Annotated in this window: 204 protein-coding genes, 2 tRNA genes, 3 rRNA genes and 2 pseudogenes (2 of these 211 only partly in view); 140 read left to right on the top strand and 71 right to left on the bottom strand. The window is 69.2% G+C overall.

Going from position 1 to position 224425, the window contains the following annotated elements; genetic code table 11:
- Positions 1 to 28, bottom strand: the 5' end (the start) of a protein-coding gene (locus ASC76_RS12380) for a saccharopine dehydrogenase family protein (RefSeq protein ID WP_056465932.1). 1091 nt of this gene lie to the left of the window's left edge; only the first 28 of its 1119 coding nucleotides appear in the window; its start codon is at positions 26 to 28; the stop codon falls past the left edge of the window.
- Between the two features lie 119 nt (positions 29 to 147).
- Here ASC76_RS12380 and ASC76_RS12375 point away from each other — a divergent pair, with 119 nt between their 5' ends.
- The 18 genes from ASC76_RS12375 to ASC76_RS12290 all read left to right on the top strand — a co-directional run bounded on the left by ASC76_RS12375 (position 148) and on the right by ASC76_RS12290 (position 16645).
- Positions 148 to 588, top strand: a complete 441-nt coding sequence (locus ASC76_RS12375; protein WP_056465929.1) for an Lrp/AsnC family transcriptional regulator — start codon at positions 148 to 150, stop codon at positions 586 to 588.
- 32 nt (positions 589 to 620) lie between these two features.
- Positions 621 to 1256, top strand: a complete 636-nt coding sequence (locus ASC76_RS12370; RefSeq protein WP_157615595.1) for a protocatechuate 3,4-dioxygenase — start codon at positions 621 to 623, stop codon at positions 1254 to 1256.
- Positions 1257 to 1308: 52 nt separating this feature from the next.
- A complete protein-coding gene (locus ASC76_RS12365; RefSeq protein WP_056465926.1) occupies positions 1309 to 1728 on the top strand; it encodes a DsrE family protein in 420 nt (139 codons plus the stop codon).
- 117 nt (positions 1729 to 1845) lie between these two features.
- On the top strand, positions 1846 to 3312 hold the full coding sequence (locus ASC76_RS12360; protein WP_056467366.1) for an HD-GYP domain-containing protein: 1467 nt from the start codon (positions 1846 to 1848) through the stop codon (positions 3310 to 3312).
- Between the two features lie 13 nt (positions 3313 to 3325).
- Positions 3326 to 5419 carry a bifunctional diguanylate cyclase/phosphodiesterase gene (locus ASC76_RS12355; protein ID WP_305815855.1) on the top strand — a complete coding sequence of 698 codons (2094 nt, stop codon included), beginning with the start codon at positions 3326 to 3328 and terminating at the stop codon, positions 5417 to 5419.
- Positions 5420 to 5475: 56 nt separating this feature from the next.
- Complete coding sequence (locus ASC76_RS12350) at positions 5476 to 6732, top strand: class I SAM-dependent methyltransferase (protein ID WP_056465920.1); 1257 nt, start codon at positions 5476 to 5478, stop codon at positions 6730 to 6732.
- Positions 6729 to 7052: a DUF1840 domain-containing protein gene (locus ASC76_RS12345; RefSeq protein ID WP_056465917.1), complete on the top strand. Its 324-nt coding sequence runs from the start codon at positions 6729 to 6731 to the stop codon at positions 7050 to 7052. Before ASC76_RS12350 ends, ASC76_RS12345 begins: the two co-directional genes overlap by 4 nt.
- Position 7053: 1 nt before the next feature.
- Entirely contained in the window at positions 7054 to 7686 is a 633-nt protein-coding gene (locus ASC76_RS12340; protein WP_056465914.1) for a YbhB/YbcL family Raf kinase inhibitor-like protein, read from the top strand.
- A 5-nt stretch (positions 7687 to 7691) separates the two neighbouring features.
- Complete coding sequence (locus tag ASC76_RS12335) at positions 7692 to 8342, top strand: histidine phosphatase family protein (protein ID WP_056465911.1); 651 nt, start codon at positions 7692 to 7694, stop codon at positions 8340 to 8342.
- On the top strand, positions 8339 to 9460 hold the full coding sequence (locus ASC76_RS12330) for a DSD1 family PLP-dependent enzyme (protein WP_056465908.1): 1122 nt from the start codon (positions 8339 to 8341) through the stop codon (positions 9458 to 9460). The genes ASC76_RS12335 and ASC76_RS12330 overlap by 4 nt, the downstream gene beginning before the upstream one ends.
- A gap of 11 nt (positions 9461 to 9471) precedes the next feature.
- Complete coding sequence (locus tag ASC76_RS12325; RefSeq protein ID WP_056465905.1) at positions 9472 to 10566, top strand: sterol desaturase family protein; 1095 nt, start codon at positions 9472 to 9474, stop codon at positions 10564 to 10566.
- Positions 10567 to 10780: 214 nt separating this feature from the next.
- On the top strand, positions 10781 to 11560 hold the full coding sequence (locus tag ASC76_RS12320; RefSeq protein ID WP_056467363.1) for an IclR family transcriptional regulator: 780 nt from the start codon (positions 10781 to 10783) through the stop codon (positions 11558 to 11560).
- A complete protein-coding gene (locus ASC76_RS12315) occupies positions 11557 to 12330 on the top strand; it encodes an ABC transporter ATP-binding protein (protein WP_056465902.1) in 774 nt (257 codons plus the stop codon). Before ASC76_RS12320 ends, ASC76_RS12315 begins: the two co-directional genes overlap by 4 nt.
- 1 nt (position 12331) lies before the next feature.
- On the top strand, positions 12332 to 13036 hold the full coding sequence (locus ASC76_RS12310; RefSeq protein ID WP_056465899.1) for an ABC transporter ATP-binding protein: 705 nt from the start codon (positions 12332 to 12334) through the stop codon (positions 13034 to 13036).
- 52 nt (positions 13037 to 13088) lie between these two features.
- Entirely contained in the window at positions 13089 to 14297 is a 1209-nt protein-coding gene (locus tag ASC76_RS12305; RefSeq protein ID WP_056465895.1) for an ABC transporter substrate-binding protein, read from the top strand.
- A gap of 21 nt (positions 14298 to 14318) precedes the next feature.
- Positions 14319 to 15203: a branched-chain amino acid ABC transporter permease gene (locus ASC76_RS12300; protein ID WP_056465892.1), complete on the top strand. Its 885-nt coding sequence runs from the start codon at positions 14319 to 14321 to the stop codon at positions 15201 to 15203.
- Positions 15203 to 16171, top strand: a complete 969-nt coding sequence (locus ASC76_RS12295; protein ID WP_056465889.1) for a branched-chain amino acid ABC transporter permease — start codon at positions 15203 to 15205, stop codon at positions 16169 to 16171. The genes ASC76_RS12300 and ASC76_RS12295 overlap by 1 nt, the downstream gene beginning before the upstream one ends.
- 69 nt (positions 16172 to 16240) lie before the next feature.
- Positions 16241 to 16645 (top strand): hypothetical protein, encoded by a 405-nt coding sequence (locus ASC76_RS12290; RefSeq protein WP_056465885.1) that lies wholly within the window; start codon positions 16241 to 16243, stop codon positions 16643 to 16645.
- Positions 16646 to 16654: 9 nt separating this feature from the next.
- Here ASC76_RS12290 and ruvB read toward each other — a convergent pair whose 3' ends face one another.
- On the bottom strand, positions 16655 to 17728 hold the full coding sequence (gene ruvB, locus ASC76_RS12285; RefSeq protein WP_056465882.1) for a Holliday junction branch migration DNA helicase RuvB: 1074 nt from the start codon (positions 17726 to 17728) through the stop codon (positions 16655 to 16657).
- A 54-nt stretch (positions 17729 to 17782) separates the two neighbouring features.
- Here ruvB and ASC76_RS12280 point away from each other — a divergent pair, with 54 nt between their 5' ends.
- From ASC76_RS12280 to ASC76_RS12270, 3 genes are all read left to right on the top strand, one after another.
- Entirely contained in the window at positions 17783 to 18172 is a 390-nt protein-coding gene (locus tag ASC76_RS12280) for a hypothetical protein (RefSeq protein ID WP_056465879.1), read from the top strand.
- Between the two features lie 100 nt (positions 18173 to 18272).
- Complete coding sequence (locus ASC76_RS12275) at positions 18273 to 20615, top strand: TonB-dependent receptor (RefSeq protein ID WP_082549065.1); 2343 nt, start codon at positions 18273 to 18275, stop codon at positions 20613 to 20615.
- A gap of 14 nt (positions 20616 to 20629) precedes the next feature.
- Positions 20630 to 21097, top strand: a complete 468-nt coding sequence (locus tag ASC76_RS12270) for a copper chaperone PCu(A)C (protein ID WP_056465876.1) — start codon at positions 20630 to 20632, stop codon at positions 21095 to 21097.
- Between the two features lies 1 nt (position 21098).
- On the opposite strand, the gene ruvA is transcribed toward ASC76_RS12270, so the two are convergent.
- From ruvA to ASC76_RS12255, 3 genes are all read right to left on the bottom strand, one after another.
- Positions 21099 to 21671 carry a Holliday junction branch migration protein RuvA gene (gene ruvA, locus ASC76_RS12265; protein ID WP_056465873.1) on the bottom strand — a complete coding sequence of 191 codons (573 nt, stop codon included), beginning with the start codon at positions 21669 to 21671 and terminating at the stop codon, positions 21099 to 21101.
- Positions 21672 to 21710: 39 nt separating this feature from the next.
- Entirely contained in the window at positions 21711 to 22367 is a 657-nt protein-coding gene (locus tag ASC76_RS12260; protein ID WP_056465870.1) for a response regulator transcription factor, read from the bottom strand.
- A gap of 107 nt (positions 22368 to 22474) precedes the next feature.
- Positions 22475 to 24346, bottom strand: a complete 1872-nt coding sequence (locus ASC76_RS12255) for an ATP-binding protein (RefSeq protein WP_056467357.1) — start codon at positions 24344 to 24346, stop codon at positions 22475 to 22477.
- Positions 24347 to 24474: 128 nt separating this feature from the next.
- On the opposite strand from ASC76_RS12255, the gene ASC76_RS12250 reads away from it, so the two are divergent.
- From ASC76_RS12250 to ASC76_RS12235, 4 genes are read left to right on the top strand one after another with little or no spacing between them, the layout of a single operon-like run.
- On the top strand, positions 24475 to 25443 hold the full coding sequence (locus ASC76_RS12250; RefSeq protein WP_056465867.1) for a PhoH family protein: 969 nt from the start codon (positions 24475 to 24477) through the stop codon (positions 25441 to 25443).
- A gap of 1 nt (position 25444) precedes the next feature.
- A complete protein-coding gene (gene ybeY / locus ASC76_RS12245) occupies positions 25445 to 25897 on the top strand; it encodes an rRNA maturation RNase YbeY (protein WP_056465864.1) in 453 nt (150 codons plus the stop codon).
- Positions 25894 to 28122 carry a patatin-like phospholipase family protein gene (locus tag ASC76_RS12240; protein ID WP_056465861.1) on the top strand — a complete coding sequence of 743 codons (2229 nt, stop codon included), beginning with the start codon at positions 25894 to 25896 and terminating at the stop codon, positions 28120 to 28122. Before ybeY ends, ASC76_RS12240 begins: the two co-directional genes overlap by 4 nt.
- Complete coding sequence (locus tag ASC76_RS12235) at positions 28122 to 28754, top strand: trimeric intracellular cation channel family protein (RefSeq protein WP_056465858.1); 633 nt, start codon at positions 28122 to 28124, stop codon at positions 28752 to 28754. The genes ASC76_RS12240 and ASC76_RS12235 overlap by 1 nt, the downstream gene beginning before the upstream one ends.
- Here the strand turns inward: ASC76_RS12235 and ASC76_RS12230 are convergent.
- From ASC76_RS12230 to hemB, 3 genes are read right to left on the bottom strand one after another with little or no spacing between them, the layout of a single operon-like run.
- Positions 28744 to 29631 (bottom strand): DMT family transporter, encoded by an 888-nt coding sequence (locus ASC76_RS12230; protein WP_056465855.1) that lies wholly within the window; start codon positions 29629 to 29631, stop codon positions 28744 to 28746. The genes ASC76_RS12235 and ASC76_RS12230 overlap by 11 nt on opposite strands.
- Positions 29628 to 30719 carry a magnesium transporter CorA family protein gene (locus ASC76_RS12225; protein WP_056465852.1) on the bottom strand — a complete coding sequence of 364 codons (1092 nt, stop codon included), beginning with the start codon at positions 30717 to 30719 and terminating at the stop codon, positions 29628 to 29630. The genes ASC76_RS12230 and ASC76_RS12225 overlap by 4 nt, the downstream gene beginning before the upstream one ends.
- Positions 30720 to 30732: 13 nt before the next feature.
- Positions 30733 to 31740 (bottom strand): porphobilinogen synthase, encoded by a 1008-nt coding sequence (hemB, locus tag ASC76_RS12220; RefSeq protein ID WP_056467354.1) that lies wholly within the window; start codon positions 31738 to 31740, stop codon positions 30733 to 30735.
- A gap of 280 nt (positions 31741 to 32020) precedes the next feature.
- Here hemB and ASC76_RS12215 point away from each other — a divergent pair, with 280 nt between their 5' ends.
- The 10 genes from ASC76_RS12215 to ASC76_RS12170 all read left to right on the top strand — a co-directional run bounded on the left by ASC76_RS12215 (position 32021) and on the right by ASC76_RS12170 (position 39715).
- Positions 32021 to 32437 carry a CopD family protein gene (locus ASC76_RS12215; RefSeq protein WP_056465848.1) on the top strand — a complete coding sequence of 139 codons (417 nt, stop codon included), beginning with the start codon at positions 32021 to 32023 and terminating at the stop codon, positions 32435 to 32437.
- Positions 32438 to 32449: 12 nt separating this feature from the next.
- On the top strand, positions 32450 to 33598 hold the full coding sequence (locus ASC76_RS12210) for a VanZ family protein (RefSeq protein WP_056465844.1): 1149 nt from the start codon (positions 32450 to 32452) through the stop codon (positions 33596 to 33598).
- Positions 33595 to 33921 (top strand): ferredoxin, encoded by a 327-nt coding sequence (locus ASC76_RS12205; RefSeq protein WP_056465840.1) that lies wholly within the window; start codon positions 33595 to 33597, stop codon positions 33919 to 33921. Before ASC76_RS12210 ends, ASC76_RS12205 begins: the two co-directional genes overlap by 4 nt.
- Before the next feature lie 2 nt (positions 33922 to 33923).
- Entirely contained in the window at positions 33924 to 34550 is a 627-nt protein-coding gene (locus ASC76_RS12200) for an alpha/beta hydrolase (protein WP_056465837.1), read from the top strand.
- A gap of 64 nt (positions 34551 to 34614) precedes the next feature.
- A complete protein-coding gene (locus tag ASC76_RS12195; RefSeq protein WP_056465835.1) occupies positions 34615 to 35787 on the top strand; it encodes a D-alanyl-D-alanine carboxypeptidase family protein in 1173 nt (390 codons plus the stop codon).
- A 30-nt stretch (positions 35788 to 35817) separates the two neighbouring features.
- The gene (locus ASC76_RS12190; protein WP_056465832.1) at positions 35818 to 36705 is read left to right on the top strand and encodes a D-amino acid aminotransferase; all 888 of its coding nucleotides are present in this window, start codon (positions 35818 to 35820) and stop codon (positions 36703 to 36705) included.
- A gap of 55 nt (positions 36706 to 36760) precedes the next feature.
- Positions 36761 to 37036, top strand: a complete 276-nt coding sequence (locus ASC76_RS12185; protein ID WP_056467351.1) for a YbeD family protein — start codon at positions 36761 to 36763, stop codon at positions 37034 to 37036.
- 53 nt (positions 37037 to 37089) lie between these two features.
- Positions 37090 to 37701, top strand: coding sequence for a lipoyl(octanoyl) transferase LipB (gene lipB, locus ASC76_RS12180; RefSeq protein WP_371262127.1), 612 nt, complete (start codon positions 37090 to 37092; stop codon positions 37699 to 37701).
- Positions 37702 to 37714: 13 nt separating this feature from the next.
- The gene (gene lipA / locus ASC76_RS12175) at positions 37715 to 38710 is read left to right on the top strand and encodes a lipoyl synthase (protein ID WP_056465828.1); all 996 of its coding nucleotides are present in this window, start codon (positions 37715 to 37717) and stop codon (positions 38708 to 38710) included.
- Positions 38711 to 38734: 24 nt separating this feature from the next.
- Positions 38735 to 39715 (top strand): hypothetical protein, encoded by a 981-nt coding sequence (locus ASC76_RS12170; RefSeq protein WP_056465827.1) that lies wholly within the window; start codon positions 38735 to 38737, stop codon positions 39713 to 39715.
- Between the two features lie 18 nt (positions 39716 to 39733).
- Here ASC76_RS12170 and ASC76_RS12165 read toward each other — a convergent pair whose 3' ends face one another.
- Positions 39734 to 40243 carry a TlpA disulfide reductase family protein gene (locus ASC76_RS12165; RefSeq protein ID WP_056465824.1) on the bottom strand — a complete coding sequence of 170 codons (510 nt, stop codon included), beginning with the start codon at positions 40241 to 40243 and terminating at the stop codon, positions 39734 to 39736.
- 12 nt (positions 40244 to 40255) lie between these two features.
- On the opposite strand from ASC76_RS12165, the gene ASC76_RS12160 reads away from it, so the two are divergent.
- The gene (locus ASC76_RS12160; RefSeq protein WP_056465823.1) at positions 40256 to 40951 is read left to right on the top strand and encodes a DUF4197 domain-containing protein; all 696 of its coding nucleotides are present in this window, start codon (positions 40256 to 40258) and stop codon (positions 40949 to 40951) included.
- A 3-nt stretch (positions 40952 to 40954) separates the two neighbouring features.
- Here the strand turns inward: ASC76_RS12160 and ASC76_RS12155 are convergent, their stop codons facing one another.
- From ASC76_RS12155 to ASC76_RS12145, 3 genes are all read right to left on the bottom strand, one after another.
- A complete protein-coding gene (locus ASC76_RS12155; protein WP_056465821.1) occupies positions 40955 to 42109 on the bottom strand; it encodes a hypothetical protein in 1155 nt (384 codons plus the stop codon).
- A gap of 156 nt (positions 42110 to 42265) precedes the next feature.
- Positions 42266 to 42730: a thioredoxin family protein gene (locus tag ASC76_RS12150; RefSeq protein ID WP_056465820.1), complete on the bottom strand. Its 465-nt coding sequence runs from the start codon at positions 42728 to 42730 to the stop codon at positions 42266 to 42268.
- 1 nt (position 42731) lies between these two features.
- Complete coding sequence (locus ASC76_RS12145) at positions 42732 to 44021, bottom strand: CaiB/BaiF CoA-transferase family protein (RefSeq protein ID WP_056465818.1); 1290 nt, start codon at positions 44019 to 44021, stop codon at positions 42732 to 42734.
- A gap of 37 nt (positions 44022 to 44058) precedes the next feature.
- Between ASC76_RS12145 and ASC76_RS12140 the strand changes: the two genes are divergently transcribed.
- From ASC76_RS12140 to rrf, 10 genes are all read left to right on the top strand, one after another.
- Positions 44059 to 44589 carry a hypothetical protein gene (locus ASC76_RS12140; RefSeq protein WP_157615590.1) on the top strand — a complete coding sequence of 177 codons (531 nt, stop codon included), beginning with the start codon at positions 44059 to 44061 and terminating at the stop codon, positions 44587 to 44589.
- Positions 44586 to 45863, top strand: a complete 1278-nt coding sequence (locus tag ASC76_RS12135) for an MFS transporter (RefSeq protein WP_056465811.1) — start codon at positions 44586 to 44588, stop codon at positions 45861 to 45863. The genes ASC76_RS12140 and ASC76_RS12135 overlap by 4 nt, the downstream gene beginning before the upstream one ends.
- Positions 45864 to 45892: 29 nt before the next feature.
- Positions 45893 to 46342 carry a PTS sugar transporter subunit IIA gene (locus tag ASC76_RS12130; RefSeq protein WP_056465808.1) on the top strand — a complete coding sequence of 150 codons (450 nt, stop codon included), beginning with the start codon at positions 45893 to 45895 and terminating at the stop codon, positions 46340 to 46342.
- Entirely contained in the window at positions 46311 to 46580 is a 270-nt protein-coding gene (locus ASC76_RS12125) for an HPr family phosphocarrier protein (protein ID WP_056465806.1), read from the top strand. Before ASC76_RS12130 ends, ASC76_RS12125 begins: the two co-directional genes overlap by 32 nt.
- A gap of 84 nt (positions 46581 to 46664) precedes the next feature.
- On the top strand, positions 46665 to 48464 hold the full coding sequence (gene ptsP, locus ASC76_RS12120; protein WP_056465805.1) for a phosphoenolpyruvate--protein phosphotransferase: 1800 nt from the start codon (positions 46665 to 46667) through the stop codon (positions 48462 to 48464).
- A 515-nt stretch (positions 48465 to 48979) separates the two neighbouring features.
- Positions 48980 to 50510, top strand: a 16S ribosomal RNA gene (locus ASC76_RS12115).
- A 123-nt stretch (positions 50511 to 50633) separates the two neighbouring features.
- Positions 50634 to 50710 (top strand) — tRNA-Ile (locus ASC76_RS12110).
- Between the two features lie 20 nt (positions 50711 to 50730).
- Positions 50731 to 50806, top strand: a tRNA-Ala gene (locus tag ASC76_RS12105).
- A gap of 319 nt (positions 50807 to 51125) precedes the next feature.
- Positions 51126 to 54006, top strand: a 23S ribosomal RNA gene (locus tag ASC76_RS12100).
- A 169-nt stretch (positions 54007 to 54175) separates the two neighbouring features.
- A 5S ribosomal RNA gene (gene rrf / locus ASC76_RS12095) occupies positions 54176 to 54288 on the top strand.
- Together the 16S, 23S and 5S rRNA genes with 2 tRNA genes alongside form the textbook arrangement of a ribosomal RNA operon.
- A 70-nt stretch (positions 54289 to 54358) precedes the next feature.
- Here rrf and ASC76_RS12090 read toward each other — a convergent pair.
- Both ASC76_RS12090 and ASC76_RS12085 read right to left on the bottom strand, forming a co-directional pair.
- Complete coding sequence (locus ASC76_RS12090; RefSeq protein ID WP_056465802.1) at positions 54359 to 55282, bottom strand: MBL fold metallo-hydrolase; 924 nt, start codon at positions 55280 to 55282, stop codon at positions 54359 to 54361.
- Between the two features lie 64 nt (positions 55283 to 55346).
- Complete coding sequence (locus tag ASC76_RS12085) at positions 55347 to 56075, bottom strand: hypothetical protein (protein WP_056465800.1); 729 nt, start codon at positions 56073 to 56075, stop codon at positions 55347 to 55349.
- Positions 56076 to 56152: 77 nt separating this feature from the next.
- Between ASC76_RS12085 and ASC76_RS12080 the strand changes: the two genes are divergently transcribed.
- Positions 56153 to 57043 carry an alpha/beta fold hydrolase gene (locus ASC76_RS12080; RefSeq protein ID WP_056465798.1) on the top strand — a complete coding sequence of 297 codons (891 nt, stop codon included), beginning with the start codon at positions 56153 to 56155 and terminating at the stop codon, positions 57041 to 57043.
- Between the two features lie 24 nt (positions 57044 to 57067).
- Here the strand turns inward: ASC76_RS12080 and ASC76_RS12075 are convergent, their stop codons facing one another.
- Complete coding sequence (locus ASC76_RS12075; protein WP_056465797.1) at positions 57068 to 57856, bottom strand: transporter substrate-binding domain-containing protein; 789 nt, start codon at positions 57854 to 57856, stop codon at positions 57068 to 57070.
- A 22-nt stretch (positions 57857 to 57878) separates the two neighbouring features.
- Positions 57879 to 59000, bottom strand: coding sequence for a 4-hydroxyphenylpyruvate dioxygenase (hppD, locus tag ASC76_RS12070; RefSeq protein WP_056465794.1), 1122 nt, complete (start codon positions 58998 to 59000; stop codon positions 57879 to 57881).
- A 114-nt stretch (positions 59001 to 59114) separates the two neighbouring features.
- Here hppD and ASC76_RS12065 point away from each other — a divergent pair, with 114 nt between their 5' ends.
- On the top strand, positions 59115 to 59597 hold the full coding sequence (locus tag ASC76_RS12065) for an Lrp/AsnC family transcriptional regulator (protein WP_056465792.1): 483 nt from the start codon (positions 59115 to 59117) through the stop codon (positions 59595 to 59597).
- 29 nt (positions 59598 to 59626) lie between these two features.
- Here the strand turns inward: ASC76_RS12065 and aqpZ are convergent, their stop codons facing one another.
- The 3 genes from aqpZ to ASC76_RS12050 form a co-directional block, all read right to left on the bottom strand.
- On the bottom strand, positions 59627 to 60316 hold the full coding sequence (gene aqpZ, locus ASC76_RS12060) for an aquaporin Z (protein ID WP_056465790.1): 690 nt from the start codon (positions 60314 to 60316) through the stop codon (positions 59627 to 59629).
- A gap of 157 nt (positions 60317 to 60473) precedes the next feature.
- Positions 60474 to 61316 carry an HDOD domain-containing protein gene (locus ASC76_RS12055; RefSeq protein ID WP_056465788.1) on the bottom strand — a complete coding sequence of 281 codons (843 nt, stop codon included), beginning with the start codon at positions 61314 to 61316 and terminating at the stop codon, positions 60474 to 60476.
- A 63-nt stretch (positions 61317 to 61379) separates the two neighbouring features.
- Complete coding sequence (locus tag ASC76_RS12050) at positions 61380 to 62468, bottom strand: DUF2855 family protein (protein ID WP_056465786.1); 1089 nt, start codon at positions 62466 to 62468, stop codon at positions 61380 to 61382.
- 84 nt (positions 62469 to 62552) lie between these two features.
- On the opposite strand from ASC76_RS12050, the gene ASC76_RS12045 reads away from it, so the two are divergent.
- Positions 62553 to 63407, top strand: coding sequence for an aldo/keto reductase (locus ASC76_RS12045; RefSeq protein WP_056465785.1), 855 nt, complete (start codon positions 62553 to 62555; stop codon positions 63405 to 63407).
- Positions 63408 to 63460: 53 nt separating this feature from the next.
- On the opposite strand, the gene ASC76_RS12040 is transcribed toward ASC76_RS12045, so the two are convergent.
- Both ASC76_RS12040 and ASC76_RS25350 read right to left on the bottom strand, forming a co-directional pair.
- Complete coding sequence (locus tag ASC76_RS12040; protein WP_157615588.1) at positions 63461 to 63724, bottom strand: hypothetical protein; 264 nt, start codon at positions 63722 to 63724, stop codon at positions 63461 to 63463.
- 42 nt (positions 63725 to 63766) lie between these two features.
- The gene (locus ASC76_RS25350) at positions 63767 to 63928 is read right to left on the bottom strand and encodes a hypothetical protein (protein WP_157615585.1); all 162 of its coding nucleotides are present in this window, start codon (positions 63926 to 63928) and stop codon (positions 63767 to 63769) included.
- A gap of 143 nt (positions 63929 to 64071) precedes the next feature.
- Here ASC76_RS25350 and ASC76_RS25345 point away from each other — a divergent pair, with 143 nt between their 5' ends.
- Positions 64072 to 64236 carry a hypothetical protein gene (locus ASC76_RS25345; protein WP_157615583.1) on the top strand — a complete coding sequence of 55 codons (165 nt, stop codon included), beginning with the start codon at positions 64072 to 64074 and terminating at the stop codon, positions 64234 to 64236.
- Between the two features lie 68 nt (positions 64237 to 64304).
- On the opposite strand, the gene ASC76_RS12035 is transcribed toward ASC76_RS25345, so the two are convergent.
- Positions 64305 to 64892, bottom strand: coding sequence for a hypothetical protein (locus ASC76_RS12035; protein ID WP_157615582.1), 588 nt, complete (start codon positions 64890 to 64892; stop codon positions 64305 to 64307).
- A gap of 99 nt (positions 64893 to 64991) precedes the next feature.
- On the opposite strand from ASC76_RS12035, the gene purT reads away from it, so the two are divergent.
- Together purT and ASC76_RS12025 are read left to right on the top strand one after the other, a co-directional pair.
- A complete protein-coding gene (gene purT, locus ASC76_RS12030; RefSeq protein ID WP_056465783.1) occupies positions 64992 to 66194 on the top strand; it encodes a formate-dependent phosphoribosylglycinamide formyltransferase in 1203 nt (400 codons plus the stop codon).
- A gap of 177 nt (positions 66195 to 66371) precedes the next feature.
- Complete coding sequence (locus ASC76_RS12025; RefSeq protein ID WP_157615580.1) at positions 66372 to 66773, top strand: hypothetical protein; 402 nt, start codon at positions 66372 to 66374, stop codon at positions 66771 to 66773.
- Between the two features lie 16 nt (positions 66774 to 66789).
- Here ASC76_RS12025 and fusA read toward each other — a convergent pair whose 3' ends face one another.
- On the bottom strand, positions 66790 to 68844 hold the full coding sequence (fusA, locus tag ASC76_RS12020; RefSeq protein ID WP_056465778.1) for an elongation factor G: 2055 nt from the start codon (positions 68842 to 68844) through the stop codon (positions 66790 to 66792).
- Between the two features lie 183 nt (positions 68845 to 69027).
- On the opposite strand from fusA, the gene ASC76_RS12015 reads away from it, so the two are divergent.
- Positions 69028 to 70542: a glycosyltransferase family 39 protein gene (locus ASC76_RS12015; RefSeq protein ID WP_157615578.1), complete on the top strand. Its 1515-nt coding sequence runs from the start codon at positions 69028 to 69030 to the stop codon at positions 70540 to 70542.
- Between the two features lie 3 nt (positions 70543 to 70545).
- Here ASC76_RS12015 and ASC76_RS12010 read toward each other — a convergent pair whose 3' ends face one another.
- The gene (locus ASC76_RS12010) at positions 70546 to 72045 is read right to left on the bottom strand and encodes an AMP nucleosidase (RefSeq protein ID WP_056465773.1); all 1500 of its coding nucleotides are present in this window, start codon (positions 72043 to 72045) and stop codon (positions 70546 to 70548) included.
- 281 nt (positions 72046 to 72326) lie between these two features.
- Positions 72327 to 72632, bottom strand: a complete 306-nt coding sequence (locus ASC76_RS12005) for a hypothetical protein (protein WP_056465771.1) — start codon at positions 72630 to 72632, stop codon at positions 72327 to 72329.
- Here ASC76_RS12005 and ASC76_RS12000 point away from each other — a divergent pair.
- The 4 genes and pseudogenes from ASC76_RS12000 to ASC76_RS11985 form a co-directional block, all read left to right on the top strand.
- Complete coding sequence (locus tag ASC76_RS12000) at positions 72625 to 73374, top strand: hypothetical protein (protein WP_056465769.1); 750 nt, start codon at positions 72625 to 72627, stop codon at positions 73372 to 73374. The two genes, ASC76_RS12005 and ASC76_RS12000, sit on opposite strands and share 8 nt — an antisense overlap.
- Positions 73375 to 73538: 164 nt before the next feature.
- Complete coding sequence (locus tag ASC76_RS11995; RefSeq protein WP_056465767.1) at positions 73539 to 74189, top strand: hypothetical protein; 651 nt, start codon at positions 73539 to 73541, stop codon at positions 74187 to 74189.
- A gap of 58 nt (positions 74190 to 74247) precedes the next feature.
- The gene (locus tag ASC76_RS11990) at positions 74248 to 75513 is read left to right on the top strand and encodes a D-amino acid dehydrogenase (protein ID WP_056467342.1); all 1266 of its coding nucleotides are present in this window, start codon (positions 74248 to 74250) and stop codon (positions 75511 to 75513) included.
- A gap of 21 nt (positions 75514 to 75534) precedes the next feature.
- Positions 75535 to 77355: pseudogene (locus tag ASC76_RS11985) on the top strand (carboxyl transferase domain-containing protein); the annotation flags it as partial.
- Between the two features lie 6 nt (positions 77356 to 77361).
- Here ASC76_RS11985 and ASC76_RS11980 read toward each other — a convergent pair.
- Positions 77362 to 77562: a hypothetical protein gene (locus tag ASC76_RS11980; protein ID WP_157615576.1), complete on the bottom strand. Its 201-nt coding sequence runs from the start codon at positions 77560 to 77562 to the stop codon at positions 77362 to 77364.
- Between the two features lie 171 nt (positions 77563 to 77733).
- On the opposite strand from ASC76_RS11980, the gene ASC76_RS11975 reads away from it, so the two are divergent.
- Positions 77734 to 79509, top strand: coding sequence for a hypothetical protein (locus tag ASC76_RS11975; RefSeq protein ID WP_371262113.1), 1776 nt, complete (start codon positions 77734 to 77736; stop codon positions 79507 to 79509).
- Positions 79510 to 79513: 4 nt separating this feature from the next.
- Positions 79514 to 80941 (top strand): amidase, encoded by a 1428-nt coding sequence (locus ASC76_RS11970; RefSeq protein ID WP_056465763.1) that lies wholly within the window; start codon positions 79514 to 79516, stop codon positions 80939 to 80941.
- Here ASC76_RS11970 and sugE read toward each other — a convergent pair.
- Entirely contained in the window at positions 80925 to 81239 is a 315-nt protein-coding gene (sugE, locus tag ASC76_RS11965) for a quaternary ammonium compound efflux SMR transporter SugE (protein WP_056465761.1), read from the bottom strand. The two genes, ASC76_RS11970 and sugE, sit on opposite strands and share 17 nt — an antisense overlap.
- 88 nt (positions 81240 to 81327) lie before the next feature.
- Between sugE and ASC76_RS11960 the strand changes: the two genes are divergently transcribed.
- From ASC76_RS11960 to ASC76_RS11950, 3 genes are read left to right on the top strand one after another with little or no spacing between them, the layout of a single operon-like run.
- Positions 81328 to 82134 (top strand): DUF72 domain-containing protein, encoded by an 807-nt coding sequence (locus ASC76_RS11960; RefSeq protein ID WP_056465759.1) that lies wholly within the window; start codon positions 81328 to 81330, stop codon positions 82132 to 82134.
- 21 nt (positions 82135 to 82155) lie between these two features.
- Positions 82156 to 83250, top strand: coding sequence for a 5-methyltetrahydropteroyltriglutamate--homocysteine S-methyltransferase (locus ASC76_RS11955; protein WP_056465757.1), 1095 nt, complete (start codon positions 82156 to 82158; stop codon positions 83248 to 83250).
- Positions 83251 to 83274: 24 nt separating this feature from the next.
- Positions 83275 to 84990 carry an MBL fold metallo-hydrolase gene (locus ASC76_RS11950; protein ID WP_056467338.1) on the top strand — a complete coding sequence of 572 codons (1716 nt, stop codon included), beginning with the start codon at positions 83275 to 83277 and terminating at the stop codon, positions 84988 to 84990.
- 21 nt (positions 84991 to 85011) lie between these two features.
- On the opposite strand, the gene ASC76_RS11945 is transcribed toward ASC76_RS11950, so the two are convergent.
- Complete coding sequence (locus ASC76_RS11945) at positions 85012 to 85626, bottom strand: histidine phosphatase family protein (RefSeq protein WP_056465756.1); 615 nt, start codon at positions 85624 to 85626, stop codon at positions 85012 to 85014.
- A gap of 28 nt (positions 85627 to 85654) precedes the next feature.
- On the opposite strand from ASC76_RS11945, the gene ASC76_RS11940 reads away from it, so the two are divergent.
- Complete coding sequence (locus ASC76_RS11940; protein WP_056465753.1) at positions 85655 to 85972, top strand: 2Fe-2S iron-sulfur cluster-binding protein; 318 nt, start codon at positions 85655 to 85657, stop codon at positions 85970 to 85972.
- Positions 85973 to 85981: 9 nt separating this feature from the next.
- Here ASC76_RS11940 and icmF read toward each other — a convergent pair whose 3' ends face one another.
- Both icmF and ASC76_RS11930 read right to left on the bottom strand, forming a co-directional pair.
- On the bottom strand, positions 85982 to 89278 hold the full coding sequence (gene icmF / locus ASC76_RS11935; RefSeq protein WP_056465750.1) for a fused isobutyryl-CoA mutase/GTPase IcmF: 3297 nt from the start codon (positions 89276 to 89278) through the stop codon (positions 85982 to 85984).
- 22 nt (positions 89279 to 89300) lie between these two features.
- Complete coding sequence (locus ASC76_RS11930; RefSeq protein ID WP_056465748.1) at positions 89301 to 90143, bottom strand: PPK2 family polyphosphate kinase; 843 nt, start codon at positions 90141 to 90143, stop codon at positions 89301 to 89303.
- Positions 90144 to 90238: 95 nt separating this feature from the next.
- Here ASC76_RS11930 and ASC76_RS11925 point away from each other — a divergent pair, with 95 nt between their 5' ends.
- The 5 genes from ASC76_RS11925 to ASC76_RS11905 are packed head-to-tail and all read left to right on the top strand — an operon-like array spanning position 90239 to position 95383.
- Positions 90239 to 91429: a beta-ketoacyl-[acyl-carrier-protein] synthase family protein gene (locus tag ASC76_RS11925; RefSeq protein WP_200947132.1), complete on the top strand. Its 1191-nt coding sequence runs from the start codon at positions 90239 to 90241 to the stop codon at positions 91427 to 91429.
- Positions 91426 to 92238 carry a beta-ketoacyl synthase chain length factor gene (locus tag ASC76_RS11920; RefSeq protein ID WP_056465746.1) on the top strand — a complete coding sequence of 271 codons (813 nt, stop codon included), beginning with the start codon at positions 91426 to 91428 and terminating at the stop codon, positions 92236 to 92238. Before ASC76_RS11925 ends, ASC76_RS11920 begins: the two co-directional genes overlap by 4 nt.
- A gap of 42 nt (positions 92239 to 92280) precedes the next feature.
- The gene (locus ASC76_RS11915; RefSeq protein ID WP_056465744.1) at positions 92281 to 93897 is read left to right on the top strand and encodes an NAD(P)/FAD-dependent oxidoreductase; all 1617 of its coding nucleotides are present in this window, start codon (positions 92281 to 92283) and stop codon (positions 93895 to 93897) included.
- Between the two features lie 42 nt (positions 93898 to 93939).
- Positions 93940 to 94602, top strand: coding sequence for a hypothetical protein (locus ASC76_RS11910; protein WP_157615574.1), 663 nt, complete (start codon positions 93940 to 93942; stop codon positions 94600 to 94602).
- A 13-nt stretch (positions 94603 to 94615) separates the two neighbouring features.
- Positions 94616 to 95383 carry a type III pantothenate kinase gene (locus ASC76_RS11905; protein ID WP_056465739.1) on the top strand — a complete coding sequence of 256 codons (768 nt, stop codon included), beginning with the start codon at positions 94616 to 94618 and terminating at the stop codon, positions 95381 to 95383.
- Between the two features lie 12 nt (positions 95384 to 95395).
- On the opposite strand, the gene hslU is transcribed toward ASC76_RS11905, so the two are convergent.
- The 5 genes from hslU to ASC76_RS11880 all read right to left on the bottom strand — a co-directional run bounded on the left by hslU (position 95396) and on the right by ASC76_RS11880 (position 101222).
- Entirely contained in the window at positions 95396 to 96748 is a 1353-nt protein-coding gene (gene hslU, locus ASC76_RS11900) for an ATP-dependent protease ATPase subunit HslU (protein ID WP_056465737.1), read from the bottom strand.
- Complete coding sequence (gene hslV / locus ASC76_RS11895; protein WP_056465734.1) at positions 96745 to 97281, bottom strand: ATP-dependent protease subunit HslV; 537 nt, start codon at positions 97279 to 97281, stop codon at positions 96745 to 96747. Before hslV ends, hslU begins: the two co-directional genes overlap by 4 nt.
- A gap of 102 nt (positions 97282 to 97383) precedes the next feature.
- On the bottom strand, positions 97384 to 99093 hold the full coding sequence (locus tag ASC76_RS11890) for a hypothetical protein (protein WP_056465733.1): 1710 nt from the start codon (positions 99091 to 99093) through the stop codon (positions 97384 to 97386).
- Positions 99094 to 99163: 70 nt separating this feature from the next.
- On the bottom strand, positions 99164 to 100006 hold the full coding sequence (gene dksA / locus ASC76_RS11885) for an RNA polymerase-binding protein DksA (RefSeq protein ID WP_235580420.1): 843 nt from the start codon (positions 100004 to 100006) through the stop codon (positions 99164 to 99166).
- 172 nt (positions 100007 to 100178) lie between these two features.
- Positions 100179 to 101222, bottom strand: coding sequence for a GTP-binding protein (locus ASC76_RS11880; RefSeq protein ID WP_056465730.1), 1044 nt, complete (start codon positions 101220 to 101222; stop codon positions 100179 to 100181).
- A 179-nt stretch (positions 101223 to 101401) separates the two neighbouring features.
- On the opposite strand from ASC76_RS11880, the gene ASC76_RS11875 reads away from it, so the two are divergent.
- Both ASC76_RS11875 and lnt read left to right on the top strand, forming a co-directional pair.
- On the top strand, positions 101402 to 102298 hold the full coding sequence (locus ASC76_RS11875) for an HlyC/CorC family transporter (RefSeq protein ID WP_056465729.1): 897 nt from the start codon (positions 101402 to 101404) through the stop codon (positions 102296 to 102298).
- Complete coding sequence (lnt, locus tag ASC76_RS11870; protein WP_056465727.1) at positions 102295 to 103854, top strand: apolipoprotein N-acyltransferase; 1560 nt, start codon at positions 102295 to 102297, stop codon at positions 103852 to 103854. Before ASC76_RS11875 ends, lnt begins: the two co-directional genes overlap by 4 nt.
- On the opposite strand, the gene ASC76_RS11865 is transcribed toward lnt, so the two are convergent.
- Both ASC76_RS11865 and ASC76_RS11860 read right to left on the bottom strand, forming a co-directional pair.
- Positions 103811 to 105562: an amidohydrolase family protein gene (locus ASC76_RS11865; protein WP_056465725.1), complete on the bottom strand. Its 1752-nt coding sequence runs from the start codon at positions 105560 to 105562 to the stop codon at positions 103811 to 103813. The genes lnt and ASC76_RS11865 overlap by 44 nt on opposite strands.
- Positions 105543 to 106418 (bottom strand): bile acid:sodium symporter family protein, encoded by an 876-nt coding sequence (locus ASC76_RS11860; protein ID WP_056465723.1) that lies wholly within the window; start codon positions 106416 to 106418, stop codon positions 105543 to 105545. The genes ASC76_RS11865 and ASC76_RS11860 overlap by 20 nt, the downstream gene beginning before the upstream one ends.
- A 95-nt stretch (positions 106419 to 106513) precedes the next feature.
- Here ASC76_RS11860 and glyQ point away from each other — a divergent pair, with 95 nt between their 5' ends.
- The 9 genes from glyQ (at position 106514) to ASC76_RS11815 (ending at position 114413) form a co-directional block, all read left to right on the top strand.
- On the top strand, positions 106514 to 107431 hold the full coding sequence (gene glyQ / locus ASC76_RS11855) for a glycine--tRNA ligase subunit alpha (RefSeq protein WP_056465721.1): 918 nt from the start codon (positions 106514 to 106516) through the stop codon (positions 107429 to 107431).
- A 2-nt stretch (positions 107432 to 107433) separates the two neighbouring features.
- Positions 107434 to 109542: a glycine--tRNA ligase subunit beta gene (gene glyS / locus ASC76_RS11850; RefSeq protein ID WP_056467328.1), complete on the top strand. Its 2109-nt coding sequence runs from the start codon at positions 107434 to 107436 to the stop codon at positions 109540 to 109542.
- A gap of 19 nt (positions 109543 to 109561) precedes the next feature.
- Positions 109562 to 110170 carry a D-glycero-beta-D-manno-heptose 1,7-bisphosphate 7-phosphatase gene (gmhB, locus tag ASC76_RS11845; RefSeq protein WP_056467325.1) on the top strand — a complete coding sequence of 203 codons (609 nt, stop codon included), beginning with the start codon at positions 109562 to 109564 and terminating at the stop codon, positions 110168 to 110170.
- Positions 110170 to 110943: a 1-acyl-sn-glycerol-3-phosphate acyltransferase gene (locus ASC76_RS11840; RefSeq protein ID WP_056465719.1), complete on the top strand. Its 774-nt coding sequence runs from the start codon at positions 110170 to 110172 to the stop codon at positions 110941 to 110943. Before gmhB ends, ASC76_RS11840 begins: the two co-directional genes overlap by 1 nt.
- Before the next feature lie 5 nt (positions 110944 to 110948).
- On the top strand, positions 110949 to 111893 hold the full coding sequence (locus ASC76_RS11835) for a M48 family metallopeptidase (protein WP_056465718.1): 945 nt from the start codon (positions 110949 to 110951) through the stop codon (positions 111891 to 111893).
- Positions 111894 to 111899: 6 nt separating this feature from the next.
- Positions 111900 to 112208: a hypothetical protein gene (locus ASC76_RS11830; protein ID WP_056465715.1), complete on the top strand. Its 309-nt coding sequence runs from the start codon at positions 111900 to 111902 to the stop codon at positions 112206 to 112208.
- A 66-nt stretch (positions 112209 to 112274) separates the two neighbouring features.
- Complete coding sequence (locus ASC76_RS11825) at positions 112275 to 113201, top strand: sugar kinase (protein WP_056465713.1); 927 nt, start codon at positions 112275 to 112277, stop codon at positions 113199 to 113201.
- Positions 113198 to 113920 (top strand): SDR family NAD(P)-dependent oxidoreductase, encoded by a 723-nt coding sequence (locus ASC76_RS11820; protein WP_056465711.1) that lies wholly within the window; start codon positions 113198 to 113200, stop codon positions 113918 to 113920. Before ASC76_RS11825 ends, ASC76_RS11820 begins: the two co-directional genes overlap by 4 nt.
- 10 nt (positions 113921 to 113930) lie before the next feature.
- On the top strand, positions 113931 to 114413 hold the full coding sequence (locus tag ASC76_RS11815; protein WP_056465709.1) for a 2,4'-dihydroxyacetophenone dioxygenase family protein: 483 nt from the start codon (positions 113931 to 113933) through the stop codon (positions 114411 to 114413).
- 3 nt (positions 114414 to 114416) lie between these two features.
- Here the strand turns inward: ASC76_RS11815 and ASC76_RS11810 are convergent, their stop codons facing one another.
- On the bottom strand, positions 114417 to 115475 hold the full coding sequence (locus ASC76_RS11810; protein WP_056467322.1) for an MBL fold metallo-hydrolase: 1059 nt from the start codon (positions 115473 to 115475) through the stop codon (positions 114417 to 114419).
- Positions 115476 to 115573: 98 nt separating this feature from the next.
- Here ASC76_RS11810 and ASC76_RS11805 point away from each other — a divergent pair, with 98 nt between their 5' ends.
- Genes ASC76_RS11805 through ASC76_RS11790 form a run of 4 tightly spaced genes read left to right on the top strand, consistent with a single transcriptional unit; the run spans position 115574 to position 118228 of the window.
- Positions 115574 to 115987, top strand: coding sequence for a MerR family DNA-binding transcriptional regulator (locus ASC76_RS11805; RefSeq protein WP_056465707.1), 414 nt, complete (start codon positions 115574 to 115576; stop codon positions 115985 to 115987).
- 32 nt (positions 115988 to 116019) lie between these two features.
- The gene (locus ASC76_RS11800; RefSeq protein WP_056465705.1) at positions 116020 to 116565 is read left to right on the top strand and encodes a Dps family protein; all 546 of its coding nucleotides are present in this window, start codon (positions 116020 to 116022) and stop codon (positions 116563 to 116565) included.
- A gap of 3 nt (positions 116566 to 116568) precedes the next feature.
- Positions 116569 to 117021 carry a PaaI family thioesterase gene (locus ASC76_RS11795; protein ID WP_056465703.1) on the top strand — a complete coding sequence of 151 codons (453 nt, stop codon included), beginning with the start codon at positions 116569 to 116571 and terminating at the stop codon, positions 117019 to 117021.
- 25 nt (positions 117022 to 117046) lie between these two features.
- Complete coding sequence (locus ASC76_RS11790; protein ID WP_056465701.1) at positions 117047 to 118228, top strand: isovaleryl-CoA dehydrogenase; 1182 nt, start codon at positions 117047 to 117049, stop codon at positions 118226 to 118228.
- A gap of 22 nt (positions 118229 to 118250) precedes the next feature.
- On the opposite strand, the gene ASC76_RS11785 is transcribed toward ASC76_RS11790, so the two are convergent.
- The gene (locus tag ASC76_RS11785) at positions 118251 to 119171 is read right to left on the bottom strand and encodes a DMT family transporter (RefSeq protein ID WP_056465699.1); all 921 of its coding nucleotides are present in this window, start codon (positions 119169 to 119171) and stop codon (positions 118251 to 118253) included.
- A gap of 102 nt (positions 119172 to 119273) precedes the next feature.
- On the opposite strand from ASC76_RS11785, the gene ASC76_RS11780 reads away from it, so the two are divergent.
- The 8 genes from ASC76_RS11780 (at position 119274) to ASC76_RS11745 (ending at position 128623) form a co-directional block, all read left to right on the top strand.
- Positions 119274 to 120083, top strand: a complete 810-nt coding sequence (locus ASC76_RS11780; RefSeq protein ID WP_056465698.1) for a hypothetical protein — start codon at positions 119274 to 119276, stop codon at positions 120081 to 120083.
- 177 nt (positions 120084 to 120260) lie between these two features.
- Complete coding sequence (locus ASC76_RS11775) at positions 120261 to 122423, top strand: M36 family metallopeptidase (RefSeq protein ID WP_056465697.1); 2163 nt, start codon at positions 120261 to 120263, stop codon at positions 122421 to 122423.
- Positions 122424 to 122556: 133 nt separating this feature from the next.
- Entirely contained in the window at positions 122557 to 123297 is a 741-nt protein-coding gene (gene can, locus ASC76_RS11770) for a carbonate dehydratase (protein WP_082549061.1), read from the top strand.
- Positions 123294 to 125081: a bifunctional isocitrate dehydrogenase kinase/phosphatase gene (gene aceK / locus ASC76_RS11765; RefSeq protein WP_056465695.1), complete on the top strand. Its 1788-nt coding sequence runs from the start codon at positions 123294 to 123296 to the stop codon at positions 125079 to 125081. The genes can and aceK overlap by 4 nt, the downstream gene beginning before the upstream one ends.
- A 33-nt stretch (positions 125082 to 125114) precedes the next feature.
- The gene (locus tag ASC76_RS11760) at positions 125115 to 126308 is read left to right on the top strand and encodes an acetyl-CoA C-acyltransferase (protein WP_056465693.1); all 1194 of its coding nucleotides are present in this window, start codon (positions 125115 to 125117) and stop codon (positions 126306 to 126308) included.
- A gap of 13 nt (positions 126309 to 126321) precedes the next feature.
- Positions 126322 to 126987, top strand: a complete 666-nt coding sequence (locus ASC76_RS11755; RefSeq protein WP_056465690.1) for an SDR family oxidoreductase — start codon at positions 126322 to 126324, stop codon at positions 126985 to 126987.
- A complete protein-coding gene (locus ASC76_RS11750) occupies positions 126962 to 127426 on the top strand; it encodes a MaoC family dehydratase (RefSeq protein WP_082549059.1) in 465 nt (154 codons plus the stop codon). Before ASC76_RS11755 ends, ASC76_RS11750 begins: the two co-directional genes overlap by 26 nt.
- Positions 127427 to 127492: 66 nt before the next feature.
- Entirely contained in the window at positions 127493 to 128623 is a 1131-nt protein-coding gene (locus ASC76_RS11745; RefSeq protein WP_056465686.1) for an acyl-CoA dehydrogenase family protein, read from the top strand.
- A 40-nt stretch (positions 128624 to 128663) separates the two neighbouring features.
- Here ASC76_RS11745 and ASC76_RS11740 read toward each other — a convergent pair whose 3' ends face one another.
- A complete protein-coding gene (locus ASC76_RS11740; RefSeq protein ID WP_056465685.1) occupies positions 128664 to 129380 on the bottom strand; it encodes a hypothetical protein in 717 nt (238 codons plus the stop codon).
- A 158-nt stretch (positions 129381 to 129538) separates the two neighbouring features.
- On the opposite strand from ASC76_RS11740, the gene ASC76_RS11735 reads away from it, so the two are divergent.
- From ASC76_RS11735 to ASC76_RS11685, 11 genes are all read left to right on the top strand, one after another.
- A complete protein-coding gene (locus ASC76_RS11735) occupies positions 129539 to 130276 on the top strand; it encodes a haloacid dehalogenase type II (RefSeq protein ID WP_056465682.1) in 738 nt (245 codons plus the stop codon).
- A gap of 13 nt (positions 130277 to 130289) precedes the next feature.
- Positions 130290 to 131765: a DUF2868 domain-containing protein gene (locus ASC76_RS11730; protein ID WP_056465680.1), complete on the top strand. Its 1476-nt coding sequence runs from the start codon at positions 130290 to 130292 to the stop codon at positions 131763 to 131765.
- The gene (locus tag ASC76_RS11725) at positions 131762 to 133297 is read left to right on the top strand and encodes a GTPase domain-containing protein (RefSeq protein WP_056465678.1); all 1536 of its coding nucleotides are present in this window, start codon (positions 131762 to 131764) and stop codon (positions 133295 to 133297) included. Before ASC76_RS11730 ends, ASC76_RS11725 begins: the two co-directional genes overlap by 4 nt.
- 10 nt (positions 133298 to 133307) lie before the next feature.
- The gene (locus ASC76_RS11720) at positions 133308 to 133919 is read left to right on the top strand and encodes a 2-hydroxychromene-2-carboxylate isomerase (RefSeq protein ID WP_056465676.1); all 612 of its coding nucleotides are present in this window, start codon (positions 133308 to 133310) and stop codon (positions 133917 to 133919) included.
- Positions 133920 to 134011: 92 nt separating this feature from the next.
- Entirely contained in the window at positions 134012 to 135619 is a 1608-nt protein-coding gene (locus tag ASC76_RS11715) for a carboxyl transferase domain-containing protein (protein ID WP_056465674.1), read from the top strand.
- A 23-nt stretch (positions 135620 to 135642) separates the two neighbouring features.
- On the top strand, positions 135643 to 136140 hold the full coding sequence (locus ASC76_RS11710; RefSeq protein WP_157615695.1) for a GNAT family N-acetyltransferase: 498 nt from the start codon (positions 135643 to 135645) through the stop codon (positions 136138 to 136140).
- A gap of 1 nt (position 136141) precedes the next feature.
- Positions 136142 to 137275, top strand: coding sequence for an acyl-CoA dehydrogenase family protein (locus ASC76_RS11705; RefSeq protein WP_200947131.1), 1134 nt, complete (start codon positions 136142 to 136144; stop codon positions 137273 to 137275).
- Positions 137276 to 137278: 3 nt separating this feature from the next.
- Positions 137279 to 137812: a DinB family protein gene (locus tag ASC76_RS11700; protein WP_056465669.1), complete on the top strand. Its 534-nt coding sequence runs from the start codon at positions 137279 to 137281 to the stop codon at positions 137810 to 137812.
- Positions 137809 to 138600, top strand: coding sequence for an enoyl-CoA hydratase/isomerase family protein (locus ASC76_RS11695; RefSeq protein ID WP_056465666.1), 792 nt, complete (start codon positions 137809 to 137811; stop codon positions 138598 to 138600). Before ASC76_RS11700 ends, ASC76_RS11695 begins: the two co-directional genes overlap by 4 nt.
- A gap of 3 nt (positions 138601 to 138603) precedes the next feature.
- Positions 138604 to 139227, top strand: a complete 624-nt coding sequence (locus ASC76_RS11690) for a DUF4126 domain-containing protein (protein ID WP_056465664.1) — start codon at positions 138604 to 138606, stop codon at positions 139225 to 139227.
- 10 nt (positions 139228 to 139237) lie between these two features.
- The gene (locus ASC76_RS11685) at positions 139238 to 141238 is read left to right on the top strand and encodes an acetyl/propionyl/methylcrotonyl-CoA carboxylase subunit alpha (RefSeq protein ID WP_056465662.1); all 2001 of its coding nucleotides are present in this window, start codon (positions 139238 to 139240) and stop codon (positions 141236 to 141238) included.
- Here ASC76_RS11685 and ASC76_RS11680 read toward each other — a convergent pair.
- A complete protein-coding gene (locus ASC76_RS11680; protein WP_056465660.1) occupies positions 141195 to 141440 on the bottom strand; it encodes a hypothetical protein in 246 nt (81 codons plus the stop codon). The two genes, ASC76_RS11685 and ASC76_RS11680, sit on opposite strands and share 44 nt — an antisense overlap.
- Positions 141441 to 141553: 113 nt before the next feature.
- Here ASC76_RS11680 and ASC76_RS11675 point away from each other — a divergent pair, with 113 nt between their 5' ends.
- The 7 genes from ASC76_RS11675 to ASC76_RS11645 all read left to right on the top strand — a co-directional run bounded on the left by ASC76_RS11675 (position 141554) and on the right by ASC76_RS11645 (position 147806).
- The gene (locus tag ASC76_RS11675) at positions 141554 to 142489 is read left to right on the top strand and encodes a hydroxymethylglutaryl-CoA lyase (RefSeq protein WP_056465658.1); all 936 of its coding nucleotides are present in this window, start codon (positions 141554 to 141556) and stop codon (positions 142487 to 142489) included.
- On the top strand, positions 142486 to 142983 hold the full coding sequence (locus tag ASC76_RS11670; protein WP_056465657.1) for a YbaK/EbsC family protein: 498 nt from the start codon (positions 142486 to 142488) through the stop codon (positions 142981 to 142983). Before ASC76_RS11675 ends, ASC76_RS11670 begins: the two co-directional genes overlap by 4 nt.
- Positions 142980 to 143186: a DUF1289 domain-containing protein gene (locus ASC76_RS11665; protein WP_056465655.1), complete on the top strand. Its 207-nt coding sequence runs from the start codon at positions 142980 to 142982 to the stop codon at positions 143184 to 143186. Before ASC76_RS11670 ends, ASC76_RS11665 begins: the two co-directional genes overlap by 4 nt.
- Positions 143183 to 143824 carry a 2-hydroxychromene-2-carboxylate isomerase gene (locus ASC76_RS11660; RefSeq protein ID WP_056465653.1) on the top strand — a complete coding sequence of 214 codons (642 nt, stop codon included), beginning with the start codon at positions 143183 to 143185 and terminating at the stop codon, positions 143822 to 143824. The genes ASC76_RS11665 and ASC76_RS11660 overlap by 4 nt, the downstream gene beginning before the upstream one ends.
- Before the next feature lie 96 nt (positions 143825 to 143920).
- Positions 143921 to 144229 carry a DUF485 domain-containing protein gene (locus ASC76_RS11655; protein ID WP_056465651.1) on the top strand — a complete coding sequence of 103 codons (309 nt, stop codon included), beginning with the start codon at positions 143921 to 143923 and terminating at the stop codon, positions 144227 to 144229.
- Complete coding sequence (locus tag ASC76_RS11650; RefSeq protein ID WP_056465649.1) at positions 144226 to 145947, top strand: cation acetate symporter; 1722 nt, start codon at positions 144226 to 144228, stop codon at positions 145945 to 145947. The genes ASC76_RS11655 and ASC76_RS11650 overlap by 4 nt, the downstream gene beginning before the upstream one ends.
- A 200-nt stretch (positions 145948 to 146147) precedes the next feature.
- Positions 146148 to 147806, top strand: a complete 1659-nt coding sequence (locus ASC76_RS11645) for an MFS transporter (protein ID WP_056465647.1) — start codon at positions 146148 to 146150, stop codon at positions 147804 to 147806.
- A gap of 112 nt (positions 147807 to 147918) precedes the next feature.
- Here ASC76_RS11645 and ASC76_RS11640 read toward each other — a convergent pair whose 3' ends face one another.
- The 5 genes from ASC76_RS11640 to ASC76_RS11620 all read right to left on the bottom strand — a co-directional run bounded on the left by ASC76_RS11640 (position 147919) and on the right by ASC76_RS11620 (position 153297).
- The gene (locus tag ASC76_RS11640) at positions 147919 to 149451 is read right to left on the bottom strand and encodes a malonyl-CoA synthase (RefSeq protein WP_056465645.1); all 1533 of its coding nucleotides are present in this window, start codon (positions 149449 to 149451) and stop codon (positions 147919 to 147921) included.
- The gene (locus tag ASC76_RS11635; RefSeq protein WP_056465644.1) at positions 149448 to 150236 is read right to left on the bottom strand and encodes an enoyl-CoA hydratase/isomerase family protein; all 789 of its coding nucleotides are present in this window, start codon (positions 150234 to 150236) and stop codon (positions 149448 to 149450) included. The genes ASC76_RS11640 and ASC76_RS11635 overlap by 4 nt, the downstream gene beginning before the upstream one ends.
- Complete coding sequence (locus tag ASC76_RS11630; protein ID WP_056465642.1) at positions 150233 to 151237, bottom strand: tripartite tricarboxylate transporter substrate binding protein; 1005 nt, start codon at positions 151235 to 151237, stop codon at positions 150233 to 150235. Before ASC76_RS11630 ends, ASC76_RS11635 begins: the two co-directional genes overlap by 4 nt.
- A gap of 67 nt (positions 151238 to 151304) precedes the next feature.
- Complete coding sequence (locus ASC76_RS11625) at positions 151305 to 152603, bottom strand: malonyl-CoA decarboxylase (protein WP_082549058.1); 1299 nt, start codon at positions 152601 to 152603, stop codon at positions 151305 to 151307.
- On the bottom strand, positions 152596 to 153297 hold the full coding sequence (locus tag ASC76_RS11620; protein ID WP_056465639.1) for a GntR family transcriptional regulator: 702 nt from the start codon (positions 153295 to 153297) through the stop codon (positions 152596 to 152598). Before ASC76_RS11620 ends, ASC76_RS11625 begins: the two co-directional genes overlap by 8 nt.
- Positions 153298 to 153389: 92 nt before the next feature.
- Between ASC76_RS11620 and ASC76_RS11615 the strand changes: the two genes are divergently transcribed.
- From ASC76_RS11615 to ASC76_RS11580, 8 genes are all read left to right on the top strand, one after another.
- Positions 153390 to 154892 (top strand): sigma-54-dependent Fis family transcriptional regulator, encoded by a 1503-nt coding sequence (locus ASC76_RS11615; RefSeq protein WP_056465637.1) that lies wholly within the window; start codon positions 153390 to 153392, stop codon positions 154890 to 154892.
- Positions 154893 to 154936: 44 nt separating this feature from the next.
- A complete protein-coding gene (locus ASC76_RS11610) occupies positions 154937 to 157153 on the top strand; it encodes a TonB-dependent siderophore receptor (RefSeq protein WP_162247116.1) in 2217 nt (738 codons plus the stop codon).
- A 198-nt stretch (positions 157154 to 157351) separates the two neighbouring features.
- Positions 157352 to 158560 (top strand): substrate-binding domain-containing protein, encoded by a 1209-nt coding sequence (locus ASC76_RS11605; protein WP_056465632.1) that lies wholly within the window; start codon positions 157352 to 157354, stop codon positions 158558 to 158560.
- A complete protein-coding gene (locus ASC76_RS11600; protein WP_056465630.1) occupies positions 158560 to 159318 on the top strand; it encodes an ABC transporter ATP-binding protein in 759 nt (252 codons plus the stop codon). Before ASC76_RS11605 ends, ASC76_RS11600 begins: the two co-directional genes overlap by 1 nt.
- A complete protein-coding gene (locus ASC76_RS11595) occupies positions 159315 to 160058 on the top strand; it encodes an ABC transporter ATP-binding protein (RefSeq protein WP_056465628.1) in 744 nt (247 codons plus the stop codon). The genes ASC76_RS11600 and ASC76_RS11595 overlap by 4 nt, the downstream gene beginning before the upstream one ends.
- A complete protein-coding gene (locus ASC76_RS11590; RefSeq protein WP_056465626.1) occupies positions 160055 to 161086 on the top strand; it encodes a branched-chain amino acid ABC transporter permease in 1032 nt (343 codons plus the stop codon). Before ASC76_RS11595 ends, ASC76_RS11590 begins: the two co-directional genes overlap by 4 nt.
- Before the next feature lie 8 nt (positions 161087 to 161094).
- Positions 161095 to 162165: a branched-chain amino acid ABC transporter permease gene (locus ASC76_RS11585; protein ID WP_056465624.1), complete on the top strand. Its 1071-nt coding sequence runs from the start codon at positions 161095 to 161097 to the stop codon at positions 162163 to 162165.
- Positions 162162 to 163001 carry an alpha/beta fold hydrolase gene (locus ASC76_RS11580; protein WP_056465622.1) on the top strand — a complete coding sequence of 280 codons (840 nt, stop codon included), beginning with the start codon at positions 162162 to 162164 and terminating at the stop codon, positions 162999 to 163001. Before ASC76_RS11585 ends, ASC76_RS11580 begins: the two co-directional genes overlap by 4 nt.
- A 40-nt stretch (positions 163002 to 163041) precedes the next feature.
- Here ASC76_RS11580 and ASC76_RS11575 read toward each other — a convergent pair whose 3' ends face one another.
- Positions 163042 to 167922: a PA14 domain-containing protein gene (locus ASC76_RS11575; protein WP_056465620.1), complete on the bottom strand. Its 4881-nt coding sequence runs from the start codon at positions 167920 to 167922 to the stop codon at positions 163042 to 163044.
- 184 nt (positions 167923 to 168106) lie between these two features.
- Positions 168107 to 170167 carry a PAS domain-containing hybrid sensor histidine kinase/response regulator gene (locus ASC76_RS11570; protein ID WP_162247115.1) on the bottom strand — a complete coding sequence of 687 codons (2061 nt, stop codon included), beginning with the start codon at positions 170165 to 170167 and terminating at the stop codon, positions 168107 to 168109.
- A gap of 153 nt (positions 170168 to 170320) precedes the next feature.
- Here ASC76_RS11570 and uvrA point away from each other — a divergent pair, with 153 nt between their 5' ends.
- On the top strand, positions 170321 to 176032 hold the full coding sequence (gene uvrA / locus ASC76_RS11565) for an excinuclease ABC subunit UvrA (RefSeq protein ID WP_056465616.1): 5712 nt from the start codon (positions 170321 to 170323) through the stop codon (positions 176030 to 176032).
- A gap of 139 nt (positions 176033 to 176171) precedes the next feature.
- On the opposite strand, the pseudogene ASC76_RS24705 reads toward uvrA, so the two are convergent.
- Positions 176172 to 177050, bottom strand: a pseudogene (locus tag ASC76_RS24705) (universal stress protein); the annotation flags it as partial.
- Positions 177051 to 177226: 176 nt separating this feature from the next.
- Here ASC76_RS24705 and ASC76_RS11560 point away from each other — a divergent pair.
- The 8 genes from ASC76_RS11560 to ASC76_RS11525 all read left to right on the top strand — a co-directional run bounded on the left by ASC76_RS11560 (position 177227) and on the right by ASC76_RS11525 (position 187761).
- A complete protein-coding gene (locus ASC76_RS11560; protein WP_235580419.1) occupies positions 177227 to 179944 on the top strand; it encodes a LuxR C-terminal-related transcriptional regulator in 2718 nt (905 codons plus the stop codon).
- Positions 179945 to 180142: 198 nt separating this feature from the next.
- Positions 180143 to 180991: a TauD/TfdA family dioxygenase gene (locus tag ASC76_RS11555; RefSeq protein ID WP_056467316.1), complete on the top strand. Its 849-nt coding sequence runs from the start codon at positions 180143 to 180145 to the stop codon at positions 180989 to 180991.
- Between the two features lie 34 nt (positions 180992 to 181025).
- Positions 181026 to 182084 (top strand): 3-keto-5-aminohexanoate cleavage protein, encoded by a 1059-nt coding sequence (locus tag ASC76_RS11550; RefSeq protein WP_056465614.1) that lies wholly within the window; start codon positions 181026 to 181028, stop codon positions 182082 to 182084.
- Positions 182085 to 182092: 8 nt separating this feature from the next.
- Complete coding sequence (locus tag ASC76_RS11545) at positions 182093 to 182686, top strand: alpha/beta hydrolase (protein WP_056465612.1); 594 nt, start codon at positions 182093 to 182095, stop codon at positions 182684 to 182686.
- A gap of 14 nt (positions 182687 to 182700) precedes the next feature.
- Positions 182701 to 183693 (top strand): quinone oxidoreductase, encoded by a 993-nt coding sequence (locus ASC76_RS11540; RefSeq protein WP_056465611.1) that lies wholly within the window; start codon positions 182701 to 182703, stop codon positions 183691 to 183693.
- A gap of 12 nt (positions 183694 to 183705) precedes the next feature.
- Complete coding sequence (locus ASC76_RS11535; protein ID WP_056465608.1) at positions 183706 to 185034, top strand: MFS transporter; 1329 nt, start codon at positions 183706 to 183708, stop codon at positions 185032 to 185034.
- A 24-nt stretch (positions 185035 to 185058) separates the two neighbouring features.
- On the top strand, positions 185059 to 186702 hold the full coding sequence (locus tag ASC76_RS11530) for a 3-(methylthio)propionyl-CoA ligase (protein ID WP_056465606.1): 1644 nt from the start codon (positions 185059 to 185061) through the stop codon (positions 186700 to 186702).
- Positions 186703 to 186777: 75 nt separating this feature from the next.
- A complete protein-coding gene (locus ASC76_RS11525) occupies positions 186778 to 187761 on the top strand; it encodes a tripartite tricarboxylate transporter substrate binding protein (protein WP_056465604.1) in 984 nt (327 codons plus the stop codon).
- Positions 187762 to 187806: 45 nt separating this feature from the next.
- Here ASC76_RS11525 and ASC76_RS11520 read toward each other — a convergent pair whose 3' ends face one another.
- Genes ASC76_RS11520 through ASC76_RS11505 form a run of 4 tightly spaced genes read right to left on the bottom strand, consistent with a single transcriptional unit; the run spans position 187807 to position 194401 of the window.
- Entirely contained in the window at positions 187807 to 190233 is a 2427-nt protein-coding gene (locus tag ASC76_RS11520) for an RND family transporter (protein ID WP_056465602.1), read from the bottom strand.
- Positions 190234 to 190251: 18 nt separating this feature from the next.
- Entirely contained in the window at positions 190252 to 191310 is a 1059-nt protein-coding gene (locus ASC76_RS11515; RefSeq protein WP_056465600.1) for a YCF48-related protein, read from the bottom strand.
- Between the two features lie 24 nt (positions 191311 to 191334).
- Positions 191335 to 192678: a DUF1329 domain-containing protein gene (locus tag ASC76_RS11510; protein ID WP_056465598.1), complete on the bottom strand. Its 1344-nt coding sequence runs from the start codon at positions 192676 to 192678 to the stop codon at positions 191335 to 191337.
- A gap of 13 nt (positions 192679 to 192691) precedes the next feature.
- Entirely contained in the window at positions 192692 to 194401 is a 1710-nt protein-coding gene (locus tag ASC76_RS11505) for a DUF1302 domain-containing protein (RefSeq protein ID WP_056465595.1), read from the bottom strand.
- Between the two features lie 298 nt (positions 194402 to 194699).
- Here ASC76_RS11505 and ASC76_RS11500 point away from each other — a divergent pair, with 298 nt between their 5' ends.
- Entirely contained in the window at positions 194700 to 195182 is a 483-nt protein-coding gene (locus ASC76_RS11500; protein ID WP_056467313.1) for a GreA/GreB family elongation factor, read from the top strand.
- A gap of 152 nt (positions 195183 to 195334) precedes the next feature.
- On the opposite strand, the gene ASC76_RS11495 is transcribed toward ASC76_RS11500, so the two are convergent.
- The 6 genes from ASC76_RS11495 to ASC76_RS11470 form a co-directional block, all read right to left on the bottom strand.
- Positions 195335 to 196312: a tripartite tricarboxylate transporter substrate binding protein gene (locus ASC76_RS11495; RefSeq protein ID WP_056465593.1), complete on the bottom strand. Its 978-nt coding sequence runs from the start codon at positions 196310 to 196312 to the stop codon at positions 195335 to 195337.
- Positions 196313 to 196349: 37 nt separating this feature from the next.
- Positions 196350 to 197534, bottom strand: a complete 1185-nt coding sequence (gene tcuB / locus ASC76_RS11490) for a tricarballylate utilization 4Fe-4S protein TcuB (RefSeq protein WP_056465591.1) — start codon at positions 197532 to 197534, stop codon at positions 196350 to 196352.
- Positions 197521 to 198957, bottom strand: a complete 1437-nt coding sequence (tcuA, locus tag ASC76_RS11485) for an FAD-dependent tricarballylate dehydrogenase TcuA (protein ID WP_056465589.1) — start codon at positions 198955 to 198957, stop codon at positions 197521 to 197523. Before tcuA ends, tcuB begins: the two co-directional genes overlap by 14 nt.
- Before the next feature lie 76 nt (positions 198958 to 199033).
- Positions 199034 to 199960 (bottom strand): LysR substrate-binding domain-containing protein, encoded by a 927-nt coding sequence (locus ASC76_RS11480; protein ID WP_056465586.1) that lies wholly within the window; start codon positions 199958 to 199960, stop codon positions 199034 to 199036.
- Positions 199961 to 200074: 114 nt separating this feature from the next.
- The gene (locus ASC76_RS11475) at positions 200075 to 200461 is read right to left on the bottom strand and encodes a VOC family protein (protein ID WP_056465584.1); all 387 of its coding nucleotides are present in this window, start codon (positions 200459 to 200461) and stop codon (positions 200075 to 200077) included.
- A gap of 153 nt (positions 200462 to 200614) precedes the next feature.
- Complete coding sequence (locus ASC76_RS11470; protein ID WP_056465582.1) at positions 200615 to 201094, bottom strand: SRPBCC family protein; 480 nt, start codon at positions 201092 to 201094, stop codon at positions 200615 to 200617.
- 100 nt (positions 201095 to 201194) lie between these two features.
- On the opposite strand from ASC76_RS11470, the gene ASC76_RS11465 reads away from it, so the two are divergent.
- A complete protein-coding gene (locus ASC76_RS11465) occupies positions 201195 to 201791 on the top strand; it encodes a thymidine kinase (protein WP_056465580.1) in 597 nt (198 codons plus the stop codon).
- Between the two features lie 12 nt (positions 201792 to 201803).
- Here ASC76_RS11465 and ASC76_RS11460 read toward each other — a convergent pair whose 3' ends face one another.
- The 4 genes from ASC76_RS11460 to ASC76_RS11445 all read right to left on the bottom strand — a co-directional run bounded on the left by ASC76_RS11460 (position 201804) and on the right by ASC76_RS11445 (position 206402).
- Positions 201804 to 202193 carry a response regulator gene (locus ASC76_RS11460; protein WP_056465578.1) on the bottom strand — a complete coding sequence of 130 codons (390 nt, stop codon included), beginning with the start codon at positions 202191 to 202193 and terminating at the stop codon, positions 201804 to 201806.
- Between the two features lie 125 nt (positions 202194 to 202318).
- A complete protein-coding gene (locus ASC76_RS11455) occupies positions 202319 to 203407 on the bottom strand; it encodes a malate/lactate/ureidoglycolate dehydrogenase (protein ID WP_256364451.1) in 1089 nt (362 codons plus the stop codon).
- Positions 203404 to 204129 (bottom strand): ribonuclease activity regulator RraA, encoded by a 726-nt coding sequence (locus tag ASC76_RS11450; RefSeq protein ID WP_056465576.1) that lies wholly within the window; start codon positions 204127 to 204129, stop codon positions 203404 to 203406. The genes ASC76_RS11455 and ASC76_RS11450 overlap by 4 nt, the downstream gene beginning before the upstream one ends.
- Positions 204130 to 204170: 41 nt before the next feature.
- Positions 204171 to 206402, bottom strand: coding sequence for a helicase-related protein (locus tag ASC76_RS11445; RefSeq protein WP_056465574.1), 2232 nt, complete (start codon positions 206400 to 206402; stop codon positions 204171 to 204173).
- A 105-nt stretch (positions 206403 to 206507) separates the two neighbouring features.
- Here ASC76_RS11445 and ASC76_RS25730 point away from each other — a divergent pair, with 105 nt between their 5' ends.
- The 4 genes from ASC76_RS25730 (at position 206508) to ASC76_RS11425 (ending at position 208213) form a co-directional block, all read left to right on the top strand.
- A complete protein-coding gene (locus ASC76_RS25730; RefSeq protein ID WP_056465571.1) occupies positions 206508 to 206834 on the top strand; it encodes a hypothetical protein in 327 nt (108 codons plus the stop codon).
- Between the two features lie 158 nt (positions 206835 to 206992).
- Entirely contained in the window at positions 206993 to 207322 is a 330-nt protein-coding gene (locus ASC76_RS25725; RefSeq protein ID WP_056465569.1) for a DUF2442 domain-containing protein, read from the top strand.
- Between the two features lie 135 nt (positions 207323 to 207457).
- On the top strand, positions 207458 to 207655 hold the full coding sequence (locus ASC76_RS11430) for a hypothetical protein (RefSeq protein ID WP_056465565.1): 198 nt from the start codon (positions 207458 to 207460) through the stop codon (positions 207653 to 207655).
- A 51-nt stretch (positions 207656 to 207706) separates the two neighbouring features.
- The gene (locus ASC76_RS11425; protein ID WP_056465563.1) at positions 207707 to 208213 is read left to right on the top strand and encodes a hypothetical protein; all 507 of its coding nucleotides are present in this window, start codon (positions 207707 to 207709) and stop codon (positions 208211 to 208213) included.
- Positions 208214 to 208228: 15 nt separating this feature from the next.
- On the opposite strand, the gene ASC76_RS11420 is transcribed toward ASC76_RS11425, so the two are convergent.
- Both ASC76_RS11420 and zwf read right to left on the bottom strand, forming a co-directional pair.
- Positions 208229 to 209101, bottom strand: a complete 873-nt coding sequence (locus ASC76_RS11420; RefSeq protein WP_082549053.1) for a MurR/RpiR family transcriptional regulator — start codon at positions 209099 to 209101, stop codon at positions 208229 to 208231.
- An 8-nt stretch (positions 209102 to 209109) separates the two neighbouring features.
- Entirely contained in the window at positions 209110 to 210555 is a 1446-nt protein-coding gene (gene zwf, locus ASC76_RS11415; RefSeq protein ID WP_056465559.1) for a glucose-6-phosphate dehydrogenase, read from the bottom strand.
- An 89-nt stretch (positions 210556 to 210644) separates the two neighbouring features.
- Between zwf and ASC76_RS11410 the strand changes: the two genes are divergently transcribed.
- The 4 genes from ASC76_RS11410 to ASC76_RS11395 all read left to right on the top strand — a co-directional run bounded on the left by ASC76_RS11410 (position 210645) and on the right by ASC76_RS11395 (position 214902).
- Positions 210645 to 211517, top strand: coding sequence for a hypothetical protein (locus tag ASC76_RS11410; protein WP_056465556.1), 873 nt, complete (start codon positions 210645 to 210647; stop codon positions 211515 to 211517).
- Between the two features lie 142 nt (positions 211518 to 211659).
- Entirely contained in the window at positions 211660 to 212619 is a 960-nt protein-coding gene (tal, locus tag ASC76_RS11405; protein ID WP_056465554.1) for a transaldolase, read from the top strand.
- The gene (gene pgi, locus ASC76_RS11400) at positions 212616 to 214247 is read left to right on the top strand and encodes a glucose-6-phosphate isomerase (RefSeq protein WP_056465552.1); all 1632 of its coding nucleotides are present in this window, start codon (positions 212616 to 212618) and stop codon (positions 214245 to 214247) included. Before tal ends, pgi begins: the two co-directional genes overlap by 4 nt.
- Positions 214248 to 214299: 52 nt before the next feature.
- Positions 214300 to 214902 (top strand): glutathione S-transferase family protein, encoded by a 603-nt coding sequence (locus ASC76_RS11395; RefSeq protein WP_056465550.1) that lies wholly within the window; start codon positions 214300 to 214302, stop codon positions 214900 to 214902.
- A gap of 6 nt (positions 214903 to 214908) precedes the next feature.
- On the opposite strand, the gene ASC76_RS11390 is transcribed toward ASC76_RS11395, so the two are convergent.
- The 4 genes from ASC76_RS11390 to ASC76_RS11375 all read right to left on the bottom strand — a co-directional run bounded on the left by ASC76_RS11390 (position 214909) and on the right by ASC76_RS11375 (position 218679).
- Positions 214909 to 215154: a DUF1272 domain-containing protein gene (locus tag ASC76_RS11390; protein WP_056465548.1), complete on the bottom strand. Its 246-nt coding sequence runs from the start codon at positions 215152 to 215154 to the stop codon at positions 214909 to 214911.
- Between the two features lie 10 nt (positions 215155 to 215164).
- On the bottom strand, positions 215165 to 216256 hold the full coding sequence (locus ASC76_RS11385) for a M14 family metallopeptidase (RefSeq protein ID WP_056465546.1): 1092 nt from the start codon (positions 216254 to 216256) through the stop codon (positions 215165 to 215167).
- Positions 216256 to 217449: a M20 aminoacylase family protein gene (locus tag ASC76_RS11380; protein ID WP_056465543.1), complete on the bottom strand. Its 1194-nt coding sequence runs from the start codon at positions 217447 to 217449 to the stop codon at positions 216256 to 216258. The genes ASC76_RS11385 and ASC76_RS11380 overlap by 1 nt, the downstream gene beginning before the upstream one ends.
- A gap of 105 nt (positions 217450 to 217554) precedes the next feature.
- Positions 217555 to 218679 (bottom strand): ABC transporter substrate-binding protein, encoded by a 1125-nt coding sequence (locus tag ASC76_RS11375; RefSeq protein ID WP_056465541.1) that lies wholly within the window; start codon positions 218677 to 218679, stop codon positions 217555 to 217557.
- Positions 218680 to 218842: 163 nt separating this feature from the next.
- Here ASC76_RS11375 and ASC76_RS11370 point away from each other — a divergent pair, with 163 nt between their 5' ends.
- Genes ASC76_RS11370 through ASC76_RS11360 form a run of 3 tightly spaced genes read left to right on the top strand, consistent with a single transcriptional unit; the run spans position 218843 to position 222333 of the window.
- On the top strand, positions 218843 to 220894 hold the full coding sequence (locus ASC76_RS11370) for a molybdopterin-dependent oxidoreductase (protein WP_056465539.1): 2052 nt from the start codon (positions 218843 to 218845) through the stop codon (positions 220892 to 220894).
- A gap of 23 nt (positions 220895 to 220917) precedes the next feature.
- On the top strand, positions 220918 to 221985 hold the full coding sequence (locus ASC76_RS11365) for an aminopeptidase (protein WP_056467308.1): 1068 nt from the start codon (positions 220918 to 220920) through the stop codon (positions 221983 to 221985).
- Positions 221986 to 221997: 12 nt separating this feature from the next.
- On the top strand, positions 221998 to 222333 hold the full coding sequence (locus tag ASC76_RS11360) for a polyhydroxyalkanoic acid system family protein (protein ID WP_056465537.1): 336 nt from the start codon (positions 221998 to 222000) through the stop codon (positions 222331 to 222333).
- 6 nt (positions 222334 to 222339) lie between these two features.
- Here the strand turns inward: ASC76_RS11360 and ASC76_RS11355 are convergent, their stop codons facing one another.
- A complete protein-coding gene (locus tag ASC76_RS11355; protein ID WP_056465535.1) occupies positions 222340 to 222594 on the bottom strand; it encodes an acyl-CoA-binding protein in 255 nt (84 codons plus the stop codon).
- Positions 222595 to 222690: 96 nt separating this feature from the next.
- Between ASC76_RS11355 and ASC76_RS11350 the strand changes: the two genes are divergently transcribed.
- Positions 222691 to 224136 (top strand): wax ester/triacylglycerol synthase family O-acyltransferase, encoded by a 1446-nt coding sequence (locus ASC76_RS11350; RefSeq protein ID WP_056465533.1) that lies wholly within the window; start codon positions 222691 to 222693, stop codon positions 224134 to 224136.
- A gap of 3 nt (positions 224137 to 224139) precedes the next feature.
- On the opposite strand, the gene ASC76_RS11345 is transcribed toward ASC76_RS11350, so the two are convergent.
- Positions 224140 to 224425: the 3' portion of a hypothetical protein gene (locus ASC76_RS11345; RefSeq protein WP_056465531.1), read on the bottom strand. 269 nt of this gene lie beyond the right edge of the window; the window shows 286 of its 555 coding nt (coding positions 270–555); its start codon lies off the right edge, out of view — the gene reads right to left on this strand; its stop codon occupies positions 224140 to 224142.

The raw sequence follows: 224425 nt of genomic DNA, 5'->3' as shown, positions 1-224425 counted from the left end.
CGGCGCCGATGACGAGGATGTTGTGCATGGAAGCCTCCGTGGGCGGGGTGATGGCGAGATTTTGCGAGGCGATGCTGCAGAATGCATCTGGCAGCCAGACGATTCGCGGTCCATACTTCGGCAGATCGCAGGCCTTATTAAGACAAAGTGACCAGAACTGCCCTCGACCCGACCGATGTCGCGCTGCTCGCGCTGCTGCGCGACGATGCCCGCGCGCCCACCGTGGAACTGGCGCGCAAGCTGAAGTTGTCGCGCACCACGGTGCAGAGCCGCATGGAGCGGCTGCAGCGCCAGCAGGTCATCGCCGGCTACACCGTCGTCGTGCCCGACGAGCTCGAAGCCGACCTGGTGCGTGCCCACGTGCTGATCACCTTGGCGCCCAAGCGCAGCGGGGCCATCGAGGTGGCGCTGCGGAAGATCCCCGAGGTGCGCGTGCTGCACTCGGTCAGCGGACCGTTCGATCTGATCGCGATCGTCGCCGCCGCGTCGATCGGCGAGCTCGACGCGCTGATCGACCGCATTGGCGGGCTCGACGGCGTCGAGCGCACGACCTCGGCGATCGTGCTGTCGACGCGGATACAGCGCTAGCGTCGGCACGGCCGCCGCACAATGCCGGCACGATGAAGCGCCACCCGCAGCCCACCCGCCGTACCGCCCTCGGCCGGATCGCGGTGCTCGCGATCCCGGCATTGCTGGCCGGCCGAACCGCGCGGTCTGCCGAGCTGCTGCGCCTCACGCCGGCCCAGACCGAAGGCCCGTTCTACCCGGTCGAGTTGCCGGCCGACACCGACTTCGACCTGCTGCGCCAGGGTGACCTGCGCTACCCGCGCGGCCAGCCGAGCTGGCTCGACGGCACGGTGCGCGACCTAGAGGGCCGGCCGGTGCGCGGCGCGAGCGTCGAGATCTGGCAATGCGATGCGGACGGCCACTACAGCCACCCGCGCGATGGCGGCCGCGCCGACCCGGCGTTCCAGTCGTTCGGACGCGTCGCGGTCGATGCGCAGGGGCGCTTTCGCTTCCACACGATCCGGCCGGTCGCGTACAGCGGCCGCACGCCGCACATCCATGTGAAGGTCAGGCTGGCCCAGCGCACGCTGCTGACGACCCAGCTGTATGTCGAAGGCGACCCCGGCAACGACCGCGACCCGCTGTGGCGCAGCCTGCGCGACCCGCTGGACCGCGCCGCGCTGACGGTGCCGTTCACGCCCGCGGCGGACGGCCTGCGCGCGGCCTTTCCGATCGTCGTGGCGGCCTGAACGCCGGCGGCGCGAGAATGGGCGCCCCATCGATCCGCGACCGAGGTCTGCCATGCGCCGTTCGTTCCTTGCCTTCGCTGCGGCGCTTGCCGCCGCGCCGCTGCTCGCCACTGCCCAGACAGCCGCGACGCCGACCCGCGTCGTCGTCCAGGTCAGCGAGGGCGACCCGGCGCGCTGGAACCTGGTGCTGAACAACGTCAAGAACCTGCAGGACGAACTGGGCGCGGACAAGGTCACCGTCGAAATCGTGGCCTACGGCCCCGGCATCGGGATGCTCAAGCTCGACGCACCGACGAACTCGCGCGTGACCGACGCTATCAAGGCCGGCGTCGCGGTGCAGGCCTGCGAAAACACGATGCGAAACCAGAAGATCGCGCGGGCCGACATGCATCCGAACGTAACTTATGTTCCAGCGGGCGTTGTCCAGATCATTCGGCGCCAGCAGGAGGGCTGGTCCTACTTGCGTCCGTAGCGCGTGATTTAAGGCGCCGGCGGGCGGGAGGCCGGTGGGCGGCGATTCAAGTCGGTCAGGGGCTCGCCGATATCCCCGACAAGCCGCGTGAACCCGTTGTTCACGCGCCCCGAACCGATGAAACCTGCCACCGCCAAGGAACTGATCGAGGTCGACGACCTCCGCGTCGGCATGTTCGTGCACCTCGACATGAGCTGGATGTCGCACCCGTTCCCGCTCGGCAGCTTCAAGATTGCCAACGAGGAGCAGGTCGCGACGATCCGCTCGCTGGGCGTGCAACGGGTACGCTGGAGCCCGACCCAGAGCGATGCCTTGCCGCCGGTCGAATCGACCGGCTGGACGCGGCCGGCGCCGCTCGAGGGCGATGCGCCGGTCGACGATCCCGACAGCGCCGCACCGGCCCCCGCAATCGGCGCCGCCGACGCCGTGCCCTTGCAGTCCGGTGTCGACATCACGATCACGCCGTCCGAGAAGTTCGCCGCGGTGGGCACCGTCACCGCTGCCGGCGCGCTGCACGGTCAGGCCCCGGCCGAATCGCCCGAACAGCAGATCCGCAGCGCCCACAGGCGCCGCCTGGCGCGCGAGCGCGCCGCGCTGCAGCACTGCGAGAACCAGTACAGCGAGGCCGCACGCGATTGCCGGCACGTGACCGAGCTGGTCGTCTCGCGCCCGGCCGAGGCGCGTGCGCAGGCCGAGCAGCTGTCGAAGGCGCTGGTCGACAAGATGATCGGGGAGCACGAGCTGTGCATCCGGCTGCTGTCGGATGCCGCGGGCGACAAGGCCTCGATGCATGCGATGAACGTCACGATCATCTCGATGCTGATGGGCCGCACCTTCGGCCTGGGCGAGAGCGACATGCTCGACCTCGGTGTCGGCGCGATGCTGCACGACATCGGCAAGCTCGAACTGCCGGACCGGGTACGCCACCGCGAGGACCACTTCAGCGGCTCCGAGCTGCGCTTCTATGAAGAGCATGTCGCGCACGGCGTGACCCACGCGCGCAAGATGGGGCTGTCGGCCGGCGCGACGCTGGTGATCGCGCAGCACCACGAGCACGCCGACGGCAGCGGCTTCCCGCTGCGCCTGAATACCGACCGCATGACCGCGGCGGCGCGCATCGTCTCGCTGGTCAACCGCTACGACAACCTGTGCAACCCGCATGTCGCCGCCAGGGCCCTGACGCCGCACGAGTCGCTGTCGCTGCTGTTCGCGCAGGGCAAGACCAAGTTCGACACCGCGATCCTCGGCGCCTTCATCCGGATGATGGGCGTGTACCCGGCCGGCTCGACCGTGCAGCTCACCGACGACCGCTACGCGATGGTCGTGGGCGTCAACTCCACCCGCCCGCTGAAGCCGCGGGTGCTGGTGCACGAGCCCAAGGTGCCGCGCGACGAGGCGCTGGTGCTCGACCTCGAGACCGCGCAGGGCCTGGGCATCCGCCGCAGCATCAAGCCGGCGCAGCTGCCGGTGAACTCGCTCGAGTACCTGGCGCCGCGCCCGCGCGTCGCGTACTTCTTCGAGCCGGTGCTGGCCGCCAATGACGGCGTGGACGACGGCGCCGTCGCGCGCCCGCTCGCTGCCTGATAGAAACGTTCCCGTGAACCGCGATCTCGTGGTGTCCCTTCCGCCCACTGCGGCACCCACGGGTTGGGTTCGGCTGATCGAAGCGATGCTCGACGCGGTGTGGCTGGTGAACGCGGAGTCGCTGCACGTCGTCGCGGCCAACCATGCCGCCGGCGAGCTGATGGCGATGGCGCCGTCGCAGCTGGTGGGCAAGGACGTGATCGAGCTGGCGACCACGCCCGAGGACCTGTTCTTCTGGGGCGAGGTGGCGCAGGGCCTGTCCGACTCGATCGAATCCGACACGCTGGTCAACGACACCCACGGCGTGACCCATGCGGTCACGCGCCGGGTCAGCCGCGTGCAGGCGGGCGGCGAGCCACCGTATTTCGTGGTCGTGCTGCACGACCGCAGCGAACAGCAGCGGATCGAGCGCGAGCTCGAGGGCGCCTCGGCGGATCTGCGCGCGACGCTCGAATCGACGCAGGACGGCATCCTGGTCACCGACTTGGTCGGCCGCATCCGCAACTTCAACCAGCGCTTCGCGGCGCTGTGGCAGATCCCGCCGGACATGCTGCTCCAGCGCGACGACGACGCGGTGCTCGAATGGATGCGCCGCAGCGTCGGCGACGCGCCCGGCTACATGCGACGCCTGGCCGCGATCGACGACGCGACGATGCTGCAGGCGACCGACGTGCTGCGCCTGCACAGCGGGCGCGTGCTGGAGCGCGTGACGCGGCCGCAGTGCATGCACGGCCGGCCGATCGGCCGCGTCTACTCGTTCCATGACATCACCGAACGGCTCGAGGCCAACGAGCGGATCGAGACCCTGTCGTACACCGACGCGCTGACCGGCCTGCCGAACCGGCGCCTGCTGGCCGACCGCGCCGAGATCGCGATTGCGCAGGCGCGGCGCGACGGCACGCCGTTCTCGCTGTTGTTCCTGAACCTGGACCGCTTCAACCACATCAACGAGACGCTCGGCCGCGTCTATGGTGACCGCGTGCTGCTCGACGTGGGCGACCGCATTAAGACCTGCGTGCGCCAGGTCGACACCGTCGCCCGGCTGGGGAGCGACGAGTTCGTCGTGCTCGTCAACCAGGCCGACAGCCGCGCCGCCGAGACCACCGCGTGGCGCATGCTCGACGCGCTGAAGCAGCCGTTCTCGCAGGGCGGCATGAGCTTCACGGTGACGGCCAGCATCGGCATCGCGCTGTACCCGACCGACGGCGCGTCGATGGACGAACTGATGCGCCGCGCCGATGCCGCGATGCGCGAGGTCAAGCACGCCGGCCGTGCCGCGTTCCGCTTCCACCGGGACCGGCCCGAGGCCGACCACGGCGTCTCCCGCTCACGCATGCGGCTCGACCACGCGATGCGGCTGGCGCTCGCCAACGAACGCTTTCGCCTGCACTACCAGCCCCAGGTCGACCTGAACACCGGCGCAGTGATCGGCGCCGAGGCACTGATCCGCTGGCGCGATCCGGAGCTGGGCGAGGTCTCGCCGGGCGAGTTCATCCCGGTCGCGGAAGAAAGCGGCTTCATCGTCGCACTCGGCGACTGGGTGCTCAAGCACGCCGTCACCCAGGCAGCGCGCTGGGATGAGGCCGGGCTGGCGATGCCGGTTTCGGTCAACGTCTCGGCGCTGCAGTTCCAGCAGCCGGGCTTCGTCGACGGCGTGGCGCAGGCGCTGCGCGAGGCCGGCCTGCCGCCGCACCTGCTCGAACTCGAACTGACCGAATCGATCCTGGTGCAGGACGCGCAGGACGCGATGCTGCGCCTGCAGGCGCTCGCGCAGCTCGGCGTGAAGCTCGCGATCGACGATTTCGGCACCGGCTACTCGAGCCTGGCCTACCTGAAGCGCTTTCCGATCGGGCGGCTCAAGATCGACCGCAGCTTCGTCAGCGGCCTGCCCGCCGAGGAGAGCGATGTCGCGTTGGTCCACGCCATCATCCACATGGGGCAGGCCCTGCGGCTGCAGGTGATCGCCGAGGGCGTCGAGACCGAGGCCCAGCGCGAGTGCCTGCGCGTCGCGGGCTGCGACCTGTTCCAGGGCTTCCTGTACGCCCCGGCACTCGACGTGCCCGCGTTCGAAGCCCGCATCGGCTTCGTCGGTCCGGCCCGGGACTGAGCCGGCGCAAGCGCCGCAGAGTCAACTTTTGTACAGTCGAACCCGGAGGTTCGACGATGAAAGTCATGGACTCGTTGCTGGAGCACAAGCTCGACCAGCTGACCCTGCCGCTCGCGGTGGTGCTCCCGGACGGGCACCGCATCGGCGCGGCCGACGCCGTGATCACGATCCGCCTGAAGCAGATGTCGTCGCTCGCGCACATCGCCGCCGGCGAGGTCGGCAAGGTCGCGCAGGACTATGTCGAGGACCGGCTCGACTTCGACGGCAGCGTGCGCGACCTGATGGTCATCGCCGCGCAGATGATCGGCAACGACCCGACCCAGGACAGCGGCGGCAGCGCCACGCTGAACTGGTGGCGCGAGATCCGGCTGAACGCGCGCTCGCGGGCGCGCCACCAGGTCCATGCCGATGCGCAGCAGATCCAGTTCCACTACGACGTGTCCGACGCGTTCTACGAACTCTGGCTCGATCCGAAGCGTCTTTACTCCTGCGCCTACTTCGCGGCGCCGGACATGGACCTCGGGCAGGCCCAGCAGGCCAAGCTCGACCACATCTGCCGCAAGCTGCTGCTGCACCCGGGCGAGCGCTTTCTCGACATCGGTGCCGGCTGGGGCGGCCTGCTGCTGTGGGCGGCCGAGCACTACGGCGTGCGCGGCCACGGCATCACGCTCAGCCGCAACCAGCACGCGCACGTGAACCAGCTGATCGAGGAGCGCGGCTTGGGTGGCCGCGTCACGATGGAACTGATGGACTACCGCGAGTTGCCCGAGGACGACCCGTACGACAAGATCGCCTCGGTCGGCATGTTCGAGCATGTCGGGCGGGCGCAGATGCCCGATTACTTCGCAAAGATCCACCGCCTGCTCAAGCCCGGCGGCCTGCTGATGAACCACGGCATCACCGCCGGCGGCACGCGCAACCACCAGCTCGGCGCCGGCATGGGCGAGTTCATCGAGCGCTACATCTTCCCCGGCGGCGAGCTGCTGCACGTGTCGAAGGTGACCGAGACGATGAGCGAGGCGCAGCTCGAGCCGCTCGACCTCGAGAACCTGCGCCCGCACTACGCGCGCACGTTGTGGGCGTGGAGCGATGCGCTGGAGGCCAACCTCGCGAAGGCGCGCGAGCTGACGCGCGAGAGCGTCGTGCGCGCCTACCGCCTGTACCTGGCCGGCAGCGCGATGGGCTTCGAGCAGGGCTGGATGGCGCTGTTCCAGATGCTGGCGGCGAGGCCCAGCGGGCACGTCGACCAGGGCCCGATGCGGGGCGCACAATCGCAATTCCCGTTCAACCGCGCCTACATGTACCGACCATGATCTACAAGTTCAAATCCAAGGCCGCCGGCGACGTCATCATGATGGGCCCGGCCGGCGACGATGTGCTCAAGCTGATCGGCAAGTCGCCGGCGGCGCAGGGCATCATCGAGAGCGGCTCGATGAGCGGCGCGATCGCCGCGATCGAGCAGGCGGTCGCTGCCGACGAGGCTGCGCGCGCGCAGGCCGAGAAGGACGCGGCGGCCGAAGGCGCGAAGCTCGCGCCGCGCGAGGGGGTGACGCTGCGCCAGCGCGCCTGGCCGCTGGTGGAGATGATGAAGCGCTCGATGGGCGAGGGCGCCGACATCGTGTGGGGTGTCTGAGATGAAGCTCTGGAGCGACAGCTTTATCAACGGGGAGCGCATCCCCACCGTCTATGCCGCCGGCCGGCCCGATGTGGCCCAGGGCGTGACCTTCTCCGACAACATCAGCCCGCACCTGGCGTGGAGCGAGGTCCCGACCGGCACGAAGTCGTTCGCGCTGATCTGCCATGACTTCGACGTGCCGAGCCAGGGCGACGATGTCAACAAGCCCGATCGCGAAGTGCCGGCCGACCTGCCGCGCGTCGACTTCTTCCACTGGGTGATGGTCGACATGCCGGCCACGCTGGCCGAGCTCGCCGAGGGTCAGTTCAGCCGCGGGTTCACGCCGCGCGGCAAGCCCGGCCCCGCCGTGGCGGCCCTGCCCGGTGCGCGCCACGGCCTGAACGACTACACCGGCTGGTTCGCCGCCAACGCCGACATGGCCGGCGACTACTTCGGCTATGACGGCCCGTTCCCGCCGTTCAACGACTCGCTGATCCACCACTACGTGTTCACGGTCTACGCGCTGTCGATCGCGCGGGCGCCGGTCGAGGGCCATTTCACCGGCGCGCAGGTGCGCCAGGCGATCTACCCGCACATCCTCGCCGAGGCCACGCACTCGGGCACCTACACGCTGAACAAACGCCTGATCTGATCGCGATGGACGCCGACCAGCAGCCGACGCGGGTCCTCGCGATCCGCCACGGCGAGACCGCGTGGAACGTCGACGGCCGCATCCAGGGGCAGCTCGACGTGCCGCTGAACGAGACCGGCCGCTGGCAGGTTCACCGCCTCGCCCTGGCGATGGCCGAGGAGGACATCGCCGCCGTCTACTCGAGTGACCTGCTGCGCGCGCTCGAGACCGCGCAAGCGGTGGCGCGCGGCAGCGGCGATCCGGTCGTCACGGACACCGGGTTGCGCGAGCGCGGCTTCGGCACGTTCGAGGGCATGAGCTACGCCGAGATCAACGAACGCTGGCCCGACATGGGCGAGCGCTGGCGCCGCCGCGACCCGACCTTCGGCGCGCCCGGCGGCGAGACCCTGAACGAGTTCTATGCCCGCAGCATCGCGACGGCGAGCCGGATCGCGGCGCTGCACCCGGGGCAGACCATCGCGCTCGTCTCGCACGGCGGCGTGATGGACTGCCTGTACCGCGCCGCGACGCGTGTCGCGCTCGACGCGCCGCGCTCGTGGCAGCTCGGCAATGCCGCGATCAACCGGCTGCTGTACACGCCGCAGGGCTTCACGCTGGTCGGCTGGAGCGACACCTACCACCTCGACGACGACAGCCGCGACGAGGCCGCCGCATGACCGCCCATGCCGCCGCGCGCGTCGGCGACGGCGTCGACGCGATCGACACGCCGGCGCTGGTCATCGACCTGGACGCGATGGAGCGCAACCTCGCGACGATGGCCGCGTTCGCGCAGGCCCGCGGCCTGCAGCTGCGCCCGCACGCGAAGATGCACAAGAGCGCCGCGATCGCGCGGCTGCAGATGCGCGCCGGGGCGGTCGGCATGTGCGTGCAGAAGGTCGGCGAGGCCGAGGCGCTGGCCGACGCTGGCGTGACCGACCTCTACATCAGCAACGAGGTGATCGACCCGCGCAAGCTCGCCCGTGTGGCGGCGCTCGCCGGCCGCGTGACACTGGCGATCGCGGTCGATTCCGCGCCCGGCGTCGAGCGGCTCGCGCACGCGCTGAAGGCCGCAGGCACGACGCTCGCGGTGTTCGTCGAAGTCGATGTCGGCCACGGCCGCTGCGGCGTCGCGCCGACCGCGGCCAGTGCGCTGGCGCACCAGGTGGTCGCGCACGGCCTGCGCTTCGCCGGCCTGCAGGCGTACCACGGCCGGGCCCAGCACCTGCGCAGTCCCGCGGAGCGCGCGGCCGCGATCCGCCATGCGGTGACCCAGGTACGCGCGGCGCAGGCCGGCATCACGTCGGCGGGCATCCGCTGCCCGCTGGTGACCGGCGCCGGCAGCGGCAGCTTCGCGCTCGAGGCCGCCAGCGGGGTCTACGGCGAACTGCAATGTGGCAGCTACCTCTTCATGGACCGCGACTATGCGGACAACGAGCCGGCGCCGGACGCGCCGCGCTTCGAGCACGCGCTGTTCGTCAAGTCGCAGGTGATGAGCCGCGGCGCGTCGCACGCCGTCGTCGACGCCGGTCACAAGGCCCACGCGATCGACTCCGGCCTGCCGCGCGTCTGGCAGCGCGATCTCAAGTTCAGCAACGGCGGCGACGAGCACGGCATCCTGATGCCGATGCACGCCGGTGCGCCGCTGCCGGACCTCGGCGAGACCGTCTGGCTCGTCCCTGGCCACTGCGACCCGACGGTGAACCTGCACGATCACTACATCGCCGTGCGTGGCGGCTTGCAGGCCGGCGTCGTCGAAGCCGTCTGGCCGATCGACGCGAGAGGCCGCCTGACCTGAGAATCCGCTCCATGACCGGCCCCCAGATCATCGTCCTCGCGACGCCGCTGTTCTTCCTGCTGATCGGGATCGAATACCTCGTCGGCCGACGCCGCGGGCGCGACACCTACCGGCTCAACGATGCGCTCAACAGCATCGGTCTGGGCGTGATGAGCCAGCTCACCGGCGTGTTCGCGGCGCTGCTGACGCTGGGCGTCTACACCCTGGTCTACGAGCACGCGGCGCCGTGGCGGCTGTCGGCCAGCGCGGCGTGGGTCTGGGTCGTCGGCCTGGTGCTCTACGACTTCTGCTACTACTGGCACCACCGCTTCGGCCACACCGTCGCGCTGTTCTGGGCCGCGCACGCGGTGCACCACCAGAGCGAGGACTACAACCTCTCGACCGCGCTGCGCCAGACCAGCAGCGGCTGGATCGGCGGCTGGCTGTTCTATCTGCCGATGGCGCTGCTGGGCTTTCCGCCCTTGGTGTTCGGTAGCGTCGCGCTGATCGACCTGCTGTACCAGTACTGGGTCCACACGCAGCAGATCGGCAAGCTCGGCTGGTTCGACCGCTGGTTCTGTGCGCCGAGCAACCACCGCGTCCACCACGCCGTCAACGACCAGTACCTCGACAAGAACTACGGCGGCATCCTGATCGTCTGGGATCGCCTGTTCGGCAGCTACGCCGAAGAGGACGACGCCGTCCCCTGCGTGTACGGCACGCGCGGGCCGCTGCGCAGCTGGAACCCGGTGTGGGCCAACCTGCACCTGTATGCCGAGCTGGCGCGGGACACGCGGCGCGCGTCGTCGTGGGGCGACCGGCTGCGTCTGTGGTTCAAGCATCCGGGCTGGCGCCCGGCGGACGTGGCGGCACGCTGGCCCAAGCCGACCTTCGATCTGGCGCACGTCGAGCGCTACGACCCGCCGATGAGCCGCGGTGCACAACTCGCCGCACTGGCGGTGTTCGGCGCGCTGCTCGCGGCGACGACGCTGTTCCTGTGGAACGCGCACCTGCTGAGCTGGCCGCAGCGCGCCGCGGCGGCCGCCGGCGTCGTGGCCCTGCTGTGCGTGGTCGGTTGGCTGAGCGAGCCGCGCCGGACGATGGCTGCGCGCGGCCTGCAGGTGTAAACCACCTCGGTGTTTTCCCGGCAATTGAGGGCGCGGGGCTTGCGGTGGCCGCCGTCCTGAAAGAGACTCCGCGGCTGTTCCACTGAACCGCGTTCAACCTGCTGAACGGTTGACGGTGACCACCCCGGAGACGACCCTGCACGCCACGCCCACCTCATCGCGATCGCCCGCGCGTCGCCCGCCGCATTCGGCGGCGGCGCCGCTCGTTCCCGCGGTGACGCGTGCGCTGACCCTGCTCGACCGGCTCGCCCGGCAGCGCGAGCCGATGAGCCTGGCGCAACTGACCCACGAGCTCGCGCTGCCCAAGAGCAGCGTGCACGGGTTGTGCAACACGCTGATGTCGTTCGGCTACCTGCGCCGCCAACCCGATGGCGCGTTCCTGATCGGCCCGCGCGTGATGAGCCTGGCCGAAGCCTTCGTCTCGGGCACCGACGTGGCGCAGGAGTTCAACGCCCTGTGGGCGGACGCGGGTTTCGCGCCGGAGGAGACGGTGGTGCTGTCGGTCCTCAGCGGCGGCGACGCGCTCTACGTGGCAGTGCGCAACAGCGCGCGGCCGCTCGGGCTCGCGTTCAACGTCGGCATGCGGCTGCCGGCCTACCTGTCCGGCAGCGGACGGGCCACGCTGGCCTACCGCGATCCCGACGAAGTCCGCAGGCTCTATGCCGCGGGGCTGAACACGCACCTCACGCGCAAGGGCCCGCGCGACATCGAGGCGCTGCTGAAGGAACTGGCGCTGAACCGCAAGCGCGGCTACAGCATCGACGACGAAGCGGTGCGCGAGGGCGTCTACTCGTTCGGCGCGCCGGTGTTCGACGCCAGCGGCCAGGCGGTGGCCGGCGTCGCGGTCTGCATCAACAAGGCGCTGCTCGGCGCGGACCGCGGCGAGCGCCATCGCGACGCGGTGCTCGCGGTGGCGCGCACGCTGTCGCAGCGCCTCGGGGGCGACGTGAAGTCGGCCGCGACGCGGCAACGCAAGGCCGGAGGCCATTCATGAGCGGTGATTTCATCCTCGAGACGCGTGAGCTCACCAAGGAGTTCAAGGGTTTCGTGGCCGTCAGCAAGGTCAACCTGAACGTGAAGCGCGGCAGCATCCACGCGCTGATCGGGCCCAACGGCGCCGGCAAGACGACCTGCTTCAACCTGCTGACCAAGTTCCTGATCCCCACCAGCGGGCAGATTCTGTTCGACGGAACCGACATCACGCCCGAGAAGCCGGCCGCGATTGCGCGCCGCGGCGTGATCCGTTCGTTCCAGATCTCGGCGGTGTTCCCGCACCTGAGCGTGCTGGAGAACGTGCGGGTCGCCTTGCAGCGCCAACTCGGCACCTCGTTCCACTTCTGGAAGGCCGAGCGCTCGCTCGAGACGCTGGACGACCAGGCGCTCGCGCTGCTGCGCGAGGTCGATCTGGAGTCGTATGCGCGCATCCCGGCCGTCGAACTCAGCTACGGCCGCAAGCGCGCTCTCGAGATCGCGACCACGCTGGCGATGGACCCGAAGCTGATGCTGCTCGACGAGCCCACGCAGGGCATGGGCCTCGAAGACGTCGACCGCATCCGACAGCTGATCAAGAAGGTCGCCGCCAGCCGCACGGTGCTGATGGTCGAGCACAACATGAGCGTCGTCGCGAGCATCGCCGACACCATCACCGTGCTGCAACGCGGCGCCACGTTGGCCGAAGGCCCCTATGAGGAGGTCTCCAAGAATCCTGCCGTGATCGAGGCCTACATGGGCTCGGCGAACGTCGAGCTGAAGGGAGCCCACTGAGATGGCGACACCGTTCCTGGAGGTCAAGGACCTGCACGGCTGGTACGGCGAATCGCACGTGCTGCACGGCGTGAACTTCCACGTCAACGAAGGCGAGGTCGTCACGCTGCTCGGCCGCAACGGCGCCGGCCGCACGAGCACGATGCGCGCGATCATGGGCCTGATCGGCGCGCGCAAGGGCTCGATCAAGGTGCGGGGCACCGAGACGGTGGACCTGGCCACGCACCGAATCGCGCGGCTCGGCCTGGGTTATTGCCCCGAGGAGCGCGGCATTTTCTCGAGCCTGTCGTGCGAGGAGAACCTGATGTTGCCGCCGACGCTGGCCGAAGGCGGCATGAGCGTCGAGCAGATCTACACGATGTTCCCGAACCTGCGCGAGCGCGCCAACAGCCAGGGCACGCGCCTGTCGGGCGGCGAACAGCAGATGCTGGCGGTCGCACGGATCCTGCGCACCGGCGCCCGGCTGCTGCTGCTGGACGAAATCTCCGAAGGCCTGGCCCCGGTGATCGTGCAGAAGCTGGCCGAGATGGTGATCTCGTTGCGGCAGCAGGGCTACACGGTGCTGATGGTGGAGCAGAACTTCCGCTTCGCCGCGCCGCTGGCCGACCGATTCCTGGTGATGGAGCACGGTCAGGTCATCCAGGAGTTCACCCAGGCCGAACTCCCGTCCCGCCTCGAACGTTTGCATGAATACCTCGGCGTCTGACACGGCCGCCGCCACCCCGTCCCACCCCTCGATTCCCACAAGGAGACTCTCGATGAAACTCAGCAAAATTTCTGCCGCCTGCGCGCTCGCCGCGACCACGCTGTTCGCCGCTTCGGCCCAGGCCCAGATCTCGGGCGACACGATCAAGATCGGCTTCATCACCGACCTGTCCGGCCTGTATGCCGACATCGACGGCCCGGCCGGCGCCGAAGCGATCCGCATGGCGATCGCCGACATGGGCGGCAACATCGGCGGCAAGAAGATCGAGCTGCTCGTCGCCGACCACCAGAACAAGCCCGACGTCGCCGCCTCGAAGGCACGCGAGTGGTTCGACCAGCAAGGCCTGGACGCGCTGATCGGCGGTACCAACTCGGGCACCGCGCTGGCGATGGCCAAGGTCGCGGCCGAGAAGAAGAAGCCGTTCCTGGCCGTTGGCCCCGGCAGCTCGGCGCTCACCAACGACCAGTGCTCGCCGTACACCGTTCACTACGCCTACGACACCACCGCGCTGGCCAAGGGCACGGCTCCGGCCGTCGTCAAGTCCGGCGGCAAGAGCTGGTATTTCCTGACCGCCGACTATGCATTCGGCTCGGCGCTGCAGGCCGACGCGACCAACGCGGTCAAGGCCTCGGGCGGCAGCGTCGTCGGCTCGGTGCGGCACCCGTTGTCGGCCAGCGACTTCTCGTCGTTCCTGCTGCAGGCGCAATCGAGCAAGGCCGAGATCCTGGGCCTGGCCAACGCCGGTGGCGACACGATCAACGCCATCAAGGCGGCGAACGAGTTCGGCATCACCAAGACGATGAAACTGGCCGGCCTGCTGATGTTCATCAACGACGTGCACTCGCTCGGCCTGAAGGCCACGCAGGGCATGTACCTGACCGACAGCTGGTACTGGAACCAAAGCGCCGAATCGCGCGCCTGGTCGAAGCGCTTCTTCGACAAGTTCAAGCGCATGCCGTCGTCGATCCAGGCGGCCGACTACTCGGTGGCGGGCTTCTACCTGAACGCGGTCAAGGCGCTCAACAGCGACGACGGCGACAAGGCGATGGAGCAGATGCGCAAGAGCAAGGTCAACGACATGTACGCCAAGAACGGCTACGTGCGCGCCGACGGCCGCATGGTCCACGACATGTTCCTGATGCAGGTCAAGACGCCGGCCCAGTCGACCACGCCGTGGGACTACTACAACGTGGTCGCGACGACCAAGGGCGAAGAGGCGTTCACGACGAAGGCCGAATCGAAGTGCGCGCTCTGGAAGTGACGACCGACCACCCCTGACGCCATGGACATCTTCGGCATCCCGATTCAGGCCTTCCTGGGCCAGTTGCTGCTCGGCCTCGTCAACGGCTCGTTCTACGCGATGCTGAGCCTGGGCCTCGCGGTGATCTTCGGGTTGCTGGGGATCGTCAACTTCGCGCACGGCGCGCTGTACATGATCGGCGCGTACGTCGCGTACGTCCTGCTCGAGAAGTTCGGCGTCAACTACTGGTTCGCGCTGGTGTTGTCGCCGCTGGTCGTCGGGGCGCTCGGCGTGGTCGTCGAGCGCACGCTGCTCAAGCGCCTGTACAAGATCGACCCGATCTATGGCCTGCTGCTGACCTTCGGCCTGGCGCTGATCGCCGAGGGCGTGTTCCGCTACTGGTTCGACGTGTCGGGTCAGTCCTACCCGGTGCCCGAGTTGCTCGAGGGCGCGACCAACCTCGGCTTCATGGTGCTGCCGAACTACCGCGCGTGGGTCGTCGTCGCGTCGCTCTCGGTGTGCCTGGGCACCTGGTTCCTGATCGAGCGCACGCGGCTGGGCGCCTACCTGCGCGCCGGCACCGAGAACCCGGCGCTGGTGCAGGCCTTCGGCATCAACGTGCCGGTGATGGTGATGCTGACCTACGGCGCCGGCGCGGGCCTGGCGGCGCTGGCCGGCGTGCTCGCGGCGCCGGTGATCCAGGTCACGCCGCTGATGGGCAGCAACCTGATCATCGTGGTGTTCGCGGTCGTCGTGATCGGGGGCATGGGCTCGATCCTCGGCTCCATCATCACCGGCCTCGCGCTCGGGATCATCGAGGGCCTGACCAAGGTGTTCTACCCCGAAGCCTCGAGCATCGTCGTGTTCGTGATCATGGCGATCGTGCTGATGATCCGGCCCGCCGGCCTGTTCGGGAAGGAAAAATGATGAGCGCGGCTGTCGACGACTCCAACAACAAGATCCAGCGCCTCAGCCGCATCGGCCTGTGGGTCGGGCTGGCGCTGCTGCTGGCTGCGCCGTTCATCGGCCTGTACCCGGTCTTCATGATGAAGGCGCTGTGCTACGCGATCTTCGCGTGCGCGTTCAACCTGCTGCTCGGCTACACCGGGCTGCTGTCGTTCGGCCATGCCGCCTACCTCGGCGCGGCGGCGTATGCCACCGGCTGGCTGGTGCGCTCGGCCCACCTGCCGCCCGAGCTCGGCGTGCTCGCCGGCACCGGCATCGCCGCGCTGTGCGGTCTGGTGATCGGCCTGATCGCGATCCGCCGCCAGGGCATCTACTTCGCGATGGTCACGCTGGCGATGGCGCAGATGCTGTATTTCGTGTTCCTGCAGGCGCCGTTCACCGGCGGCGAGGACGGCCTGCAGGGCGTGCCGCGCGGCACGCTCTTCGGGCTGCTCTCGCTGGCCAACGACAAGGTGCTGTACTACGTCGTGCTGGCGGTGTTCGTCGCGGTGTTCCTGTTCATCATCCGGATCGTGCACTCGCCCTACGGCCAGGTGCTGAAGGCGATCCGCGAGAACGAGCCGCGCGCGGTCTCGCTCGGCTACGACGTCGACCGCTACAAGCTGCTGGCCTTCGTGCTGTCGACCGCGATCGCCGGGCTGGCCGGCTCGTTGAAGACGCTGGTGCTCGGCTTCGCGAGCCTGACCGATGCGCACTGGTCGCTGTCCGGCGAGGTCGTGCTGATGACGCTGCTCGGCGGCATGGGCACGTTCGCCGGCCCGGTGATCGGCGCGTTCACGATCATCGGCCTGCAGGACTTCCTGGCCGACCAGGTCGGCTCGTGGATCAACGTGATCATCGGCGTGATCTTCGTCGTCTGCGTCGTGGCGTTCCGCAAGGGCTTCGTCGGCGAGCTGCTCGCCTGGCTGCAGCGCCGCAAGGGGCATTGAGCCGAGGGGCTTGGCAAGGCGGCTCCTCGGTGCCTAGACTGTCTCCCGAGCCACTCGAGGAGACACGAGATGAGCATCAGGCGACTGACCAAGGACGACATCCGCCGGCAGTCCGGCATCTTGAATCCGATCGGGCACGTGGTGCTCGCGTTCAAGGACGAGACGGTCGCTGCGCAGGCCGTGGCGGCGCTGCGCGAGGCCGGCGCGGCGGAGGAAGACATCCTGCTGTACACCGCCGCCGAGGCCACACCGCGCCTCGAGGAGCGGGTGCGCACGTCGAGCGGCGCCGCCGGCTTCGGCTACGAGATCACGCTGATGCGGCGCTACCTCGCGTTTGCGCAGGCCGGGGCCGGCTGGCTGATCGTCTATGCGCCCGACGACGCCGCGGTGCAGCGCATCACCGAAGTCGCGCAGCGCTTCGAGGCGCTCTGCGCGGTCCGCTACCACCGGCTCGCGAACGAAGACCTGGTCTAGGGTGCGCCTTCAGGGCTCGAACAGATCGGCTGCGCCCGACGGCCGCGGCGGCGTGACCCCAAGGTGCCGGTACGCGGCGAGGGTCGCGACCCGCCCGCGCGGCGTGCGCTGCAGATAGCCCTGCTGGATCAGGTAGGGTTCGATCACGTCCTCGATCGTGTCGCGCTCCTCGCCGACCGCGGCGGCCACGTTGTCCAGCCCGACCGGGCCGCCGTCGAAGCGGTGCACGATCGCCTCGAGGATCTTGCGGTCCATCACGTCCAGGCCGTGGGCGTCGACGTCGAGCATCTTCAGCGCCTTGTCGGCCAGCGCCCGGCCGATGCGGCCGTCGGCCTTCACGTCGGCGTAGTCACGCACCCGGCGCAGCAGCCGGTTCGCGATGCGCGGCGTGCCGCGCGAGCGGCGCGCGATCTCGAACGCGCCCTCGTCGTCGGTCGGCACGTTCAGCAGGCCGGCCGAGCGCCGCACGATGCGCGCCAGCTCTTCCGAGGTGTAGAACTCGAGCCGCGCGACGATGCCGAAGCGGTCGCGCAGCGGGTTGGTCAGCATGCCGGCGCGGGTGGTCGCGCCGATCAGCGTGAACGGCTGCAGATCGAGCTTGATCGAGCGCGCGGCCGGGCCCTCGCCGATCATGATGTCGATCTGGTAGTCCTCGAGCGCCGGGTACAGGATTTCCTCGACGACCGGGCTCAGCCGGTGGATCTCGTCGATAAAGAGCACGTCGTTGCGCTCCAGGTTGGTCAGGATCGCGGCCAGGTCCTTCGGCTTCTCGAGCACCGGGCCGGAGGTCTGGCGCAGGTTCACGCCGAGCTCGTTGGCGATGATGTGCGACAGCGTCGTCTTGCCCAGCCCTGGCGGACCGAACAGCAGCACGTGGTCCATCGCCTCGCTGCGCATCTTGGCGGCGCCGATGAAGATCTCGAGCTGCTCGCGGGCTTTCGCCTGGCCCACGTACTCGGCCAGGCCCTTGGGCCGCAGCGCGCGCTCGATCGCCTCCTCGTTGGGGCTCGTGGCCGCGGCGCTGACGACGCGGTGGTCGGCGGGGCGGCGCGCGGGCTCGAAATCGTCGGTCTGGATCGCCATGGTTCATTATCCGGCGGCGCCTGCCGATAATCGTCTGAGACAATCCGCTCCGTCATGAAACTGCGCCATCCGTCGTCGCGCTGGGCCTTGTGGGCCTTCGCCGCCGCATTGCTGCTGAAGTCGGCGATGCCGTGGCTCGCGAACGCCTCGGCACAGATGCAGGGCAAGACGCTGGTCGAGGTCTGCACCCTGTATGGCGTGGCGCTGGTGCCGCAGGGCCAGGGCCAATCGGAGCCGACGGATCACCCGGCCGACCACGCGAGCGCGGAGTGCGCATTGACGGCGCTGACCGTGCTCGCACAGATCGATCCGCCGGCGCGGGTGTCCTTGCCCGCGCAGCAGCGCGACGCAGCCCCGCCGCGCGCGCACCGCTCGTCGCGGGCACCGGACGCCTGCGCGAGCTGGGTCGCACGGCTCCAGCACGGGCCGCCTGCCTTTGCCTGAACCCCACCGTTGTCGGAGTTGACGCGCCCCCGATCGGGCGTACGCTGACCCGGCCTGTGTCATGGCGCGCGACCCGGTCGCCGCCCGTTCAGGATCGACCATGTTCCCGCCCACCGTTCGTGCGCTCGCATGCGCCGCGGCCGCCGCCGTTCCGCTCGCGCCCCTGGCGCAAACCGCCGCAGGCGACAACGGCGGCGTCCCGGTCAAGTCGCTCGGCGTCGTCACCGTCACCGGCAGCCAGCCGACCTCGCTGCCGACCCAGATCCCCGCGACGATGGAGGGCGTCACGCGCGAGCAGATCGCCCGCACCGTCAATGCCAGCGACAGTGAAGACGCGCTGAAGTACCTGCCCAGCCTGCTCGTGCGCAAGCGCTACATCGGCGACTACAACCACGCGATCCTGTCCAGCCGCGCCTCGGGCACCGGCAACAGCGCGCGCTCGGCGGTCTACGCCGACGGCATCCTGCTGTCCAACTACCTCGGCAACGGCGTCGGCGGGCTGAGCTTCCCGCCGCGCTGGGGCATGGTGGCGCCCGAGGAGATCGAGCGAGTCGACGTGATGTACGGCCCGTTTTCGGCCGCGTACCCGGGCAACTCGGTCGGCGCGGTGGTGGCGATCACCACCCGCATGCCGACGGCGTTCGAGGCCCACGCCAAGGTCGGCCTGGGCAGCCAGCCGTTCGCGCTCTACGGCACGCGCGCCACCTACCGGTCGTGGGACGCGAGCGCCTCACTCGGCGACCGGGTCGGTGCGTTCGCGTGGCGGCTCGCGGTCCACCATGCCGACAGCGAGGGCCAGCCGCTGACCTTCGCGACCCGGCGGCAAGGCAGCGGCACGACCGGGGGCGCCGGCACGCCGGTCACCGGCGCCGTGGCGGCGCTCAACAACGCCAACCAGCCGTGGTGGGTGATGGGCAGCGGCACCGAGTACCGGTCGAAGCAGGACCAGTTGAAGGCCCGGCTGGCCTATGACCTCACGCCGACGATCCGAGCGACCTACGTGTTCGGCCTGTGGCAGAACCGCGCGCAGAACACGCCGGCGTCGTACCTGCGCGATGCGGCCGGGCAGGCGGTGTACGGCGGTACCGTCAACATCGGCGGCCAGTCGTTCGCCGCGCTGACCGCTGCCGATTTCGCCGCGACACAGGAGAAGCTCACCCACGTGATGCAGGGCCTCGCCGTCAAGAGCCACACCCGCGGCGCGTGGGACTGGGAGCTGGACGCCAGCCGCTACGACTACCGCCGCGACGACAAGCGTCAGAACGCTGCATCGAACCTGCTGCCGAACGCGCTGAGCGGCGGCGCGGGCACGCTGGCCGATGGCGCCGGCACCGGCTGGAACAACCTCGCGCTGAAGGGCACCTGGCGTCCCGCCGGCCTCGATGGCACGCACATCGTCGATGCCGGCTTGCAGCTGGACAGTTACCGGCTGCGCTACCTCACGTCCGCCATCGCCGGCGACTGGCTCGGCGACGGGGCCGGTGCGCTCGCCAGCAACGTCAGCGGCCAGACGGCCCTGCGCAGCGTCTACGCGCAGGATGCGTGGCGCTTCGCCGAACAGTGGAAGGCGGTACTCGGCCTGCGCGCCGAGGACTGGCGCGCGCAGGACGGCGCGACGGCGTTCTCCGCCGCCAGCGCGTTGACCTACCCATCACGCCGCGCGCGCTTCGTCTCGCCGAAGGCCGCGCTGTCGTTCCAGGCCGCGCCCGACCTGGTGTTCAAGGCCTCGATCGGCCGCGCCGTCCGCATGCCGACCGTCAGTGAGCTGTACGGCGCCACGTCGACGGCCAACGCCCAGTACATCAACGACCCGAACCTGAAGCCGGAGGCCTCGTGGACGACCGAACTGACCGCCGAGAAGGAGGTCGGCCCCATGCAGCTGCGCCTGACCGCCTTCGGCGAAGACACGCGCGACGCGCTGTACTCGCAGACCACGTTCGACGCCGTGGCCAACCGGAACATCAGCCGCGTTCAGAACGTCGCTCGCATTCGCACGAAGGGGCTGGAGCTCGCGTTCAACGGCACCGACGTGCTGCGCAAGGGACTGGACCTGAGCGGAAGCGTGACCTACGCCGATTCGGTCATCCGGGCCAACGACGGTTTCGTCGCGACGCCGGGCGACACGGTCGGCAAGCGCCAGCCCAACGTGCCGGCGTGGCGCGCCACCGTGCTCGCCAGCTACCGGGTCGACGAGCGCTGGTCGGTGGCCTACGGCGCGCGCTACAGCGGCAAGCAGTACCGCACGTTGAACAACGCCGACGTCAACGGCGACACCTACCAGGGTGTCAGCCACTACTTCACCACCGACCTGCGGGTGCGCTGGCAGATCACGCGCCAATGGTCCGCGGCGATGGGTATCGACAATCTCAACAATTGCCGTTACTGGAACTTTCACCCCTACCCCCAGCGGAGCTACAACGCCGAGCTGAAATTCGACCTCTGACGGAGACCCCCACCATGAAGACGAAAACCATCCTGACCGCCGCCGCGCTGGCCCTTGCAAGCGCATTGACCCATGCCCACTCCTTCAAGGTCGGCGACATCGACATCGGCCACCCGTATGCGCGCGCCACCGGCCCCGGCCAGCCGACCGGCGGCGGCTACCTGAAACTCGAGAACAAGGGACGGGACGACCGGCTGGTGTCGGCCCGCGCCGCGGTTTCGGCAAGTGTCGAACTGCATTCGATGACCATGGAGGGCGACGTGATGCGGATGCGCCAGGTCGAAGGCGTCGCGTTGCCCGCGGGCCAGACCGTGGAACTCAAGCCCGGGGGCTACCACATCATGTTCGTCGGTCTGAAGGCGCCGCTGAAGGACGGCGACAAGTTTCCGATGACGCTGAAGTTCGAGAAGGCCGGCGAGGTCGAGGTCACGGTCAATGTCGAGGCGCCGAAGGCCGGTGCCGCCGCCGAGCACAAGCACTGACTCACTTGGCCAGCGCGCGCAGCGCAAGCTTGATGCCGTCGCTGACGCCCACGTCGGCCGGCAAGGCCTTCAAGGCTGCAGTGGCCTCGCGGTCGCTGTAGCCGAGCGCGAGCAGCGCCTGCTGGATGTCGCCCTGCGCGTTGCCGGCGATGCTGGTCGGCGCGGCGATCGCGTCGCCGAGCTTGCCCTTCAGTTCGAGCAGGAGCCGCTCGGCCGTCTTCTTGCCGATGCCCGGCACTTTCACGAGGCGTGCGCTCTCCTGCAGGCTCACCGCCTGAGCCAGGTCGTTGACGCTCAGGCCGGACAGGATCGACAGCGCCGTGCGCGGTCCCACGCCGGAGATCTTCACCAGCAGCCGGAAGGTCGCGCGTTCGTCGTGGGTCAGGAAACCGAACAGCACCTGCGCGTCCTCGCGCACGACGAAATGCGTCAGCAAGGTGACGCGTTCGCCCAGCGCCGGCAGGTTGTAGAAGCTGGACATCGGCACGTCGACCTCGTAGCCGACACCGTTCACGTCGATGAGCAATTGCGGGGGCGATTTTTCCGCGAGCGTGCCGGTGATGCGTCCGATCATCGACCGATTATCACCACCCGGCCCCGACCGGGCGGGCCATCAAGAGCGGCGGAACAGTCCCAGGCGCTGCGCTTCCAGCGCCGCTTCGGCGCGCGAGCTGACGTTGAGCTTGCGGTAGATCTGCTTCACGTAGTCGGCGATCGTGTGGCGCGACAGGTTCAGCTGCACGCCGATCTCGGGCAGCGTGTAGCCCTTGGCGACGCGCAGCAGGACCTCGTTCTCGCGGTCGGTCAGCGCGACGTGCGGCATGTTCTGCGGCCGCTCCTGCGGGCGCGTCTGGGCCGCGAAGTGCGAGATCACGCGGCGCGCGATCGAGGGGCTCAGCGGTGGCTCGCCCTGGCTCATGCGGTTCAGCTGCTCGGCGATCAGTTCGCGCGCCTGCTCCTTCAGCAGGTAGCCGAAGGCGCCGGCCTGCAGCGCGGGAAAGAGGTGGTCGTCGTCGTCGTGGATCGTCACGACGACCGACTGGCATTCGGGTTGCGACTCGCGCAGCGCCGCGACCACGTCGACGCCCGAGCCGTCGGGAAGGCCCAGGTCGCACAGCGCGAGGTTGAACCGGACGGCCGAGACCAGGCCGAGCGCGTCGTGCACCCGCGCGGCCTCGTGGATCTGGGCGTTCGGGAACACCTGTTTGACGAGCGCCTTCATCCACGAGCGGATTTCGGGCAGGTCTTCGAGCAGCAGGATGTTGGTCATGGGCAAACGCCTTGGTTCAATGCGCCGGTACGGCGCTGCGCCGAGGGTGCGCGCTTTTTCATCGTAAACGTGTATCGGCGAATTCCGCGGGCCTTGTAGCCCCGGGCTCACAAGGGGAGCGTGAGCCTTATCACGGTCCCATACCCGGGGCCCGATTCCACCAGGCACTGCCCCTGCATCTGCTTGGCCCGGTGCTTCATGCTGGACATGCCGTGGCCGCGGTCGAGCGTGCCGTCCAGCTCGAGCGGGATGCCCTTGCCGTTGTCCTGCACCGTCAGCCCGAACTGGCGTTCGGTGATCGCGCAGCGCACCTTGCAGTGCGACGCGCCGCTGTGCTTGATGATGTTGCTGACCGCCTCGCGCAGGATGCGGGTCGTCTGGACGAAGTCGCGCGCCGGCAGCAGCTGCTCCACTTCCTCGGACGGGCTGCGCCAGTCGGCCTCGATGTTGGCCTGGCCGAGGCGCGAGACGGTCTCGGCGCGCCAGTCGGCCAGCGCGTCGGCCAGGCGCATCGGCTTGCCGGTCAGCCCGCGCACCGACAGGCGCATCTCCTCGAGCGCTTCGCGCGCCAGCGAGGAGATGCGCTCGGACTCGCTGGTGTGCACGATCGTCAGCAGTTTCGCGCCCAGGTCGTCGTGCAGGTCGGCAGCGATGCGCTTGCGTTCCTTCTCGGTCACCTGCTCGACGCGCAACTCGGCCAGCTGCGCGAAGTTGCGTTCGATCTCGGCCGTGACTTCCTGGACCCGGCTCTCCAGGCTGTCACGGCCGTCCTCGGCCGCGCGCAGCGCCCGCGCGAAGATCTGCAGCAGCCGCACCGCCATGCCGATGAACAGCAGCGGCAGAGCGATCTGCAGCATCGGCAGGCCGGGCGAGGGCAGCAGGCCGTGCTGGAACGCGAACTCGAGCCCGAGCAGGGCCGTCACCACGCCCAGCAACGCGGCCATGGCCCAGAAGTCCTGACGCTTGCGACGCCAGGTCACCGTCAGGTGCAGCCCGATCGCGCCGAGCACCTCGAGCGTCAGCACCGCGTACCAGATGCCGGCCATCAGGAACAGCCGACCCGGACCTGCCAGCAGCAGCGTGGCCGGCAAAAGCACCCACTGGGCCGCCAGCGCGTTCTCGATCCAGCGCGAGCGCAGCCCGACGAAGCTGATCAGGAACTGCACCGCCAGCGCCACCAGCGGCGCGAACCCGGTGCAGAACAGGAACTCCATCACCCCGGTGTCCCACGGCATGTCACGCCACCAGACGCGCGCCGACAGCAGCGCCCACACCAGGCACAGCCAGCCGAAATGACCGAGATAGGCCTCGCGCCGGTTGGTCCAGCCCAACCCGATCATCACCAGGCCGAGCACGCCCAGCGCGAGGTTGACCAGTTGGACCGCGGTGACGCTCCAGAAGCGGCGCTCGGCGTACACGTCGTCCAGCAGCGCGTACGGGCCGATCTGCATGGCCGACATGCCGCCCGCCCGCTGCCGCGAGGCGACGCGTTCGAGCGAATGGCCCTGCAGCTGCACGTCGAGCAGGTTGGCCTTGTCCTGCAGCAGCGCCGCGGGCAGCGTGACCAGCTGCGGGTAGTGGCAGTTGCGCGTGACCGGCTCGCCCATGCTGCCGCCGCTGAAGAGGCGGTTGCCGTTGAGGTAGACCTCGACGTTGCTGCAGACCCGCTCGATGTACAGCGCCATCAGCTCGTGCGGGTCGACCGCGGACGGGCGGTCGAAGCTGGTGCGGTACCAGACGCTGCCCTCGAAACGGGGCCGGCTGACGGCCCAGTCGTCAGGCAGCTTGACGGTCTGCGCCAGCGGCGTGACCGCGCCCGGGGCCCCGGTGCTCTGGACTGACAGCGCCTGGCCGATCACGAGGATGCGGTCGTCGGCCGCGGCCGCCGGCAGGGCGGCGGCGAGCCACAACGCCCATGCGGCCAGCCCGTACCGGGCGAACGACCGGAGCAGGGCGAGGAGGGCGAGCGGTTTCGGCATCGACGCGCATTGTGCCGGCAAGTGTCGCGTCCGCGCGTCGCCGCAGCGGGTCGAAGCGGGCGTCGGTGTCGACAACGGCACGCTCCGGCGGGTGACAATCCGTCCCAGCCCCCCGGAAGCCGCCTGCCTTGATCCTTCGCCATTCCTTCGAACCGCGCGACAACGCCCGCCTCGCACACCTTTGCGGCAGCCTGGACGAGCACCTGCGCACCATCGAGAGTCTGCTCGACGTCAGCGTCTCGCGACGCAACGAGTTCTTCCGGGTCGAGGGCCGCAAGGCGAATGCCGAGCATGCGATGAACCTGCTGCAGGCGTTGTACGAACAGTCCCAGCGGCCGATCGACCCGCAGCAGCTGCAACTGGCGCTGGTGCAGGTCGGCGCAGCCGACGGCACCGCGCCGGCGAGCGCCGCCGGCGCTGCCGGCGACGACGCGGTGACGCTGCGCACCCGCCGGGCCGACCTGACCGGCCGCACCCCGAACCAGGCCACGTACCTGCGCAACATCCTGGCGCACGACATCACCTTCGGCATCGGCCCGGCCGGCACCGGCAAGACCTTCCTCGCCGTCGCGTGTGCGGTCGACGCGCTCGAGCGCAGCGCGGTCCAGCGCATCATCCTGACCCGTCCCGCGGTCGAGGCCGGCGAACGGCTCGGCTTCCTGCCCGGCGATCTGGCGCAGAAGGTCGACCCGTACCTGCGTCCGCTCTACGACGCGCTGTACGACCTGATGGGCGCCGACAAGGTGGCCAAGGCGTTCGAGAAGGGCACGATCGAGATCGCGCCGCTCGCCTTCATGCGCGGGCGTACGCTGAACCACGCGTTCGTGATCCTCGACGAGGCGCAGAACAGCACGGTCGAGCAGATGAAGATGTTCCTGACGCGGACCGGCTTCGGCACCAAGGTCGTGATCAACGGCGACGTGAGCCAGGTCGACCTGCCGCGCGACACGGAGAGCGGGCTGATCCATGCCGAGCGTGTGCTGCGCCGCGTCCGCGGGATCGCGACGACGCGCTTCACCTCGAGCGACGTGGTCCGCCACCCGCTCGTCGCGCGCATCGTCGAGGCCTACGACGCCGCCCGGCTGGACGAGGCCTGACGTGGCCCGACCCGCCCGCCCGCCGCTGACCTTGTCGCTCCAGTTCGCGGATCCCGCCGATCGCGCACTGGTGCCGCGGCACAAGGTCGCGCGCTGGATCCGGGCCGCGCTGGAGGTGCCCGGCGAGATCACGGTACGCGTCGTCGGCGCCGCGGAAGGGCAGGCGCTGAACCGCGACTACCGCGCGAAGGACTACGCGACCAACGTGCTCACCTTCGACTACAGCGCCGAGCCGGTCGTCGTCGCCGACCTGGTGCTGTGTGCACCGGTGCTGCAGCGCGAGGCGCGCGAGTTGAACATCCCGCTCGAGGCCCACTACGCGCACCTGCTGGTCCATGGCACGCTGCATGCTCAGGGCTACGACCACGAAGTGGACGATGAGGCACGCGCGATGGAAGCCCGCGAGACCGACGTGATGCGCTCGCTCGGGTTCGCCGACCCGTACGCGCGATGAGCCTGGGGCGCCTCGTCCTGCTGGCCTGCGCGGCCACTTGGGCGCTCGGCGCGTTCGCACAGGCGCCGGCCGCCGCGCCCGATGCGCCGCCAGCGGCCGACCGCCGACCGCGCATCGGTCTCGTGCTTTCGGGCGGCGGCGCGCGCGGCGGTGCCCACCTGGGCGTCCTGAAGGTGATGGAGGAGCTGCAGGTGCCGGTCGACGCGATCGTCGGCACCAGCGCCGGCGCGATCGTCGCGGCCTCGTACGCCAGCGGCATGCCGCTGGCGCAGATTGAGCGCGAGATGAGCGCGTTGCGCACCGCGATGCTGTTCCGCGACCTCGACCGCGGCGAGACGCCACTGCGCAGCAAGGTCAACGACGCGATCAACTACGTCGGCCCCGAGATCGGGTTGCGCGATGGCGGCATCGCGCTGCCGAAGGGCGTGGTCGCCGGCGTGTCGATCGAGGCGGTGCTGCGCCGGCTGACCGCGCGCCAGCGCGCGGAGAATTTCGACCGCCTGCCGATCCCGTTCCGCGCCGTCGCGACCGACCTGGCCAGTTCGGAGATGGTCGTGATCGACCATGGCAACCTGGCGGTCGCGGTGCGCGCGAGCATGGCGATCCCGGCGGTCGTCGATCCGGTCGAGCTCGAGGGCCGCCTGCTCGTCGACGGGGGCCTGGCGCGCAACCTGCCGGTCGACGTGGCCCGTTCGATGGGCGCCGACGTGATCATCGCGATCAACATCGGCACGCCGCTGCGCCGGCGCGACGAGATCAGCGGCATCTTCACCGTGTCCGACCAGATCTCGCGCATCCTGACCAACACCAACGTCAACAAGTCGCTCACCGAGCTCACTCCGCGCGACGTGCTGATCACGCCCGACCTGTGCGGCGTCGAGACCGGCGATTTCGATCGCCTGGCCGAGGCCGCGGTCGCCGGCGAGAAGGCCGCACGCGCCGCGGCGGCGGAGCTCGCCCGCTACGCGATGCCGCCCGCTGCCTACGCCGACTGGCGGGCCGCCCTGGTGCGCGAGCCGGCCGCGCTGCGCGGCCACCTCGACGCGGTGCGCGTGACCGGCGCGAAGCGCGTCAACCCGGAGGTGATCGCGGCGGCGATCCGCACCCAGGCCGGCGGCGAATTCGATCCGCGCGTCGCCGACGAGGACATGAAGCGCATCTACGCCCGCGGCGACTTCGAGCGCGTCAGCTACACGCTGGCGGGCGACCCCGCGGCGGGCCGGGTGCTGACGGCCGACGTGGTCGAGAAGTCGTGGGGGCCGAACTACCTGCGCTTCGGCCTGGGGCTGTCGTCGGACCTGCGCGGCGACTCGTTCTTCACGCTCGTCGGCACCCACCGCGCGACCTGGCTCAACAGCCTCGGGGGCGAGTGGCGCAACGACGTGCAGATCGGCCATGCCGACCGGCTCGCGACCGAATTCCACCAACCGCTCACGCCGGCGCAGCGGGCGTTCGTCGCGGTGCGGGGCGAGCTCGCGCGTGAGCCGTTCGACCTGTACATCGGCGGCAACCGCCTGGCCCGCTATCGCCGCGGCACCTACGGCGGCGCCATCGACCTGGGCACGCCGTTCGGCAACAGTGGCGAGGCCCGCCTGGGGCTCTACCGCGGCCGGTTGAAGCTCTACAACGACACGAGCCTGTTCAACGGCGCGCTGTTGATCCCGAACACCGAGATGGCCGGCGCCACCGCGCGGGTGCGCGCCGACACGCTCGACAACCTGCGCTTCCCGCGCGCCGGCTACGAGGCGGACGTCCAGGTCTACGCCTCGCGCCGCCAGCTGGGCGCGACCGACGACTACACCAAGCTGTCGGCCAGCGTGGGCGCCGCGTTCGCGACCGGCCCCCACTCGCTCCAGCTGCACGCGCGCGGTGCCAGGAGCCTGGGCGGATCGGCCCTGCCGGACTACGAACTGTTCAGCCTCGGCGGCTTCCTGCAGCTGTCGGGCTACCGGACCGGCGAGCTGCTCGGCCGGCAGATGACCTTCGGCCGGCTGGTCTACAACTACCGCGTCACCCAGCCCGGCCTGCTGGACGGTGCGTACGTCGGCGTCTCGCTCGAGAGCGGGCGCATCGGCGACTCCGTGACCGGCGCCGAGCGCTCGTCGCTGCGCCGCGGTGCGTCGCTGTATTTCGCGTTCGACACCCCGCTCGGGCCGGTCTACCTCGCCTACGGCCGCGGCGACGGCGGCAACCAGGCGGCCTATTTCTTCCTCGGCCAGCCGTGATGGGCGGGCTGTCGTTCCTCGACCTGGCCAACGCGGTGGCGATCGTCGCGCAGGCGATGACCGCGGCGCTGGCGGCCGGCCGGCGACGGCTCGACTGGTTCGGCGTCGCGACGCTGGGCTGCGTGACCGCGCTGGGCGGCGGCTCGATTCGCGACGTGGTGCTGGGCCACTACCCGTTGTCGTGGGTCGCGCAGCCCGCGCTGCTGCTGCTCGCGGCCGGGGCGGCGCTCGCGACCATCCCGCTCGCGCGCGTCGTGCGGCGCATGCCGCGGACCTTCCTGGTGCTGGATGCGCTCGGCCTGGTCGTCTTCACGGTGATCGGCTGCGACGTCGCCGTCGGCTTGGGGGTCGGCACGGTCGTCGCGGTGGTCTGCGGCCTGGCCACCGGCTGCACCGGCGGCGTGATGCGCGACCTGCTGTGCGGCGACGTGCCGCTGATCCTGCGCAGCGAGCTTTACGCCACCGTCGCGCTGCTGACCGCCGGTCTGTACGTGGGCGGCCTGGCGCTCGGCTGGCCGCACGATGCGGTCATGCTCGGCGCGATGTGCAGCGGCTTCGCGGTGCGGATGCTGGCGATCCGCCACGCCTGGCGCCTGCCGACCTTCTCGATCGACGACGAACCTAGGCTCTAGCGCGCGCCGGCCACAGCACCGAGGCGATCGCGGCCAGCATCAGCAGCATCGCCGCGTAGTCCTGCCAGTGCAGCTGTTCGGACAGCCACCACGCGCCGGACGCGACGCCGAGCACCGGGATCAGCATCACCGACAGCGTCGACGCGATCGGCGGCAGGCTGCGCGCCAGCACCAGCCAGATCGGCTGCGCCATGCCGAACACCAGCACCGCGTTGTAGACGATGCCGAACCACGCCGCCGGCGGCGGCGCGACCCAGCGGTCGTGGTCGAACGCGACGGCGAGCACCGTCATCACCAGCGTGGTGGCCAGCGTCATCCAGAACACCATCGCCATCGTCGGCGCGGTGATCCGGGTGCGGCGCATCTGCTGGGTGCCGAGCGCCCAGGTAGCCGCGGCGAGCAGCATGCCGCCCGCCGCCCACGGCTTGCCCGCCATCGTGCCGAGTTCGTGCCACAGCAGCAGGGCCACACCGACGGCCGCGGCGGCCACGCCGGCCCATTGCCGCGCGCTCAGCCGCTGGCCGAACAGCACCATGCCGATCACCGCGGAGAAGATCGGCATGGTGTAGCCGAGGATCGCCGCGCGGCCCGACGACAGGGCCTGCAGCGCGACGATCGCGACCGCGTACCAGATGATCATGTTGGTCAGCGTGAGCCAGCCCAGCTCCCGCCAGTCGTGCCGCTCGATGCGCAGCGGCACTTTCAGCGCGCGCGTCGCGGCGTAGAGGAACGGCAGGCCGAGCCACATCGAGACGGTGCGGAAGCTCAGCGGCGGGAAGCCGCCGATCCCGGCCTTCATCACCGGCCAGTTCAAGCCCCAGACCAGGGTCAGCGCGGCGAGCAGGAAGGCTTGGCGGCGGGTCAGCGCAAAACTCATTTGGGCGGCCGGCTCAGGTAGCGCTTGCGCCAGAAGTACACGCTGAGCCCGACGCCCAGCGCCAGCATCACGCTGAACGTGATCCAGAACGCGCGCGGGCTGTGGATGCCGGGGAGGGTGTCGAAGTTCATCCCGAAGAAGCCGGTGACCAGGTTGAGCGGCAGGAAGATCGCGGTGAGCACGGTCAGCGTGCGCATGATCTCGTTGGTGCGGTTGCTCTGCGCCGAGAAGTGCATCTGCACCGCGTTCTCGGCCGACGACTCGAGCCGGCGCACGTGAACGAGCACGCGCTCGATGTGCTCGAGCACGTCGCGCGAGCGCACCCGCAGCAGCTCGCGCTCGCGCAGCACCGCGGCATTGCCGTCGGGCGGCAGTTCGTCGAGCGCGTCGATCCATTCGGTAATCGCGGCGCGCTGGTCCTCGCAGGTGTCTTCGAGCAAGTGCAGACCGTTGCGCGAATCGAGCAGCAGTTTCCAGCTGCTCTGCTCCGGGCTCGGGCCGAACAGCTCCTGCTGCAGCTGGTCGAGCTGGCGGGTCAGCAGGCGGCGCAGCTCGAGGTAGCTGTCGACCATGTAGTTGACCATGCGCAGCGTCATGTCCGCCGGGCTGGGCGGCATGCGGGCCGCGCCGGTGCGCGTCAGTTCGCGGCTGTCGGTGCTCGGCGTCTGCTGCTGCAGCCGGTTGGCGAAGTACTCGCGCACCATGCAGTCGGCCGGGTGCACGGTCAGCAGCACGCGGTCGAACACCGCGAAGCCGACCGGGCTGGTGTCGATGCGCGTCATGGCGGCCGGCGGCGCATCGGCTGCGTCATCGTCGGCGTTGCTCGCGGCGAGCCGGCGGAACACCAGCAGGTCGTACCACGAGGTGTAGTCGAAGTGCGACGGCAGCTGCGGGTTCAGCAGGTCGGAGACGTGCAGGTCGACCAGCTGGCCGCCGGTCCAGCGCTGCAGCGCGCCCTGCAGCGTGCCGACGTTCCGTTCGAACTCGGCCCGTGCGATGCCGACCCAGAGATAGCCCACCGGTGGCGCGGCATCGGGCAGCGCCTGCAACTCGGTGAACTGGTCACCGTGGATGTGGAAGATCCGCACGCGTGTCGGTCGCTCAGCCGTTCTTCTTCAGCCAGCGCGCGGCCTCGAGCGCGAAATAGGTCAGCACGCCGTCGGCGCCGGCGCGCTTGAACGCGAGCAGGCTCTCCATCATCACCGCGTCGCCGTCGAGCCAGCCGTTCAGCGCCGCGGCCTTCAGCATCGCGTACTCGCCGCTGACCTGATAGGCGAAGGTCGGCACGCGAAACTCATCCTTCACGCGGCGCACGATGTCGAGGTAGGGCATGCCGGGCTTGACCATCACCATGTCGGCGCCTTCGGCCAGGTCGAGCCCGACTTCGCGCAGCGCCTCGTCGCTGTTGCCCGGGTCCATCTGGTAGACCTTCTTGTCGCTCTTGCCGAGGTTGGCGGCCGAGCCGACCGCATCGCGGAACGGGCCGTAGAAGGCGCTGGCGTACTTGGCGCTGTAGGCCATGATGCGGGTGTGGATGCGACCGTTGGCCTCGAGGGCATCGCGGATCGCGCCGATGCGCCCGTCCATCATGTCGCTCGGCGCCACGATGTCGACGCCCGCCTGGGCCTGGGTCAGCGCCTGGTCGGTCAGCACCGCCACGGTCTCGTCGTTCAGGATGTAGCCGCTCGGGTCGAGCAGGCCGTCCTGGCCGTGCGAGGTGAACGGGTCGAGCGCCACGTCGGTCATCACGCCGAGTTCCGGGAAGCGCTTCTTCAGCTCGCGCACGACCGTCGGCACGAGGCCGTCGGGGTTCAGTGCCTCGGCCCCGTCGGGCGTCTTCAGCGCCGGGTCGATGACCGGGAACAGCGCCATCACCGGGATGCCGAGCTGAACGCATTCTTCGGCCAGCGGCAGCAGGCGGTCCAGCGTCAGGCGCTGCACGCCGGGCATCGACGCGATGTCCTGTGTCTGCTGGGCGCCGGCGAGCACGAACACCGGCAAGATCAGGTCCGACGCATGCAGCCGGTGCTCGCGCACGAGGTTGCGCGTGAAGGCATCGCGGCGCAGGCGACGCGGGCGGTTCGACGGGAACGGGGCAGGAGTGTGCATGGGCGCGTGCGGCCGGTTGCGCAACGCCGCGCCGGGGCCGGCCCTTTACAAAACTTTGTTATAGAAACCAAGCGTTTTGGGGGTCTCCCACGACGGTAGCAAAACGCACGGCTTCTGCTAAAGTAGGTTTTGAATGATAGCCGGAAGGTTGTTGTTCCCTGCTTTTCCTCCCTGAGCAGGTGCCCGACCGTGATGACAGCGTGAAGGCATTTCAAGCCCCGGCCCCGTGCCGGGGCTTTTCTTTTCGAGGGCGCAATCGGGGCCCACACATAATCGTCCGATGCTCTGGATCAAAGCCTTTCACATCGTCTTCGTCGCGAGCTGGTTCGCCGGCCTGTTCTATCTGCCGCGCCTGTTCGTGAACCTCGCCGCGGTGCCGGCCGACAGCCATGCCGAGCGCGAACGCCTGTTGCTGATGGCGCGCAAGCTCTACCGCTTCTGCAGCCTGCTGATGATCCCGGCGCTCGGCCTGGGCTTGTGGCTGTGGCTGGGCTACGGCTTCAAGGGCGGCTGGCTACACGCCAAGCTCGTGCTCGTGGTGCTCGCGATCGGCTACCACCACACCTGCCGCGCGCTGCTGCGCAAGTTCGAGATCTTCGACAACCAGCGCAGCGAGCGCTGGTTCCGCGTCTTCAACGAGTCGGCGGTGTTGCTGTTCACCGCGATCGTCGTGCTGGTGGTCGTCAAGCCGTTCTGACCGGTCCCGCGCATGCCACGCCACCGCAGCTCCGCCACGCCGATGGCGTGGGCCTACGCGGTGCTGATCGCGTACGCGAGCCTGTACCCGTTCGTCCCGTGGCGGATCCCCGGAGTGCCGCTCTTCGGGTTCCTCGTGCTGCCCTGGCCGCGCTACTGGACCGCGTTCGATCTTGTGGCCAATCTGCTCGGCTACATCCCGCTCGGCGCGCTGGTGTTCGGCGCGGTGGTGCGCAGCGGCGGGCGGCCGGTCTCGGCACTGTGGGTCGCCTTCTCGGCGGGCACGGCCTGGTCGTTCGCGATGGAACTGCTGCAGAACTTCCTGCCGCACCGGGTGGCGTCGAATGTCGACCTGGGCCTGAATTCTCTCGGCACGCTGATCGGTGCCGCTCTGGGCTGGCGCGTGCAGATGTTCGCGGGTGTCGAGCGCTGGCAGGTCGCGCGCGACCGTTGGTTCATCGCCCGCAGTGCGGGCGGACTCGCGCTGCTGCTCCTGTGGCCGATCGGCATGCTGTTTCCGTTGCCGGTGCCGCTCGCGCAGGGCCAGGTGCTGGCGCAATTGCAGGAGGGCATCGCGGCGGTGTTGAGCGGTACGTCGGTGGCGCCCTGGGTGCAGAGCTGGGCCGATGCGGAGCTGGACCGCACGCCGCTGTCTCCGGCGGGCGAGTTCGCGTTGATCGCGCTCGGGCTGCTCGCGCCGTGCCTGGTCGCGTTCTCGGTCTCGCGCGCCGGGTGGCGGCGGCTGGTGCTGGTGTTGGGCGCGGCCGCGCTCGGTGCGCTGGCCACCACCTTGTCGACGGCACTCAACTTCGGTCCGCAGCACATGTTCGCGTGGAGCACGCCGCAGGCGCTCGCAGCCCTGGTCTTCGCGATTGTGCTGGCATCGGTGCTGGCGATGTTGCCGCGGCGCGCGGCGGCCGGCGTCGGATTGATGGCGTTGACGGCGCTGGTCACCGTGGTCGCGCAAGCGCCCGCCGACCCGTTCTTCGCGCAGAGCCTGCAGGCCTGGGAACAGGGGCGCTTCATCCGCTTCTACGGCGTCGCGCGCTGGGTCGGCTGGCTGTGGCCGTACGTCGCGGTCGTCTACCTGCTGGCGCGCCTGGGCGCGCGCGACGAGCGCGAAACCGCGGCGCCGGCGCCGCCTCCTAAAATGCCCCCATGAGCTATTACAAGCGTCACATCTTCTTTTGCCTCAATGAGCGCGACAAGGGCGAGGACTCGTGCGCCCCGCAAGGCGCTCACGCCGGATTCGACCACTGCAAGAAGCGCATCAAGGGCGAGCAACTGGCCGGACCCGGCGGCGTGCGCGTCAACAAGGCCGGGTGCCTGGACCGCTGTGCCGGTGGCCCGGTCGCGGTGGTCTATCCCGAGGCGGTCTGGTACACCTTCGTCGACAAGTCCGACATCGACGAGATCGTCGACTCGCACCTGAAGAACGGCCAGGTCGTCGAGCGCCTCCTGCTGCCGCCCAACGTGGGCCGCTGAGCTTGAATTCGCAAACGACGCGCACGACCGTCGCCGGCCCCGCCGGGGTCATCGAGTGCGCGATCGATGCGCCGGCCGGCGAGCCGCGCGGCGTGGCCATCGTCTGCCATCCGCACCCGCAGTTCGGCGGCACGATGGACAACAAGGTCGTGCAGACGCTGGCCCGCGCGTTCGTGCACCTGGGATGGCGCTGCGTGCGCTTCAACTTCCGCGGCATCGGCGGCTCGGCCGGGGCGTGGGACGAGGGTGTCGGCGAGATCGACGATGCACTCGCGGTGATCGCCGCGATGCGCGCGCCGGGCGAGTCGTTCATCCTCGGCGGCTTCTCCTTCGGCGCGTTCGTCGCCTCGCACGCGGCGACGCGGCTGGCCGCGGACGCGAAGCCGCAGCGCATGGTGCTGGTCGGCCCGTCGACGCTGAAGCAGCCGATGCCCAGCGTGCCGGCCGACACGATCGTGATCCACGGCGAGAGCGACGATGTCGTGCCGCTCTCGGCGACCTTCGACTGGGCCCGGCCCCAGGCGCTGCCGGTGATCGTGTTCCCCGGTGTCGGTCACTTCTTCCATGGTCAGCTGGGCTTGCTGAAAAACACGGTCGTGCAGGAACTGCAGCCGCGCATGCCCCTCTGATCGTCTGGTTCTCCTCGACGCGCGGGCCTGGCCCCGGGTCGCCATCTCCATCAACGGTATCTCCATGAAACGCCTCATTGCTCTCGCTCTTTCATTCGTCGTGGCGGTCGCCGCGCACGCCCAGGCGCCACAGCCGCCCGAAGTGGCCGCCAAGAGCTTCCTCGTGCTCGACCTGACCAGCAACCAGACGCTCGCCGAGCGCGACGCCGATGCCTCGGCCGATCCGGCCTCGCTGACCAAGCTGATGAGCCTGTACGTCGTCTTCACCGCGATCCACGACAAGAAGCTCACGCTTGACCAGAAGCTGCCGGTCAGCAAGCGCGCCTGGGACGAGCGCAAGGCCGGCGGCTCGCTGATGTTCATCGACACCACGATGACCCCGACCGTCGAGGAACTGCTGAAAGGCGAGATCGTGCAGTCGGGCAACGACGCCGCGGTCGTGCTGGCCGAGGCGGTCGGCGGCACGCTCGACCAGTTCGTCGCGATGATGAACCGCCAGGCGCAGGCGTTCGGCCTGAAGAACACGGTGTTCAAGAACGTCACCGGCCTGACCGAGGCCGGCCACAAGAGCACGGCCCGCGACCTCGCCGTGATCGCCACGCACATCATCCGCGACTACCCGGAGTTCTTCGCGTACTACTCGATCAAGGAATACAAGTACAACAACATCAACCAGCCCAACCGCAACCTGCTGCTGCGTCGCGACCCGAGCGTCGACGGCCTGAAGACCGGCTACACCGACGCCGCCGGCTACTGCCTGATCGCCACCGCGCAGCGCGAATTCCCGAACCTGGCCGCCAACGGCAAGGGCCCGGGCAAGCGCCGCATCCTGACGGTGGTGCTGAACACGACCTCGATGGAAGCCCGCGCCAGCGAAAGCCAGAAGCTGCTGAACTGGGGCTTCGCGGCGTTCGACACGATCCGTCTGTTCGACGAAGCGAAGGCGATCGCGACGGTACCGGTCTGGAAGGGCAAGGCGCCCGAGGCCAAGCTGGGCGCGGCCGGCGGCCTGTTCGTCAGCGTGCCGAAGGGCGAGGGCGGCAAGCTCGCGACCAAGATCGAACGGACCGACCCGCTCGTCGCGCCGCTCGAGAAGGGCCAGCGCGTCGGCACGATCAAGGTCGCCACCGCGTCGGGCACGCCGGTGCTCGACGTGCCGCTGGTCGTGCAGGAGGCCGTCGAGCAGGCCGGCATCCTGGGCCGTGCGTGGGACGCGATGCGGCTCTGGATCAAGTAGTAGTCTTCGCCTTCCTCCAGGAGTTCGACCATGCAGATGCTTCCCGACACGCTGTGCTACCTCAACGGTGAGTACGCCCCGCTGCGCGACGCGAAGGTCTCGGTGCTCGATCGCGGCTTCATCTTCGGCGACGGCATCTACGAGGTGGTGCCGGCCTACGGCGGCAAGCTGTTCCGCTTCGACGAGCACCTGGCGCGGCTCGACCGCAGCCTGTCCAAGCTGCGCATCGCCAACCCGCACGCCCGCGAGGAATGGCTCCAGCGCTGCCGCAAGCTGCTCGCCGCACTGGCCGAGAAGGGTGGCGGGCCGGACCAGCTGGTCTACATCCAGATCACCCGTGGCGTGGCGCTGCGCGACCACGTGTTCCCGGCCGACGTGACGCCCACCGTCTTCATGATGTGCAGCACGATGAAGCCGGCTACGCCCGAGCAGCGCCACGCCGGCGTCGCCTGCATCACGGCGCGCGATTTCCGCTGGGAGCGCGGCGACATCAAGAGCATCTCGCTGCTCGGCAACGTGCTGGCGCGGCAGATGTCCGCCGACAAGGGTGCGACCGAGACCATCATGTTCCGCAACGGTTTCCTGACCGAGGCGGCGGCGAGCAACGTCTGGATCGTCCACGAGGGCGCGGTGCTCGGCTCGCCGAAGAGCGAGCACGTGCTCGAGGGCATCCGCTACGAGCTGATCCGCGAGTTGTGCGAGGACGTCGGCATCGCCTACAACCTGCGCCCGATCCCCGAGGCCGACGTGCTCTCGGCCGACGAGGTGCTGCTGAGCTCGGCGACCAAGGAGATCCTGCCGGTCACCAGCCTCGACGGCGAGCCGGTCGGCCACGGCGCGCTGCGCGGCAAGCCCGGGCCGGTCTACGCGCGGCTGTTCGAGGCCTACCAGCGGGCCAAGGTGCTGCAATCGATCTGATCTGGAAAACCGCGGGCGCGGCCTCATTTGTGCCCGTATGCGAACCGACACCCTGATGCAAGACATCCCGCCCGAGCAGTCGCTGATCGAGTACCCGTCGCAGTTCCCCATCAAGGTGATGGGCCTGAACGTCGATGGCTTCGTGCATGCGATGACGACGATCGCCGAGCAGTTCGACCCGGCGTTCGACGCCGCGACGGTCGAACTGCGCCCGAGCAAGGGCGACAAATACCTGGGCGTGACCCTGCACATCACCGCCACGAGCCGCGACCAGCTCGACGAGCTGTACCGCACGCTGAGCACGCACCCGATGGTCAAGATGGTGCTGTGAGCGCGGTGCTGCGCGCGCTCGGCCGCGTCGACTACGAGCCGACGCTCGCCGCGATGCGGGCGTTCACCGAGGCGCGCACGCCCGACACGCCCGACGAGATCTGGTTGTGCGAGCACCCGCCCGTCTACACCCAGGGCCTGGCCGGCCAACCCGAGCACGTGCTGGCAGCGCACGGCATCCCGGTCGTTCAGACCAACCGCGGCGGGCAGGTCACGTACCACGGGCCGGGGCAGGTGGTCGCGTACCCGTTGATCGACCTGCGGCGGCTCGGCATCTACGTCAAGGAGTACGTCTTCCGCCTCGAACAGGCGGTGCTGAAGACGCTGGCGGATGTCGGCGTCACCGGCCACCGTGTCGCCGGGGCGCCCGGCATCTACGTCAATCTCGCCGACCCGTTCGGCCACGCCGCGCTGACGGGCCCGCGCGCCGACCCGTTCGACGGGCTCGGCAAGATTGCGGCGCTGGGCATCAAGGTCAGTCGCCACCGCACGTACCACGGCGTGGCGCTGAACGTCGCGATGGACCTGCGACCCTTCGAGGGCATCAACCCCTGCGGCTACGCCGGGCTGCGGACCGTGGACCTTTCTACAATCGGCGTTCCGGCCTCGACCGGCGAGGTGGCCGAGGCCTTCGGCCGCCACCTCGCGAACGGCCTGCGCCCCTGACCAGAAAGCGCCCATGAGCACCACGAACGTGACCCGCGACGCCGCCCCGGCGGAAGGCTACGACGCCACGGCCAAGCAGAAGTCGCAGGCCAAGACCGCGCGCATCCCTATCAAGATCGTGCCGGCGGAAACGCTGAAGAAGCCGGACTGGATCCGCGTCAAGGCCGGCTCGCCGTCGACCCGCTTCTACGAGATCAAGTCCATCCTGCGCGAGCACAAGCTGCACACCGTGTGCGAGGAAGCGTCGTGCCCGAACATCGGCGAGTGCTTCGGCAAGGGCACGGCCACCTTCATGATCATGGGCGACAAGTGCACGCGGCGTTGCCCGTTCTGCGATGTCGGCCACGGCCGGCCCGACCCGCTCGATGCCGATGAACCGGCCAACCTGGCGAAGACGATCGCGGCGCTGCGCCTGAAGTACGTGGTGATCACCAGCGTCGACCGCGACGACCTGCGCGACGGCGGCGCGGGTCACTTCGTCGACTGCATCCGCCAGGTTCGCGCGCTGTCGCCGCAGACGCAGATCGAGATCCTGACGCCGGACTTCCGCGGCCGCATGGACCGCGCGCTCGAGATCCTCAAGGCCGCGCCGCCCGACGTGATGAACCACAACCTCGAGACCGCGCCGCGCCTCTACAAGCAAGCGCGCCCCGGCTCCGACTACGCCTATTCGCTGAACCTGCTGAAGCGCTTCAAGGAATTCGCGCCGCACGTGCCGACCAAGAGCGGCCTGATGGTCGGCCTGGGCGAGACCGACGACGAGATCCTGCAGGTCATGCGCGACATGCGCGAACACGGCATCGACATGCTGACGATCGGCCAGTACCTCGCGCCGAGCGGCCACCACCTGCCGGTCAAGCGTTACGTGCACCCGGACACGTTCAGAATGTTCGAGCGCGAGGCCGCGGCGATGGGCTTCACGCACGCGGCCGTGGGCGCGATGGTGCGTTCCAGCTATCACGCCGACAAGCAGGCCGAATCGGCCGGCCTGGCCCCGAGCGCGGCCTGACCACCGCGGCGACGCACCGACGCCGTGTCCGCCTTCACGGCGCCCTTCGTCGAAGCGACGCTGCCGTGCGGCAACTGCCGCGAGCCGATGCGGCGGCTGACGCTGCCGAGCCACTACGGCATGCCGGTCGAGCTCGACGTCTGCGCCGGCTGCCACTTGGTCTGGTTCGACAGCACCGAGACCGCGCGCCTGAACGGCCCGGCGCTGCTCTCTCTGATCGGCGAGATGGCCGGCATGCAGAAGCTCGCGCACGAGGTGCTGCGCCGGGAGGCAGCGTGCCCGCGCTGCAGCGGTGGGCTCAAGACGATCCACAACCAGACCCGCTGGGGGCGTTCGCTGCAGCTCGAGTGCCTGGTGCGGCACGGCGCGTACCAATCGTTCGCGCAGTTCCTCCAGGAGAAGGGGCTGCTGCGGCCGATGTCGGCGCTCGACCGCGCCCGCCTGATCGAGCAGAACGGCCGCATCGACTGCGTGAACTGCGGCGCCGCGGTCGGGGCCAGCGACGAACGCTGCGCTTACTGCCAGTCGGTGGCCAGCCTGCTCGACGTGGCGCGGCTGGCGCGGGCGCTCGACCCCGAAGGCGCGATCGCGCCGCACCCGGTCCACGGAACCCAGGCCGAGCAGGCGGCGCTGCAATGCGTGGCGTGCGGAGCGGCGCTCCCGCCGGGCCAGTCGCTGGCGTGCGGGACCTGCGGCGCCACGCTGGCGATCAACCGGTTGGCGGACGCCCACGCGCAGGTCGATGCGCTCGCACCAGCGCTGCGCGCGCACGCCGCCAAGCCGGCGCCGGCGGTGGTGAAGCGCCGGCTCGACGCGCTCGGCGAGGACATCCCGCGCCGCCGCGCCTGGGCCGCCGAGATGGAAGCGAGCGCGCAGCGGCGCCCGGAGCCGGTCGACGACGAGTTCGACTGGAGTTCGCTGTTCAGCCGCGGCACGAACCCGGTGCGCGCGGTGTTCATCGCGCTGGCGATCTGGTTCGTCTGGTATTTCTGGCCGCGCGGCTGAACGCGCGGCGCGGCGGGATCAGCTCTCGGCGAGGAGCTTCTCGACCAACTGGTGCAGCGCCGCGAAATCGGGCTCGCCGACATAGCGCTTAACGATTTCGCCGCGCTTGTTGATCAGCACGCTCGTGGGCGTGAGCTGCACGGGGCCGAAAGACTTGGCGATCTCGCCGGTGTTGTCGATCGCCACGCCGAACGGCAGCTTGCGCGTCTCGGCGAAGTTGATCACGTAGGCCGGCGGGTTGTAGCTCATCGCCACGGCCAGCGTGTCGTAGCCGCGCGCCTTGTACTTCTCGTGCGTGGCGACGATGTTGGGCATCTCCTTGACGCAGGTGGTGCAGTCGGTCGCCCAGAAGTTCACCAGCATGACCTTGCCGTGCTGCTGGCTCAGCGTCGACTTGCTGCCGTCCAGCAACGTGTACGAGACATTCGGCGCCGGCGTGCCGCCGTTCAGTGCAGCGAACGTCAGGTAACCGCCTACGCCGAGCACGAGGGCCACAATGACGGAGGCAATGGTCTTGGCAGGTTTCACGGGAGTCTTTCAATGCAGCGTCGAAATTTTACGTCAGGCGTGTTCTCCGCGGCTGGGCTGTGGGCACTGGCGGCCTGGCGGCCGGCCGTCGCCGCCGGCATCACCGAAAGCGATGCGGCGCTGGGCGTGCGCGCGGCGCTGGAACGCGGCGCGACCTCGGCGGTGGCGCTGCTGGGTCGCAACGGTGGATTCCTCGACAACCCGAAGGTGCGCATCCCGCTGCCGGGCTTCCTGAACGAGGCGGCCAAGGTCGCGAAGTTCACCGGGCAGCAAAAGCGGGTCGACGAACTGGTGACCGCGATGAACCGGGCCGCCGAGGCGGCGGTGCCGCAGGCGAAGAATCTGCTGATCAACGCGGTCAGGTCCATGAGCGTCGAGGACGGGCGCCAGATCCTGACCGGGGGCGACAACGCCGTCACCCAGTTCTTCGCCGGCAAGACGCGCGCACCGCTGTCGATCACCTTCCTGCCGATCGTGACCCGGGCGACCGAGAAGGTGGCGCTGGCCGAGAAGTACAACGCGCTGGCCGGCAAGGCCTCGGGCCTCGGGCTGGTTCGCAAGGAGGACGCCAACCTCCAGCAGTACGTGACCGGCAAGGCGCTCGACGGCCTCTACCTCATGATCGGCGAGGAGGAGCGCAAGATCCGCCAGGACCCGGTGGGCACCGGCAGCGCCATCCTCAAGAAGGTGTTCGGCTCGCTGAAGTAGCGTTCAGAGGCTTTTCGACAGCTCGAACATCAGCATCGAAGGGAGCGACGCGGCGATCGCGTCGCGCCCGACGCGCGCCATCGACGCGCCGGCGAACCCCGACATTTCCGCGCCCTTGCCCTGTTCGACGAGCTCGATGAACACGAAGTCGGGCACCTCCGCCGCGATCTCGGCGCGGAAGTGCTGAAAGCGCGCGCCCGACTGGATCGACTCGATGATCACCGCGTGCGGCAGGCCCTCGCTGCAGAACGCCGCAGCTTCGTCGACCGAATTGACGAAGTCGATGATCAGGCTCATGTGACGCAGGGACTCGCGGATCTGCGCCCGCACGTCGCGGCGGGCGCTGATCACCAGCACGTGGCTGCCGGCGAGCGGCTGCGAATTGGCCGACGGCGCGAAGCCCTCGTTCAGCTCCATCGTGCTGACGCCGTCAATCACGCTGCTCGCGGTGCGCGGGAATTCCAGCGTCAGCAGGGTCTTGTGCGCCTCGTCGCGGCGCTCGACGATCAGGCCCATCGTCCACGCGGTCTGCTCGAGCAGGCGCCAGGTCAGCGAATCGAGGCTCGCAGGCACCGGCGCCGCGGCGTCGTCCGCCAGCGCGTCCGCCGGGCGGTGCGCGAAGCGGCAGGTCAGCAGTGCGTGGGCCGGCCAGGTCTTGATGTCGATCGCGATGTCGATCTGCGACTGCGCATTGGCCAGCGCCCAGTCCACCGTCGAATTCAGCAGGCTGAACAGCAGCGACGCATCGACGATGACCTCGACCGGCTTGAGCACCGGCCTGACGACAAGACCCCGGGCAGTGGTCTCGCGGGTGCGGTGCGCGATCACCCCGTGCAACACGTCGGCGAGCTGGAGCCGCTCGTGCGACTGGCGCAGGCGACCGGACGCGAAGCGCGTCAGCTGCTGGCCGATCATGCCGGCCTGGCGTGCGGCCTCGACCTCGTCGCGCAGGGCGCGCAGCGCGGCGCGGTCGATGCGGCCGGTGCTGGTCAGTGCATTGATGCGCTCGAGCGCCGCGGTCAACGGCGCGGCCACTTCGGCACCGATCTGCGACACGAGGTCGTGCCAGCGCTCGTGCTCCGCGGGCGAACCGTCGCCCGGAAGCGTGTGCGCGGTGTCGCGAGAGGCCGTGACGCGCGCCGTTTGGGGCATCCCCATGGGTGTTCCTTGTCTTGTTCGCCTGGCGATTCGTCACAGCCCCAGCGGGGGCAGGCGTTACAAGGAGTTTCGGGCGGCTCGCGATCCGGCGCCAGCCCCGAGTTCGCTATTTTTCGGGTCCAGGGGGGTAAAGATGTCACGCTTGGGTGGTCGGATTCAGCGTTGGCGAGACAGGACGCTGCGCGCCGTCACGATTCGTTGATCCAGGTAGGCGCCGTAGAAGTCCGGCACTCCGGCCCCGACGAGACGCTCCGCGAGTTCGTCGCCGCGCGGGCCGAGGAACAGCACGGTGGGCGTGAAACGGGCCTCCCGCGCCCGCGCCCAGGCGTCGTGGGTGCGGGCGGCGCCGTCGAAGTCGACCAGCGGACGGTCGCTGCCCACGTCGATCTGCACCACGCCGCCGCCGGCAGCCAGCGGCGCGAGGTGAGCGCGCCGGATCCGCTCGCAATACGGACAGCCCGGCAGGCTGACAAGCACGATCAGCGCTTCGCCGCGGCCGGCGGCGGCTTGCGCCTCGGCCCGCAGGGAAGCCGGGCGCGGCAGCGCCGTCTCCTGGGCCGACGCGACCAGCGGCAGCGCGGCGGCCAGCGCCAGGCAGCGGCGGCGCGTCCACTGCGCCATGTCAGATCGCCCGGGCCGCGCGCAGGGCCTTGATCGCCGCGTCGTCCAGATCGAACTCGCGCAGCACCTCGATCGTGTGCTCGCCGAGCAGCGGGGGCGGGCGGCGGTACTGCACGGGGGTGGCCGAGAACTTCATCGGGCTGGCGACCAGCCGGACGCGCCCCGCCTGCGGATGGGGCATCTCGACCGTCATGCCGCGCTGTGCGACCTGGGGATCGGCGAACACGTCGTCCAGGTCGTTGATCGGGCCGCACGGCACCTTGGCCGCCTCGAGCGACTCGAGCCAGTCGGCCCGCGTGCGCGCCTTCATCAGCGCCGCCAGCAGCGGCACCAGTTCCGTGCGGTGGCGCACGCGGTCGGCGTTGCGGGCATAGCGCGGGTCGCGCGCGAGCTGCGGCTGTCCGGCGACCTCGCAGAACTTGACGAACTGGCTGTCGTTGCCGACCGCCAGGATCATGTGGCCGTCACGGACCTCGAACACCTGGTACGGCACGATATTCTGGTGCGCGTTGCCGACCCGCTGCGGCGCGACGCCGGTGGTCAGGTAGTTGGCGCCGAGGTTCGCGAGCATCGCGACCTGGGTATCGAGCAGGGCCATGTCGATCGCCTGGCCGACACCGGTGAGATCGCGGTGGCGCAGCGCGGCGAGGATCGCGGTGGTCGCGTACATGCCGGTGAACAGGTCGGCCACCGCCACGCCGACTTTCTGCGGGCCGCCACCGGGGGCATCGTCCGCGATCTCGGCGCGCGACGGGCCGGTCACGCTCATCAGACCGCCCATGCCCTGGATCGCATAGTCGTAGCCGGCGCGCTCGCGGTAAGGACCGGTCTGGCCGAAGCCGGTGACGGAGCAGTAGATCAGCCGCGGGTTGAGGGCGCTGAGGCTGGCGTGATCGAGGCCATAGCGGGCCATGTCGCCGACCTTGTAGTTCTCGACGAAGACGTCGCTGCGCAGGGCCATGCGACGGATCAGTGCCTGGCCCTCGGGCCGCGCGATGTCGACGGTGATCGAGCGCTTGTTGCGGTTGGTGCCGAGGTAGTAGGCGGCCTCCAGTGTGTCGGCGCCGTGCTCGTCCTTCAGGAACGGCGGACCCCAGCCGCGGGTGTCGTCGCCGCCGCTGCGGCGTCCGTCGGCACCGACCGTGGCGGGGCGCTCGACCTTGATCACGTCGGCGCCGAGATCGGCCAGCGTCTGCGTGCACCAGGGGCCGGCCAGCACCCGCGACAGGTCGAGCACGCGCACGCCGGACAGCGGCTGCGCGGAGGCGGAAGGAGTGGCTTCGGTCGTCATGCCGACGATTGTGGAGCAGCGTCGGGATAATGCCGTGATGCGCCTCCGCCGTCTCCACGCCGCTTTGATCGCCCTCGCCGCGGGGGCTGGGGCGGGCTGTTCGCCAGCCCTCGACTGGCGCGAGTTCGTGCCCGAGGGGACCGACCTGACGGTGAGTTTTCCGTGCCGCCCGGATCGCGTCGCCCGCCCGGTCATGCTGGCTGGTGCGGCCGCGCCGATGCAGATGCTGGCCTGCAGCGCCGGCGAGGCGACCTTCGCGCTGGCGTTCGTCGACGTCGACGATCCGGCGCGCGTCGCCGAGACGCTGACCGCGTTGCGCCAGCTCGCGGTAGGCAACCTGCAAGGCGCGGCGCCGCAGCTGTCGCCGCTGCAGATCCGCGGCATGACGCCCAACGCACAGGCGACCCGGCTGAGCGTGTCCGGGCGCCTGCCCGACGGCGCCGCGGTCCAGGAGCATGCGGCGTTCTTCGTGCGCGGCCGGCGCGTCTACCAGGCCAGCGTGATAGGCACGCAGCCGCCGCCCGCTGCAGTCGATGCGTTCATTGCCGGGCTGAAGTTCCCCGCATGAGCGGCGCTGCGGCCGCGGTCAACCACGCCTCGTCGCGCGTCGCCGGCCGCCAGGCGGTCGCGGTGTTCCTGATCTTCGCGTTCAGCTACTTCATCTCGGCACTGGTTCGCGGCGTGACCGCGACGCTGGCGCCGTTGTTCACGGCCGAGCTCGGCCTCACGGCAGGCGACCTCGGGCTGCTCGGCGGCGCGTTCTTCCTCGGCTTCGCGACGACGCAACTGCCGCTGGGCCGCGCGCTCGACCGCGTCGGCCCGAAGCGCGTGCAGCTGGGATTCCTCGCGGTGGCCGTGATCGGCAGCGCCGCCTTCGCGCTGGCGCACGACTTTCTCGGCCTGGCGCTGGCGCGGGCGCTGATCGGTGTTGGCGTGAGTGCCTGCCTGATGGCGCCGCTGACGGCGTTCCGGCGCAGCTTTGACCCCGTGGCGCAGCTGCGCGCCAACTCGTGGATGCTGATGTCCGGCTCGGTGGGGATGGTCGCGTCGACCCTGCCGGTCCAGTGGCTGCTCCCGACCCTGGGCTGGCGCGGGCTGTTCTGGGCGATCGCGGCGTGGATGGTGTTGTCGATGCTGGCGATTGCGCGTTTCGTGCCGCCTGATGCGCCGGCGGTCGTCCCGGCGAGCGCCGGCGGGGCCGGGACAGCAGTGAGCGGGAGCTATGCCGCGGTGTGGCGCCACCCGACATTCCTGCGGCTCGCGCCGATGGGCTTCTTTCACTATGGCGGCTTGATCGCCGTGCAATCGCTGTGGGCCGGGCCGTGGCTGATCGAGGTCTGCGGGTGGACGGCCGCGCAGGCCGCCCAGGGGCTGTTCACGATCAATATGGCGATGCTGTTGAGCTTCATGGCCTGGGGCAGCTTCGTGCCGCGGCTGTACGCGCGGGGGTGGTCGGCACAGCGCCTGATCGCCGTCGGCGCGCCTCTGAGCCTCGTCGCGCTCGGGCTGGCGATCGGCCTGGGGAGCGCAGCGGGTGCATGGGTCTGGGTGCTGTTTTGCGTCGGTTGTTCGGTCGTGTCGCTGTCGCAGCCGGCGGTCGGGCTCGCGCTGCCGGCGGATCTCGCCGGGCGGGCGCTGTCGGCCTACAACCTGGTGATCTTCCTCGGCGTGTTCAGCCTGCAGTGGGGAATCGGGATCGCGATCGACCTGCTGCGCGCCGCGGGGTGGGAGACCCTGTCGGCCTACCGGGGTGGTTTTGCGTTGTTACTGATGTGCTGCGTCGCCTCCTATGTGTGGTTTTTGTGTCGGGCCGAGCCTTCGCCGCCCGCGAAACCTCATTGACCACTGTGAACTGCCGATAATTTGTCGCCATGCCCGGACTGATGATCATCGCCCATGCGCCATTTGCGTCCGCGCTGAAGGCCGTGGCCGAGCACACGTTCCCGGACTGCTCCCGACTGCTCGAAGCGCTCGATGTCGCGCCGGATACGCCGATCGAAGAGGTCGAGGCCCAGGCTAGGGCGATGCTGGCGCGGGTGCGTCACCCCGATGCGCTGATCTTCACCGATGTGTTCGGTGCGACCCCCTGCAATGTCGCGCAGCGCCTGGGTGACGGCACGCAGGTGCGAGTGATCGCCGGCGTCAACGTCCCCATGCTCTGGCGCGCGCTCTGTTACGCCACCGAACCGCTCGAGGCGGTGGTGATGCGCGCCGTGTCGGGTGCGACGCAGGGCGTGATGCAGGTCGCGACCTCCAAACCGCAGAACCAGACCCTCAAACCGGGCGGAAATGATCAAGCAAAGCATCACCATCAGCAATAAGCTCGGGCTCCACGCCCGGGCCTCGGCCAAGCTGACCAAGCTCGCCGGCAGCTTCAAGAGCGACGTGTTCATGTCTCGCAACGACCGCCGGGTCAACGCCAAGAGCATCATGGGTGTGATGATGCTTGCCGCGGGCGTTGGCAGCGTCGTCGAACTCGAGGTCGATGGGCCCGACGAACAGGCCGCGATGGCGGGGCTGATCGCGCTGATCAACGACAAGTTCGGCGAAGGTCAATAGCCGCCTGCTGGCGGCCTGGCAACCCGACATCACAGGGGCAAATCCGCCCTGGCTCCCCCACCCGGCGCTGCTAGCATCGGTCGCATGAGCTTCCAGGTGTTCGGCTTGCCGGTATCACGCGGCGTCGCGATCGGACGCGCCGTGCTCGTGGCGTCGAGCCGGGTCGACGTCGCTCACTACTTCATCGACGAGGACCGCGTCGAAGGCGAAGTGGCCCGCCTGCGCGTCGCCCGCGATGCCGTGGCCGACGAGCTCACGACCTTGCAGCGAGACCTGCCGGCCGAGGCGCCGGCCGAGTTGTCTGCCCTGCTCGACGTGCACCTGATGCTGCTGCACGACGACACGCTCACCGGCGCCACCAAGCAGTGGATCCACGAGCGCCACTACAACGCCGAATGGGCCTTGTCCGCGCAGCTGGAAGTCCTGGCTCGCCAGTTCGACGAGATGGAGGACGAGTACCTCCGAGAGCGCAAGGCCGATCTCGAACAGGTGGTCGAGCGCCTGCTGCGGGCCATGGCCCGCGGGCCGGCGTCGTCGTTCGCTCCGGCGCCGGGCGTGCGGCCGCGCGATTTCGCCGGCGAGGATCCTCTCGTGCTCGTGGCGAACGACATTGCGCCGGCCGACATGCTGCAGTTCAAGCGCAGCGTGTTCACCGGCTTCATCACCGACGTGGGGGGCAAGACGTCGCACACTGCGATCGTCGCGCGCAGCATGGACATCCCGGCGGTCGTCGGCGCGCGCGAAGCGAGCCGCATCATCCGCCAGGACGACTGGATCATCATCGACGGCGATGCGGGCATCGTGATCGTCGATCCGTCGCCGATCGTTCTCGAGGAGTACCGTTTCCGGCAGCGCCAGAGCGATCTGGGCCGCGAGCGGCTCGCGCGGCTGCGGCACACGCCGGCCGTCACGCTGGACGGGGAGCGCGTCGAACTGCTCGCGAACATCGAGATGCCGAGCGACGCGATCGCTGCGCTGGAGGCGGGGGCGGTCGGGGTCGGGCTGTTCCGCAGCGAGTTCCTGTTCATGAACCGCGATGGCGAGCTTCCGGGCGAGGACGAGCAGTTCGAGGCCTATCGCGCCGCGGTCGAATCGATGAAGGGGCTGCCCGTCACGATCCGCACGGTCGACATCGGCGCCGACAAGCCACTGGAACGCATGTCGGCCAACGAACTGCGCCACGACCACGCCCTGAATCCGGCGCTCGGCCTGCGCGCGATCCGCTGGAGCCTGTCGGAGCCGGGGATGTTCCGCCAGCAGCTGCGGGCCATCCTGCGCGCCAGCGCCTACGGCAAGGTGCGGCTCCTAATCCCCATGGTCGCGCACCTCAGCGAGGTCCGCCTGACGCTCGAGGCGCTGGCGCGCGCCCGGCAGCAGCTCAATGAAGCGGGCAGGACCTACACCGACATCGATGTGGGCGCGATGATCGAAGTGCCGGCCGCGGCACTGATGCTGCCGACGTTCCTGCGCCACTTCGACTTCGTGTCCATCGGCACCAACGACCTGATCCAGTACACCCTGGCGATCGATCGCGCCGACGAGGCGGTGGCCCACCTGTATGACCCGTGGCATCCGGCCGTGCTGGGTCTGCTCGCACGTGTGATTGCTCAGGCGCGCGCCGCCAACAAGCACGTGAGCGTGTGCGGCGAGATGGCAGGGGACCCCGATTTCACGCAGCTCCTGCTGGCCATGGGGCTGCGCAGCCTGTCCATGCACCCTTCGCAAATCGCATCGATCAAGCAGAACGTCTTGCGAACGGAGGCCCGACGTTGGGCCTCGCACCTGGAGGCCATCCTCTCCTCCGACGATCCGCAACGTGCCTGCGAAGACGTGAGCCGTCTGCTGTCTCCAGGGCGCCGGGCGGTGACGGCAACCGCGTCGTAGGCACGCCCCGCGAAAAATCTACGGCGGCAGTTGCGAAGTCTCAAAATGCTGTGCTACAGTCATGGGCTTCGCTGATCGAAGACAGCCAAGGCAAATGCCGAGGACGACTGAAAGCAGCGAAGAAAACGAAAGCGCGAAACGCTTGACAAGGTTTTCAAAAACATGTCAGAATCGCTCTCTCGGCTGAAAACAGAGATTCAAGCGAAAGCGGCAAATCAAAGTGGTCAGCAAAAAAGAATAAAGCCTAGCGGTTGACAAGGTTATTAGAATCAAGTCATAATCGCAGACTCAGCTGATAACTGCAAAAGCAGCAGCAACTGCCGAAAGGTAGTGCCGAAAGGCAGCTCTTTAAAAACTAACAGCCGATAAGTGTGGGCGTTTGAAGGCGAGTGCCAAGACGATCCGGGGAAGCCTGGAAAGTCGAGGTCTCATGGACCTTAAACGCTCACAGAAAACAGTATGAACTTTATGCAAATGAAGTTCCTATCAATTCTTTGAGTAATTTTATCAAGATCGAACTGAAGAGTTTGATCCTGGCTCAGATTGAACGCTGGCGGCATGCCTTACACATGCAAGTCGAACGGCAGCACGGGAGCAATCCTGGTGGCGAGTGGCGAACGGGTGAGTAATATATCGGAACGTGCCCAGTAATGGGGGATAGCCCGGCGAAAGCCGGATTAATACCGCATACGACCTACGGGTGAAAGCGGGGGATCGCAAGACCTCGCGTTATTGGAGCGGCCGATATCAGATTAGCTTGTTGGCGGGGTAAAAGCCCACCAAGGCGACGATCTGTAGCTGGTCTGAGAGGACGACCAGCCACACTGGGACTGAGACACGGCCCAGACTCCTACGGGAGGCAGCAGTGGGGAATTTTGGACAATGGGCGCAAGCCTGATCCAGCCATGCCGCGTGTGGGAAGAAGGCCTTCGGGTTGTAAACCACTTTTGTCAGGGAAGAAACGGCTCTTACTAATATTAGGAGCTAATGACGGTACCTGAAGAATAAGCACCGGCTAACTACGTGCCAGCAGCCGCGGTAATACGTAGGGTGCAAGCGTTAATCGGAATTACTGGGCGTAAAGCGTGCGCAGGCGGCTTTGCAAGACAGATGTGAAATCCCCGGGCTCAACCTGGGAACTGCATTTGTGACTGCATGGCTAGAGTACGGTAGAGGGGGATGGAATTCCGCGTGTAGCAGTGAAATGCGTAGATATGCGGAGGAACACCGATGGCGAAGGCAATCCCCTGGACCTGTACTGACGCTCATGCACGAAAGCGTGGGGAGCAAACAGGATTAGATACCCTGGTAGTCCACGCCCTAAACGATGTCAACTGGTTGTTGGACGGCTTGCTGTTCAGTAACGAAGCTAACGCGTGAAGTTGACCGCCTGGGGAGTACGGCCGCAAGGTTGAAACTCAAAGGAATTGACGGGGACCCGCACAAGCGGTGGATGATGTGGTTTAATTCGATGCAACGCGAAAAACCTTACCTACCCTTGACATGTCTAGAAGTTACCAGAGATGGTTTCGTGCTCGAAAGAGAACTAGAACACAGGTGCTGCATGGCCGTCGTCAGCTCGTGTCGTGAGATGTTGGGTTAAGTCCCGCAACGAGCGCAACCCTTATCATTAGTTGCTACGCAAGGGCACTCTAATGAGACTGCCGGTGACAAACCGGAGGAAGGTGGGGATGACGTCAGGTCATCATGGCCCTTATGGGTAGGGCTACACACGTCATACAATGGCCGGTACAGAGGGCTGCCAACCCGCGAGGGGGAGCTAATCTCAGAAAACCGGTCGTAGTCCGGATCGCAGTCTGCAACTCGACTGCGTGAAGTCGGAATCGCTAGTAATCGCGGATCAGCTTGCCGCGGTGAATACGTTCCCGGGTCTTGTACACACCGCCCGTCACACCATGGGAGCGGGTTCTGCCAGAAGTAGTTAGCCTAACCGCAAGGAGGGCGATTACCACGGCAGGGTTCGTGACTGGGGTGAAGTCGTAACAAGGTAGCCGTATCGGAAGGTGCGGCTGGATCACCTCCTTTCTGGAAAATGCACTCAAATTTGAGCGCCCACTCTTATCGGCTGTAGTTGAACACAGCATGTGAACGTGACCCGGCTGAGCGCCGCAAGGCAAGTCGGACGATGCTTCACGAACAAAAAGTGAAGGGTCTGTAGCTCAGCTGGTTAGAGCACCGTCTTGATAAGGCGGGGGTCGTTGGTTCGAGTCCAACCAGACCCACCATCTTCACGATTTGGGATTTCGGGGGATTAGCTCAGCTGGGAGAGCATCTGCTTTGCAAGCAGAGGGTCGTCGGTTCGATCCCGTCATCCTCCACCATTCACATTGAGATCGATTGCTGAAGCAAACTGCATGTATTGCAGTTTGCTTCAGTGATTCGAAAGAATCGGCTGTTGTTCTTTAACAATTCGTAGAGTCGAAAATCAGAGTTGTCGGCTGAAAGCGCTGGTCTTGGTAAAGGGCCAAGCGCTCCGTCCAGCCGATGACATTTTTGATTGCGTCAACAGAATTCAACTCGCGAAAGCAATTTCGAGAGTATTGAAGACGGCAAACGCGTAATACTCATATTGATAGACGGTCATCGACACGACGTTGAATCCTGGCCTGGTGAAAGCTGGATCAGGGGTCAAAGTTATAGGGTCAAGTGACTAAGTGCATGTGGTGGATGCCTTGGCGATTACAGGCGACGAAGGACGTGATAGCCTGCGATAAGCTTCGGGGAGCTGGCAAATTAGCTTTGATCCGGAGATTTCCGAATGGGGAAACCCACCCTTAGGGGTATCGCATGATGAATACATAGTCATGCGAGGCGAACCGGGTGAACTGAAACATCTCAGTAGCTCGAGGAATAGACATCAACCGAGATTCCGAAAGTAGCGGCGAGCGAAATCGGAACAGCCTTGTACTCTTTAGCAATCGACATATCAGAACGGAATGGAAAGTCCGGCCATAGCGGGTGATAGCCCCGTATGAAAAATGACTTTTGTGGAACTAGGTGTACGACAAGTAGGGCGGGACACGTGACATCCTGTCTGAAGATGGGGGGACCATCCTCCAAGGCTAAATACTCGTAATCGACCGATAGTGAACTAGTACCGTGAGGGAAAGGCGAAAAGAACCCCGGGAGGGGAGTGAAATAGATCCTGAAACCGCATGCATACAAACAGTCGGAGCCTCCTTGTGGGGTGACGGCGTACCTTTTGTATAATGGGTCAGCGACTTACATTCAGTGGCAAGGTTAACCGAATAGGGAAGCCGTAGAGAAATCGAGTCCGAATAGGGCGTTCAGTCGCTGGGTGTAGACCCGAAACCAAGTGATCTATCCATGGCCAGGATGAAGGTGAGGTAACACTTACTGGAGGTCCGAACCGACTAATGTTGCAAAATTAGCGGATGAGCTGTGGATAGGGGTGAAAGGCTAAACAAACTTGGAAATAGCTGGTTCTCTCCGAAAACTATTTAGGTAGTGCCTCAAGTATTACCATCGGGGGTAGAGCACTGTTATGGCTAGGGGGTCATGGCGACTTACCAAACCATTGCAAACTCCGAATACCGATGAGTACAGCTTGGGAGACAGTGCACCGGGTGCTAACGTCCGGACACAAGAGGGAAACAACCCAGACCGCCAGCTAAGGTCCCCAAAATTGGCTAAGTGGGAAACGAAGTGGGAAGGCTAAAACAGTCAGGATGTTGGCTTAGAAGCAGCCATCATTTAAAGAAAGCGTAATAGCTCACTGATCGAGTCGTCCTGCGCGGAAGATGTAACGGGGCTAAGCCAGTTACCGAAGCTGCGGATGTGCGCGCAAGCGTACGTGGTAGGAGAGCGTTCTGTACGCCTGTGAAGGTGGCTTGTGAAGGCTGCTGGAGGTATCAGAAGTGCGAATGCTGACATGAGTAGCGTTAAAGGGGGTGAAAAGCCCCCTCGCCGAAAGCGCAAGGTTTCCTACGCAACGTTCATCGGCGTAGGGTGAGTCGGCCCCTAAGGCGAGGCAGAGATGCGTAGCTGATGGGAAACAGGTCAATATTCCTGTACCGATATGTAGTGCGATGTGGGGACGGAGAAGGTTAACTCAGCCGGGTGTTGGATGTCCCGGTTCAAGCGTGTAGTCATACCCTTTAGGCAAATCCGGAGGGTTTAGATGAGGCGTGATAACGAGGAGGCTTGCCTCTGAAGTGAGTGATACCCTGCTTCCAGGAAAAGCCACTAAGCTTCAGCTACATACGACCGTACCGCAAACCGACACTGGTGCGCGAGATGAGTATTCTAAGGCGCTTGAGAGAACTCTGGAGAAGGAACTCGGCAAATTGACACCGTAACTTCGGAAGAAGGTGTGCCTTTAGTAGGTGATCCATTTACTTGGTGAGCCCAATGAGGCCGCAGAGAATCGGTGGCTGCAACTGTTTATTAAAAACACAGCACTCTGCAAAGACGAAAGTCGACGTATAGGGTGTGACGCCTGCCCGGTGCTGGAAGATTAAATGATGGGGTGCAAGCTCTTGACTGAAGTCCCAGTAAACGGCGGCCGTAACTATAACGGTCCTAAGGTAGCGAAATTCCTTGTCGGGTAAGTTCCGACCTGCACGAATGGCGTAATGATGGCCACACTGTCTCCTCCAGAGACTCAGCGAAGTTGAAATGTTTGTGATGATGCAATCTCCCCGCGGAAAGACGGAAAGACCCCATGAACCTTTACTGTAGCTTTACATTGGACTTTGAACAGATCTGTGTAGGATAGGTGGGAGGCTTTGAAGCGGTGCCGCTAGGTGTCGTGGAGCCAACGTTGAAATACCACCCTGGTGTGTTTGAGGTTCTAACCTTGGCCCGTTATCCGGGTTGGGGACAGTGTATGGTGGGCAGTTTGACTGGGGCGGTCTCCTCCCAAAGCGTAACGGAGGAGTTCGAAGGTACGCTAGCCACGGTCGGAAATCGTGGTGATAGTGCATTGGCATAAGCGTGCTTGACTGCGAGACTGACAAGTCGAGCAGGTACGAAAGTAGGACAAAGTGATCCGGTGGTTCTGTATGGAAGGGCCATCGCTCAACGGATAAAAGGTACTCTGGGGATAACAGGCTGATACCGCCCAAGAGTTCATATCGACGGCGGTGTTTGGCACCTCGATGTCGGCTCATCTCATCCTGGGGCTGTAGCCGGTCCCAAGGGTATGGCTGTTCGCCATTTAAAGAGGTACGTGAGCTGGGTTTAAAACGTCGTGAGACAGTTTGGTCCCTATCTTCCGTGGGCGCTGCAAGATTGAGAGAGCCTGCTCCTAGTACGAGAGGACCGGAGTGGACGCACCTCTGGTGTATCGGTTGTCACGCCAGTGGCATTGCCGAGTAGCTAAGTGCGGAAGAGATAACCGCTGAAAGCATCTAAGCGGGAAACTCGTCTCAAGATGAGTCTTGCCGGGGCCTTGAGCCCCCTGAAGGGTCGTTCGAGACCAGGACGTTGATAGGCTGGGTGTGGAAGCGCAGTAATGCGTTAAGCTAACCAGTACTAATTGCCCGTGAGGCTTGACCCTATAACTTTGACTTGACCGTCAAATAGGGGTTTTACGCTGTACCGTTCTTCGATTGAATTCGGTACGCAATCAAAAATTCTGATTCTCGGTTGTGATGATCACAATCGGGCGACTCTGCGAATTGGCCGTCTTGCGCTTTGTATGAGCGTCAAGATGGTGACCGGTTAAGCCTGATGACCATAGCGAGGTGGTCCCACTCCTTCCCATCCCGAACAGGACAGTGAAACGCCTCAGCGCCGATGATAGTGCGGGTTCCCGTGTGAAAGTAGGACATTGTCAGGCTACTATTAGAAAAGCCCTCGTCGCAAGACGAGGGCTTTTTGCTTTTGCGCCCCGGTAATTCAATTCGCGACTAATCGTCGTGAATACGATTTCCGATGATGCGAATGGCAGAAGAAGCCGCGAGTTCGCTGATCAGTGCACTTGACCATTCGAGGAACGCCATCTCGGCGAAATGTTGCTCGTGCGTCAGGCGCATGAACCTCGTGTCGGCCATCCACTGGACGAGTTGATCGCGCTCAGTTTCCCTGACCTCAAGCATGTGAAACTTGATCAGGACTTTCGCGGCGTGCCGCGAATGCCTGGTGGGATCGGAGAGGAAGCCATTCAACCGCTGGTGCGCCCGACCCAGCGCGGCCGACAGGCCCTGGAATGGGGAGCCGTGACCGGGGATGACCCAGTCGACGTCGAGTCCTGCCAGGCGATCTAGCGTGTGTCGCACGGTTTCGAACGCCGCGATCCCTTCGATCTCCGGAAACACGACGCCAAAGCCGTTCTGCCACAGCGCGTCGGCAGAAATCAGCAGCTTCACGTCAGGTTGGTACAGCACCACCGACTCGGGGTCGTGGCCTGGCGCGGCGATCACCCTCCAGGGATAAGGACCCAGGCGGATTTCGTGGCCATCGCGGATCGCTCCCGTCCTGATGAACCTCGGACATGTCTGGCCAGTGTCGCGATACGTCAACGCTGTTTCGTCCCATCGATCGACCTTGTCCGCCTCTCCGCTCGGCACGTCGATCGCGCAATCGAACTCGTCCTGCAGGGCTGCGTTTCCGCCGCAATGATCTGAGTGCAGGTGGGTGTTCAACACGCGGGCCAACGGTCGATCCCCAAGGGCTGCTTTCACCAGTGCGACGGTCTGTGCCGCGTGGGTCGCGTAGCCGGTATCGACAAGCACCGGCTCCTGCGTCGAGCCACCCGGGAACAGGACATTGTTGGAGGACAGCCAGCCGCGCTCGAGTACGCGCAACCCGGCGCGAGCGAAGACCTCATTCATCGGGCGGTGTGCGAGACATCGGAATACATGCGATGCATCGTATCGCTATGGGCGCCCGTGCCGTTCAAGGAAGACGCGCCAGCGCGTCGGCCATGCCGGCACCTTCGGTGCTGGTCGCAGAGGCGCCAAACAGCGCCGAAGCGAGCGCCCGCTCGCGGGTTCGGACAATGGATACGAAGTCTTGTGCACCCTGCATCGCTCGAAAAGTGTCGAACCCGGTCTCAAGAAAATGCTGGAGCTCGGCCAGGCCTGCGGCGCGCGCCGGGCCGCGCATCAGCCGCAGGCTGTTGCGCAGCAAAGGGCGACGCGTGAAGCGATCCAGTCGCTCGGCCACGTCAAGTGTCAGCGCGATCTGCCGCTCGCGCGCTTCGGGGTGTGCTGTCTGCTGCCAGGCTCGTATATACGAAGCGCCGTTGAGATCCACGCCTTCGTCGACATGCTCGCCCATGCGCGTGTCGAGGCTCTCCGACAGCGCGTGCAGTTCGGCTAGCGTGGCCACGGTCGAGACGATCTCGCTGGGAAACAACTTCACCAGCGCCGGCACGACGCGTGCGAACTGAGCATCGCGGCGAGTGAAGTCACTCGGCCCGTACAACTCGTTGAGAAAGAATCGGGACGCGGAGCCGTACCGGGCGCTGTTCAGCAGGTCGGCGTAGGTGTGCGAGAAACGCCTCTGTTGATAGGCCTTCACCAAAACCACGCGTTCGTGCAATCCCGGCGCCGTCGATCGCTTTCGACGTTCAGCCTCCACCTCGTGCAGGTGAGCAAGGATGGTGGGGGCCGAGTTGGTCATGCGCGATGGGATACCCACTGGGGAGAGGCGTCTACTGTATCGAGCCTGCCGATGCCCGACCGACGCTAGCATGCCCGATGCTCGCGCGTCTGCAGAAACTCATCACCGCGGGCCTGTTCGGGGCCGCTCTCGGCTGGGCCGTGTTATGGACCAGAGCGGGTCACCCGGGGTGGGCTGCCGTCGGCGCCTTGGTCATCGTGCTCGGGTACGCGCTGTTCCTGGCCGCCGAGTTCGCGATGCTGTACGCCGTCCAGCACGCCGAGGCAGCGCCGCGTGCCACCTTGCGCGAGGTCGGGCGCGCCTGGTGCGGCGAGGTGGTGACGGCGCCGCGCGTTTTCCTGTGGCGCCAGCCGCTCCGATCGCGCGCCGAGCCTGATCACCTGCCGCCAAGCGCGGACCGCCGCGGCGTGGTCCTGGTGCACGGCTTCTTCTGTAATCGCGGCCTCTGGAATCCTTGGATGCAGGCGCTGCGGGCACGAGGCATCCCGTTCGTCGCGGTCAATCTCGAGCCGGTGTTCGGCTCGATTGAGCACTATGCCGACATCATTGAGGCGGCCGTCGCTCGCGTCGACGCGACGACCGGGCGACCGCCGGTGGTGGTCGGCCACAGCATGGGGGGCGTCGCGATCCGGGTCTGGCTGGCGCGCTTCAACGCAGATACACGCGTGCACCACGTCGTCACGATCGGCACGCCGCACCACGGGACCTGGCTGGCGCGCTTCGGCCACACCACCAACGGGCGGGAGATGCGCCATCGCGGCGCCTGGATTGTCGACCTCGCGTCGCGCGAGCCGGCGGAGCGCTACGCAAAGTTCACTTGCTATTTCGGCAACTGCGACAACATCGTGTTCCCGTCATCCGCCGCCGTGCTCACCGGCGCCGAGAACGTGCACGTCCCGGCCACGGCGCATGTCCAGATGGCCTTCAGCCCCGTGGTCTTCGCGGGCGCGTTGCGCTGGTTGGGCTGAGCGGGAAGCGCTCGCCAGGTGCGCTCAGCGCAGCCATTTGTCGACGGTGCGCTGGTACTCGCCAGTCGCCTTGGCGAGGTGCAGCCACTGGTCGACAAACGACTTCATCACCATGTCGTTGCGTGGCACCAGATAGGCCATCTCGCCGTATTGCAGTGGTTTGTCGGGGTTCACGGCGCACAGGCCGGGTTTGAGCTTCTGCTGCGTCAACGCTTCAGCCGCCTCGGTGACGAACACGTCCGCGCGGTTCGCGAGGATCTCGTCGAAGATCGTCAAGTTCTCCGGATGGATGGTCAGCGTGGCGGTCTTGAAGTTGGCCTTCGCGAAGCGTTCGTTGCTCCCGCCGGGATTGGCGACCACGCGCACGCCCGGTTGATCGATCGCCGCGACGGTCTGGTACTTGGCCACGTCGGCGCAGCGCACGATCGGGGTCTTGCCGTTGACCATGTAGGCGGTGCTGAAAAAGGCGCGCTTCTGGCGTTCGGTCGTCACCGAGATGCCGCCGATCGCGACTTCACACTTGCCGCCCGTGAAGTCGGTCATCAGGTTCGCCCAACTGGTCTTGACGACCTCGAGCTTCGCGCCCATCGCCGTCGCGAGCGATTGCGCGAGGTCGATGTCGATGCCCTCGTAGCTGCCGTCGGGCTTGAGGAAGCTGAAGGGCTTGTAGTCGCCCGGCGTGCAGGCACGCAGCACGCCGGACTTCGCCACCGCGTCGAGCGCCGACTCGGCGCCGGCCGCCTGCGCGTAGGCCCCCGCCGCGCTGGCCAGAATCGTCATCGTCAAGACGCCGCGCGCAAGAATCTGAACCATGTGAACTCCGGTGGGCGATCGATTAACGGGGCGATGCCGGCTCGTCCTTCAGCACCCCGCGCCGCACCTGGTCGAGCTCGATGCTCTCGAACAACGCGCGGAAGTTGCCTTCGCCGAACCCCTGGTCGCCCTTGCGCTGGATGATCTCAAAGAAGATCGGCCCGATGACGGTCTGCGTGAAGATTTGCAGCAGCAACTCGTTGGGCGCGCCCAGGTGCGTCGCGCCGTCGATCAGGATGCGCAGCCGTTTCAGTTCGTCCAGGTTCTCGCCGTGGTGGGGCAGGCGGCGCTCTATCAGGTCGTAGTAGGTCGCGATCGTGTCCTGGAAGGCGACGCCTTGCCGCTTCATGCCGTCGACGGTCGCGTAGATGTCGTCCGTGCCCATCGCGATGTGCTGGATGCCTTCGCCGTGGTACAGGTCGAGGTACTCGGCGATCTGGCTCTTGTCGTCCGAGCTCTCGTTGATCGGGATGCGGATCTTCCCGCACGGGCTCGTCATCGCCTTGCTCTTCAGGCCGGTCAGCTTGCCCTCGATGTCGAAGTAGCGCACTTCGCGGAAGTTGAACAGGCCCTCGTAGAAATCGGCCCACTCCTTCATGCGGCCGCGATGGACGTTGTGAGTGAGGTGGTCGATGTAGGTCAGTCCGCAGCCTGGCGGATTGGCCTGCGCGCCCTCGATCGGCACGAAATCGACGTCGTAGATGCTGATGTTGCCGATCGCGCCGGGCGCCGCACCGTCCTTGCCATGCCAGCGGTCGACGAAGTAGATCAGGCTGTCGCCGATGCCCTTGATCGCCGGGATGTTCAGTTCCATCGGCCCGGTGTGATTGTCGAAGCCCCACGCGCCGAGCTCGAGCGCACGCTCGTAGGCCTGCTTGGCGTCCTTCACGCGGAACGCCATCGCGCACACGCTCGGCCCGTGCTGGCGCGCGAAGCGCTGCGCGAACGAGTTCGGCTCGGCATTGATGATGAAGTTGACCTCGCCCTGGCGGTACAGCGTGACTTTTTTGGTCCGGTGCTTCGCGATCGCGGTGAACCCCATCGTCACGAAAAGCTCGCCGAGCGCGACCGGATCCGGCGCGGCGTACTCGACGAACTCGAATCCGTCGGTTCCCATCGGGTTGTCCCAGGGCGTGAATTGCATGATCTGTCCCGTCGCGTGGTCGATGCAGGACTGTAGGTTCGGCCGCCCGCAGCTTTTTTGCAAGTTTCCGCCTCGATCGCGGCGGCCGCGCATGAAACATGCAAAATGTTGAGCATGGAAACCGGAGAACAGCTGGATGCGATCGATCGACGCATCCTTCGGGCGCTGCAGGCGGACGGGCGCATGATCTACGACGCGCTGGCTGCGCAGGTCAGCCTGTCCCCTTCGGCGACCCTGCGGCGGGTCAAGCGGCTGGAAGAGTCGGGGGTGATCGCCGGGTATGTGGCGCTGGTCTCGCCCGAACGCGTCGGTCTCGGCCTCACGGCCTACCTGAACGTGCGACTCGAAAAACATGCCGAGGTCCACAAGCGAACGCCGATGGACCTGTTCCGCGCGTCGGTCCAGGCGTGGCCCGAGGTCGTCGAATGCGCGGCGCTGACCGGCGAGATGGACTTCCTGCTGCGCGTCGTCGTCCAGGACATGGCGCACTACTCGCGCTTCATCATGGACACGCTGCTCAAGCACCCGAGCGTGCAGGACTGCAAGACCAGCTTCGTCCTCGATCGCGTCAAGAACACGACCGCCATGCCGGTCTGAGGGCCGGCCGGGTGGCCGGCCCCTGCGCTTCAGCGGTCCGATTCCGCGAGCCCGCGGTAGACCAACGCGCCCAGCACCGCGCCGACGATCGGCGCGACCCAGAAGAGCCACAACTGCGCGATCGCCCAGTCGCCGACGAACAGCGCGACGCCAGTGCTGCGCGCCGGGTTGACCGAGGTGTTGGTCACCGGGATGCTGATCAGGTGGATCAGCGTCAAGCCCAGACCGATCGCCAGCGGCGCGAAGCCGGCCGGCGCGCGCTTGTCGGTCGCGCCCATGATGATGATCAGGAACATCATCGTCATCACGACCTCGCAGACCAGTGCCGCGACCAGCGAATACTTGCCCGGCGAGTGCTCGCCGAAGCCGTTCGACGCGAAGCCGCCGGCGGTGCTGAAATCGGCCTTGCCGCTGGCGATCAGGTACAGCACGCCGCCGGCGACGGCTGCTCCGAGCACCTGGGCGACGATGTAGGGAAGCAACTTGCTGCCTTCGAAACGGCCGCCTGCCCACAGGCCGATCGACACCGCCGGGTTGAGGTGGCAACCGGAGATGTGGCCGATGGCATAGGCCATCGTCAGTACCGTCAAGCCGAAGGCGAGCGCGACGCCCGCAAAGCCGATGCCGAAGCCCGGAAACGCCGCCGCCAACACCGCGCTGCCGCAGCCTCCGAGCACCAGCCAGAAGGTTCCAAAAAACTCCGCGCCATAGGCCTTCATCGTCACACCCCTCGTTGGTTGATTTAGGCGGCGGACTCTGCCACCGGGCCGGGCGGCGAACCAGCGCTTGTCAACGAAGGAGTGCGATCTTCAGCGTCGAAGGGACGTAAAAGCGACAGTGGATCACGCACGCGTGCGCGAATGCCGCGGCGAAATTTCAGATTTCGCGGACGAACTGCATGGCCGCCGCCGGTGACAGGTTCAGCAGGTCGGCGATGTCGTCCACATCGTCCGGAATCGCCGCGTTGTCCCAACCGCTCGCGGTGTGTCGCGCAAGCCGCAGCGCCAGCGCGACGCTGCGCACGCTGGGCGTGTCCGCGTGCCGGTCGTCGTTGATGCGGATCAGCAATTCCGGCAGTCGCCATGCCTTCATCAGCGCCTGCTGGAGATCGGCAAGTTCGATGTTCAGCAGTGCGCGCTGTGCAACGCTTGAGCGCAGCGTCGAATCGGCCCGCTGCGCGTCCCGGATCTGCAGCGCCAATGCCGGGGCGTGGCACCACAGCAGCATCTCGGCGAAGTCGTGCAGCAGTGCCGCGGCATGGATGACCGCGGCGTCGTGGTCCATGCGGTGCACGGCGAAGCCGAGCGCGAAATTCGCGCCCCGATGCGCGCGCCGAATCGTGTCCTTCAGGCCGTCCAGCGCCAACGGGACGTGGGCGAGGCGATCTTCGACCGTGGGCTGCGGACCGAACGCCCGGAAGAACGGCGAGATGCCCATCATCACCAGTGCCGAGGTGACCGTCTCGACATCGGTCACGACGCGTTCGCTGCGGTTCGTCGCCACATGCGCGAGGACCTTCAAGGTCATCAACGGGTCGTTCGAAATCATCTCGCCCGTGCTGTTCGCGTCGACATCGTCCTCGTTCGTGCGCAATGCTTCCAGCGCGTTGGCCGTCTGCGCGAGCACCGGAATCTCGGCGGCGCGGAAGTGCGCCGTCCAGGCGGCCAGATCGGGCAGCGCCCGGGTCAGCTGGCCGTGCGGAAAGTGGGAGTCCGGCATTGGTGTGGTCGAGTGGCGTTGACTCTCATATCGGAACGCACGGCCCTTGCTTGAGGCGACCCGTCAGACCTTGAGCATGTGCCCTTCGGCGGGATTGGTGCGGCCCTCCAGCAAGGCGGCATACACCGCTTCGATCGCGGCGCGGCCCTCGCCGCGCACGACATGCAGCCAGGGGGGCTGCGCGCTCGTGACCGGCTGCATGAAGGCCGACCATGCGGCGCCCAGCCGCTGCTGCAGCCCGGCAGGCCCCCAGTCGGCGTTGCGCTTCTTGACCTGCGCCGGTGCGAAGAACAATGTCGGTCGAGGCCCCGGCAGGCCCTTGCCGCTGCCGAGCTCATCCCAGTGCGTGCCGCCGACCGAGCAGCTGTACGCGAGCGCGCCGGCGAGGTGCGTGTGGATGGCGCTGCGCACGCCGACGCTGCCGCTGAAATCGACGTAGACCGACGGGACGTCGGACGCCAGCGATGTCACCTCGTCGTAGGTCAGAACGTCGTCGTAGCAGCCCAGCGCGCGCGTGAACCCCAAGTTCGCCGGCGAGGTGAGCCCGATCACGCGTATCGCGCCCGCGCGCTGTGCCAGACAGAAAGCCGTGCCGTACGCTGTCTTGCTCGATGCGCTGGACAGGATCACGTTGCGGGCACCGAAGAATGCGTTGTCGGCCAGGAAGTCGTCGATCAGGAACGAGGTCGTGAACAGCGGCCGGAACAACGCCTGTTCGGCCTCGTGTGCCGCGCTGTACGCCGGGTCGGCGCTGCAGCGCAGGTAGTGGTTGTAGACCGCGTGCAATTCGCGCCGGTGCGTTGCGCCGTCGAAGAAGCCGGCGCCGCCGACCCGCGCCGGCTGCAGCACGACGTTGTCCGCAATCGGCCAGTAACCGTAGAAGCGTTCGCCGACCGCGACGCCGTCGCAGCGCGACTCGACCACATCGGCGAAGCCCCAGACCGGGATGCAGCCGGTCGCCGCGTCGCCGGTCGGGAAGAAGCCCCAGTAGTTCATCGCGTCGCCGAACGCCGCATAGGTGATGTTGTTCGCGGTCAGCGCGAAGCCGTCGATCGCGAAGCGGACCTCGCCTTCCTGCAAGGGGGCGGGCTCGCGCTGGGTCCAGCGTGTCTGCGCGAGCTTCTGGCGCTCGACGACGAAGGTGGTGGTCATCTGCGGGTCTCCGGTCGGTGCGGTCGTGAGCCGCACCGTTTTTGCGTTGGTCTTAGCATGCAGTATCGCGTCTCCGGAGATTCCATGAACAGCGTCGTCCTGCCCGACGGAAGCGCCTGGCCCGCGCTCGGCCTCGGCACGTGGCACATGGGCGAGTCGGCGCGCACGCGCGCCGCCGAGATCGCCGCCGTGCGACTCGCGCTCGAGATCGGCTACCGCGTGATCGACACCGCCGAGATGTATGGCGACGGCGGCGCTGAGGACGTCGTGGGCGAGGGCGTGGCCGAGGCGCTGCGCACCGGCGTCGTCGCGCGCGACGAGTTGTTCATCGTCAGCAAGGTCTATCCGCACAACGCCAGCCGTGCTGGTGTCGCGGCAGCTTGCGAGCGCAGCCGCCGCCGATTGCGACTGGACCGGATTGACCTGTATTTGCTGCACTGGTCCGGGCCTCATCCACTGAACGAGACCGTCGCGGGCTTCCAGGCGCTGCAGGCGGACGGCCACATCCGGCACTGGGGCGTCAGCAACTTCGACACATCGGAGATGCGGACGCTGGCCGCGGTGCCCGGGGGCGCGACGTGCAGCGCGAACCAGGTCTACCACTCGCTGACCGAGCGCGGGGCCGAGTTCGATCTTCTGCCTTGGCTGCGCGAGCGCTCGATGCCGATGATGGCCTACTGCCCGCTGGACCAGGGCGGCCTGGTCGACGAGCCGGGGTTGCGCGAGGTCGGTGAGCGGCACGGTGCCACGCCCTCCCAGGTGACGCTTGCCTGGTCGATGGGAAGGACCGGCGTGATGGCCATTCCCAAGGCGGTGCACGAGGCGCACCTGCGCGAGAACTTCGCGTCGGCGTCGCTCGTGTTGACGGCAGACGATCTCGCGACGATCGAGCGCCGCTTCCCGATGCCGCGCCGCAAGCAGCCGTTGGCGATGCGCTGAGCGTCAGGACGGCGGGCGGCGCACCGGTGCCGGTGCGCCGCCCTCCGTCGGGTTCACAGACGTTGCACGCCGCTCACGAAGCCGACGAGCTTGCCGTCCACGTAGAGCGCTCCCTCGGGCGCGCCCGCTTCGGCGTAGAACTCGAGCTGTGGGGCGGGTCGCGCGACGCGGCCCGCCGGAACGGCCAACCGGCGCGAGAGCCGCGCGAGGGCCGCGCTGGCGCCCCGCAGGCCGATCGCCACGAGGCGGACCGCTGCTTCGCGGGCGGGGCGGGGCGCTTCGAGGGCGCCGGCGCGGAGGTATTTCAGGCTCGACATGGTGATGTCCTTCAGGGCTTGCGCGGGTCGGCCGCGCAGGGGTCACGGGCTGTGCTGTTTCATCTGGTCCAGTTCGCGCTTCAGCGACCGGCCACCTTGCTGGCGCATCGAGCGGCCACCGGGTTGGTGGCTGCCGGCACGGCGGAATCGGGCGTGCGCGATCAGCGGGTTGCGGGGCTTGCGGGCGGTGACGTTGATCTTCATGAGGTTCTCCTGGTGAACTGCCGCATGACGGCCGGAAGGCAAAACGGCCCGGGGCGTGGAACGCAACCCGGGCCGTCGACGCTGCAGCGTCGGAAGCGACGTCTCAGCGTGGCGGTGGACCAGGCGGCGCGCGGTGCGCTCCGATGACCGACTGCGAATTCATCGACGACGCGGCCATCCCTGGCGCGCGGCGCAGGGGCGTGGAGACGGTCGATGCATTGATGAAGGTCATGAACTTCGAATGGGGTGGATCGGTGGGTGTCGTCGGCAGCGGCTCGTGTCGACTTGCGCAAATGATAAACGTTTGATTATCTTGCGCAAGGGGTGTTGCGCAGATTTTTCAAGGGGTGTCGCGCGCCTGCCGCGCGGCGGCGCGTCAGCGCTTGGACTTCAGCGGCTTGACCGCCGCCTGGGTCTTGCTCCACAGGTCGAGCCCGTCGTCCGGCGGCGGCGCGGGCTGGGCGGCGGTCGCAGGCTTCGCTGGCACCGTCGGCGTGAGGACTTCGCCGAGCAGGTCGAGCAACCGCGTCCGCGCGCGCTGCGGGTGGCGCCGGTAGTAGGTCAGCACGAGGCCGACGATGAAGCGCTCGTCGTCGTCCTGCGGCACGTTGTGCTCGGCGTCGCGGTTCGGGATGGAAGGCGCCGCCGCTACGGGGACGGTGCGGGCGCCGACCTGCGGCGCGTTCGCCCACTCGTGCGCGCTGTGGCGTTCGTCCATCCAGCCCGGCGGCTTCTTGCACAGCTGCTCGAACTGCCGCGCCAGCCGCTCGCCGATCTGGCGCGAGCGCCCCTTGATCTGGCTCCAGTAGCTCGGCTGGATCTGCAGCCGCTCGGCGAAGCGGCCTTCGAGGCCGCGCAACGTCGCCGCGTCGGCATGCTTGACGGTCGCGTGCACGAACTCGTCGAAGAGGATCAGGGCGTTCGCGAGGCGAATCTGGGCGACATCGCGCGGGCCGGAATTCATGTGTCAGATGATAAAGCGCCGTTGACCACCTCCGGGGCCGGGGTCCCTCGGCCCTTCGGGGAGAATTCGCGCTTTGTCTTTCCCTCCAGGACGCGCTCGATGACTACGCTCGGAACCCCGCTCTCGCCCCACGCCACCAAGGTCATGCTGCTCGGCAGCGGCGAACTCGGCAAGGAGGTGCTGATCGCACTGCAGCGGCTGGGCGTCGAGACGATCGCCGTCGACCGCTATCCCAACGCGCCGGGCCAGCAGGTGGCGCACCACGCGCGGACGATCACGATGAGCGATCCGGCGCAGTTGCGGGCGCTGATCGAGGCCGAGCGCCCGCTGCTCGTGGTGCCCGAGATCGAAGCCATCGCCACGCCGATGCTCGAGGAACTCGAGGCCGCCGGGGTCGTGCGCGTGATCCCGACGGCGCGGGCCGCGCGGCTGACCATGGACCGCGAGGGCATCCGTCGCCTCGCTTCCGAGACGCTCGGACTGCCGACCAGCCCGTACCGCTTCTGCGATTCGATGGCCGAGTTGCAGGCGGCCATCGATGGGGGCATCGGCTGTCCGTGCATCGTCAAGCCGGTGATGAGCAGTTCGGGCAAGGGCCAGAGCCGGCTCGACGGACCGGCCGACGTCGCCAAGGCGTGGGACTACGCGATGGCTGGTGGCCGCGTCAGCCGCGGCCGGGTGATCGTCGAAGGCTTCATCGACTTCGACTACGAGATCACGCTGCTGACGGTGCGCGCGCTCGGCGCCGACGGTCGCGTCGAGACGCAGTTCTGCGCGCCGATCGGCCACGTCCAGGTGGCCGGCGACTACGTCGAGAGCTGGCAACCGCATCCGATGAACGCCGCCGCGCTCGAGCGTGCCCAGGCGATCGCGCGGGCCGTGACCGACGACCTGGGCGGGCAGGGCCTGTTCGGCGTCGAATTGTTCGTGAAGGGCGACGAGGTCTGGTTCAGCGAGGTCTCGCCGCGCCCGCACGACACCGGCATGGTGACGATGATCACGCAATGGCAGAACGAGTTCGAGCTGCATGCCCGCGCGATCCTCGGGCTGCCAGTCGACACCGCGTTGAAGTGCCCGGGCGCGAGCGCCGTGATCTATGGCGGCGTCGACGCCGAAGGGCTGGTGTTCGACGGCATCGACGCGGCGCTGCGCGTCCCGAACAGCGAGCTGCGCCTGTTCGGCAAGCCCGAGAGCTTCGCGAAGCGCCGCATGGGCGTCGCGCTGGTGCACGACGCCGATGTCGAGCTGGCGCGGCAGCGCGCGAAGCAGGCGGCCGCATGCGTGAAGCCGCGCGTGCCCTGAGCGGTTCTCCCGGCCTTTGATGCGCCTCGACAACTCGGGTGCGGCTTCGCACCGGTAGAAAGTCGCGCCAACGGCGCGCGCTTCGCGGCCGCCCTCCAGACCGGGCACGGCTCGCTACGCTGCCGGGTTGGGTGGGTCCGGCACGCAGGTGCGCGGCCGCCGAACCGGGGAGGCGACATGACGGTGCAGGATGGTGGGCTTTGGATCGGACTCGGGCTCGCATTGGGCGCGATCGCGGGGAGCTGGGTGACGCTCTGGATCGTCGGCGCCCGCCATACCGCCGCGGTGCGGCGCCTGCGCGACGACTTCCAGCGTCGGTCGGACACGTCGGCCAACCAGTTTCGCGTCGTCCAGCTGCGGTCGCAGACCGAACTCGAACAACTGCGCCAAGGCTTCCAGCGCCAATTGGCCACCGCCAGCGACGAGCCGCGTGCGGCCCTTGCGCGCGCCGAAGCGCGCCTGCGCGCCGCCTATGACGAGATCGACCGGCTCCGCCGCGCCCAGGCCCACGAGACGACGGTCCCGGCTGGCCTCGGCGACGGCTTCGCCGCGACGCGGCCGATGGTCGAGGGGATGTAGCGCTGACGCGGCGCGCTCAATCCTCGTCCTTGGCCTGGTAGCGGCTCGTCAGGGCCGCCTGCGCCGACGGCGGCACCGGCTCGTAGTGGCTCATCTCGAGCGTGTAGCGGCCCTGGCCGCCTGTCATGCCGTTCAGCCGGGCCTGGTAGTTGGTGAGCTCCGACAAAGGCGCCTGCCCGCTGACGACGATCGCGCCGCCGGCGAGTGACTGCGTCGCGCTGACCTGGCCGCGCTTGGCGGACAGGTCGCCCGTCACGTCGCCCATGCTGTGTTCGGGCGCGGTGATCTCGACCTTGACGATGGGCTCCAGCACGATCGGGCTGGCCTTCTTCACCGCGTCGATGAAGGCCTTGCGGCCGGCGGTGGCGAATGCGATGTCCTTGGAGTCGACCGAATGCGACTTGCCGTCGTAGACGATTACCCGCACGTCGCGCAGCGGATGGCCGGCGATCACGCCGGTGTCGAGCACCGAGCGCACGCCTTTTTCGACGGCCGGGATGAATTGCGTCGGGATCGTGCCGCCCTTGACCTGGTCGACGAACTCGAACCCGGCGCCGCGCTCCAGCGGTTCGATGCGCAGGAACACCTCGCCGAACTGGCCCGCGCCGCCGCTCTGCTTCTTGTGGCGGTGGTGGCCCTCGGCCGGCAAGGTCACCGTCTCGCGGTAGGCGATGCGCGGCGGCCGGGTCACGACCTCGCACTTGTAGACCTCGGTCATCCGCTCGAGCAACGTGCGCAGGTGCAGCTCGCCGAGGCCATAGACCACGGTCTCGTTGGTCGTGGCGACGTGCTCGACCTTCAGGCACGGGTCCTCGTCGACCAGCTTCTGCAGGATCTCCCACATGCGCTGCTCGTCGCCGCGGCGCTTCGGCTCGATCGCCAGGCCGTGCACGGGCACCGGGAACGGCAGCGGGCGCAGGTGCAGGTGGTCGTCCTCGGCGGCGTCGTGCAGGACCGCGTCGAAATGCATCTCGTCGACCTTGGCCACGGCGCAGATGTCGCCCGGCACGCCGCGCGCCACCTCGACGTGGTCCTTGCCCTGCAGCATGAACAGGTGGCCGACCTTGAACGGCTTGCGGCCGTCGCCGATATAGAGCTGGCTGTCCTTCGTGACCGTGCCCTGGTGGATCCGGAAGACGCCCATCTTGCCGACGTACGGGTCGACCGTGACCTTGAAGACGTGCGCGATCACGTGCTGGTCCGGGTCGGTCTGCGCGTGCAGTTCGGTCGCGTCGGCCCCTTCGCCCTTCAGGAACTGCGGCGGGTTGCCCTCGGCCGGGTTCGGCAGCAGCGCCTCGATGACGTCGAGCAGCTCGGCCACGCCGGCGCCGTTGCGGGCCGAGACGAAGCAGATCGGGATCAGGTGACCCTGGCGAAGGGCCTCCTCGAGCGGCGCGTGGAGCTCGCGCGGATCGACGTCGCCGTCCTCGAGGTAGCGCTCGACGAACGCCGGGTCGACCTCGACCACCTGCTCCACGAGCGCCCGGTGCGCCGCTTCGACGTTCGAAAAATCGGCGTCGCCCGAGGGGTTGAAGAAGCAGTCGACGACCTTCGTGCCGCCCGCGGCCGGCAGGTTCAGCGGCAGGCATTCCTTGCCGAAGGCCGCCTGGATCTGCTCGACCAGTGCCGCCAGGTCCACGCCCGCCGTGTCGATCTTGTTGACGATCACCATCCGGCACAGGCGCCGGCCGGCTGCCCACTCCATCATGCGGGCGCTCATCACCTCGACGCCGGTGGCGGCGTTGATCACGACGGCGGCGGTGTCGACGGCTTCGAGCGCGGTCATCGACTGGCCGATGAAGTCGGCATACCCGGGCGTGTCGATCAGGTGCACGCGCGTGCCGCGGTGCGCCAGGTGCAGCACCGAGGCGTTCAGCGAGTGCTGCGCTCGGCGCTCCATCGGGTCGAAGTCGCTGACGGTGCTGCCGCGCTCCAGGCTGCCGACGGCGCCGATCGATCCGGCCTGGCACAACAGCGCTTCCGCCAGGCTGGTCTTGCCACCGCCCGTCTGGCCGACGAGCGCGAGGGTCCGGATCGCCTGGATCGCGGGGCTGGGGCTGGTTGTCGGCATGGCGCGCTCCTGGGGGAAGGGCGGCGCTCGCGGTCCGATCGCATCGCGTGCCCCGGGCTGGGCTTGCTGGTGTGACAAACAGCCTAAGGGATCGCACCGCGCGAGGCAATCCGGGCTGTCCTCGGCGCCGGGCGGCACCCCGCTGGCTAGAATTTTGAATTTACATTCAGTAACTGATACGTCGTGTCCCTTTCGATCGCCCTGCCGACTCGACGTGCCCTGCCCGCGCGGGAAGTGACCCCGCATCAGGCGCTCCTCTTCGCGCTCGGCATGGTGGTGATGTGGGCCGTGTGGGCCGGCTACTTCAACACGGCCCAGTTCGGCGACAACATCGAGCAATTCAACTGGGCGCAGAGCCTCGAGCTCGGCTATCACAAGCACCCGCCGCTGCCGTCCTGGGCACTGGGGTCGGTGATCAAGGTGTTCGGGCCATCGGTCTACTGGGCCTATCTGCTGGCCACGTTGTGTCTGCTCGGCACGGCGCTGCTCACGTGGCAGATCGGGCGCGAACTCGTCGGCGAGCGGGCTGCCGCAGCGGCGATCGTGCTGTGGGGGTTGAACATGACCTTCTCGCAGCGCGTGCAGCTCTACAACCACAACACCGTGCTGGTGCTGTTCATGGCTGCCAGCACCTGGTTTGCGATGCGGGCGAGCCGCGCTCGGCGCGACGCGCCGCTGTGGTGGCTGGCCACCGGGCTGGCGGCCGGCGCGGCGACGCTGTCCAAGTATCAGGCGCTGGTGCCCCTGGCCGGGCTGCTGTTCGCGCTGGTCGCCTCCGGCCGGGTGCGGGACCGGTCGCAATGGGGCGGCTTGCTGCTCGCCGTGGTCGTGATGGGGGTGGTGTGCGCGCCCCATGCGGTCTGGGTGGCCCAGCACGACTTCAGCACGCTGCGCTATGCCTCCGAGGCGATCGAAGTGGCGGGCTGGCGGCAGCGGTTCGGCTTCGTGGTCTCGTTCTTCGCCAACCAAGTGCGGCTCTGGTCGCCGACGCTGCTCGCGATCGGCTTGTGCTGGGCCTGGGGGCGGCTCGCACCGAAGATCGACAAGCGCCTGTCGCCCGCGCAGGCGCCCGCCGCCGACCTGCAGATCTGGCTGATCGGCCTGCTCTGGGCCGGCATCGTCGTGCTGATCGTGATGGCGCTCGCCGCCGGCGCAAGCCTGCGCAACCACTGGGGCGTGCAAGGACTGCAATTCTTCTGCCTGTGGCTTGCCTGGCGCTGGCAGCGCCGCGCTGCGATCGACCTGCGACGGCTGCTCGGCGCGGCACTGGTCATCCACGGCGCGAGTCTGGCCTGGTACGCGGCCGAGCACGAGGATCCAACGACCGTGCTGACCAGTCGCCGCATCGACACGATGTACCCCGCGCGCCGCCTGGCGCGCACGGCGGTCGCGCATTGGGCCGCGACCACCGAATGCCCGCTGCGGTACGTCGAAGGCTCGGTGTTCGACGCCGGACTCGTGTCGCTGTACTCGGGCGGTCAGGTCATGGTGTTCGACTCCGACCGCGCCACCCCGTGGGTGCGGCCCGAAGACCTCCAGCGCGATGGCGCGCTGTTCGTGTTGGACCAAGGCGACCCGGTGCCCGACGGCGTGATCAGCGTCGTGCCGTTCGACCTGGTCCCGAACCGCCCCGATCTCGCACACAGGGCGCTGCGGCTCGGCGTGCGGCTGCCGGCGCGGCCTTGCGCCGGAGACTGATCGCTACTGGAACGCCACCTCGGCGAAGCTGCGCAGCTTGCGGCTGTGCAGCTGGTCGACGCCGGCCTCGCGCAGCAGCTCGATCGCGCGGATGCCGATGCGCAGGTGCTGGTCGACCCGCTCGCGGTAGAAGTGATTGGCCATGCCCGGCAGCTTGATCTCGCCGTGCAGCGGCTTGTCGCTGACGCACAGCAGCGTGCCGTAGGGCACGCGGAAGCGGAAGCCGTTCGCGGCGATCGTCGCGCTCTCCATGTCGAGCGCGATCGCCCGGCTCTGGCTGAAGCGCCGCTCCGGCGTGCTGGCCGCGTGATGCGACGGCAGCAGCTCCCAGTTGCGGTTGTCGGTGCTCGCCACCGTGCCGGTGCGCATGATCCGCTTCAGCTCGTAGCCCTTGAGCTGCGTGATCTGCTCGACCGCCGATTCCAGCGCGACCTGCACCTCGGCCAGGGCCGGAATCGGCACCCACAGCGGCAGTTCCTCGTCGAGCACGTGGTCCTCGCGCACGTAGCCGTGGGCGAGCACGTAGTCGCCGAGCTGCTGGGTGTTGCGCAGCCCCGCGCAGTGGCCGAGCATCACCCAGGCGTGCGGGCGCAGCACCGCGATGTGGTCGGTGATCGTCTTCGCGTTCGCCGGACCGACGCCGATGTTGACCATCGTGATGCCGCTGCCGTCGGCCCGCACCAGGTGGTAAGCGGGCATCTGCGGCAGGCGCGGCGGCGCGCTGCCGAGGTCGTCGCCGGCCTGTGCCGCCAGGCCCTTGCGGCGCGTGATGACGTTGCCGGGCTCGACGAACGCGACATAGTCCTGAGCCTTGGCCGCGCTCGACATCGTCTCGTGCCCGAGGCGCACGAACTCGTCGATGTAGAACTGGTAGTTCGTGAACAGCACGAAGTTCTGGAAGTGCTCGGGTGCGGTGCCGGTGTAGTGGCGCAGCCGGTGCAGCGAGTAGTCGACCCGCGGCGCGGTGAACAGCGCCAGCGGCTGGGCCTCGCCAGGGCCGGTCTCGCGGGTGCCGTTGGCGATGCCGTCGTCCATCGCGTTCAGGTCGGGCAGGTCGAAGCGGTCGCGCATCAGCAGCCGCCGCTCGGCGCTCAGGTTGCCCTCGATGTGGTCGTTCTCGGCGAGCGAGAAGTGCACCGGGATCGGGTGCGCGCTGGTGCCGACCTCGAGCGACACGTGGTGGTTCTTCAGCAGCAGGCGGAACTGCTCGAGGTAGTAGTTCGAGAACAGGTCCGGCCGCGTCAGCGTGGTCTCGAACGTGCCGGGGCCGGCGACGAAGCCATAGCTCAGGCGCGAATCGGCGCGCGCGACCGTGTCGGTCTTGACCCGCACGAACGGGTAGCAGGCGCGCACGCGTTCGGCCATCGGGTCGCCGGCGACAAAGGCCTGCAACGCGCTGCGCAGATGCTGCACGCTGCCGTCATAGATCGCGCGCACCTGGTCGAGGGCGGCGGCGGGGTCGGTGAAGCTGGCGGGCGCGATGAAATTCGGAACGACGGACATGGGGCTCTTCTTCTTGGAGTCGATGCGCGCATTTTCGCTTGCGAAGACGGCAGCGCCGGGCGGCAAGGTTGCATTTCGTGACCTCGCTTGTCCTACAGGCTGCGCGCCGGTCAGCCGACCACCCGCAGCCAGACGGACTTCTAAGCTGAACGCAGCTGGTTTCGAGCCGGCGTTTCGACCACCCGGCCCCCAGCGGGCCTCAGCCAAGGAGTTATTCGAATGAACGCTTCCAAGACCCTGACCGCCGCCATCGCCGCCGCCACCATCGTGGGGACCGTGGGCTACGTCTCCGCGCAGACGACGACCGAGCCGGCGAATACGACCCCCTCGCAGACCATGCAGCAACCGTCGACGACCACCACGCCGGCCGCAGACACGAGCATGCCGGCGCCGACCGGCACGACACCTTCGGCCACCGAGTCGTCCACGATGCCGGCGCCGAACGCAGCGCCGTCGAACGTGCCCTCGTCGAGCAGCGACATGTCGACCCCGGCCGTGACCAGCGACGTGAACGCCGCCCCGGCCGAGCCGGCGCCGAAGGCCGACCGCAACTGATCCGACGGTCCCGGGCCGACCACCGTGCGCATCCGCCAGATCCTCGACCGCCACCCCGACCTCGTCGTCGGGCTGCGGCAGGGCGTGCTGGTGGGCGCCGCGGTCCTCGCGGTCATCCTGCCGCCGGCCGGCTCGGCCACGGCGCGGCTTTCGCCGCGCCTGACGCCGGTCGCCGCCACGGCGATGCAAATTCCGGACGATCCGCGCGTCGCCGACTTCGGCGAGCACGTGGCGTCCGAGGATGCCCGTCTGGTCGCTGATTGGGTGGCGCGTCGGGCGGACAACCAGCGCCTCCCGTTTGTCATCCTCGACAAGCGCGACGCACGCGTCTTCGTCTTCGATGCCGGCGCCCGGCTGGTCGATTCGAGCCCGGTGCTGCTCGGCGCTGCGGCGGGCGACGATTCGGTCGCCGGCATCGGCCAGCGCCCGATCGCCGACGTCCGCCCCGAAGAGCGCACGACGCCGGCCGGCCGATTCGTCAGCCAGCCGGGCCGCAATGCCTCCGGCGAAGACGTCGTGTGGGTCGATTACGGTGCCGCGGTCTCGATGCACCGCGTGCGCCCGGTCGATCCAAAGGAGCGCCGACTCGAACGGCTGGCGTCGAACGATCCGGCGCAGCGTCGCATTTCCTATGGGTGCATCAATGTGCCGGTGGTGTTCTTCGAAACGGTCGTGAAGCCGGTCGTCGGCGCGCAGAAAGCGATCGTGTACGTCCTGCCCGAGGTTCGGGACGTGCGCAGCGTCTTCGCGGGCCTGGGAGGCGCCAGCGGCTGATCCGCGTGTTCTGCGACGAAGTAACGAATTCCCGGTCGGTGTGACCGGATATCTCTCCGACACATGTCGGAATCGCGACAATTCGCCCTGGCGCCGTTTTCGGCCGCCCGGTGGGAGCAGTTCGGCTTCACCGCCGATGGACTTCCCACCCAGGATGTGTCGCGATGTCGCGTCGTGCCCCGAGGCTGTGTGCTGCAGCCCTGTCGTTGTTCGCCGCGCTGTCGTGGGCCGCGAGTGCGCCACCCCCCGATTTCGCCGGCGAGCCGGTCTCCGACGCGGCGCTGTACGCGGTCACGCAGGCGTTGACCTACGGTGACGCGCTGGGTCGGCCGTTCGCCGTGGTCGACAAGCGCGAAGCGCGGTTCTACCTGTTCGATGCCGCCGGCCGCCTGGTCGGTGCCGCGCCGGCATTGCTCGGCGCGACGCCCGGCGACTCGGCGATCGCCGACATCGCCCGGCGCAGCCCTGCCAGCCTGGCACCGCACGAGCGCAGCACGCCCGCGGGCCGCTTCGAGACCCAGCCGGGCCACAACGACAAAGGCGAAGCGATCGTCTGGGTCGACTACGCCGCGGCGCTCGCGATCCACCGCCTGCGCCCGTCGCCGCTGGTCGAGCGCCGGGTCGCCCGGCTCGCGTCGCCGTCGCCGGACGACAACCGGATCACGCTCGGCTGCATCGTCGTGCCGGTGGCGTTCTACGAGGGCGTCGTCGAGCCGCTGCTCGGCCGGCAGCGGGGCGTTGTCTACGTGCTGCCCGAGAACGGGCCGGTGCAGGCCATGTTCGCCGCGCCACGCTACGCCGCACTCGCGCCCTGAACGCGGCGCGCGGCCCCGTACACTGCGGCCGGGCACGGACGCTGCAGGGAGCATGGCGATGAAGGTGTTGGTACTCGGCAGCGGCGTGATCGGAGTCTCGTCGGCCTACCAGTTGGCGCTTGCCGGCCACGAGGTGACGGTCGTCGACCGCCAGCCCGCTGCGGCGCTGGAGACGAGCTACGGCAACGCCGGCGAGGTGTCGCCCGGCTACTCGTCGCCGTGGGCGGGGCCCGGCGTGCCGATCAAGGCAATCAAGTGGCTGCTGATGCAGCACCGCCCGCTGGTCATCCGCCCCAACATCGACCTGAATCTGCTGCGCTGGGGCGTGGCGATGCTGCGCAACTGCACCAGCGCGCGTTACGAGGTGAACAAGAGCCGCATGGTCCGGCTGGCCGAGTACAGCCGCGACTGCCTGAAGGCGCTGCGCGCCGAGACCGGCATCCACTACGACGAGCGCATGCAGGGCACGCTGCAGCTGTTCCGCACCCAGGCGCAGCTCGACGGCACCGCCGCCGACATCGCGATCCTGCAGCGCTACGGCGTCGCGTTCGAGCTGCTCGACCGCGACGGCTGCATCCGTCATGAACCGGCGCTGGCGAACGTGCGCGAGAAGTTCGTCGGCGGCCTGCTGCTGCCCGGCGACGAGACCGGCGACTGCTTCAAGTTCACGCAGAACCTGGCCCAGCTGGCGGTGCAGCGCGGTGTGCAGTTCCGCTACGGCACGCGGGTCAGGAAGCTGGTGCTGGCCGGCAAGCAGATCGACCGCGTGGTGACCGACGCCGGCGACATGCGCGCCGATGCCTACCTGGTGGCGTTCGGCAGCTACTCGCCGTTGCTGCTGAAGCCGCTGGGCATCCGCATCCCGGTGTATCCGGTCAAGGGCTACTCGATCACGTTGCCGATCACCGACGCGGCCGGTGCGCCCGAATCGACCGTGATGGACGAGAGCCACAAGGTCGCGGTGACGCGGCTCGGCGACCGCATCCGCGTCGGCGGCACCGCCGAACTGGCCGGCTACACCTTGAAGCTGCACGATGCGCGCCGCCAGACGCTCGAGCACGTCGTGACCGACCTGTTCCCGCGCGGGGGCGACGTGTCGCGCGCCGAATTCTGGTGCGGGCTGCGCCCGATGACGCCGGACGGCACCCCGGTGGTCGGCGCCACACGGCTGCCGAACCTGTTCCTCGCGACCGGCCACGGTACGCTCGGCTGGACCATGGCCGCCGGCACGGGCCGCGTGATGGCCGACGTGATCTCTGGCCGCACGCCCGGGATCGACATGGACGGGCTGACGGTCGACCGCTACCCGAACGCCTACGCCTGAAAGCCGACGATGCAGGAGCGGAACGTTCATGCGCCGATGGCCTGCACCGTCGTCGAGATCGCGGTCGGCGTCGGGCAGGTCGTGCGCGCCGGCCAGACGCTGCTGATCCTCGAGGCGATGAAGATGGAGCACGAAGTGCGTGCCGACGGCGATGCGCGGGTGCTGGAGGTGGCCGCGCGGGCCGGCGAGCTGGTCGCCGAAGGGGAGGTGCTGCTGCGCCTGGGGCCGTCAACGGGTGGCGACGCGGGACCCGGCCCGCTCCCGGTGGTCGGAGAGCGCGCCGGTGACGGTCTTGCGCCGCGCGCCGACCTGCAGGACGTCCGCGCCCGCCACGCCGCCACGCTCGACGCCGCCCGGCCCGCCGCGATCGCCAAGCGCCACGCGCTCGGCCTGCGCAGCGCCCGCGAGAACCTCGCCGACCTGTGCGACGCCGACAGCTTCGTCGAGTACGGCGCGCTGGCCCTGGCGGCGCAGCGCTCGCGCCGCAGCCTCGACGACCTGATCGCCAACACGCCGGCCGACGGCATGGTCACCGGCATCGGCGGCGTCAACGGCGCGCTGTTCGGCCCCGAGCGCGCGCGCTGCGTCGTGATGGCGTACGACGCGACCGTCCTGGCCGGCACGCAGGGCATGCGCAACCACCAGAAGACCGACCGCATGCTCGGCATCGCGCTGCAGCAGAAGCTGCCGGTCGTGCTGTTCGCCGAGGGCGGCGGCGGCCGGCCGGGCGATGTCGACATGCCGATCGTCGCCGGATTGCATGTGACCACGTTCGCGAGCTATGCGCGGCTGTCCGGCCAGGTGCCGGTGGTCGGCATCGTCGCGGGGCGCTGCTTCGCCGGCAATGCGGCGCTGCTCGGCTGCAGCGACGTGATCATCGCGACCCGCGACAGCAACATCGGCATGGGCGGCCCGGCGATGGTGGAAGGCGGCGGCCTCGGCCGCTTCGCGCCGGAGCAGATCGGGCCGAGCGACGTGCAGGCCGCGAACGGCGTCATCGACCTGCTGGTCGACGACGAGGCCGCGGCGGTCGCGGCCGCGCGCCGGTACCTGTCGTTTTTCCAGGGCGCGCTCGAGGGCGGTGCCGCGCCGGACGCGGCCGCGCTGCGCCGCGTGCTGCCGGACAACCGCGTGCGCGTCTACGACATGCGCGAGGCGATGCGCGGCGTCGTCGACACCGGCACGCTACTGGAACTGCGCGCCGGCTTCGGCGTCGGCATCCACACCGCGCTGGCGCGGATCGACGGTCGGCCAATCGGCCTGATGGCGAGCAACCCCGCGCACCTGGGCGGCGCGATCGATGCCGATGCGGCCGACAAGGCCGCGCGCTTCATGCAGCTGTGCAACGCGCACGGCCTGCCGCTGGTGTCCCTGGTCGACACGCCGGGCTTCATGGTCGGGCCGGAGATCGAAACGCATGCGCAGGTTCGCCACGTCAGCCGGATGTTCGTGGCCGCCGCGCATTTGCGCGTGCCGTTCTTCGCCGTCGTGCTGCGCAAGGGCTACGGCCTCGGTGCGATGGCGATGACTGGCGGCGGCTTCCATGCGCCGGTCGCGATCGCGGCCTGGCCGAGCGGTGAATTCGGCGCGATGGGCCTGGAAGGCGCGGTGCGCCTGGGCTACCGCAGGGAGCTCGAGGCGCTGCCCGAGGGCGCGGCGCGCGAGGCGCTGTTCCAGCGGCACCTCGACGAGCACATCGAGAAGGGGCGCGCCATGAACATGGCGGCCACGCTGGAGATCGATGCGGTGATCGACCCGGCACAGACACGCGATTGGCTGCTGCAGGGAATGCGCTCGGCCCGGGTCGGCCCGCGCTCGACCCAGGGGATCGACCCCTGGTGATGTCGTTCAGCTGAAGTCGGCGAAGCCGGTGCGCGGGGCGTCCGGCCAGTGGTGCGACTGCAGGGCGGGATGCGCGGCTTCATAGCCGATGTCGGTCGTGTCGTCGTCCGCAGCCGCCGGCTGCACGGCGGCGCGGCCTTGGCCCGAAAAGTACCAGCGCCTCACGTCAGCCACCCAATCCGCATCGTTCGCCATGATCGTCTCCACGCCGGCCGCACCGCGCAACCGATGAACGAATCGTCGGGTCCGCCGCGGCGTCGCACCATCGGGTGACTGGCGAATCGGATGTAGGGCTTCGCCTACGGTGGGCGTCGGCCAAGTGTGGCGAGAATGGTGGCGAGCGCCGGGCCCGATCGCCCGCGCACCTCGAGAACCTGCATGGACCGCACCGTCGAAAGCCCGGCCACCCACGCTTCGAGCGCGGGGGCCCCACGCCTCCAGGCCCCCGCGGTACGGCACCTGCGCCAGATCCTGCTGTGGCCGCTGCGCCTGATGCCGGTGCCGCGCCGCCCCGGCGAGGCGCGCCGCACCCCCTGGCAGGTGCTGCGCAACCTGGGGGATGCCTCGCCCTGGCGCGAGGTGGTCGACGAATACACCGGCGACAGCGCGCGCTTCCACGAGCGCCACTACAACGAGTTCGTCACCTTCCTGCCGTACGTGCAGCGCTTCCTGTACGGCGAGGGTCGCCACACCCGCGACGCCAAGGGCCGCGATGCCGACGCGCCAATGCGGGTGTTCCGGCGCGAGGACATCGCCCACGTGCGCGTCGTCGCGCGACGCGGCGACGCACCGGTCACGCTCGAGGTGATCCACGTCGATCTGTACTTCTTCTTCGATGTCGACGTGGTGCTGCTCAACGTCGAACTCGGGGCGAACGACCTGACGCTCGACCAGGCGCAGGAGCAGCTCTACCGCTTCGGCCGCGGCTACCCGGCGGGCTGGGATGACGCCGGCCAGGCGCTTCACACGGCCACGAGCGTCGAATGGCTGGATGCGAACGGCACGGTGCTCGAACGCTCCGACTCGCAGCAGCGCGAGCTGTTCATGGCCCACGTGGCCGAGCACCGGGCGCCGCGGATCGCCGCGCACTGGGCCTTCATGCTGCGGCCGCTGGTGGCCGACCATTCCGAGCCGGGCGATCTGCGCTACCGCCAGATCGAGTACTACCGCATGCCGCTGATGGCCTACCTGGCCCTCGACAACCCGCGCGCGCTCAGCCGCAGCGACTTCATCCGCCTCGGGCTGGTGACCGGTGCCGGCGGCTCGGACAACGGCAGCCCGGTCGACGACAGCTCGCCGCAGGCGCTGCGCGACGGTGGCCCGCTGCAAGGGGATGGAAACGGCAGCGCGCTGCCGTATGGCGCCGAGCACCTGGCCGATTTCGAGCAGCGCTACTGCTACGACCGCTTCTGGGCCAACGCCGGCGCCGCGCCGAACACGCGCTACCTGTGCAGCGGCCACGCGCTGATCGTGATCGGCGATGCGCGCTCGCCCTTCTATGGCTGCCGCGACCGCGGCGTGCTGGCGCAGTTCCGCCACCAGCACTTCATGCTGTTCCTGATCGCGCACTTCCAGAAGGCGGCGCTGCTGATGTCGTCCGACCGGCTGGTCGAGGCGCTGAAGAACCTCGACGTCGGCGACGCCGACAGCGTGCGCGCGTTCAAGCGCTCGATCCGCGGCAGCTTCGAGAGCTTCCTGCGCTTCACGCACCGCTACTGGTTCCACGAGGTCTCGGAGCAGGCGCAGGTGCGCGCGCTGTTCCGCCTGTGCACCACGCACCTGCAGATCGACCCGCTGTACGACGAGGTCAAGGTGCGCATCGACGACATGAACACCTACCTCGACGCCGACAGCCTGCGCCGCCAGGCCAACACGGTCGTGCGGCTGACGGTCGTCACCATCCTCGGCCTGATCGGCACCGTGACCACCGGCTTTCTCGGCATGAACCTGCTCGCCGAAGCCGACGCGCCGATGAGCCGCAAGCTGGTGATCTTCGCGCTCGTGTTCGTCGCGACCACGGTGCTGACCTTCTACACGATGGTCAAGTCCAAGGGCCTGTCCGATTTCCTCGACGCCTTGTCGAACGAGCGCCTGTCGGCGTGGACCAAGTTCAAGGCGCTCGGCGCGGTGTGGCGCCGCAATCCAATGGACTGACCCGATGGACATCACCGATCTCGGCGCGACCGAACTCTCGCAAGCCCTCCACGCGCGCCGCATCTCGTGCCGCGAGACGATGCAGGCCTACCTCGAACGCATTGCGCGGCTGAACCCGGCGCACAACGCCCTGGTCAGCCTGCGCGACGCCGACGCGCTGCGACACGAGGCCGACGCCTGCGACGCCGAACTCGCGCGCGGCAGCTCGCGCGGCTGGATGCACGGCATGCCGCAGGCGATCAAGGACATCGCGCCGACCGCGGGCCTCGTCAGCACGATGGGCTCGCCGTTGCTGCGCGACTTCGTGCCGCGGGAGGACGGGCTGATGGTGCGGCGCATGAAGGCCGCCGGCTGCATCGTCGTCGGCAAGAGCAACACGCCCGAATTCGGCCTGGGCTCGCACACCTTCAACGAGGTGTTCGGCCTCACGCGCAACGCCTTCGACCCGACCCGCTCGGCCGGCGGCAGCAGCGGCGGCGCCGCGGTCGCGCTCGCACTGCGGCTGCTGCCGGTGGCCGACGGCAGCGACTTCATGGGCAGCCTGCGCAACCCGGCGGGCTGGAACAACGTCTTCGGGCTGCGCCCCAGCCAGGGCCGCGTGCCGTCGTGGCCGGCCGGCGATGTCTGGGTCACCCAGCTCGGCACCGAGGGGCCGATGGGGCGCAGTGTCGAAGACCTCGCTCACCTGCTCGATGTGCAGTCGGGGCCGGACGTTCGCGCGCCGCTTTCGCTGCCCGCGCACGCCTCGTTCGCCGCCGGGCTGGCGCAGGTCGAGGGCGCGACCGATCGCATCGGCTGGTTGGGCGACCTGCGGGGCCACCTGCCGATGGAGTCCGGCATCCTGGCCGTGTGTGAGCAGGCCCTAGCGCGCCTTCAGGGCATCGGCTGCACGGTAGAACCCACTGCGCTGGGCTATCCGCCCGAAGCCGTGTGGGACGCATGGCTGGTCTGGCGGCGCTGGCTCGTGGCCGGCCGCATCGCGCCGTTCCTGGCCGACCCGGCGAACCGCGCGCTGATCAAGCCCGAGGCCCTGTGGGAGCACGACCAGGCCGCCGGCCTGACCGGTGCGCAGACGCTCAACGCCAGCGCCCAGCGCAGCGCGTTCTACCAGCACCTGCTCGGGTTGTTCGAGCGCTTCGACGTGCTCGCGCTGCCGAGCGCGCAGGTCTGGCCGTTCGACGCGGCGCTGCGCTGGCCCACGCAGATCGCCGGACGCACGATGGACACCTACCACCGCTGGATGGAAGTCGTGATCTACGCCACCTTCGCCGGCCTGCCGTGCATCAGCGTGCCGGCCGGGTTCAACGCCGCTGGCCTGCCGATGGGCCTGCAGCTGATCGGCCAGCCGCAGGGTGAGGCGGCGCTGCTGCGGCTGGCGCGCGCCTACGAGCTGGCGGCGGCCGAGGTGCTCGCCGTCAGGCCGTCAGCTTGAGCCCCGCGATGCCCAGCACGATCAGGCCCAGGCACACCAGTCGCAGCGGCGCCGCCGAGTCGCCCATCAGCACGATGCCGAGGATCACGGTGCCGACGGTGCCGATGCCGGTCCAGACCGCGTAGGCGGTCCCGACCGGCAGGTGCTTCATCGCCAGACCGAGCAGCACGACGCTGGCGACCATCGCGGCGACCGTCAGCGCGCTCGGCACGAGCTTGCTGAAGCCGTCGGTGTATTTCAGGCCGATGGCCCAGGCGACCTCGAACAGGCCGGCGAAGAAGAGGAGTGTCCAGGGCATGGGCTAGAGTCTAGAGACGCCGCGGTGCCCGCGCGACTGTGGCGCCGCAACCACCCAGGCGCGGGCCGGGCATCGTGCAGGAGACGACATGAGTGAAGCGACGAATCCGAGGATCCGTGTCGGCGTCGGCGGCTGGACCTTCGAGCCCTGGCGCGACAACTTCTTCCCGGCCGGCTGGCCGCACAGCCGCGAGCTCGAGTACGCGAGCCGCAAGCTGACGGCGATCGAGGTCAACGGCACCTACTACAGCTCGCAGAAGCCGGCCACGTTCGCGAAGTGGCGCGACGAGACGCCAGACGACTTCGTGTTCTCGCTGAAGGCCTCGCGCTTCGCGACCAACCGGCGCGTGCTGGCGGAGGCGGGCGAGTCGATCGAGCGCTTCGTCGGTCAGGGCATCGTCGAACTGGCGCACAAGCTCGGGCCGATCGTCTGGCAGTTCGCGCCGACCAAGCGCTTCGAGCCGGACGATTTCGAGGCCTTCCTGAAGCTGCTGCCGGCCCGCGCGGGCGGCCTGCCGCTGCGCCACGTGCTGGACGTGCGGCATTCGTCGTTCATGACGCCCGAGTACCTGGCGCTCGCGCGCCGCTACCGCGCGGCGACCGTGTTCACCGACTCGGACGACTACCCGTCGTTCGCCGACCGCACCGGCGATTTCGTCTACGCGCGCCTGATGCGCACCGACGCGCGCTGGCCCGAGGGCTGCGAGCCGTCGACCTTCGCGCCGCTGGCCGATTGCGCGCGCGCTTGGCGCGACGGCAGCGAGCCGAGCGGCCTGCCGTGCGTGGAGCCGGCCACCGAGGCGGGCCCGCCCCGCGACGTGTTCCTGTATTTCATCAGCGGCGCCAAGGAGAAGGCCCCGGCCGCCGCGATGGCCCTGATCCGCGCGCTCGGCTGAACGCCGCGCGATACTTGAACGATGAGTGCCCCGTACCGCGCCGATCACGTCGGCAGCCTGCTGCGCCCGGACTGGCTCACCGAGGCGCGTGCGCTGAACCAGTCCGGCCAGCTCGAGTGCAGCGCGCTGGCCGAGATCGAGGACCGTGCGATCGAGGAGGCGGTGCGCCACCAGGAGGCGCTCGGTCTGCAGAGCGTCACCGACGGCGAGTTCCGGCGCGAGTGGTGGCACCTCGATTTCCTGGCCCAGCTGGACGGTGTCGAGCTCGAGGACAACCGCGGGCCGAGCTTCCATTTCTCGGGCCAGTCCGAGCAGCCGCCGATCGCGACCGTGACCGACCGGGTCGCCTGCACGCGCCCGATCATGGCCGACCATTTCGCGTTCCTGAAGTCGGTGACGACGCGCACGCCGAAGATGACGATCCCGTCGCCGTCGATGCTGCACCTGCGCGGCGGTCGCGCCGCGATCTCGCGCGAGGCCTATCCCGACCTGGCCGAGTTCTGGGCCGACGTGGCCGAGGCCTACCGCGTCGCGATCGGCCATTTGGCCGACGCCGGCTGCCGCTACCTGCAGCTGGACGACATCACCTTCGCCTACCTGTGCGACCCGAAGATCCAGGCCAACTGCCGCGCCAACGGCGACGACCCGGCCACGCTGCCCCGCATCTACGCGCAGACCATCAACGCCGCGCTGGCCGGCAAGCCCGACGACATGGTCGTCACGATCCACACCTGCCGCGGCAACTTCAAGAGCGCGTGGGTCGCCGAGGGCGGCTACGACCCGGTGATCGAGGCGATGTTCTCGACCAACGTCGACGGCTACTTCATGGAGTTCGACAGCGCGCGCGCCGGCGGCTTCGAGCCGCTGCGTGCGCTGCCGCCGGGCCGCAAGAAGGTCGTGCTCGGCCTGGTGACCACCAAGCTCGGCCAGCTCGAGGACAAGGACGCGCTGAAGCGGCGCATCGACGAGGCGGCACGGTTCGTGCCGCTCGATCGGCTGTGCCTCTCGCCGCAATGCGGCTTCTCCAGCACCCACCACGGCAACGCGATCTCCCAGGACGACCAGTGGCGCAAGCTCGAGCGGGTGCTCGAGGTCGCGCACGAGGTCTGGGGCTGAGCCCGACCCATGCACCGATTCTTCATGACCACGACCCGCGCCACCGACACCGTTGCACCGCCCACCCCCTCGGCCGAGCGGCCGCCGCGCCCGGCTGCCACGATCGTCGTCGTGCGCGACGGGGCGGACGGCATCGAGGTGCTGCTCTCGCGCCGCGCCGAACGCGGCGACCACAACAGCGGCGCCTGGGTGTTTCCGGGCGGCATCGTCGACCCGGGCGACCGCCAGTCGCACGATTGCTGCGCCGGCCTGGACGACGCGGCCGCGAGCGCGCGCCTGGGCCTGCCCGCGAACGGGCTCGACTACTACATCGCCGCGGTGCGCGAATGCTTCGAGGAGTCGGGCCTGCTGTTCGCCACCGACGCCAGCGGCGAGCTCGTCGGCCTGCACGACGAGCTCGGCACGCGGCTGGCGGCCTGGCGCGGCCCGCTGCACCGCAACGAGCGCGTACTCGGCGACATGTGCCGCGAGTTCGGCCTGACGCTCGCGCTCGACCGGCTCGCCTACCTGAGCCACTGGCTGACGCCGCTGGCGCGACCCAAGCGCTTCGACACACGCTTCTTCATCGCTGCGGCGCCGCTGTCGCAGACCGCGGCGTTCGACGGCACCGAGATGGTCGAGCAGCTCTGGCTGCGCCCGTCGGCGGCGCTCGCGCGCGCCAACGAGCTGAAGCTGATGACGCCGACGCAGAAGACGCTGGAGCTGGTCGGCCGCTACGACAAGGTCGACGCGCTGCTCGCGTGGGCACGCGCGCCGCGCGAGGTCGCGCTGATCATGCCGCGGGTCGCGAACGGCAAGCAGGGCATGCGCCCGGTGCTGCCCGACGAGCCGGCGTTCGCCGAGCTCGGCCGCATCGACCCGGCCGGGCACGGCAGCGGCTGCTACGACATCCAGGTGGGCATGCCGGTGCGGCTGTCGCCGCGGCTGATCCGCGTCAGCGCCGGCAACGGCAGCATGATGACCGGGCCGGGCACCAACACCTACCTGCTCGGCGGCGGCGCGACCAACGAGTGGGCGGTGATCGACCCGGGCCCGCACGACGAGGCGCACATCGAGGCGATCCTCGCGGCCGCGCCCGGTCCGATCCGCTGGATCTTCGCGACCCACACCCACAAGGACCATTCGCCGGCGAGCGCGCCGCTGAAGGCGCGCACCGGCGCGACCGTGCACGGCCGGGTCGCCGATCACCCCGAGTGGCAGGACGACACCTTCGCGCCCGACGTGCACCTGCGAGGCGGCGAACGCTTCGAGCTGCCCGGGCCGGACGGCCAGCCCACGACGCTGCGCGCGATCCACACGCCGGGGCACGCGTCGAACCACGTCTGCTACCTGCTCGAGGAGGAGAAGCTGCTGTTCACCGGCGACCACGTGATGCAGCTGTCCACCGTCGTGATCAACCCGCCGGACGGCGACATGCGCGCGTACATCGCCTCGCTGCGCGAGCTGGCCGAGCTGGACCTGACGTGGCTGGCGCCGGGCCACGGCTTCCTGATGGAACAGCCGCAGCGCGCGATGCAGGCGATCGTCGCGCACCGGCTCAAGCGCGAGGCCAAGGTGCTGGATGCGTTGCGCGCGCTCGGCCCGGCCGATGCCGAGACGCTGCTGGCGCGCGTCTACGACGACGTCAAGCCGCAGTTGCTGGCGATGGCGATGCGCTCGCTGCGCGCGCATCTGCACAAGCTGCGCGACGACGGCATCGCCCGCGAGCGCGACGGGCGGTGGGACGCGTCCGGGAGCTGACGCGCCCGCTGCCCGAACGGTTCAGCCGCCAGACAGCGCGCGTGCGTCGTCGCGGACGTCGGGCCGCAGGTGCGCGGTGCAGTCGACCAGCGAGGCGCGGTGCGGCGCTTGGGCATCGATCACGCTCAGGCCCGTGTTGCCCAGGTGCCCCGGCGGCGCGACGCCCTCGTCGAGCCGCACATGGGCGGCCAGCAGCGCACGGATCACCAGCCCGTGGGTGACGACAGCAAGCGTGCCGCCGAGCGCGGCGCGGCGTTGCACGACATGGGCGAACGCCGCGGCGACACGCTGTGCGAACACGGCGACCGACTCGCCGCCGGGTGGCGCGCCGGTCATCGTCAGCGGGTCGACCGGCATGGTGTCGTACGGCTGGCCGCGCCAGTCGCCGAAGTTGCGCTCCTGCAGCAGCGGCGTGGTCTCGATCGGCGCACCGGTCGCGGCGGCGATCGCCTGCGCGGTGCGCAGCGCGCGCGGCAGGTCGCTGCTGACGATCGCGCGCACGTCCATCGTCGCCAGACGCGCGGCCAGCGCCTCGGCCTGCGCGATACCGCGCTCGCTGAGCGGCGTAGCGGCCGGTTGCAGCACGCGCGCGACGTTCAGGGCGGTCTCGCCGTGGCGGATCAACAGAAGGCTCATGCAGCGACCCCGAGGTATCGTTCGACCGATGATAGGTGTTGAACTGCCCCCTGCATTCGCCGTGGTCGTCGAGCCCTCGGGTCACCGCTTCGACGCGCCGGCGGACGTGCCGCTGCTGCGCGCAGCGCGCGAGGCTGGCCTGATCCTGCCGAGCTCGTGCCGCAACGGGACGTGCCGCGCCTGCCTGTGCCGCCTGGTCAGCGGTCGAGTGCGCTACGCGGTCGAGTGGCCCGGCGTCAGTGCGGACGAGAAGGCCGAGGGCTTCATCCTGCCGTGCGTGGCGATCGCCGAAACGTCGTTGGTGATCGAGGCCCCGCGTTTAGTCGACATCAGCGCGACGCTATGACGCTCCGCGTCACATGCTGCGCCGATACTGCCCGCCCACCTCGAACAGCGCGTTGGTGATCTGCCCGAGCGAGCAGCAACGCACCGCGTCCATCAGCACCTCGAAGACGTTGCGGTTCTCGATGACCGCCTGCTGAAGCCGCGCCAGCATCGCCGGCGACTCGTTCGCGTGGCGGGCCTGGAAGTCCGCCAGCCGCTTCAGCTGCGACTGCTTCTCGTCATCGGTGGAGCGCGCGAGTTCGAGCGTGTCGACGACCGGGTCGCCGTGCGGGTTGCGGAAGGTATTGACACCGACGATCGGGTATTCGCCGGTGTGCTTCAGCATCTCGTAGTGCATCGACTCTTCCTGGATCTTGCCGCGCTGGTAGCCGGTCTCCATCGCACCGAGCACGCCGCCGCGTTCGGCGATCTTCTCGAACTCCTGCAGCACCATCTCCTCGACCAGCTCGGTCAGCTCGTCGATGATGAAGCTGCCCTGATTCGGGTTCTCGTTCTTCGCCAGGCCCCATTCGCGGTTGATGATCAGCTGGATCGCCATCGCGCGGCGCACGCTGTCCTCGGTCGGCGTCGTGATCGCTTCGTCGAACGCGTTGGTGTGCAGCGAGTTGCAGTTGTCGTAGATCGCGATCAAGGCCTGCAGCGTGGTGCGGATGTCGTTGAACTGGATCTCCTGCGCGTGCAGGCTGCGACCGCTGGTCTGCACGTGGTACTTGAGCTTCTGGCTGCGTTCGTTGGCGCCGTAGCGGTCGCGCATCGCCACCGCCCAGATGCGCCGCGCCACGCGGCCGAGCACGGTGTACTCCGGGTCCATGCCGTTGCTGAAGAAGAAACTCAGGTTCGGTGCGAAGTCGTCGATGTGCATGCCGCGCGCGAGGTAGGCCTCGACGAACGTGAAGCCGTTCGACAGCGTGAACGCGAGTTGCGAGATCGGGTTCGCGCCCGCCTCGGCGATGTGATAACCGCTGATGCTCACCGAATAGAAGTTGCGCACCTTGTGGTGCACGAAGTACTCGGCGATGTCGCCCATCACCTTGAGCGAGAACTCGGTCGAGAAGATGCAGGTGTTCTGGCCCTGATCTTCCTTCAGGATGTCCGCCTGCACGGTGCCGCGCACGTTCTCCTTGACCCACGCGCTGATCTTCGCGGCCTCGTCGGCGGTCGGTTCGCGGCCGTTGTCGGTCTTGAACTTGTCGAGGTTCTGGTCGATCGCGGTGTTCATGAACATCGCGAGGATCGTCGGCGCGGGGCCGTTGATCGTCATGCTGACGCTGGTGGCAGGGTGCGTCAGGTCGAAGCCCGAGTACAGCACCTTCATGTCGTCGAGCGTCGCGATGCTGACGCCCGAATTGCCGACCTTGCCGTAGATGTCGGGCCGCACCGCCGGGTCGTTGCCGTAGAGCGTGACCGAGTCGAACGCGGTGCTCAGCCGCTTGGCCGCCATGCCCGAGCTCAGCAGCTTGAAGCGGGTGTTGGTGCGGAACGCGTCGCCCTCGCCGGCGAACATGCGGGTCGGGTCCTCGCCCTCGCGCTTGAACGCGAAGGTGCCGGCGGTGTACGGGAACGAGCCGGGCACGTTGTCGAGCATCAGCCACTGCAGCAGCTCGCCGTGGTCTTCGTACTGCGGCAGCGCGACCTTGCGGATCTTGCTGCCGGACAGCGTGGTGTAGGTCAGCGCGGTGCGGATCTCCTTGTCGCGGATCTTCACGACGTACTCGTCGCCGGCGTAGGCCTTGCGCATGTCGGGCCACATCGCGAGCAGCTTCTTCGCGCGCGGGTCCTGGCGGGCCTCGCGTTCTTCGGCGAGGTTGACGGTCGCCTCGGCAGCGCGGGTGCGCTCGGGCTTGTCGATCTTGAGCATCTCGGCGGAAGCGCGCAGCTGCTGGATCTCGCGCGCCAGCTTGGCCTGGGCGCGCGCATGCGCCTTGTAGCCGCGCACGGTGTCGGCGATGTCGGCGAGGTAGCGCACCCGTGCGCCGGGCACGATCGGCACCTGGTGCGTGCTGTGGCGGGTCGCGGCGAGCGGCAGTGCGCCCGGGCCGACCTTCAGGCCGAGCTGTGCCAGGCGCGGCAGCAGCGCCTGGTACAGCGCGGTGACGCCGTCGTCGTTGAAGCGGCTCGCCATCGTGCCGAACACCGGCATCTGCTCGGTCGGCGTCTTCCACGCCTCCTTGTTGCGCTGGACCTGCTTGGCCACATCGCGCAGCGCGTCGGCCGCGCCCTTGCGGTCGAACTTGTTGATCGCGACGAACTCGGCGAAATCGAGCATGTCGATCTTCTCGAGCTGGCTGGCGGCGCCGAACTCGGGCGTCATCACGTACATCGGCACGTCGACCAACGGCACGATCGCGGCGTCGCCCTGGCCGATGCCCGAGGTCTCGACGATCACCAGGTCGAAGCCGCCCGACGCCTTGACCGCCGCGAGGACGTCGGGCAGGGCCTGGCTGATCTCGCTGCCAAAGTCGCGGGTGGCCAGGCTGCGCATGAAGACGCGCTGCCCACCGGACCACGGGGCGATGGCGTTCATCCGGATGCGGTCGCCGAGCAGCGCGCCGCCGCTCTTGCGGCGTGACGGGTCGATCGAGATCACCGCGATGCGCAGCGCGTCGCCCTGGTCGAGCCGCAGCCGGCGGATCAACTCGTCGGTCAGCGACGACTTGCCGGCGCCACCGGTGCCGGTGATGCCGAGCACCGGTGTCTTCGCGGCCGCAGCGGCGTCAGTCAGTGCGGCTTTCAGCGGCGCGGCGGCCTGGCCGTTCTCTAGCGCGGTGATCAGCTGCGCGAGCGCGCGCCAGTGCGCCTCGGTCCGGCCCTGGATCGCTTCCAATCCCTTCGGCGCGTACGTGGACAGGTCCACGTCGCAGCGCATCACCATCTCGCCGATCATCCCGGCCAGGCCCATGCGCTGGCCGTCCTCCGGGCTGTAGATGCGGGTCACGCCGTAGCCCTGCAGCTCGGCGATCTCGCTCGGCACGATCACGCCGCCACCGCCGCCGAACACCTGGATGTGCGCGCCGCCGCGCTGCTTCAGCAGATCGACCATGTACTTGAAGTACTCGACATGCCCGCCCTGGTAGCTGCTGATCGCGATGCCCTGCGCATCTTCCTGCAGCGCCGCGGTGACGACCTCGTCGACCGAGCGGTTGTGGCCGAGGTGAATCACCTCCGCGCCCATGCCCTGCAGGATGCGCCGCATGATGTTGATCGCGGCGTCGTGGCCGTCGAACAGCGAGGCCGCGGTGACGAAACGCACCTTGTGGGTCGGGCGGTAGTCGGCGAGCGCCTTGAACTCGGCGGACAGGTCGGTCATGGTCTTGTCTCCTGCGTCGTGCTCAGACGACTTTGAGGTTCTTCAGTCGGGGGTCGCTGTCCGGATAGCGCAGCTTCATCGCCTCGAAAACCTTCTTCATGACCTGCGCAATCATCAGGTTTCGGTGGGTCTTCGAGTCGGCCGGGACGATGGTCCAGGGGGCCCACGGGGTGCCGGTCGCGGCGATCGCGTCGCTGTACGCGCGCTGGTATGTGTCCCAGAGTTTGCGCGCGTCCAGGTCGCCGAGCGCGAACTTCCAGTGCTTGGTCGGGTCGTCCAGGCGTTCCTGCAGGCGCACCCGTTGCTCTTCCTTCGAGATGTGGAGCAGGAACTTGACGATCACGGTGCCCGTCTCGGTCAGCATCCGCTCGAAGTCGTTGATCTGGGCGTAGCGCTGTTTCGTCTGCGCCGGCGTGATCCAGCCGCTGACCGGCGGCACCAGCACGTCCTCGTAGTGGCTGCGGTTGAAGATCATCACTTCGCCGTTGGCCGGCACCTGCTGGTGGATGCGCCACAGGTAGTCGCGCGCGCGCTCCGGCTCGGTGGGCGCCTTCCAGCCGACCGTGTGCACGCCGAGCGGGCTCATCTGCCCGAACACGCCGCGGATCGTGCCGTCCTTGCCGCTGGTGTCGGTGCCCTGCAGCACGACGAGCAGGCGGAATCGCTTGTCGGCCCAGAACAGGTTCTGCAGTTCGTCGAGCTCGAGCGCGAGGTCGGCGGCGGTCTGTTTGTCGCGAGCCTTGTCGCCGCTGCCGAAGGGCTTGGCGGACGGGTCGAACTGCGTCAGATCGAAAGACTTCGCGGCACGGCCGCCACCAGCGCCGCAGTACTGGAAGTCCGCCAGATCGGGTTTCTTTTTGGCCATGCGGTCTGCGGCTCCGGTTGATTGACGTATACGTCAAGTAAATAGTGTAGCCCTGCAACGATCTGACAGACGTTCTATCCTCCGGCCCCATTGCCATGCCCCAACCCATCGCGCCGACCCGGATCACCGCCTTCACCGCCACCTCGGCCGTGGGCGTGGGCGTTGCCGCGATGCAGGCGGCGGTGGAGGCCGAGCGGGGCGGGCTGCGGCCGAACGCGTTCGGACCGTCTCCCCTGGCGACCTGGGTCGGGCAGGTCGACGGTCTGAACCGGCCGCTGCCGGCCTCGCTCGAGCGCTGGGACTGCCGGAACAACCGGCTCGCGTGGCTGGCGCTGCAGGCGGACGGCTTCTGCGACGCGGTCGCCGCGGCGCGCCGGCGGGTCGGCAGTTCGCGGGTGGCGGTGATCCTGGGCACGTCGACCTCCAGCATCGGCGCGACCGAAGACGCCTACCGGGTGCTCGACGCCGACGGCCGGTTCCCCGTCGCGCTGCGCAGCACGCTCGTCCACACGCCGCATTCGCTGGCCAATTTCGTGCAGGACGCGCTCGTGCTCGACGGCCCGTGCCTGACGGTCTCGACCGCCTGCTCGTCGAGCGCCAAGGCGTTCGCGGTGGCGGAGCGGATGCTGCGTCTGGGGCTGGCCGACGCGGCGGTCGTCGGCGGCGCCGACTCGCTGTGCGGCAGCGTGCTGTTCGGCTTCAACGCCCTGCAGCTGGTGTCGCCCGAACCGTGCCGGCCGTTCGATCGCCGCCGCGACGGCATCAACCTCGGTGAGGCCGCCGGTTTCGCGCTGCTCGAGCGCGGGCCGGGCCCGCTGCAGCTGATCGGCCACGGCGAGTCGAGCGATGCACACCACATGTCCAGCCCGCACCCCGAGGGGCGGGGCGCCGAGCGTGCCCTCGACGATGCGCTGGCGCGCGCCGGCATCGATGCGAGCGCGGTCGACCACATCAACCTGCACGGGACCGCGAGCGCGAAGAACGACGAGGTCGAGGCCGCGCTGGTCGCGCGCCGCTTCGGCGCACGCACCCATGCCGCGTCGACCAAGGGCTTCACCGGCCATGCACTGGGCAGTGCCGGCATCGTCGAGGCCGTGTTCGCGCTGCTCGCGCTCGAGACCGGGTTGATGCCGGGCACCTTGAACTGCGCTGAACCCGATCCGGCGTGCGGCCCGCAGATCCGCATGCGTCCGGCGCGCGCCGACGTGCGCATCGCGTTGAGCCACTCCTTCGGCTTCGGCGGCACGAACTGCGTGCTGGCGTTCTCGCGTGGGGCGGCGCGATGAGCCTGCCGTCCCTGTTCGTCGAGGGGATCGCGCTCTGGGCGCCCACGCTGCCCGGCTGGGACACCGCGGCGCCGGCACTGCGCGGGGAAGGCCGTGCCGTCGATCCGCCGGCCGCTCGTCCGTCGCCGGAGCTGCTCCCTGCCGCCGAGCGCCGCCGCGCCCCCGATTCGGTCGCGCTGTCGCTCGAAGTGGCGGCGCGGGCGGTGGCGCAATCGGGCCGCGCGCCGAGCGACCTGCTGAGCGTGTTCACCTCTGCCCACGGCGACCTGGCGATCACCGACTACGTCTGCAGCACGCTGGCGCGCGCGCCTTGGTCGATGTCGCCGACCAGGTTCCACAACTCGGTGCACAACGCGGCGTCGGGCTATTGGGGCATCGCCACCGGCTGCATGCAGGCGAGCACCGCCGTCAGCGCGTTCGAATGCAGCTTCGCCGCGGGCCTGCTCGAAGCCTGGACGCAAGCGGCGGCGGACGCGGGACCCGTTCTGCTCGTCGGCTGCGACGTCACCGCCACCGGCGCGCTGGCGTCGACCAACGACAGCCGCGGGCTGCTCGCGGTCGCACTCGTTCTCGCGCCGCAGCGCGGCCCGCACGCGCTGGCGCGACTCGACGCGATGCTCGTCCCCGGCGCCACCGAGCGCATTCCGCTGCGCAGCGAGGCCGCGCTGCCGCTGGCCGGCAACGCGATGGCCGATGCGCTGCCGCTGTTCGAGACGCTGGCCGGCGGCGCGCCCGAGGTGCTGACCCTGCCGCTGTCTGCCATGCTCGGACTGCGCGTGCAAGTCTGCGCATGTCGTGATCGAGGTTAAGGGCCGACCGTGTCACCGGGTCGCCCCGGGCATACTCGGGCGATGAACCAAGCGCGCGAGTCACACGACGTCGTCATCATGGGGGGCGGGCTGGCCGGGCTGACGCTCGCATTGCAGCTGCGTCAGCAGTTCGCCGACATCGACATCCTGGTGATCGAGCGTCGTCGTCACCCGGTGCCGGAGGCGGCGCACAAGGTCGGCGAGTCGTCGGTCGAGATCGGCGCGCACTACTTCAGCAAGGTGCTGGGCTTGCAGAAGCACCTCGACGAATCGCAATTGCGCAAGTTCGGGTTCCGCTTCTTCTTCTCCGAGGGCCGGCGCGACATCGACCAGGTCACCGAGATCGGCGCGAGCCGCTTCCTGTCCGTGCCGAGCTACCAGATCGACCGGGGCATCTTCGAGAACTTCCTCGGCCAGGAAGCGCAGCGCCGCGGCGTGCGGTTCATCGACGATGCCCTGGTGCGCAAGGTCGCGCTGTCGGAGACCGACGCGCCGCATCGCATCGATTTCGAGCGTGGCGGCGTGACGCGCGAGATCGACGCGCGCTGGGTCGTCGACGCCTGCGGCCGCGCCGGGCTGCTGAAGCGGCAGCTGAACCTGGCGCAGGACAACGCGCATCAGGCGCATGCGGTCTGGTTCCGCATCAAGGACCGGATCGTCATCGACGACTGGTCGGACAGCGCCGCGTGGCGCGCCCGCTGCGACCCGCCCGACTCGCGCTGGATGTCCACCAACCACCTGGTCGGCGCCGGCTACTGGGTCTGGCTGATCCCGCTCGCGTCCGGTTCGCACTCGGTGGGCATCGTCGCCGACCCGCGCGTGCACCCGCTCGATTCGATGAACACCTTCGACAAGGCGATGGACTGGTTCGAGCGCTACCAGCCGCGCCTGTTCGACGACCTGGACGGCAAGCGCGCGCTGCTGCAGGACTTCGCGTTCTTCCGCAAGTTCTCGTACGGCTGCAAGCAGGTGTTCTCGGCGCAGCGCTGGGCGCTGACCGGCGAGGCCGGGCTGTTCCTCGATCCGTTCTATTCGCCGGGCAGCGATTTCATCGGCATCGCCAACACCTACATCACCGAGCTGATCGCGATCGACCGGGCCGGCCGGCCGCTCGGCGCCCATGCGCAGCTCTATGACCAGATCTACCACTCGTTCTACGAGAGCACGCTGGCGCTCTACACCGACCAGTACCCGCTGTTCGCCGACCCGGAAGTGCTGCCGGTCAAGGTGATCTGGGACTACACGTACTACTGGGGCGTGCTCGCGCAGTTCTTCTTCCAGCGCCGCCTGACCGACCTGGCTGCGCTCGGCAGCCTGCGCGAGGAGCTTGCGCATTGCCAGAAGCTGAACGTGGCGGTGCAGGCGTTCCTGCGTGGCTGGTCCGCGGTGAGCGCGCGGCGCAACCCGGCGGTGATGCTCGACCAGGCCTCGCTGCCCTGGTTCGCCGAGCTGAACCGCAGCCTGAACGACGAGCTCGACGACGCGCAATTCCGCGCGCGCGTCCAGGCGTCGACGCAGCAGCTGCGCACGCTCGCCGCCGAGATGCTGGCCCGCGCAGCGCTCGAGCATCCGGCGCTCGATGGCTCGGCGCTGCGCGCCGTGCTGGCCGAGCGGGCCGACGTGCCGGCGCCGGCCGCGCTGCTCGCCGAGTTCGCCTGAGGCACAATCGCGCCGGTTGAGGCGCGGCATCAGGAGGTGGGCGTGGTCGCAGGCACGGTTCCGATCAAGACCGCGGCGGGGCAGGACGAACTGGTCACACGCCAGCGTCGTCTCAGCCAACGCCACCGCACGGTGTTGTTCCTGGTCGATGGTCGCCGCCACGCTGCCGATGTGCGCCGCATGGCGCTGCAAGCCGGCGTCCCCGAGACCTGCTTCGACGAACTGCTGACGATGGGGCTGATCACGCTGCCCGAGGTGGTGGTGCCGTCGGGCGACGGAGCGTCCGGGCCGGCCAGCGTGCTGCACGTGGACTTGCCGCTCGGCGCAGTGCCTGGCGCCGACTCGCTGCTGCCGCCGTCGCGCACGCTCTATCCCTCGCTGTCGACCGACTCGACGCTCGGCGACTCGCGCGGACCGGTGTCGTGGCTGCCCTCGGGGGGCAGCGAGCCGGGCGCCATCGACCCGGTCGTCGCCGAGGTTCGGCTGATCCTCGCGCGCGCCGTGCGGGCGGAGGCGCCGCTGGCCGGCTCGCTGACGCTGCTGAAGCTGCGCCGCGCGCGCACCCGCGGCGAACTTGCGCTGCTGCTCGACGAGGTCGAGGCCCGCATCACCAAGCCGCATCGCTCGCTGGCGGCCAGCCAGACGATGCAGCGCGTCCGCCAGCTGCTGGCCAGCCGCGTCGATTCCTCCCTCGTGCCCGCCTGAGCGCGGCCTTCCCATGACCTTTCTCGCGATCGACATCGGCAACACGCGCCTCAAGTGGGCGCAGTACAGCGCGCCTCACCCGGGGGCCGCGCTGCTCCATCACGGCGCGGTCTTTCTCGAGACGATCGACGACCTGGCCGACAACGAATGGCGCACGCTGCCGGCGCCGGGCAGCATGCTGGGCTGCGTGGTGGCGGGCGAGGGCGTCAAACGCCGGGTCGAGGAGCAACTGGAGCTCTGGGACATCGAGCCGCGCTGGGTCGTGTCCGGCGCCCAGGCCTGCGGCGTGACCAACAGCTACGACCACCCGAGCCGGCTCGGCGTCGACCGCTGGGTTGCGCTGATCGGTGCGCGCCATCGCGTGCTGGCGCAGGGGCCGGCGCGGCCGGCGCTGGTGGTGATGGTCGGCACGGCGGTCACCGTCGACGCGCTCGATGCGAGCGGCCGCTTCCTCGGCGGGCTGATCCTGCCCGGCTTCGGCCTGATGCTGCGCGCGCTCGAAATGGGCACCGCCGGCTTGAAGGCGCCGACCGGCGAGGCGGTGGATTTCCCGACCAACACCAGCGACGCGTTGATGAGCGGCGGCGCGGACGCGATCGCCGGCGCGGTCGAGCGCATGTACCGCAAGCTGCTCGCGAAGACTGGCGAGAAGCCCGCGCTGCTGATGACCGGCGGCGCGGCCGTGAAGCTCGCGCCGATCACCGACCTGCCGTTCGAGACGGTCGATACGCTGATCTTCGAGGGGCTGCTGCAGATGCAGGCGCACCGCCTCGCGCTCTGAGGCGCGGGCGTCTCAGAGGATGTAGCGCGACAGGTCTTCGTTCTTCGCCAGTTCGGCGAGCTTGTCGTTGACCTCGGCGGCATCGACCCGCACGGTCTGGCCGCCGCGGTTCGGCGCGTCGAAGCTGATCTCGTCGAGCAAGCGCTCCATCACCGTGGACAGGCGCCGCGCGCCGATGTTCTCGGTGCGCTCGTTGACGTCGAACGCGATCTGCGCGATGCGGCGGATCGCCTCGGGCTGCAACTCCAGCGTGACGCCTTCGGTCGCGAGCAGCAGCGTGTACTGCTTGACCAGGCTGGCATGGGTCTGCGTCAGGATCGCCTCGAAATCGTCGACGCTCAGCGAGCCCAGCTCGACGCGGATCGGAAAGCGCCCCTGCAGCTCCGGGATCAGGTCGCTCGGCTTGCTCAGGTGGAACGCGCCCGACGCGATGAACAGCATGTGGTCGGTCTTGACGATGCCGTACTTGGTGTTCACCGTCGTGCCTTCGACCAGCGGCAGCAGGTCGCGCTGCACGCCCTGGCGCGAGACCTCGGCGCTGCCGGAGTCTGCCCGCGAGGTGACCTTGTCGATCTCGTCGATGAAAACGATGCCGTTCTGCTCGGCGTTGGCGAGCGCCGCGGCCTTGACCTCGTCGTCGTTGACGAGCTTCGCGGCCTCTTCGTCGATCAGCAGCTTGTGCGCCTCGGCGATGCGCAGCTTGCGGACCTTCTTCTTGCCGCCGCCGGCGTTCGCAAACAGCCCCTTGAGCTGCTCGGTCATCTCCTCCATGCCCGGCGGGCCCATGATCTCGAGCGACGCCTTCGGGTCGGCGACCTCGATCTCGATCTCCTTGTCGGCCAGCGCGCCCTCGCGCAGGCGCTTGCGCATGACCTGGCGGGCGGTGTTGTCCGGTTCGATCTTCGGCACCGATGCGGTCAGGCCGAACTCGTTGCTGCTGCTGCGCGCCGGCGGCACCAGGATGTCGAGCACGCGGTCCTCCGCCGCATCCTCGGCGCGGCTGCGCTGGCGCCGCATCGCGTTCTCGCGCTCCTGCTTCACGCTCATGTCGACCAGGTCGCGGATGATCGAGTCGACGTCCTTGCCGACGTAGCCGACCTCGGTGAACTTGGTCGCCTCGACCTTGATGAACGGCGCATCGGCCAGCTTGGCCAGGCGCCGCGCGATCTCGGTCTTGCCGACGCCGGTCGGCCCGATCATCAGGATGTTCTTCGGCGTGATCTCGGCACGCATCGGCTCGGCCACCTGCTGGCGCCGCCAGCGGTTGCGCAGCGCGATCGCGACCGCGCGCTTGGCACCGCCCTGGCCCACGATGTGGCGGTCGAGTTCGGAGACGATCTCCTGGGGCGTCATGCTGCTCTTCATTCGAGCGTCTCGATGATGTGGTTCTGGTTGGTGTAGATGCAGAGTTCGCCCGCGATCTCGAGCGACTTCTTCACCACCTCGTGCGGCGCGAGTTCGGTGTTGGACAGCAGCGCCCGCGCGCTCGCGTGCGCATACGCGCCACCGGAGCCGATCGAGACGATGCCGTGCTCGGGCTCGAGCACGTCGCCGTTGCCGGTGATGATCAGCGAGGCCTCGCGGTCGGCGACGGCGAGCATCGCCTCGAGGCGGCGCAACACGCGGTCGGTGCGCCAGTCCTTCGTCAACTCGATGGCCGCGCGCACGAGGTGACCCTGATGCTTCTCGAGCTTGGCCTCGAAGCGCTCGAACAGCGTGAACGCATCGGCGGTGGCGCCGGCAAAGCCCGCCAGCACCTGGTCGCGGTACAGCTTGCGCACCTTGCGGGCCGACGACTTGACGACGATGGTGCCGAGCGTGACCTGCCCGTCGCCCCCGAGCGCGACCACATTGCCGCGACGCACGCTCAGGATGGTCGTGCCGTGATAGTTTTCCATCTGATCAAGGTAGGGTTGATTGCGGCGAGCTCAAGAGCCGGCACACGGCATATTGGCGCGGCCCCTCGGGGGTGGCTGCGTACCCGCAGCCGGGGGCTCCATCTAGACCGTGCGCACCTTGACCTTGGCATGCTCGTTGATGCCCATCGCGCCGAAGAACAGCGCGACCATCCGGTGCGCCTCGACGAAGCGCACCGCGCGGTTCTCGCTGCGGCGGGCGAGCACCCAGTTCAGCAGGTCCCCGGCGGCGATGAAATCGACCCGGATCAGGCGCGCGCACGAGACGTTGACGATGCTGGCGGTGCCGAGCTCGGTGTCCATCTTCTTGAGCGTCTTGCCGATGTCGCCGACCAGTTGCCCGGACAGCTCGACCGTACCGACCTGCACCAATCCGGTGTCCTCGGTCAGGCGCGATTCGAGGAAGCTCGTCGACACGTCGCTGACGATCGACAGCGGCGGCGAGGAGGTGGTGGAGCCGGTGCCGCTGACCCGCACCTCGCAGCGCGCCGGTTCCCACGAGGGCGGCGAGACTTCGTAGGTCACGCAATAGTCGATGGCCGCCTCGTCGAATTGGTCCGGCCGGTTCGCCAGCCGCAGCGCGTCGAGCCGCACCTGCCAGTAAGCGGGGTCGGCATCGCGCACGCCGGTGGGCGCGGACTCGGCCAGCACCGTGAACAGGCGTTCGCCGCCGAGCCAGCGCATGTCCAGGTCCTGGTCACTCCAGTTGCGGAACAGTTCGGACAGCCGTGCGCAGGCTTCGGCATCGATGCTGCGCAGCGCGCTCCAGTCGAATACCCACGGCAGCGGCATCTGCAGCGCCAGCGAAGCCAGCTTCGACACGGCTTCGGCGTCGACGTGGTCCGGGCAGACCCAGCCCACCTGGCCGTCGATGCGCGCGCGCTTCGGCCGGTCCTCGCCCGCGGCCTCGGCCACCAGCTTGGGCAGCGAGAACCATTGCGGCGCGGACCAGCCGAACTGCTGCGCGTAGTCGAGCGCCAGGCTCTCGAACTTGTGCTGCTGGCCGATCGCACGGTACAGATCGAACAGCACCAGCCAGGTTTCGGCGTGCTGCGCGCGCGGGCCACCGGGGCCGGTCAGCGCCGCGAGCGCCTGCTCGCACTGGTCGAAATCGGCGTTCGCGAACGCGATCACGGCCTCGTCGAGCTCCGGGTCGTGGGCGATCTCGGTCAGCTCTTGCGTGAACGGGCTCGCGGGCTCCGGCGCGGCCGGCGCCTTGGTCTTGACCGGCGACAGCGGCGAGACGCCGCCACCCATCACGACCGGCGACGTGCCGAGTGGTGGCGCGCGGTCGGCCATCAGGTCGTCGACGGGTGCCGCGTCGAAATGGCTGCGCGACGAGGTGCGCGCGGCCCGCGTGTCCATGGCGGCCGGGACGGTCGGGGCGTTGTAGAACTCGGGCGTGCGGCGGTTGGCGGTGTTGACGTAGGGCGCGTCACCGACCATCTGCTGCTCGATCTCGTCGATCTTGGCCTTCACGCCGATCTCGGCCTTGGCGCCGCTGTCGATGATCTTGCCTTCGGAATCGTCGATGCGCGAGGAGCCGCCGAGCGCGGCCAGCTGTTCGCTGGTCAGGCCCTCGCGGCGCACCTTGCGCAGCATGTCGAACTCGCGCTTGCGGACGAAATCGTTGCGCCGCTTGCGCTCGATCATCGCCTTCAACTCGCCCTTGGCGTATTCCGTCTCGCGCGTCTCTTCGGCCGGGGTGCCGAGCTCGGCCCATTCGGTGGTCGGGTTGGCGACGAACTTGACGACCTTGCGGAAGAAGCTGGTCGTGTCTTTCGGATCCGACATGGCGAGGGGCTCGCAGGCTCCTTGGTTGGGTGACGGCGATCAGCGGGCAGTTCGACCGGCGACGGGCCGGTCAATCCCCGAACATCTTCTGCTTCAACTCGCGCCGCTGCTGCGCTTCGAGGGACAGTGTAGCGGTCGGGCGTGCGATCAGGCGACCCAGACCGATCGGCTCGCCGGTTTCGTCGCAGAAGCCGTAGTCGCCCGCATCGATGCGCTGCAGCGATTGCGAGATCTTCTTGAGCAACTTGCGTTCCCGGTCGCGGGTGCGCAGTTCCAGGGCGTGCTCTTCCTCGATCGTGGCGCGGTCGGCCGGGTCGGGGACGATCGACGTGTCTTCGCGCAGGTGCTCGGTGGTCTCGCCGGCGTTGCTCAGCAGGTCGTCCTTCAGCGTCTGGAGCTTGACGCGGAAGAACTCGAGCTGCTTGTCGTTCATGTATTCCGAATCCGGCATCGCCAGGATTTCGGGTTCGGTCAGGTCGCGACCGGCCTTGGACTTCCAGGCATTGGCCAGTTTCGGGTCGGACTTGTGCTTTTCGCGCGGGGTATCGAGTTCGAGGTTGTTCATCTGTCGGGTCGGGGGCCGAGGCGGGGCGAACCGGTCGGCGAAGCGCGAGGTCGGCGGCGGCAACGGGGCCTGGACCTGCGGCGCGGGGTACTTGGAAGCGTTCCGTCCGGACTTCTTCGTCGGCACCACGCCGGCAGGAACGGGCGCGGCGGTGGCCGGTACGGCGACAGGAGCAGGAGCGGGTTTGATCACAGGTGCGGGCACTTTGGCGGTTGCGGCCGGCTTGGCCGCGACGGTGGGAGCGGCGGCCGCCTTGGCCGCCGGCTTCTTGGGCGCGGGGGCCGGCGCGACCGGCTTCTTCGCCGCGGTCACCGGCTTGGCGGCGGTTTTCGCGGACTTCGCAGACACGGCGGGAGCGGCCTTCGCAGCGGCGGTCTTCTTCGTGGGCGCTTTCGGGGCCGGTGTCTTGCTCAAAGCGTTCTCCTCGCGTCGGCGGTTATACCCTGTGCTCAGGGGTGGGTCTTCGGCCGCCGCGGATTGTAGCCACGTTGCACCGGCGCAAGCGGCCAGAATTCACGCGTCAGACGAGGCAGCCTTCGAGGCCCTGCAGGAAGATGTCCTTCGGCAGGTCCAGCCCGATGAACACCATCTTGCTGGTCTTCTTCTCGCCCGGCGCCCACTTGGGACCCAGGTCGCTGCCCATCAGCTGGTGCACGCCCTGGAAGATCACCTTGCGGTCGCTGCCCTTCATGAACAGCACGCCCTTGTAGCGCAGCATTTTCGGGCCGTAGACCTGGACGATCGCGCCGAGGAAGTCCTCCAGCTTGGCCGGGTTGAAGGCCTTGTCGGACTTGAAGACGAACGACTTCACGTCGTCGTCGTGCACGTGGTGGTGCGGGTGGTCGCAGTGCTCGCCGTGCTCGTGGTCGTGGTGATCGTGGTCATGATCGTGGCCGGCGTGCGGGTCGGCGTTCAGGAATTCCGGGTCGATGTCCAGCTTGGCATTCAGGTTGAAGCCGCGCAGGTCGAACACGTCGGCCAGCGGCACTTCGCCGAAATTGACCTTGGTCTGCGGCGCCCGCGGGTTCATGTGCTTGATGCGGTGGATCAGCGCGTCGACGGTGGCGCCATCGACGAGGTCGGTCTTGCTGATGAAGATCTGGTCCGCGAATCCGACCTGGCGGCGCGCCTCCTGACGGTCGTCGAGCTGCTGGTCGCCGTGCTTGGCGTCGACCAGCGTCAGGATCGAGTCGAGCAGGTAGCTCTCGGCGATCTCGTCGTCCATGAAGAAGGTCTGCGCGACCGGGCCGGGGTCGGCCAGGCCGGTGGTCTCGATGACGACGCGGTCGAAATCGAGCTCGCCCTTGCGCTTCTTCTCGGCCAGGTCGCTCAGCGTCGTGCGCAGGTCCTCGCGGATCGAACAGCAGACGCAGCCGTTGTTCAGCTGGATGATCTGCTCCTTGCTGTCCTGCACGAGGATCTCGTTGTCGATGTTCTCGTCGCCGAATTCGTTCTCGATCACGGCGATCTTCTGGCCATGGGCCTCGGTGAGCACGCGCTTGAGCAGGGTGGTCTTGCCCGAGCCGAGGAAGCCGGTGAGGATGGTCGCGGGGATGAGTGCCATGAAGGTTGCCTTGCTGGAATGGGGGCGATCTGGGAATGTGGGGGCCGCGGGCGCCCGTTCAAGGCAGCCGGCGCGGCGAGGCGGCAATCATGGCATTGCGGCGGGCACCGCGTCGTGCGCGGGGTCGCGCACGGGCTTGGGTTAAGCTTGTCCGGTCACCACTCTCCGCTCCCCGCGCGATGTCCGAACCGCATCCAGGTCGCTCTTCTCGGTGGGGCGACGTCAACGCCGCGCCTCCGGCGGCGCGGCGCACGCTGTTTCAGAAGCTGATCGAACTGATCGCGCCGGGCCCCGAATCGCGTGACCAGCTGATCGAGTCGCTGGCCGACGCGGAGAGCAAGTCGCTGATCGCGCCGGAGTCCCGGATGATGCTGGAAGGCGTGATCCGCATGGCCGACATGACGGCCGGCGACGTGATGGTGCCCGCCGGCCGCATGGACCAGCTCGACATCGCCTCCGACTACGACGAGCTGTTGCACCTGGTGATCGACACCGGTCACTCGCGTTTCCCGGTGTTCGAGGGCGGCCGCGAGAACGTGATCGGGATCCTGATGGCCAAGGACCTGCTGAAGCTCCAGCGCTCGCCCGACCTGAACCTGCGCACGCTGCTGCGCCCGGCGGTGTTCGTGCCCGAATCGAAGGGCCTGAACGAACTGCTGCGCGACTTCCGCTCCAACCGCAACCACCTGGCGATCGTGATCGACGAGTTCGGCAGCACCGCCGGGCTGATCACGATCGAGGACGTGCTGGAAGAGATCGTCGGCGAGATCGAGGACGAGTTCGACGACAAGGACGGCGAGTCCGGCATCTACACGCTGGCCGACGGCAGTCAGCGCGTCGCGGGCGATGTCGACATCGTCGCGGTCAACGAGGCCTTCGGCACCGTGCTGCCCACCGACGAGTTCGACAGCATCGGCGGCCTGGTCGCGCACGAGCTGGGCCGCGTGCCGCGGCGCGGCGAGGCGGTGATCGTCGGTGACCTGATGTTCTCGGTCATGTTGACGCGCGGAGGCGCGGTCCGCTGGTTCAAGGTCACGCGCGCGCCGGAGCCGGCCGCCGGGACCGACAGCGCTTGACGACGTCGGCTGCGCCTGCGGTGGTGCCGCGCCTGGCGCCGTCGGTCGACCTGTTGCTCGCGGCGCTGCTCGGCGCGCTCCACAGCCTGGCCTTCGTCCACACGGCGGCGTGGCCCCTGCAGCTCGCGATCGTCGCGGCGCTGGCGTGGCGTGCGTCGGCCGCCGGCACCCGGCGCGCAGCCGGCATCGGCCTGGTGTTCGGCACCGTGTGGCTGGGCGCGGGGACGTGGTGGCTGTTCATCAGCCTGCATACCTATGGCGGCCTGCCCGCGTGGCTGGCGGTGGTCGCAATCACGGCGTTGAGCGCGTTCCTGTCGCTCTATCTCGCGGCCGCACTCGCGGCGTTCGCGCGCTGGCGCAGCGGCGTGGCGTGGCGCGACGCGCTGCTCTTCGGCGCCGGCTGGCTGCTGGCGGAACTGGCGCGGGGCGTGATCTTCACCGGCTTTCCCTGGGTCGCGAGCGGCTACGCGCACGTCGACGGGCCGCTCGCTGCGCTCGCACCGTGGATCGGCGTGTACGGCATGGGGTTCGTCGGCGCGGTGCTGGCGGCGTGGCTGGCGCTCGGCTGGCGCAGCGGCTGGCGCGCGCGGGGGGCGTCATTGGCCGCGTTCGCGCTCGTTCTCGGCGCGGGTGCGCTGCTCGGCCCGGGCCGCTTCTCGCGGCCGGCGGGCACGTTGAGCGTCACGCTGTTGCAGGGCAACGTCGCGCAGGACGAAAAGTTCGCCGCCACCGCGATGCCGCAAGCGCTCGCCTGGACGCTGAAGAACCTGCTGGCCGCCCGCGGCGAGCTGGTCGTTGCGCCCGAGACGGTGATCCCGCTGCTGCCGAGCCAGCTCGACCCGGCGTACTGGGCCGCACTCGTCGAGCACTTCCAGCGCGGGCCGCGGGCCGTGCTGCTCGGGCTGCCACTCGGCGATCAGGACGTCGGCTACACGAACTCGGCGGCCGGCATCTCGGCCGCGACCGCAAGCCTGCCGAACGGCTACTACCGCTACGACAAGCACCACCTCGTGCCGTTCGGCGAGTTCATCCCGTTCGGTTTCCGCTGGTTCACCGAGCTGATGAACATCCCGCTCGGCGATTTCAACCGCGGCCCGGTCGGCGCCGCATCGTTCGCGTTCCGCGGCCAGCGCATCGGCGCGAACATCTGCTACGAGGACCTGTTCGGCGAGGAACTGGCGGCGCGCTTCGCGGCGGAGGCGGACGCGCCGACGATCTTCGCGAACATCAGCAACATCGGCTGGTTCGGCGACACGATCGCGATCGACCAGCACCTGCAGATCTCGCGAATGCGCGCGCTCGAATTCCAGCGCCCCATGCTGCGGGCCACCAACACCGGCGCCACGGTCGTGATCGACCACACCGGCCGGGTGACCGCCGCGCTGCCGCGCTACACGCAAGGCGTGCTCGACGCACAGGTCGAAGGCCGCACCGGCCTGACGCCGTTCGCGTGGTGGGCGGCCAGGGTCGACCTGTGGCCGCTGTGGGCGCTCGGTTTCCTGATCCTCGTGATCAGCGCCCGGCGCGCACGAGGCGGCCGGGACGCGCTGCAGTGATGACACCGTCGCGCTGGACCAATTGGCCGGCGACCCAGGTGCCGAGGTAGCCCACGCCTTTCTGCAGGAAGCGCCTGCCGCCGGCGGGCAGGTCGCGCACCAGCTGCGCGGCGCCGACGCCGAGGCGCTCCGGATCGATCAGGTTCAGGTCCGCGCGGCGGCCGACCGCGATCTCGCCGCGGTCCTTCAAACCGAGGTAGCGCGCATTGCGGCTCGTCAGCATCTCGACCGCCGTCTGCAGCGGCAGGCGGACCTCGGCGCGGTCGCGCACCCAGTGGCTGAGCATGAAGGTGGTGAAGCTCGCGTCGCAGATCGTGCCGACATGCGCGCCGGCGTCGCTCAGCCCCGCGAGCGCGCGCGGGTGCGCGAGCATGCTGCGCACCGTCGACAGCGAGCCGTCGTTGTAGTTGAAGATCGGGAAGTAGATGAGGTTGCCGCCGTCGCCTTCGGCCAGGTGGTCGTACAGCGCTTCGAGCGCGGTCGTGCCGCGCCGCTTCGCGCGGACGAGGAAGCTGTCCATCACGGTCGGCTCGTAGTTGGGCGCAGCGTCCAGCGGGAACATGCGGCCGCTGACCAGTTCGATGTTGGCGAGCAGGAGGTCGACCAGCGGCGGGATCGCAGTGCCGTCGCCGGCCATCGCGTCGGACTTCTCGGCCAGCACGCGCGCCTTGCGCGCCGGGTCGCGCATCGCCGCGGCACGTTCGGCGAGCGGCAGGTGGGCGATCTCCTTGAACGACGGGAAACCCATGAACGGATGGAAGCTCGCGTCCAGCCCGTTGATCACGCCGATGCCGCGCGCGGCGGTCTGCAGGTACAGCGGCAGCCCGCCCGCCACCGCCGCGTCGACCCGCTCGCGGATCGCCTGCCACTGCGCGCCGCCCGGGTCGCGCTGCAGCCAGGTCATCGACAGCGGGCGGCCCGAGGCGCGGGCGATTTGCTCGACGAGGTCGAACTCGGCGTCCAAGCGTTGCGGGCCTTTCAGCACGTCGAAGTCGCTGACCATCTGGATCACGCCGTGCGAGAGACCTTCGAACGCGCTCGCGATGCCGCACAACTCGGCGGCCGTCGCCTCGGCGGCGGGCGTCTCCTTGCCTTCCGACGTGCGGTGGTTGTCGCTGCGCCCGGTGCTCCAGCCGACCGCGCCGGCCATCAGCGCTTCGCGCACCAGCGCCCGCATTGCCGCGATGTCGTTCGCGTCGGCCGCGTGCTGCGTGAACGCGCGTTCGCCCATCACCGCCATGCGCACCGGGTCGTGCGGGATCTGCACCAGGAAGTCGAGGCTGTGCGGTGTTGCATCCAGCGCGTCCATGAACTGCGGGAAGCTCTCCCAGTTCCAGCGGATGCCTTCGGCGAGCGCGGCGCCGGGGATGTCCTCGACGCCTTCCATCAGCTTGATCAGCTCGCCTTCGCGGCCCTTGACCACCGGCGCGAAGCCGACGCCGCAGTTGCCCATCACGACCGTCGTCACGCCGTGGTGGATGCTGGGCGAGAAGGTCTCGTCCCAGGTGGCCTGGCCGTCGTAGTGGGTGTGGATGTCGACGAAGCCGGGTGTGACCCACGCGCCGGCCGCGTCGATGCGCTCGCGGGCCGCGGCGGTGATCTTCCCGACCTCGACGATCACGCCGTCCTTCACCCCCACGTCCGCGGTGAACGGCAGGCCGCCGCTGCCGTCGACGACCGTGCCGCCTTCAATGAGCCAGTCGAGCATCCTTGCTCCTCCAGAGAACGCCGAGCGCGAGGCCGGACACGATGTGCCAGATGCCCCACAGGCTGGCGATGATCACCATGCCGAGATCGGCATTGAACTGCACCGCGATGATGCCGAGCGCGAGGCCCGAGTTCTGCATCCCGCCCTCGATCATGATCGCGCGGCGGTCGCGCTCGGCCACGCGGAACGCGAGCGCGCACAACCAGCCCATCAGCAGCCCGGCGGCGTTGTGCAGCACGACGATCAGCAGCTGCGGCAGGATGTTCACGGTCAGGAGCGCGCGCTGGCTGAACAGGCCCGCGGCGATGAACAGCAGCAGCGCGACCAGGCTGAAGGTGCCGAGCGGCTTGCGGATCTTCTCGGTCAGCGCCGGCCAGCGGTGGCCCAGCGTCAGCCCGAGCGCCATCGGCAACGCCAGCAGCGCCAGCAGGCTCCACCAGATGTCGGACGGGTCGATCGACAGCTCGCGCATCCAGCCGGCAGTGGCCGGATTGGTCGCCATCATCCAGGTGAAGTTGAACGGCGTCAGGAACAGCGCCATCAGTGCCGCGACCGCCGAGATGCTGACCGACAGCGCCGTGTTGCCGCGCCCGAAATGCGTGATCACGTTCGACAGCGAGCCGCCGGGGCAGGCGGCGACCAGGATCATCGCGGCCTCGACGTTCGGCGGCAGGTCGAGCAGCAGCGTCGCCAGCCAGGTGCCGACCGGCAGCAGCACGAACTGCGGGATCAGTCCGCAGACGACGGCGCGCGGCGTCTGCGCGACGCGGGTGAAGTCGGCGACCTTCAGTTCGAGCGCGACCGAGAACACCATCGTCGCGAGCACGAGGCTCAGGATCAGTTGCTGGGTCGTCATGCGTGGGCGCGAGGAGGTCGGTGCCCGCGAGGCTAGCAGCGCACCCGCCCTCTAGAATCAAGGGTTTACGCAGACCACCCCCACAGCCACGGCCGATGCTCACCTTCCAGCAGATCATTCTCAAGTTGCAGGACTACTGGGCATCGCAAGGCTGCGCGCTGCTGCAGCCGTACGACATGGAAGTGGGGGCCGGCACCAGCCACACCGCGACCTTCCTGCGCGCGATCGGCCCCGAGCCGTGGAAGGCCGCCTACGTGCAGCCCAGCCGCCGGCCCAAAGACGGCCGCTACGGCGAGAACCCGAACCGGCTGCAGCACTACTACCAGTACCAGGTCGTGCTGAAACCCGCGCCGGCCAACATCCTCGAGCTCTACCTCGGCTCGCTCGAAGCGCTCGGCTTCGACCTGAAGGCGAACGACGTGCGCTTCGTCGAGGACGACTGGGAGAACCCGACGCTCGGCGCCTGGGGGCTGGGCTGGGAGGTCTGGCTGAACGGCATGGAGGTGACGCAGTTCACCTATTTCCAGCAGGTCGGCGGCCTCGATTGCAAGCCGATCACCGGCGAGATCACCTATGGCCTGGAGCGGCTCGCGATGTACCTGCAGGGCGTCGACAACGTCTACAACCTGACGTGGACCGATGGCCTCAGCTACGGCGACGTCTACAAGCAGAACGAGGTCGAGCAGAGCACCTACAACTTCGAGCACAGCGATGTCGAGTTCCTGCTGACCGCCTTCGGCGCGCACGAGAGACAGTCGAAGCACCTGATGGCGCAGCAACTCGCGCTGCCGGCCTACGAGCAACTGCTCAAGGCCGGCCACAGCTTCAACCTGCTCGATGCGCGCGGCGCGATCAGCGTGACCGAGCGGGCCGCCTACATCGGCCGCATCCGCAACCTGGCGCGCGCGGTTGCGCAGAGCTATCTCGAGAGCCGCGCGCGGCTCGGCTTCCCGATGGCGCCCCAGGCGTGGGGCGATGAAGTCGCCGCGCTGATGGCGAAGAAGGCGGCATGAGCATGATCCCGAAGAATCTGCTGGTCGAACTGTTCGTCGAGGAACTGCCGCCGAAGGCGTTGAAGAAACTGGGTGACGAGTTCGCCCGCCTGCTGGCCGCCGGGCTGAAGGCGCAGGGCCTGGCCACCGACGCGTCGGTCGTCACGCCGTTCGCGTCGCCGCGGCGTCTTGCGGCGCATGTGACGGCGGTCGCCCCGCAGGCCGCCGACAAGGCGGTGTCGCAAAAGCTGATGCCGGTCAGCGTCGGCCTGACCGCGGCCGGCGAGGCCACGCCGGCGCTGCTGAAGAAGCTTGCGAGCGTCGGCGCCGACGCGTCGGCCGTGGCGACGCTGAAGCGCCAGATGGACGGCAAGGCGGAGGCGCTGTTTCTCGACAGCATGGTCACCGGCGCCACGCTGATTGAGGGCCTACAGAAGGCACTCGACGAGGCGCTGGCGAAGCTGCCGATCCCGAAGGTCATGCAGTACCAATTGGCCGACGGCTGGACCAGCGTGAACTTCGTGCGCCCGGCGCACGGGCTGGTCGCGCTGCATGGCGACACCGTCGTGCCGGTCACGGCGCTTGGCCTGACGGCCGGGCGCGCCACGCACGGCCACCGCTTCGAGGCGACGACCGACCCGATCGAACTGCGCGATGCCGATCGCTACGCCGCGCCGCTGGCGGAGCAGGGCGCCGTGATCGCGAGCTTCGATGCGCGCCGCGCCGAGATCGCGCGCCAGCTGCAGGCCGCCGCCGCGCGGCAGGGCCTGACACCGATCGACGACGCGGCCTTGCTCGACGAAGTCACCGCGCTGGTCGAGCGCCCGAACGTACTGGTGTGCAAGTTCGAACAGGAGTTCCTCGCCGTGCCGCAGGAGTGCCTGATCCTGACGATGAAGGCGAACCAGAAGTACTTCCCGCTGCTCGATGCGGCGGGCAAGCTCACCAACCAGTTCCTGATCGTCAGCAACATCCGCCCGGTCGACCCGAGCCGCGTGATCGAGGGCAACGAGCGCGTCGTGCGCCCGCGCCTGGCCGACGCGAAGTTCTTCTTCGACCAGGACCGCAAGAAGTCACTCGAGTCGCGTGTCGCCGGCCTGGGCAAGGTGGTCTACCACGGCAAGCTCGGCACGCAGGGCGAGCGCACCGAGCGTGTGCGCGTGATCGCGAAGGCGATCGGTGCGCAACTCGGCGGTGCCGAGCTGGCGGCACTGGCCGACCGCGCCGCGCTGCTCGCGAAGACCGACCTCGTGACCGACATGGTCGGCGAGTTCCCCGAGTTGCAGGGCACGATGGGCGGCTACTACGCGCGCCACGGCGGCGAGCCCGAGGCCGTCGCGATCGCGATCGAGGACCACTACCGCCCGCGTTTCGCCGGCGACGCGCTGCCGCGCAACGACGCGGGCCTCGCGGTCGCGCTCGCCGACAAGCTGGAGACGCTGGTCGGCCTGTTCGGCATCGGCCAGCTGCCCACCGGCGACAAGGACCCGTTCGCGCTGCGCCGCCACGCGCTCGGCGTGATCCGCATGCTGGTCGAGCGCGACCTGCCGCTGCGCCTGGACGACCTCGTCGCCACCGCCGCGCGGGCGATGGGCCCGCTGTTGACCGACGCGGCCGCCCCCGCCCAGTTGCTCGACTTCGTCTACGACCGCCTGGCCGGCAGCCTGCGCGAGCAGGGCTACAGCGCGCAGGAGGTCGACGCGGTGCTCTCGCTGCGGCCGGCGCGGCTGGCCGACGTCTCGGCGCGGCTCGCGGCGGTGCGCGCCTTCGCCGCGCTGCCCGAGGCGGCCTCGCTGGCGGCGGCCAACAAGCGCGTCGGCAACATCCTGAAGAAGGTGGATGGCACGGTGGCCGCGCGGGTCGACGCGGCGCTGCTGCACGAGCCGGCCGAGGCCGCGTTGAACGATGCACTCGCGCTCGCGACGCCGCGGGCCGACGCGGCCTTCGAGCGCGGCGACTACGCCGCCTCGCTGCAGGCGCTGGCGGCGCTGCGGACGCCCGTCGACGCGTTCTTCGACGGCGTGATGGTCAACGCCGACGATGCCGCGCTGCGCGCCAACCGGCTCGGCCTGCTGGCCACCTTGCACGCCGCGATGAACCGCGTCGCCGATCTGTCGAAGCTGGCGACCTGATGGCCCTCCCATGACCCCGATGAAGCTGATCATCCTCGACCGCGACGGCACGATCAACGAGGACCGCGACGATTTCGTCAAGACGCCGGACGAGTGGGTGCCGATCCCGGGCGCGCTCGAGGCGATCGCGCGGCTCAACCAGGCGGGCTGGCACACCGTCGTCGCAACCAACCAGTCCGGCCTCGGCCGCGGCACCTTCGACATGGCCACCCTCAACGCGATGCACGTCAAGATGAACCAGTTGCTCGCGAAGCAGGGCGGCCGCATCGACGCGGTGTTCTTCTGCCCGCACACACCCGAGGACGGCTGCAGCTGCCGCAAACCGCTGCCGGGGCTGTTCGAACAGATCGGCGAGCGCTTCGGCGTGCCGCTGCGCGACGTGCCCGTCGTCGGCGATTCGCTGCGCGACCTGCAGGCCGGCGCGGCCGTCGGCTGTCAACCGCATTTCGTGCGCACCGGCAAGGGCGGCCGACTCGGCGACGGGGCCATCGAAGCACTGTGCGCGCACGTGCCCGGCACGCGCGTGCACGCCGACCTGGCGGCCTTCGCCGAGCACCTGATCCGCCAGGAGCGCAAGAGTCGCGTGGCCACCGGCGAGTCCGACTCCGGCTTCGGGAGGCTCGACTGATGCGCCACGCCCTGAACGCCCTGCGCTCGGCGCTGTTCGTGCTCTTCATGGCCGTGACGGTGGTCCCCTGGGCGCTCGCGGTGCTGGTGGTCTCGATCTTCGCAAAGGGCAACGTCGTCTACTGGATGTGCGTGGGCTGGCTGCGCACCGCGATCTGGGGCGCCAAGGTCATCTGCGGCGTGCATGCGCGGCTGCACGGCTTCGACCACCTGCCCGACACGCCGGTCGTGATGCTGCCCAAGCACCAGTCGACCTGGGAGACCTTCGCGTTCCCCGGCCTGATGCCGCACCCGCTGTGCTACGTGTTCAAGCGCGAGCTGCTCTACATCCCGTTCTTCGGCTGGGCGATGGCACGCATGGACATGATCCACATCGACCGCAGCAAGCGCGCCGAGGCCTGGAACCTGGTCGCCGCGCAAGGGCGCAAGTTCATGGCCAAGGGCCACTGGGTCATCATGTTCCCGGAAGGCACGCGCGCGGCGCGCGGCGCCAAGGGCACCTACAAGTCCGGCGGCACGCGCCTGGCGATCCAGACCGAACGGCCGGTGCTGCCGGTGGCCGTGACTTCGGCGCGCTGCTGGCCGCGCAAGAGCTTCGTGCTGCGGCCCGGCGTGATCGACGTGTCGGTCGGCCCGCCGATCGCCTCGACCGGGCGCGAGCCCGACGAGCTGATGCGCGAGGTCGAGGCCTGGATCGAGACCGAGATGCGGCGGCTCGACCCCGAGGCCTACGTCGGCCAGCCGCCGGTCGAGGCGCCCGCCCCCCGACGCTGAGGCCGATGCAACCCCGCCGCGCCGCCCTCGACACCCCGCGACAGCTCGCGCTGTTCGACGAGGTGCCGCCGGCGGCACCGGCGCCGGTGCATCACGCTGACGCGGCGCCGCCGATCGTCGAAGCCGCGGCACCGACCTTCCGTACCGCTCCGACTCCATCACCTGCCTCCCTCTCCAGCGTGCTTGCTCCCGCCGTCTTCCGTCACCCGCAGGCCGATCGCGAGATCCGCCTGAACGATCACGTCGTCGCCTATGCACTCAAGCGCGCACGGCGACGCAGCATCGGCTTCATCGTCGGCATCGAAGGCCTGAGCGTCAGTGCGCCGAGATGGGTCGGGCTCCACGACATCGAAACGGCGCTGCAGGAGAAGTCGCGCTGGATCCTGAAGAAGCTGCAGGAACAGCAGGAACGCGCCCAACGCCTGCAGTCGGCCAAGGTCGACTGGCGCGACGGCACGTCGCTGCCGTTCCTCGGCGAGACCGTGATCGTCGTGCTCGATCCGCGCGCCACCGGCGCGGTGCTCAACACCGATGCGCAAGCCTTGCCCGGCGTGCCGCGGCTGACGTTGCACGTCGGCCTGCCGCACACCGCCGCGCCGGAACAGATCCGCGACACGGTGCAGAGCTGGCTGCAGCGCCAGGCGCGGCGCGTGTTCGAGGAACGCATCGCGCACTTCGCGCCGCAGCTGCGCGTGCGCGTGACGCGCCTGAGCCTGTCGTCGGCGCAGACGCGCTGGGGCAGTGCGAGCGCCGACGGCTCGATCCGCCTCAACTGGCGGCTGATCCACTTTGCGCTGCCGAGCATCGACTACGTCGTCGCGCACGAGCTCGCGCACCTGCGCCACATGGACCACAGCCCGCGCTTCTGGGACGTGGTGCGCTCGGTGCTGCCCGACTACGAGCAGGCGCGCGGCAGCCTCAAGGACGGGCTGGTCCCGCTGCTCGACTAGGACGCCGTGTACGACGACAACCAGACCTTCGTCCCCGACTCGTTCATCGCGCTCTACAGCGATGCGCGCGGCCGGCTGACCGCGCCGCGCGAGACGATCGCCGCGCGCCACGAGTTCTGCGAGGACATGGCGAACCTGCTGACCGAGCACTGCAGCACCATCCACTTTCGCGACGGTGTCGACGAAGGCCAGGTGCTGGAGCGGGTGCACCTCGGCTTGCTCGCGCCGCCGACGACGGTCGAGGCGCCCGAAGCCGAGTGGGTGGTGCGGCGCACCGCCGAACTGCTCGGTTGGCCGTTCTGCGGCGTGTGTTGAGCGGCAAAGGCGCGGCCGGGTGCCGCCTGCCTCGACGCGCGCCCCCGACCGCGTAGGATTGCCCGGATGAATGCAGAAATCGTAGCCCTCGGCGAGCCGATGATCGAGTTCAACCAGGTCCGGCCGAACGCGCCGGAGTTTGTGCAGGGCTTCGGCGGCGACACCTCGAATGCGATCATCGCGGCGGCGCGCCAGGGTGCGCGTACCGCCTACGTGACGAGGCTCGGCGCCGACGACTTCGGCGACCGCATCATGGCGTTGTGGGACGGTGAACAGGTCGACACCTCGGCCGTGATCCGCGACCCGCAGGCGCCCACCGGCGTGTACTTCGTGACCCACGGCGCGAGCGGCCACGCGTTCAGTTACCTGCGCGCCGGCAGCGCCGCCAGCCGCATGACGCCGGACGACCTGCCGCAGGCGCTGATCCGCGGCGCCAAGTTCCTGCATGTCTCGGGCATCAGCCAGGCCATCAGCGCGGGCGCGTGCGACACGGTGTTCGCGGCGATAGCGCTGGCCCGGGCGAGCGGCGTGCGCGTCGCCTACGACTCGAACCTGCGGCTCAAGCTGTGGCCGCTGGCGCGCGCCCGGGCCATCATCAAGGAGACCGTCGAGAACTGCGACCTCTTCCTGCCCAGCCTCGAGGACGCCGAACTGTTCACCGGCCTGACCGGCCGCGACGCGATCATGGACTGGTGCCTGGCCGCCGGCGCGCCGGTGGTCGTGCTCAAGCTCGGCAAGGACGGCGCGATCGTCGGCACGCCGCAGGACCGTACCGCGGTCCCCGGTCGGGTCGTCGATGCAGTCGATGCGACGGGGGCGGGGGACTGCTTCGCCGGCGCGCTGCTCGCGCGGCTCGCTGCCGGGGATGCGATGCTGGACGCGGTCCGGTACGCCAACGCCGCCGCCGCGCTGACCACCACCGGTTTCGGCGCCGTTGCGCCGATTCCCCGCCCCGCCGATGTGCGGGCGTTCATGGCAAAGGAGACCGCATGAGCGAGCCCGCACGTCGCGTCGTCGTCATCGGCGGCAGCAGCGGCATCGGTCGCGCGATCGCCGCGCGCTTCGCCGCGTCCGGCGCGCATGTGATCGCCACCGGCGCGTCGCTCGCCGAGACCGTCGCCGCGAGCGCGGCCGGCGGCCATGGCGCGCTGAGCTTCGAAGTGCTCGACGTGCGCGACGCCGCCGCGGTCGAGGCCTTCTTCGCGCGCCTGGACGCGCTCGACGTGCTGGTCAACTGCGCCGGCGTGATCCGCCGCGGCGCCGAGCACGACCCGGCCGTGTTCGCCGAGGTGATCGACATCAACCTGAACGGCAGCATGCGCACCTGCGCCGCCGCGCGCACGCTGCTCGCGCAGACCCGCGGCTGCATCGTCAACACCGCGTCGATGCTCACGTTCTTCGGCGGCGGCCTGGTGCCGGCGTACTCGGCCAGCAAGGGCGGCATCGGCCAGCTGACGAAGTCGCTGGCGATCGCGTATGCGGTTGACGGCATCCGCGTCAACGCGGTCGCGCCGGGCTGGATCGCCACGCCGCTGACGGCCGCGCTGCAGGCCGACCCGGCGCGCAGCGGGCCGATCGTCGCGCGCACGCCGCTGGCGCGCTGGGGCACGCCCGAGGACGTGGCCGACCCGGTGTTCTTCCTCGCCAGCGAGGCCGCGCGCTTCGTCACCGGCGTGATCCTGCCGGTCGACGGCGGCTACCTGATTTCGTGAAGGCGATGCGATGACAGTTCAACCGTTCGGCCTGCAGCCCGAGATCGTCGCCAATGCCATCCCCGCCGACGAGCGCGTCTGGGTGCCGCAGGCGGACAACGTCTGGTTCCGCCCGCTGCTGCTCAACACCGTCTCGGGCGGCTGGTGCAACCTGCTGCGGGTGCGGCGCTCGGGTGTGCTGTCGCGCCACCGACACCCGATGCTGGTGGTCGGCTACGTGATCAAGGGCCGCTGGTTCTACCGCGAGCACGACTGGGTCGCGAACGAGGGCGACTTCGTCTACGAGCCGCCGGGCGAGACCCACACGCTCGAGGTGCCGGCCGACTGTGCCGAGATGATCACCTTCTTCAACATCTCCGGCGCAATGATCTACCTCGACGAATACGGCCAACAGACCGGCTACGAGGACGTGTTCACCAAGCTCGAGATGTGCCGCGCGCACTACGAGGCGGTCGGCCTCGGCGCGTCCTATGTCGACCAGTTCGTGCGCTGAGCGCTACGCCGCCGTCGTGAAGCGGTAGATCCCGTCGGCGTCGAGCCGGCGGGTCAGTTGGCCCGCGAGCCAAAGCGCATGCAGGTGGGCGATCGACTCGCCCATCGCGAACGTGGTCTGGTGCAGGTCGAGCTTGCGGCGGAACAGCACCATCAGCAGGTCGGCCGCGTGCTGCGGCGCCTCGGCGCAGGCCGCGAGCACGTCGGCAAAGCGTTCGTCGTGGTGCGCGACGAGCTGGTCGACGCGGGTGTGCAGGCCGCGGAACGGCCGGCCGTGCGAGGGCAGCACCAGCGTGTCCTCGGGCAGCGCCTTCATGCGCTTGATCGAGTCGAGGTAGAGCATCAGCGGGTTCGCCTCGGGCTCGCCCTCGTGCACGCTGACGTTGGTCGAGATGCGCGGCAGCACCATGTCGCCGCTGATCAGCACGCCCAGCTGTTCGCAGTGCAGCGACATGTGTTCGGGGGCGTGCCCGTAGCCGGCATGGCAGGTCCAGTCGTGGCCACCGATGGCGAGCATGTCGCCGCCGAGCAGGCGCCGATAGGCATGCGGCAGGTCCGGCACCATGCTCTTGTAGTAGTTCGTGCGCGCCTTGATCTTGGTCTGCGATTCCTCGTCGGTCAGGCCGTGGCTGGCCATGAACCGGGCCGTCGCCTCGCCGCCGATCGCGGCGATGCCGCTGCTGGCCAGGCGCGCCACGTTGTAGTCGGTCGCGCTGCACCACAGGCGCACGTTCCAGCGCTCGGTCAGCCAGTGCGCCAGGCCGATGTGATCGGGGTGCATGTGGGTGACGATGACGCGCAGCACCGGCAAACCCTGCAACTCGTTCGCGAAGATCGTCTCCCACGCGGCGCGGGTCGCGTCGTTGGTGATGCCGCAGTCGACGATGGTCCAGCCGTCGCGGCCGTCGATCCGGTCGCGCAGCAGCCACAGGTTGATGTGGTCGAGCTGGAACGGCAGCAGCATGCGCAGCCAGCGCACGCCGGGCGCCACTTCCAGCGTGGTGCCGAGTTCGGGCAGCGCCTCGCCGAGCGGGTAGGTGAGCTGCATTTCGAGCGCGTTCATGGCCTTCATCGGATTCCCCAACTACACTTTGTGCACTTGACGTAAACGTCAATTCGAGCCCAGTGTAGGCCGTCCGCTTCATCGCCGCTGTCACCCAGATGTCTGCCGCCCCGTTCAAGACCTTCACGATCGGCGAGCTCGCCCGCGAGTTCGACCTGACGACCCGTGCGATCCGTTTCTACGAGGATTGCGGACTGATCACGCCGCAGCGCAGCGGGCGCAACCGCGTCTACACCCAGCGCGAGCGCACCCGCCTGAAGCTCACGCTGCGCGGCAAGCGCCTCGGGCTGACGCTGGCGGAGGTCAAGGAGCTGGTGGACATGTACGAATCGCCGCGCGACACCCAGCCGCAGCTGCAGAAGTACCTCGCGGTGCTGGGCGCGCACCGGGCGCAGCTGGAGCAGCAGCTGGCCGATCTGCACGCCACGCTCGACGAAGTCCGCTCGCATGAGAAGGAGGCGCGCCGCCTGCTGGCCGGCGCCGGCGCGCGCAAGGCAGCGGCGCGCGAGTAAGCTGAACCCGTCCCACCACCCCCGGAGTTCCCATGGCCAAGACCAAGACGAAGACCAAGCCCGCCACCCCCAGCGCGCAGACCCGCCGCATGGCGCCGCTGAACACGCCGACCGACCTGGCCGCCAAGGCCACGCCGCAGCTCGCCGGCTCGCTGAACGCGCTGCTGGCGGACTTCTTCGCGCTGTACCTAAAGACGAAGAACTTCCACTGGCACATGAGCGGCCCGCATTTCCGCGACTACCACCTGATGCTCGACGAGCAGGCTGACCAGATCTACGCCGTCACCGACGACCTGGCCGAGCGCGTGCGCAAGATCGGCGGCACCACGCTGCGCTCGATCGGCCACATCGCGAAGCTGCAGCGCGTGCTCGACAACGACGCCGATTTCGTCGCCCCGAAGGACATGCTCGCCGAACTGCGCAACGACAACCGCGACATGGTCGAGCGCATGCGCGAGGCCCACGCGCTGACCGACGAGCTGAACGACGTGGTCACCACCAGCCTGCTCGAGAACTGGATCGACGACGCCGAGCGCCGCGCGTGGTTCCTGTTCGAGGCCACCCGCGACACCGTCTGACCGATGCAGGCCCGCAACCCGGATTTCGCGCAGCGTGTGCAGGAGTCGTTCGCACTGCAGGGTGCGATGCGCACGCTCGGTGCGTCGCTGGCGGCGGTCGAGCCGGGCCGCGTCGTGATCGCGATGCGGCATCGGCCGGAGCTGACCCAGCAGCACGGCTTCGTCCACGCCGGCATGGTCGCCGCGGCGCTCGACTCGGCCTGCGGCTTCGCCGCGTTCACGCTGATGCCGCTCGACGCGGGCGTGCTGACGATCGAGTTCAAGATCAACCTGCTGGCGCCGGCGCGCGGCCCGCTGCTCGAGTTCGAGGGGCTGGTGACCAAGGGCGGCCGGACGATCAGCGTGGTCGACGGCAAGGCCTGGCAGTTCGAGACCGACAGCCGCGAGAAGAAGCTGATCGCGACGATGACCGCGACCGTGATGACCGTGGTCGGCCGCGACGACGTGCGGCACTAGAACAGATTTCGAAGGAGACGACACCATGAACAACCTGCCCGGCCTGAACTTCCAGCTCGGCGACGATGTCGACGCGCTGCGCGACGCCGTCCGTGAATTCGCGCAGGCCGAGATCGCGCCGCGCGCCGCCGAGATCGACCGCTCCGACCAGTTCCCGATGGACCTGTGGCGCAAGATGGGCGCGCTGGGCGTGCTCGGCATCACCGTCAGCGAGGAATACGGCGGCGCCGACATGGGCTACCTCGCGCACATGATCGCGATGGAGGAGATCAGCCGCGCGAGCGCGTCGGTCGGTCTCAGCTACGGTGCGCACAGCAACCTGTGCGTGAACCAGATCAAGCGCAACGGCAGCGATGCGCAGCGCGCGAAGTACCTGCCGAAGCTGATCAGCGGCGAGCACGTGGGCGCGCTGGCGATGAGCGAGCCGGGCGCCGGTTCCGACGTGATCAGCATGAAGCTGAAGGCGCAGGACCAGGGCGACCACTACCTGCTCAACGGCAACAAGATGTGGATCACCAACGGGCCGGATGCCGACACGCTGGTCGTCTACGCGAAGACCGAGCCGGAACTCGGCGCGCGCGGCGTCACCGCGTTCCTGATCGAGAAGGGCATGAAAGGCTTCAGCATCGCGCAGAAGCTCGACAAGCTCGGCATGCGCGGCAGCCACACGGGCGAGCTGGTGTTCCAGAACGTCGAGGTGCCGGCCGAGAACGTGCTGGGTGCGCTGAACGGCGGCGCCAAGGTGCTGATGAGCGGGCTCGACTACGAGCGCGCGGTGCTTACCGGCGGGCCGCTGGGCATCATGCAGGCGGTGATGGACAGCGTGGTGCCGTACATCCACGACCGCAAGCAGTTCGGCCAGAGCATCGGCGAGTTCCAGCTGATCCAGGGCAAGGTCGCCGACATGTACACGGTGCTGCAGGCCGGTCGCGCGTTCGCGTACACGGTCGCGAAGAACCTCGACATGCTGGGCACCGAGCACGTCCGCCAGGTCCGCAAGGACTGCGCGAGCGTGATCCTGTGGTGCGCCGAGAAGGCCACGTGGATGGCCGGGGAGGGCATCCAGATCTTCGGCGGCAACGGCTACATCAACGAGTACCCGCTCGGCCGGCTGTGGCGCGACGCCAAGCTGTACGAGATCGGCGCCGGCACCAGCGAGATCCGCCGGATGCTGATCGGCCGCGAACTGTTCGCCGAGACGATGTGACGCGCAGCGGCTGACCGCAGCGTCAGCCCTTGCGCAGCCCGAGCCAGACCACGGTCGCGACGACCAGGAGCCCGCCCAGCACCTGCACCGCCGCGATCGACTGGCCGAGCACGGCCCACGCGATCACCAGCGCGAAGATCGGCTCGACGTTCATGATCGCCGAATTGCCGACGACGCCGAGCCGCGGCAGCACCGTGAACAGGATCGTGAACGCGGTGCCGTACAGGAAGGTCAGCATCCCCAGGCCGACCCAGCCGGCGGTCGCGTTCGGCAGGTGCAACCCGCCCTGCAAGCCCGCGCCGGCGAGCGCCAGCACCGCGACGATCGCCATCGTGGTCGCGGTGCGCAACCGGCCGTCCACGCCCGTGGTCTCGTGCTGGATCAATACCAGGGCCAGCCCGAACGTGGCCGCCGCCGCCAGCGCGAACGCGACGCCTGCGCCGATCTGCTGCCACTGCGCTGCGGCGCCCAGCCCGGAGGCGGCACCGAAAACGTCGAGTGCGAGCGCGAGGCCGGCCAGCATGACCGGCATCGCGAACAAGGTGCGGCGTTCGGCGCGGTGGCCATAGGCGACGCGCGCCCACAGTGCGGTCCACAGCGGGTAGGTGTTGAACGCCAGCAGCGCCAGCGCCACCGGCAGCCGCGCGACCGCCGAATACAGGCACACGCTCTGCACCGCGATCAGCAGGCCGACGCCGAGCAGCGCCTTCGCGTGGCGCGCCGGCACCCGCAGCGGCACCTGCTGCGTCAGCAGCACCGCGAGCACGACCAGCCCCGTCACGGTGCTGCGCACGGCGACGGCGGTGACGACGTTGACGCCATGGTCGAACGCGACCCGCGCGGCGACATGGTTGGCGCCCATCATCAGCGCGATCAGCAGCAGCGTGGCGAAGGCCGCGCCGGAGAGCGCGACCGGGGCGGACGAGGAGGCGGGTGACGACATGGGCTTGGATTGTGGCGGGCAGATTTTTCTTGCGTTCCTTTCACCCCGAACGAGGGCGCCGTGCGTGCAACCCGGCGTCGTCACTCAACTTCGGGAGCCGTCATGTTCCAGCGCCGCCCTGTGCTTGCCCTCCTTGCCGCGTCCGCCGCGGCCGTCCTCGCCACACCCGCCGCCGCCGTCGGCCGACTCGTCGAGATGGAACTCGTCGATCGCGGTCGCAACGAGCCGCTCGCGGTGCACGCGCATCGCGGCGAGGCCTGGGTCGCCGGCCGCCCCGGCACGCGCTACGCGGTGCGGCTGAGCAACCGCAGCGGCGAGCGGGTGCTGGTCGTGCTGTCGGTCGACGGCGTCAACGCGGTCAGCGGCGAGACCGCATCGACCGGCCAGACCGGCTACGTGCTCGGCCCGTACCAGACCACCGAGATCACCGGCTGGCGCAAGAGCCTGACCGAGGCCGCGGCGTTCTACTTCACCGCGCTGCCCGATTCGTATGCGGCGCGCACCGACCGGCCTGACAACGTGGGAGTGATCGGCGTGGCGGTGTTCCGCGAGAAGCGGCCCGAGCCGGTGGCGCTGCCGGCGCCCCGGATCGACGCCGCCCCGCTGGGCCGGGCAGACGCGGCAGCAGAATCGTCGAACGGTGCCGCGCGGGCCGCGGCGCCGCCGGCACAGGAGGCGTCCGCCAAGGCCGCCGCGCGAGACGAGCGCCTGGGCACCGGTCACGGCGAGCGCGAGTACGCGCCGACGGTCCGCACCGCGTTCGAGCGTGCCAGTGAGCGACCGGCGGAGATCGCGCGGATCCGCTACGACAGCGCCGACAACCTGATCGCGCTCGGCGTGATCCGCCCGCGCCGCCCGGCCCCCGTCCAGCCCGAGCCTTTTCCGGCGTTCGTTCCGGACCCGAAGGGCTGAGCCTTCGGGAAACCCCTGAGGTCACCGCTTGCGGACTTGTACCTAGGGGTGTGCAAAAAGCGGTGGATGTGTGCAGGCCCGCGGATAACATGGTTAAGGCATGTGAAGTTCCGGGGTCACGAACCCCCACCGGAGCGCCGTGCCACCACCCAACTTCCGCTTCCGACTGGAGATTTCATGCAGCGATCCGCTCGTCCCTCACGCACGGCCCTGGTCAGCGCATTGCTGCTGGCGCTGTCGGCATCCGCCTGGTCTCAGGCGTCTTCGTTCGCGGCGCCTCAGGCGCAGGTCGCGCGTGCCGCGCCCGGCCAGGCCCTGGCGCGGTCCTACGGCGCATCGCATGCGTCCGCGGTGGCGGACGCGATGCGCGCGCGAGGCGCGAGCGACCTGACGGCGCGCTCGCTGGTCGAGATCGGCGGCGGCCAGGCCAAGACCGGCCTGACGCACGTGCGCCTCGAGCAGCAGGTCGGCGGGCTGACCGTCTACGGCAGTTCCATCAAGAGCACGTTCACCCAGCGCGGTGAACTGATCCACCAGATCGAGAAGGTCGTCCCGGTGCCGGCGACGGCGCCAAAGGCTGCGGCGATCAGCGAGCGGCAGGCGCTGGATGCCGCGATGGCCGCCGTGCACCCCGACGCCCGCGTCTCGTTCGCGGCCGGCGCGCGGGCCGGCGCCCAGTCGATGCGCTTCGCCGGCGGCGCGTTCTTCCACGAGGCGCCGCAGGTGACCCGCGTGCTGGTGCCGCAGGAGGACGGGACGCTCGCGCAGGGCTACCTGGTGCAGACCTGGACGCAGCGCGGCAACCTGCTGGACCACACGCTGGTGGGCGGCGACGGCGCGGTGCTGGCGATCGAGCGGCGGACGGCGAATGACAGCTACAACGTCTACACGATCGACCCGACAAAGTCCCCGCAAGCGATCGTGGCGGGCCCAGGCGCGGGCAATGCGCAATCGCCGTCGGGATGGTTGGGGACGGGCGCGCAGACCACGTTCGCGATCAATGGCAACAACGTCAGTTCGTACCTCGATGCCGATGCGAACAACGCTGCCGACGCGGGTGGTTCCGCGATCACGAACGGCAGTTTCTCGACCGGGGCGACCCTGACCGTGTCGCCTACCACGGCGGGAAACAAGGCTGTCGCCGTTCAGAACTTGTTCTACTTCAACAACGTCATCCACGACATCCTGTACAGCCACGGCTTCAACGAGGCGGCTGGCAACTTCCAGATCAACAATTTCGGCAAGGGCGGCGCCGGCAACGACCCGGTCAACGCCGAAGCGCAGGACGGCAGCGGCACCGACAACGCCAATTTCTCGACGCCGACCGACGGTTCGCGTCCTCGCATGCAGATGTACTTGTGGACGGGGACGGGCGCGACGCATGAAGTCGTGGTCAATGGCGTGAGCTACGGCGCGATGGGTGCCCAATTCGGCCCGGCGCTGACGACGACGGGTGTCAGCGGAACGATTGCAGTATCGGTACCCGCCGAGGGCTGTACGGCCATCAGCGGTGTCAGCGGCAAGGTGGCGCTGATCAGCCGCGGCACCTGCGATTTCGTCACCAAGGTGAAGAACGCGCAGAGCGCCGGCGCGACCGCGGTCATCGTCGCCAACAACGTCGACGGTGCCCCGTTCACGATGGGCGGGACGACGAAACTACGCATTTCTTCCGTGATGGTGAGTCAGCTTGACGGCAACACGCTGGCCGGCAAGGCCGGTCAAGGCGCCACCTTGCGCAAGACGTCAACCGCGCCGCTACAACTCGACGGGGACCTCGACTCCGACATCGTTTATCACGAGTACGGCCACGGCCTGACGTGGCGGATGATCGGCAGCATGAGCGGCCCGCTTGCCGGCGCGATCGGCGAGGGCGCCAGCGATGTGGTGGCGTTCATGGTGAACAACGACGACATCATCGGCGAATATGCGTATGGCAACCCGAACGGGATCCGTCGCTTCCCCTATGACAACTATCCGCTGACCTACAAGGACGTGACCGGCGCTGAAGTTCACAATGACGGAGAGATCTACGCTGCCGCGATGTGGCAACTGCGCAAGACGTGGCTGGGCAGCGGGCTCACGAACGAAGCCCTGTTCGATGTGTTCGTCGGCGGGATGAACTTCACCCCGGCCACTCCGGCATTCGAGGACATGCGCAATGGCATGCTCGACGCCATTTCAACGTCTGCCGCGTTGGATGCTGCCAATGCTCAGTGCGTGTTGGTCTGGAACGCATTCGCCAAATACGGCATCGGTGTCGGTGCGAAGGGCACGGTGTCGCGCCGCGGGACAGTGACCATCACCCCGTCGACGACTGCCGGCACGTCCTGCGCGCACTGAAGCCGCGAGCGCAACGGCGGCCTGATCGCCGCTGCTCCGAAAGGCCCGCCCTCGCAAGACGGCGGGCCGTCTTCTTTCCGCCGCCCGCCCAGGTGCTTACACTGCGAACAGGCCACTTTCGCTGCAGCGCACCATGACCACTCACCTCCAGGAACTCCTCGACAGCAACCGCCTCTGGGCCGCCAAGACCGAGCAGCGCAGCCCCGGGTTCTTCACCGGCCTGCTCGCCCAGCAGGCACCGCAGTATCTGTGGATCGGCTGCGCCGACAGCCGGGTGCCGGCGAACGAGCTGGTCGATCTGCTGCCGGGCGAATTGTTCGTGCACCGCAACGTCGCCAACGTCGTCGTGCATTCCGACCTCAACTGCCTGTCGGTGATCCAGTTCGCGACCGACATGCTGAAGGTCAAGCACATCATCGTCGTCGGCCACTCGCGCTGCGGCGGCGTGATCGCGGCGTTGAACGACCTGCGCGTCGGGCTGGCCGACAACTGGATCCGCCACGTGCAGGACGTGCGCAACCGGCACCAGGACTGGCTCGACACGCTGCCGCCCGAGGAGCAGATCGACGCGCTCGGCGAGCTCAACGTGATCGAGCAAGCCAAGAACGTCTGCCAGACCACCGTGGTGCAGGATGCCTGGGCGCGCGGCCAGGAGCTGGTCGTGCACGGCTGGTTCTACGGCCTGCACAACGGGCTGCTGCGCGACCTGAAGATTACCGTGCCGAGCGCCGCCGAGATGGCGCCCGCGTTCGACGCCGCGATCGACTCCCTGCGTGCGCGCCATGCGCTGAAGACCGACTCGGTGATGGGCTCCCTCGACCATGCCGAAGGGGCCGCTGCCCTGACCCGCCGGGGCCCGATCCCGACCCCATGAAATCGCCGACGACCTTTCCGACCGCGCTGACCGACCCGCGGGCGTTCGACATCGCCCAGGCGATGCTGGACGGCTTCGACCGTCACTACACCTTGTTCCGCGAGGCCAGCGCCGATGCCAAGCGCCGCTTCGAGCAGGCCGACTGGCACGGCCAGCAGCGCGCGCAGCGCGAGCGCATCGAGTTCTACGACCTGCGGGTCGACGAGGCGGCGGAGCGGCTGCAGCGCGAGTTCCAGGCGTCGGAGCTGCCGCGCGACACCTGGCAGCAGGTCAAGCTGCACTACATCGGCCTGCTGACCGGCCACCTGCAGCCCGAACTCGCCGAGACCTTCTTCAACTCGGTGACGACCAAGATCCTGCACCGCAGCTACTTCAACAACGACTTCATCTTCGTGCGGCCCGCCGTCTCGACCGAGTACATCGAGAACGACGAGCCCGCCGCGCTGCCGACCTACCGCGCCTACTACCCCACCAAGGCGACGATGCGCGAGACCTGGCTGCGCATCGTCGACAACTTCCAGCTGCAGCGCCCCTTCGAGGACCTGGGCCGCGACATCGACGACGTGCTGCGCGCCGTCGACGCGCAGCTCGGCGACTACCGGATGCGCGCGAACTTCCAGATCCAGGTGCTGTCGTCGCTGTTCTACCGGAACAAGGGCGCGTACCTGGTCGGCAAGGTGATCAACGGCTTCTCCGAGACGCCGTTCGCGCTGCCGATCCTGCACGGCGACAGCGGGCAGCTGGTGATCGACACCGCGCTGTTCGGCGAGGACGACCTGCTGCTGCTGTTCAGCTTCGCACGCGCCTATTTCATGGTGACGATGGAGGTGCCGTCGGCCTACGTGCAGTTCCTGCGCTCGATGATGCCGCGCAAGCCGCGCTCGGAGATCTACAACGCGCTCGGCCTGGCCAAGCAGGGCAAGAACGCGTTCTACCGGGACTTCCTGTACCACCTGAAGCACTCGAGCGACCGCTTCCGCATCGCGCCCGGCATCAAGGGCATGGTGATGCTGGTGTTCGACCTGCCGAGCTTCCCGTACGTGTTCAAGGTGATCAAGGACTTCTACCCGGAGCAGAAGGACACGACCCGCGAGCTGATCAAGAGCAAGTACCTGCTGGTCAAGCAGCACGACCGGGTCGGGCGCATGGCCGACACGCTGGAGTACAGCAACGTCGCGTTCCCCCGCGAGCGCTTCGAGGACGAGCTGGTCGACGAGCTGAAGCACTACTGCCCGAGCCTGCTGGAGGAAGACGGCGACGCGCTGGTGATCCGCCATGTCTACATGGAACGGCGCATGATCCCGCTCAACATCTACCTGCAGGAGGCGTCGCTGCAGCAGATCGAGGCGGCGGTGATCGAATACGGCAACGCGATCAAGGACCTGGTGCGCGCCAACATCTTCCCCGGCGACATGCTGTGGAAGAACTTCGGCGTCACCCGCCACGGCAAGGTCGTGTTCTACGACTACGACGAGATCGAGTACCTGACCGACTGCAACTTCCGCAAGGTGCCGACCCCTCGCACCGAGGAGGAAGAGATGAGCGGCGAGATCTGGTACAAGGTCGGCCCGCGCGACGTGTTCCCCGAGACCTTCGCGCCATTCCTGCTCGGCAACCCGGGCGTCAGGAACGTCTTCATGAAGCACCACGCCGACCTGCTCGACGCGGCGTTCTGGCAAGGCCACAAGGACCGCATCCTCGCCGGCTACGTGCACGATGTGTTCCCGTACGATGCGCACAAGCGCTTCCAGTACCAGCGAGACGGCGCCGTCTCGGTCACTTGAATTCTTCACCTGATTCTTGTTAGGAGATCCACCATGAGCGACCCCATCGTCATCGTTTCCGCTGCCCGCACGCCGATCGGCGGTTTGCTGGGCGATTTCTCGTCGCTGTCCGCGCACCAGCTCGGCGCGATCGCGATCAAGGCCGCCGTCGCGCGGGCCGGCGTGCCGGGCGACGCGATCAACGAGGTGCTGATGGGCAACTGCCTGATGGCCGGCCAGGGCCAGGCGCCGGCCCGCCAGGCGGTGCTCGGCGCCGGGCTGCCGCAGTCGGTCGGCGCGGTCACGCTGTCGAAGATGTGCGGCTCGGGCATGCGCGCGATGATGTTCGCGCACGACATGCTGAACAGCGAGACCGTCGACGTGATGGTCGCCGGCGGCATGGAGAGCATGACCAACGCGCCGCACCTGACCCACATGCGCAAGGGCGTGAAGTACGGCCAGACCGCGCTGTACGACCACATGGCGATCGACGGTCTCGAGGACGCGTACGAGAAGCTGCCCAACGGCGGCGGCAAGGCGATGGGCGTGTTCGCCGAGGAGTGCGTGGCCAAGTACGCCTTCACCCGCGAGCAGATGGACCAGTTCGCTATCGACTCGACAAAGCGCAGCAAGCTCGCGAACGAAGACGGCAGCTTCGACTGGGAAATGGCGCCGGTCACGCTGAGCGGCCCGAAGGGCGAGACGGTGATCAAGTTCGACGAGCAGCCATTCAAGGCCAAGCTCGACAAGATCCCCGGCCTGAAGCCGGCGTTCAAGAAGGACGGCACGATCACCGCCGCCACGTCGTCGAGCATCTCCGACGGCGCCGCCGCGCTGGTGATGATGCGCGAGAGCACCGCGAAGAAGCTCGGCGTCGCGCCGATCGCGCGCATCCATGCGCATGCGGTGCACGCGCAGGCGCCGAACTGGTTCACCACCGCGCCGGTCGGTGCGATCGAGAAGGTGCTGAAGAAGTCCGGCTGGAATGCGAAGGACGTCGACCTCTGGGAGGTCAACGAGGCCTTCGCCGCCGTCACGCTGGCGGCGATGACCGAGTTCAAGCTGCCGCACGAGATCGTCAACGTCAACGGCGGCGCGGTCGCGCTCGGCCACCCGATCGGCGCGAGCGGTGCGCGTATCGTCGTCACGCTGCTGGGCGCGCTGCGCAAGCGCGGGCTCAAGAAGGGCGTGGCCGCGCTGTGCATCGGCGGTGGCGAGGCCACGGCGCTGGCGCTCGAGCTCGTCTGACCGGCAGCCCGTGATGCGTGTGCTGGTGATCGGCGCCTCGCGCGGCCTCGGCCGCGAGTTCGTGCGGCAGTACCTGGCCGGCAAGGCGCAGGTGACGGCCACCGCGCGCCAGGCCGAGCAGATCGCCGAGCTCGAAGCGGCCGGCGCGACCGCGTTCACGCTCGACGTCGGCGACGCGGTCAGCGCGTCCGGCGTCGCCTGGCGCATCGACAACGCGAACTTCGACGTCGCGATCGTCAACGCCGGCGTCTACGGGCCGCGCCACCAGGGGCTCGAAACGCCGTCCGAGACCGATTTCGACGCGGTGATGCACACCAACGTGCTCGGCGCGATGCGCGTGATCCCGCAGCTGGTCGATGCACTCGCGCCGGGCGCGCGGCTGGCGGTGCTGTCGTCGCGCATGGGCTCGATCGGCGCGCGCGAGTCGACCAGCGGCTGGCTGTACCGCGCCTCGAAGGCGGCGCTCAACTCGGTGCTGAAGGACGTGTCGCTGCAACTGGCTGGCCGCGCGACCTGCGTCGCGTTCCACCCCGGCTGGGTGCAGACGGACATGGGCGGCGCTGGCGCGTCGCTGACGCCGGCGCGCAGCGTGGCCGACATGAGGCGCACGATCGCCGCGTTGACGCCGGCGCAGAACGGCAGCTTCCTGAACCATGACGGCAGCGCGATCCCCTGGTGATCGCGCGCCGCCGACCGTGGTCGGCGAGACCTTCTCGCTGGTCGTGCGCCTGAGCGACGACGAGATCCGCGCCGGCTCGCGCGCGCTGCACGACCTGAACCCGCTGCACCACGAGCTGGCCGCCGCCCGCGCGGCCGGCTACCCCGGCCTGATCGCCAGCGGGGCGCACACCGGCGCGATCTTCATGGGCATGACCGCGACGCACTTCTCGTCGCCGGCGCCCGATGGTGCGCCGCGTTCGGTGCTCGGCCTCGGCTTCGACATCCGCTTCCGCAACGTCGTGCTCGCCGACGAGGACATCACGTTCCGCTGGACGGTCGAGAGCAGCGCGTGGAAGGGCAGCCTGAACGGCTACGTCACACGCTCGATCGGCGAGGTGCGCACCGCGCGCGGCCTGGTGCTGACCGGCGTGGCGAACCTGCTGCTGCGCCACGCCTGAAGCGCCCGACGCGGCGGCTCGGGGCCGACGCGTTACCCTCGCATTCGAACTCATCGGAGACGCCCCATGCTGCTCAGCGAAGACCACCGTGCCGTGCAAGACGCCGTCCGGGCCTACGTGCAGGACCACATCGCGCCGCAGGCCGCGGCCTGGGACAAGCACCACCACTTCCCGAAGGCCGAGTTGCACGGCTTGGCCGAGCTCGGCTGCTACGGTGTCGCCGTGCCGACCGAGTGGGACGGCGCCGGACTCGACTACCTGGCGCTGGCGATCATCCTGGAGGAGATCGCCGCCGGCGACGGCGCGACCTCGACCATCGTCAGCGTCAACAACTGCCCCGTCTGCTCGATCCTGATGGCGTGGGCCGACGACGCGCAGAAGGCGCAGTGGCTCAAGCCCCTGGCGCGCGGCGAGATGCTGGGCGCGTTCTGCCTGACCGAGCCGCATGTCGGCTCGCAGGCCGATGGGCTGAAGACCACGGCAGTGCGCGATGGCGACGCCTACGTGCTGAACGGCGTCAAGCAGTTCATCACCAGCGGAAAGAACGGCGATGTCGCGATCGTGATGGCCGTGACCGACAAGGCGGCGGGCAAGAAGGGGATCAGCGCGTTCATCGTGCCGACCGCCACGCCGGGCTACACGGTCGCGCGGCTGGAAGACAAGATGGGCCAGCACGCCAGCGACACCGCGCAGATCCTGTTCGAGAACTGCCGCGTGCCGGCCGCGAATCGGCTCGGCGAGGAAGGGCAGGGCCTGAAGATCGCGCTGTCGGGTTTGGAAGGCGGGCGCATCGGCATCGCGTCGCAAAGTCTCGGCATGGCGCGCGCGGCGTTCGACGCAGCGTTGAAGTATTCGAAGGAGCGGGTCGCGTTCGGCAAGCCGATCTTCGAGCATCAGGCGCTGCAGTTCCGCCTGGCCGACATGGCCACGCAGATCGAGGCCGCCCGCCAGCTGATCCACCATGCCGCGAGCCTGAAGGACGCGGGCGTGCCGTGCCTGAAGGAAGCGGCGATGGCGAAGCTGTTCGCCAGCGAGATGGCCGAGCGCGTCTGCAGCGCGGCGATCCAGGTGTTCGGCGGCTACGGCTACGTCAGCGATTTTCCGGTCGAACGGATCTACCGCGACGTGCGCGTGTGCCAGATCTATGAGGGCACGAGCGACGTGCAGAAGATCCTGATCGGCCGCGCATTGGCCTGACGCGCCGCCGGGCGGCGGCGCGTCGGCCGGTCAACGGCGCTCAGCGACCCCAGCCGCCGCGGCGGCCGTCCTGGCCCCAATCGCCGCGGCCCCAGCCGGCGAACTGGGCCCCGTCGATCACGCTGCCCTCGCGGTACTCGAAGGTCTTGCTGGTGCCGCCCGGGCCACGCGTGTAGATGCGCAGCGTCTTGACGCGCCCCTCGGCCGGATCGGTGCCGAACAGCTCGTTGGTCAGGCGGAACGAGCGGTCGCTTCGGGCGAGCTCGCGCAGGCGATCGGTCACGTCGACGTTGCGGCGCGAGGTGCCGTACAGCGCCTGCTGGATGCGGTACGCGCCCTCGTCGCCGCGCTGGCCGCGCTGGCCATCGCCCCAACCGCCGCGGTAGTTCGAATCGCCCCAGCGTCCGCCACTCCAGCCCGCGAAGCGCGACCCGTCGAGCACATCGCCCTCGCGGTATTCGAAAGTCTGGGTCTGCCCGTTCGGGGCGCGCGCGAAGATGCGCAGCGTCTTGACCCGGCCCTCGTCGGGGTCCCCGCCGAAGGTGTCGTTCTCGATGCGGAACTGCAGGTCGCGGCGCGCCAGCTCCTGAAGGCGGCGCGTCACGTCGACATTGCGCTGCGCGGTCCCGTAGCGCGCCTGCAGGATGCGGTACTCACCGCCGTCACGGGGTTGCGCGAAAGCCTCCGGCACGAGTGCCGTGGTGGCTGCCGTGCCCGCGAATGCCATCACCAGGGTGCGTCTGCTGATCGGGTTCATTGTTGTGTCTCCTTTTGGGATGGGTCAAGCCGTCTGCCGGCTCGTTCATTGTGGGAGCCGGGCATGTCCCGCCGGTAGGGCGCGGCGTCCCGGCCGCGTCGGACAACACCCCGACGCGTCGCGGGTATTCTTGGCGTCGATCAACGAGGAAGCGAACGATGAGCAGTTTCGATGTGCGCACGATCCGTGCGCTGGTGTTCGACGTGTTCGGCACGGTGGTCGACTGGCGCGCCAGCATCGTCCGCGAAGGCGAGGCACTCGGCCGCGCCAAGGGCTGGACGCAGGTCGACTGGCCGGCCTTCGCCGACGCGTGGCGGGCGGGCTACCAGCCGGCGATGCAGCGCGCGCGCAGCGGCGAGATCGAGTGGACGAACGTCGATGGCCTGCACCGCCACATCCTCGACACGCTGCTCCCGCGGTTCGGGCTGGAGGCGCTGAGCGAAGCCGAACGCGCCGACCTGAACCGCGTCTGGCACCGGCTCGACCCGTGGCCCGACGCGATCGCCGGGCTGCAGCGGCTGAAGACGCGCTACCTGATCTCGACTCTGTCGAACGGCAACATCGCGCTGCTCGTCAACATGGCCAAGCGCGCCGGCCTGCCGTGGGACTGCGTGCTGTCCGCCGAGATCATGAAGCACTACAAGCCGGACCCGGAGGTCTACCAGGGCGCGGCGCAACTGCTCGGCGTCGAGCGCGCGCAGTTGCTGATGGTCGCGGCCCACCCGAGCGACTTGCGCGGCGCGCAGCGCGCCGGCCTTCCGACCGCGCTGGTCCATCGTCCGCACGAATACGGCCCGAACCCGGGCGGCGCGCCAGCGCCCGATGCCTTGCCGGACGATCGCTTCGACCTGGTCGCCACCGATTTCGGCGACCTCGCGCGGCAGCTCGGCACCTGATCCCGTCTCGCCGATGAACGAGGACAGCGCGCGCGCCGTCACGCTGCTGCAGGCCTTCGAGACTGCGCAGCCGCCGACACCGAACTGGGGCGACGACGATCGCGCCTGGGCCACCCGCCTGGCGCTGCAGGAGGCGCCCGCGAACGCGGCGGACTTCATCGCCCGCCGCGCCCACCACGCGCTGCAGCGCCTCGGCCCGCGCGAGCCGGCCGCCGCGCGCTGGCTCGCGCGGCGCCTGTGGGACGGGCGCTGGGTCGGCGGCGTCGCGCTCGGCGGCGTCGTGCTCGGCGTGCTGGCGGACAGCCTCGCCAGCGACCAGCGCATCAACCTGCTCGCGCCGCCGCTGTGGGGCGTGCTCGCGTGGAACGCGGTGGTCTACCTGCTGCTGCTCGGCCACGGCCTGGCGCGCGCGCTCCGGCGGCCGGCACAGGGCGGCGCGCTGCTGCGGTTGACCGAGCGTACGATGCGCCTCGGTCGCCGGCTGCCGACCGCGACCGGCAAGGCCGCCGGCACGAGCGGCCCGGCGCTGCAAGCGTTCGCGGCGCAGTGGTGGCGCGTCAGCGCCCCGCTGTCGGCGGCGCGAGCCGCGACGCTGCTGCACGCCGCGGCGGCGGCGCTGGCGGTCGGGCTGATCGTCGGGCTCTACCTGCGTGGCCTCGCGCTCGACTACCGCGTCGCATGGGAGAGCACCTTCCTGAGCGCCGGCACTGCGCACGCCGCGGTCACGACCGTGGTCGCACCGGCGTCGGCGCTGTCGGGCATCCCGCTGCCGGACGCAGCGGGCTTCGAGGCGCTGCGCGTGGCGCACGGCGCGCCGGCCACCGCGCCGGCGGCGCCGTGGATCCACCTGCTCGCGCTGACGCTCGCGCTGTTCGTCGTCGCGCCGCGGAGCGTGCTGGCGGTTCTGGCGGCGTTGCGCGCGCAGTGGCACGCCGCCCGCTTCGCACTGCCGCTGGGCGAGCCGTACTTCCAGCGGCTTGCGCGGCTGCAACAGGGCGACGTCGCGCAGGTCGCGGTGCTGCCGTACGCGAGCGCGCCCGGCGCGCATGCGGTCCCCGGCCTGCAGGCGCTGCTCATGCCGGCGCTCGGCGACGGCACGCAGCTGCGCGTGCTGGCCACCACCGCGTTCGGCACCGAGGACGAGTCGACGGCGGCGGCCGAGCTGTCCACCGGCACGACGCTCGCGATCGCGCTGTTCGATCTGTCCGCCACGCCCGAACGCGAGAACCAGGGACGCTTCGCGCAGCGACTGGCCGCCCGTGCGCCGGCCGGCGCGGCGACTGTCGTGCTGGTCGACGAGACCGCGTTCGCGGCGCGCTTCGCCGCCGATCCGGCGCGGCTCGCCCAGCGCCGCGAGGCCTGGCGCGTGTTCGCCGACAGCCTGGGCACCGTGCCGGTGTTCGCCCACCTCGCCGCGCCCGACACCGCGGCGACCACACGCGCGCTGCAGCTGGCGATGCGCAACCCCGTCACGCGGAGCGCGGCATGAGCGAGCGCAGCCTGTCGCTGAGCCTGGTCTCGCACACCAACGCCGGCAAGACCACGCTGGCGCGCACGCTGCTCGGCCGCGACGTCGGCACTGTGCGCGACGCGCCCCACGTCACCGAGTTCGCCGACGTGTTCACGATGCTGGAGACCGGCGACGGCGAGCGCCTGCTGTTGTGGGACACCCCCGGTTTCGGCGACAGCGCGCGGCTCGTCAAGCGGCTGCGCGCCGCCGGCAACCCGATCGGCTGGTTCATCAGCGAGGTCTGGGACCGCTGGCGCGACCGCCCGTTCTGGGCCGCCCAGCAGGCGATGCGCAACGTGCGCGACGAGGCCGACGCGATGCTCTACCTCGTCAACGCGTCCGAGTCGCCCGAGGCGGCCGGCTACGTGGCGCCCGAGATGGAGCTGCTCGGCTGGCTCGGCAAGCCGGTGATCGTGCTGCTGAACCAGCTCGGCGCGCCGCGCGAGGGCGGACTCGAGGCGGCCGAACTCGAGGCCTGGCGCAGCCACCTCGCGCCGTACGCCCATGTCAAGGCCGTGCTGCCCCTCGACGCGTTCGCCCGCTGCTGGGTGCAGGAGGGCACGCTGCTGCGCGCGGTCGAGGACGCGCTCGATGGCGAGCGCCGCGCGTCGATGGGCCGGCTGCGCGCCGCCTGGCTCGCGCAGCGCCGCGCGACCTTCGAAGCCGCGATGCGCTCGATCGCCGGCAGCCTGGCGCGCCTGGCCGGCGCGTCCGAGGACGTGCCCGATCCGCGCCGGCTCGGCGCGCGGCTGCGCCAGGTCGGCAGCGCGATGGGGCAGGCGGTCGGCCTGGGCAGCGCCGACACGACGCCGACCGCCGTCGCGCAGAAGGCGCTCGCCGCGCGGCTCGACGAGGAGGTGCGCGCGAACACCGCCGAGCTGATCGCGCTGCACGGCCTCGAGGGCCGCGCGCAGGGCGAGATCCTGACGCGCCTGGCGACCCACTTCGAGACCCGCCTGCGCATGGACGAGGGCAAGGCGGCGCTGTGGGGCGGCGTCGTCAGCGGTGCGCTGGTCGGCCTGAAGGCGGACATCCTGAGCGGCGGGCTCACGCTCGGCGGGGGGCTGCTCGCGGGCGGCCTGCTCGGCGCGCTCGGCGCGGCCGGGCTGGCGCGGTGCGTGAACCTGGTGCGCGGCACCGAGCGCTCGTACGTGGCCTGGAATGCCGAGGCGCTCGATCAATTGCTCGAAGCGGCGCTGCTGCGCTACCTCGCGGTCGCGCACTTCGGTCGCGGCCGCGGCGAGTGGGCGCAGGGCGAATCGCCGGCGCACTGGCGCGAGGTGGTGCAGCGCGCGCTTGCGCCGCTGCGCGACCCGCTCGCGGTGATCTGGCAGGAGCGCGACGCGCGCAGCGATGCCGGCAGCGCGCCGGCCCACGAGACCGAGCACATGATCGCCGCGGCGCTCGTGCCGATCCTGACGGACGCCAGCACCTCGGCGCTGCGCAGCCTGTACCCGGACGCGCCGGCGCTTGGGGAAAGTGCGCAGGCCGCGCCGCTGCCCGCGCAGTAGCCTCCGGCTGATGAACGCACCACGTCCCGCCATCGACTTCTATTTCGACTTTTCGTCGCCGTACTCGTACATCGCCTCCGAATGGATCGAGGCGCTCGCGGCGCGCCACGGCCGCACGGTCGCGTGGCACGCGATCCTGCTCGGCGCGACGTTCCAGGTCACCGACATCAAGAGCCCGGTGTCGTACCCGCTGAAGCGCGAATACTCGATGCTGGACTTCGAACGCTCGGCGCGCTTTGCCGGCGTGCCGCTGAAGATGCCCGAGAAGTTCCCGATCCCGACCCAGAACGCGGCCCGCATCTTCTGGTGGCTGCACGCCACCGCCCCGGACCGGGCGCGCGACTGGGCGCGCCACGGCCTGCGGGCGCTGTTCGCGCGCGGCGTCGACCTGAGCGAGCCGGCGGCGCTGCGCGCGCTGGCCGAGGAGTTCGGCCTCGACGGCTCGCAGGCGCAGGACGTCTGGAACGACCCGCAATGGAAGGCCGCGCTCAAGGCCGCGAACGACGCCGCGATCGCGCTCGGCGTGTTCGGCGCGCCGTTCTTCGTGATCGACGGCGAGCCGTTCTGGGGCAACGACCGGCGCCCGATGATCGAGCGCTGGCTGGAGAAGGGCCCGTTCTAGACCCATCCCTGACGCTCGGCCCGCCCGACCCCTACAATTGACGTATACGTCAACTGCGACACCCTGACGCCCCCGGCGCCGAGAAAGCCCGCATGCCTGCACTCGCCTCGAAACTCAGCCCGCGCTCCGAAGACTTCAAGGCCAACGCTGCGGCGATGCGCGCGCAGGTCGACGACTTGAATGCCAGGCTCGCGAAGATCGCCCTGGGCGGCGGCGACGCGCCGCGCGCGAAGCACGTCGCGCGGGGCAAGCTGCTGCCGCGCGACCGGGTCGAGATGCTGCTCGATCCCGACACGCCGTTCCTCGAGATCGCGCCGCTCGCCGCCCTGGAGATGTACAGGAACGACGCGCCCGGCGCCGGCCTGATCGCCGGCATCGGCCGGGTCAGCGGCGTCGAGTGCATGGTGGTCTGCAACGACGCGACCGTGAAGGGCGGCACCTACTATCCGATGACGGTCAAGAAGCACCTGCGCGCGCAGGAGATCGCGATGCAGAACCGGCTGCCGTGCATCTACCTGGTCGACAGCGGCGGCGCCAACCTGCCGAACCAGGACGACGTGTTCCCCGACCGTGAACACTTCGGCCGCATCTTCTTCAACCAGGCCAACATGAGCGCACAAGGCATCCCGCAGATCGCGGTGGTGATGGGCTCGTGCACGGCCGGCGGCGCCTACATGCCGGCGATGAGCGATGAGTCGATCATCGTGAAGAACCAGGGCACGATCTTCCTAGCCGGCCCGCCGCTGGTGAAGGCCGCGATCGGCGAGATCGTCAGCGCCGAGGAACTCGGCGGCGGCGACGTGCACACCCGCCTGTCCGGCGTGGCCGATCACCTGGCGCAGAACGACACCCATGCGCTGGCGATCGCGCGCGCCTCGGTCGCGAACCTGAACTGGTCGAAGGCGCACGGCCAGCGGCTGGTGCCGCCGCGCCCGCCGCTGTTCGACGCCCACGAACTGCACGGCGTGATCCCGGTCGACACCAAGAAGCCGTACGACGTGCACGAGATCATCGCGCGCATCGTCGACGGCAGCGAGTTCGACGAGTTCAAGGCGCGCTACGGCGCGACGCTGGTGACCGGCTTCGCGCACATCGAGGGCATGCCGGTGGGTATCGTCGCGAACAACGGCGTGCTGTTCAGCGAGTCGGCGCTGAAGGGCGCGCACTTCATCGAACTGTGCTGCCAGCGCAAGATCCCGCTGGTGTTCCTGCAGAACATCACCGGCTTCATGGTCGGCAAGAAGTACGAGGCCGAGGGCATCGCCAAGCACGGCGCCAAGATGGTCACCGCGGTCTCGACCGCCACGGTGCCGAAGTTCACCGTGATCATCGGCGGCAGCTTCGGCGCCGGCAACTACGGCATGTGCGGCCGCGCCTACTCGCCGCGCATGCTGTGGATGTGGCCGAACGCGCGCATCAGCGTGATGGGCGGCGAGCAGGCGGCGAGCGTGCTGGCCACCGTCAAGCGCGACGGCATCGAGGCCAAGGGCGGCGCGTGGTCCGAGGACGAGGAGGCGGCGTTCAAGCAGCCGATCCTCGACCAGTTCGAGCACCAGGCGCATCCGTACTACGCCAGCGCGCGGCTGTGGGACGACGGCGTGATCGACCCGGCCCAGACCCGCAACGTGCTCGCGCTGGCGATCTCGGCCAGCCTGAACGCGCCGATCCCGGACGCGAAGTTCGGCGTGTTCCGCATGTGACCCTGGCACCGCCGGCCCACGCGATGCACCTGACCCTGCTGCCGCTCACCGAGCGCGACCTGCACGAGCTGATCGAGGCGCCGGACGCGTTCGCGCAGCGCCACGCGCTGGCGCTCGAGCCAGGCGCCTGCGCGCCGCGCTTCGTCTACGAGCGCGCGCTCGTGAACATGCAGGCGGCGCCGACGTGGGCCAGCGTGTTGAGCACGCGGCTGTACGTGGTCGGCGGCGCGCGCGTGATCGGCTCGGGCGGCGTCAAGGCGCCGCCGCTCGACGACGGCGAGGTCGAGATCGGCTATGGCCTGGCGCCCGCGTGGCAGGGCCGCGGCCTGGCGACGCAGGCGGCGCGCCGGCTGACCGACGAGGCGTTCGCGCACGGCGCCAGCCGCGTCAGCGCGTTCACGGCTCCCGAGAACACCGCCTCGTGGCGGCTCCTCCAGCGCATCGGTTTCCGGCGCGATGGCGAAACGATCGACCCCGACGACGGCCTGGTCTGGCGCTGGGTGCATGACAAGGCGACCTGACATGGGCAGCATCTACATCACCCCCGAGCACGAACAGCTGCGCGAGCAGATCGCTCGCTTCATCGCCCGCGAGGTCGAGCCACACGCGCAGGCCTGGGAAGACGCCGGCATGACACCGCGCGAGGTGCTGCGCAAGATGGGCGACGCCGGCCTGTTCGGGCTGATGTACTCGAGCGCGTACGGCGGCGCCGAGGCCGATGCGCTGACCAACCTGGTGTTCGCCGAGGCGCTGTCGCAGTCGACCTTCGGCGGCTTCATCATCACGGTGCTGGTCCACACCGACATGGCCAGCCCGCACCTGCACCACGCCGGCAGCGCGGCGCAGCTCGACAAGTACATGCCCGACGTGATCGCCGGGCGCAAGATCACCGCGGTCGGCATCACCGAGCCGGGCGCGGGTTCCGATGTGGCGGGCATCAAGACGACCGCGAAACGTGATGGCGACCACTGGGTGATCAACGGCACCAAGTTGTTCATCACCAACGGCGTGCATGCCGACCTGTACTTCGTCGCCGCGAAGACGACGAGCGCGCGCCACGGCATGTCGATGTTCATCGTCGAGAAGGGCACGCCCGGGTTCACGGTCGGCCGCGCGCTGAAGAAGTCGGGCTGGCTCTCGTCCGACACCGCCGAGCTGGTGTTCGACAACGTCCGCATCCCGGCCGCCAACCTGCTCGGCGAGGAGAACAAGGGCTTCTACTCGGTGATGAAGAACTTCCAGACCGAGCGCATCGCACTGGCGGCGATGGCGATCGGCCACTGCACCCAGGCGCTGAAGATGACGATCGACTTCGTGCGCCAGCGCCAGGCCTTCGGCGGCCCGCTGTTCGACAAGCAGGTCGTCCGCCAGCGTCTGGCGATGTGCGACGCCAAGGTCCAGGCCGCGCGCAGCTTCATGTACGACTGCGCGTGGCGCGTCACGCAGAAGCAGGACGTGGTCCAGCAGGTCTCGATGCTCAAGGCGCTGACCGGCGAGCTGGTCAACGAGGTCGTGCAGACCTGCCAGCAATTCCACGGCGGCATGGGCTACATGCGCGAGACCGCGATCGAGCGGCTCTGGCGCGACGCGCGCGTGCTGGCGATCGGCGGCGGCGCGACCGAGGTGATGCTCGACGAGGTCGCGAAGCGCTATTGAGCGATGGACCCGCGCGCCTACTTCACGACCCTTGCGCGCTACAACGCGTGGGCGACGCGCCGGCTGTTCGAGCATGTCGATGCGCTGCCCGAGGCCGATTACCGGCGCGACTGCGGGCTGTTCTTCAAGAGCGTGCACGGCACGCTGAACCACCTGCTCGTCGGCGAGCATGCGATCTGGTACCCCCGTTTTGCCGAAGGCGTCTCGAATCAGCTCGCGCTGAACGCCGAGCTCGAAGCCGATCGCATGCGCCTTCGCGAGCGCCTGCTGGACGCGGCGCCCCGCTGGCTCGCGCTGATCGCCGCGCTCGACGACACGCGTTTCGACGGCACGCTCGACTACACGACCACCCGTGGTGTCGCGCAATCGCTGCCGTTCGCCGCGACACTCGGCCATGTCTTCAACCACGGCACCCACCACCGCGGCCAGATCACTGCGGCGATCACCGCGATGGGCCATCCATGCCCCGAGATCGACCTGGTGTGGATGCTGCAAGCCGAACGCGCCGCCGCCCGCACCGAGAAAGCCACCGCATGACCACCACGCTCGACATCCGCCGCCCCTCGCGCTTCGTGGCCGAGGTCTGGCTCAACCGCCCCGACGTCCGCAACGCGTTCAACGACGGCGTGATCGCCGAACTGCATGCCGCCTTCACCGGTTTCGCGGCCGACACCGAGTTGCGCGCGATCGTGCTGGGCGGCCACGGCAAGGCGTTCTGCGCCGGCGCCGACCTGTCTTGGATGCGCACGATGGCTGGCTACGACTGGGAGCAGAATCACGCCGACGCGCAAGCGCTGGCGGACATGCTCTGGGCGATCTGGCGCTGCCCGGTGCCGGTGGTCGGGCGCGTGCAGGGCGACTGCTACGCCGGCGGCGTCGGCCTGGCGGCGGTGTGCGATGTGCTGGTCGCGGCCGAGGGCGTGAACTTCTGCTTGAGCGAAGCGAAGCTCGGCCTGCTGCCCGGCACGATCAGCCCGTACGTGATCCGCGCGATGGGCGAACAGGCGGCGCGCCGCTACTTCGTCACCGCCGAGCGCTTCAGCGCGGCGCAGGCCGCGGCGATGGGTTTCGTGCACCAACTCGTCGCGCCCGAGGCGCTCGACGCGAGGGTCGCCGAGATCGTCGCGACGCTGGTCGCCAACGGCCCGATGGCGGCGCGCGCCTGCAAGCTGCTGGTGCAGGACGTCGCCGGCCTGCCGCTCGACACCACGCTGCGCGCCGAGACCGCGCGCCGCATCGCCGACATCCGCGCCAGCGACGAGGGTCGCGAGGGCATCCAGAGCTTCCTGAACAAGCGCAAGCCGGCGTGGTTGCCCGAGGCCTGAGCGATGACGGACCTGCCGCTCGACACCACCGGGCTGTTCGCGATCGCCGCAGCGCTCGGCTGGGCCAGCGGGCTGCGGCTCTACGCGGTCGTGTTCCTGACCGGCCTGGCCGGCCACCTCGGCTGGGTGCAACTGCCCGCCGGGCTGCATGTGCTGCAGTCGATCCCGATGCTCGGCGCCAGCGGCTTCATGCTGTTCGTCGAGTTCTTCGCCGACAAGGTCCCGGGCCTCGATTCGCTGTGGGACATGGTGCACACCGTCGTGCGCATCCCTGCCGGCGCGGCGCTCGCGGCCGCGGTGTTCGGGGCCGACCAGTCGAGCTGGGCGATGGCCGCGGCGCTGATGGGCGGCACGCTTGCAGCCACCAGCCACATTTCGAAGGCGACGACCCGGGCCGCGCTGAATGCATCGCCGGAGCCGTTCTCGAACCTCGCGATGTCGCTGCTCGGCGACAGCGTGGTGCCGGTCAGCCTGTGGTTGTCGTGGGAGCACCCCACGATCTTCTTCGCCGCGCTCGCGGTCGCGCTGATCGTGATGGTCGCATTGACCTGGGTGTTCGCGAGATTCCTGCGTCGCCTTGCGCGGCGCGTGTCCGGTTGGTTCGGGGCGGGTCAACCGTCGACATGAGGGTCACTGCATGTTCAAGAAGATATTGATTGCCAATCGTGGCGAGATCGCCTGCCGCGTGGCGGCCACCGCGAAGCGGATGGGCGTGCGCACCGTCGCCGTGTACTCCGACGCCGATGCCGACGCCAAGCACGTGCACGCCTGCGACGAGGCGGTGCACATCGGCGGCTCGTCGCCGCGCGAGAGCTACCTGCTCGGCGCGCGCGTGATCGGGGCGGCGCTCGCGACCGGCGCGCAGGCGGTGCACCCGGGCTACGGCTTCCTCAGCGAGAACGAGGATTTCGCGCAGGCCTGCGCCGATGCCGGGCTCGTGTTCATCGGCCCGCCGCCCTCGGCGATCAAGGCGATGGGGCTGAAGGCCGAATCCAAGCAGCTGATGGAGAAGGCCGGCGTGCCGCTGGTGCCGGGTTACCACGGCGCCGGGCAGGACCCGCAGATGCTCAAGGGCGAGGCCGACCGCATCGGCTACCCGGTGCTGATCAAGGCCAGCGCGGGCGGCGGCGGCAAGGGCATGCGCATCGTCACGAAGACGGAGGAGTTCGACGCCGCGCTCGCGTCCTGCATGCGCGAGGCCATCAACAGCTTCGGCGACGACGCGGTGCTGATCGAGCGCTACGTGACCCGGCCGCGCCACATCGAGATCCAGGTCTTCGGCGACAGCCACGGCGACTGCGTCTACCTGTTCGAGCGCGACTGCTCGGTGCAGCGGCGCCACCAGAAGGTGCTCGAAGAAGCGCCCGCGCCGGGCATGAGCGAGGCGCGGCGGGCCGAGATGGGCGCGGCGGCGGTCGCTGCCGCGAAGGCGGTGGGCTATGTCGGCGCCGGCACGGTCGAGTTCATCGCCGAGCCGACCGCGGATGGGGACCTGCGCTTCTTCTTCATGGAGATGAACACCCGGCTGCAGGTCGAGCACCCGGTCACCGAGGCGATCACCGGGCTCGACCTGGTCGAGTGGCAACTGCGCGTCGCATCCGGCGAGCCGCTGCCGCTGAAGCAGCATGAACTGCGCCGGCACGGCCATGCGATCGAGGCGCGCATCTGCGCCGAGAACCCGGATTCCAACTTCCTGCCCGCGACCGGCCGCCTCGAGGTCTACCGCACGCCGTCGGACGCGGTGAGCTTCGAACGCGGCAACGTCCGCGTCGACGCCGGCGTGCGCGAAGGCGATGCGATCTCGCCGTTCTACGACTCGATGATCGCGAAGCTGATCGTCTGGGGCGCCGACCGCGCGCAGGCGCTGGCGCGGCTCGACGCGGCGCTGGCCGCGACCCACATCGTCGGGCTGCACACCAACGTCGCGTTCCTGCGCCGCGTCGCGGCGAGCCGCTCGTTCGCGCAGGCCGATCTCGACACCGCGCTGATCGAGCGCGAGCGCGCGGTGTTGTTCGATGCGCCGCCGCTGCCGATCGAGGTGGCCGCGGCCGGCGTCGTCGCGCACGCACTGGCGGCCGAGCAGACGCTCGAGGACGCCGACCCGTGGTCGCGTCGCGCCGGCTGGCGCCTGCACGGCAGTGCTGCGCGCCGCTTCGACATCGAGGCGCAGGGCACCCACCATCCGTTCGCGCTCGAGCGCAGCGCCGGCGCGCAGACGCTGGTCAGCGGCGCGCAGCGCTGGCCGCTGGTCACGCATGCGCGTGCCGCGAACACGCATGACGTGACGCTCGGCGGCCGCCGCCTGAACCTGACGGTCTACGCGACCGGCGAACGCTTCAGCGTGTTCTCGCCGGACGGCTCGGCGGTGGTCGACGAGTTCGACCCGATCGCCCATTCGGCCGACGGCGCGCACGAGACCGGCGGCCTGGCGGCGCCGATGCCGGGCAAGGTGATCGCCTTCCTCGCGAAGGCCGGCGACAGCGTCACCAAAGGCCAGCCGCTCGCGGTGATGGAGGCGATGAAGATGGAGCACACGATCGCCGCGCCGCGCGACGGCACCGTCGCCGAACTGCTGTACGCAGTCGGCGATCAGGTCAACGAAGGGGGCGAGTTGCTGCGCCTGGCGCCAGCGGCATGAGGGCACGGCGCGCCGGCGCGGCGCGGAAACGGCGGGCCAGGGTCATCAGCTCGTTGTCGCCCGAGGCGTCGCAGACCCACAGCGCCTCGCGCGCGGTGTCCCCGTCGGCGAGCAGGGTGGTCACGCCGACGTTCTCCGAGTAACGGCGCAGCAGCGCAAAATGGATGCGGGCGGCGAGATGCAGGCGGTCAGGGGTGCTCAAGGGATGCTCGATTCGGATTCGATGGCCGCGATCTTCCGCAAGCGCTCGCGGCGCGCCCATCCCCGGACCGAGGGGCTGCACCGCGCAGCCCCACAGACAGTGAGACTTTCGTCATGATTCCAAAACACGTCACCCTCGTCGAAGTCGGGCCGCGCGACGGTTTGCAGAACGAGAAGGCGCCGGTCGACGCCGCCACCAAGATCGAGCTCGTGCACCTGCTGCAGGCCGCTGGCCTGCGCGAGATCGAGGTCACCAGCTACGTCAGCCCGAAGTGGGTGCCGCAGATGGCCGACAACGCGCAGGTGATGCGCGGCGTGCAGCGTCTTCCGGGGGTGCGCTATTCGGTGCTGACGCCGAACCTGAAGGGCTTCGAGGCGGCGATCGCCGACCCGGCGATCCGCCCCGACGAGATCGTCGTGTTCGGCGCCGCCAGCGAGGCCTTCAGCCAGCGCAACATCAACTGCAGCATCGCCGAGAGCATCGAGCGCTTCCGCCCGGTCGTCGAGGCGGCGCACGCGAATGCGATCAAGGTGCGCTGCGCGGTCTCGGTCGCGCTCGGCTGCCCGTACCAGGGCGAGGTCACGCCCGACGAGGTCGAGCGCGTCGTGCGGCTGATGAAGGACATCGGCGTCGACCATTGCGGCATCGCCGACACCATCGGCGTGGGCACGCCCAAGCGCGCGCAGGCGGCGCTGGAGCGCGCGCTGAAGCACTTCCCGATCGACCAGGTCAGCGGCCATTTCCACGACACCTACGGCCAGGCGCTGGGCAACATCTACGCCTGCCTCGAGATGGGCATCCACACCTTCGACGCCAGCGTCGCGGGCCTCGGCGGCTGCCCGTACGCGAAGGGCGCGACTGGCAACGTCGGCACCGAGGACGTGCTGTTCATGCTGAACGGCCTGGGCATCGAGACGGGCATCGACATCGACAAGCTGATCGACGCCGCCGCGTTCATTTCCAACGCGCTCGGCCGCAAGCCGGTCTCGCGCTCGGGCAACGCGCTGCTCGCCAAGCGCGCCGCGAAGGCGGAGGCCGCCCCGGCATGACGGACGCATTGCAGCAGGACCGGCCCGAGGGCTTTCTGCGCGTCGCGAGCGTGCTCGCCGAGCAGCGGCATCCGCACGCGCCGGTGTTCCTCGAGGTCGCGGCGCGCACTGCGCAGGAGGCGGCGGACGCGCTCGGCATCGGCGTCGGCCAGATCGCGAAGAGCGTGGTGTTCCGGCGCAAATCGGACAACGTGGCGGTGCTCGTGGTCACCTCCGGCGACCGGCGCGTCGACGAGCGCAAGGTCGCCGCGCTGGTCGGGCCGGTCGGGCGCGCCGACGCGGAGTTCGTCAAGGCGAGCACCGGCTTCACGATCGGCGGCGTGTCGCCGGTCGGGCACGCGACCAAGCCCGTGATGCTGGTCGACCGCGAGCTGTTCCGCTTCGACGAGATCTGGGCCGCGGCCGGCCACCCGAACGGCGTGTTCCGCCTGAGCCCGAAGGACCTCGCGCAACTGACCGGCGCGCCGGTCGAGGACGTGGTGCAGCAGTCATGAAGGCGCCGGTGGTCGACGGCGTCGCCTCGCCGTGCAACAGCGTGTGTCGCATGGACGCACGTACCGCGCTGTGCGAAGGCTGCCTGCGCACGCTCGACGAGATCGCGGGCTGGTCGGTGATGGACGACGACGAGAAGCGCGCGGTCTGGGACGCGCTGGCCGAGCGCCGCGCGGTCATCGAATCGACGGAGCGCACGCGATGAATCACCTGACCTTCTGGTTCGACCCGGTTTCGCCGTTCGCGTACCTCGCGTTCGAGCGGCTGCCGCAGGTGCTCGAGGGCGTGTCGTACGACGTGAGCTACCGGCCGATCCTGTTCGCCGGGCTGCTGAAGCACTGGGGCCAGAAGGGCCCCGCCGAGATCGAACCGAAGCGCGCGTGGACCTTCCGTCACGTGCACTGGCTCGCGCAGCACCACGGCATCGAGATGGCGACGCCGTCGCAGCACCCGTTCAACCCGCTCGCGCAGCTGCGCCTGCTGCTGGCCTGCGCGCCGGCCGGCGGCACGCCGAACCGGCGTGCCTGCGAGGCGGTGCTGCGCCACATCTGGATCGGCGGCCAGGACGCGAACGATCCCGCGCGCATGGCCGCGCTGGTGCAGGAACTCGCACCGCGCCTCGCGCCCGACGATGCGTCGGTGAAGCAGGCGCTGAAGGACTCGACCGCCGCGGCGCTCGAGCGCTGCCTCTTCGGCGTGCCGACGATCGAGTTCGACGGTCGGCTCTTCTGGGGCCTCGACGCGCTGCCGATGTTGTCGGCCTGCCTGCGCGGCGACCCGTGGTTCAGCGGCCCCGCCTGGAACCGCGAAGGCGCGCCGCGTGCCGGCGTGACGCGCGCGTAAGTTCCGGTTGGATTCGCGTCAGACGAGGGTCAGTTGATGAGGTGAACATGCGTCCATGAACGGCGGGCAGTCGACCCGGCGCGTACAGGAGACAGCATGCAAGACGATCTGGTGCAGCGCATCGCAAGCCACCCGCAATACCTCGAGCTCAAGGCCACGCGCAGCCGCTTCGGCTGGTGGCTCACTGCGGCGATGATGGTCGTGTACTACGGCTTCATCCTGCTCGTCGCGTTCGACAAGGAGTTGCTGTCGCGCCGGCTCGGCTCCGGCGTGATGACGCTGGGCATCCCGCTCGGCTTCGCCGTCATCGTGTTCACGATCGTCATCACGGCGATCTACGTGCAGCGCGCCAACAAGCGGTTCGACGACCTGACCGCCGCGATCAAGAAGGCGGTGCAGTCATGAGCCGCAAGACCACCCGCCGCGCGCTGACGCTGGCCGCCCTGGCCCTCGTGCCCGTCGCCGTGCTGGCGGCCGGCGCCGACCTCGGGCAGGCGGAGAAGCAGGCCACGAACTGGACCGCGATCGCGATGTTCGCCGCGTTCGTGGTGTTCACGCTGTTCATCACCAAGTGGGCTGCGGCCAAGACCAAGTCGGCGGCGGACTTCTACACCGCCGGCGGCGGCATCACCGGCTTCCAGAACGGCCTCGCGATCGCCGGCGACTACATGTCGGCGGCCTCGTTCCTCGGCATCTCGGCCGCGGTGATGGCCAGCGGCTTCGACGGGCTGATCTACTCGATCGGTTTCCTGGTGGGCTGGCCGGTCATCACGTTCCTGATGGCGGAGCGGCTGCGCAACCTCGGCAAGTTCACCTTCGCCGACGTGGCCGCGTTCCGCTTCGAGCAGACGCCGGTTCGGATCTTCGCCGCTTCGGGCACGCTGGTGGTCGTGGCGTTCTACCTGATCGCGCAGATGGTCGGCGCGGGGCAGCTGATCAAGCTGCTGTTCGGGCTGGAGTACTGGATCGCGGTCGTGATCGTCGGCTCGCTGATGATGGTCTACGTGCTGTTCGGCGGCATGACGGCGACCACCTGGGTGCAGATCATCAAGGCGTGTCTGCTGCTGGGCGGGGCGAGCTTCATGGCGCTGTCGGTGATGTGGCACTTCGGCTTCAGCCCGGAGGCGATGTTCGCCGAGGCGGTCAAGATCAAGACCGACCTGTCGCTGAAGGACGGCAAGACCGCCGAGGCCGCCGCCAAGGTCGGCCAGTCGATCATGGGGCCGGGCAATTTCGTCAAGGACCCGATCTCGGCGATCTCATTCGGCATGGCGTTGATGTTCGGCACCGCCGGGCTGCCGCACATCCTGATGCGCTTCTTCACGGTGCCGAGCGCCAAGGAAGCGCGCAAGTCGGTGATGTGGGCGACCGGCTGGATCGGCTACTTCTACCTGCTGACCTTCATCATCGGCTTCGGCGCTATCACCTTCGTGCTGACCAACCCGCAGTTCCTCGACGCCAAGGGCGCACTGCTCGGCGGCGGCAACATGGCGGCGATCCACCTCGCCAACGCGGTCGGCGGCAACGTCTTCCTCGGCTTCATCTCGGCGGTGGCGTTCGCGACCATCCTCGCGGTGGTGGCCGGCCTCACGCTGTCGGGCGCCTCGGCGGTCTCGCACGACATCTTCGCCACCGTGATCATGAAGGGCGAACCGCCGAGCGGCTCGGAGCTGCGCATCTCGAAGATCACCACCGTCGCGCTCGGCATCCTCGCCGTGGTGCTGGGCATCGCGTTCGAGAAGCAGAACATCGCGTTCATGGTGTCGCTGGCGTTCGCGATCGCCGCGTCGGCCAACTTCCCGGTGCTGTTCATGTCGGTGCTGTGGAAGGACTGCACGACGCGCGGCGCAGTGATCGGCGGCTTCCTCGGGCTGATCTCGTCGGTGGTGCTGACGGTCGTCTCGCCGTCGGTCTGGGAGGCCACGCTCGGCTACCCGAAGGGCTCGGCGCTGTTCCCGTACACCTCGCCGGCGCTGTTCTCGATGACGATCGGCTTCGTCGGCATCTGGCTGTTCTCGGTGCTGGACCGCAGCCCGCGCGCCCGGGTCGACCGCGACGGCTTCCTGGCGCAGCAGGTGCGCTCGGAGACCGGGATCGGCGCATCGTCCGCATCGGGCCACTGAGCAGGCCACTGAGGACTTTCCCGGGGTGTCGGCGATTTGACATTCCACTCTCGCATCGAGAAATGATCCGTCAGGGTTGCCACGGAGTTTGTCAGGTCCGGTTCAGCTTCGCGTAAGGAACCGGTCAGAGCCCGCGTCGAACATCCGCCCCAAGCATCGCCGGGGGGCGGTGCTCCAGGTTCATAACAGGAGACGTCGATATGGCAACCACAGCGGCAGCCGGCTCAAAGGTCGGTCAGCCCATGACGAAGGAAGAGAAGAAGGTCATCTTCGCTTCCAGTCTGGGCACGGTATTCGAGTGGTATGACTTCTACCTCTACGGCACGCTCGCCGTGATCATCGGGCGGCAGTTCTTCTCGAACCTCGACCCGACCTCGCAGACCATCTTCTCGCTGCTCGCGTTCGCAGCCGGCTTCATCGTGCGGCCGTTCGGCGCGCTGTTCTTCGGCCGCCTCGGCGACATGATCGGCCGCAAGTACACCTTCCTGGTGACGATCCTGATCATGGGCCTGTCGACCTTCATCGTCGGCATCCTGCCCAACTACGCCTCGATCGGCGTGGCCGCGCCGATCATCCTGATCCTGCTGCGCATGCTGCAGGGCCTGGCGCTCGGCGGCGAATACGGCGGTGCCGCCACCTACGTGGCCGAGCACGCACCGCACGGCAAGCGCGGGCTGTTCACGTCCTGGATCCAGACGACGGCCACCGCGGGGCTGTTCCTGTCGCTGATCGTCATCCTGGGCACCCGCACGATGATCGGCGAGGCGGCGTTCGCCGACTGGGGCTGGCGCGTGCCGTTCCTGGTGTCGGTGGTGCTGCTCGCGATCAGCGTGTGGATCCGCCTGTCGATGAACGAATCGCCTGCCTTCAAGAAGATGAAGGAAGAAGGCAAGACCTCGAAGGCGCCGCTGACCGAATCGTTCGGCGAGTGGAAGAACCTGAAGATCGTGATCCTGGCGCTGGTCGGTCTGACGATGGGCCAGGCGGTGGTCTGGTACACCGGCCAGTTCTACGCGCTGTTCTTCCTGACCGGGCCGCTGAAGGTCGACAACGCGACCGCGAACATCATGATCGCGATCGCGCTGGCCATCGGCACGCCGTTCTTCATCTTCTTCGGCTGGCTCTCGGACAAGATCGGTCGCAAGCCGATCATCATGGCCGGCTGCCTGATCGCGGCGCTCACTTACTTCCCGCTGTTCAAGGCGCTGACCGAGGCGGCCAACCCCGATCTCGCGAAGGCGCAGGCCGCCTCGAAGGTGACCGTCACGGCTGACCCGAACGAGTGCTCGTTCCAGTTCAACCCGACCGGCGTGGTCAAGTTCACCAGCTCGTGCGACGTCGCCAAGCAGGTGCTGGCCGCCAGTTCGGTGAGCTACGACAACGTGGCGGGCACCGGTCCGGCGAAGATCACGATCGGCGACAAGACGATCGAGTCGTACGCGGCCACGGGTCCCGACGCGAAGGCCAAGGACACCGCGTTCAAGGCGGCCGTCTCCGCGGCGCTGAAGGACCACGGCTACCCGACCAAGGCCGACCCGGCGAAGATGAACAAGCCGATGATGGTGGCGATCCTGACGCTGCTGGTGATCTACGTGACGATGGTCTACGGTCCGATCGCGGCGATGCTGGTCGAGATGTTCCCGACGCGCATCCGCTACACCTCGATGAGCCTGCCGTACCACATCGGCAATGGCTGGTTCGGCGGCCTGCTGCCGGCGACCGGCCTGGCGATCGTCGCGCAGACCGGCAACATGTACAACGGCCTCTGGTACCCGATCATCTTCGCCAGCATCACCTTCGTGGTGGGCATGCTGTTCATCCGCGAGACCAAGGACGTGGACATCTACAAGCACGATTGATCGCGGCGCGATCGATCGCCTGAAAGCCGGCCCGGTCGTCAGACCGGGCCGGCTTCTTCTATTGGAGTCCCGAGTTCCGCGAGGCCGCAGCGCGGGCAGCGGTCGGTCTCGTTCACGCCGCGAACAACCCCTTGTGCGCGTCGCGCAGCAGGTTCTTCTGGACCTTGCCCATCGCGTTGCGCGGCAACTCGGCAACGACGAACACGCGCTTGGGCACCTTGAAGTTCGCGATCTTGGCCTTGAGCTCGGCGATCAGCGCGGCGGCGTCCGGCGTGCTGCCGGGCCGCGGCACGACGACCGCGACCACGGCCTCGCCGAAATCGGGGTGCGGCACGCCGATCACCGCGCTCTCGCCGACGCCGGCCATGTCGTTCAGCGTGCTCTCGATCTCGGCCGGGTAGACGTTGAAGCCGCCGCTGATGATCAGGTCCTTGCTGCGGCCGACGATCGTCACGTAGCCGCGCTCGTCGATCCTGCCGACGTCGCCGGTCTTGAACCAGCCGTCGGCGGTGAACTCCTCCGCGGTCTTCTCCGGCATGCGCCAGTAACCCTTGAACACGTTCGGGCCGCGGACCTGCATCTGGCCGATCTCGCCGGTCGGGCACGGTGCGCCGGCGTCGTCGACCACGCGCACGCCCACCCCGGGCAGCGGGAAGCCGACCGTGCCGCCGCGGCGTTCGCCGTCGGCCGCGTGGTACGGGTTCGAGGTCAGCATCGCAGTCTCGCTCATGCCGTAACGCTCGAGGATGGTGTGACCGGTGCGCTCGCGGAACAGGTTGAAGGTTTCGAGCAACAGCGGCGCCGAACCGCTGATGAACAGCCGCATGTGGCTGCAGGCGGCGCGCGTCATGCCGGGCTCGGCGAGCAGGCGCGTGTACAGCGTCGGCACGCCCATGAACACGGTCGCCTCGGGCAGGTGGGCGACCACGGTCTTCGGCTCGAACTTGTTGAGCCAGATCATCTTGCTGCCGTTCAGCAGCGCGCCGTGCGAGGCGACGAACAGGCCGTGCACATGGAAGATCGGCAGCGCGTGGATCAGCACGTCGCCCCGCTTCCAGCCCCAGTAGGTCTTCAGCACCTGCGCGTTGCTGAGCAGGTTGCCGTGGGTCAGCATCGCGCCCTTGCTGCGCCCGGTCGTGCCGCTGGTGTAGAGGATCGCGGCAAGCTCGTCGGCGCCGCGGACCACGGGCGCGTGGACGTCGCTGTGCACCGCGGCGCGCTGCAGCAGGCTGCCGCTGCGGTCGTCGCCGAGCGTGAAGACGTGCGTGGTGCCGGCCGCGAACGCGATGCGGCTGACCCAGCCGAAGTTCTTCGGCGCGCAGACCACGACGGCGGGCTCGGCGTTGCCGATGAAGTAGCCGATCTCGTCGCGCTGGTAGGCCGTGTTCAGCGGCAGGTAGACCAGGCCGGCGCGCAGCACCGCGAGGTAGAGCATCAGCGCCTCGACCGACTTCTCGGTCTGCACCGCGACGCGGCTGCCGGCCGGCAGGTCGAGCGAGCCGAGCAGGTTCGCGAGCATCGCGGTGCCGCGGTCGAGGTCGCGCCAGCTGTAGCGCAGTGCCGCGTCGTCGGCCGTTTCGATCGCGATGCTGTCGAGGTCGGCGGGGAAGCCGGCGCGCAGCGCGCTGAAGAGGTTCTGGTTCATGGTCGGAAGCGGGGAGAGCGTTTCTCGATGAAGGCGGTCACGCCTTCGCGGTGTTCGGCGCTGGCAGCGTAGTCGAAGTGCGCGCGGCGCTCGGGCGGCGTCGGGCCCCCGGTGGCGAGCTGGCGCAGCGTGCGCTTGTTGATGCGCGCCGCCTGTGGCGACAGCGCGGCGGCGTGACGGGCGCGCAGCAGCGTCTGCGCCCCGACTTCGGCATCCGCGACCACGCTGTGCACCAGGCCGAGCTGCAGCGCGCGCGCCGCGTCGAACAGCCGCGCCTCGAGCAGCATCTCGCGCAGCACGGCCGGGCCGGCGACGCGCGCCAGCAATTCGAGCTCGCCCGGCGCCATCGGGAAGCCGAGCTTGGCGATCGGCGCGCCGAAGCGACTGGACTCGCCGCAGACGCGGATATCGCAGCAGGCCGCGATCTCGAAGCCGCCGCCGATGCAGGCGCGGTCGATTTGCGCGAACAGCGGGATGTCGCAGGCCAGCATAGCGTGCAGCGCGGGCGCGACGATCTGCTCGTGGAAGTCGTGCAGCCGCGTCTCGTCGAAGCGGAAGGTTGCGAACTCGACGATGTCGCCGCCCGACGCGAACTGCCCGCCCGCGCCGGCGACGATCACCGCCCGCGGCGCCGCTTCGACCGGCAGCGCCTGCAGCGCGGCGAACCCGCGCTGCAGCTCGCCCCACATCGCGATGTCGATCGCGTTCAGCTTGCCGGGATGGTCGAGCAGCACGCGAGCGACGCCGTCGTCTCCTGCGGCCTGGAAGAGAACGGTTCCGCTCATCCGTCCATCTTCGCGCCGGACGCCTTCACGACCTCGGCCCAGCGCTTGGTCTCGCTGGTGACGAAGCGGCCGAACGCGTCGCCGTACAGGTTGGGCATGTCGGTGCCCAGGCCGTTCCAGGCCGATTGCAGCTCGGGTGTCGCGAAGGCCTTGCGCATCTCGGCCTGCATGTGCTCGACGATCTCCTTGGGCGTGCCCTTGGGCGCCCACAGGCCGTACCAGGTCGCGACCTGGTAGGTCGGCACGCCGCCTTCGGCGGACGTCGGCACGTCGGGGAAGCCGGGCGCGCGCTTCGGCGACGCGACCGCCAGCGCCTTGATGCGCCCGCCCTTGATGTGGGTGGCCGACGAGCCCAGGCCGTCGAACATCATGTCGACCTGGCCGGCGATCAGGTCGGACAGCGCCGGCCCCGCGCCGCGGTACGGGATGTGGGTGATGAAGGTCTTGGTCTGCAGCTTGAACAGCTCGGCGGCGAGGTGGTGCGAGGTGCCGTTGCCGGCCGACGCATAGTTCAGCTTGCCGGGGTTGGCGCGCAGGTAGGCGAGCAGGCCCTTCAGGTCGGCGACCGGCACCCGCTGCGGGTTGACGACGATCACCTGCGGCACGCTCGAGACCAGGCCGACCGGGATGAAATCGGTCTCGAGGTTGTAGTCGAGCTTCGGGTACATCGACGGCGCGATCGCGTGGTGCACCGCGCCCATGAAGAAGGTGTAGCCGTCGGGCGCGGCCTTCGACGCGATCGCGGCACCGACGGTGCCGCCGGCGCCGCCGCGGTTGTCGATGATCACCTGCTTGCCCAGGCTCTTGGTCAGTTGCGCGCTCAGCGGGCGGGCGAACGCGTCGGTGCCGCCGCCGCTCGGAAACGGCACGACGATGGTCACCGGCTTGGTCGGCCAGGCCCCCTGCGCGCGGGCGAACGGCGCGGCGAGCGCGGCCGAGCCGGCTGCCGTCTGCAGAAGGCGGCGTCGCGTGATGCCGGTCGCGTTGATGTCTGAACTCATGCGGTTGTCTCCGTCGGTGGTGGATGCGGTTCGCGCGTGGCGGACCGTCGTCTTCGGCGCCCGCCGGTCACAGCAGCGATGCCAGTGCCCGGGATTGCGCCACTTCGCCTTGCGTGAACTTCTCGTGGTGCACTTCGATTTTGTCGAGATCGTAGAGATAGTTGACCATCAGGCCCAGCGATTGTTTGCAGCCCTTGGCCGACAGGTCGCCGAGCGCGTTCAGCCGTTCGAGCCGCGCGCCGTTGTCGAGGTGGAAGCGCGCGACCGGGTCGCCGCCCGGCGCGGTCGAGTGCTGGCCGAGGTAGAAGGCGCACAGGCGCAGCAGCAGCTGGGTCGTCTCGGGATTCATCGCACGCAAGGCCTCGGCATTCGCGAGCGCCGCCAGATCGCCGATGCCGGCGGTGCCGAGCGCGGCGAGCGTCTGCGCCAGCCGTTCGGCGCGCGGCTTGGTCAGGCCCGCGCACGGCGCGCCGGCGCGCAGCCAGGCCGCGAAGCCGGGGATCGGCGACAGCGTGCAGAAGGTGCGCAGCTGCGGCAACTCGCGCTGCAGCTCCTCGGCCACGCGCTTGATCAGGAAGTTGCCGAGCGACACGCCCTTGAGCCCCGGCTGGCAGTTGCTGATCGAGTAGAACGCCGCGACCTTGAACTGCTTGGGCAGCAGCGGCACCGAGGCCTTGTCGATCAGCGGCGCGATCGCGGCCGGCATCTCGGGCAGCAGTGCCACCTCGACGAAGATCAGCGGCTCGTTCGGCAGCTGCGGGTGGAAGAACGCGAAGCAGCGTCGATCGGGCTGCAGGCGGCGCCGCAGGTCGTCCCAGCCGTCGATCTGGTGCACCGCCTCGTGGCGGATGATCTGCTCGAGCAGCTGCGCCGGCGAATTCCAGTCGACCCGCTGCATCTGCAGGAATCCGGGGTTGAACCAGCTCGACAGCAGGTGCAGGAAGTCGGCCTCGACTGCTTCGAGCGCCGGCTGCCTCTTGATGCGGGCGAGCAGCGCGCGCCGCATCGCGACGATGCTGGAGGTACCCCCCGGCGTGCGGTTGATGCGCCGCAGCAGCTCCTGGCGCGGCGGCTCGGCGTTGCGGATCAGGCGCAGCAGGTTCGGCGCGTTCGGCTCCCGGGCGTAGGCCTGCGCGCTCTGCAGCACGGTGGCCGGGTCCGGGCTGAAGTCGTGCGACAGGCGCTCGAAGAACACGGTCTGCTGATCGTCGGGCAGGGCGGCGAAGCGTGCCACCACGTCGCGCGCGATCGCCACGCTGTTGGCTTCGCCGCGCTCGGTCAGCAGTTGCCGGCAGTGGCTCAGCAGGTCGCGCAGGCCGCGCTCGCCTTGCACGCGGCGTGCCGCGTTGCGGAGTTCCTCAAGCACGGGCGCCTCCCGCGGTTTCCGCCGCCTGCGCCTGCTCGTGCGCGCGCAGCGCCTTCAACGCGGCGAGCTGTGCCAGCAGGTGGTCGTGCATCGTGCGCTCGGCGCGGGCGGCGTCGCCGTGCTCGATCGCGTCCATCAGCACGCGGTGTTCGTTGATCGAGGCGTTGATGCGGCCGGGCCAGTTCAGCTGCCGGCCGCGCAGCATGCGCAGGAAGCGGCGCAGGTCGTTGGTCGCGCGGTCGAGCCAGCGGTTGTCGGCCAGCGCCTGCACCCGCGTGTGGAACTCGTGGTTGGCGCGGTAGTAGCCATCGACGTTGCCGGTGGCGGCATGGCGTTCCAGCACCTCGTGCAGCTTGCGCAGCGCCTTGACGTCGGCCGGCGTGGCCTTGCGCACCGCCTCGAAGGCGCAACGACCTTCGAGCAGGGCCATCACCGGGAACAGGTCGTCCGCGTCGTGCTCGGACAACTCGGTGACCTTGCAGCCCTGGCGCGGCACCGGCGTCACCAGGCCTTCGGCCGCGAGCACTTTCAGCGCCTCGCGCAGCGGCGTGCGGCTGATCTGCCAGTCGCGCGCCAGCGCGAGTTCGTCGATCCATTCGCCGGGCGCGAGCTGGCGCTCGAACACCATCGTGCGCAGCCGGGTGGCGACTTCTTCGTGCAGCGAACCGGGTCGCAGCGGGGTGGGGGTGACCATGGCCGAAATATAGAATCAATAATTCATAATTACAAGAACATGGTGAAAGCGCCGGCTCGGCGACCCGGCCGCCCCGCCTACACTGCTCGGCGATGCCCGACCCGACGCCCCCCCGCACCTCCCCGCTGCCGGCCGATGCCGACGGGCTGCTGAAGCTGGCCGCGCAAAGCATGTTCGACACGCTGGCCAACGCCGCGATGGGCATGTTCGTGATCGACCGCGCGCACCGTATCGTCTGGATCAGCGAGGGCTACAAGCAGTTCCTGCCGGCGCTCGAACGCGAGGAGGCGGATTTCGTCGGCCGCCGGGTCGAGGACGTCGTGCCCAACACGCTGATGGCGCAGGTCGTCGACACCGGGCAGGCGATGCTGGTGGACCTGCTGACCAACAAGGCCGGCACCTTCCTGGTCAGCCGGCTGCCGCTGCGCGATGCCGACGGCGCGGTGATCGGCGCAATCGGCATGGTGCTGCTCGACCACCCCGAGACGACGATGCGCCCGCTGACCGCCAAGTTCGCGCAGCTGGAACGCGAGCTGGCCTCGGCGCGCCAGGAGCTCGCCGCCCACCTGACGCAGCAACGCCGCCCGAAGCACACGATCGCGAGCTTCGTCGGCGCGAGCGCCGCGGCGGTCGAGGTCAAGCGCCAGGCGCGCCGCGTCGCGCAGACCGACAGCACGGTGCTGCTGCTCGGCGAGACCGACACCGGCAAGGAGCTGCTCGCGCACGGCATCCACGCGGCGAGCCGGCGCGCCGCCAGGCCGTTCATCGCGGTCAACATCGCCGCGGTGCCGGAGACGCTGCTCGAAGCGGAGTTCTTCGGCGTCGCGCCCGGCGCGTACACCGGCGCCGAGCGCAAGGGCCGGGACGGCAAGTTCAAGCTGGCCGACGGCGGCACGCTGCTGCTCGACGAGATCGGCGACATGCCGCTGGCGCTGCAGAGCAAGCTGCTGCGCGTGCTGCAGGAGCAGGAGGTCGAGCCGCTCGGCAGCAACACCGTGCAGCGCATCGACGTGCGCATCATCGCGGCGACCAGCCGCGACCTGCCGGCGATGGTGGCGGCAGGCACGTTCCGCGCCGACCTGTACTACCGGCTCAACGTGCTGCCGATCCGCCTGCCGGCGCTGCGCGAGCGGCTCGGCGACCTGGAGGCGCTGGTCGATTCGCTCTCCGAGGACATCGCGCGGCGCAGCGGCCTGCCGCACAAGACGCTGTCGGCCGACGCGCTGGACCTGCTCGGCCGGCAGCGCTGGCCAGGCAACATCCGCGAGCTGCGCAATGCCCTCGAGCAGGCCAGCCTGATGACCGACGACCTGCTGCTGACGGGCGCGCACTTCGAATCGCTGGCGAGCGACGCGCAGCGGGCGGCGCCGGCGCCTGCCAGCCGCCCGGCCGGGTCCGCGGCCAACGAGCCGGCGCCGTTCGACATCGCCGTCAAGCCGCTCTCGCAGGCCGTCGCCGAACTCGAAAGCCGCGCGATCCGCGAGGCGATGCGGGCAACCGGCGGCAACAAGCTCGCGGCCTCGCGGCTGCTCGGCATCTCGCGCGCGACGCTGTACGAGAAGCTCGCGCTGGCGCAGCGCGACGGCACCGAGTGAGGCGCGGTCGGCGACACGCGGCGCGCTGCGCCCGGCTCGCGTTCGTGCTCGCGCTCGGGGCGAGCGGGGTGTCGCACGCGCAGACGCCGCCGGCCGCGCCGGCATCGGCGGCTTCGGCGCCGGCGCAACTCCAGCGCGTCGAGATCACCTCGACGCGCGCGTCGGACACCGAGGAGCGTCGCCAGTCGACCGCCGCGAAGATCGTGATCGGCCGCGAGGAGATCGAGCGCTACGGCGACAGCAACCTCGGCGATGTGCTCAAGCGCCTGCCGGGCGTGACGATGCAGGGCCGCCCCGGCCGCGGCGGCAACATCCGCATGCGCGGTCTGGGCAACGGCTACACGCAGATCCTGCTCGACGGGCAGCGCATCCCGCCGGGTTTCTCGCTCGATTCGCTCACGCCGGAGCAGATCGAGCGCATCGAGATCCTGCGCGCGCCGACGGCCGAGACCGGCGCGCGCGCGATCGCGGGCACGATCAACATCATCACGCGCGAGGGCTTCAACAAGCACATCAACGACGTGCGGCTGAGCGCCGCGCTCGAGAACGGGCGGCTGCAACCGAGCGTCTCGTGGACGCGCAACGAGCCGGTCGGCCCGTTCATCGTCAACTACTCGCTGAGCGCGTTCTCGACCGACCGCGAGAGCGGCAGCACCTCGACCACCGTCGACCGCAGCCTGCTCGACGACAGTGTCACGCTGGCGCAGCGCGATGTCGGCCGCGTGCGCGAAAAGCGCGCCGGCCTGCACGCGACCGGCCGCCTGCAGTGGCGCGGCGAGCAGGGCATCGACACGGTGACGCTGATGCCGCTGCTGATCCACGGTCGCGGCAGCACGTTGCGCGAGGGCACGCTGACGCAGACGGTGGGCACGCAACCGGTGCCCTACGACACCAGCCGCACCGACGGCGACGGCAGCTTCACGCTGCTGCGCCTGAACGGCCAGTGGAACCACCGGCTCGATGCCGGCGGTCGGGTGGAATGGAAGTTCGGCGCCGGCCAGGGCCGCAGCCTCACGCACAGCCTGCGCGACGAATTCACCGCCGGCGCCCTCAGCCGCACGCTCGACGACCGCGGCGACACCCTGGACCGCAATGCGCTCGTCGCCGGCAAGTTCATCCGCACGCTGGCCGGCGACCACAGCCTCGTCGCCGGGGCCGAGGGCGAGGCCAACCGCCGCCGCGAGACCCGCACCACCAACGACCCGACGCTGCTCGCGAACTTCGGCGACAACGTCAGCGCGGCGTCGACCCGGTTCGCCGCATACGGGCAGGACGAGTGGAACCTGACGCCGCAATGGGCCGTGCATGCGGGGCTGCGCTGGGAAGGCATCACGACCCGCGGCGCCAGCGGCGAGAACGGCAGCGTCGAGCAGACCAACAGCAGCAGTGTCTGGACGCCGCTGTTCCACGCCGTCTGGAAGCCCGAGCCGGAGAGCCGGGACCAGGTGCGTTTCAGCCTGACGCGGAGCTACCGCTCGCCGACGCTGCAGAACCTGATCGGCCGCCCCAGCCTCAATACGCGCTACCCGGCGCCCGGCCCGAACACGCCGACCCAGCCCGACCGCGCCGGCAACCCGGACCTGCGGCCCGAACTCGCGACCGGCGTCGACATCGCGATCGAGCGCTATCTGCCGGGCGGCGGGCTGTTCAGCGCGAACGTGTTCCGGCGTCAGATCCGCAACTACATGCGCAGCCAGACCGCGCTGGAGGATGTCGCGTGGTCGCCAGGCCAGCCGCGCTACGTGTCGCGCCCGCAGAACATCGGCGACGCGGTGACGCAGGGCCTCGAGCTGGAAGCCAGGTTCCGCCTCAGCGAACTGATCGCCGGCGCGCCCCGGCTCGACCTGCGTGCCAACGCCAGCGTGTTCCGCTCGCGTGTCGACGCGGTGCCGGGCCCCGACAACCGACTCGACCAGCAGCCGGGCTACACCGCGAACCTCGGCGCCGACTACCGCGTGCCGGGCTGGCCGCTGACGCTGGGCGGCAACCTGAACTGGACGCCGGCGTACGACACCCGCGTCAGCGAGATCCAGACGGCCTACCAGGGCCGCAAGGTGGTGGTCGACGCGTACGGCGTGTGGGTCTTCAGCCCGACGCTGCAGCTGCGCGTGACCGCCACCAACTTGAACCCGCGCGAGTACCTGACCGGCGGCAGCGTCGACGGGGCCGATCCGTTCACGGGGGTGCCGATCCGCGAGACGACCGTCAATGCGGCGCCGACCTATCTGAACTTGCAGGTGCGGCTCGAGATCAAGCTGTGAGCCAGATTCGGACAGTGTCCGAATGTCAGTCGCGAAACTCGCCACTTTGTCCGAAGTTCGGACAGTTGAGCGACTAGACCCTCTCGACGTTGCATGGTCGTCGCCCGGCAAGTTCAGGGTTAGCACTAAGTCGGTGCGTTGTGGCACAGCGTTTGCGACGAAGGCCCACGCCACGACACTTCGTCAGGAGACAAACCCATGCCGTTCCAGCCCTCGACCCCGCGCCGCGCCGCGCTCGGTGCCCTCTCCGTCGCCGCCGCGCTGGTGGCTTCGCCGCTCGTATTCGCGCAGGCCAAAGAGATCCGCATCGCCCACGTCTACAGCAAGTCCGGCCCGCTCGAGGCCTATGGCAAGCAGACCCAGACCGGCCTGATGATGGGCCTCGACTACGCGACCGGCGGCACGATGACTGTCGCCGGCAAGAAGATCGTCGTGATCGAGAAGGACGACCAGGGCAAGCCGGACGTGGGCAAGAGCCTGCTCGCCACCGCCTACGGCGACGACAAGGCCGACATCGCGGTCGGCCCGAGCTCGTCGGGCGTCGCGCTGGCGCTGCTGCCGGTGGCCGAGGAGTACAAGAAGATCCTGCTGGTCGAGCCGGCCGTGGCCGATTCGATCACCGGCGACAAGTGGAACAAGTACATCTTCCGCACCGGCCGCAACAGCTCGCAGGACGCGATCAGCAACGCCGTGGCGCAGGACAAGGCCGGCACCAGCATCGCGACGCTGGCGCAGGACTATGCGTTCGGCCGCGACGGCGTCAAGGCCTTCAAGGACTCGATCAAGAAGGCCAAGATCGTCCACGAGGAATACCTGCCCGCGAACACCACCGACTTCACTGCCGGTGCGCAGCGCCTGATCGACAAGCTCAAGGACCAGCCCGGCCGCAAAGTGATCTGGATCATCTGGGCCGGCGCCGGCAACCCGTTCAAGATCGCCGACCTCGACCTGAAGCGCTACAACATCGAGATCGCGACCGGCGGCAACATCATGCCGGCGATGGTCTCTTACAAGCAGTTCCCGGGGATGGAAGGCGCGACCTACTACTACTTCGGCATCCCGAAGAACCCGGTCAACGAGTGGCTGGTCGCGAACCACTACAAGACCTACAAGACCCCGCCGGACTTCTTCACCGCGGGCGGCATGAGCGCCGGCATCGCGCTGGTCGAGGCGCTGAAGAAGACCGCCGGTGACACCAACACCGACAAGCTGATCAAGACGATGGAAGGCATGAGCTTCGAATCGCCCAAGGGCAAGATGACCTTCCGCAAGGAAGATCATCAGGCGATGCAGAGCATGTACCACTTCAAGATCAAGGTCGACCCGGCATTCGCGTGGGGCGTGCCGGAGCTGGTGCGCGAGATCAAGCCCGAGGAAATGGACGTTCCCATCCGCAACAAGCGCTGATGCTCGAAACGCGAAACCTGACGATCCGCTTCGGCGGACACGTCGCGGTCGATCACGTCAGCTGTGCCTTCCAACCGGGCACGCTGACGGCGATCGTCGGGCCGAACGGCGCTGGCAAGACGACCTACTTCAACCTGATCTCGGGGCAGCTGCCCGCGAGCGAGGGCGCGGTGCTGCTGGGCGGCGTCGACATCACGAAGGAGGCGGCGTCGGCGCGCACGCACCGCGGCCTCGGCCGCGCGTTCCAGCTGACGCAGCTGTTCCCGAGCCTGTCGGTGCTCGAGAACGTGCGGCTGGCGGTGCAGTCACGCCGCAAGCAGGGGCTGAACCTGTGGTCGGTCTGGCTCGACCAGCGCGCCACGCTCGACCGCGCGATGGAACTCGTCACGCGCGTCAGGCTCGCCGACCGGGCCGACGCCGCCGCCAGCAGCCTGCCGCACGGCGACCAGCGCAAGCTCGAGGTCGCGATGCTGATGGCGCTGGAGCCCAGCGTCTACATGTTCGACGAGCCGACGGCCGGCATGAGCGTCGACGACGTGCCGGTGATCCTCGACCTGATCCGCGCGCTGAAGAAGGAAGCGAACAAGACCATCCTGCTGGTCGAGCACAAGATGGACGTGGTGCGTGAACTGGCCGACCGGATCATCGTGCTGCACAACGGCCAGCTGGTCGCCGATGGCGATCCCGCCGCGGTCATCGCCTCGCCGATCGTGCAGCAGGCCTACCTCGGCATCGCGCCGGAAGCGGAGGCGGCATGAGCCTGCTGACGCTGCAAGGGGTGCACACCCACATCGGCGCGTACCACATCCTGCACGGCGTGGACCTCACGGTGCCGGCGGGTCAGGTCACGATGCTGCTCGGCCGCAATGGTGCCGGCAAGACGACGACGCTGCGCACGATCATGGGCCTGTGGGCCACGTCGCAGGGGGAGGTGCGCTTCGACGACCAACCCATCGGCGGAAAGGCCGGCCAGCGCGCCACGCCGGACATCGCGCAACTCGGCATCGCCTACGTGCCCGAGAACATGGGCATCTTCGGCGACCTGACGGTGCGCGAGAACCTGCTGCTCGCGGCGCGCAAGGCACGCAGCGTCGAGCAGATGGACACGGCGCGTCTGGAGTGGTTGTTCGGCCTGTTCCCGGCATTGAAGAAGTTCTGGCTCTACCCGGCCGGCAAGCTCTCCGGCGGGCAGAAGCAGATGCTCGCGATCGCCCGCGCGATGGTCGAGGAGCAGCGCCTGCTGCTGATCGACGAGCCGAGCAAGGGCCTGGCGCCGGCGATCGTGCAGAACCTGATCGCCGCGCTGCGCGAGCTGAAGAGCACGAAGACGACGGTGCTGCTGGTCGAGCAGAACTTCGCCGTCGCGAAGGCGCTCGGCGACCGCGTCGCGGTGATGGACGACGGCCGCGTCGTGCACGCCGGGCCGATGGCCGAACTCGCCGAAGACGAATCGCTGCAGCAGAAATTCCTCGGGCTCTCGCTCGGCGCACACCAATGAGCACCACGACCCTCGCCACGCCCGCGCAAGCCGCGGCGGCCATTCCGAAGGCCGGCTTCGACTGGATTCCGATCGCGCTGGTCGCCGCGCTGGCGCTGCTCGCGCTGCCGCTGATCGGCTCGCCCAGCACCTGGGTCACGCTGACGGTCGCGGGCCTGGCGATGGGGATGATCATCTTCATCATCGCCTCGGGCCTGACGCTGGTGTTCGGGCTGATGGACGTGCTGAACTTCGGCCACGGCGTGTTCATCGCGCTCGGCGCCTACCTGGCCACCAGCGTGCTCGGCGCGATGAGCGGCTGGACGACCTCGCCCGAACTCTGGCGCAACCTGGTGCCGGTGTTCGCGACGATGGTGGTCGCGATGCTGATCGCCGGCGCGGTCGGCTGGGCCTTCGAGCGCGTGCTGGTGCGGCCGGTCTACGGCCAGCACCTGAAGCAGATCCTGATCACGATGGGCGGCATGATCATCGGCGAGGAGCTGATCAAGGTGATCTGGGGCGCCACGCCGATCCCGATCGAGATGCCCACCGCGCTGCGCGGCGTGATCACGCTGTTCGGCGACGCGGCGGTCGAGAAGTACCGCCTGCTCGCCACGGGAATCGGCGCCGTGGTGCTGCTCGCGATGCTCTACACGCTGAACCGCACCAAGCTCGGCCTGCTGATCCGCGCCGGCGTGCAGGACCGCGAGATGGTCGAGAGCCTGGGCTACCGCATCCGCCGCCTGTTCGTCGGCGTGTTCGTCGCCGGCTCGGCGCTGGCCGGGCTGGGCGGCGCGCTGTGGGGGCTGTACCAGCAGGGCGTCACGCCGCAGATCGGCGCGCATGTGAACGTGCTGATCTTCATCGTCATCATCATTGGCGGGCTGGGCTCGACGATGGGCTGCTTCATCGGCGCGCTGCTCATCGGGCTGATGGCGAACTACACCGGCTTTCTCGCGCCGAAGGTCGCGATGTTCTCGAACATCGGGCTGATGGTGCTGATCCTGCTGTGGCGACCGCAGGGGCTGTACCCCGTCGCCAACCGCTGATCCCAGTCATGTTCAATCGACTCCTCTCCCACGACCTGCCGCGCAACCGCGTGCTGGCGATCCTGCTCGCGGTGATCGTGCTCGGGCTGGCGCTGACGCCGTTCCTGTTCCCCAGCACCAAGGCGCTGAACGTCTCGGCCAAGATCATCGTGTTCATCGTGCTGGTCGCGAGCTTCGATCTGCTGCTCGGCTACACCGGCATCGTCAGCTTCGCGCACACGATGTTCTTCGGCATCGGCGCGTACGGCGTGGCGATCGCCAGCACCGCGCTAGGGGCCACCTGGGGCGCGGTGGCGCTCGGCGTCGGCTGCGCGCTGGTGATCTCGCTGGTGCTGTCGCTGCTGATCGGGCTGTTCAGCCTGCGGGTCAAGGCGATCTTCTTCGCGATGATCACGCTCGCAGTCGCGTCGGCGTTCCTCGGCCTGGCGTCGCAGCTGTCGGAATTCACCGGCGGCGAGGACGGGCTGACCTTCAAGGTGCCCGAGGCGCTGCAGCCCGGCACCGAATACCTCGCCGAGCCGTTCCTCGGCGCGTCGATCGACGGCCGCTTCGTCACCTACTACCTGCTGTTCTTCGCGGCGGTGGCGCTGGTGCTGATGCTGCTGCGCATCGTCAATTCGCCGTTCGGCCGGGTGCTGCAGGCGATCCGAGAGAACGACTTCCGCGCCGAGGCGATCGGTTACCGCACGGTGGTCTACCGCACGCTGGCGTCGGTGCTGTCGGCGCTGTTCGCGACGCTCGCCGGCGTGCTGCTCGCGCTCTGGCTGCGCTACAACGGGCCGGACACGACGCTGTCGTTCGAGATCATGCTCGACGTGCTGTTGATCGTCGTGATCGGCGGCATGGGCACGATCTACGGCGCGGTGATCGGCAGCGCGCTGCTGGTGCTGGCGCAGAACTACCTGCAGGACCTGATGAAGCTCGGTGCGTCCAGCGTCGAAGGGATTCCGATCGTTGCGCAACTGGTTTCGCCGGACCGTTGGCTGCTGTGGCTGGGCATCCTGTTCGTGCTGTCGGTCTACCACTTCCCGAGCGGCGTGGTCGGGCGCTTGCGCGCGATGCGTGGGAGCGTGCGATGAGCTTCACCTCGAACTACATCACTTGCGCGGGCCGTGAGCTGCACTACACCGAGTGGGGCGCGGGGAACGCCGAGACCGTGATCGCGTGGCACGGGCTGGCGCGCACCGGCCGCGACATGGACGACATCGCCGCGCACCTGGCGCGCCGCTACCGCGTGATCTGTCCCGACACGATCGGCCGCGGCCTGAGCCAGTGGAGCCCGACACCGGAGCGCGAGTACTGCCTCGCGTTCTACGACCAGCTGGCGCTCGGCCTGCTCGACGGCCTGGGCCTGGACCGCGTGCACTGGCTCGGCACCTCGATGGGCGGCGCGATCGGCATGCATGCCGCGGCCGGCGTGCTGCGCGGCCGCGTCCGCCGGCTGGTGCTGAACGACAGCGGCCCCGAGGTCGCGGCCGCGGCGATCGAGCGCATCCGCAGCTACGCCGGCAACCCCGCGGCGTTCGCGACCGTGACCGAGCTCGAGGCCTACTTCCGCAGCGTCTACAAGCCCTACGGCGCGATGAGCGACGCGCAGTGGCGCCGCCTGACCGAGACCTCGACGCGGCGCCTGCCCGATGGCCGCGTCACGCCGCACTACGACCCGGCGATGGTGATGCAGTTCACCCACCACGCCGACGACTACGGTCTGTGGGACGAATGGGATTCGCTCGACATCCCGGTGCTGTGCCTGCGCGGCGCCGAGTCCGACCTGCTGCTGCCCGCCACCGTCGAGCAGATGCGCCGGCGCGGGCCGCGCGCGGTCGTCGTCGAGATCGCCGGCTGCGGCCACGCGCCGTCGTTGAACACGCCTGAGCAGTTCGCACTGATCGAGCGGTTCTTCGGCGCGGCCTGAACCGGCTTCCGCGCCGCCGCTGGCGGCGGCAGCGTCCCGCTCAGTTCGGCGACAGGTTCGTCGCCGGCACCGCGACGTAGCCGCTGGTCCGCGGGGGCTGCCAGCGCAGCCGCGCGGTGCTGCCGCCGGTGCGGTCGTAGTACTCCATCCGCACGCTGACCCGCTGGCCGGCCGAAAGTGAGACGGCGCCCGTGGTGTTGGTGGTCAGGCCGTGGTCGGTCCAGTTGTTGACGAGCTGCACGCCGTCGATCCAGAGCCGCACGCCGTCGTCGCTCGCGGTCTGGAAGCTGTACTTGCCGCTGGTCGGCACGATCAGGCTGCCGCTCCAGCGCACCGAGAAGTTGTCGGCGTTGACACCGGCGCCCGGCGAGCCGGTGCCCCAGTCGAAATCGACTGCCTCGGTGCGCGTGAGCACGGCCGCGCCGCCGAGGCTCACGTTGTTGAAGTAGCTCGCTGCCAGCCCGTTGCTCGCGGCGGCCTGGGGCACCAGGGCGCTGGCGGGGATCGCCACCGCGGTGGCGTTGCCCGGCGTGACCCAGCGCAGCTGCATCGTCGCGTCGCCGGTGCGCTCGTAGTACTCGAGCTGGATCGCCACGCGCTGCCCGGCGACCAGGTTGACGCCGGCGCTGGTGTCGGTGGTCGGGCCGTGGTCGGTCCAGTTGTCGATCACCGCGGCGCCGTTGACCCACAGGCGCAGGCCGTCGTCCGACAGCGTCTGGAAGCGGTACGTGCCGGTCGCGGGCACGACGAGCGTGCCGGCCCAGCGCGCCGAGAAGTTGTCCGCCGGGACGCCCGCGCCCGGCGCGGCCGGGCCCCAGGAGAAGTTGACGGCCTCGGTGCGCGTCAGCGCCGGCGTGCCGCTCAGCGTCAGGTTGCCGAAGTAGCTCGCGCGCAGGCCGGTGCCGTTGCCGGCCGCGGGCAGCGCCTCCGGTTCGTCGCCGCCGATCTCGCGCAGGTAGGCGGCGAGGCTGGCGAGGTCGGTGTCGCCGACGGCGATGCCGCCGTGCGCGCGCACCGCGAGTTCGAGCGTCGGCGCCGAGCCGTCGTGCAGGTAGGGGGCGGTCGCCCACACGTCGCGCAGCGTCGGCACGTCGATGCCGGTGAGCGTGCCGCCGAGCCGGCGGCCGCTCGAGGCTTTCAGCGTGCCGATGTTGACCAGCGTGTTCTCGCCACTGCCGCTGAACGCCGCGCCGCTGTGGCAGGCAGCGCAGTTCAACGCCGTGAACACCGCCTTGCCGGCCGTCGCGGTGGCCGACAGCGCGGTCGCGCCGGGCTGCGCCGGCGCTGGCGCGAAGGTGTCGAGCGAATTCAGGTACGCGGCGAGTGCGTCGAGGTCGGCGCTGACACCGGCCTTCTTCGTGCCGAGCGGCTGGCTGCGCGTGCCGGCCGTGAAGTCGGCATCGGTCATCAGGCCGCTGCCGCCGGCCAGGTTGCGGATCTGGCCTTCGAAGTCCTGCACCTCGTCGAAGTTGTTGCTCCAGTGCAGGAAGCCGTGGCCCATGCCGCCGCGCCCGCGCAGCGCGATCGTGTTGCGCAGACCCTCGCCGAAGCCGGTCAGATCCCAGGTGCGGCCGTCGTGGCCGCCGTCGCTGTGGCAGCTCGCGCAGCTCATGTAGCGGTCGCGCGCCAGGCGCGGGTCGCGGGCGTCGTAGAACAGCTGCTTGCCGAGCAGCACCCTGGCCGCGAGCCTGTCGGTGCCGACCGCGTTCAGCGTGGCCAGCGGCGGCAGGTCGTATACGCCTTGTTCGAGCAGCGGTGTGAGGTCGCGCACGCTGACCGTGCGCTCCATGAAGTTGTTGACGTACAGGCGCTTGCCGTCCGGCGCGACCGCCAGGCCCTGCGGCGCGCGACCGACGTCGATGCGGAACAGCTGCTGGCCGCTGAACGCGTTGATCACCGCCACTTCGCGGCTGGTCTCGAGCGCGACGAACAGGTACACGCCGCGCGGGTCGAACACCGCGGCGCTGGCGAGGCTGGCGTTGTCGTGGTCGACGCGTGCGTTCAGGTCTTCGCTGTTGCTCGTCAGCACGATGCGCGAGCTGACCGCGCGCACCGTGCTCTGGAAGTTCAGGCCGGTGCCGTCGCGCAGTGCACCGCGCTTGACGTTGTCCTGCTTGCCCGGCACGTAGGCCTGCGTGCCGTCGGGCGAGATCACCGCGGCGCCGAGGTAGTTCGGGATGCCGCGGCCCTGGTTCTCGGTGTCGGGCTTGTCGCTGTGCTGCAGCACGATCGTGCGCACGACGGCGAACGTGCCGGTCGCGACCTGGACCACCTCGCCGCCGGTCGTCGCGGTCGGCGTGACCGTGGCCGTGCCCTCGCCCGGCAGCGGCGGCGTGATGAAGCGCGAGACGTACACGCTTGCGCCGTCGGCCGTGACCGACAGATGCCGCGCGTTCGGGCCGATCGCGAGGCTGCCGGTCTGCGCGTAGCTTGCGGTGTCGAACTTCAGCAGCTGCCGGCCGGCCTCCAGCGCGACATACGCGGTGGTCGCGTTCGGTGCCATCACGAGGCCGAACGGCTGCGTGCCGCGCGGCAGCGCGATCGTGCGGGTGACCGCGCGCGTCGCCGGGTCGACGATGCTGATCGACGACGCCTGCTTGTTGCTGACCCACAGCAGGCCGTTCGGCGCCTGCGCGATCGCGCGCGGACCGGCGCCCACCGCCACTTCGCCGAGCTTGGCGAGTGTCACGGTGTCGAATGCGCTGACGCTGTCGTTGTCCTGGTTCACGACCCACAGCCGTGGATTTCCGCTGGCCGGCGTCTCGACCAGCAGGTTGGTCGAGGCGCCCGGGCGCCGCGCGGTGGTCGGCAGGTACACGGCCTGCGTGAAGCTGCGCGACTGCAGCGCGCCGCTGTCGTCGGTCACGGTGACGGTGACGGTGTAGGAGCCGCCGGTCGCGAACGCGTGGGTGACGGTCGCGCTGGTCGACCACGCGGTGGTGGCCGTGCCGTCGCCGAAGTTCCACTGGTAGCGCAGGTTCGCGCCGCCGGTCGCGCTGGCGGTGTAGGTCGCGGTGCCGTTGCTGACGATGAAGGCCGGCGCCGCCGGCGCGCCGAGCGTGAGCGGCTGGCTCGCCTGCACCGTCCACACGAAGCTCGCGGTCGCGGTGTTGACGCCATCGGTCGTCGAGACGACGACGTTGTAGCTGCCGACCGCGCTCGCGCTGCCGGTGATGCGGCCGCTGGTCGGGTCCAGCACCAACCCGGGCGGCAGGCCCGCGGCGCCGTAGCTCAGCGCGTCGCCGTTCGGGTCGCTCGCGCTCAGGATCAGGGTGATGGCGTTGCCGACCCGCGTGGTCTGCGCGCCGGGGTTCGAGATCACCGGTGTGATCGACGGGTTCGGGTCGGTGGCGACGCCCAGGCGCACGATCTTCGCGACCGACGGCACGCCTGCGGCATCGAAGACGAACAGCAGGTAGTAACCGGGGGGCGCCTCGGCGGCGCGGGTCGGCGCCTGCACGGTCACCCGGCTGCCGCTGGCCCTGAACGGCAGCTCCAGGAAGCGCTGCTCGAAGTTGAAGCTGTGCGACATCGAGCCGGTCTTGACGAGCGTGACGCGGCTGACGGCGCCCGCGTCGGCCAGCTCGAGCGCGACGGTCTTGCCGATGTCGATCCAGGTCGGTGCACTGGCGATCGACGGCCGCGGGGCACGCACACCGCCGGCCGCGAACAGGTACGGCGGGTAGTAGATCTCGGCGTTCAGGTTGTTCTTGTTCGGGTCGGTGATCGGCGTCGTCTGCGTGGCGCCGCCGCCGCTGACGAGCACGCTGCCGTCGGGCAGCAGGATCGCGTTGGAGTGGTACAGCCGCATCTTCTGCGCGACCGCGCCCTGGCTCCACTGGCCGGTGGCCGGGTCCCAGGTCTCGGCGATGTTGTTGTAGCCGGTCGCCTCGCCGGCGACCGCGCTGCCGCTGGTGGCCAGGACCTTGCCGTCCGGCAGGATCGTCGCGTTGACCCAGGCCCGCGTGCTCGACATCGACTGCGTCGGCGCCACCACCGGCGTGCCGCCGGTGGTGTCGATCGTGTAGGCGCCGTTCGCGTTGCCGCCGAATTGCAGGATGCGCCCGGGCCGGTACATCGCGGTGCTGGAGTACCAGCCGCCGCTGAGCGCGGTGTTGAACTTGCCGGCGAGCGTGAGACTGCCGTTGCCGGCGGGATCGACGTAGTACATCTGGCCGCTGTCGGGCGCGTAGCCGAAGATGCGGCCGTCGGGCGCGACGAAGTTGCGCGGGTAGTACGCGCCGAGCGTGCCGGTGTCGATGCCGCTCATCACGCGGAAGCTGCCGTCCACGCTGCGGATCTCGGGCCGGTCGGCGCCGCCGGTGCCGCCCTGGATATAGGTCTCGCCGTTGACCAGCGTCGTCGCCGACGAGTACCACCGCGCGCGCTGCATGTTGGCGCCGCGCGTGAGCGAACCGCTGGCGCTGTCGAACAGGTTGCTGTTGTTGTTCCCGGTGTTGGTGGTCTGCGTGCCGGTCCAGACGTCGCCGCCGGCGATCAGCACGTTGCCGCTCTGCGGCAGCAGCAGCTGCGAGCTGCAGAACAGGTCGGTGCCGGTGCCGTTCGGCAGCGTCAGGTGACCGGTGTCGGGCGCACCGCTGCTGTCCCAGACGTCCACGTTGGCATGGCCGGTCTGCTGGCCCGAGGTGTCCGAGCCGTAGGTCATCACGCGGCCATCGGGCAGCAGCACCGAGTGCACCGAGATGACCGGCCAGGGAAAGACCGGCGACCACATGCCCTTCAGGTTCGCGTCGCTCGGGATCGCGCCGGGCGGCACGTAGGCCAGCGCCTTCTGCCTCGCACCATCGGCCTGGGCGCCCGAGGTGGGCGAGGGCGCGCTGCCACCGCCACCGCAGGAGACGAGGGTGGACAGCGCGACGAGGGACGCGGCCAGGCGCGCGGCGGCGGCAGAGGGAATCATGGTGCGCGGGGCAGCCTCCGCGGCGGCCGGGTGAGTGACGGGGACCGCGCGACTCTACGAAGCAGCGCTCCTCGCGGCCTACCCCGCAGATGGGTGCGCATCGACGCTCTGTCGCGCCGATGCGTTATCTACCGTGATTAGCTCACGGCGGCGTGCGCCCGGCGCCGCGGCGCATCAGGGGGCATCAGTGGCCGAGCCAGTGGCGCAGCACGCTGCGCAGCTGCTCGAGCTGCACCGGCTTGGTCAGGTGCTCGTCCATGCCGGCCTCGAGGCTGGCCTGGCGGTCCGAGACCATGGCGTGGGCCGTCAACGCGATGATCGGGAACGCGCGCAACTCGCCGCGGGCCTGCAGCGCGCGCAGCCGGCGCGTGGTCTCGAGCCCGTCCATGCCGGGCATCTGGATGTCCATCAGCACCAGGTCCGGCGGCATGCTGCGGCAGCTCAGCATCGCCTCTTCGCCGCTGGCGACGACGGCCGGCTGCAGGCCGAGGGCGGCGACCATTTCGCGCGCGATGATCTGGTTCAACAGGTTGTCCTCGACGACGAGCACGTTCGCCGGCCGATCGCTCGCCGGCGGCGGCGAGGGCTCGACCCCGCCCGCCGGTGGCTTGAGGTCCCGGCGCCGCGTCGCGTGCAGGTCCGCCGGCGTCAGCGGTGCGACGCAGATCCGCATCTCCCAGCGCTCGGTTGCGGCGTACACCGTGCGCAGGTCGAAGTCGGGGCGCAGCAGCAGCGTCACCGGCACTCCGGGGCGCAGGTGCTGGCGCAGCTGCGCGAAGTCGGTGTCCGGCCCGATCGCGTCTTCGGCGATCAGCACGTAGTCGGGCGGGGCCCCGTCGCGGCGGACGAGCGTGTCGATCGCGGCCGGCACGCTGTCGAGCACGCGCGACGTCCCGCCCAGCCGCGCCAGCCGCTGGCTCGCACCGGCCCCGAGTCCGGCGTCGCGCATCAGCACCCAGGAGTGACCCCGACGGGGTGTGGTCGCGGCGAGCGCCCGCAGCGGTTGCTCGGCGTCGGCCGCCAGCTGCAGCTCGACCCGGAATTCGGACCCCAGCCCCGGTCGGCTGCGGACCGAGACCTCGCCGCCCATCAGTCGCGCAAGCACCTGCACGACCGACAAGCCGAGCCCGGAGCCGCCATGGCGGCGATCGCTGCCGGACTCGCCCTGCTCGAACGGCTCGAACACGCGCGCCGCGGTGTCCGCGTCCATGCCGATGCCGGTGTCGCGCACGCGCAGCCGCACCCGGCATTGCTGCGGGTCCGCGTCGGCGTCGACGGCGACGATCAGCAGCACGTGACCGCGCTCCGTGTACTTGATCGCGTTGCCCAGCAGGTTGCTGATCATCTGGCGCACGCGCGCGGCGTCGCCGCGCACCGCGGTGATGTCGCCGATGTAGTCGAAGCCGACGTCCAGCCCCTTGCGGCGCACGCTCGGCATGAAGCTGCGCAGGGTCTCGGCGGCAAGCGTGGCGAGGTCGAACGGCGCGTCGCGCAGCTGCAGCCGGCCGGCCTCGCCGCGTGCGAAGTCCAGCACGTCGTCGAGGAAGCCGAGCAGTGTCTGCCCGGCCTGCTGGGCCAGTTCGAGGTAGCGGCGCTGCTCCGCGTTCAGCGCCAGCGACTGGGCGAGCTGCGTCATGCCCAGCACGCCGTTCAGCGGCGTGCGCAGCTCGTGGCTCATGTGGGCGAGGAAGCTGGCCTTGGTGCGGTTGGCGCGCTCGGCCTCGAGACGCTGACTGTCGGCGAGCTGCAGCGCGGCCTCGAGCCGCTGGGTGCGTTCCAGCACGCGTTGCTCCAGCACCGCCTGCTGGGCCTGCAGGGCCTCGGTGGCGATCACCTGGTCGTGCACGTCGTAGAGCGCGCCGACCAGCCTCGCCGGCTGCCCGTCGGTGTCGGGCCAGACTCGGAAGCGGCCGCGGAACCAGCGGTAGCTGCCGTCCCTGACCTGGATGCGGGCCTGCGCCTCGCCGACGCCGATGCTGCTCTCGGCGATCGCGTACGCATCGCGAACCCGGTCGAGGTCGTCGGGGTGGATCCGGCCGCGCACCGCGTCGATCAGGTTTTCCAGTTCCTCGTCGCGAAACCCGAGCAACGCCTTGTAGCGCGGCGAATACCAGACCTCGCCGGTGCGCAGGTCGCGTTCCCAGATGCCTTCGTTCAGGCTCTCGAACAGGCGCCGGTCGTTTCGCGCCGCCGCATCGAGCACGCCGGCCGCTGCAGGCTGCGGCGGGTCGACGGGGTGGGACACGGGCGGATCGTCACGCATGGCAGGGTGGGGCGACTCGGCGAATCGAGAATGTTAACAAGTGTAGGGTGATCGGGCGGGGTCTTTGTGTCGCGTTCGGGCGCTGCCGAAGGGCCGTCCCTAGAATGTCCGGCTCGCTCAGGAAAGCAGTTCCCCATGAGTTCCGGTCTGATCCGCATCCGCGGTGCGCGCCAGCACAACCTCAAGAACATCGATCTGGACATTCGCACCGGCGAGATGACGGTCGTGACCGGACCGAGCGGTTCGGGCAAGTCGAGCCTGGTGTTCGACACGCTGTATGCCGAGGGGCAGCGCCGCTACGTCGAGACCTTCAGCGCGTACGCGCGCCAGTTCCTCGACCGCATGGACCGGCCGGCGGTCGACCGGGTCGACGGCGTGCCGCCCGCGATCGCGATCGACCAGACCAACCCGGTGCGCAGCTCGCGCTCGACGGTCGGCACGATGACCGAGCTGAACGACCACCTGAAGCTGCTGTTCGCGCGCGCCGCGCAGTTGTTCGACAAGCAGACCGCGCTGCCGGTGCGCCACGATTCCCCCGAGACGATCTACGCCGAGCTGATGCAGCGCACCGCGGTCGGCGATCCGCGCCTGGTCGTCACCTTCCCGGTCGAGCTGCCGGGCGGCACCAGCGCACTCGAGGTCGAGCAGTGGCTCGCCGCGAGCGGTTTCACGCGCGTGCAGGCCGAGCGCGAGGTCGCCTCGCCGACCGGCCCGCGCAAGCTGCTCGACGTGGTCGCCGACCGCTTCCGCCTGCAGGGCACCGAGAAGATCCGTGCGATCGAGGCGATCGAGACCGCGCTGAAGCGCGGCACGGGCCGCGTCAACGTCTATGCGCTCAAGGAAGAAGGCGAGCCCGACCTGTGGCGTTTCTCGACCGGCCTGCACTCGCCCGACAGCGACATCCGCTACGCCGACCCGCAGCCCGCGCTGTTCAGCTTCAACTCGGCCTACGGTGCGTGCGAGACCTGCCGCGGCTTCGGCCGCGTGATCGGCGTCGACTACGGTCTGGTCATTCCCGACCACCGCAAGACCCTGCGCTCGGGCGCGATCAAGACGCTGCAGACGCCGGCCTGGAAGGAGAACCAGGACGACCTGATGCAGTACGCCGGCGAGGCCGGCATCCCGCGCGACACCGCGTGGGCGCAGCTCACCGACGCGCAGCGCCACTGGGTCATCGACGGTTCGCCGAACTGGAACGGCAAGTGGAACAAGCAGTGGTACGGCGTCAAGCGCTTCTTCGAGTACCTCGAGTCGAAGGCCTACAAGATGCACATCCGCGTGCTCTTGTCGAAGTACCGCGCCTACACGCCGTGCGGCACCTGCCACGGCGCGCGCTTGAAGACCGAGTCGCTGCTGTGGCGCCTGGGCACGAAGGACGACGCCGATGCGGTACTCGCGCCGGCGAAGCGCTTCATGCCGGCGGGCGTGAGCTGGTCGCGTGAGCAGCTCGAAGCGCTCCCCGGCCTGACCGTGCACGACCTGATGCTGATTCCGATCGAGCGGCTGCACCGCTTCTTCGACCAGCTGACGCTGCCCAGCACGATGCTCGACGACGCGCTCAAGCTGCTGCAGGACGAGATCCGCACGCGGCTGAAGTACCTGGTCGACGTCGGCATCGGCTACCTGACGCTCGACCGCCAGAGCCGCACCCTCAGCGGCGGCGAGGTGCAGCGCATCAACCTGACGACCGCGCTCGGCACCTCGCTGGTCAACACGATGTTCGTGCTCGACGAGCCCAGCATCGGCCTGCACCCGCGCGACATGAACCGCATCATCGAGGCGATGCACCGGCTGCGCGATGCGGGCAACACGCTGGTCGTCGTCGAGCACGACCCGGCGGTGATGCTCGCAGCCGACCGCCTGATCGACATGGGCCCCGGCCCCGGCGAGCGCGGCGGCAGCATCGTGTTCGACGGCACGCCCGAGGCGATCCGCCACGCCGACACGCAGACCGGCGCCTACCTCGGCGGCCGCAAGCATGTCGGCATGGGCATCAAGCGCCTGATGAGCGAGAAGACGCCGAAGCTGATCCTCGAAGGCGTGCGCGACCACAACCTGAAGAACGTGACGGTCGAGTTCCCGCTGCTGCACCTGGTCTGCGTCACCGGCGTCTCGGGTTCGGGCAAGTCCACGCTGATGCAGGACGTGCTCGCGCCCGCGCTCGCGCGCCACTTCGGCAAGGCCACCGAGACGCCGGGCGAGCACGACCTGCTGCTCGGTGCCGACTGGCTGAGCGACGCGGTGTTCGTCGACCAGTCGCCGATCGGCAAGACCGCGCGCTCCAACCCCGCGAGCTATGTCGGCGCGTTCGACGAGATCCGCAAGCTGTTCGCGCAGGCGCCGCTCGCGCAGCAGCGCGGCTACGGCGCCGGCATGTTCAGCTTCAACGCCGGCGACGGCCGCTGCCCGACCTGCGGCGGCTCGGGCTTCGAGCATGTCGAGATGCAGTTCCTCAGCGACGTGTACCTGCGCTGCCCCGATTGCGACGGCCGCCGCTACCGCGCCGAAATCCTCGACATCAAGATCGACCGGCGCCTGCCGGGCGACCTGATCCGCGAGCTGTCGATCGCCGACGTGCTCGAACTCACGGTCAGCGAAGCCGTGCAACTGTTCCGCGACGACCGCGAGGTGCTGCGCGTGCTGCAGCCGATCGTCGACGTGGGCCTGGAGTACGTGAAGCTCGGCCAGCCGGTGCCCACGCTGTCGGGCGGCGAGGCGCAGCGGCTCAAGCTCGCCGGCTTCCTGGCCGAGAGCTCGCAGTCGCAGACCGCGAGTCGCCAGGCGGTCGCCAAGCGCGGCACGCTGTTCATGTTCGACGAGCCGACGACCGGGCTGCACTTCGACGACATCGCGAAGTTGATGCGCTCGTTCCGCAAGCTGCTTGACGCCGGCCACTCGCTGATCGTGATCGAGCACAACCTCGACGTGATCCGCGCGTCCGACTGGCTGATCGACCTCGGCCCGGAGGGCGGCGACGCCGGCGGCCAGATCGTCTGCACCGGCACGCCGGAAGAGGTGAAGCGGCATCCGAGCTCGCACACCGGCAAGGCGCTCGCCGACTACGACGTGCAGATGGGCCTCGGCGGTCATCAAGTGGAGGAAGGCCGGCCGCTGCAGTACCTGGTCAAGCAGGCGCGCGACGAGCGCAAGGCCAGCGACGAAGTCATCCGCATCGTCAACGCGCGCGAGCACAACCTCAAGTCGCTCCACGTGAGCATCCCGCGCGGCAAGTTCAGCGTCGTCACCGGCGTGTCCGGCTCGGGCAAGAGCACGCTCGCGTTCGACATCCTGTTCAACGAGGGCCAGCGCCGCTACCTCGAATCGCTGAACGCCTATGCGCGCAGCATCGTGCAGCCGGCCGGCCGGCCGGAGGTCGACGCCGTCTACGGCATCCCGCCGACCGTCGCGATCGAGCAGCGCCTGTCGCGCGGCGGGCGCAAGAGCACGGTCGCGACCACCACCGAGGTCTGGCACTTCCTGCGGCTGCTGTACGTGAAGCTCGGCCTCCAGCATTGCGTCAAGGACGGCTCGCCGGTCCGCCCGCAGAGCGCCGAGAGCATCGCGGCGCAGCTGCTGCGCGATCACAAGGGTCAGCATGTCGGGCTGCTCGCGCCGCTGGTCGTCGCGCGCAAGGGCGTGTACACCGACCTGGCCAAGTGGGCCAAGAGCCGCGGCCACACCCACCTTCGCGTCGACGGCGAATTCCTGAAGGTCGACCCCTGGCCGCGGCTGGACCGCTTCAAGGAACACACCCTCGAACTGCCGGTCGGCGACATCGTCGTCGACCCGGCGAACGAGGCGGCGCTGCGCGGCCTGCTCGCCAGCGCGCTCGAACTCGGCAAGGGCGTGATGCACCTGCTCGCGCCGCTCGACGGGCTGGTCGGCGCGATGGCGAACGAGACCTCGACCGCGCGCATCGGCACGGTCAAGGTCTTCTCGACCAAGCGCGCCTGCCCGACCTGCGGCACCAGCTACCCCGAGCTCGACCCGCGCATGTTCAGCTACAACAGCAAGCACGGCTGGTGCACGACCTGTGTCGGCACCGGCTTGCGGCTGACCCGCGAGCAGCGCAAGGCCTACGACGATTCGATCCGCGACGACGACAACAAGGGGCGCGAGCAGTCGTTCCCGTCCGAGGAGCAGGAGGTCGAGGGCGTCGTTGACGAGCCGTGCCCCGATTGCGCCGGCACGCGTCTGAATCCGGCGTCGCGCCTCGTCACCTTCGAGCGCGAGCCGATCACGACGATCGGTTCCTGGTCGGTCGCCGATGCGCGCCTCTGGGTCGAGGCGTTGCAGCTGGCCGGGCGCGACGCGGAGATCGCGCGCGACGTGGTCAGCGAGATCAAGAGCCGGCTCGAGTTCCTCGAGGAAGTCGGCCTCGGCTACCTGACGCTCGACCGCGCCGCGCCCACGCTGAGCGGCGGCGAGGCGCAGCGCATCCGCCTGGCCGCGCAGCTCGGCAGCAACCTGCAGGGCGTGTGCTACGTGCTCGACGAGCCGACGATCGGCCTGCACCCGCGCGACAACCAGGTGCTGCTGAACGCGCTGCAGACCTTGAGCGACAAGGGCAACACGCTGGTCGTCGTCGAGCACGACGAGGACACGATCCGCCGCGCCGACCACATCATCGACATCGGCCCCGGCGCCGGCAAGCGCGGCGGCAATCTGGTCGCCGAAGGCAGCGCGAGCGAGATCAGCAGCCACCCCGACTCGGTGACCGGCCGCTTCCTCGCGAACCCGCTGATCCACCCGCTGCAGGCGCGCAGGTTCATCGAGCCGGTGACGGCCGCGACGGTGCGCAAGGAGAGCGAGGCCAACCGCCTGCTGACGATCAAGGGCGCGACGCTGCACAACCTGCAGGACGTGACCGTCGACCTGCCGCTGAAGCGCCTGGTCGCCGTCACCGGCGTCAGCGGCTCGGGCAAGTCCACGCTCGCGCGCGACGTGCTGCTCGCGAACCTGCAGTTCATCAACAGCAAGGGCGGCAAGCCCAACTGGCAGGGCTGCGCGGGCATCGACGGCTGGGGCTACATCGACCGCGTGCTCGAGGTCGACCAGACGCCGATCGGCAAGACGCCGCGCTCCTGCCCGGCCACCTACATCGGCTTCTGGGACACGATCCGCAAGCTCTTCGCCGACACGCTCGAAGCGCGCGCCCGCGGCTACGCGCCGGCGCGCTTCTCGTTCAACACCGGCGAAGGCCGCTGCCCCGGCTGCGAAGGCCAGGGCATGAAGACGATCGAGATGAGCTTCCTGCCCGACGTGAAGGTGCCGTGCGACGTGTGCCACGGCGCGCGCTTCAACGCCGAGACACTGGCGGTCAGCTGGCGCGGCAAGAGCATCGGCGACGTGCTGACGATGGAGGTCGACGAGGCCGTCGAGTTCTTCGCCAGCATGCCCAACATCTCGCACCCGCTGCAGCTGCTGAAGGACGTGGGCCTGGGCTATCTCACGCTCGGCCAGCCGTCACCCACGCTCAGCGGCGGCGAGGCGCAGCGCATCAAGCTTGTCACCGAACTGAGCAAGGTGCGCGACGACCTGACCCGCCGCGGCAACAAGGCGCCGCACACGCTCTACGTGCTCGACGAGCCGACGGTGGGCCTGCACATGGCCGACGTGGAGCGCCTGATCCGCGTGCTGCACCGGCTCGTCGACGGCGGCCACAGCGTCGTCGTCATCGAGCACGACCTCGACGTGATCGCCGAAGCCGACTGGGTCATCGACCTCGGGCCCGAGGGCGGCGTGAAGGGCGGTGCGGTGGTCGGCGAGAGCACGCCGGATGCGCTGGTCGCGAATCCGCGCAGCCACACCGGGACCGCGTTGCGGCCGGTGCTGGCGAGGGGGTGAGGAAATTGACGATGCGCGAGAAGAGCTGCCGATGCGCCTTGTCGGTGTCGCCACCGAAGTTCGGGTCGCGGTTCGCGGCGAACGCGGCGTCGATCGCCGCCCAGTCTTCAGGGAGCAGGTGGCGCTGCGCCGCCGGCAGGATCACGCCTTCTTCCCGGCCCAGGTGATCCCACAGGAAGGCGGCGTAGCGTGCGACTCCTTCGTCGAGCGCGCGCGTCGCGCTCGGCCGGTCTGCGGCGCTGGCCGTGGCCAGGGCCTCGACTTGCCGCGCCAGCGCCGCGACGAGCTGCTCGTCGCGTTCGTGCTGGCGCTCCAGCTCGTCGAGCTCGGCGTTGCAGCTCGTCGTGCGTTCGCGCAGCCGCCGGAACAGGTGCTCCCCTTCGGCGGGGTGGTGCAGCGTCATCGGAGAGTTCTGCACGTAGCGCACGATGGCGCGCATCAGCTCGACATCGGGCGCGCTGCCCGCCTCGCGCGCGGTAGCCAGCGCATGCATCCAGGCGTGCATGACGGCGGCCACTGATCGGCGCTCGTCGCGGATGATGGCGATCGCCCGCGCCGGCGCCTTGGGCTCGCCGGTGGACGACACTAGCACCGGCAGGCCGGCCGTCATCAGCACCGTCAGCGTCTCCGACGCGAAAGCCATGCCCAGCTTGTCTCGCCCGCCCTGCGAGGCCATGAAGATGAGGTCGCAGCCGCCGGCGCGTGCCGCCTCGGCGATGGCCTGCGCCGGCTTGTCGCTCACCGCGTGGCGCGATTCGCAGGGCACGCCCAGCGCTCGCGCAGCCGCCTCGGCCTTGGTCAGCAGCTCCCTGGCCTTGCCGAGGTGCTGGTACTCGTACTCATCGCGCGCGGTCGGGCGCAGCACCTCGGCGGCGCCGCGCAGCGAGGCGGCCGCATCGGCGACGGCGTGGAAGAACGTGATGCGCGCCCCCAGCGGGCGAGCCAGCGCGACGGCGTTGCCGACCACCTCGACCGACAGGTCGGTGTCGTCGACAGGAACGAGCAGATGGTGGTACACGGCGACTTCCTGTGGGATCAATCACCCGATGCTAGGCAATGGAGTGCGTGGGAACCCTCCTCGTCGCGGGGGGCAAGCACCGACGTTCGCGCCCGGCGGCGGCCGTTACCATCGCCACCGGAAATGCCGGCTGCGTGCGCGGATTCGCCGCGGCGGCATCGACAACCTCGAACAACGTGGCCACTCCCACACCCCGCACGCCCGCTGGCTTTCCGGACGACCTGCTGTTGAAGGTCACGCCACCGCGTGTGCCGCGCCACCAGCTCACTCGGCCCCGCCTGCAAGCCGACCACGATCGCCTGAGCGACCACCCGCTCATCCTCGTGCAGGCGCCCGGCGGCTATGGCAAGACCTCGTTGCTGGCGCAGTGGCGGCGCGAGCACCTGGCCCAGGGGCAGGTCGTGGCCTGGTTGACGGCGCAGCCGCACGACGACGTCCAGCGCTTCGTGCAGGGACTGTCGCTGGCCGTCCGGACGGGAGCCGGCCGCCCGACCTTCGGCCACACGCTGCTGGAGGCCGCCACGCCGGCCGGCCTCGAGGCGGTGACGATCTGGCTGGCCGATGTGGCGCAATCGGCCCTGGACATCGTGCTGATCGTCGACGAGGCCGATCGCCTGCCCGAGACGACGCGCGATGCGCTGGCCTACCTGCTGCGCAATGCGCCGTCCAACCTGCGCGCCGTGGTCGCCGCGCGCGCCGACTGCCAGCTCGGGCTCGACGACCTCATCAGCTACGGCATGGCCACCGTCGTCGGCGCGCAGCAACTGCGCTTCCATCTCGACGAGACGATCGAACTGGTGCGCGCGCGTTTCGGCAACCGCGTCGATCGCGACGCCGCCGCGCGGCTGCACGAGCTCGCCGAGGGCTGGCCGTTGGGCCTGCAACTCGCGCTGTCGGTGATGGCGGCCGGCAGCGATCCGCAGACCGAGATCGCGGCGATGGCGGCGCAGGGCAGCGCGGTACGCGACCCGTTGCGCGAGCAGTTCGTCAACCTGCTGCTGGCCAACCTGGACCCCGCCGATGTCTCGTTCCTGACGCGCATCTCCATCCTCGACCTGCTCCACCCGGCGCTGTGCCAGGCCGTCACGCAGGCGGCGGACGCCGGCGAGCGCCTGGCCCGGCTGGCGCGCGACACGCCCGTCCTGGCCGCCGGCGAGGCCAGCGATTGGCTGCGCATGCACGCGCTGGCGCGCGACCAGCTGCGGGGCCGCTTCGCGCTGCTGCCGGCCGACGAGCAGGCGGCGCTGCACGCGCGCGCCGCCGAGGGCCTGGCCGCGCAGGGCCTGATCGATGCGGCCGCACTGCACGCGCTGGCCGCCGGCCAGCGCGAGACCGCCTACGACCTGGCCGAGCGCAGCCTGTACGAATCACTGATGGCCCGCGGGCACCAGGGCACGGTGCTGGAGTGGCTGAGCCGCCTGCCGGCCGCGGAAGTCGATCGCCGGCCGCGCCTGCTGCTGGCGGTGGCCTGGTCGCTGGCCTTGAGCGAGCGGCACGAGCAGGCCAGTCACTTCATCGAGCGCCTCCTCGCGCAGCCGGACGCCGGCGACGCGCTGCGCTGCGAATGCGCGCTGATCCAGAGCGGCGCGGCGGTCTACGCCGACGACCCCGATCGCTTCGCGGCGCTGCACGATCCGTGGGCGCACGACCCGCCCCTGACCGATCCGCTGCTGCTGCAGGTGCATGCCAACCGCTCGGCGTTTCGCACGCTGCTGGAAGGCGAACCCGCGCTCGCACGTCTGCGCCAGCAGCAGGCGCCGCGGGCCGGCGAGGGGCGGGCCCAGGGCTACCTCGGCCGCTGGGGCGACTGCATCGTCGGTCTGTCGTACCTGTGGGAGGGCCAGGTGCTGCTGGCCGAGAAGCTGCTGCGCCCGACGCTGGCGCGCGCCGAGGGTGACCTGGGCCGGCGCAACCCCTTCACCTGCATGCTGGCCGCCGTGCTCGCCGCGGCGTGCTGGGAGCGCAACCGCCCCGACGAGGCCGGCGCACTGCTGGCCAACCGGCTCGACGTGCTGGAACGCAGCGCACTGCCCGAGGCGGTGCTGCTCGGCTACCGCACGATGGCCCGCATCTCGGCCGCCGAGGGTGCCGAGCACCGCGCGCTCGAACTGCTGGGCGCGTTGGACGCCGTCGGCGGGGCGCGCCGGCTGCCGCGCCTGGGAATCGCCAGCCTGGCCGAGCAGGTGCGCCTGCACGCACGTCGCTTCCGGCCCGAGACCTGCCGAGAGTTGTGTGCGCAGATCGACGCGCGGCTCGCCGATCCCGCCGCGCCGCAAGGGCGGCTGTGGCAACGCAACGCGATGCTGCTGCGCGAGGTCGCACTCGCCTACGCCGCCATAGCGATGCAGGACTGGCGCCAGGCGGCCGACACGCTGGCGCGCGCCGACGCGATGGCGCAGGGCGTCAAGCTCGTCCGCTTGCACATCGAGCTGCTGGCCCTGCGCGCCTGGGTGCTGGACCGCTGCGGCGAGAAGTCACAGGCGCTGCTGCGCGAGGCGGCCGATCTGGCCACCACCTACGGGTTGTTGCGCGTGTTCGACGACGCGCACCCGGCATTGGGCGACTGGGTGCGCCAGGCCTTGCCCGGAGCGTCGTATCCATCGGGCCGCGCACCGGCCGGTCCGGGTCCGCTGGCCGCGCCGCTGCGCGCGCCCGTGCAGGCCGCGGCGCAGGACCGTGCCGTCCGCAGCACGGTGCTCACGCCGAAGGAGCGTGAGGTGCTCGAGTTGGCCGCGCGCAACCTGTCCAACAAGGAAATCGGGCTGGCCATGCAGGTCGGTGAACAGACGATCAAGTGGCACATGAAGAACCTCTTCGCGAAGCTGGACGCCGGCACGCGCAAGCAGGTCGTGCAGCGCGCGCGCATCCTGGGGCTGCTCGAGACCGAGCGCTGAGGCCGGTCCAGCGCGAGCAAGGGCTCGGCGCATCCGAGCCCACCCCCCTCCACGATGGGGGGACGACGGTGGAGCCGCCGGCCTAACCTTCTCGCCAAGAAAGGTCGCCCGAAGCGGCCTGAGGCTGGAGACCCACCGATGACCACCGCCACCCCCGCCGCGCCCGCCGTCGTCCGAGCAGCGTCACTGACCGACTCGATCAAGGTCGAGCCCCTCACCTGTGCGCTCGGCGCCGAGCTCTCGAACGTCGATCTCGGCGTCGCCTCCCGCGACCCGGCGCTCGTCGCCGAGATCCGCGCGCTGCTGCTGAAGCACCGCGTGCTGTTTTTCCGCGACCAGGACATCACGCGCGCCGAACACGTCGCCTTCGCGCGCCACTTCGGCGATCTGGAGGACCACCCGGTGGCCGGCAGCGATCCCGATCACCCGGGCCTGGTGCGCATCTACAAGTCGCCCGACGCGCCCAACGACCGCTACGAAAACGCCTGGCACACCGACGCGACCTGGCGCGAAAAGCCGCCGTTCGGCTGCGTGCTGCGTTGCGTCGAGTGCCCGCCGGTGGGCGGCGACACGATGTGGGCCAACATGGTGCTGGCCTACGAACGGCTGCCCGAACCCGTCAAGACGCAGATCGCCGACCTGCGCGCACGCCACAGCATCGAGGCCAGCTTCGGCGCCGCGATGCCGATCGACAAGCGCCTCGCGCTGCACGCCCAGTTCCCCGACGCCGAGCACCCGGTGGTGCGCACCCATCCCGAGACGGGCGAGAAGATCCTGTTCGTCAACGCGTTCGCCACCCACTTCACGAACTTCCACACGCCGGGCCGCGTGCGCTTCGGCCAGGACGCCGTGCCCGGCGCGTCGCAACTGCTGCAGTACCTGATCAGCCAGGCGCAGATCCCCGAGTACCAGGTGCGCTTCCGCTGGAAGCCGAATTCGGTGGCCATGTGGGACAACCGCAGCACCCAGCACTACGCGGTGATGGACTACGCCCCATGCCATCGAAAGATGGAACGCGCCGGCATCGTCGGCGACGTGCCGTACTGATCCCAACTTCTTCTTTTGCCCCGAGGACACACCCATGAACTTCCAGGACGGATCGCTCTTCCCCGAGAACCAGAACAAGCTGGTCATCACCGCCGCGCCCTACGGCCCCGAGTGGATCCCGGCGGATTTCCCGGAGGACATCCCGGTGACGATGGCCGAGCAGGTGCAGAAGGCGGTCGACTGCTACAACGCCGGTGCGACCGTGCTGCACCTGCATGTGCGCGAGCTGGACGGCAAGGGCAGCAAGCGCCTGTCCAAGTTCAACGAACTGATCGCCGGCGTGCGCCGGGCGGTGCCGGACATGGTCATCCAGGTCGGCGGCTCGATCTCCTTCGCGCCCGAGACCGACGGCGCCTCCGCCAAGTGGCTGTCGGACGACACGCGCCACATGCTGGCCGAACTCGACCCGAAGCCGGACCAGGTCACCGTCACCGTCAACACCACGCAGATGAACGTGGTCGAGCAGATGGAGATCGCCGACCTCGCCGGCACGTCGCTGGCCGAACCGCAGAACTACCAGGCCTACCGCGAGATGATCGTCCCTTCGAGCCCGTCCTGGGTCGAGGAGCACGTGAAGCGCCTCAGCGCCGCCGGCATCCAGAGCGCGTTCCAGTTCTACAACATCAACAGCTACGAGACGGTCGAGCGCCTGATCCGCCGCGGCGTCTACAAGGGTCCGCTGGTGTGCAATTGGGTCGCGATCGGCGGCGGCATGGACCAGCCGACGATCTACAGCCTGGCGCACTTCCTGCGCGCCATCCCCGACGGCGCGATGCTCACGGTCGAGAGCAGCATGCGCAACGTGCTGCCGATCAACATGATGGGCCTGGCGATGGGCCTGCATGTGCGCTGCGGCATCGAGGACAACCTCTGGAACCAGTCGCGCACGGGCAAGATGACCACGGTCGAGCAGGTCGAGCAACTGGTGCGCATCTCGCGTGAGTTCGGTCGCGAGATCGCCAGTGGCAAGGAAGCGCGCGAAATCTGCAAGATCGGCGTCTTCTACGACACGGTCGAGGAGACGCTCGCTGCCAACGGCTTCGCCCCCAACGCGACGGGGCGCCAGCAGGGCTTCCTGCGCAAGGTCGCCTGAGGCCTGCCATGAAGTCGGCGACGGTCCTCATCGTCCCTGGCCTGCGCGACGCCGTCGCGCAGCACTGGCAGACGCTGCTCGAGGCGCAGCTGCGCGCCGCGAACCGGCCGGTGGCCGCTGTGCCGCCGCTTGGGCGCGAGGACCTCGACTGCGCGTCGCGCGTGGCGGCGATCGAGCGCAGCGCGCAGGCGATCGACGGGCCCATCGTGATCGTCGCGCACAGCGGCGGCTGCGTGACGGTCGCGCACTGGGCCGCACTCACCCGGCGGCGGGTGCGGGCGGCGCTGCTCGCGGTGCCGCCGGACTTCGACCGACCGCTGCCCGACGGCTACCCGACAGTCGAGGCGTTGCGGGCCGGCGGCTGGCTGCCGGTGCCGCGCGCGCCGTTGCCGTTCACCAGCGTCGTCGCGGCGAGCCGCAACGACCCGCTGGCCGACCATTCCCGCGTGGTGGCGCTCGCCAACGATTGGGGAAGCCGCGTGTTCGATCTGGGGGATGTCGGCCACCTGAACCCCGCCTCGGGCTTCGGTGAATGGCCGCTGGCCATCCCGCTCATCCACGAGCTCAGCCGTGATCCGGCTCCCGTCGACACCCAGTTCTGAATCAGGAGACTTTCATGTCCAAGGTCATTCGCTTCCACAAGACCGGCGGTCCCGAGGTGCTCGAACTCGAGAGCGTCGAGGTCGGCGCGCCCGGCCCGGGCCAGGCGCGCGTGCGCCACACCTACATCGCGGTCAATTTCATCGACATCTACTTCCGCACCGGGCGTTACCCCCACCCGCTGCCCGCCGGGCTGGGCAGCGATGCGGTCGGCGTGGTCGAAGCGGTGGGCGAGGGCGTCACCGATATCCGGGCAGGCGACCGCGTCGGTTACCTGCTCGGGCCGCAGGGCGCTTACTCGGACGTCCGGGTGATGCCCGCCGACGTGCTGATCCCGCTGCCCGACGGCGTCTCCGACCGCACCGCGTCGACGCTGATGATGAAGGGCATGACGGCGCAGTACCTGTTCCGCCAGGTCTATCCGCTGAAGGGCGGCGAGACCATCCTGTACCACGCGGCTGCCGGTGGCGTCGGCCTGGTGGCCTGCCAATGGGCACGGGCGATGGGCGTGACGATGATCGGCACCGTGAGCACCGAGGCCAAGGCCGAGGTCGCGCGCGCCAACGGCTGCGCCCACACCATCGTCACCGGTGGCATGACCCCCGAGGACGCAGCGCGCGAGATTCCGAAGCGGGTGCGCGAGATCACCGGCGGCAAGGGCGTTCCGGTCGTCTACGACTCGGTGGGCAAGGACACGCTGATGGCCTCGCTCGACAGCCTGCAGGTGCGCGGCAGTCTGGTGAGCAACGGCACGACCTCCGGCCCGGTGGTCGTCGACAGCACGCTGCTGGCCGTGAAGGGCTCGCTCTGGATGACGCGGCCGGCGATGGTGCATTACGCGGCGCCGCGCGCGCACATGCTGGCGATGGCCGACGAGCTGTTCGGTCACGTGCTGGCCGGCCGCATCACCGGCGAACCGAGGCAGAGCTTCGCGCTGGCCGACGCGGCGCAGGCGCATCGCGCACTCGAATCGCGCCAGACCACCGGCGCCACCGTGCTGGTGCCCTGAGGGGACGTCGCCATGGACTTGCACGCCCTCGGGAAGGCGCCGCCGCAGGACGACTACCTGTTCGGCCGCGGCCCGGCCTGGTTCGCCTTCGCGATGACGCTGGCGCTGATGATCTTCGACTATGTCGATCGCCAGGTCATCGTCTCGCTGTTCCCCTACCTCAAGGCCGAGTGGGCGCTGTCGGACAAGCAGCTCGGCGGGCTGGTGTCGGTGGTCTCGGTCACCGTGGCGCTCGGGGCCTTGCCGGTGGCGCTGTTCGCCGACCGCGTGAGCCGCGTCAAGAGCATCGTCGCGATGGCCACTGTGTGGAGCCTCGCGACGATCTCCTGCATGTGGGCGCGCAACTACGGCGCGCTGCTGGCGGCGCGCGCGGTGGTCGGCGTCGGCGAGGCGGGCTACGGTTCGGTGGGCGCGGCGCTGATCGCCAGCCACTTCCCGAGCCGCATGCGCGGTGCGCTGCTCGCCGGCTTCTTCGCGGCCGCCTCGGTGGGCTCGGTGCTCGGCGTGATGCTCGGCGGCGTGATCGCGGCCCGGTGGGGTTGGCAGGCGGCCTTCGGCGTCGTCGGCTTGCCGGGCCTGCTGCTCGCACTGCTGTACCTGAAGGTGCGCGACTACGACACCGTCCAGCTCGCCCCCGCGCAGAACGCCCGGCGCCAGTCGATCGGCGAGGCGGTGAAGCACATCGCGAAGGTGCTGGCACGCTCGCGCACCATGCTCTGGGTGTGCATCGGCGGCGCGGCGCAGCTGGTGGTGGTCTCGGCCCTGTGGTCGTGGTTGCCGAGCTTCCTGAACCGCGTGCATGGCGTGGCCCCGGCCCAGGCGGGGGTCAAGGCCGCGCTGGTCGTGCTCTGCGGCGCCGCGGGCGCGGTGATCTGGGGTGCCCTGATCGACCGCACCGGCGTGGGCCACCCGCGACGCAAGTTCATGGTGCTGGCGGCCCTGTGTGTCACGACGACGGTCGTGCTGGTTGCCGCGTTCGCGTTGGCGCTGCCCCCTGCGGCGCAGTTCGCGATGATCATGCTGGGCGGCTTTCTGGCCACCTGCACCGTCGGCCCGGTGTCGGCGATCGTCATCGACGTCATCCACCCCGGCGTGCGCGCCACCGGCTGTTCGGTGCTCGCGCTGTTCCAGAACCTGCTCGGTCTGGCGGCCGGTCCCTTCCTGGCCGGCGTGCTCTCCGACGCCTGGGGCCTGGTGCCCGCGCTGAGCGCGATTCCGCTCTTCGCGCTGCTCGCGGCCGGTGCCTTCGTGCTCGCTGCCGGCACTTACGAGGCCGACAAGGCGCGCGCTGCCGAGCCGGTCGAGCCCTTGCCCGGCGACGTGCGAGGTGCACTCGCCTGATTCCCGTTTCCTTCGGAGCACCCCATGAACGGACTCATGATGCAGCAGCCGCTGCTGATCTCCTCGCTGCTCGTCCACGCCGAGCGTCACCACGGCGAGCAGGAGGTGGTCTCGCGCCGTGTCGAGGGCGACATCCACCGCAGCACGTACCGTGAACTCGCGGCGCGATCGCGCCGCATGGCCAACGCGCTCGCGGCGCAGGGCATCGCGTTCGGGGACCGCGTCGCCACGCTGGCCTGGAACGGCTACCGCCACATGGAGCTGTACTACGCGGCGTCGGGGTCGGGGGCGGTGCTGCACACGCTCAACCCGCGCCTGCACCCCGACCAAGTGGTGTGGATCGCGGACCACGCCGAAGACCGGATCCTGTTCTTCGACCTGAGCTTCCTGCCGCTGGTCGAAGCCGTGGCCGCGCGCGTGAAAACGGTCAAGGCCTTCGTGCTGATGACCGATCGCGCGCACATGCCGGCAGCCAGCAGCGTGCCAAACCTGCTGTGCTACGAGGAGCTGATCGCCGGCGCCAGCGACCACTTCGACTGGCCGCAAATCGACGAAAACGCCGCGTCGTCGCTGTGCTACACGTCCGGCACCACGGGCCACCCGAAGGGCGCGCTGTACAGCCACCGTTCAACCGTGCTGCACACTTATGCAGCCGCCTTGCCCGATGCGCTGAACTGCTCCGCGCGCGACACCATTCTGCCGGTGGTGCCGATGTTCCATGTCAACGCGTGGGGCCTGCCGTATGCCGCATGCATGGTCGGCGCCAAGCTGGTGTTCCCGGGGCCCTTTCTGGACGGCAAGTCGCTGCACGACCTGTTCGAGAGCGAGCGCGTCACGGTCTCTGCCGGCGTGCCGACCGTCTGGCAGGCCCTGCTCGCGCACGTGGAGGCCAACGACCTGCGCTTCAGCACCATGCGCCGCACGATCATCGGCGGCTCCGCGTGCACGCCGGCGATGATGCAGGCCTTCCAGCAGCGCTACGACGTGCAGGTGCTGCACGCCTGGGGCATGACCGAGATGAGCCCGCTCGGCACGGTGTGCACGCTCAAGCCCGCGCACGACCGCCTGGGCGCCGACGCGCGCATGGCGGTGCAGGCCAAGCAGGGCCGCGCGGTGTTTGGGGTCGACATGAAGATCGTCGGCGAGGAGGGTGAGGAACTGCCGCACGACGGCAAGACTTCCGGCGAACTTCTGGTGCGCGGGCCGTGGATCATCGCCAGCTACTTCAAGGGCGACGGCGGCGACCCGCTCGTGCCGGACGCACAGGGCCGTGGCTGGTTCCCGACCGGCGACGTGAGCACCCTCGACGCAGACGGCTACATGCAGATCACCGACCGCAGCAAGGACGTGATCAAGTCCGGCGGCGAGTGGATCGGCTCGATCGATCTCGAGAACATCGCGATGGCGCACCCCGCCGTCGCGATGGCTGCGTGCATCGGCGCCCGGCACCCGAAGTGGGACGAGCGCCCGCTGCTGGTGGTGGTGAAGAAGCCCGGCGCCGCGTTGACGCGCGACGAGCTGATCGCGTCCTACGACGGCAAGATCGCCAGGTGGTGGACGCCCGACGACGTCGTCTTCGTCGACGCGATTCCGCTGGGCGCGACCGGCAAGGTGCAGAAGAACAAGCTGCGCGAGCAGTTCGCCAACCATAAACTGCCGACGGCCTGAGCCAACCCGCGCCTGTACGGCGCTTCATTGCAGGACCCCATGACCATGACCTCGAACCCACCCACGCGTCCGGGGATGCCGCGTCGCACCCTCGTGGCGGCCGCGGCTCTCGCAGCCCTGCTCGGCGCCGCGCCTGCCCAAGCGCAGGCGACGCCGTCGACCTGGCCCACCAAGACCGTGCGCATCGTCGCCGCCGGCCCGGCCGGAGGCTCGGCGGACATCGTCGCGCGGCTGCTCGCCGATCAGTTGTCCAAACAGATCGGGCAGACCGTGATCGTCGAAGCCAAGCCTGGTGCCGGTGGCGTGCTTGCGGTGAACGATCTCTCGCTCTCGCCGCGTGACGGGCACACGCTGCTGGTCGGCGTGAACTCGCTGGTCAGCGAGATCCCGCACATCCTGAAGCTGCCGGTCGTCATGGCCAACGAGATCAAGCCGCTGGCCGAGGTGGCGCGCGGCGGGCTGGTGATGGTGGGCAACAACGCCCTCCCGGCCAGGACCCTGCCCGAACTCGTCGCCCATGTGAAGGCCAACCCGGGCAAGATCAACTTCGCCTCGTATACCGCCGGTACGCTGTCGCACGTGATGGGCCTGCAGCTGAACAAGGCCGCCGGCCTCGACATGACGCACGTGGGCTACAAAGGCTCGACGCCCGCGCTGCAGGACCTGATGGGCGGGCACGTGCAACTGATGTTCGACGGCATGGCGACGTCGATCCCGCTCCTCAAGGGCGGCAAGATCAAGGCGTTCGCGGTCAGCACGCCCAGGCGCTCGCCGCTGCTCCCCGAGGTGCCGACCTTCACCGAACTCGGCTACCCGCAGCTCGAAGCCGTCGCGTGGATGGGGCTGTGGGTCAAGCCCGACCTGCCCGCTGCGTTGCAGGCGCAGATCCGCGAGGCGGCGCTGAAGGCGCTGGCCCAGCCGGGCGCTCGCGAGCGCTTGCAGGACGTCGGCTTCGAGCCCGGCCAGCCGCGCACGCCCGACGAACTGGCCACGTCGCTGAAGAGCGACTACGAGCGCGTCGGCGCGGTGCTGAAGTCGATCGGCTTCAAGGCCGAGTAAAGAGGAAGACTGCTGCGGCGCCGGCCTTCGGCGCCGCGCGTCGGATCAGACCGCGAGCGCGGGTTCGACGACGGAGGGCGTGCGGCCCGAGGGCAGCAGGAAGTACGACAGCGCCGGAATCAGCACCACGGCGCCGACCATGTTCCACACGAACATGAACGCCAGCAGCACGCCCATGTCGGCCTGGAACTTGATCGGCGAAAGAACCCAGGTCGCGACGCCGGCCGCCAGCGTCACGCCGACCAGCACCACCACCTTGCCGGTGAACTGCAACGCGCCGCGATAGGCCTGGGCCAGCGAGACGCCGGCGCGCTGTTGCGCAAGCTGCACCGAGAGCAGGTACAGCGCGTAGTCGATGCCGATGCCCACGCCGAGCGCGATGACCGGCAGCGTCGCCACCTTGACGCCGATGCCCAGCGCCACCATCAGCGCCTCGCACAGGACCGAGGTGATGACCAGCGGCACGACGGCCACGACCACCGCGCGCCAGCTGCGGAACGTGATGAAGCACAGCACGATCACGGCCCCGTACACGAGCAGCAGCATCTGCACCCACGCCTTGCGCACGACGATGTTGGTCGCCGCCTCGATGCCGGCCGAGCCGGCGGCGAGCAGGAACTGGCGCTCGGTGGTGCTGTGCGCCGCCGCAAACTCGCTGCTCGCCACGACCACGCGGTCCAGCGTCTCGGCGCGGTGGTCCGCGAGGTACGCGATCACCGGCATCACCGAGCAGTCGCCGTTGAACAGGTCGGGGTTGTTGACGCTGGCCTGCTGCGCGCCATAGTTCAACACGTCCTGGTTGCGTGCGATGGTCAGCCACTTCGGCGCGCCCTCGTTGCTGCCGGCGGTGATCTGGCGCACCGCGTTGGTCAGCGCCGCGGTGGTCTGCACGCCGGGCACCTGCTGCAGCGTCCAGGCCAGACGGTCGGCCTCGACCAGGGTCTGGTACTTGAGGCAACCCTCCTTCTCGGTCTTGACGATCACCGCGAAGGTGTCGCTGGACAGGGAGTACTTGCCGGTGATGTAAGCGTTGTCGCGGTTGTAGCGGCTGTCGGCGCGCAGCTCGGGTGCGCCGGGGTCGAGGTCGCCGATCTTGAGCTGCGTGCTCACTGCGTAGCCGCCGGCCAGCAGCGCGGCGGAAGCCAGCACCGCGCCCATCGCCCAGCGCCTTTCCACGAAGCGCGCCAGCACGCCGAACAGGCGGTTGAAGCCGGTGTTCTGCGCCGCCTCGCTCTCGGCGTGCAGCGTCCGCGCGGCCGCGCTCGGGCTGACGCCGACGTAGCTAAGCAGCACCGGCAGCAGGATCAGGTTGGTGAAGATCAGCACCCCCACGCCGAGGCTCGCGGTCAGCGCCAGGTCCTTGATGACGTCGATGTCGATCACCATCAGTACCGCGAAGCCCACCGCGTCGGCCAGCAGCGCCGTGAGCCCCGCCAGGAACAGGCGCCTGAAGGTGTAGCGCGCGGCGACGAGCTTGTGCGCGCCGTGCGCGATGTCCTGCATGATGCCGTTCATCTTCTGCGCACCGTGGCTGACGCCGATCGCGAAGACGAGGAAGGGCACGAGGATCGAATACGGGTCGAGTTCGAAGCCCAGCGCCGCCACCAGCCCGAGCTGCCACACCACCGCGACGAGCGAGCAGGCCATCACCAGCGCGGTGGAGCGCACGCAGCGGGTGTAGAGCCAGATGATCGCGGTGGCGATCGCGGCGGCGAGGCCGAAGTACAGCGCCACCTGCATCAGCCCGTCGATCAGGTCGCCGACCAGCTTGGCGAAGCCGATCACGTGCACGCGTGCGCTGCCGTCGGCCTCGACCCGGGTGCGGATCTGCTCGATGGCGTGCGAGAGCTTGCGGTAGTCGAGCCGTTGGTTGGTGCCCGCGTCGGTGTCGAGCAGCGGCACGACGAGCATGCTCGACTTGAAGTCGTTGCCGACCAGGCTGCCGACGATGCCTGCACGCGCGATGTTGGCGCGCAGCTGCTCAGTCGCGGCGGGGCTGGCGTCGTAGTTGTCGGGCATCACCGGGCCGCCGCGGAAACCCTCTTCGGTGACTTCGGTCCAGCGCACGCCCGGGGCCCACAAGGACTTGACCCACGCCCGGTCGACGCCGGGCGTCAGGAACACCTCGTCGTGGATCTTGCGCAGCGTCGCCTGGTACTTCGGATCGTAGATGTCGCCGTTCGGGTTCTCGACGACGATGCGCAGCGCATTGCCCAGGCCGCGCAGCTCGACCCGCTGCGCCAGGTAGTTCTGGATGTACGGGTGGCTGCGCGGGATCATCTTCTCGAAGCTGGCGCTCAGCGTGAGCTTCGTCGCCGCCAGCACGCCCAGCAGCACGGTGATGACGGCACACGCCAGCATCACCGCCTTGCGGTGGTTGAACACCGCGCGCTCGAGCAGCGAGCCGCTCGCCGTGTCGAACTGCGCCAGCGTCTCGACAGCCTGATGGGGAGTCGTGGGTCCTGCGTGCATGGTGTTCCTTCCGATTCGTCAGGCCAGGGCCAGGCTGTGGACGCCGCGCGGGCCGGCGACGATCAGCGTGCCGGCGCCGGCGCTGACCACCGCAGCGGCGGGGACCGGACGCTCGACCTTGGCGGGGGTGAAGCTCGCGCCGTCGTCGTTGCTGACGAGCACATGGCCGGCCTGGCTGACGATCACGAAGCGGCCGCGGGCGTCGAACGTGCTCGCGGTCAGGCCGACACCCACGCCGGTGGGGACGCTCTGCCAGGTCGCGCCGGCGTCGGTGCTGCGCACGACGTTGCCGCGCAGCCCATGGGCGAGCACGACGCGGTCCTTGCCGGCCAGGCCGAACAGCGTGCCCTTGTAGGGGAGGTCGAGTGCGGCGAAGCGGCCGCTGTCGCGGTCGAGCCGCAGCGCGGTGCCCTGTTCGCCGACGATGAACAGCTCGGCGCCGATTCGCCGCACCGCGTACAGGTGCAGGGCCTTCGGGTTGTCGGCGGCATGCAGCAGCGGCTCCCAGGTCTTGCCGCCGTCGCCGGTGCGCAGCACCAGGCCGAACGCACCGACGATGGTGCCGTGACGTGCGTCGTCGAACCACACGTCGAGGAACGGGTTCTCGGCGCCCTGGGCCGCGAAGCGCTTCGCCTCGGCGAGCCACGCGGGATCACCGCTGCGGGTGTAGTGCGCGACCAGCACCTCGCCGAGCCGGCGTCCGTCGAGCTGGCGCGACCAGGTCCGGCCCGCGTCGACGCTGTGCAGGACCACGCCGTCGTGGCCGACCGCCCAGCCGTGCGTGGCGGTGGGGAAGTGCACCGACACCAGGTCGGCGCTGACCGGCACGTCGGCCTGTTGCCAGGTCTTGCCGGCATCGTCGCTGAGCAGCACGTGCCCGCGCTGGCCGACGGCCACCACGCGCCGGCCCGCCCGAGCCAAGCCGGTGAGCGGGGCGCGGGGCGCCAGCGGACTCTTCTGCGCCGGCGTGTCGAGCACGTCGCGCCACGGTGAAGGCAGGGCCTGGGCGTTCGCGCGGGCAGCGGGGAGCAACACGCTCCCCGCGGCGAGCGCCCTCAGCAGGGTGCGCCGTTGCATGGTGGTGAGCCGCAGCAGCCGCGGTCAGCGCACGCCGGCGCCGGCCAGCGAGTCGGCCGTCCACTCGCGCTCGGACAGCGGCTTGGTGTGCTTGAGGCCGCCGGTCTCGGCGATGAAGCCGGTCAGCGAGTAGATCCGCGAGACCAGGTCGTAGTGGCCGAACATGTCGGTGTACGGCGCGGGCAGGTCGTAGCTTGGCGCCATGTACGCGAAGCCGGCGCGGTAGAACTGGCCGCGGGCGTCGTACTCGTCGCTGGCGACCGCAGCCCACGAGTCCTCGTCGAGGTAGAAGGTGCGCTTGCTGTAGACGTGGCGCTTGCCCTCCTTCAGCGTGGCCTCGACCACCCAGACGCGGTGCAGTTCCCAGCGCACGAGGTCCGGGTTCAGGTGGTTCGGCTTGAGCAGGTCGTCCTGCTTGGCCTGGTACACCGCCGCATAGGCGTTGTACGGCACGATCATCTCCTTCTTGCCGACCAGCTTGAAGTCGAAGCGGTCCATCGAGCCGTTGAAGATGAAGACGTCGTCGAAGGTCGTCGCACCGCCGGTGCCCGGGTTCGGCGTGTCGTGGCTCAAGTCCGGCGCGACCTTCGTGCGGCGCTGGCCGGGCAGGTAGCTCCAGGCTCGGCGGTCCTTGCTGCCGATGTCGAGCGGGTCGATCAGCATCAGCGCCTCACCGGCGCGGCGCGCCGGGCCGGTGTAGGTCAGCTTGATGCGCCAGAAGGTGTCGGCCGTCGCCTTGCTGTTGTCCCAGAACGGGTACTCCTGGTTGCTGACGCCTTCGGTGGCCAGCGTCGTGCGGCCGCCGGAGTCGACCGTCAGGTTGCGGTACTTGGCCTCGTAGGACTGGCCGTTGAAGCGCACCAGGTGGTTCCACATCGCCTCGTTGCCGGTCTTGGGGATCGGGAACGGGAAGCCGGCGTGCGCGCCTTCCATCGAGCGGCCCTCGTTGGTCGTCTTGGCCTTCAGCGCGTTCTTCGCGGTGTTGTCGGCCACCCATTTCGGGAACGCCACGCTGCGCTGGGTGGGGTAGACATCGACCCGGAACGTGGGGTACTTCTGAAGCAGCGCCTTGGTGCCTTCGGTCAGCGTGGCCGCGTGCTGCGCCATGTTCTTGGCGTCGATCACCAAGCGTGGCTTCTCCGCCGCGTAGGGGTTCGGGCGGATGCCGTCGCCGGCCTTGAAGCCCGCCGGCGGCGTGGTCAGCCCGCCGGTGTAGGCCGGGATCGTGCCGTCCTTGCTGGCGCCGCGTTCGGCGCCGATGGCGGTGAGCGTGGTGCCCAGCGCCTTGGCCTCGTCGGCGGTGACGGCGGCGTGGGCGGTGAACGACGCGGCGACGAGGGCCGCGAGGATCGTGAGTTGGTTGCGCATGATGGGGTGTCCTTCAGAAGGTCGTCTTGAAGGTGAGGCTCACGGCGCCGCGGTCCTTCAGGTAGGTGGTCAGACCGTTGGTGGCGGTGACGGCGGTGCCGTTGTCCTTGTAGCGGCCGAGGTAGTCGATGTACTTCAGGTCGATGCGGTACTTCTGCAGCACGTCGGCCGACACGCCCACGGTGTAGTTGCCCAGGCCCTGATTGCCGCCGAAGGTCACGGCCGCGTTGCCGGAGATGCCGACGGCATAGGTCATCGGCGCGGACAGGTCCACGCCCGGCAGGACCTGGAACCACGTCGGCGTGAACGCGACGGCGACGCCGGTGTAGTCCTTCGTGACGCAGCCGTCCCACTTGTCCTTGGCGGCGGCGGTGGCCGTGGCATTGCAGGGCGCGAAGCCCAGCGCGTTGAACAGGTTCTCGCCGCTGCGCACCTTGCTCCAGCGCGACCATTGGATTTCGGCGGCCCAGCTGGCGCTGTCGAACAGCGGCGTCTTGGGCAGCGTGCCGAGCACGTTGAGTAGCGCGTGATACGTGTCGCCGCGCGCGCCCTTGGTGTCGCCCTGCTCCGGCAGGCCGCGCGCAACGCCCAGCACCTGGCTGTTCAACGGCGTGTTGCGACGCGTCGAGATTTCGGCGCCGACGCTGAGGCCACCGATGTTCTTCGCCAGGCTGACGCCGAACAGCTCGATGTTGTCGGCGTAGATCATGTTGTACTGACTGACGCCGGCGCCGACGGCGGTGAGCAGCACCTGCGGCAGCTTGTCGGCGAAATTGCGGTAGTACAGGCCCATCGTGCCGTCCAGCCAGGCGGGGCTCCAGCGCGCCGACAGGCCCCACTCGCCACGCTGCTTGGGTTCGGACGCCGGGCCGCGGCTGCCGAAACCGAGGCCGGCAGACAGGAACTGCCGGTCGGGCCCGTTGAAGACGAAATCGACTGGACCGTAGTACGTGCCGCCCTCGGGGAAGCGCGACGATTCCCATGCGAGCATCGCCTGCGCGGCGAGCGACAGCGTATCGGTCACCTGCGCCTGCAGCGACAGCTGGTTCAGCGGCCGGAACAGCTCCTTGGCCTCGGTTCCCGGCGTTGCGAAGCCCTTCTGCAGATCGAGCGGGTTTTGCGCGTAGGCCACGCTGTGCAGGTTGCCGCCGAGGAACAGCGACTCGCCCCAGTAGACGGTGTGGCGGCCGAGCTTGGCCTGCACCGGGACGTCGCCGAGGTCCACGCCGCCGAAGACGAAGGCATCCATGATCTCGCCGGTGCCGCCACGGTACAGGCGCTTGACCGTCGGGCTGTACTGCTTGCCGATGTAGCTCGGGATGTTGGTCAGCGGCGCGTTCGGATTGGAGCGGCTGGTGCTGCCGTAGGCACCGTCGTACCAGGCGGTCGCGCTGAGGCGGGCGCCGAAGCGCTTCTTGTAGACGACGTCGAATTCGGACAGCAGATCGAAGCGCTTCGCGACCATGTCGCCCTTGTCGAAGCTGTAGGTGCCTTCGTCCGACAGCGCCGAGTTGCCGATCTTGTCGTCGCGCGCCTCGACGCGCGTGGCCAGGTTCAGGCGCACGCTGTTGTCCCAGCGAACCGTCAGGTCGGGGTTGCCGGTGCCGATCTCGATGGCCTGCGCGCCGCCGGCCGACAACGCCAAGGCCGCCGCGGCGGCGAGGCTGGACCGGGCGAATGCGCGACGCGCGCCGGTGCGAGTGTGGGTGGGATGAAGGCTCACGTTGTCTCCGGTTCTGATGGTTTTGCAGGTCCGCGCGACGAACGCCCGATCGGGAAGGGTCGGCGCAGGAAATTCTTGAACGCGAGGTCGCCCGACCTCCCCCTCTTGGTAGGGGGGCCAGGCTCAGCGCGATGCGGCCCGACGGGCAGGTCAGCGGTGTGGACAGTTCGCTCAGATGTCGGTCATGTGCCTACCCACAGCCGAAGTCAACCTGCAGTGCCAACAGGAGCGTCGACAGCTGGTGGGGCTCCATAATCAAGATCTGACCCCGCTTGTTCGCGACGCCTCAAGTTTCATCATGGATAAATCCTTGCTTCAGCAGCGGGTGCTGGAACGGCTCGCCGAAGACCTGCTGCAAGCCGAACAGGCAGCGCGGGCGGCCCATGAAACAGCGACTCACGAAGAAAGCGTCGCCGAGAACAAATACGACACATTGGGTCTCGAAGCCGCGTACCTGGCCACCGGGCAGGCGCGTCGCGCCGACGCCATCCGCCAGGCGATGGTCAATTGGCGCCAGTTCCGTCCGCGCCCCTACGACGCCAGCAAAGGTATACAGCTCGGCGCGCTGGTCTGCCTGGTCGATGCCGCCGACCAGCAGCAACAGCTCTTTCTCGGCCCGGTTGGGGGCAGCATGAAGTTGGTCTGCGGCGCTCAGCTCGTTCAGGTCATCAGCAGCGAGGCTCCGTTGGGCAGGGCCATGCTGGGCAAATGCGAGGGTGATGAGGTGGCGATACAGGTCGCTCCAATCCGACAGCGGTTTGAGGTGCTGCGGGTTCACTAGGCGGCGAGCAAGATCGCCAGCCACCGCCCACACGCCGAAGTTGTCGAATTCGAGCTCAACACGTTGGATACCCGTCTCGGTCCTAGGTGCCACCCGATACGGTAGCGGCCATGACAGCAACGGGTCGGAAGAAGTCCAATGGAGAGTCCGCTTCAGTTCGCGGTGATCTTCCGTTCGCGCACGATCGCGCCCCACTTGGCGTCTTCCTTCTTCATGAACTCGGTGAGTTCGGCGCGGGTGGTGGGCTGGGGTGTCAGGCCGTGCTTGTTGAGTGCGTCCTTCACGCCGGGGTCGGCGAGCACCTTGACGATGGCCCGGTTCCAGCGTTCCAGAACCGCCACCGGCGTCTTGCCCGGCGCCACGAAGGCATACCAGTTCAGGGCCTCGAAGCCTGGAAACCCGGACTCGGCCACGGTCGGGACGTTCGGCATGTAGGACGGCCGGGTGAGGCCGGTTGTGGCCAGCGGGATCAGGCTGCCGGCCTCGATGTGCGGCAGCGCGGTCGGTGGCGCCGAGAAGTAAGACGCGATGCGTTCACCGAGCAGGTCCTGCAGCGCCGGGGCGCCGCCCTTGTAGGGGATGTGCACCATGTCGATGCCCGCGCGCTGCGCGAACAGTTCCCCGGCCAGATGTGAGGCCGAGCCGGCCCCGGTGGACGCAAAGTCGATGCTGCCCGGCTTCTTCTTCGCCAAGGCCACGAACTCGGCCAGCGTCTTGACGCCCAACCCCTTGCGCACCACCAGCACGTTCGGGAAGTTCACGCCCCCGGAGACGGCGGCCAGGTCCTTGAAGGGGTCGTAGTTCACCTTCATCACGTGCGGCGCGATCGTCAACGGGCCGATCGAGCCGAACAGCAGCATCGAGCCGTCGACCGGGCCGTTGGCGACCTGCTGGTGCGCGATGTTGCCGCCGGCGCCGCCTCGGTTGTCGACGACGACGGTCTGCCCGATGTCCTCGCCGAGCTTCTTGGCGATCAGGCGCGCCGCCGAGTCGGCCGCGCCCCCGGCAGCGAAGCCCACCACCAGGGTGACGGCCTTCTTCGGCGGGAAGTCCTGGGCCGTCGCGTGGCCGGCCAGGCCGAGGGCTGCGACTGCCAGGGTCGTGGCGCGCAGAAGTTGTCGTTTGTTCATCAGGGGTCTCCTCGGGGGTTGTCGTGTTCGTCGTGGTTCAGTCGGCGCCCAGGCCGATCGGATTCGGAAGGCGCTTCTCGACCGCATGGCGCAGCAGCGCGGCGCTGCGGAAGATGCCGTGCGCGAACTTGCCGTAGGGCAGCGTGGCGAAGAGGGCCATCACCGCGCCCAGGTGCAGGCACAGCAGCAGCGCCAGGGCCGGCGTGCCGCGACCGAGCCAGAGCGCCAGACCGCTGGCACTGGTGAGGAACAGCAGCGCGATGAAGCCGAGGTCCATCGGCTTTTGCTTCACGTCGCCGTGCAAGGGATGGCGCTGGCGGTTCAGCCGCCACAGGCCGGCGGTGCCGACCATCAGGCTGATTCCGCCGACCACACCCAGCAGTTTGGGCAGGCTCGGCAGCGCATAGGGCGCGACCCAGCCGAACGCGTAGTGGTACAGCGTGGCCACGCTGGTGGCGGCGAAGCACAGCATGAAGCCGTAGAACGTGAGGTGATGAAAGCGCCGGCGTGCCAGCGTGTAGGCATCGTCTTCGTTGTGGCAGCCGTCGCCATGGCCGCCGTCGAGGTACTTGAGGCGCAGCACGGCATCGGCCGCTTCTGCCGCAGCAGGCCCGTTGGCGGGCGCGCCGCTGGTGGCGGGCGTGATGTCGCGCCAGAAGCGCCGCACGCCCAGGGCCAGCGCCAGGGTGGCGAACCCGAACACCGGAGCGAACAATCCCACCAGCAGGTTGTGCGGAAACACGCTGTAGAAGTTGTCGCCGGGGGCGGCGCCCCACAGGCCGCCCCTCATCGCGACGGCGAGCGCCAGGAAGAAGGCCAGCCCGACGGCCAACGCCAGCGACAGCGTGAGCCCGTTGCGTTGATAGAGCACGCCGAGCGCGGGCGGCCAGGCATAGTCCACGTAGGTCTGGCCGCGAACCTCGGCCATGGCCTGCGGCACGTTGACGGCGAACTCGTGCGGCGGCGCATACTGGCAGGCGTGCAGGCAGGCGCCGCAGTTGTGGCAGAGGTTGGCCAGGAAATGGATGTCGGCCTGGCCGAACTCGAGCCGGCGCGTCATCGCCGGGAAGACGGCACAGAAGCCCTCGCAGTAGCGGCAGGCATTGCAGATCTGCATCTGCCGGCCGACCTCGGCCTCGGCCCCCGACAGGATGGGGATGACGCGGCGCGGACCGTCCGCGAGCGACGCCGCCTCGCGCGCCAGCGCTTCAAGCGTTTGCATGGTGGGCCTCTTTCTGCTTCAGGGCCGCGGTTGCGGCGGCGGCTGCGGATTGCGTGCCGGCAATCCGGCCGAACGCGGTGCCGATGCTCATGCCGACGCCGGCGGTGTAGCCCTGGCCGAGGACGTTGCCGGCCATCATTTCGCCGGCCACGAACAGGTTCGGGCTGGGCCGGTCGCCGAAGCGCACGGCGGCGGTGTCGTCCACCTTCAGGCCAAGGTAGGTGAAGGTGATGCCGGGGCGCAGCGGATAGGCGTGGAAGGGTGCGGTGTCGATCGGCCGGGCCCAGTGGGTCTTGGCGGGTAGCAGGCCTTCGGTATGGCAGTCGTCCAGGGCCGTGTGGTCGAAGCGGCCGACGCGGCAGGCGGCGTTGTAGTCGGCGATGGTGCGCAGGAAGACCGCTTCGTCCAGCCCGAGCTGACGTGCCAGCTCCGGCAGCGTGTCGGCGACCGTGCCCGGAAACACCGGCGGCATGAAGCGGCCCACCGCCTTCTGGTCGATGATCGAATAGCCCACCTGGCCCGGCTGCTGAGCCACCAGCCGCCCCCAGATGGCATAGCGCTTGGGCCAGAAGTCCTCGCCCTCGTCGTAGAAGCGGCGCGCCTCGCGGTTGACCACCACGCCCAGCGACACGCAATCGATGCGCGTGCAGATGCCGCCGTCGTACAGCGGGGCGCGGGCGTCGATCGCCACCATGTGGCCCTGCGAGGGATCGCCGACCGTGTCGGCACCGGCCTCGATCAACTGCCTGAGCAGGACGCCCTGGTTGAAGCGCGTGCCGCGGATCAGGAAGTTGTCGGCCGGCCATTCACCGCGTTCGTTCCGGCCCCAGGCCTCGCGCAGCCATTCGCGGTTCGACTCGAAGCCGCCGGCGGCGAGCACGCAGCTTCTGGCGGTAATGCGCTCGCCGCCTTCGGTTCGGACCGCCGTGAAGCGTCGGCCTTCGAGTTCCACCGAAGCCACCGGCGTCTCGTAGCGAATCCGCACGCCGAGGCGTTCGGCGCTGCGGTAATAGGCGTTCACCAGCGCCTTGCCGCCGCCCATGAAGAAGGCGTTGGTGCGCGCCACGTGAAGTGCGCCGGACAGGGGCGGCTGGAAGTGCACGCCGTGGCGGCGCATCCAGTCGCGGCAATTCGACGACGCCCGGATCACCAGGCGGGCCAGGTGCTCGTCGGTCAGGCCGCCGGTCACCTTGAGCAGGTCCTGCCAGTATTCCTCCTCCGGGTAGGCCTCGACGAGCACGTCCTGCGGCGCGTCGTGCATGCAGCGCAGGTTGCGCGTGTGCTGCGAATTGCCGCCCCGCCAGGCCTTGGGCGCGGCCTCCAGCAGCAGCACGCTGGCGCCGGCCTCGCGCGCCATCAGCGCGGCGCAGAGTGCGGCATTGCCGCCGCCTACCACCAGCACATCGACCTGCTCATCGCTCATTGCTCGTCTCCCTTGGTGTCAGGAGACTCTAGGCAGGCGGCCCGCCCGGCGAAAGGCCGGTTCAGGCATCGGGTGTTCAGTTTTCGAGAAGACTTGCGCCGGGCCAGCGCCCTTCGTTCACCAGCGTCCGCGCCGCGTCGGCCATCACCACGCGGGCGGCCAGCGCGGCGGGCGACAGTTCGTCGTCCGAGAGGCTGACCAGCAGGCTGCGCCGGCCCACGTGGGTATCGGTGATCTGGCTGCTCAGCACATCGTCCGCCGGCTGCCGCGCGAGGGCAGCACCGGGCTGGATGGTCGCGCCCAGGCCCGCGCGGACCGCGTCCATCAACAGCGCCAGGCCGTCGACTTCAGCCACCACGTCGGGCACGATGCGGGCGCGGGCGAACGCCGCCGTGAGGGTGGCGCGCAGGCCGTGGCCGGCACTGGGCATGATGAGCGGCACGCCGGCGAGCTGGGCCAGCTTCACCTTCGGGCCGGAGGGCCGCCTCGCCAGCCCGGTCGCGGCCAGCACGAACAGCTTTTCGTCCAGCAACGGCTGGATGCTCCAGCGATGCGGCGTGGAGGTGTCGAACAGCACCGCCAGGTCCAGCAGGCGCGCCTGCAGCAGGCTGGCGAGGTTGCCCGACAGCGATTCCACCAGGTGCAGCCGCACGTCCGGGTAGCGCGCCCGCATCGCCTGCATCAGCGGCAAGCCCAGCACCGAGGCCGTGGTCGGCGCCAGGCCCACGCTGACATGGCCCGACAGGCGCGCCTGCTGGGCCGCCCGCACCGCCTCGTCCGCATGGCGCAGCGTGAGCTGAGCCTGCTGCAGGAAGGCGACGCCGGCGTCGGTGGGGCTGACGCCGGTGCTGCCCCGCAGCAACAGACGTGTACTGAGTTCGCCCTCCAACCGACTGATCTGCTGGCTCAGTGCCGACGTCACGACGCCGAGCTCGACCGCTGCACGACCCATGCTCCGCATTTCACAGACCTTCACGAAATAGCGAAGCTGGCGCAGTTCCACGGTCGAATGGGTTAAAGCGAACGCCAGCAGGTCATGTTCAATGGTACCAATCGGTTCAGGTACTCCAGGGCTGAGCCGGTCGAGCAGCGGAGCTGGCCGACGTTCGCGCAAGACTCATCGCCCCGCAGGCGGCTCCCACAATTCGATCTTGTGGCCTTCCGGATCGATGACCCAGCCGAACTTGCCGAACTCGGAATAATCCGTCTGGTCGAGCACGTTGCAGCCTTCACGGCGCAACGCCGCCAGCAGGCTGGCCAGGTCGGCGACGCGGTAGTTCACCATGAACGGCGCGGTGCTCGGCGCGAACAGGTCACTGTCCTGAGCGCTGACGCTCCAGGCCGTGGTGCCGGCGACGGGCTGCCCCTGCGCATCGACCCAGCGCAGCGTCGCGCCGCCCCAGGCCTGGACATCCAGACCGAGATGCGCCTTGTACCAGGCGCTCAGCGCGGCCGGGTCCTTCGCCTTGAAGAAGATGCCGCCGATTCCCGTCACTCGTTGCATGCGCTTGACTCCGACAGTCGAGGGGACCCGAGCCTACCGCAGCCGATGGCGTGAACGGATAAGCGCGGGTCGCGTTCCGTCAATCCCGGCGGGCGTCGCAAGATGGAACGCGCCGGCATCGTCGGCGACCTGCCTTACTGACCGGTCGCGCTGCTACAGCGTCGCGGCCAGCCGCGCCAGCTGGTCCGTCGCGATCCCCCATCCCTGGTGGAAGCCCATCTTCTCGTGGGCGGCGCAATCCTCCGCGGTCCAGTGCCGTGCACGGGCGGTGTAGCGGGTCTGGCCGGCTTCCTCCTCGAAGGTCAGGATGCCGGTGAAGAAGGGCTTCGCCGACGGCACCCAGGCTGCGGTGTAGGCGTCCGTGAAGACGATGCGCTCGTTGGCGACCACTTCGAGGTACACGCCGCGGTTCGGGATCAGCGTGCCGTCGGGCGCCTGCATCGTGATCAGGCTGTTGCCGCCGGCGCGCGGAGCGACCTCGGCGGCCACGGTCTTGTACGGCGGCGGCGTGAACCATTGCGTGATCAGCGCGGGCTCGGTCCAGCAGCGGAACAGCTTGGCGCGCGGCACGTCGATGAGCCGCGTGATCACCAGTTCGTGCGCGGCGGGTGCGAGGGAAGGATCGGATGTCATGCGGGCTCCTGGGTTGACAGCGGGGTCGCTGATCACACGACGATCTTCGCCGACCCGGATCGACACGCGGCGCCAGGCGCTGACGGACAATCGCCCGAGCATGGCGAAACTCCATTTCCGCTACGCCGCGATGAACGCGGGCAAGTCCACGGCGCTGCTGCAGGCCGCGCACAACTACGAAGAGCGCGGCATGCGCGTGCGCCTGTTCACGGCCGCAGTCGACACGCGCGACGGCAAGGGCGTGATCGCGTCGCGCCTGGGCCTGGCGCGCGAGGCCGAGACCTTCGGTCCGCAGACGCAGTTCGTGCGCAGCCACCTGGGTGACGACATCGCCTGCCTGCTGATCGACGAGGCGCAGTTCCTGACGCCGGCGCAAGTGAGCCAGCTGCATCGGCTTGCGCACGTCGGCGGCGTGCCGGTGGTCTGCTATGGCCTGCGCAGCGACTTCCGCGCCGAGGCGTTCCCGGGCGCGGCCGCGCTGCTGACGCTGGCCGACGACATCGAAGAGATGAAGTCGGTCTGCGCCTGCGGCCGCAAGGCCACGCTGAACCTGCGCATCGACGCGCGCGGCCAGCGCGTGCGCGAAGGCGAGCAGGTGTTCATCGGCGGCAACGAGCGCTACCGCGCGATCTGCCCGGCCTGCTTCTACCAGGACGACGAGCTCGGCCCGAGCGGCGCGCCGGGCCTGTTCGCGTAAGGGCGGGTCCGGTCAGTCGTGCGGGGCGGCCAGCTGCTCGCAGTAGTGGATCAGTTCGTCCACCTCGCTCGACTTGTCGAACACCCGGCTCGCGCCGAGCTCGAGGCAGCGGCGCTGCATGTCGGCGGTCGCGTAGTTGCTCAGCACGATCAAGGTCATCGGCATGTGCAGGTCGCGTGCGGCGCGCAGCACGCCGAGGCCGGAGCCGGCCTTCAGGAAGATGTCGACGATCACCACGTCGCAGCCCGGCGGGTCGCAGCGCGCGCCCAGCCATTCGACCGCGCCGCGCTCGTCCTCGGCGACTCCGACCACCTTGACGGGCGCCAACTCTTCGAGTGCCGCGACCAGGTTCTTCTGGATCACCGGACTGTCTTCGACGAGGAATGCTTTGAGGGTGGTCATGGGGGATCGTCCGGCCCGTGGGGACCACGTGCCAGTTGAGCCATAGGTTAGCGCCGGCGCCACCGGGCGCCCGTAGGACGCGACGCTGTCGAAGCGTCCCATTCCGGGCAAGCGCCCGGCAGCGATCACCCCGTCGCCACGCCCGCCAGACGGTTGACCAGTGCCGGATCGCGGCCGAGCTTGCCGGCCGCGGCCAGCAGCTCGCCCCAGGTCGTGGCGTCGACCGGGATGCCGTGGGCGAGCCGCTTCGCGCGGGTCTCACGCTCGGGTTCGCCGGCGACGCGGACGCGGTCGGTGCCCGCCTGCGCGGGCGACTCGACCACCCAGTCCAGGAAGGCCTGCATCTCGGGCCCGTAGACCGCGCTTTCGCCGAGGCGGGCCGGATCGAACAGGATCGTCAGCATGCCGTTCAGCACCCGTTGCTTGCCGTCCGTGGGGCCGTGCACGGCCAGCCCGCCGGCCAGTGCACCGCCCAGCAGCTCGCACACCAGGGCCAGGCCGAAGCCCTTGTGCTCGCCGAAGGTGCGCAGCGCGCCGAGCGGTTCGATCACGCCGTAGCGCGGGTCGGTCGTCGGATTGCCTTCGTTGTCGAGAAGCTGACCCGGCGCCAGCGCCTCGCCCTTGTTGTGCGCGACCCGGGTCTTGCCCTGCGCGACCACGCTCGTGGCCAGGTCGAGGATCACCGGGTCGCGGCCCGCGACCGGGATGCCGACCGCGAACGGATTGGTGCCGAAGCGCGCATCGCGTCCGCCCCAGGGCGCGACGATCGGCCGCGAGATCACGTTGACGAAATGCACCGAGACCAGGCCGGCTTCGACCGCCATCTCCGCCCACGCCCCGATGCGGCACAGGTGGTGCGAATTCGCCAGCGCGACGATGCAGCTGCCGTGTTCCCGGGCACGCGCGATGCCGAGCGCCATCGCCTCGTGGCCGATCACCTGGCCGAACCCGGCGCGGCCGTCGAGAGCGAGCAGCGTGCCGCAGTCGAGCCGGGTCTGCACGTGCGCATTCGGCACGAGCCCGCCTTCGAGGAAGGCGTTCGCGTAGCGCGGCAGCATGCCGATGCCGTGCGAATCGTGCCCGGTCAGGTTGGCCTGGATCAGGTTGTCGGTGACCAGCTCGATCTCGGCCGGCGCGCTGCCGAAGCCGAGCATCAGCTCGCGCACCGCGGCGCGCAGCGGTTCGACCGCGATCGTGTGCACGGCGGCCGTCACGATGCGTGCTCCGTCGCCCACGCACGGTAGCGCGCCTGGTTCTCGTCGTTCGGCGGGTACAGGCCCGGCAGCGGGACGCCGGCCTCGACCTGGCCCATGATCCAGCCCTCGAGCCGCTCCTGCTCGACCGCGGCGGCGATCACGTCGTCGAGCAGGGCCGCGGGGATCAGCACCGCGCCGTCGGCGTCGACCACGATCACGTCGTTCGGGAACACCGCGACCCCACCGCAATCGATGGCCTCCTGCCAGCCGACGAAGGTCAGGCCGGTCACCGACGCGGGTGCAGCGGTGCCCTGGCACCACACCGGCAGGCCGGTGCCGAGCACGCCGGCCAGGTCGCGCACGACGCCGTCGCTGACCAGCGCCGCGACGCCGCGCCTTTGCATCCGCGCACACAGGATGTCGCCGAAGATGCCGGCGTCGGTGACGCCCATCGCGCCGACCACCGCGACGCAGCCGGCCGGCATCGCCTCGATCGCGGCGCGGGTCGAGATCGGGGAGGCCCACGAGGCAGGCGTCGCCAGGTCCTCGCGGGCCGGCACGAAGCGCAGCGTGAAGGCGCGTCCGGCGATCCGTGGTTGCCCCGGCGCGAGCGGGCGGGTGCCGCGCAGCCAGACGTTGCGCAGGCCCCTCTTCAGCAGCACGGTGGTGATCGTCGCGGTGGCGATGCGTTGCAGCGCGTCGATCGCGGCGGGATGGAGAGGCAGCGGTTCAGGGCCCATCGAGATCCTCCTGTGATGAGGCCCGATTCTGCCGTGGCCATCTAGCGCCGGCCGTTGCGTCGCACCATCGCGAGCGGGCGCTTGCCTTTCAGCTGCCGTTCGATCCCGTCGTTCAGGCTGCTGCGCAGCGCGATCACGGCCTCGAGGTGGCCGTAGACGCCGGGGAAACGCAGGTCGAGCCACAGCCACAGCGTGCAGGCGCGCAGCGCCTGTTCCATGCGTTCGAGCCGACTGTGGCCGTCGACCTCGTCGAGGAACCACGGCGAGCCGGCGCGACCGGTCAGCGCGTGGCTGGCGGCCCAATCGAGGTAGGCCTGCACCTGCGACTCGGTGCGGGTGTCGACCGGCGCCTGCGCGTACACGAAGCGCTCCTTCAGCGTCAACGTCGGCGCGACGCGGTCGAGCTGCTCGGCCAGCTCGAGCATCTGCTCGAGTTCGGCGACCGCGAAGTGCGCGTCGTCGAGCTTGAGCTGCTGCATGAACACGTCCAGCACCTCGCGCAGTTTCGTCTTGTGCAGGCGCGACGAGATCGTGTCGACATGCCAGCCGTTCGGTGCGACCGGCGCCTTGAAGTCGTCCGGCGCCATCGGCGTCTTGTGCAGCAGTTCCTTGAGCTGGCGCGCGGCCTGCGGCTCGGCTTCCTTCAGCACGCCGGCGAAGCCTTCCTCGTGCATGCCGTAGCGGCCGGCGCGGCCGGCGATCTGGTGGACCTCGGACTCGCTCAGCGGCCGGTCGGCCTGGCCGTCGAACTTGGTCATCGTGCTGAACAGGACGCGCCGGATCGGCAGGTTCAGGCCCATGCCGATGGCGTCGGTCGCGACCAGGATGTGCGATTCGCCGGTCGCGAAGCGCTCGGCCTCGCGCCGCCGCACCTCCGGCGGCAGCGCGCCGTAGATCACCGAGACCGGGTGGCCGCCGGCGGCGATCTGGTCGCGAAGGGTCAGCACGTCGCGGCGGCTGAACGCCACGACCGCATCGCCAAGCTTCAGCGAGGCGATCGGCACTGGCGCCGCCAGCAGCTGGACGTGCTGCTTGCGCTCGAAGTGCCTGACCTCGCAACGCTCGCCGCACAGGCCGAGCAGGTTCTCGATCGCCGGCACGGCATAGGCCGAGCAGATGATGATCACCTCGCGCGCCGGCACCGCGACGATCGCCTGCGTCCAGGCCCAGCCGCGCGACGGGTCGAAGATCATCTGCGCCTCGTCGATCACCGCCACGTCGATCGGCTTGTTGGTCGCGACCATCTCGATCGTGCTCGAGACGACGCGCGCGCCGTCGGCCGGCACGTTCTCCTCGCCGGTCAATAGCGACGTGGGCACGCCGCGGCCGACCAGCCGGTCACGTCCTTCGAGCGCCAGCAGGCGCAGCGGCGCGAGGTACGCGCCGTCCAGCGCCTGCGCGAGGCGCTCGAACGCGGCGTGGGTCTTGCCGCTGTTCGGCGGGCCGACATACAGCGTGACCCGGCGCTGCAGCTGGCGCGCCTTCTGGAACGTGTCCGGGTAGCCCTGGAACGCCAACTCGGTGTTGAGGCCCTCGAGCGTCTGCAGCTCGGTGACCTGGTGCTCCCAGCGTTCCTGGGCGCGGTTGCACGCGGCTTTCAGGTCGGCCAGCGGCTGGGGCGTCGAACACTCCGCCTGCAGCCGCGGCAGCAGTGCCTCGAGGTGACCGGGTTGATGAGACTGGCTGCGCGCGATCAGCGTTTCCAGGTGCGCGACCAGCTCGGCGGCGTCCGGATACGCCGGCGGCTTGCCGAGGGCCGCGAGCAGCGCGGCCTTGTCGCCGCTGCGGTAGAACGCCCAGACCGCGTCGGCATCCACCGGCACGCGGAACAGCACCGGCACGCGCCAACCCGGCGGCGACAGTTGCAGCGCGTGGCTGATCAGCCGGGTCCATTCGCCGGCGCGGCGCGCGACGCCGAGCGCCTGCAGCGCGGTGCCGCGCTCCAGCATCAGCGGCCGCACATCGGGGCCGGTGCCGACGGCGTCGAGGTGCGCGAGCGCGGTGTCGATCAGGCCCGGCTCGATCCAGCGGCTCGGGCGCGCACCGGCTACCGGCTTCTGCAGCAGCACGAAGCCGAGCTTGTCGAGGTGCTCCTCGAACCCCGCCTGGCGGTCGTCGATGTAGTCGCCCGGCTTGACCACCTGCGGCAGCGTGTAGGCGGCCTGGCGGATGCGGTTGAACTGGGCCTTGTCGAGGTAGGCCGGCAGCCGGGGGGCGTGGCGCGGGTTCGGAAGCGAGGGCAGGGCGGCGGTCGGAGCAGTGTGCGTGGGCATTGCCTCGATTGTCGTGGACTTCCGATTGGCCTTGAACTCGGCCCGGCCGCCCCGAGTTGGGGAGCATGGGTTCGCACCGCCGAACCCGTTGCTGGAGCCCCCACGATGTCCGCCGCACAGATCGAAACACTGAAGAACCGCCTCGAGACCGTCATCGCGCTCGCGCGCCTCCTGGAACGCGTGGAGCACAACGCACCCGCGATCGGTGCCGAGCAGTACCGGACGCTGGTCCGCCAGTTGAGCGTCGTGCTGGCGCAGGAGATGCCGGACCAGGCGCTGCAGGCGATCCTCGGCGCGCACCCGGCTGCCGCCGAGGTGTACGAGAACATGCACTACGCCCAGTCGGGCCTGTCGCGCTCGTCGCTGGAGGCGTCGATCGAATCGGAGAAGGCGGCGCGTCAGGTCCTCGCGCGCGCCGCGCAGGGCGCCTGAACGTCACATCGACGGGTGTGCATCGTTCCGCGCACTGCGGCGTACAGGGCCACGCCGGCGGAAGAATTCACGCTTCTCGGGATTTGACGCCCCGGCTGCCGTCACGGCGGCCGCGCCGCGTGGATGCTGGGCTCCGATCTCCGCCTTTGCGTCGTCCCATGCTGCAGTTGTCCCGCCCCATCGCTCCACCCGCACGCCCGACGGATGACCTCCGGATCTCGGGCATCACGTTCGACGCCGGTTCGGTGCGCATCGCGCTGGCCAACCGCCGGGCGTTCGACCTGGACCTCCACCGCTACCCGCCGCTGCTGCGTGCCAGCTTCGAGCAGCGCCTCGGCTGGGTGCTCGTCGATGGCGGCCATGGGCTGGCTTGGCCGGAACTCGGCCTGGGCACCCGGGCGGTCGAGGGGCTGATCAACAGCCGCCAGCTCGTGCGCCAGGCGGCGACGCCGCGGCTCGTCGGCGCGCCGGCCGTCGGCGTCGCCTAGCGGGCATCTGCGCGCCGCCTCGCGGCCTGCGACGCGGCCCCGCTGTCGGACGACTCCGACGCGCAAACGCGCTGCCCGCGACTCGCGCTGGCGCACCGGTGAGCGTCCACTGGGTGACCACTCCCGGAGACACCCATGAACCGACCCGACTCACGCGAACGCGAGAGCACCGATCCGCAACGCGAGGCGTTGCGCGAATCCGAGAAGGACGCTAGCGCTGAACAGCCCGAGAACTTCAAGGATGCGCAGACCGACGCCAAGGTGGTCGAAGTGCTGCCGATCGAGCCGCAGGATTCCGGGGCGATCAAGGGCATCGATCCGGATCGGAAGTGAGGCGCTACACGGCGTAACCCGGGTCGTCGCCGTCAGGCTCTAATCGCCGGCATGCGACGCGCCCTGGTTCTGACGTTCCCGCTGCTCGCGATCCTGGGCGCGTGCGGGACGCGCCCTGCCCCGGTGCCGGTCGCACCTGTGCCCTCGGGCTTGCCTGCGCCGGCCGCACCGCCGCGCGCGGGGCCGCTGGTCACCGAGCAGTTGCGCCTGGCCGAGTTGTTTCGCGGCACGCCGGTCGTGTTCTCGCTGCAGCAGGACGGCAGCCTGCGCGCGACGATCCCGCGGCGCTTCAGCTTCGACGCCGGGGCTGCACAGGTCAAGCCGCCGCTCGCCGCGGTGCTCGACCGGCTCGCGAAGAGCCAGCGGCTCGCGCCGTCCCGGTTTCGCGTCGCGGCGCCCGCCGACCCGGAGGTGCGCGGTCCCGCGCTCGCGCGCGAGCGCGCCGCGAGCGCACGCGATCACCTGATCGGTCAGGGCATCGCGGCGGCGCGGATCCAGGCGACGGGCGGGACGCAGACCGAACTGGTCGAGATCCTCGTGACCGAGGCACCGCGCTGAGCGCGGCACGCCCGGTCAATCGGCATCGGCGCGCGTGTAGCGCTTGGCGCGCAGGTTCTTCTTGATCTCCTGCAGCATCGGTCGCAGTTCGCCCGGCAGGCGCAGCGCCACCGCGGTGGTCAGGATGTCGATCACCATCAGGTGCAGCAGGCGCGACACCATCGGGCTGTAGCGGTCGTAGTCCTCGGGGTGGTCCACCGCCAGCAGGATGTGGTTGCCGGTCAGCGCCACCTGCGCCAGCGGCGAGCCGCTCGCGGTGATGACGATCAGCGTCGCACCCTTCTTGCGCGCGATCTCCGCCGCGTCGAGCAGGTCGCGGCTGTGGCCGGAGTTGCTGATGATCACCGCGCAATCGCCAGGTGCGAGCATCGTCGCGCTCATGACCTGCACGTGGCCGTCGCTGACCGCGGTGGCGCGCACGCCGAGGCGGAAGAACTTGTGCTGTGCGTCCTGCGCCACGATGCCGGAGTTGCCAACGCCGTAGAACTCGATCCGCCGTCCGTGGCGGCCCGCTTCGGTGAGCGCGGCGATCGCCCGCTCGAACGCACCGGTGGCGGCGTCGTTGCGGTACTTGAGGAATGCGCTGACCGCGTTGTCGATCACCTTGACGACGATGTCGCTGCTCTTGTCGTCCTCGTCCACCGAGCGGTGCACGAACGGCACGCCCTCGTTGACGACGCCGGCGAGCTTGCGCTTGAAGTCGGTCAGCCCGTCGTAGCCGACGCTGCGGCAGAAGCGCACCACGGTCGGTTTGCTCACATGCGAGCGTTCGGCCAGGTCGACCACCGGCAGGCTCGCGAATGCGCGCGGGTCGGCGAGCACGAGCTTGGCGACGCGCTGCTCGGCCGGGGGCAGCGCGGGGATCGAGGCGCGGATGCGGTCCAGCATCGTCGTTCCTACTGCTCTTCGGACCAGGCGTAGCCGTCGCGGGCGACGAGCGCGCTCGCGGCGGCCGGGCCCCAGGTGCCGGCGGCGTACGGGCGCGGGCCGGTCGTGTCGCGCTCCCAGGCGTTCAGCACCGGCTCGACCCAGCGCCAGGCCTGCTCCTGCTCGTCACTGCGGACGAACAGGTTCAGGCGCCCGGCGATCGCCTCGAGAAGCAGCCGTTCGTACGCGCCGACCCGGTTCTCGGCGAAGGCCTTGTCGAAGTCCAGGTCCAGCGACACCGGCGACAGGTTCTCGTGCTGGCCGGTGCCCTTGGCAGCCAGCAGGTGCAGCTCCAGCCCGTCTTCGGGCTGCAGGTTGATCACCAGCTTGTTCGGCTGGTTGACGCCCGGGAAGATATTGTGCGGCGTGGCGCGGAAGTTCACGACGATCTGCGCCTCGCGCGACGCGAGCCGCTTGCCGGTGCGCAGGTAGAACGGCACCGATGCCCAGCGCCAGTTCTGCACCTCGGTGCGGATCGCGACGAAGGTCTCGGTTGCGCTGCCCGGCGGCACCTTCGCCTCCTCGAGGTAGCCGGCGGCTTTCTTGCCCTGGGCATTGCCGGCGCGGTACTGGCCGCGCACCACGTCGCGCGCCACGCTCTCGTCGGTGAAGGGCTTGAGCGAGCGCAGCACCTTCAACTTCTCGTCGCGGATCGCATCGGCGTCGTTGCGGCTCGGCGGCTCCATCGCCACCATCGTCAGCAGCTGCAGCGCGTGGTTCTGGATCATGTCGCGCAGCGCGCCGGTCTTGTCGTAGAAGTCGCCGCGGGTGCCGACGCCGAAATCCTCGGCGATCGTGATCTGCACGTTGGCGATGCTCTCGCGCCGCCACAGCGGCTCGAACAGCACGTTGCCGAAGCGCAGCGCCATCAGGTTCTGCACCGACGGCTTGCCGAGGTAGTGGTCGATGCGGAACGCCTGCTCCTCCTTGAACACCGAGCGCACGACGCGGTTGATCTCCTGCGCGCTGGCCAGGTCGTGGCCGAGCGGTTTCTCGAGCACGACGCGGATCTTCGGGCCATTCAGACCGACAACGCCGAGCTGCTCGCAGATCTGCGGGAACAGGTACGGGCTGGTCGCGAGGTACAGCACCACGGTGTCGGCATCGCGCTCGCCGAGCCACTCCTTCAGCCGCACGTAGTGATCGGGCTGCGACAGGTCGAGGCGGCGGTAGTGCAGCATGCCGGCGAACGCGGCGAATTCCTCGTCGCTGGGGCGCTTCGCCAACTCGACGTCCTGGAAGCGTGTCCTGAGCCAGGCGCGGTATTGTTCGTCGGTCTGATCGTCGCGCGCGACGGCCAGAATGCGGCCTGCGGGCGGCAGCTTGCCGTGGCGGAAGGCCTGGAACAGCGCGGGCATCAGCTTGCGCCAGGTCAGATCGCCGGTGCCGCCGAAGAAAACGAGGTCGAATGACATGCGATTGAGCGCGCCACCGAGGGCGCATGTAACTTAGTTTCAGTGTTTATCATGCCCATGTTTCTTGTGCAGGTCAACGCAGGCGCGCTGTGACGGATTTTTCGACATTCATCGGCCGCGCATGGGACGAGCACGCCGACGCGCCGCAAGGCGTCGCCGACCGACTCGAAGAGGGTGCCGCGCTCGTGGCCGACGAAGGCGAGCTGATCCAGTTGCTGAACCTGGCGCATCACCTGCACGGCGAGCACCTCGACTCGTGGGCGCAGGGCATCGAACTGATCGAGCGCTTGTGTGGCGCGCCGGTATTCGTCGCTGACGGCCCGAGCGGCCAGGCTGCGCGGCGGTTCATGGCGAGCCTGCACCTGGCGGGCGGACAGCCCGTGGGGCTCGACGCGTTCACGCCATCTGACCGCGCCCGGGTACTCGCGCTGGCGGCATCCACCGTGGCCAGCCGCGACGCCTTGCGCGCTGGCGGCTGGCTTCGCGACGCGCTCGACTTGGCGCAGCGCGAGGAACTTCCAGCCGGCGATCCGACGCACCGGGCGCTCGCCGTCACGGGCAACAACATCGCCTGCACGCTCGAAGAGAAGCCCGATCGAAGCGCTGCCGAACGCGATCTGATGATTCTCGCGGCGCAGACCACACGCCGGGACTGGGCCATCGCCGGCACCTGGCTGGAGACCGAACGCGCCGAGTACCGCCTCGCCAACACCTGGCTGCAGGCCGGCGACCCGGCGCGCGCCCGCGAGCATGCGCAGGCCTGCCTCGAGATCATCGATGCGAACGGCGGCGCGGCGATGGAGCGCTTCTTCGGCTGGGAGGCGCTCGGCCTGGTCGAGCGCGCCGCCGGCAATGCGACCGGGCATGCGCAGGCGCTGGCGCGGGCGCGCGAGGCCTTTGCCGAACTCGACGAATCCGACAAGTCCTGGTGCGCGCCGAGCCTCGACAAGCTCGCTGCCTGATACGGGTTTGCGCGGCGCATTCGCGCACAGACAGGCGCGCGGCAGGCTGGTTACTTTCGGTAAACAAGCTGCATCGACGCGCCACCGGAACGCGCGGCAGGCGTTCTAATCGAACATCGCTTCCGCCCTTGTCTGCGCCACCATGAACCAACTCGACCAGCTCAAGCAGTTCACGACCGTCGTCGCCGACAGCGGCGATTTCAAGCAGCTCGCGCAGTACGCACCGCGCGACGCGACGACCAACCCGTCGCTGATCCTCAAGGCGGTGCAGAAGCCCGACTACGCCCCGCTGCTGAAGGAGACGGTGGAGGCGCACCGCGGCAAGCCGCTCGAGGCGATCGTCGACGAGGTGCTGGTGCGCTTCGGCCTGGAGATCCTGAAGATCGTGCCGGGGCGGGTCTCGACCGAGGTCGACGCGCGCCTGAGCTTCGACACCGCGGCCAGCGTCGCGAAGGCGCACCGGCTGATCGCGATGTACGAGGAGTCGGGCGTCGCGCGCGAGCGCATCCTGATCAAGCTTGCGTCGACCTGGGAGGGCATCCAGGCCGCGCGCATCCTGCAGCACGAGGGCATCCGCTGCAACATGACGCTGCTGTTCGCGTTCTGCCAGGCGGTGGCGTGCGGCGAGGCGAGCGCGCAGCTGATCTCGCCGTTCGTCGGCCGCATCTACGACTGGCACAAGAAGAACGCCGGTGCCAAGTGGATCGAGGCCGACAACGCCGGCGCGAACGACCCGGGTGTCAAGTCGGTCGCGCAGATCTTCACGTACTACAAGAAGTTCGGTATCGAGACCGAGGTGATGGGCGCGAGCTTCCGCAACGTCGGTCAGATCCAGGCGCTGGCCGGCTGCGACCTGCTGACGATCAGCCCCGAACTGCTCGGCGAACTGCAGGCGAGCGAGGCGCCGTTGCCGCGCATGCTCGATGCCGAGGTGGCCAAGCTGGTGCCGATCCACGCGGTGACCTACAACGAAGCCAGCTTCCGCTTCGCGCTGAACGACGACGCGATGGCGACCGAGAAGCTCGCCGAGGGCATCCGCGCGTTCGCGGTCGATGCCGGCAAGCTCGACAAGATGATCGAGGCGCTCGGAGGGGGGAAATGATGGACCCGCGTTGCGATCAGACCGAAGCGTGGGCGGCGCTGGCCGGCCACTTCGAGGCGCACGGGCGCGACTTCGACATCCGCGAGGCGTTCGCGCGCGATCCGGGCCGGTTCGCGTCGATGGGCGTCGAGGCGCCCGAGGTGTTCGCCGACCTGTCGAAGAACCGCATCGACACCGCGACGATGCACTTCCTGCTCGACCTGGCGAAGGAATGCCGGATCGAAGCGCGCCGCGATGCCATGCTGCGCGGCGACCCGATCAACACCACCGAGGGCCGGGCGGTGCTGCACACCGCGCTGCGCGCGGCGCGCGGCAAGGGCCCGTTCAGCGACGACGTGCACGGCGTGCTCGACGCGATGCTCAGCTATGTCGAGAGCGTGCGGGACACGGCTGTCAGCGGCATCCGCCACATCGTCAACATCGGCATCGGCGGCAGCGACCTCGGGCCGCAGATGGTCGTGCCGGCGCTCGACGCCTTTGCGCACCCGGGACTGACGCTGCACTTCGTCTCGAACGTCGACGGCCACGACATCGTGCCGGTGCTGCGCCGCCTCGACCCGGCGCAGACGCTGTTCATCATCGCCAGCAAGACCTTCACGACCCAGGAGACGATGGCCAACGCGCACGCCGCGAAGGCCTGGTTCGAGGCCAGCGGCGGCACCGACATCGCGAAGCACTTCTGCGCGACGACGACCAACGTCGCCGCGGCGGCGGCCTTCGGCATCACGACGACCTTCGGCTTCTGGGATTGGGTGGGCGGGCGCTACTCGCTGTGGTCGGCGATCGGGTTGCCGATCGCGCTGGCGATCGGCGCCGACAACTTCCGCGCGCTGCTGGCCGGCGCGCACGCGATGGACGCGCATTTCGCGACCGCGCCGGCCGCGAAGAACCTGCCGATGCTGCTCGGGCTGATCGACGTCTGGTACCGCAACTTCCACGGCTTCACGAGCCGCTGCATGGCGCCGTACCACCAGGGCCTGAAGCGCCTGCCGGCCTACCTGCAGCAGCTCGAGATGGAGAGCAACGGCAAGCGGGTCGATCTCGACGGCGCGCCGCTGCCGTTCGCGACCAGCCCGGTCGTCTGGGGCGAGCCGGGCACGAACGGCCAGCACGCCTACTTCCAGATGCTGCACCAGGGCACCGACGTGATCCCGGTCGAGTTCATCCTGGTCCGGCGCGCCACTCACGCGATCGGCGGCGACTTGCACGCGCCTTTGCTCGAGCAGCTCGAGCGCCAGCACGCGATGCTGCTCGCCAACGGGCTGGCGCAGGCGCAGGCGCTGATGCAGGGCAAGTCGACGGCCGACGCCGCGGCAGAGAAAGCGCCGACCGCGTCGAAAACGCTCGATCCGGCCGTGCTCGCCAAACACCGCACCTTCCCCGGCAACCGGCCGAGCACGACGCTCGTGCTGGACCAGCTGACGCCGCGCTCGCTCGGCGCGCTGATCGCGCTCTACGAGCACCGCGTCTTCGTCAGTGGCGCGCTGTGGGGCATCAACAGCTTCGACCAGTGGGGCGTGGAACTCGGCAAGGCGCTGTGCAACGACCTGCTGCCGCGCCTGGCCAGCGGCGACACGGCCGGGCTGGATGCGTCGACCGCCGGGTTGATGCAGCGGCTGCGGCCCTGACACCGCCCCCGAGACGAACCCGAGGACTGGAGCCACGACCGCTGCCGTCACGTTGCATCACTCGCCCAACACGCGCTCGACCGGTGCGCTGATCCTGCTCGAGGAGCTCGGTGCGCCCTACGACCTGCATGTGATGAACATGAAGGCCGGCGAAAACCGCGCGCCGGCCTACCTGGCAATCAACCCGCTTGGCAAGGTGCCGGCGGTGACGCACGGCGACGCGCTGGTGACCGAGCAGGTGGCGGTCTTCCTGTACCTGGCGGACCTCTTCCCGGCGGCCGGCCTGGCACCACCGATCGGTGACCCGCTGCGCGGCCCGTACCTGCGCTGGATGGCGTTCTACGGGTCCTCGTTCGAGCCGGCGCTGATCGACAGATCGCAGAAGCACGCGCCGCCGCCGTCGCTGGCACCGTACGGCGACTACGACACGATGTTGGCGACGCTGGTCGGCCAGCTGGAGAAGGGCACCTACCTGCTCGGCGAACGCTTCAGTGCGGTCGACGTGCTGTGGGGCACGGCGTTGCGCTGGACCACGATGTTCGGTCTGGTGCCGGAGCTGCCGGTGATCGCCGCGTACATCGAGCGTGTCGGTTCGCGACCGGCGGTCGCCCGCGCGCGGGCCAAGGATGCGGAGCTGGCGAAGGCGTTCGGCTGACCGGTCTCAGGCCCGTCCGCAGCCGGCAGGCTTGAAGACACGCCGTGTCGACGCCGGGTGCTTCTGCAGCGCAGTCGCCGGGCGGCGCGGGCGGCGCAGCAGTTCGCCACCGCAGTTGGGGCAGATGCCGCCGAGCTTCTCGTCGGCGCAGGTGCTGCAGAACGTGCACTCGAAGGTGCAGATGCGCGCCTCGACCGAGTCGTTCGGCAGGTCGCGGTCGCAGCACTCGCAGTTCGGACGCAACTCGAGCATTGACGCGACCTCAGCGCACCGAGAGCCCGCGCAGCGCGCCGTGGGCGGCATCGAACGCCTGCTCGACGATGCGCTGCTTCCATTCGTCGGTGTCGACGTAGAACGCGTCGCGGGTCTGGCGCTTGATCTGCGCGCGTTGCGCGGCGGGCGCTTCCGGGTGGTTCTCGACCCACTGGTCGGCGCGCAGCGCGCCGATCATCTGGTCGATCGGCAGCGTGCCGTACTCGAGCGCGATGCCGGTGTACTCGGCCTGCGGGCACTCCTGGTAGGCCGTCATCCACATCAGCCCCTGCAGCGGCGCCGAGGTCGAGCTGCCGTCGTAGATGCTGGTGACGTCGTCGCCCCACCAGGCGCGGGCGCGCTGCAGCGCGGCGGCATCGTCACGGCAGGCGAAGATGCGCTCGCCGTGGCCGCTCGGGCCGAGACCGGTGTGCAGGTCGATCCAGCCCAGGCGGGCGCAGCGCGTGGCGTGCTCCTGCAGCACGTGGCGCAGCGTCACGTGGCTCCAGGTCGGGTTGCGCCCGCCGTAGAACAGGCCCTCGGGGTGCGCGTACTGGCCGCTGGTGATCGCCTCCTGCAACTTGGCGGCGCCGTGCGCCGCGGCGAAGGCCTGCAGCGGGGCATCGCTCTGTTCGCTCGGCGGCCAGTGGGCCGGCACGATCGCCGCGGCCAGGTCGTCGTAGGCGTCGTTGCGCAGCGGCGCCTGACTGAAGTCGTGGAAGTTGCGGTTCAGGTCGACGTTCTCCTGCGTGGTGCGCCGCCACCACGAGAAGCCGTACGGGTTCAGTGCATGGATGTAGAGCACCGTCACGCGGGCGTCGGCCGCTGCGGCGCGCCACGCCGGGTCGCGCAGCAGCGCGGTCTGGACGCCCGAGCCGCAGAAGCCCTCGACGCCGTGGCAAGCGCTGCTGACGATCAGCAGCGCGGCGGCGTCGGCGGGGCCGTCGCGGACCACGTCCATCGCCAGCTGCTCGCCGTCGCGGCCGACCAGCGGGTGCAGGTGGCTCTGCGGGTCGAGGCCAGCGTCGTCGGCGGCGGCCAGGAACTTGGCCCGCGCCTCGGCATAGCTCTGCGAAAAGTTCGCGCTGGCGTCGTGGCTCATCAGCGTGCGGTGTTGAGCCACTTCTCGGCCAGGTTGACCCAGAGGGTCGCACCGAGCGGGATCAGCTCGTCGTTGAAGTCGTAGCTGGGGTTGTGCAGCATGCACGGGCCCATGCCGTGGCCGCCTTCGCGGTGGCTGCCGTCGCCGTTGCCGATCAGGAAGTAGCAACCGGGCTTCTCGAGCAGGAAGAAGCTGAAGTCCTCGGCGCCCATCGTCGGCTCGAACTCCTGCACGTTGTCGGCGCCGACCAGCTCGCCCATCACCTGGCGCGCGAACTCGGTCTCGGCGGGGTGGTTGATCGTCGGCGGGTAGTTGCGCTTGAAGGCGAACTCGCAGGTGGTGTCGAACGCCGCGCAGGTGTGCTCGGCGATCTCCTTCATGCGGCGCTCGATCAGGTCGAGCACCTCGAGCGTGAAGGTGCGCACCGTGCCCTGGATCTCGCAGCTGTCGGGCACCACGTTGGTGGCCTCGCCGGTGTGGATCATCGTCACCGAGATCACACCGGCGTCGATCGGCCGCTTGTTGCGGGTGATGATGGTCTGGAACGCCTGCACCAGCTGGCACGCCACCGGCACCGGGTCGACGCCGTTGTGCGGCATCGCGGCGTGCGCGCCCTTGCCGTGGATCGTGATCTTGAACTCGTTGCTGCTCGCGAAGCACGGGCCGTTCTTCAGCGCGAACTGGCCGACCGCCATGCCGGGCCAGTTGTGGGCGCCGAACACCGCTTCCATCGGGAACTTCTCGAACAGGCCGTCCTTGATCATCTCGCGCGCGCCGCCGCCGCCTTCCTCGGCCGGCTGGAAGATCAGGTAGACCGTGCCGTCGTAGTTGCGGTGCTTGCTCAGGTGCTTGGCGGCGGCCAGCAGCATCGCGGTGTGGCCGTCATGCCCGCAGGCGTGCATCTTGCCGGGGTGCTGGCTGGCGTGTGCGAAGGTGTTGTGCTCGGTCATCGGCAGCGCGTCGATGTCGGCGCGCAGGCCGACCGCGCGGTCGCTGGTGCCGTTCTTCAGGATCGCGACCACGCCGGTCGTGCCCATGCCGCGGTGGATCGGGATGCCCCAGTCGGTGAGCTGCTTGGCGATCACGTCGGACGTGCGCTGCTCCTGGAAGCACAGCTCCGGGTGGGCGTGGATGTCGCGGCGGACCGCGGCGATGGACGCCGCGTCGGCGAGGATGGATTCGATCATGCGCATGTGCGGCTCCTTGCATGCAACGTGCCCGGACACGCGTGCCCGGAAAACGGGCAGTTTAGCGCCGGGCTGGCCGGGCGACCGGCGGCCCCGCAAAGGCCCCTGCGGCTAGCGCCGGACCTTGCCGTCCTCGGTCAGCATCGACAGGTCGACGAAGCGCGACGCGACGTGGTCGCGCGGCCCGAACTCGACGCTGAAGCCGCCGAAGCTGACGTTCTGGATCGACTCCAGCCCGCTGACCAGCGATTCGCGCGTCGGGTTGCGGCCGGCGCGCCGGAAGCCCTCGGTCAGCACCTTGGCGGCCAGGTAGCCTTCCATGCTGGAGTAGTTCGGCTGGGCGTCGCCGCCGGCCTTCGCGACGGCGTCGAGGTACTCGCGCGCGATGCCGGTCGTCGTCGAGAACGGGAACGGCATGACCTGGCTGACCATGATGCCGCGGCCCTCCTTGCCGAGCTCGTCGGCCAGTGCCTGGGTGCCGACGAACGAGACGTTGAAGAAGGTGCCGCCGTAGCCGGCCTTGCGGGCCTCGCGGATGAACGCGGCGCAGGACTTGTAGGCGCTGATCTGCACGACCGCGTCGGGCATCTTCGCGGTGATGTCCTTGACGGCCTGCGCGACGTTGACGGTGTTGCGCTCGACCGTGCCGAGCGCGACCGGCACCAGGTCCTGCGATTTCAGCGCGCGGGTCACGCCTTCCAGGCCGGCCTTGCCGTAGGCGTCGTTCTGGTAGAAGACCGCGATCTTCTTCAGGCCGAGCGAGGTGAGCTGCTTCACGATCAGCGCGGTCTCGTCGTAGTACGAGGCGCGCAGGTGGAACACGGTCCTGTGGAAGGGGTCGCGCAGCGCCTCGGCGCCGGTGAACGGGCCGAAGAACGGCACCTTCGCGTCGACGACCAGCGGCAGTGCCGCGAGGCAGGTCGGCGTGCCGACGTAGCCGAACAGGCCGAACACGTCGTCGCGGATGAACTTCTCGGTGTTGGCCTTGCAGCGGTCGGGCTCGTAGCCGTCGTCGAGCGTGCGCAGCTCGATCGTGCTGCCGTTGACGCCGCCGGCGGCGTTGAGCGCGTTGAAGTAGACCTTCGCACCCATGTTCATTTGGATGCCGAGCTGGGCGGCGGGGCCGCTGAACGCGGCCGACTGGCCGAGCACGATGCGGTTGTTCTGGGCCAGGGCGGGCAGCGCCAACGCGGCGCTCGAACCCGCGAGCCACTTGATGGCGTCACGACGTTTCATGGAATCCTCAACGATGTGTCCAGGGCGTTCGCGGCCTTCCGGCCGGGCCCGTCTGGTGTGTCCCAGTGTGGGCGCAGCTTACGCATTGCCGTGCACTAAGTCACCGTCCAGTGGACGTTTGAACACGAACACCGGCGGCCGGCGTGTGCAATAGTTCACCTCCATGGAGACGATCACCGTACGCGCCGCCTGCCCGCACGACTGCCCGGACACCTGCGCGATCCGCGTCACGGTCCAGGACGGGCGGGCGATCAAGGTGCAGGGCGATCCCGATCATCCGCCGACCCACGGCGCGCTGTGCACCAAGGTCTCGCGCTATCCGGAGCGCACCTACCACCCCGAGCGCGTGCTGCATCCGCTGCGCCGGGTCGGACCCAAGGGGTCGGGCCGATTCGAGCGGGTGAGCTGGGAGGAGGCGCTGACCGACATCGCCGCACGCCTGCGGACGATCGCGGCGCGCGATCCCCAGGCCATCGTGCCCTACAGCTATGCCGGCACGATGGGCCTCGTGCAGGGCGAGAGCATCGCCGCCCGGTTCTTCCACCGCCTCGGCGCGTCGCTTCTGGACCGCACGATCTGCTCAAGCGCCGGCGGCGAGGCGCTCGCCTCGACCTACGGCGGCAAGGTCGGCATGCACCTGGAGTTCTTCGCCGAGAGCCGGCTGATCCTGATCTGGGGCAGCAACTCGATCGCGTCGAACCTGCACTTCTGGACCTTCGCGCAGGCGGCCAAGCGGGCCGGCGCCAAGCTGATCTGCATCGACCCGCGGCGCACCGAGACGGCCGACAAGTGCCACCAGCACATCGCACTGCTGCCCGGCACCGACGGCGCGCTCGCGCTCGGGCTGATGCACGAGTTGATCGTCAACGACTGGCTGGACGATGACTACATCGCGCGGCACGTCGATGTCGCCGGCTGGCCGGCGCTGCGCGAACGCGCGCTGGAGTGGCCGCCCGAGCGCGTCGCCGAGGTCTGCGGCATCACGGCCGACGAGGTGCGCGGCCTGGCGCGCGACTACGGCACGACGCGCCCCGCCGCGATCCGCCTGAACTACGGCATGCAGCGGGTGCGTGGCGGCGGCAATGCGGCGCGGCTGGTCGCGCTGCTGCCGTGCCTGACCGGGGCGTGGCGGCACCGCGCCGGCGGGCTGCTGTTCTCCAGCTCGGGCTGGTTCAGGTCGGTGCGCAACGACGCGGGGCTGCAGCGGCCCGACCTGCTCGCCGGCCGCGCGGTGCGCACCATCAACATGAGCACCATCGGGGACGACCTGCTGCGCGAGTCGTCGGCCGACTTCGGCCCGAAGATCGAGGCGCTCGTCGTCTACAACAGCAACCCGGTCGCGGTGGCGCCCGAGTCGCCGAAGGTGGTACGCGGCTTCGCGCGCGACGACCTGTTCACCGTGGTGCTCGAGCACTTCATGACCGACACCGCCGACCTGGCCGACTACGTGCTGCCGGCCACGACCCAGCTCGAGCACCTGGACGTGCACACCAGCTACGGCCACACCTGGGTGATGCTGAACGAGCCGGCGATCGCGCCGGTCGGCGAGTCGAAACCGAACACGCAGATCTTCCGCGAACTGGCCGCGCGCATGGGCTTCGACGAACCGTGCTTCGCCGACGACGACGAGGCGCTGGCGCGCGCCGCGTTCCATGCGCCGGTGGACTTCGATGCGCTGCGCGAGCACGGCTGGTTCAAGCTGCCGGTCGCCGATGCGCCGTTCGCCGAAGGCCACTTCCCGACCGCGGACGGCCGCTGCATCGTCGATTCCAAGCTGCACGGCGTGCCCGACCACGTGCCCAACTACGAGGCGGTGCTCAGTGCGCCGGCCCTGGCGCGGCGCTTCCCGCTCGCGATGATCTCGCCGCCGGCGCGCAACTTCCTGAATTCCAGCTTCGTCAACGTCACCAGCCTGCGTGACATCGAGGGCGAGCCGCTGCTCGAGATCCACGCCGCCGACGCGCAGGGCCGCGGAGTCGTCGACGGCGCGATGGTGCAGGTCTTCAACGACCGCGGCCGCTACCTGTGCCGCGCCCGCATCAGCCCGCGTGCGCGGCCCGGCGTCGTCAACGGACTGGGTGTCTGGTGGCGCAAGCTCGGCGCCGGCGGCAGCAACGTCAACGAGGTGACGCATCAGCAGCTCACCGACATCGGCCGCGCGCCCAGCTTCTACGACTGCCTGGTCGAGGTGCGGCCGGCCGATGCCGTGTCGTGACCCGTGGTCGGCTGGCGCTGCTGATGGCGAGTCTCGCGGCCCTGGGCGTCGCGCTGGTGGCGGCGGGGACCGTCTGCCTGACCTCCGGCTGCAGCACGATCGGCTACTACGCGCAATCGGCCAGCGGCCACCTCGCGCTGGTGCGCGCCGCGAAGCCGGTGCCCGAGTGGCTGGCCGATGCGCAGACGCCGCCGGCGCTGAAGGCGAGGCTCGAACTGAGCCAGCGCATCCGCGACTTCGCGGTCAGCGAACTGAAGGAACCCGACAACGCGAGCTACCGCCGCTATGCCGATCTGCAGCGCGGCGCCGCGGTCTGGAACGTGGTGGCCGCGCCCGAGCTGAGCCTGCGTCTGCAGACCTGGTGCTTCCCGGTCGTCGGCTGCGTCGGCTACCGCGGCTACTACGACCGTGCCACGGCGGATGCGTTCGCGCACGACCTGCGAGCCCAGGATCCGGGACTCGAGACCAGCGTCTACGGCGTCCCGGCCTATTCGACGCTTGGCCTGCTGCCCGGGGACATGTTCGCGGACCCGCTGCTGAACACCTTCATCGCCTACCCGGAAGGCGAACTGGCGCGCCTGATCTTCCATGAGCTCGCGCACCAGATCGCCTACGCGAAGGGCGACACGGTGTTCAACGAATCGTTCGCGACCGCCGTGGAGCGCATCGGCGCGCAGCGTTGGCTTGCCGAGCACGCGAGCCCGCAGGCCCGCGAGGAGTACGAGCGCTTCGACAGCCAGCGCCGCGACTTCCGGGCGCTAACGATGCGCTACCGCGACCTGCTCGACGCGCTGTACAACGGCCCCGGCAGCGAAGCCGACAAGCGCAGCGCCAAGGCGACCCTCATGCGCGACCTGCGCGCCGAGCACGAGGCCCTCAAACGCGAGCGCTGGGGCGGGTATTCCGGGTATGACGGCTGGTTCGCGCGGGCCAACAATGCGGCCTTCGGCGTGCTCGCCGCGTACAACGGACTGGTGCCCAATTTCGAGCGCCTGTTCGAACGCGAGGGGCGCAACTTCAACCGCTTCTACACCGAGGTTCGGCGCCTGGCGGCATTGCCGCTGGCCGAGCGTCGCCACGCATTGCCCTGAGGAGATCCCGCCATGCCCGACATCCGCATCCACCGCGACCACGCCCTCGGCCTGGCCAAGGCGCGCAAGGTCGCGCTGCAATGGGCCGAGGACGCGGAGAAGAAGTTCGACATGGCGTGCACGATTCTCGAAGGCGAGACCAGCGACACGGTGGAGTTCACGCGCTCCGGCGTGAAGGGCGAACTGATCGTTGCGGCGGATCACTTCCAGCTCGACGCGAAACTCGGCTTCCTGCTCGGTGCGTTCAGCAAGACGATCGAGTCCGAGATCGAGAAGAACCTCGATGCGCTGCTCGCCAAAAGCAAACCGGCCGCGAAGAAGGCGGCCGGCAAGTCGTCCAAGAAGTAGAGAGGGCTATTTGAGCGACTCGATCAGGTCGACGTACTCCTGCATCGCCGCCTCGCTGGTCTGGCCCTTGAGCGCGTTCCACGCATCCCACTTCGCGCGGCCTACCATGTCGGAAAAGCCGGGACGCTTGCCGTCCACGTCACCGCTGCTGGCCTGCTTGTAGAGCGCGTAGATCTTCAGCAGCGTCATGTTGTCGGGCTTCTCGGGCAGGGCCTTCGAATCCTTGACGGCTTGCTCGAATTGCGACTTCAGGTCAGCCATGGTGGGGTGCTCCTCTGGGTGAAAATGTGCATTGACGCAGGCGATGTTACCCAGCATCTTCGCGCGTCCCACAAGAACACTTCGAGGAGAAACCCGATGCCGCAGCCCAACCCGCAGAAGCGCACCTCGCAGCGCATGTCGCGCGTGGACACCGCCTGGCTGCGGATGGACAACGACGTCAACCTGATGATGATCGTGGGCGTCTGGCTGCTGCAGCCCGGCATCACCCACGCGCAGCTCTGCGAGCGCGTCGAGGACAAGCTGCTGAAGTACGAGCGCTTCCGCCAGAAGGTGGTGCCCGACGCGATGGGCGCGATGTGGGTCACCGACGACGCGTTCGACGTGACCCGCCACGTGCTGCACCAGAAGCTGCACCGCGCACGCGGCCAGAGCGAGCGCGAGGCGCTGCAGGCGCTGGTCGGCGAACTGGCCAACACGCCGCTCGACCCCGACCACCCGCTGTGGCAGTTCCACCTGATCGACGGCTACGAGGGCGGCAGCGCGCTGGTGGCGCGGGTGCACCACTGCATCGGCGACGGCATCGCGCTGATCTCGGTGATGATGTCGATCACCGACGGCGGCATGGACCCGCCCAAGCGCAAGAAGCGCGCGCCGCCGGAGTCCGAAGGCGACTGGCTGGCCGACGCGGTGATGAAGCCGCTGACCGATCTGGCGACCAAGGCGATCGGCATGTACGGCGGCGGCGTCGCCAAGTCGATGGAAATGCTGTCGAACCCGCAGGAGGGGCTGGCCGGCTCGATCGAGATGGCGCGCACCGGCGCGAAGGTGCTCGGCGATGTCGGCGCGATGGCGATGATGCCCGACGACTCGCCGACGCTGCTGAAGGGCAAGCCGATCGGCCAGAAGATCGTCGCCTGGGGCGAGCCGGTGCCGCTCGACCAGGTCAAGGCGATCGGCAAGGCGCTCAACTGCTCGATCAACGACGTGCTGCTCGCCTGCGTGGCCGGCGCGATCGGCGCGTATCTGCGCGAGCAGGGCGACGATCCCACCGGCAAGGAGATCCGCGCGATGGTGCCGGTCAACCTGCGCCCGCTCGAACAGGCCTGGAAGCTCGGCAACCGCTTCGGCCTGGCGCCGCTCACGTTGCCGATCGGCATCGACAACCCCATCGAGCGCGTCTACGCGGTGCGCACGCGCATGAACCAGCTGAAGGACAGCTACCAGCCGCTGCTGGCGTTCGCGGTGCTCGCGGTGGCGGGCTTGCTGGTCAAGCCGGTGCAGGACGGGCTGCTCGGCCTGTTCGCTAAGAAGGCCACCGCGGTGATGACCAACGTGCCGGGCCCCGCGGTGGCGCTGAAGTTCTGCGGCGCCACGCTGCGCCAGACCATGTTCTGGGTGCCGGCGTCGGGCGACATCGGCGTGGGCGTGTCGATCCTGTCGTACGGCGGCGGCGTCCAGTTCGGGCTGATCACCGACAAGAAGCTCTGCCCGCACCCCCAGCAGATCATCGACCGGTTCGAGCCGGAGTTCGAGAAGCTCCTGCTCGTCACGATGATGCTGCCGTGGGGTGAGACCGCCTGAGCGTCAGCGGCGGCCGCCGACGAAGCTGCCGGCCGCCGGTGTCGCGCTCGGGTCGTTGAACGTGCCGCTGGCCGTGCCGGTGGCGAAGTCCAGGGTGCCGGTCGCGGTGGCTGTGCCGTTCGTGTAGCTGAACGCGCCGGTCGCCAGGTCGGTGAAGGTCAGCGTGCAGGCCTCGAACTGCGAGGTCGCCCGGTCCTGGCACGAGACGCTGCCGTTGGCGTTGACGAACACCGTCGTGCCGTTGGTCGCGCTCGGCACGGTGCCGGGCTCGCGCAGGTCCCAGGTGCCC

This window comes from Rhizobacter sp. Root404, from assembly GCF_001425865.1.
GTDB lineage: Bacteria > Pseudomonadota > Gammaproteobacteria > Burkholderiales > Burkholderiaceae_C > LMDS01.
This window is presented reverse-complemented; position numbering and strand designations above follow the sequence as displayed.

What these genes read in the sequence shown, in the direction of transcription:
- ASC76_RS12280 (WP_056465879.1), top strand. Translation starts at nt 17,783, where the DNA reads ATGAAACTGCGCCATCCGTCGTCGCGCTGGGCCTTGTGGGCCTTCGCC.
- zwf (WP_056465559.1), bottom strand. Translation starts at nt 210,555, where the DNA reads ATGTCATTCGACCTCGTTTTCTTCGGCGGCACCGGCGATCTGACCTGG.
- ASC76_RS11530 (WP_056465606.1), top strand. Translation starts at nt 185,059, where the DNA reads ATGAACGGACTCATGATGCAGCAGCCGCTGCTGATCTCCTCGCTGCTC.
- ASC76_RS11695 (WP_056465666.1), top strand. Translation starts at nt 137,809, where the DNA reads ATGACCACCACGCTCGACATCCGCCGCCCCTCGCGCTTCGTGGCCGAG.
- ASC76_RS11600 (WP_056465630.1), top strand. Translation starts at nt 158,560, where the DNA reads ATGCTCGAAACGCGAAACCTGACGATCCGCTTCGGCGGACACGTCGCG.
- ASC76_RS11745 (WP_056465686.1), top strand. Translation starts at nt 127,493, where the DNA reads ATGCTGCTCAGCGAAGACCACCGTGCCGTGCAAGACGCCGTCCGGGCC.
- ASC76_RS11775 (WP_056465697.1), top strand. Translation starts at nt 120,261, where the DNA reads ATGCAGCGATCCGCTCGTCCCTCACGCACGGCCCTGGTCAGCGCATTG.
- ASC76_RS12230 (WP_056465855.1), bottom strand. Translation starts at nt 29,631, where the DNA reads ATGAGTTTTGCGCTGACCCGCCGCCAAGCCTTCCTGCTCGCCGCGCTG.
- ASC76_RS12080 (WP_056465798.1), top strand. Translation starts at nt 56,153, where the DNA reads ATGCTCGCGCGTCTGCAGAAACTCATCACCGCGGGCCTGTTCGGGGCC.
- ASC76_RS12210 (WP_056465844.1), top strand. Translation starts at nt 32,450, where the DNA reads ATGCCACGCCACCGCAGCTCCGCCACGCCGATGGCGTGGGCCTACGCG.
- tal (WP_056465554.1), top strand. Translation starts at nt 211,660, where the DNA reads ATGAACCAACTCGACCAGCTCAAGCAGTTCACGACCGTCGTCGCCGAC.
- ASC76_RS11690 (WP_056465664.1), top strand. Translation starts at nt 138,604, where the DNA reads ATGACGGACCTGCCGCTCGACACCACCGGGCTGTTCGCGATCGCCGCA.
- ASC76_RS11365 (WP_056467308.1), top strand. Translation starts at nt 220,918, where the DNA reads ATGGCGAGTCTCGCGGCCCTGGGCGTCGCGCTGGTGGCGGCGGGGACC.
- ASC76_RS12270 (WP_056465876.1), top strand. Translation starts at nt 20,630, where the DNA reads ATGAAGACGAAAACCATCCTGACCGCCGCCGCGCTGGCCCTTGCAAGC.
- ASC76_RS11670 (WP_056465657.1), top strand. Translation starts at nt 142,486, where the DNA reads ATGACGGACGCATTGCAGCAGGACCGGCCCGAGGGCTTTCTGCGCGTC.
- ASC76_RS11640 (WP_056465645.1), bottom strand. Translation starts at nt 149,451, where the DNA reads ATGAACCAGAACCTCTTCAGCGCGCTGCGCGCCGGCTTCCCCGCCGAC.
- ASC76_RS11760 (WP_056465693.1), top strand. Translation starts at nt 125,115, where the DNA reads ATGAGCGACCCCATCGTCATCGTTTCCGCTGCCCGCACGCCGATCGGC.
- ASC76_RS11375 (WP_056465541.1), bottom strand. Translation starts at nt 218,679, where the DNA reads ATGAAACGTCGTGACGCCATCAAGTGGCTCGCGGGTTCGAGCGCCGCG.
- ASC76_RS11750 (WP_082549059.1), top strand. Translation starts at nt 126,962, where the DNA reads ATGACGGCAGCGCGATCCCCTGGTGATCGCGCGCCGCCGACCGTGGTC.
- ASC76_RS11465 (WP_056465580.1), top strand. Translation starts at nt 201,195, where the DNA reads ATGGCGAAACTCCATTTCCGCTACGCCGCGATGAACGCGGGCAAGTCC.
- ASC76_RS11720 (WP_056465676.1), top strand. Translation starts at nt 133,308, where the DNA reads ATGAACGCACCACGTCCCGCCATCGACTTCTATTTCGACTTTTCGTCG.
- ASC76_RS11445 (WP_056465574.1), bottom strand. Translation starts at nt 206,402, where the DNA reads ATGCCCACGCACACTGCTCCGACCGCCGCCCTGCCCTCGCTTCCGAAC.
- pgi (WP_056465552.1), top strand. Translation starts at nt 212,616, where the DNA reads ATGATGGACCCGCGTTGCGATCAGACCGAAGCGTGGGCGGCGCTGGCC.
- ASC76_RS11915 (WP_056465744.1), top strand. Translation starts at nt 92,281, where the DNA reads ATGAACCAAGCGCGCGAGTCACACGACGTCGTCATCATGGGGGGCGGG.
- ASC76_RS11805 (WP_056465707.1), top strand. Translation starts at nt 115,574, where the DNA reads ATGTCTGCCGCCCCGTTCAAGACCTTCACGATCGGCGAGCTCGCCCGC.
- ASC76_RS11620 (WP_056465639.1), bottom strand. Translation starts at nt 153,297, where the DNA reads ATGGTCACCCCCACCCCGCTGCGACCCGGTTCGCTGCACGAAGAAGTC.
- ASC76_RS11655 (WP_056465651.1), top strand. Translation starts at nt 143,921, where the DNA reads ATGCAAGACGATCTGGTGCAGCGCATCGCAAGCCACCCGCAATACCTC.
- uvrA (WP_056465616.1), top strand. Translation starts at nt 170,321, where the DNA reads ATGAGTTCCGGTCTGATCCGCATCCGCGGTGCGCGCCAGCACAACCTC.
- ASC76_RS11665 (WP_056465655.1), top strand. Translation starts at nt 142,980, where the DNA reads ATGAAGGCGCCGGTGGTCGACGGCGTCGCCTCGCCGTGCAACAGCGTG.
- ptsP (WP_056465805.1), top strand. Translation starts at nt 46,665, where the DNA reads ATGAGCTTCCAGGTGTTCGGCTTGCCGGTATCACGCGGCGTCGCGATC.
- hppD (WP_056465794.1), bottom strand. Translation starts at nt 59,000, where the DNA reads ATGCAATTCACGCCCTGGGACAACCCGATGGGAACCGACGGATTCGAG.
- ASC76_RS12075 (WP_056465797.1), bottom strand. Translation starts at nt 57,856, where the DNA reads ATGGTTCAGATTCTTGCGCGCGGCGTCTTGACGATGACGATTCTGGCC.
- ASC76_RS11820 (WP_056465711.1), top strand. Translation starts at nt 113,198, where the DNA reads ATGAGCGAGCCCGCACGTCGCGTCGTCGTCATCGGCGGCAGCAGCGGC.
- ASC76_RS12290 (WP_056465885.1), top strand. Translation starts at nt 16,241, where the DNA reads ATGAGCATCAGGCGACTGACCAAGGACGACATCCGCCGGCAGTCCGGC.
- ASC76_RS11700 (WP_056465669.1), top strand. Translation starts at nt 137,279, where the DNA reads ATGGACCCGCGCGCCTACTTCACGACCCTTGCGCGCTACAACGCGTGG.
- ASC76_RS11795 (WP_056465703.1), top strand. Translation starts at nt 116,569, where the DNA reads ATGCAGGCCCGCAACCCGGATTTCGCGCAGCGTGTGCAGGAGTCGTTC.
- ASC76_RS12345 (WP_056465917.1), top strand. Translation starts at nt 6,729, where the DNA reads ATGATCTACAAGTTCAAATCCAAGGCCGCCGGCGACGTCATCATGATG.
- ASC76_RS12050 (WP_056465786.1), bottom strand. Translation starts at nt 62,468, where the DNA reads ATGACCACCACCTTCGTCGTCGAGCGCCAGAAGCTCGCGCAGACACGC.
- ASC76_RS11940 (WP_056465753.1), top strand. Translation starts at nt 85,655, where the DNA reads ATGATAGGTGTTGAACTGCCCCCTGCATTCGCCGTGGTCGTCGAGCCC.
- ASC76_RS11780 (WP_056465698.1), top strand. Translation starts at nt 119,274, where the DNA reads ATGTTCCAGCGCCGCCCTGTGCTTGCCCTCCTTGCCGCGTCCGCCGCG.
- hslU (WP_056465737.1), bottom strand. Translation starts at nt 96,748, where the DNA reads ATGAAGAGCAGCATGACGCCCCAGGAGATCGTCTCCGAACTCGACCGC.
- ASC76_RS12300 (WP_056465892.1), top strand. Translation starts at nt 14,319, where the DNA reads ATGGACATCTTCGGCATCCCGATTCAGGCCTTCCTGGGCCAGTTGCTG.
- ASC76_RS12045 (WP_056465785.1), top strand. Translation starts at nt 62,553, where the DNA reads ATGAACAGCGTCGTCCTGCCCGACGGAAGCGCCTGGCCCGCGCTCGGC.
- ASC76_RS11450 (WP_056465576.1), bottom strand. Translation starts at nt 204,129, where the DNA reads ATGGGCCCTGAACCGCTGCCTCTCCATCCCGCCGCGATCGACGCGCTG.
- fusA (WP_056465778.1), bottom strand. Translation starts at nt 68,844, where the DNA reads ATGCCGACAACCAGCCCCAGCCCCGCGATCCAGGCGATCCGGACCCTC.
- ASC76_RS11420 (WP_082549053.1), bottom strand. Translation starts at nt 209,101, where the DNA reads ATGCTGGACCGCATCCGCGCCTCGATCCCCGCGCTGCCCCCGGCCGAG.
- ASC76_RS12040 (WP_157615588.1), bottom strand. Translation starts at nt 63,724, where the DNA reads ATGTCGAGCCTGAAATACCTCCGCGCCGGCGCCCTCGAAGCGCCCCGC.
- ASC76_RS12325 (WP_056465905.1), top strand. Translation starts at nt 9,472, where the DNA reads ATGACCGGCCCCCAGATCATCGTCCTCGCGACGCCGCTGTTCTTCCTG.
- ruvA (WP_056465873.1), bottom strand. Translation starts at nt 21,671, where the DNA reads ATGATCGGACGCATCACCGGCACGCTCGCGGAAAAATCGCCCCCGCAA.
- ASC76_RS12190 (WP_056465832.1), top strand. Translation starts at nt 35,818, where the DNA reads ATGCAGATGCTTCCCGACACGCTGTGCTACCTCAACGGTGAGTACGCC.
- ASC76_RS12125 (WP_056465806.1), top strand. Translation starts at nt 46,311, where the DNA reads ATGATCAAGCAAAGCATCACCATCAGCAATAAGCTCGGGCTCCACGCC.
- ASC76_RS11430 (WP_056465565.1), top strand. Translation starts at nt 207,458, where the DNA reads ATGAACCGACCCGACTCACGCGAACGCGAGAGCACCGATCCGCAACGC.
- ASC76_RS11960 (WP_056465759.1), top strand. Translation starts at nt 81,328, where the DNA reads ATGAGTGAAGCGACGAATCCGAGGATCCGTGTCGGCGTCGGCGGCTGG.
- ASC76_RS12150 (WP_056465820.1), bottom strand. Translation starts at nt 42,730, where the DNA reads ATGGCGCAGTGGACGCGCCGCCGCTGCCTGGCGCTGGCCGCCGCGCTG.
- glyQ (WP_056465721.1), top strand. Translation starts at nt 106,514, where the DNA reads ATGCTCACCTTCCAGCAGATCATTCTCAAGTTGCAGGACTACTGGGCA.
- ASC76_RS11590 (WP_056465626.1), top strand. Translation starts at nt 160,055, where the DNA reads ATGAGCACCACGACCCTCGCCACGCCCGCGCAAGCCGCGGCGGCCATT.
- ASC76_RS12255 (WP_056467357.1), bottom strand. Translation starts at nt 24,346, where the DNA reads ATGCCGAAACCGCTCGCCCTCCTCGCCCTGCTCCGGTCGTTCGCCCGG.
- ASC76_RS12135 (WP_056465811.1), top strand. Translation starts at nt 44,586, where the DNA reads ATGAGCGGCGCTGCGGCCGCGGTCAACCACGCCTCGTCGCGCGTCGCC.
- ASC76_RS11580 (WP_056465622.1), top strand. Translation starts at nt 162,162, where the DNA reads ATGAGCTTCACCTCGAACTACATCACTTGCGCGGGCCGTGAGCTGCAC.
- ASC76_RS11615 (WP_056465637.1), top strand. Translation starts at nt 153,390, where the DNA reads ATGCCCGACCCGACGCCCCCCCGCACCTCCCCGCTGCCGGCCGATGCC.
- ASC76_RS11390 (WP_056465548.1), bottom strand. Translation starts at nt 215,154, where the DNA reads ATGCTCGAGTTGCGTCCGAACTGCGAGTGCTGCGACCGCGACCTGCCG.
- ASC76_RS11495 (WP_056465593.1), bottom strand. Translation starts at nt 196,312, where the DNA reads ATGAACAAACGACAACTTCTGCGCGCCACGACCCTGGCAGTCGCAGCC.
- ASC76_RS12275 (WP_082549065.1), top strand. Translation starts at nt 18,273, where the DNA reads ATGTTCCCGCCCACCGTTCGTGCGCTCGCATGCGCCGCGGCCGCCGCC.
- gmhB (WP_056467325.1), top strand. Translation starts at nt 109,562, where the DNA reads ATGAAGCTGATCATCCTCGACCGCGACGGCACGATCAACGAGGACCGC.
- ASC76_RS12335 (WP_056465911.1), top strand. Translation starts at nt 7,692, where the DNA reads ATGGACGCCGACCAGCAGCCGACGCGGGTCCTCGCGATCCGCCACGGC.
- ASC76_RS25345 (WP_157615583.1), top strand. Translation starts at nt 64,072, where the DNA reads ATGACCGACTGCGAATTCATCGACGACGCGGCCATCCCTGGCGCGCGG.
- ASC76_RS11660 (WP_056465653.1), top strand. Translation starts at nt 143,183, where the DNA reads ATGAATCACCTGACCTTCTGGTTCGACCCGGTTTCGCCGTTCGCGTAC.
- ASC76_RS25350 (WP_157615585.1), bottom strand. Translation starts at nt 63,928, where the DNA reads ATGAAGATCAACGTCACCGCCCGCAAGCCCCGCAACCCGCTGATCGCG.
- ASC76_RS12195 (WP_056465835.1), top strand. Translation starts at nt 34,615, where the DNA reads ATGAAACGCCTCATTGCTCTCGCTCTTTCATTCGTCGTGGCGGTCGCC.
- ASC76_RS11605 (WP_056465632.1), top strand. Translation starts at nt 157,352, where the DNA reads ATGCCGTTCCAGCCCTCGACCCCGCGCCGCGCCGCGCTCGGTGCCCTC.
- ASC76_RS11930 (WP_056465748.1), bottom strand. Translation starts at nt 90,143, where the DNA reads ATGGCCAAAAAGAAACCCGATCTGGCGGACTTCCAGTACTGCGGCGCT.
- sugE (WP_056465761.1), bottom strand. Translation starts at nt 81,239, where the DNA reads ATGCCCTGGACACTCCTCTTCTTCGCCGGCCTGTTCGAGGTCGCCTGG.
- ASC76_RS11970 (WP_056465763.1), top strand. Translation starts at nt 79,514, where the DNA reads ATGGACATCACCGATCTCGGCGCGACCGAACTCTCGCAAGCCCTCCAC.
- ASC76_RS11370 (WP_056465539.1), top strand. Translation starts at nt 218,843, where the DNA reads ATGGAGACGATCACCGTACGCGCCGCCTGCCCGCACGACTGCCCGGAC.
- ASC76_RS25730 (WP_056465571.1), top strand. Translation starts at nt 206,508, where the DNA reads ATGTCCGCCGCACAGATCGAAACACTGAAGAACCGCCTCGAGACCGTC.
- ASC76_RS11635 (WP_056465644.1), bottom strand. Translation starts at nt 150,236, where the DNA reads ATGAGCGGAACCGTTCTCTTCCAGGCCGCAGGAGACGACGGCGTCGCT.
- ASC76_RS12130 (WP_056465808.1), top strand. Translation starts at nt 45,893, where the DNA reads ATGCCCGGACTGATGATCATCGCCCATGCGCCATTTGCGTCCGCGCTG.
- ASC76_RS12025 (WP_157615580.1), top strand. Translation starts at nt 66,372, where the DNA reads ATGACGGTGCAGGATGGTGGGCTTTGGATCGGACTCGGGCTCGCATTG.
- ASC76_RS11685 (WP_056465662.1), top strand. Translation starts at nt 139,238, where the DNA reads ATGTTCAAGAAGATATTGATTGCCAATCGTGGCGAGATCGCCTGCCGC.
- ASC76_RS11545 (WP_056465612.1), top strand. Translation starts at nt 182,093, where the DNA reads ATGAAGTCGGCGACGGTCCTCATCGTCCCTGGCCTGCGCGACGCCGTC.
- ASC76_RS25725 (WP_056465569.1), top strand. Translation starts at nt 206,993, where the DNA reads ATGCTGCAGTTGTCCCGCCCCATCGCTCCACCCGCACGCCCGACGGAT.
- ASC76_RS12185 (WP_056467351.1), top strand. Translation starts at nt 36,761, where the DNA reads ATGCAAGACATCCCGCCCGAGCAGTCGCTGATCGAGTACCCGTCGCAG.
- ASC76_RS12205 (WP_056465840.1), top strand. Translation starts at nt 33,595, where the DNA reads ATGAGCTATTACAAGCGTCACATCTTCTTTTGCCTCAATGAGCGCGAC.
- ASC76_RS11810 (WP_056467322.1), bottom strand. Translation starts at nt 115,475, where the DNA reads ATGAACGCGCTCGAAATGCAGCTCACCTACCCGCTCGGCGAGGCGCTG.
- ASC76_RS11715 (WP_056465674.1), top strand. Translation starts at nt 134,012, where the DNA reads ATGCCTGCACTCGCCTCGAAACTCAGCCCGCGCTCCGAAGACTTCAAG.
- ASC76_RS11755 (WP_056465690.1), top strand. Translation starts at nt 126,322, where the DNA reads ATGCGTGTGCTGGTGATCGGCGCCTCGCGCGGCCTCGGCCGCGAGTTC.
- glyS (WP_056467328.1), top strand. Translation starts at nt 107,434, where the DNA reads ATGATCCCGAAGAATCTGCTGGTCGAACTGTTCGTCGAGGAACTGCCG.
- ASC76_RS12035 (WP_157615582.1), bottom strand. Translation starts at nt 64,892, where the DNA reads ATGAATTCCGGCCCGCGCGATGTCGCCCAGATTCGCCTCGCGAACGCC.
- ASC76_RS11550 (WP_056465614.1), top strand. Translation starts at nt 181,026, where the DNA reads ATGAACTTCCAGGACGGATCGCTCTTCCCCGAGAACCAGAACAAGCTG.
- ASC76_RS11890 (WP_056465733.1), bottom strand. Translation starts at nt 99,093, where the DNA reads ATGTCGGATCCGAAAGACACGACCAGCTTCTTCCGCAAGGTCGTCAAG.
- ASC76_RS11945 (WP_056465756.1), bottom strand. Translation starts at nt 85,626, where the DNA reads ATGAGCCTTCTGTTGATCCGCCACGGCGAGACCGCCCTGAACGTCGCG.
- ASC76_RS11905 (WP_056465739.1), top strand. Translation starts at nt 94,616, where the DNA reads ATGACCTTTCTCGCGATCGACATCGGCAACACGCGCCTCAAGTGGGCG.
- ASC76_RS11925 (WP_200947132.1), top strand. Translation starts at nt 90,239, where the DNA reads ATGCCCCAACCCATCGCGCCGACCCGGATCACCGCCTTCACCGCCACC.
- ASC76_RS11710 (WP_157615695.1), top strand. Translation starts at nt 135,643, where the DNA reads ATGCACCTGACCCTGCTGCCGCTCACCGAGCGCGACCTGCACGAGCTG.
- ASC76_RS12370 (WP_157615595.1), top strand. Translation starts at nt 621, where the DNA reads ATGAAGCGCCACCCGCAGCCCACCCGCCGTACCGCCCTCGGCCGGATC.
- ASC76_RS11675 (WP_056465658.1), top strand. Translation starts at nt 141,554, where the DNA reads ATGATTCCAAAACACGTCACCCTCGTCGAAGTCGGGCCGCGCGACGGT.
- ASC76_RS11360 (WP_056465537.1), top strand. Translation starts at nt 221,998, where the DNA reads ATGCCCGACATCCGCATCCACCGCGACCACGCCCTCGGCCTGGCCAAG.
- ASC76_RS12340 (WP_056465914.1), top strand. Translation starts at nt 7,054, where the DNA reads ATGAAGCTCTGGAGCGACAGCTTTATCAACGGGGAGCGCATCCCCACC.
- purT (WP_056465783.1), top strand. Translation starts at nt 64,992, where the DNA reads ATGACTACGCTCGGAACCCCGCTCTCGCCCCACGCCACCAAGGTCATG.
- ASC76_RS11835 (WP_056465718.1), top strand. Translation starts at nt 110,949, where the DNA reads ATGCAACCCCGCCGCGCCGCCCTCGACACCCCGCGACAGCTCGCGCTG.
- ASC76_RS11645 (WP_056465647.1), top strand. Translation starts at nt 146,148, where the DNA reads ATGGCAACCACAGCGGCAGCCGGCTCAAAGGTCGGTCAGCCCATGACG.
- ASC76_RS11595 (WP_056465628.1), top strand. Translation starts at nt 159,315, where the DNA reads ATGAGCCTGCTGACGCTGCAAGGGGTGCACACCCACATCGGCGCGTAC.
- ASC76_RS12010 (WP_056465773.1), bottom strand. Translation starts at nt 72,045, where the DNA reads ATGTCCGTCGTTCCGAATTTCATCGCGCCCGCCAGCTTCACCGACCCC.
- ASC76_RS11385 (WP_056465546.1), bottom strand. Translation starts at nt 216,256, where the DNA reads ATGAGCCACGACGCCAGCGCGAACTTTTCGCAGAGCTATGCCGAGGCG.
- can (WP_082549061.1), top strand. Translation starts at nt 122,557, where the DNA reads ATGACCACTCACCTCCAGGAACTCCTCGACAGCAACCGCCTCTGGGCC.
- ASC76_RS11535 (WP_056465608.1), top strand. Translation starts at nt 183,706, where the DNA reads ATGGACTTGCACGCCCTCGGGAAGGCGCCGCCGCAGGACGACTACCTG.
- ASC76_RS11460 (WP_056465578.1), bottom strand. Translation starts at nt 202,193, where the DNA reads ATGACCACCCTCAAAGCATTCCTCGTCGAAGACAGTCCGGTGATCCAG.
- ASC76_RS11995 (WP_056465767.1), top strand. Translation starts at nt 73,539, where the DNA reads ATGTCGCGTCGTGCCCCGAGGCTGTGTGCTGCAGCCCTGTCGTTGTTC.
- ASC76_RS11785 (WP_056465699.1), bottom strand. Translation starts at nt 119,171, where the DNA reads ATGTCGTCACCCGCCTCCTCGTCCGCCCCGGTCGCGCTCTCCGGCGCG.
- ASC76_RS11630 (WP_056465642.1), bottom strand. Translation starts at nt 151,237, where the DNA reads ATGAGTTCAGACATCAACGCGACCGGCATCACGCGACGCCGCCTTCTG.
- ASC76_RS12085 (WP_056465800.1), bottom strand. Translation starts at nt 56,075, where the DNA reads ATGACCAACTCGGCCCCCACCATCCTTGCTCACCTGCACGAGGTGGAG.
- ASC76_RS11350 (WP_056465533.1), top strand. Translation starts at nt 222,691, where the DNA reads ATGCCGCAGCCCAACCCGCAGAAGCGCACCTCGCAGCGCATGTCGCGC.
- ASC76_RS11840 (WP_056465719.1), top strand. Translation starts at nt 110,170, where the DNA reads ATGCGCCACGCCCTGAACGCCCTGCGCTCGGCGCTGTTCGTGCTCTTC.
- ASC76_RS11575 (WP_056465620.1), bottom strand. Translation starts at nt 167,922, where the DNA reads ATGATTCCCTCTGCCGCCGCCGCGCGCCTGGCCGCGTCCCTCGTCGCG.
- ASC76_RS12360 (WP_056467366.1), top strand. Translation starts at nt 1,846, where the DNA reads ATGAAACCTGCCACCGCCAAGGAACTGATCGAGGTCGACGACCTCCGC.
- ASC76_RS11425 (WP_056465563.1), top strand. Translation starts at nt 207,707, where the DNA reads ATGCGACGCGCCCTGGTTCTGACGTTCCCGCTGCTCGCGATCCTGGGC.
- ASC76_RS12145 (WP_056465818.1), bottom strand. Translation starts at nt 44,021, where the DNA reads ATGACGACCGAAGCCACTCCTTCCGCCTCCGCGCAGCCGCTGTCCGGC.
- ASC76_RS11515 (WP_056465600.1), bottom strand. Translation starts at nt 191,310, where the DNA reads ATGCAACGGCGCACCCTGCTGAGGGCGCTCGCCGCGGGGAGCGTGTTG.
- ASC76_RS12160 (WP_056465823.1), top strand. Translation starts at nt 40,256, where the DNA reads ATGCAGCGTCGAAATTTTACGTCAGGCGTGTTCTCCGCGGCTGGGCTG.
- ASC76_RS12235 (WP_056465858.1), top strand. Translation starts at nt 28,122, where the DNA reads ATGGGCGGGCTGTCGTTCCTCGACCTGGCCAACGCGGTGGCGATCGTC.
- ASC76_RS11730 (WP_056465680.1), top strand. Translation starts at nt 130,290, where the DNA reads ATGAACGAGGACAGCGCGCGCGCCGTCACGCTGCTGCAGGCCTTCGAG.
- ASC76_RS11865 (WP_056465725.1), bottom strand. Translation starts at nt 105,562, where the DNA reads ATGCTCGACTGGCTCATTGAAGGCGGCACGGTCGTCGACGGCAGCGGC.
- ASC76_RS12005 (WP_056465771.1), bottom strand. Translation starts at nt 72,632, where the DNA reads ATGCGCACGGTGGTCGGCCCGGGACCGTCGGATCAGTTGCGGTCGGCC.
- hemB (WP_056467354.1), bottom strand. Translation starts at nt 31,740, where the DNA reads ATGCACACTCCTGCCCCGTTCCCGTCGAACCGCCCGCGTCGCCTGCGC.
- ASC76_RS11540 (WP_056465611.1), top strand. Translation starts at nt 182,701, where the DNA reads ATGTCCAAGGTCATTCGCTTCCACAAGACCGGCGGTCCCGAGGTGCTC.
- ASC76_RS11955 (WP_056465757.1), top strand. Translation starts at nt 82,156, where the DNA reads ATGAGTGCCCCGTACCGCGCCGATCACGTCGGCAGCCTGCTGCGCCCG.
- ASC76_RS11880 (WP_056465730.1), bottom strand. Translation starts at nt 101,222, where the DNA reads ATGGCACTCATCCCCGCGACCATCCTCACCGGCTTCCTCGGCTCGGGC.
- ASC76_RS11705 (WP_200947131.1), top strand. Translation starts at nt 136,142, where the DNA reads ATGGGCAGCATCTACATCACCCCCGAGCACGAACAGCTGCGCGAGCAG.
- ASC76_RS11355 (WP_056465535.1), bottom strand. Translation starts at nt 222,594, where the DNA reads ATGGCTGACCTGAAGTCGCAATTCGAGCAAGCCGTCAAGGATTCGAAG.
- ASC76_RS11510 (WP_056465598.1), bottom strand. Translation starts at nt 192,678, where the DNA reads ATGCGCAACCAACTCACGATCCTCGCGGCCCTCGTCGCCGCGTCGTTC.
- ASC76_RS11800 (WP_056465705.1), top strand. Translation starts at nt 116,020, where the DNA reads ATGGCCAAGACCAAGACGAAGACCAAGCCCGCCACCCCCAGCGCGCAG.
- aceK (WP_056465695.1), top strand. Translation starts at nt 123,294, where the DNA reads ATGAAATCGCCGACGACCTTTCCGACCGCGCTGACCGACCCGCGGGCG.
- ASC76_RS12215 (WP_056465848.1), top strand. Translation starts at nt 32,021, where the DNA reads ATGCTCTGGATCAAAGCCTTTCACATCGTCTTCGTCGCGAGCTGGTTC.
- ASC76_RS12240 (WP_056465861.1), top strand. Translation starts at nt 25,894, where the DNA reads ATGAGCCTGGGGCGCCTCGTCCTGCTGGCCTGCGCGGCCACTTGGGCG.
- ASC76_RS11950 (WP_056467338.1), top strand. Translation starts at nt 83,275, where the DNA reads ATGACCACGACCCGCGCCACCGACACCGTTGCACCGCCCACCCCCTCG.
- ASC76_RS11525 (WP_056465604.1), top strand. Translation starts at nt 186,778, where the DNA reads ATGCCGCGTCGCACCCTCGTGGCGGCCGCGGCTCTCGCAGCCCTGCTC.
- ASC76_RS11500 (WP_056467313.1), top strand. Translation starts at nt 194,700, where the DNA reads ATGGATAAATCCTTGCTTCAGCAGCGGGTGCTGGAACGGCTCGCCGAA.
- ASC76_RS11825 (WP_056465713.1), top strand. Translation starts at nt 112,275, where the DNA reads ATGAATGCAGAAATCGTAGCCCTCGGCGAGCCGATGATCGAGTTCAAC.
- lipA (WP_056465828.1), top strand. Translation starts at nt 37,715, where the DNA reads ATGAGCACCACGAACGTGACCCGCGACGCCGCCCCGGCGGAAGGCTAC.
- ASC76_RS11725 (WP_056465678.1), top strand. Translation starts at nt 131,762, where the DNA reads ATGAGCGAGCGCAGCCTGTCGCTGAGCCTGGTCTCGCACACCAACGCC.
- ASC76_RS11475 (WP_056465584.1), bottom strand. Translation starts at nt 200,461, where the DNA reads ATGCAACGAGTGACGGGAATCGGCGGCATCTTCTTCAAGGCGAAGGAC.
- ASC76_RS12305 (WP_056465895.1), top strand. Translation starts at nt 13,089, where the DNA reads ATGAAACTCAGCAAAATTTCTGCCGCCTGCGCGCTCGCCGCGACCACG.
- ASC76_RS11990 (WP_056467342.1), top strand. Translation starts at nt 74,248, where the DNA reads ATGAAGGTGTTGGTACTCGGCAGCGGCGTGATCGGAGTCTCGTCGGCC.
- ASC76_RS12315 (WP_056465902.1), top strand. Translation starts at nt 11,557, where the DNA reads ATGAGCGGTGATTTCATCCTCGAGACGCGTGAGCTCACCAAGGAGTTC.
- ASC76_RS11740 (WP_056465685.1), bottom strand. Translation starts at nt 129,380, where the DNA reads ATGAACCCGATCAGCAGACGCACCCTGGTGATGGCATTCGCGGGCACG.
- aqpZ (WP_056465790.1), bottom strand. Translation starts at nt 60,316, where the DNA reads ATGAAGGCCTATGGCGCGGAGTTTTTTGGAACCTTCTGGCTGGTGCTC.
- ASC76_RS12310 (WP_056465899.1), top strand. Translation starts at nt 12,332, where the DNA reads ATGGCGACACCGTTCCTGGAGGTCAAGGACCTGCACGGCTGGTACGGC.
- ASC76_RS12330 (WP_056465908.1), top strand. Translation starts at nt 8,339, where the DNA reads ATGACCGCCCATGCCGCCGCGCGCGTCGGCGACGGCGTCGACGCGATC.
- ASC76_RS12140 (WP_157615590.1), top strand. Translation starts at nt 44,059, where the DNA reads ATGCGCCTCCGCCGTCTCCACGCCGCTTTGATCGCCCTCGCCGCGGGG.
- ASC76_RS12090 (WP_056465802.1), bottom strand. Translation starts at nt 55,282, where the DNA reads ATGAATGAGGTCTTCGCTCGCGCCGGGTTGCGCGTACTCGAGCGCGGC.
- ASC76_RS11585 (WP_056465624.1), top strand. Translation starts at nt 161,095, where the DNA reads ATGTTCAATCGACTCCTCTCCCACGACCTGCCGCGCAACCGCGTGCTG.
- ASC76_RS11735 (WP_056465682.1), top strand. Translation starts at nt 129,539, where the DNA reads ATGAGCAGTTTCGATGTGCGCACGATCCGTGCGCTGGTGTTCGACGTG.
- ASC76_RS11790 (WP_056465701.1), top strand. Translation starts at nt 117,047, where the DNA reads ATGAACAACCTGCCCGGCCTGAACTTCCAGCTCGGCGACGATGTCGAC.
- hslV (WP_056465734.1), bottom strand. Translation starts at nt 97,281, where the DNA reads ATGGAAAACTATCACGGCACGACCATCCTGAGCGTGCGTCGCGGCAAT.
- ASC76_RS12350 (WP_056465920.1), top strand. Translation starts at nt 5,476, where the DNA reads ATGAAAGTCATGGACTCGTTGCTGGAGCACAAGCTCGACCAGCTGACC.
- ruvB (WP_056465882.1), bottom strand. Translation starts at nt 17,728, where the DNA reads ATGGCGATCCAGACCGACGATTTCGAGCCCGCGCGCCGCCCCGCCGAC.
- ASC76_RS12295 (WP_056465889.1), top strand. Translation starts at nt 15,203, where the DNA reads ATGAGCGCGGCTGTCGACGACTCCAACAACAAGATCCAGCGCCTCAGC.
- ASC76_RS11975 (WP_371262113.1), top strand. Translation starts at nt 77,734, where the DNA reads ATGGACCGCACCGTCGAAAGCCCGGCCACCCACGCTTCGAGCGCGGGG.
- ASC76_RS12055 (WP_056465788.1), bottom strand. Translation starts at nt 61,316, where the DNA reads ATGCCGGACTCCCACTTTCCGCACGGCCAGCTGACCCGGGCGCTGCCC.
- ASC76_RS11470 (WP_056465582.1), bottom strand. Translation starts at nt 201,094, where the DNA reads ATGACATCCGATCCTTCCCTCGCACCCGCCGCGCACGAACTGGTGATC.
- tcuA (WP_056465589.1), bottom strand. Translation starts at nt 198,957, where the DNA reads ATGAGCGATGAGCAGGTCGATGTGCTGGTGGTAGGCGGCGGCAATGCC.
- ASC76_RS11860 (WP_056465723.1), bottom strand. Translation starts at nt 106,418, where the DNA reads ATGACGACCCAGCAACTGATCCTGAGCCTCGTGCTCGCGACGATGGTG.
- lipB (WP_371262127.1), top strand. Translation starts at nt 37,090, where the DNA reads ATGCGGGCGTTCACCGAGGCGCGCACGCCCGACACGCCCGACGAGATC.
- ASC76_RS11380 (WP_056465543.1), bottom strand. Translation starts at nt 217,449, where the DNA reads ATGCGCATGATCGAATCCATCCTCGCCGACGCGGCGTCCATCGCCGCG.
- ASC76_RS12065 (WP_056465792.1), top strand. Translation starts at nt 59,115, where the DNA reads ATGGAAACCGGAGAACAGCTGGATGCGATCGATCGACGCATCCTTCGG.
- icmF (WP_056465750.1), bottom strand. Translation starts at nt 89,278, where the DNA reads ATGACCGACCTGTCCGCCGAGTTCAAGGCGCTCGCCGACTACCGCCCG.
- ASC76_RS11520 (WP_056465602.1), bottom strand. Translation starts at nt 190,233, where the DNA reads ATGCACGCAGGACCCACGACTCCCCATCAGGCTGTCGAGACGCTGGCG.
- ASC76_RS12365 (WP_056465926.1), top strand. Translation starts at nt 1,309, where the DNA reads ATGCGCCGTTCGTTCCTTGCCTTCGCTGCGGCGCTTGCCGCCGCGCCG.
- ASC76_RS11875 (WP_056465729.1), top strand. Translation starts at nt 101,402, where the DNA reads ATGTCCGAACCGCATCCAGGTCGCTCTTCTCGGTGGGGCGACGTCAAC.
- ASC76_RS11920 (WP_056465746.1), top strand. Translation starts at nt 91,426, where the DNA reads ATGAGCCTGCCGTCCCTGTTCGTCGAGGGGATCGCGCTCTGGGCGCCC.
- tcuB (WP_056465591.1), bottom strand. Translation starts at nt 197,534, where the DNA reads ATGCAAACGCTTGAAGCGCTGGCGCGCGAGGCGGCGTCGCTCGCGGAC.
- ASC76_RS12260 (WP_056465870.1), bottom strand. Translation starts at nt 22,367, where the DNA reads ATGACCAACATCCTGCTGCTCGAAGACCTGCCCGAAATCCGCTCGTGG.
- ASC76_RS11650 (WP_056465649.1), top strand. Translation starts at nt 144,226, where the DNA reads ATGAGCCGCAAGACCACCCGCCGCGCGCTGACGCTGGCCGCCCTGGCC.
- ASC76_RS11815 (WP_056465709.1), top strand. Translation starts at nt 113,931, where the DNA reads ATGACAGTTCAACCGTTCGGCCTGCAGCCCGAGATCGTCGCCAATGCC.
- ASC76_RS12155 (WP_056465821.1), bottom strand. Translation starts at nt 42,109, where the DNA reads ATGGGGATGCCCCAAACGGCGCGCGTCACGGCCTCTCGCGACACCGCG.